Source organism: Campylobacterota bacterium (assembly GCA_040752835.1).
Taxonomy (GTDB): Bacteria; Campylobacterota; Campylobacteria; order Campylobacterales; family Sulfurimonadaceae; genus Sulfuricurvum.
Map to the genome: position 1 here is coordinate 398,090 of JBFMGG010000007.1, position 226,096 is coordinate 624,185.

General features: G+C 52.8%; 236 protein-coding genes, 3 tRNA genes, 1 other RNA gene and 2 pseudogenes (1 of these 242 only partly in view). 116 read left to right on the forward strand and 126 right to left on the reverse strand.

Features of this window, described 5'->3' with window-relative positions; all coding sequences use genetic code 11:
- From AB1763_08035 to AB1763_08130, 20 genes are all read right to left on the reverse strand, one after another.
- A protein-coding gene (locus AB1763_08035) for a response regulator (protein MEW5832770.1) crosses the window boundary here: on the reverse strand, positions 1 to 14 show its beginning. 793 nt of this gene lie to the left of the window's left edge; the window shows 14 of its 807 coding nt (coding positions 1-14); it begins with the start codon at positions 12 to 14; its stop codon lies off the left edge, out of view.
- Positions 15 to 18: 4 nt separating this feature from the next.
- Complete coding sequence (locus AB1763_08040; GenBank protein ID MEW5832771.1) at positions 19 to 1,299, reverse strand: hybrid sensor histidine kinase/response regulator; 1,281 nt, start codon at positions 1,297 to 1,299, stop codon at positions 19 to 21.
- 1 nt (position 1,300) lies between these two features.
- Positions 1,301 to 2,677, reverse strand: coding sequence for a HAMP domain-containing sensor histidine kinase (locus AB1763_08045; protein ID MEW5832772.1), 1,377 nt, complete (start codon positions 2,675 to 2,677; stop codon positions 1,301 to 1,303).
- A gap of 80 nt (positions 2,678 to 2,757) precedes the next feature.
- A complete protein-coding gene (locus AB1763_08050) occupies positions 2,758 to 3,312 on the reverse strand; it encodes a hypothetical protein (GenBank protein MEW5832773.1) in 555 nt (184 codons plus the stop codon).
- Positions 3,313 to 3,327: 15 nt separating this feature from the next.
- Complete coding sequence (cheB, locus tag AB1763_08055; protein MEW5832774.1) at positions 3,328 to 4,386, reverse strand: chemotaxis-specific protein-glutamate methyltransferase CheB; 1,059 nt, start codon at positions 4,384 to 4,386, stop codon at positions 3,328 to 3,330.
- A gap of 8 nt (positions 4,387 to 4,394) precedes the next feature.
- Positions 4,395 to 5,018 carry a chemotaxis protein CheD gene (locus AB1763_08060; GenBank protein ID MEW5832775.1) on the reverse strand — a complete coding sequence of 208 codons (624 nt, stop codon included), beginning with the start codon at positions 5,016 to 5,018 and terminating at the stop codon, positions 4,395 to 4,397.
- Complete coding sequence (locus AB1763_08065) at positions 5,015 to 5,851, reverse strand: protein-glutamate O-methyltransferase CheR (GenBank protein ID MEW5832776.1); 837 nt, start codon at positions 5,849 to 5,851, stop codon at positions 5,015 to 5,017. Before AB1763_08065 ends, AB1763_08060 begins: the two co-directional genes overlap by 4 nt.
- Positions 5,829 to 6,329: a chemotaxis protein CheW gene (locus AB1763_08070; GenBank protein ID MEW5832777.1), complete on the reverse strand. Its 501-nt coding sequence runs from the start codon at positions 6,327 to 6,329 to the stop codon at positions 5,829 to 5,831. The genes AB1763_08065 and AB1763_08070 overlap by 23 nt, the downstream gene beginning before the upstream one ends.
- Before the next feature lie 9 nt (positions 6,330 to 6,338).
- Positions 6,339 to 8,384 carry a chemotaxis protein CheA gene (locus AB1763_08075; GenBank protein MEW5832778.1) on the reverse strand — a complete coding sequence of 682 codons (2,046 nt, stop codon included), beginning with the start codon at positions 8,382 to 8,384 and terminating at the stop codon, positions 6,339 to 6,341.
- Between the two features lie 8 nt (positions 8,385 to 8,392).
- The gene (locus AB1763_08080) at positions 8,393 to 8,761 is read right to left on the reverse strand and encodes a response regulator (GenBank protein ID MEW5832779.1); all 369 of its coding nucleotides are present in this window, start codon (positions 8,759 to 8,761) and stop codon (positions 8,393 to 8,395) included.
- Positions 8,762 to 8,782: 21 nt separating this feature from the next.
- A complete protein-coding gene (locus AB1763_08085; GenBank protein ID MEW5832780.1) occupies positions 8,783 to 9,640 on the reverse strand; it encodes a hypothetical protein in 858 nt (285 codons plus the stop codon).
- A gap of 129 nt (positions 9,641 to 9,769) precedes the next feature.
- Entirely contained in the window at positions 9,770 to 12,136 is a 2,367-nt protein-coding gene (locus tag AB1763_08090; GenBank protein MEW5832781.1) for a methyl-accepting chemotaxis protein, read from the reverse strand.
- Positions 12,137 to 12,276: 140 nt separating this feature from the next.
- Positions 12,277 to 13,629 (reverse strand): response regulator, encoded by a 1,353-nt coding sequence (locus AB1763_08095; GenBank protein MEW5832782.1) that lies wholly within the window; start codon positions 13,627 to 13,629, stop codon positions 12,277 to 12,279.
- Between the two features lie 94 nt (positions 13,630 to 13,723).
- Positions 13,724 to 15,115, reverse strand: a complete 1,392-nt coding sequence (locus AB1763_08100) for a methyl-accepting chemotaxis protein (protein MEW5832783.1) — start codon at positions 15,113 to 15,115, stop codon at positions 13,724 to 13,726.
- 16 nt (positions 15,116 to 15,131) lie between these two features.
- Positions 15,132 to 15,536 carry a PAS domain-containing protein gene (locus AB1763_08105; protein MEW5832784.1) on the reverse strand — a complete coding sequence of 135 codons (405 nt, stop codon included), beginning with the start codon at positions 15,534 to 15,536 and terminating at the stop codon, positions 15,132 to 15,134.
- A gap of 173 nt (positions 15,537 to 15,709) precedes the next feature.
- On the reverse strand, positions 15,710 to 16,822 hold the full coding sequence (locus AB1763_08110) for a methyl-accepting chemotaxis protein (protein ID MEW5832785.1): 1,113 nt from the start codon (positions 16,820 to 16,822) through the stop codon (positions 15,710 to 15,712).
- A 140-nt stretch (positions 16,823 to 16,962) separates the two neighbouring features.
- Entirely contained in the window at positions 16,963 to 18,897 is a 1,935-nt protein-coding gene (locus tag AB1763_08115; protein MEW5832786.1) for a methyl-accepting chemotaxis protein, read from the reverse strand.
- A gap of 91 nt (positions 18,898 to 18,988) precedes the next feature.
- Entirely contained in the window at positions 18,989 to 19,594 is a 606-nt protein-coding gene (locus AB1763_08120) for a POTRA domain-containing protein (protein MEW5832787.1), read from the reverse strand.
- A gap of 85 nt (positions 19,595 to 19,679) precedes the next feature.
- Positions 19,680 to 21,926, reverse strand: coding sequence for a methyl-accepting chemotaxis protein (locus tag AB1763_08125; GenBank protein MEW5832788.1), 2,247 nt, complete (start codon positions 21,924 to 21,926; stop codon positions 19,680 to 19,682).
- A gap of 15 nt (positions 21,927 to 21,941) precedes the next feature.
- Positions 21,942 to 23,054 carry a response regulator gene (locus AB1763_08130; protein MEW5832789.1) on the reverse strand — a complete coding sequence of 371 codons (1,113 nt, stop codon included), beginning with the start codon at positions 23,052 to 23,054 and terminating at the stop codon, positions 21,942 to 21,944.
- Positions 23,055 to 23,205: 151 nt separating this feature from the next.
- On the opposite strand from AB1763_08130, the gene AB1763_08135 reads away from it, so the two are divergent.
- Positions 23,206 to 23,808, forward strand: a complete 603-nt coding sequence (locus AB1763_08135; GenBank protein MEW5832790.1) for a class I SAM-dependent methyltransferase — start codon at positions 23,206 to 23,208, stop codon at positions 23,806 to 23,808.
- 3 nt (positions 23,809 to 23,811) lie between these two features.
- Here the strand turns inward: AB1763_08135 and AB1763_08140 are convergent, their stop codons facing one another.
- Complete coding sequence (locus AB1763_08140; protein MEW5832791.1) at positions 23,812 to 24,237, reverse strand: host attachment protein; 426 nt, start codon at positions 24,235 to 24,237, stop codon at positions 23,812 to 23,814.
- A 121-nt stretch (positions 24,238 to 24,358) separates the two neighbouring features.
- Between AB1763_08140 and nifE the strand changes: the two genes are divergently transcribed.
- Positions 24,359 to 25,720, forward strand: a complete 1,362-nt coding sequence (nifE, locus tag AB1763_08145; GenBank protein ID MEW5832792.1) for a nitrogenase iron-molybdenum cofactor biosynthesis protein NifE — start codon at positions 24,359 to 24,361, stop codon at positions 25,718 to 25,720.
- Here nifE and AB1763_08150 read toward each other — a convergent pair.
- Positions 25,717 to 26,298, reverse strand: coding sequence for an NAD(P)H-dependent oxidoreductase (locus tag AB1763_08150; GenBank protein ID MEW5832793.1), 582 nt, complete (start codon positions 26,296 to 26,298; stop codon positions 25,717 to 25,719). The genes nifE and AB1763_08150 overlap by 4 nt on opposite strands.
- 135 nt (positions 26,299 to 26,433) lie before the next feature.
- Between AB1763_08150 and AB1763_08155 the strand changes: the two genes are divergently transcribed.
- The 14 genes from AB1763_08155 (at position 26,434) to AB1763_08220 (ending at position 36,987) form a co-directional block, all read left to right on the forward strand.
- Positions 26,434 to 27,423 carry a hypothetical protein gene (locus tag AB1763_08155; GenBank protein ID MEW5832794.1) on the forward strand — a complete coding sequence of 330 codons (990 nt, stop codon included), beginning with the start codon at positions 26,434 to 26,436 and terminating at the stop codon, positions 27,421 to 27,423.
- A gap of 48 nt (positions 27,424 to 27,471) precedes the next feature.
- A complete protein-coding gene (gene nifN / locus AB1763_08160) occupies positions 27,472 to 28,773 on the forward strand; it encodes a nitrogenase iron-molybdenum cofactor biosynthesis protein NifN (protein MEW5832795.1) in 1,302 nt (433 codons plus the stop codon).
- Positions 28,774 to 28,783: 10 nt separating this feature from the next.
- Positions 28,784 to 29,236, forward strand: a complete 453-nt coding sequence (nifX, locus tag AB1763_08165) for a nitrogen fixation protein NifX (protein MEW5832796.1) — start codon at positions 28,784 to 28,786, stop codon at positions 29,234 to 29,236.
- A gap of 1 nt (position 29,237) precedes the next feature.
- The gene (locus AB1763_08170; protein MEW5832797.1) at positions 29,238 to 29,690 is read left to right on the forward strand and encodes a NifX-associated nitrogen fixation protein; all 453 of its coding nucleotides are present in this window, start codon (positions 29,238 to 29,240) and stop codon (positions 29,688 to 29,690) included.
- Between the two features lie 11 nt (positions 29,691 to 29,701).
- Positions 29,702 to 30,217 (forward strand): flavodoxin, encoded by a 516-nt coding sequence (locus AB1763_08175; GenBank protein ID MEW5832798.1) that lies wholly within the window; start codon positions 29,702 to 29,704, stop codon positions 30,215 to 30,217.
- Positions 30,218 to 30,229: 12 nt separating this feature from the next.
- Positions 30,230 to 30,607, forward strand: a complete 378-nt coding sequence (locus tag AB1763_08180) for a nitrogenase-stabilizing/protective protein NifW (GenBank protein MEW5832799.1) — start codon at positions 30,230 to 30,232, stop codon at positions 30,605 to 30,607.
- A complete protein-coding gene (locus tag AB1763_08185; protein ID MEW5832800.1) occupies positions 30,561 to 31,007 on the forward strand; it encodes a nitrogen fixation protein NifZ in 447 nt (148 codons plus the stop codon). The genes AB1763_08180 and AB1763_08185 overlap by 47 nt, the downstream gene beginning before the upstream one ends.
- Positions 31,008 to 31,126: 119 nt before the next feature.
- The gene (locus AB1763_08190) at positions 31,127 to 31,417 is read left to right on the forward strand and encodes a 2Fe-2S iron-sulfur cluster binding domain-containing protein (protein MEW5832801.1); all 291 of its coding nucleotides are present in this window, start codon (positions 31,127 to 31,129) and stop codon (positions 31,415 to 31,417) included.
- 122 nt (positions 31,418 to 31,539) lie between these two features.
- Entirely contained in the window at positions 31,540 to 32,850 is a 1,311-nt protein-coding gene (gene rpoN, locus AB1763_08195; protein MEW5832802.1) for an RNA polymerase factor sigma-54, read from the forward strand.
- Between the two features lie 175 nt (positions 32,851 to 33,025).
- Positions 33,026 to 34,720, forward strand: coding sequence for an acetolactate synthase large subunit (locus AB1763_08200; protein ID MEW5832803.1), 1,695 nt, complete (start codon positions 33,026 to 33,028; stop codon positions 34,718 to 34,720).
- A complete protein-coding gene (gene ilvN / locus AB1763_08205) occupies positions 34,720 to 35,190 on the forward strand; it encodes an acetolactate synthase small subunit (GenBank protein ID MEW5832804.1) in 471 nt (156 codons plus the stop codon). The genes AB1763_08200 and ilvN overlap by 1 nt, the downstream gene beginning before the upstream one ends.
- A 1-nt stretch (position 35,191) precedes the next feature.
- Entirely contained in the window at positions 35,192 to 36,139 is a 948-nt protein-coding gene (gene lpxD / locus AB1763_08210; GenBank protein ID MEW5832805.1) for a UDP-3-O-(3-hydroxymyristoyl)glucosamine N-acyltransferase, read from the forward strand.
- A 17-nt stretch (positions 36,140 to 36,156) separates the two neighbouring features.
- The gene (locus tag AB1763_08215) at positions 36,157 to 36,699 is read left to right on the forward strand and encodes a hypothetical protein (GenBank protein ID MEW5832806.1); all 543 of its coding nucleotides are present in this window, start codon (positions 36,157 to 36,159) and stop codon (positions 36,697 to 36,699) included.
- A 66-nt stretch (positions 36,700 to 36,765) separates the two neighbouring features.
- The gene (locus AB1763_08220; GenBank protein ID MEW5832807.1) at positions 36,766 to 36,987 is read left to right on the forward strand and encodes a hypothetical protein; all 222 of its coding nucleotides are present in this window, start codon (positions 36,766 to 36,768) and stop codon (positions 36,985 to 36,987) included.
- 46 nt (positions 36,988 to 37,033) lie between these two features.
- On the opposite strand, the gene AB1763_08225 is transcribed toward AB1763_08220, so the two are convergent.
- The 3 genes from AB1763_08225 to AB1763_08235 all read right to left on the reverse strand — a co-directional run bounded on the left by AB1763_08225 (position 37,034) and on the right by AB1763_08235 (position 39,809).
- Complete coding sequence (locus tag AB1763_08225; GenBank protein MEW5832808.1) at positions 37,034 to 38,200, reverse strand: pyridoxal phosphate-dependent aminotransferase; 1,167 nt, start codon at positions 38,198 to 38,200, stop codon at positions 37,034 to 37,036.
- Positions 38,201 to 38,334: 134 nt separating this feature from the next.
- The gene (locus tag AB1763_08230; protein MEW5832809.1) at positions 38,335 to 39,285 is read right to left on the reverse strand and encodes a GGDEF domain-containing protein; all 951 of its coding nucleotides are present in this window, start codon (positions 39,283 to 39,285) and stop codon (positions 38,335 to 38,337) included.
- A 218-nt stretch (positions 39,286 to 39,503) separates the two neighbouring features.
- Positions 39,504 to 39,809 carry a helix-turn-helix domain-containing protein gene (locus AB1763_08235; protein MEW5832810.1) on the reverse strand — a complete coding sequence of 102 codons (306 nt, stop codon included), beginning with the start codon at positions 39,807 to 39,809 and terminating at the stop codon, positions 39,504 to 39,506.
- Positions 39,810 to 39,965: 156 nt separating this feature from the next.
- Between AB1763_08235 and AB1763_08240 the strand changes: the two genes are divergently transcribed.
- Both AB1763_08240 and AB1763_08245 read left to right on the forward strand, forming a co-directional pair.
- Positions 39,966 to 41,516, forward strand: a complete 1,551-nt coding sequence (locus AB1763_08240) for a diguanylate cyclase (protein MEW5832811.1) — start codon at positions 39,966 to 39,968, stop codon at positions 41,514 to 41,516.
- A gap of 58 nt (positions 41,517 to 41,574) precedes the next feature.
- Positions 41,575 to 42,399: a mechanosensitive ion channel domain-containing protein gene (locus tag AB1763_08245; protein MEW5832812.1), complete on the forward strand. Its 825-nt coding sequence runs from the start codon at positions 41,575 to 41,577 to the stop codon at positions 42,397 to 42,399.
- On the opposite strand, the gene AB1763_08250 is transcribed toward AB1763_08245, so the two are convergent.
- On the reverse strand, positions 42,396 to 43,199 hold the full coding sequence (locus tag AB1763_08250; GenBank protein MEW5832813.1) for a tetratricopeptide repeat protein: 804 nt from the start codon (positions 43,197 to 43,199) through the stop codon (positions 42,396 to 42,398). The two genes, AB1763_08245 and AB1763_08250, sit on opposite strands and share 4 nt — an antisense overlap.
- 88 nt (positions 43,200 to 43,287) lie before the next feature.
- Here AB1763_08250 and AB1763_08255 point away from each other — a divergent pair, with 88 nt between their 5' ends.
- Genes AB1763_08255 through AB1763_08270 form a run of 4 tightly spaced genes read left to right on the forward strand, consistent with a single transcriptional unit; the run spans position 43,288 to position 47,640 of the window.
- Positions 43,288 to 44,172, forward strand: a complete 885-nt coding sequence (locus AB1763_08255; GenBank protein ID MEW5832814.1) for a FecR family protein — start codon at positions 43,288 to 43,290, stop codon at positions 44,170 to 44,172.
- Complete coding sequence (locus AB1763_08260) at positions 44,159 to 45,040, forward strand: hypothetical protein (GenBank protein ID MEW5832815.1); 882 nt, start codon at positions 44,159 to 44,161, stop codon at positions 45,038 to 45,040. The genes AB1763_08255 and AB1763_08260 overlap by 14 nt, the downstream gene beginning before the upstream one ends.
- A complete protein-coding gene (locus AB1763_08265) occupies positions 45,037 to 46,200 on the forward strand; it encodes a PDZ domain-containing protein (GenBank protein ID MEW5832816.1) in 1,164 nt (387 codons plus the stop codon). The genes AB1763_08260 and AB1763_08265 overlap by 4 nt, the downstream gene beginning before the upstream one ends.
- A gap of 57 nt (positions 46,201 to 46,257) precedes the next feature.
- Positions 46,258 to 47,640, forward strand: coding sequence for a sensor domain-containing diguanylate cyclase (locus AB1763_08270; protein ID MEW5832817.1), 1,383 nt, complete (start codon positions 46,258 to 46,260; stop codon positions 47,638 to 47,640).
- 19 nt (positions 47,641 to 47,659) lie between these two features.
- On the opposite strand, the gene AB1763_08275 is transcribed toward AB1763_08270, so the two are convergent.
- Entirely contained in the window at positions 47,660 to 47,941 is a 282-nt protein-coding gene (locus tag AB1763_08275; GenBank protein ID MEW5832818.1) for a DUF1294 domain-containing protein, read from the reverse strand.
- A 114-nt stretch (positions 47,942 to 48,055) separates the two neighbouring features.
- On the opposite strand from AB1763_08275, the gene AB1763_08280 reads away from it, so the two are divergent.
- The gene (locus AB1763_08280; protein ID MEW5832819.1) at positions 48,056 to 49,201 is read left to right on the forward strand and encodes an iron-containing alcohol dehydrogenase; all 1,146 of its coding nucleotides are present in this window, start codon (positions 48,056 to 48,058) and stop codon (positions 49,199 to 49,201) included.
- A 36-nt stretch (positions 49,202 to 49,237) separates the two neighbouring features.
- Positions 49,238 to 49,609 (forward strand): YbgC/FadM family acyl-CoA thioesterase, encoded by a 372-nt coding sequence (locus tag AB1763_08285; GenBank protein ID MEW5832820.1) that lies wholly within the window; start codon positions 49,238 to 49,240, stop codon positions 49,607 to 49,609.
- Here the strand turns inward: AB1763_08285 and AB1763_08290 are convergent.
- The 6 genes from AB1763_08290 to AB1763_08315 form a co-directional block, all read right to left on the reverse strand.
- Complete coding sequence (locus AB1763_08290; GenBank protein ID MEW5832821.1) at positions 49,598 to 50,053, reverse strand: ankyrin repeat domain-containing protein; 456 nt, start codon at positions 50,051 to 50,053, stop codon at positions 49,598 to 49,600. The genes AB1763_08285 and AB1763_08290 overlap by 12 nt on opposite strands.
- Before the next feature lie 3 nt (positions 50,054 to 50,056).
- On the reverse strand, positions 50,057 to 50,563 hold the full coding sequence (locus tag AB1763_08295) for a ferritin-like domain-containing protein (protein MEW5832822.1): 507 nt from the start codon (positions 50,561 to 50,563) through the stop codon (positions 50,057 to 50,059).
- Between the two features lie 27 nt (positions 50,564 to 50,590).
- Positions 50,591 to 51,277, reverse strand: a complete 687-nt coding sequence (locus tag AB1763_08300; protein ID MEW5832823.1) for a Crp/Fnr family transcriptional regulator — start codon at positions 51,275 to 51,277, stop codon at positions 50,591 to 50,593.
- The gene (locus AB1763_08305) at positions 51,258 to 52,325 is read right to left on the reverse strand and encodes a hypothetical protein (protein ID MEW5832824.1); all 1,068 of its coding nucleotides are present in this window, start codon (positions 52,323 to 52,325) and stop codon (positions 51,258 to 51,260) included. The genes AB1763_08300 and AB1763_08305 overlap by 20 nt, the downstream gene beginning before the upstream one ends.
- A complete protein-coding gene (locus AB1763_08310; GenBank protein ID MEW5832825.1) occupies positions 52,322 to 52,984 on the reverse strand; it encodes a uracil-DNA glycosylase in 663 nt (220 codons plus the stop codon). Before AB1763_08310 ends, AB1763_08305 begins: the two co-directional genes overlap by 4 nt.
- Before the next feature lie 82 nt (positions 52,985 to 53,066).
- Positions 53,067 to 53,486, reverse strand: a complete 420-nt coding sequence (locus tag AB1763_08315; protein MEW5832826.1) for a class II SORL domain-containing protein — start codon at positions 53,484 to 53,486, stop codon at positions 53,067 to 53,069.
- 170 nt (positions 53,487 to 53,656) lie between these two features.
- On the opposite strand from AB1763_08315, the gene glyS reads away from it, so the two are divergent.
- Positions 53,657 to 55,687, forward strand: coding sequence for a glycine--tRNA ligase subunit beta (glyS, locus tag AB1763_08320; GenBank protein ID MEW5832827.1), 2,031 nt, complete (start codon positions 53,657 to 53,659; stop codon positions 55,685 to 55,687).
- Positions 55,659 to 56,789: an FAD-binding oxidoreductase gene (locus tag AB1763_08325; protein MEW5832828.1), complete on the forward strand. Its 1,131-nt coding sequence runs from the start codon at positions 55,659 to 55,661 to the stop codon at positions 56,787 to 56,789. Before glyS ends, AB1763_08325 begins: the two co-directional genes overlap by 29 nt.
- Here AB1763_08325 and AB1763_08330 read toward each other — a convergent pair.
- Together AB1763_08330 and AB1763_08335 are read right to left on the reverse strand one after the other, a co-directional pair.
- Positions 56,780 to 57,244: a hypothetical protein gene (locus AB1763_08330; GenBank protein ID MEW5832829.1), complete on the reverse strand. Its 465-nt coding sequence runs from the start codon at positions 57,242 to 57,244 to the stop codon at positions 56,780 to 56,782. The two genes, AB1763_08325 and AB1763_08330, sit on opposite strands and share 10 nt — an antisense overlap.
- Before the next feature lie 4 nt (positions 57,245 to 57,248).
- Positions 57,249 to 58,052, reverse strand: a complete 804-nt coding sequence (locus AB1763_08335) for a C40 family peptidase (protein MEW5832830.1) — start codon at positions 58,050 to 58,052, stop codon at positions 57,249 to 57,251.
- A 123-nt stretch (positions 58,053 to 58,175) separates the two neighbouring features.
- On the opposite strand from AB1763_08335, the gene hemH reads away from it, so the two are divergent.
- The 7 genes from hemH to AB1763_08370 all read left to right on the forward strand — a co-directional run bounded on the left by hemH (position 58,176) and on the right by AB1763_08370 (position 65,196).
- Entirely contained in the window at positions 58,176 to 59,123 is a 948-nt protein-coding gene (hemH, locus tag AB1763_08340) for a ferrochelatase (GenBank protein ID MEW5832831.1), read from the forward strand.
- The gene (locus AB1763_08345; GenBank protein MEW5832832.1) at positions 59,123 to 59,755 is read left to right on the forward strand and encodes an HAD family hydrolase; all 633 of its coding nucleotides are present in this window, start codon (positions 59,123 to 59,125) and stop codon (positions 59,753 to 59,755) included. The genes hemH and AB1763_08345 overlap by 1 nt, the downstream gene beginning before the upstream one ends.
- Before the next feature lie 13 nt (positions 59,756 to 59,768).
- The gene (locus AB1763_08350; protein MEW5832833.1) at positions 59,769 to 61,007 is read left to right on the forward strand and encodes a hypothetical protein; all 1,239 of its coding nucleotides are present in this window, start codon (positions 59,769 to 59,771) and stop codon (positions 61,005 to 61,007) included.
- Between the two features lie 36 nt (positions 61,008 to 61,043).
- A complete protein-coding gene (locus AB1763_08355; protein MEW5832834.1) occupies positions 61,044 to 61,757 on the forward strand; it encodes a DUF695 domain-containing protein in 714 nt (237 codons plus the stop codon).
- The gene (locus tag AB1763_08360; protein ID MEW5832835.1) at positions 61,754 to 63,592 is read left to right on the forward strand and encodes an MFS transporter; all 1,839 of its coding nucleotides are present in this window, start codon (positions 61,754 to 61,756) and stop codon (positions 63,590 to 63,592) included. Before AB1763_08355 ends, AB1763_08360 begins: the two co-directional genes overlap by 4 nt.
- Positions 63,573 to 63,941: a diacylglycerol kinase gene (locus AB1763_08365; protein MEW5832836.1), complete on the forward strand. Its 369-nt coding sequence runs from the start codon at positions 63,573 to 63,575 to the stop codon at positions 63,939 to 63,941. The genes AB1763_08360 and AB1763_08365 overlap by 20 nt, the downstream gene beginning before the upstream one ends.
- Positions 63,942 to 64,011: 70 nt before the next feature.
- Entirely contained in the window at positions 64,012 to 65,196 is a 1,185-nt protein-coding gene (locus AB1763_08370) for a saccharopine dehydrogenase family protein (protein MEW5832837.1), read from the forward strand.
- 76 nt (positions 65,197 to 65,272) lie between these two features.
- On the opposite strand, the gene AB1763_08375 is transcribed toward AB1763_08370, so the two are convergent.
- The 4 genes from AB1763_08375 to amrA form a co-directional block, all read right to left on the reverse strand.
- Positions 65,273 to 66,496, reverse strand: a complete 1,224-nt coding sequence (locus AB1763_08375; GenBank protein ID MEW5832838.1) for an EAL domain-containing protein — start codon at positions 66,494 to 66,496, stop codon at positions 65,273 to 65,275.
- Between the two features lie 86 nt (positions 66,497 to 66,582).
- A complete protein-coding gene (gene amrB / locus AB1763_08380) occupies positions 66,583 to 67,389 on the reverse strand; it encodes an AmmeMemoRadiSam system protein B (GenBank protein MEW5832839.1) in 807 nt (268 codons plus the stop codon).
- The gene (amrS, locus tag AB1763_08385) at positions 67,386 to 68,372 is read right to left on the reverse strand and encodes an AmmeMemoRadiSam system radical SAM enzyme (protein MEW5832840.1); all 987 of its coding nucleotides are present in this window, start codon (positions 68,370 to 68,372) and stop codon (positions 67,386 to 67,388) included. The genes amrB and amrS overlap by 4 nt, the downstream gene beginning before the upstream one ends.
- Before the next feature lies 1 nt (position 68,373).
- Positions 68,374 to 68,925 carry an AmmeMemoRadiSam system protein A gene (gene amrA / locus AB1763_08390; GenBank protein MEW5832841.1) on the reverse strand — a complete coding sequence of 184 codons (552 nt, stop codon included), beginning with the start codon at positions 68,923 to 68,925 and terminating at the stop codon, positions 68,374 to 68,376.
- A 160-nt stretch (positions 68,926 to 69,085) separates the two neighbouring features.
- On the opposite strand from amrA, the gene nspC reads away from it, so the two are divergent.
- The gene (gene nspC, locus AB1763_08395; protein MEW5832842.1) at positions 69,086 to 70,228 is read left to right on the forward strand and encodes a carboxynorspermidine decarboxylase; all 1,143 of its coding nucleotides are present in this window, start codon (positions 69,086 to 69,088) and stop codon (positions 70,226 to 70,228) included.
- Positions 70,229 to 70,233: 5 nt separating this feature from the next.
- On the opposite strand, the gene AB1763_08400 is transcribed toward nspC, so the two are convergent.
- From AB1763_08400 to tgt, 4 genes are read right to left on the reverse strand one after another with little or no spacing between them, the layout of a single operon-like run.
- Positions 70,234 to 71,721 carry a hypothetical protein gene (locus AB1763_08400; protein ID MEW5832843.1) on the reverse strand — a complete coding sequence of 496 codons (1,488 nt, stop codon included), beginning with the start codon at positions 71,719 to 71,721 and terminating at the stop codon, positions 70,234 to 70,236.
- Entirely contained in the window at positions 71,718 to 72,653 is a 936-nt protein-coding gene (gene pdxA, locus AB1763_08405; protein MEW5832844.1) for a 4-hydroxythreonine-4-phosphate dehydrogenase, read from the reverse strand. Before pdxA ends, AB1763_08400 begins: the two co-directional genes overlap by 4 nt.
- Positions 72,641 to 73,438, reverse strand: coding sequence for a pyridoxine 5'-phosphate synthase (locus AB1763_08410; protein MEW5832845.1), 798 nt, complete (start codon positions 73,436 to 73,438; stop codon positions 72,641 to 72,643). Before AB1763_08410 ends, pdxA begins: the two co-directional genes overlap by 13 nt.
- Positions 73,419 to 74,540, reverse strand: a complete 1,122-nt coding sequence (gene tgt, locus AB1763_08415) for a tRNA guanosine(34) transglycosylase Tgt (GenBank protein MEW5832846.1) — start codon at positions 74,538 to 74,540, stop codon at positions 73,419 to 73,421. Before tgt ends, AB1763_08410 begins: the two co-directional genes overlap by 20 nt.
- A gap of 100 nt (positions 74,541 to 74,640) precedes the next feature.
- Here tgt and hemL point away from each other — a divergent pair, with 100 nt between their 5' ends.
- The 5 genes from hemL (at position 74,641) to AB1763_08440 (ending at position 79,363) form a co-directional block, all read left to right on the forward strand.
- Entirely contained in the window at positions 74,641 to 75,924 is a 1,284-nt protein-coding gene (gene hemL / locus AB1763_08420; protein ID MEW5832847.1) for a glutamate-1-semialdehyde 2,1-aminomutase, read from the forward strand.
- Positions 75,924 to 76,223 (forward strand): AtpZ/AtpI family protein, encoded by a 300-nt coding sequence (locus AB1763_08425; GenBank protein ID MEW5832848.1) that lies wholly within the window; start codon positions 75,924 to 75,926, stop codon positions 76,221 to 76,223. The genes hemL and AB1763_08425 overlap by 1 nt, the downstream gene beginning before the upstream one ends.
- Positions 76,207 to 76,728 (forward strand): hypothetical protein, encoded by a 522-nt coding sequence (locus AB1763_08430; GenBank protein ID MEW5832849.1) that lies wholly within the window; start codon positions 76,207 to 76,209, stop codon positions 76,726 to 76,728. Before AB1763_08425 ends, AB1763_08430 begins: the two co-directional genes overlap by 17 nt.
- 143 nt (positions 76,729 to 76,871) lie before the next feature.
- A complete protein-coding gene (locus tag AB1763_08435; protein ID MEW5832850.1) occupies positions 76,872 to 78,338 on the forward strand; it encodes an ATP-binding protein in 1,467 nt (488 codons plus the stop codon).
- Positions 78,335 to 79,363, forward strand: coding sequence for an HD domain-containing phosphohydrolase (locus AB1763_08440; protein ID MEW5832851.1), 1,029 nt, complete (start codon positions 78,335 to 78,337; stop codon positions 79,361 to 79,363). The genes AB1763_08435 and AB1763_08440 overlap by 4 nt, the downstream gene beginning before the upstream one ends.
- On the opposite strand, the gene AB1763_08445 is transcribed toward AB1763_08440, so the two are convergent.
- Entirely contained in the window at positions 79,338 to 80,024 is a 687-nt protein-coding gene (locus tag AB1763_08445) for a hypothetical protein (protein MEW5832852.1), read from the reverse strand. The genes AB1763_08440 and AB1763_08445 overlap by 26 nt on opposite strands.
- On the reverse strand, positions 80,024 to 81,886 hold the full coding sequence (gene rpoD / locus AB1763_08450) for an RNA polymerase sigma factor RpoD (GenBank protein MEW5832853.1): 1,863 nt from the start codon (positions 81,884 to 81,886) through the stop codon (positions 80,024 to 80,026). Before rpoD ends, AB1763_08445 begins: the two co-directional genes overlap by 1 nt.
- A 148-nt stretch (positions 81,887 to 82,034) precedes the next feature.
- Here rpoD and AB1763_08455 point away from each other — a divergent pair, with 148 nt between their 5' ends.
- The 12 genes from AB1763_08455 to AB1763_08510 all read left to right on the forward strand — a co-directional run bounded on the left by AB1763_08455 (position 82,035) and on the right by AB1763_08510 (position 90,343).
- The gene (locus AB1763_08455; protein MEW5832854.1) at positions 82,035 to 82,847 is read left to right on the forward strand and encodes a flagellar hook-basal body protein; all 813 of its coding nucleotides are present in this window, start codon (positions 82,035 to 82,037) and stop codon (positions 82,845 to 82,847) included.
- 18 nt (positions 82,848 to 82,865) lie between these two features.
- Entirely contained in the window at positions 82,866 to 83,654 is a 789-nt protein-coding gene (gene flgG / locus AB1763_08460) for a flagellar basal-body rod protein FlgG (GenBank protein ID MEW5832855.1), read from the forward strand.
- 206 nt (positions 83,655 to 83,860) lie between these two features.
- On the forward strand, positions 83,861 to 84,229 hold the full coding sequence (locus AB1763_08465) for a methionine-R-sulfoxide reductase (GenBank protein MEW5832856.1): 369 nt from the start codon (positions 83,861 to 83,863) through the stop codon (positions 84,227 to 84,229).
- Between the two features lie 89 nt (positions 84,230 to 84,318).
- A complete protein-coding gene (locus AB1763_08470; GenBank protein MEW5832857.1) occupies positions 84,319 to 84,822 on the forward strand; it encodes a 3-isopropylmalate dehydratase small subunit in 504 nt (167 codons plus the stop codon).
- A gap of 3 nt (positions 84,823 to 84,825) precedes the next feature.
- Positions 84,826 to 85,902: a 3-isopropylmalate dehydrogenase gene (gene leuB / locus AB1763_08475; protein ID MEW5832858.1), complete on the forward strand. Its 1,077-nt coding sequence runs from the start codon at positions 84,826 to 84,828 to the stop codon at positions 85,900 to 85,902.
- Positions 85,890 to 86,138 carry a tetratricopeptide repeat protein gene (locus AB1763_08480; GenBank protein MEW5832859.1) on the forward strand — a complete coding sequence of 83 codons (249 nt, stop codon included), beginning with the start codon at positions 85,890 to 85,892 and terminating at the stop codon, positions 86,136 to 86,138. Before leuB ends, AB1763_08480 begins: the two co-directional genes overlap by 13 nt.
- Positions 86,129 to 86,479, forward strand: coding sequence for a hypothetical protein (locus AB1763_08485; protein MEW5832860.1), 351 nt, complete (start codon positions 86,129 to 86,131; stop codon positions 86,477 to 86,479). The genes AB1763_08480 and AB1763_08485 overlap by 10 nt, the downstream gene beginning before the upstream one ends.
- Positions 86,480 to 86,503: 24 nt before the next feature.
- Positions 86,504 to 87,343, forward strand: coding sequence for a formyltetrahydrofolate deformylase (gene purU, locus AB1763_08490; GenBank protein MEW5832861.1), 840 nt, complete (start codon positions 86,504 to 86,506; stop codon positions 87,341 to 87,343).
- Entirely contained in the window at positions 87,344 to 87,814 is a 471-nt protein-coding gene (locus AB1763_08495) for a tRNA (cytidine(34)-2'-O)-methyltransferase (GenBank protein MEW5832862.1), read from the forward strand. It begins immediately after the preceding gene.
- Positions 87,814 to 87,960 carry a hypothetical protein gene (locus AB1763_08500; GenBank protein ID MEW5832863.1) on the forward strand — a complete coding sequence of 49 codons (147 nt, stop codon included), beginning with the start codon at positions 87,814 to 87,816 and terminating at the stop codon, positions 87,958 to 87,960. The genes AB1763_08495 and AB1763_08500 overlap by 1 nt, the downstream gene beginning before the upstream one ends.
- A 244-nt stretch (positions 87,961 to 88,204) precedes the next feature.
- The gene (locus tag AB1763_08505; GenBank protein ID MEW5832864.1) at positions 88,205 to 88,864 is read left to right on the forward strand and encodes a LexA family transcriptional regulator; all 660 of its coding nucleotides are present in this window, start codon (positions 88,205 to 88,207) and stop codon (positions 88,862 to 88,864) included.
- A gap of 12 nt (positions 88,865 to 88,876) precedes the next feature.
- The gene (locus AB1763_08510; GenBank protein MEW5832865.1) at positions 88,877 to 90,343 is read left to right on the forward strand and encodes an SH3 domain-containing protein; all 1,467 of its coding nucleotides are present in this window, start codon (positions 88,877 to 88,879) and stop codon (positions 90,341 to 90,343) included.
- A gap of 1 nt (position 90,344) precedes the next feature.
- On the opposite strand, the gene AB1763_08515 is transcribed toward AB1763_08510, so the two are convergent.
- Positions 90,345 to 90,650: a hypothetical protein gene (locus AB1763_08515; protein ID MEW5832866.1), complete on the reverse strand. Its 306-nt coding sequence runs from the start codon at positions 90,648 to 90,650 to the stop codon at positions 90,345 to 90,347.
- 120 nt (positions 90,651 to 90,770) lie between these two features.
- Positions 90,771 to 91,967, reverse strand: a complete 1,197-nt coding sequence (locus tag AB1763_08520) for a tetrahydrodipicolinate N-succinyltransferase N-terminal domain-containing protein (GenBank protein ID MEW5832867.1) — start codon at positions 91,965 to 91,967, stop codon at positions 90,771 to 90,773.
- 112 nt (positions 91,968 to 92,079) lie between these two features.
- Between AB1763_08520 and AB1763_08525 the strand changes: the two genes are divergently transcribed.
- Both AB1763_08525 and htpX read left to right on the forward strand, forming a co-directional pair.
- Positions 92,080 to 92,565, forward strand: coding sequence for an ankyrin repeat domain-containing protein (locus AB1763_08525; protein ID MEW5832868.1), 486 nt, complete (start codon positions 92,080 to 92,082; stop codon positions 92,563 to 92,565).
- Positions 92,552 to 93,448, forward strand: coding sequence for a zinc metalloprotease HtpX (gene htpX / locus AB1763_08530; protein MEW5832869.1), 897 nt, complete (start codon positions 92,552 to 92,554; stop codon positions 93,446 to 93,448). The genes AB1763_08525 and htpX overlap by 14 nt, the downstream gene beginning before the upstream one ends.
- Here the strand turns inward: htpX and AB1763_08535 are convergent.
- The 6 genes from AB1763_08535 to AB1763_08560 form a co-directional block, all read right to left on the reverse strand.
- Complete coding sequence (locus tag AB1763_08535; protein ID MEW5832870.1) at positions 93,439 to 93,585, reverse strand: hypothetical protein; 147 nt, start codon at positions 93,583 to 93,585, stop codon at positions 93,439 to 93,441. The genes htpX and AB1763_08535 overlap by 10 nt on opposite strands.
- Before the next feature lie 79 nt (positions 93,586 to 93,664).
- Complete coding sequence (locus AB1763_08540) at positions 93,665 to 94,405, reverse strand: molybdopterin-binding protein (protein ID MEW5832871.1); 741 nt, start codon at positions 94,403 to 94,405, stop codon at positions 93,665 to 93,667.
- A 45-nt stretch (positions 94,406 to 94,450) separates the two neighbouring features.
- Positions 94,451 to 95,098, reverse strand: coding sequence for an adenylate kinase (gene adk, locus AB1763_08545; GenBank protein MEW5832872.1), 648 nt, complete (start codon positions 95,096 to 95,098; stop codon positions 94,451 to 94,453).
- A 16-nt stretch (positions 95,099 to 95,114) separates the two neighbouring features.
- Positions 95,115 to 95,687: an adenylate kinase gene (locus AB1763_08550; protein MEW5832873.1), complete on the reverse strand. Its 573-nt coding sequence runs from the start codon at positions 95,685 to 95,687 to the stop codon at positions 95,115 to 95,117.
- A gap of 3 nt (positions 95,688 to 95,690) precedes the next feature.
- On the reverse strand, positions 95,691 to 97,445 hold the full coding sequence (gene aspS / locus AB1763_08555; protein ID MEW5832874.1) for an aspartate--tRNA ligase: 1,755 nt from the start codon (positions 97,443 to 97,445) through the stop codon (positions 95,691 to 95,693).
- Between the two features lie 103 nt (positions 97,446 to 97,548).
- Positions 97,549 to 97,944, reverse strand: a complete 396-nt coding sequence (locus AB1763_08560; GenBank protein MEW5832875.1) for a P-II family nitrogen regulator — start codon at positions 97,942 to 97,944, stop codon at positions 97,549 to 97,551.
- 230 nt (positions 97,945 to 98,174) lie between these two features.
- On the opposite strand from AB1763_08560, the gene AB1763_08565 reads away from it, so the two are divergent.
- From AB1763_08565 to AB1763_08585, 5 genes are all read left to right on the forward strand, one after another.
- Positions 98,175 to 99,152, forward strand: coding sequence for an iron-sulfur cluster assembly scaffold protein (locus tag AB1763_08565; GenBank protein ID MEW5832876.1), 978 nt, complete (start codon positions 98,175 to 98,177; stop codon positions 99,150 to 99,152).
- Positions 99,152 to 100,273: an aldo/keto reductase gene (locus AB1763_08570; GenBank protein MEW5832877.1), complete on the forward strand. Its 1,122-nt coding sequence runs from the start codon at positions 99,152 to 99,154 to the stop codon at positions 100,271 to 100,273. The genes AB1763_08565 and AB1763_08570 overlap by 1 nt, the downstream gene beginning before the upstream one ends.
- Positions 100,263 to 101,915: an FAD-dependent oxidoreductase gene (locus AB1763_08575; GenBank protein ID MEW5832878.1), complete on the forward strand. Its 1,653-nt coding sequence runs from the start codon at positions 100,263 to 100,265 to the stop codon at positions 101,913 to 101,915. Before AB1763_08570 ends, AB1763_08575 begins: the two co-directional genes overlap by 11 nt.
- A gap of 64 nt (positions 101,916 to 101,979) precedes the next feature.
- Positions 101,980 to 102,192 (forward strand): putative nitrogen fixation protein NifT, encoded by a 213-nt coding sequence (gene nifT, locus AB1763_08580; GenBank protein MEW5832879.1) that lies wholly within the window; start codon positions 101,980 to 101,982, stop codon positions 102,190 to 102,192.
- A 146-nt stretch (positions 102,193 to 102,338) separates the two neighbouring features.
- The gene (locus AB1763_08585) at positions 102,339 to 103,313 is read left to right on the forward strand and encodes a diguanylate cyclase (protein MEW5832880.1); all 975 of its coding nucleotides are present in this window, start codon (positions 102,339 to 102,341) and stop codon (positions 103,311 to 103,313) included.
- Positions 103,314 to 103,316: 3 nt separating this feature from the next.
- On the opposite strand, the gene AB1763_08590 is transcribed toward AB1763_08585, so the two are convergent.
- Complete coding sequence (locus AB1763_08590; protein MEW5832881.1) at positions 103,317 to 104,930, reverse strand: sigma 54-interacting transcriptional regulator; 1,614 nt, start codon at positions 104,928 to 104,930, stop codon at positions 103,317 to 103,319.
- 132 nt (positions 104,931 to 105,062) lie between these two features.
- Here AB1763_08590 and AB1763_08595 point away from each other — a divergent pair, with 132 nt between their 5' ends.
- From AB1763_08595 to AB1763_08610, 4 genes are all read left to right on the forward strand, one after another.
- The gene (locus AB1763_08595; GenBank protein MEW5832882.1) at positions 105,063 to 105,611 is read left to right on the forward strand and encodes a redoxin family protein; all 549 of its coding nucleotides are present in this window, start codon (positions 105,063 to 105,065) and stop codon (positions 105,609 to 105,611) included.
- Between the two features lie 106 nt (positions 105,612 to 105,717).
- On the forward strand, positions 105,718 to 106,815 hold the full coding sequence (gene ald / locus AB1763_08600; GenBank protein MEW5832883.1) for an alanine dehydrogenase: 1,098 nt from the start codon (positions 105,718 to 105,720) through the stop codon (positions 106,813 to 106,815).
- 61 nt (positions 106,816 to 106,876) lie between these two features.
- The gene (locus AB1763_08605; protein MEW5832884.1) at positions 106,877 to 107,206 is read left to right on the forward strand and encodes a nitrogen fixation protein NifQ; all 330 of its coding nucleotides are present in this window, start codon (positions 106,877 to 106,879) and stop codon (positions 107,204 to 107,206) included.
- Positions 107,206 to 107,463, forward strand: coding sequence for a hypothetical protein (locus AB1763_08610; GenBank protein ID MEW5832885.1), 258 nt, complete (start codon positions 107,206 to 107,208; stop codon positions 107,461 to 107,463). The genes AB1763_08605 and AB1763_08610 overlap by 1 nt, the downstream gene beginning before the upstream one ends.
- 17 nt (positions 107,464 to 107,480) lie before the next feature.
- On the opposite strand, the gene AB1763_08615 is transcribed toward AB1763_08610, so the two are convergent.
- On the reverse strand, positions 107,481 to 108,575 hold the full coding sequence (locus AB1763_08615; GenBank protein ID MEW5832886.1) for a hypothetical protein: 1,095 nt from the start codon (positions 108,573 to 108,575) through the stop codon (positions 107,481 to 107,483).
- Positions 108,576 to 108,628: 53 nt separating this feature from the next.
- Positions 108,629 to 109,909 (reverse strand): TolC family protein, encoded by a 1,281-nt coding sequence (locus AB1763_08620; protein MEW5832887.1) that lies wholly within the window; start codon positions 109,907 to 109,909, stop codon positions 108,629 to 108,631.
- 107 nt (positions 109,910 to 110,016) lie between these two features.
- On the opposite strand from AB1763_08620, the gene AB1763_08625 reads away from it, so the two are divergent.
- From AB1763_08625 to AB1763_08640, 4 genes are read left to right on the forward strand one after another with little or no spacing between them, the layout of a single operon-like run.
- Positions 110,017 to 111,174 carry an HlyD family efflux transporter periplasmic adaptor subunit gene (locus AB1763_08625; GenBank protein MEW5832888.1) on the forward strand — a complete coding sequence of 386 codons (1,158 nt, stop codon included), beginning with the start codon at positions 110,017 to 110,019 and terminating at the stop codon, positions 111,172 to 111,174.
- Positions 111,175 to 111,187: 13 nt separating this feature from the next.
- Positions 111,188 to 112,792 (forward strand): ATP-binding cassette domain-containing protein, encoded by a 1,605-nt coding sequence (locus AB1763_08630; protein ID MEW5832889.1) that lies wholly within the window; start codon positions 111,188 to 111,190, stop codon positions 112,790 to 112,792.
- Entirely contained in the window at positions 112,789 to 113,901 is a 1,113-nt protein-coding gene (locus tag AB1763_08635) for an ABC transporter permease (GenBank protein ID MEW5832890.1), read from the forward strand. The genes AB1763_08630 and AB1763_08635 overlap by 4 nt, the downstream gene beginning before the upstream one ends.
- Positions 113,898 to 114,980, forward strand: a complete 1,083-nt coding sequence (locus AB1763_08640) for an ABC transporter permease (GenBank protein MEW5832891.1) — start codon at positions 113,898 to 113,900, stop codon at positions 114,978 to 114,980. The genes AB1763_08635 and AB1763_08640 overlap by 4 nt, the downstream gene beginning before the upstream one ends.
- A 41-nt stretch (positions 114,981 to 115,021) precedes the next feature.
- On the opposite strand, the gene AB1763_08645 is transcribed toward AB1763_08640, so the two are convergent.
- Together AB1763_08645 and AB1763_08650 are read right to left on the reverse strand one after the other, a co-directional pair.
- The gene (locus AB1763_08645; GenBank protein MEW5832892.1) at positions 115,022 to 115,213 is read right to left on the reverse strand and encodes a hypothetical protein; all 192 of its coding nucleotides are present in this window, start codon (positions 115,211 to 115,213) and stop codon (positions 115,022 to 115,024) included.
- Positions 115,214 to 115,291: 78 nt separating this feature from the next.
- On the reverse strand, positions 115,292 to 115,711 hold the full coding sequence (locus tag AB1763_08650) for an Rrf2 family transcriptional regulator (protein MEW5832893.1): 420 nt from the start codon (positions 115,709 to 115,711) through the stop codon (positions 115,292 to 115,294).
- 155 nt (positions 115,712 to 115,866) lie between these two features.
- Here AB1763_08650 and AB1763_08655 point away from each other — a divergent pair, with 155 nt between their 5' ends.
- Positions 115,867 to 116,316, forward strand: coding sequence for an HPP family protein (locus tag AB1763_08655; GenBank protein MEW5832894.1), 450 nt, complete (start codon positions 115,867 to 115,869; stop codon positions 116,314 to 116,316).
- A 21-nt stretch (positions 116,317 to 116,337) separates the two neighbouring features.
- Here AB1763_08655 and AB1763_08660 read toward each other — a convergent pair whose 3' ends face one another.
- The gene (locus tag AB1763_08660; GenBank protein MEW5832895.1) at positions 116,338 to 117,444 is read right to left on the reverse strand and encodes a methyl-accepting chemotaxis protein; all 1,107 of its coding nucleotides are present in this window, start codon (positions 117,442 to 117,444) and stop codon (positions 116,338 to 116,340) included.
- Between the two features lie 15 nt (positions 117,445 to 117,459).
- Positions 117,460 to 117,840: a PAS domain-containing protein gene (locus AB1763_08665; GenBank protein ID MEW5832896.1), complete on the reverse strand. Its 381-nt coding sequence runs from the start codon at positions 117,838 to 117,840 to the stop codon at positions 117,460 to 117,462.
- A gap of 234 nt (positions 117,841 to 118,074) precedes the next feature.
- Between AB1763_08665 and AB1763_08670 the strand changes: the two genes are divergently transcribed.
- Positions 118,075 to 118,287 (forward strand): hypothetical protein, encoded by a 213-nt coding sequence (locus AB1763_08670; protein MEW5832897.1) that lies wholly within the window; start codon positions 118,075 to 118,077, stop codon positions 118,285 to 118,287.
- Between the two features lie 248 nt (positions 118,288 to 118,535).
- Positions 118,536 to 119,141, forward strand: coding sequence for a transglutaminase domain-containing protein (locus AB1763_08675; GenBank protein ID MEW5832898.1), 606 nt, complete (start codon positions 118,536 to 118,538; stop codon positions 119,139 to 119,141).
- On the opposite strand, the gene AB1763_08680 is transcribed toward AB1763_08675, so the two are convergent.
- From AB1763_08680 to AB1763_08745, 14 genes are all read right to left on the reverse strand, one after another.
- Positions 119,134 to 120,348: a replication endonuclease gene (locus tag AB1763_08680; GenBank protein MEW5832899.1), complete on the reverse strand. Its 1,215-nt coding sequence runs from the start codon at positions 120,346 to 120,348 to the stop codon at positions 119,134 to 119,136. The genes AB1763_08675 and AB1763_08680 overlap by 8 nt on opposite strands.
- Positions 120,349 to 120,379: 31 nt before the next feature.
- Positions 120,380 to 120,739, reverse strand: coding sequence for a hypothetical protein (locus AB1763_08685; protein MEW5832900.1), 360 nt, complete (start codon positions 120,737 to 120,739; stop codon positions 120,380 to 120,382).
- Positions 120,740 to 120,782: 43 nt separating this feature from the next.
- Complete coding sequence (locus AB1763_08690) at positions 120,783 to 121,982, reverse strand: hypothetical protein (protein ID MEW5832901.1); 1,200 nt, start codon at positions 121,980 to 121,982, stop codon at positions 120,783 to 120,785.
- Positions 121,951 to 122,925 carry a zonular occludens toxin domain-containing protein gene (locus tag AB1763_08695; GenBank protein ID MEW5832902.1) on the reverse strand — a complete coding sequence of 325 codons (975 nt, stop codon included), beginning with the start codon at positions 122,923 to 122,925 and terminating at the stop codon, positions 121,951 to 121,953. Before AB1763_08695 ends, AB1763_08690 begins: the two co-directional genes overlap by 32 nt.
- A gap of 1 nt (position 122,926) precedes the next feature.
- Complete coding sequence (locus AB1763_08700) at positions 122,927 to 123,397, reverse strand: hypothetical protein (GenBank protein MEW5832903.1); 471 nt, start codon at positions 123,395 to 123,397, stop codon at positions 122,927 to 122,929.
- Entirely contained in the window at positions 123,398 to 125,272 is a 1,875-nt protein-coding gene (locus AB1763_08705; GenBank protein MEW5832904.1) for a hypothetical protein, read from the reverse strand.
- Positions 125,273 to 125,393: 121 nt separating this feature from the next.
- Entirely contained in the window at positions 125,394 to 125,813 is a 420-nt protein-coding gene (locus AB1763_08710) for a hypothetical protein (GenBank protein MEW5832905.1), read from the reverse strand.
- A 182-nt stretch (positions 125,814 to 125,995) separates the two neighbouring features.
- The gene (locus AB1763_08715) at positions 125,996 to 126,175 is read right to left on the reverse strand and encodes a hypothetical protein (protein MEW5832906.1); all 180 of its coding nucleotides are present in this window, start codon (positions 126,173 to 126,175) and stop codon (positions 125,996 to 125,998) included.
- 73 nt (positions 126,176 to 126,248) lie between these two features.
- Positions 126,249 to 126,581: a hypothetical protein gene (locus AB1763_08720; GenBank protein MEW5832907.1), complete on the reverse strand. Its 333-nt coding sequence runs from the start codon at positions 126,579 to 126,581 to the stop codon at positions 126,249 to 126,251.
- Between the two features lie 115 nt (positions 126,582 to 126,696).
- Positions 126,697 to 126,957 (reverse strand): hypothetical protein, encoded by a 261-nt coding sequence (locus AB1763_08725; protein MEW5832908.1) that lies wholly within the window; start codon positions 126,955 to 126,957, stop codon positions 126,697 to 126,699.
- Entirely contained in the window at positions 126,954 to 127,229 is a 276-nt protein-coding gene (locus tag AB1763_08730; protein ID MEW5832909.1) for a hypothetical protein, read from the reverse strand. The genes AB1763_08725 and AB1763_08730 overlap by 4 nt, the downstream gene beginning before the upstream one ends.
- A 315-nt stretch (positions 127,230 to 127,544) precedes the next feature.
- Complete coding sequence (locus AB1763_08735) at positions 127,545 to 127,736, reverse strand: hypothetical protein (protein ID MEW5832910.1); 192 nt, start codon at positions 127,734 to 127,736, stop codon at positions 127,545 to 127,547.
- 255 nt (positions 127,737 to 127,991) lie between these two features.
- Positions 127,992 to 128,675, reverse strand: a complete 684-nt coding sequence (locus AB1763_08740; protein MEW5832911.1) for a helix-turn-helix domain-containing protein — start codon at positions 128,673 to 128,675, stop codon at positions 127,992 to 127,994.
- Entirely contained in the window at positions 128,656 to 128,886 is a 231-nt protein-coding gene (locus AB1763_08745; GenBank protein ID MEW5832912.1) for a hypothetical protein, read from the reverse strand. Before AB1763_08745 ends, AB1763_08740 begins: the two co-directional genes overlap by 20 nt.
- A 182-nt stretch (positions 128,887 to 129,068) precedes the next feature.
- Between AB1763_08745 and AB1763_08750 the strand changes: the two genes are divergently transcribed.
- From AB1763_08750 to AB1763_08770, 5 genes are all read left to right on the forward strand, one after another.
- Positions 129,069 to 130,121 (forward strand): substrate-binding domain-containing protein, encoded by a 1,053-nt coding sequence (locus AB1763_08750; GenBank protein ID MEW5832913.1) that lies wholly within the window; start codon positions 129,069 to 129,071, stop codon positions 130,119 to 130,121.
- Complete coding sequence (locus AB1763_08755; GenBank protein ID MEW5832914.1) at positions 130,118 to 132,166, forward strand: EAL domain-containing protein; 2,049 nt, start codon at positions 130,118 to 130,120, stop codon at positions 132,164 to 132,166. Before AB1763_08750 ends, AB1763_08755 begins: the two co-directional genes overlap by 4 nt.
- Before the next feature lie 10 nt (positions 132,167 to 132,176).
- A complete protein-coding gene (locus AB1763_08760; protein ID MEW5832915.1) occupies positions 132,177 to 132,383 on the forward strand; it encodes a hypothetical protein in 207 nt (68 codons plus the stop codon).
- Positions 132,384 to 132,478: 95 nt separating this feature from the next.
- Complete coding sequence (locus AB1763_08765; protein ID MEW5832916.1) at positions 132,479 to 133,030, forward strand: response regulator; 552 nt, start codon at positions 132,479 to 132,481, stop codon at positions 133,028 to 133,030.
- Positions 133,031 to 133,135: 105 nt separating this feature from the next.
- Positions 133,136 to 133,210, forward strand: a tRNA-Glu gene (locus tag AB1763_08770).
- 153 nt (positions 133,211 to 133,363) lie between these two features.
- On the opposite strand, the gene AB1763_08775 is transcribed toward AB1763_08770, so the two are convergent.
- Positions 133,364 to 134,644: a hemolysin family protein gene (locus tag AB1763_08775; protein MEW5832917.1), complete on the reverse strand. Its 1,281-nt coding sequence runs from the start codon at positions 134,642 to 134,644 to the stop codon at positions 133,364 to 133,366.
- Positions 134,645 to 134,888: 244 nt separating this feature from the next.
- On the opposite strand from AB1763_08775, the gene AB1763_08780 reads away from it, so the two are divergent.
- Positions 134,889 to 137,345 carry an EAL domain-containing protein gene (locus AB1763_08780; GenBank protein MEW5832918.1) on the forward strand — a complete coding sequence of 819 codons (2,457 nt, stop codon included), beginning with the start codon at positions 134,889 to 134,891 and terminating at the stop codon, positions 137,343 to 137,345.
- Positions 137,346 to 137,349: 4 nt separating this feature from the next.
- On the opposite strand, the gene AB1763_08785 is transcribed toward AB1763_08780, so the two are convergent.
- Entirely contained in the window at positions 137,350 to 139,233 is a 1,884-nt protein-coding gene (locus AB1763_08785; GenBank protein ID MEW5832919.1) for a PilZ domain-containing protein, read from the reverse strand.
- A gap of 139 nt (positions 139,234 to 139,372) precedes the next feature.
- Between AB1763_08785 and gltX the strand changes: the two genes are divergently transcribed.
- From gltX to AB1763_08800, 3 genes are read left to right on the forward strand one after another with little or no spacing between them, the layout of a single operon-like run.
- Positions 139,373 to 140,671, forward strand: coding sequence for a glutamate--tRNA ligase (gene gltX / locus AB1763_08790; GenBank protein MEW5832920.1), 1,299 nt, complete (start codon positions 139,373 to 139,375; stop codon positions 140,669 to 140,671).
- Positions 140,668 to 140,955: a YggT family protein gene (locus AB1763_08795; GenBank protein ID MEW5832921.1), complete on the forward strand. Its 288-nt coding sequence runs from the start codon at positions 140,668 to 140,670 to the stop codon at positions 140,953 to 140,955. The genes gltX and AB1763_08795 overlap by 4 nt, the downstream gene beginning before the upstream one ends.
- Positions 140,952 to 142,589, forward strand: coding sequence for a transglycosylase SLT domain-containing protein (locus AB1763_08800; GenBank protein ID MEW5832922.1), 1,638 nt, complete (start codon positions 140,952 to 140,954; stop codon positions 142,587 to 142,589). The genes AB1763_08795 and AB1763_08800 overlap by 4 nt, the downstream gene beginning before the upstream one ends.
- Here the strand turns inward: AB1763_08800 and AB1763_08805 are convergent.
- Complete coding sequence (locus AB1763_08805) at positions 142,510 to 143,043, reverse strand: hypothetical protein (protein ID MEW5832923.1); 534 nt, start codon at positions 143,041 to 143,043, stop codon at positions 142,510 to 142,512. The two genes, AB1763_08800 and AB1763_08805, sit on opposite strands and share 80 nt — an antisense overlap.
- A 94-nt stretch (positions 143,044 to 143,137) precedes the next feature.
- On the opposite strand from AB1763_08805, the gene mobB reads away from it, so the two are divergent.
- From mobB to AB1763_08830, 5 genes are read left to right on the forward strand one after another with little or no spacing between them, the layout of a single operon-like run.
- Positions 143,138 to 143,644: a molybdopterin-guanine dinucleotide biosynthesis protein B gene (gene mobB, locus AB1763_08810; GenBank protein ID MEW5832924.1), complete on the forward strand. Its 507-nt coding sequence runs from the start codon at positions 143,138 to 143,140 to the stop codon at positions 143,642 to 143,644.
- Positions 143,641 to 144,486 carry a class 1 fructose-bisphosphatase gene (locus tag AB1763_08815; GenBank protein ID MEW5832925.1) on the forward strand — a complete coding sequence of 282 codons (846 nt, stop codon included), beginning with the start codon at positions 143,641 to 143,643 and terminating at the stop codon, positions 144,484 to 144,486. Before mobB ends, AB1763_08815 begins: the two co-directional genes overlap by 4 nt.
- Positions 144,470 to 144,664: a hypothetical protein gene (locus AB1763_08820; protein MEW5832926.1), complete on the forward strand. Its 195-nt coding sequence runs from the start codon at positions 144,470 to 144,472 to the stop codon at positions 144,662 to 144,664. Before AB1763_08815 ends, AB1763_08820 begins: the two co-directional genes overlap by 17 nt.
- Before the next feature lie 12 nt (positions 144,665 to 144,676).
- Complete coding sequence (metG, locus tag AB1763_08825; GenBank protein MEW5832927.1) at positions 144,677 to 146,626, forward strand: methionine--tRNA ligase; 1,950 nt, start codon at positions 144,677 to 144,679, stop codon at positions 146,624 to 146,626.
- Positions 146,623 to 147,630 carry a hypothetical protein gene (locus AB1763_08830; protein ID MEW5832928.1) on the forward strand — a complete coding sequence of 336 codons (1,008 nt, stop codon included), beginning with the start codon at positions 146,623 to 146,625 and terminating at the stop codon, positions 147,628 to 147,630. Before metG ends, AB1763_08830 begins: the two co-directional genes overlap by 4 nt.
- 8 nt (positions 147,631 to 147,638) lie before the next feature.
- Here the strand turns inward: AB1763_08830 and AB1763_08835 are convergent, their stop codons facing one another.
- The 3 genes from AB1763_08835 to gdhA all read right to left on the reverse strand — a co-directional run bounded on the left by AB1763_08835 (position 147,639) and on the right by gdhA (position 150,392).
- Positions 147,639 to 148,280, reverse strand: a complete 642-nt coding sequence (locus tag AB1763_08835; protein ID MEW5832929.1) for a SprT family zinc-dependent metalloprotease — start codon at positions 148,278 to 148,280, stop codon at positions 147,639 to 147,641.
- The gene (gene queC, locus AB1763_08840; GenBank protein MEW5832930.1) at positions 148,277 to 148,945 is read right to left on the reverse strand and encodes a 7-cyano-7-deazaguanine synthase QueC; all 669 of its coding nucleotides are present in this window, start codon (positions 148,943 to 148,945) and stop codon (positions 148,277 to 148,279) included. The genes AB1763_08835 and queC overlap by 4 nt, the downstream gene beginning before the upstream one ends.
- 94 nt (positions 148,946 to 149,039) lie before the next feature.
- Entirely contained in the window at positions 149,040 to 150,392 is a 1,353-nt protein-coding gene (gene gdhA, locus AB1763_08845; protein MEW5832931.1) for an NADP-specific glutamate dehydrogenase, read from the reverse strand.
- A gap of 130 nt (positions 150,393 to 150,522) precedes the next feature.
- Between gdhA and ybeY the strand changes: the two genes are divergently transcribed.
- Complete coding sequence (gene ybeY / locus AB1763_08850; GenBank protein ID MEW5832932.1) at positions 150,523 to 150,945, forward strand: rRNA maturation RNase YbeY; 423 nt, start codon at positions 150,523 to 150,525, stop codon at positions 150,943 to 150,945.
- 8 nt (positions 150,946 to 150,953) lie between these two features.
- On the opposite strand, the gene mrdA is transcribed toward ybeY, so the two are convergent.
- Genes mrdA through AB1763_08915 form a run of 13 tightly spaced genes read right to left on the reverse strand, consistent with a single transcriptional unit; the run spans position 150,954 to position 161,527 of the window.
- Positions 150,954 to 152,756, reverse strand: coding sequence for a penicillin-binding protein 2 (gene mrdA, locus AB1763_08855; GenBank protein ID MEW5832933.1), 1,803 nt, complete (start codon positions 152,754 to 152,756; stop codon positions 150,954 to 150,956).
- The gene (locus AB1763_08860) at positions 152,753 to 153,208 is read right to left on the reverse strand and encodes a hypothetical protein (GenBank protein MEW5832934.1); all 456 of its coding nucleotides are present in this window, start codon (positions 153,206 to 153,208) and stop codon (positions 152,753 to 152,755) included. The genes mrdA and AB1763_08860 overlap by 4 nt, the downstream gene beginning before the upstream one ends.
- On the reverse strand, positions 153,175 to 153,639 hold the full coding sequence (locus tag AB1763_08865) for an N-acetyltransferase (GenBank protein ID MEW5832935.1): 465 nt from the start codon (positions 153,637 to 153,639) through the stop codon (positions 153,175 to 153,177). Before AB1763_08865 ends, AB1763_08860 begins: the two co-directional genes overlap by 34 nt.
- Complete coding sequence (yihA, locus tag AB1763_08870) at positions 153,636 to 154,247, reverse strand: ribosome biogenesis GTP-binding protein YihA/YsxC (GenBank protein MEW5832936.1); 612 nt, start codon at positions 154,245 to 154,247, stop codon at positions 153,636 to 153,638. The genes AB1763_08865 and yihA overlap by 4 nt, the downstream gene beginning before the upstream one ends.
- On the reverse strand, positions 154,244 to 154,735 hold the full coding sequence (gene lptA / locus AB1763_08875) for a lipopolysaccharide transport periplasmic protein LptA (protein ID MEW5832937.1): 492 nt from the start codon (positions 154,733 to 154,735) through the stop codon (positions 154,244 to 154,246). Before lptA ends, yihA begins: the two co-directional genes overlap by 4 nt.
- 10 nt (positions 154,736 to 154,745) lie before the next feature.
- Positions 154,746 to 155,255 (reverse strand): LPS export ABC transporter periplasmic protein LptC, encoded by a 510-nt coding sequence (lptC, locus tag AB1763_08880; GenBank protein ID MEW5832938.1) that lies wholly within the window; start codon positions 155,253 to 155,255, stop codon positions 154,746 to 154,748.
- Positions 155,255 to 155,746: an HAD family hydrolase gene (locus tag AB1763_08885; GenBank protein ID MEW5832939.1), complete on the reverse strand. Its 492-nt coding sequence runs from the start codon at positions 155,744 to 155,746 to the stop codon at positions 155,255 to 155,257. The genes lptC and AB1763_08885 overlap by 1 nt, the downstream gene beginning before the upstream one ends.
- A complete protein-coding gene (gene hisB, locus AB1763_08890) occupies positions 155,743 to 156,315 on the reverse strand; it encodes an imidazoleglycerol-phosphate dehydratase HisB (protein ID MEW5832940.1) in 573 nt (190 codons plus the stop codon). The genes AB1763_08885 and hisB overlap by 4 nt, the downstream gene beginning before the upstream one ends.
- Before the next feature lies 1 nt (position 156,316).
- Positions 156,317 to 157,120: a septal ring lytic transglycosylase RlpA family protein gene (locus tag AB1763_08895; protein MEW5832941.1), complete on the reverse strand. Its 804-nt coding sequence runs from the start codon at positions 157,118 to 157,120 to the stop codon at positions 156,317 to 156,319.
- Positions 157,113 to 158,333 carry a transglycosylase SLT domain-containing protein gene (locus AB1763_08900; GenBank protein ID MEW5832942.1) on the reverse strand — a complete coding sequence of 407 codons (1,221 nt, stop codon included), beginning with the start codon at positions 158,331 to 158,333 and terminating at the stop codon, positions 157,113 to 157,115. Before AB1763_08900 ends, AB1763_08895 begins: the two co-directional genes overlap by 8 nt.
- Before the next feature lie 17 nt (positions 158,334 to 158,350).
- A complete protein-coding gene (locus AB1763_08905; protein ID MEW5832943.1) occupies positions 158,351 to 159,127 on the reverse strand; it encodes a TatD family hydrolase in 777 nt (258 codons plus the stop codon).
- On the reverse strand, positions 159,124 to 160,665 hold the full coding sequence (locus AB1763_08910) for an AAA family ATPase (GenBank protein MEW5832944.1): 1,542 nt from the start codon (positions 160,663 to 160,665) through the stop codon (positions 159,124 to 159,126). Before AB1763_08910 ends, AB1763_08905 begins: the two co-directional genes overlap by 4 nt.
- Positions 160,666 to 160,672: 7 nt before the next feature.
- Entirely contained in the window at positions 160,673 to 161,527 is an 855-nt protein-coding gene (locus AB1763_08915) for an NAD(+)/NADH kinase (GenBank protein MEW5832945.1), read from the reverse strand.
- Between the two features lie 184 nt (positions 161,528 to 161,711).
- Between AB1763_08915 and AB1763_08920 the strand changes: the two genes are divergently transcribed.
- Positions 161,712 to 162,395: a response regulator transcription factor gene (locus AB1763_08920; protein MEW5832946.1), complete on the forward strand. Its 684-nt coding sequence runs from the start codon at positions 161,712 to 161,714 to the stop codon at positions 162,393 to 162,395.
- Between the two features lie 15 nt (positions 162,396 to 162,410).
- On the opposite strand, the gene AB1763_08925 is transcribed toward AB1763_08920, so the two are convergent.
- From AB1763_08925 to AB1763_08950, 6 genes are read right to left on the reverse strand one after another with little or no spacing between them, the layout of a single operon-like run.
- Positions 162,411 to 163,316 carry a diguanylate cyclase gene (locus tag AB1763_08925; GenBank protein ID MEW5832947.1) on the reverse strand — a complete coding sequence of 302 codons (906 nt, stop codon included), beginning with the start codon at positions 163,314 to 163,316 and terminating at the stop codon, positions 162,411 to 162,413.
- On the reverse strand, positions 163,313 to 166,933 hold the full coding sequence (locus tag AB1763_08930; protein MEW5832948.1) for a CHASE domain-containing protein: 3,621 nt from the start codon (positions 166,931 to 166,933) through the stop codon (positions 163,313 to 163,315). Before AB1763_08930 ends, AB1763_08925 begins: the two co-directional genes overlap by 4 nt.
- Positions 166,934 to 166,974: 41 nt before the next feature.
- The gene (locus tag AB1763_08935) at positions 166,975 to 167,871 is read right to left on the reverse strand and encodes a phosphatase (protein MEW5832949.1); all 897 of its coding nucleotides are present in this window, start codon (positions 167,869 to 167,871) and stop codon (positions 166,975 to 166,977) included.
- Positions 167,868 to 169,997 carry a hypothetical protein gene (locus tag AB1763_08940; protein ID MEW5832950.1) on the reverse strand — a complete coding sequence of 710 codons (2,130 nt, stop codon included), beginning with the start codon at positions 169,995 to 169,997 and terminating at the stop codon, positions 167,868 to 167,870. Before AB1763_08940 ends, AB1763_08935 begins: the two co-directional genes overlap by 4 nt.
- A gap of 13 nt (positions 169,998 to 170,010) precedes the next feature.
- Entirely contained in the window at positions 170,011 to 171,222 is a 1,212-nt protein-coding gene (ilvA, locus tag AB1763_08945) for a threonine ammonia-lyase (protein ID MEW5832951.1), read from the reverse strand.
- A 9-nt stretch (positions 171,223 to 171,231) separates the two neighbouring features.
- Positions 171,232 to 171,663, reverse strand: coding sequence for a CoA-binding protein (locus AB1763_08950; protein MEW5832952.1), 432 nt, complete (start codon positions 171,661 to 171,663; stop codon positions 171,232 to 171,234).
- Between the two features lie 145 nt (positions 171,664 to 171,808).
- Between AB1763_08950 and AB1763_08955 the strand changes: the two genes are divergently transcribed.
- The 4 genes and pseudogenes from AB1763_08955 to AB1763_08970 all read left to right on the forward strand — a co-directional run bounded on the left by AB1763_08955 (position 171,809) and on the right by AB1763_08970 (position 174,986).
- The gene (locus AB1763_08955) at positions 171,809 to 172,474 is read left to right on the forward strand and encodes a PAS domain-containing protein (protein ID MEW5832953.1); all 666 of its coding nucleotides are present in this window, start codon (positions 171,809 to 171,811) and stop codon (positions 172,472 to 172,474) included.
- A gap of 242 nt (positions 172,475 to 172,716) precedes the next feature.
- Positions 172,717 to 173,331, forward strand: a pseudogene (locus AB1763_08960) (methyl-accepting chemotaxis protein).
- 39 nt (positions 173,332 to 173,370) lie between these two features.
- Positions 173,371 to 173,694 (forward strand): CZB domain-containing protein, encoded by a 324-nt coding sequence (locus AB1763_08965; GenBank protein MEW5832954.1) that lies wholly within the window; start codon positions 173,371 to 173,373, stop codon positions 173,692 to 173,694.
- Positions 173,695 to 173,795: 101 nt separating this feature from the next.
- Positions 173,796 to 174,986 carry an EAL domain-containing protein gene (locus AB1763_08970; protein MEW5832955.1) on the forward strand — a complete coding sequence of 397 codons (1,191 nt, stop codon included), beginning with the start codon at positions 173,796 to 173,798 and terminating at the stop codon, positions 174,984 to 174,986.
- Positions 174,987 to 174,992: 6 nt separating this feature from the next.
- Here the strand turns inward: AB1763_08970 and AB1763_08975 are convergent, their stop codons facing one another.
- The 15 genes from AB1763_08975 to mltG all read right to left on the reverse strand — a co-directional run bounded on the left by AB1763_08975 (position 174,993) and on the right by mltG (position 188,766).
- Complete coding sequence (locus tag AB1763_08975) at positions 174,993 to 175,352, reverse strand: nucleotide pyrophosphohydrolase (GenBank protein ID MEW5832956.1); 360 nt, start codon at positions 175,350 to 175,352, stop codon at positions 174,993 to 174,995.
- Positions 175,353 to 175,445: 93 nt separating this feature from the next.
- Positions 175,446 to 175,774: RNase P RNA component class A (gene rnpB, locus AB1763_08980), an RNA gene on the reverse strand.
- A 39-nt stretch (positions 175,775 to 175,813) separates the two neighbouring features.
- Positions 175,814 to 177,106, reverse strand: coding sequence for a diguanylate cyclase (locus AB1763_08985; protein MEW5832957.1), 1,293 nt, complete (start codon positions 177,104 to 177,106; stop codon positions 175,814 to 175,816).
- Between the two features lie 207 nt (positions 177,107 to 177,313).
- Complete coding sequence (locus AB1763_08990; protein MEW5832958.1) at positions 177,314 to 177,610, reverse strand: DUF2018 family protein; 297 nt, start codon at positions 177,608 to 177,610, stop codon at positions 177,314 to 177,316.
- 119 nt (positions 177,611 to 177,729) lie between these two features.
- Positions 177,730 to 178,296, reverse strand: coding sequence for a 2-oxoacid:acceptor oxidoreductase family protein (locus AB1763_08995; GenBank protein MEW5832959.1), 567 nt, complete (start codon positions 178,294 to 178,296; stop codon positions 177,730 to 177,732).
- 12 nt (positions 178,297 to 178,308) lie between these two features.
- Positions 178,309 to 179,166, reverse strand: a complete 858-nt coding sequence (locus tag AB1763_09000; GenBank protein ID MEW5832960.1) for a 2-oxoglutarate ferredoxin oxidoreductase subunit beta — start codon at positions 179,164 to 179,166, stop codon at positions 178,309 to 178,311.
- Complete coding sequence (locus AB1763_09005; protein MEW5832961.1) at positions 179,166 to 180,311, reverse strand: 2-oxoglutarate synthase subunit alpha; 1,146 nt, start codon at positions 180,309 to 180,311, stop codon at positions 179,166 to 179,168. Before AB1763_09005 ends, AB1763_09000 begins: the two co-directional genes overlap by 1 nt.
- Before the next feature lie 12 nt (positions 180,312 to 180,323).
- Positions 180,324 to 180,641, reverse strand: a complete 318-nt coding sequence (locus AB1763_09010) for a 4Fe-4S binding protein (protein ID MEW5832962.1) — start codon at positions 180,639 to 180,641, stop codon at positions 180,324 to 180,326.
- A 23-nt stretch (positions 180,642 to 180,664) separates the two neighbouring features.
- Positions 180,665 to 180,946 carry a heavy-metal-associated domain-containing protein gene (locus AB1763_09015; protein ID MEW5832963.1) on the reverse strand — a complete coding sequence of 94 codons (282 nt, stop codon included), beginning with the start codon at positions 180,944 to 180,946 and terminating at the stop codon, positions 180,665 to 180,667.
- Positions 180,947 to 180,948: 2 nt separating this feature from the next.
- A complete protein-coding gene (sucD, locus tag AB1763_09020) occupies positions 180,949 to 181,821 on the reverse strand; it encodes a succinate--CoA ligase subunit alpha (GenBank protein MEW5832964.1) in 873 nt (290 codons plus the stop codon).
- Positions 181,822 to 181,824: 3 nt separating this feature from the next.
- The gene (gene sucC, locus AB1763_09025; protein ID MEW5832965.1) at positions 181,825 to 182,994 is read right to left on the reverse strand and encodes an ADP-forming succinate--CoA ligase subunit beta; all 1,170 of its coding nucleotides are present in this window, start codon (positions 182,992 to 182,994) and stop codon (positions 181,825 to 181,827) included.
- A 20-nt stretch (positions 182,995 to 183,014) separates the two neighbouring features.
- Positions 183,015 to 184,406, reverse strand: coding sequence for a class II fumarate hydratase (gene fumC, locus AB1763_09030; GenBank protein MEW5832966.1), 1,392 nt, complete (start codon positions 184,404 to 184,406; stop codon positions 183,015 to 183,017).
- Complete coding sequence (gene mdh / locus AB1763_09035) at positions 184,406 to 185,365, reverse strand: malate dehydrogenase (GenBank protein MEW5832967.1); 960 nt, start codon at positions 185,363 to 185,365, stop codon at positions 184,406 to 184,408. The genes fumC and mdh overlap by 1 nt, the downstream gene beginning before the upstream one ends.
- Positions 185,366 to 185,615: 250 nt before the next feature.
- Positions 185,616 to 187,790 (reverse strand): NADP-dependent isocitrate dehydrogenase, encoded by a 2,175-nt coding sequence (locus tag AB1763_09040; GenBank protein ID MEW5832968.1) that lies wholly within the window; start codon positions 187,788 to 187,790, stop codon positions 185,616 to 185,618.
- Between the two features lie 100 nt (positions 187,791 to 187,890).
- On the reverse strand, positions 187,891 to 188,766 hold the full coding sequence (mltG, locus tag AB1763_09045) for an endolytic transglycosylase MltG (GenBank protein ID MEW5832969.1): 876 nt from the start codon (positions 188,764 to 188,766) through the stop codon (positions 187,891 to 187,893).
- Between mltG and AB1763_09050 the strand changes: the two genes are divergently transcribed.
- Positions 188,765 to 191,941, forward strand: a complete 3,177-nt coding sequence (locus tag AB1763_09050) for an AsmA-like C-terminal domain-containing protein (GenBank protein ID MEW5832970.1) — start codon at positions 188,765 to 188,767, stop codon at positions 191,939 to 191,941. The two genes, mltG and AB1763_09050, sit on opposite strands and share 2 nt — an antisense overlap.
- A 3-nt stretch (positions 191,942 to 191,944) precedes the next feature.
- Here the strand turns inward: AB1763_09050 and AB1763_09055 are convergent, their stop codons facing one another.
- Both AB1763_09055 and secA read right to left on the reverse strand, forming a co-directional pair.
- A complete protein-coding gene (locus AB1763_09055; protein MEW5832971.1) occupies positions 191,945 to 193,141 on the reverse strand; it encodes an ABC transporter permease in 1,197 nt (398 codons plus the stop codon).
- Positions 193,138 to 195,705: a preprotein translocase subunit SecA gene (gene secA, locus AB1763_09060; GenBank protein ID MEW5832972.1), complete on the reverse strand. Its 2,568-nt coding sequence runs from the start codon at positions 195,703 to 195,705 to the stop codon at positions 193,138 to 193,140. The genes AB1763_09055 and secA overlap by 4 nt, the downstream gene beginning before the upstream one ends.
- Before the next feature lie 119 nt (positions 195,706 to 195,824).
- On the opposite strand from secA, the gene lolA reads away from it, so the two are divergent.
- The gene (lolA, locus tag AB1763_09065; GenBank protein MEW5832973.1) at positions 195,825 to 196,340 is read left to right on the forward strand and encodes a LolA-like outer membrane lipoprotein chaperone; all 516 of its coding nucleotides are present in this window, start codon (positions 195,825 to 195,827) and stop codon (positions 196,338 to 196,340) included.
- Here the strand turns inward: lolA and AB1763_09070 are convergent.
- On the reverse strand, positions 196,337 to 197,251 hold the full coding sequence (locus tag AB1763_09070; GenBank protein ID MEW5832974.1) for a cation diffusion facilitator family transporter: 915 nt from the start codon (positions 197,249 to 197,251) through the stop codon (positions 196,337 to 196,339). The two genes, lolA and AB1763_09070, sit on opposite strands and share 4 nt — an antisense overlap.
- A gap of 148 nt (positions 197,252 to 197,399) precedes the next feature.
- Here AB1763_09070 and AB1763_09075 point away from each other — a divergent pair, with 148 nt between their 5' ends.
- A complete protein-coding gene (locus tag AB1763_09075) occupies positions 197,400 to 198,176 on the forward strand; it encodes a hypothetical protein (protein MEW5832975.1) in 777 nt (258 codons plus the stop codon).
- A 5-nt stretch (positions 198,177 to 198,181) separates the two neighbouring features.
- Here AB1763_09075 and AB1763_09080 read toward each other — a convergent pair whose 3' ends face one another.
- Positions 198,182 to 198,832, reverse strand: a complete 651-nt coding sequence (locus AB1763_09080; GenBank protein ID MEW5832976.1) for a class I SAM-dependent methyltransferase — start codon at positions 198,830 to 198,832, stop codon at positions 198,182 to 198,184.
- A 286-nt stretch (positions 198,833 to 199,118) separates the two neighbouring features.
- Between AB1763_09080 and AB1763_09085 the strand changes: the two genes are divergently transcribed.
- Together AB1763_09085 and AB1763_09090 are read left to right on the forward strand one after the other, a co-directional pair.
- Positions 199,119 to 199,877, forward strand: a complete 759-nt coding sequence (locus tag AB1763_09085; protein ID MEW5832977.1) for an Abi family protein — start codon at positions 199,119 to 199,121, stop codon at positions 199,875 to 199,877.
- Positions 199,878 to 200,073: 196 nt separating this feature from the next.
- On the forward strand, positions 200,074 to 200,718 hold the full coding sequence (locus AB1763_09090; protein MEW5832978.1) for a hypothetical protein: 645 nt from the start codon (positions 200,074 to 200,076) through the stop codon (positions 200,716 to 200,718).
- Here the strand turns inward: AB1763_09090 and AB1763_09095 are convergent.
- Entirely contained in the window at positions 200,715 to 201,968 is a 1,254-nt protein-coding gene (locus tag AB1763_09095; protein MEW5832979.1) for an arsenic transporter, read from the reverse strand. The genes AB1763_09090 and AB1763_09095 overlap by 4 nt on opposite strands.
- A 100-nt stretch (positions 201,969 to 202,068) precedes the next feature.
- Here AB1763_09095 and AB1763_09100 point away from each other — a divergent pair, with 100 nt between their 5' ends.
- The 3 genes and pseudogenes from AB1763_09100 to AB1763_09110 all read left to right on the forward strand — a co-directional run bounded on the left by AB1763_09100 (position 202,069) and on the right by AB1763_09110 (position 204,270).
- Positions 202,069 to 202,392 carry a metalloregulator ArsR/SmtB family transcription factor gene (locus AB1763_09100; protein ID MEW5832980.1) on the forward strand — a complete coding sequence of 108 codons (324 nt, stop codon included), beginning with the start codon at positions 202,069 to 202,071 and terminating at the stop codon, positions 202,390 to 202,392.
- Positions 202,389 to 202,766: pseudogene (locus AB1763_09105) on the forward strand (arsenate reductase ArsC). Before AB1763_09100 ends, AB1763_09105 begins: the two are co-directional and overlap by 4 nt.
- A 295-nt stretch (positions 202,767 to 203,061) precedes the next feature.
- Positions 203,062 to 204,270: an MFS transporter gene (locus tag AB1763_09110; protein MEW5832981.1), complete on the forward strand. Its 1,209-nt coding sequence runs from the start codon at positions 203,062 to 203,064 to the stop codon at positions 204,268 to 204,270.
- Here AB1763_09110 and AB1763_09115 read toward each other — a convergent pair whose 3' ends face one another.
- Both AB1763_09115 and AB1763_09120 read right to left on the reverse strand, forming a co-directional pair.
- Positions 204,271 to 204,678, reverse strand: a complete 408-nt coding sequence (locus AB1763_09115) for a cytochrome c (protein MEW5832982.1) — start codon at positions 204,676 to 204,678, stop codon at positions 204,271 to 204,273. It lies immediately after the preceding gene.
- 59 nt (positions 204,679 to 204,737) lie between these two features.
- Entirely contained in the window at positions 204,738 to 206,231 is a 1,494-nt protein-coding gene (locus AB1763_09120) for a SulP family inorganic anion transporter (GenBank protein ID MEW5832983.1), read from the reverse strand.
- 187 nt (positions 206,232 to 206,418) lie between these two features.
- Between AB1763_09120 and mnmH the strand changes: the two genes are divergently transcribed.
- The 16 genes from mnmH to AB1763_09200 all read left to right on the forward strand — a co-directional run bounded on the left by mnmH (position 206,419) and on the right by AB1763_09200 (position 220,833).
- Positions 206,419 to 207,432: a tRNA 2-selenouridine(34) synthase MnmH gene (gene mnmH, locus AB1763_09125; GenBank protein MEW5832984.1), complete on the forward strand. Its 1,014-nt coding sequence runs from the start codon at positions 206,419 to 206,421 to the stop codon at positions 207,430 to 207,432.
- A complete protein-coding gene (selD, locus tag AB1763_09130) occupies positions 207,432 to 208,466 on the forward strand; it encodes a selenide, water dikinase SelD (protein ID MEW5832985.1) in 1,035 nt (344 codons plus the stop codon). The genes mnmH and selD overlap by 1 nt, the downstream gene beginning before the upstream one ends.
- A gap of 3 nt (positions 208,467 to 208,469) precedes the next feature.
- The gene (locus tag AB1763_09135) at positions 208,470 to 209,552 is read left to right on the forward strand and encodes a transglutaminase domain-containing protein (GenBank protein MEW5832986.1); all 1,083 of its coding nucleotides are present in this window, start codon (positions 208,470 to 208,472) and stop codon (positions 209,550 to 209,552) included.
- Complete coding sequence (locus AB1763_09140; protein MEW5832987.1) at positions 209,549 to 210,160, forward strand: mercuric transporter MerT family protein; 612 nt, start codon at positions 209,549 to 209,551, stop codon at positions 210,158 to 210,160. Before AB1763_09135 ends, AB1763_09140 begins: the two co-directional genes overlap by 4 nt.
- Positions 210,148 to 210,414, forward strand: a complete 267-nt coding sequence (locus AB1763_09145; protein MEW5832988.1) for a heavy metal-associated domain-containing protein — start codon at positions 210,148 to 210,150, stop codon at positions 210,412 to 210,414. The genes AB1763_09140 and AB1763_09145 overlap by 13 nt, the downstream gene beginning before the upstream one ends.
- Before the next feature lie 60 nt (positions 210,415 to 210,474).
- Complete coding sequence (sulP, locus tag AB1763_09150; protein ID MEW5832989.1) at positions 210,475 to 212,145, forward strand: sulfate permease; 1,671 nt, start codon at positions 210,475 to 210,477, stop codon at positions 212,143 to 212,145.
- A 90-nt stretch (positions 212,146 to 212,235) separates the two neighbouring features.
- Positions 212,236 to 213,099: a flagellar basal body P-ring formation chaperone FlgA gene (gene flgA / locus AB1763_09155; protein MEW5832990.1), complete on the forward strand. Its 864-nt coding sequence runs from the start codon at positions 212,236 to 212,238 to the stop codon at positions 213,097 to 213,099.
- Positions 213,096 to 213,623 carry a UbiX family flavin prenyltransferase gene (locus tag AB1763_09160; protein ID MEW5832991.1) on the forward strand — a complete coding sequence of 176 codons (528 nt, stop codon included), beginning with the start codon at positions 213,096 to 213,098 and terminating at the stop codon, positions 213,621 to 213,623. The genes flgA and AB1763_09160 overlap by 4 nt, the downstream gene beginning before the upstream one ends.
- Entirely contained in the window at positions 213,610 to 214,116 is a 507-nt protein-coding gene (gene coaD / locus AB1763_09165) for a pantetheine-phosphate adenylyltransferase (GenBank protein MEW5832992.1), read from the forward strand. The genes AB1763_09160 and coaD overlap by 14 nt, the downstream gene beginning before the upstream one ends.
- Positions 214,116 to 214,697, forward strand: coding sequence for a dTMP kinase (tmk, locus tag AB1763_09170; GenBank protein ID MEW5832993.1), 582 nt, complete (start codon positions 214,116 to 214,118; stop codon positions 214,695 to 214,697). The genes coaD and tmk overlap by 1 nt, the downstream gene beginning before the upstream one ends.
- A complete protein-coding gene (gene hisS, locus AB1763_09175; protein MEW5832994.1) occupies positions 214,694 to 215,908 on the forward strand; it encodes a histidine--tRNA ligase in 1,215 nt (404 codons plus the stop codon). Before tmk ends, hisS begins: the two co-directional genes overlap by 4 nt.
- Positions 215,905 to 217,767: a biosynthetic arginine decarboxylase gene (speA, locus tag AB1763_09180; protein MEW5832995.1), complete on the forward strand. Its 1,863-nt coding sequence runs from the start codon at positions 215,905 to 215,907 to the stop codon at positions 217,765 to 217,767. The genes hisS and speA overlap by 4 nt, the downstream gene beginning before the upstream one ends.
- A 10-nt stretch (positions 217,768 to 217,777) precedes the next feature.
- Complete coding sequence (cysE, locus tag AB1763_09185; GenBank protein MEW5832996.1) at positions 217,778 to 218,479, forward strand: serine O-acetyltransferase; 702 nt, start codon at positions 217,778 to 217,780, stop codon at positions 218,477 to 218,479.
- A 46-nt stretch (positions 218,480 to 218,525) separates the two neighbouring features.
- The gene (locus AB1763_09190; protein MEW5832997.1) at positions 218,526 to 219,863 is read left to right on the forward strand and encodes a hypothetical protein; all 1,338 of its coding nucleotides are present in this window, start codon (positions 218,526 to 218,528) and stop codon (positions 219,861 to 219,863) included.
- Positions 219,850 to 220,209 carry a DUF1425 domain-containing protein gene (locus AB1763_09195; GenBank protein MEW5832998.1) on the forward strand — a complete coding sequence of 120 codons (360 nt, stop codon included), beginning with the start codon at positions 219,850 to 219,852 and terminating at the stop codon, positions 220,207 to 220,209. The genes AB1763_09190 and AB1763_09195 overlap by 14 nt, the downstream gene beginning before the upstream one ends.
- A gap of 9 nt (positions 220,210 to 220,218) precedes the next feature.
- Positions 220,219 to 220,833 carry a penicillin-binding protein activator LpoB gene (locus tag AB1763_09200; protein ID MEW5832999.1) on the forward strand — a complete coding sequence of 205 codons (615 nt, stop codon included), beginning with the start codon at positions 220,219 to 220,221 and terminating at the stop codon, positions 220,831 to 220,833.
- A 4-nt stretch (positions 220,834 to 220,837) separates the two neighbouring features.
- Here the strand turns inward: AB1763_09200 and AB1763_09205 are convergent, their stop codons facing one another.
- The gene (locus AB1763_09205; protein ID MEW5833000.1) at positions 220,838 to 221,875 is read right to left on the reverse strand and encodes a bifunctional 3,4-dihydroxy-2-butanone 4-phosphate synthase/GTP cyclohydrolase II; all 1,038 of its coding nucleotides are present in this window, start codon (positions 221,873 to 221,875) and stop codon (positions 220,838 to 220,840) included.
- A gap of 159 nt (positions 221,876 to 222,034) precedes the next feature.
- On the opposite strand from AB1763_09205, the gene AB1763_09210 reads away from it, so the two are divergent.
- Both AB1763_09210 and AB1763_09215 read left to right on the forward strand, forming a co-directional pair.
- Positions 222,035 to 222,109 (forward strand) — tRNA-Gln (locus AB1763_09210).
- 41 nt (positions 222,110 to 222,150) lie between these two features.
- Positions 222,151 to 222,227 (forward strand) — tRNA-Met (locus AB1763_09215).
- A gap of 25 nt (positions 222,228 to 222,252) precedes the next feature.
- Here AB1763_09215 and AB1763_09220 read toward each other — a convergent pair.
- The 4 genes from AB1763_09220 to AB1763_09235 form a co-directional block, all read right to left on the reverse strand.
- Positions 222,253 to 223,440, reverse strand: a complete 1,188-nt coding sequence (locus AB1763_09220) for a tyrosine-type recombinase/integrase (GenBank protein ID MEW5833001.1) — start codon at positions 223,438 to 223,440, stop codon at positions 222,253 to 222,255.
- Positions 223,441 to 223,820: 380 nt separating this feature from the next.
- Entirely contained in the window at positions 223,821 to 224,096 is a 276-nt protein-coding gene (locus AB1763_09225) for a hypothetical protein (protein MEW5833002.1), read from the reverse strand.
- Positions 224,089 to 224,943, reverse strand: a complete 855-nt coding sequence (locus AB1763_09230) for a hypothetical protein (GenBank protein ID MEW5833003.1) — start codon at positions 224,941 to 224,943, stop codon at positions 224,089 to 224,091. Before AB1763_09230 ends, AB1763_09225 begins: the two co-directional genes overlap by 8 nt.
- Entirely contained in the window at positions 224,940 to 225,164 is a 225-nt protein-coding gene (locus tag AB1763_09235; GenBank protein MEW5833004.1) for a helix-turn-helix domain-containing protein, read from the reverse strand. The genes AB1763_09230 and AB1763_09235 overlap by 4 nt, the downstream gene beginning before the upstream one ends.
- Positions 225,165 to 225,275: 111 nt before the next feature.
- Between AB1763_09235 and AB1763_09240 the strand changes: the two genes are divergently transcribed.
- The gene (locus AB1763_09240; protein ID MEW5833005.1) at positions 225,276 to 225,920 is read left to right on the forward strand and encodes a LexA family transcriptional regulator; all 645 of its coding nucleotides are present in this window, start codon (positions 225,276 to 225,278) and stop codon (positions 225,918 to 225,920) included.
- Positions 225,921 to 226,096: the final 176 nt, after the last annotated feature.

Below are 226,096 nucleotides of genomic sequence, written 5' to 3' on the forward strand. Positions count from 1 at the left end.
TGTCTGCTTTGCATCGGGTTATCCTTGTATAAAGTCGGTAATCGGGAGGTCGAGGGTGAGGCACGCCCCCTCAGCCGTGTTGGAAGCGCCGATCGTTCCGCCGAGGCGTTCTTCGACGATGCGTCGGGACATATACAGGCCGATCCCGGTCCCTTGCGCTTTGTGTTTGGTCGTAAAATAGGGTTCGAAGATTTTGTCGATGACCTCTTCGTCGATCCCTCCGCCGTTGTCGCATACGTTCAGCCGCAGGCGGTTGTCGTCGCCAATGGAGGCATCGACACGGATCACTCCCCGGGAAATGCCGTGCGAGAGGATCGCGTCCTTGGCGTTGTTGAGGAGGTTGAGGACCACTTGTTTGATATCTTCCGGAAAGCCGTAAAGGCGGATTTGTGCCGAAATATCCGCTTCGATCTTCACCCCGGAGAGGGCGAAACTTTTTTCGAGCAGGCTGATCGTACTGCGCAGCGTGTCTTCGAGGATGTAGGTTACTTTTTCGCGGTTGGGTTCGACCTGCCCGCGGAAGTCGTCGATCGTCTGGGACATGTGCTGGATGGTCTGGAGCGCGTCTGAGAGGCTTTGGGCCATGATCTCATCGGTAAGGGTGCCGTTTTTGTGGTGACGGCTGATTTTCTGGAACAGCATCGAGATGATGTTGAGCGGCTGGCGCCACTGGTGGGCGATGTTGCCGATCATCTCCCCCAGTGCGGCGAGTTTGGCCTGATGGAGCATCAGGGCGTCTTTCTGGCGGTTTTTCTGGATCTCCTCCTCGACCCGGCGTTCGAGGTCGCGGTTGAGACAGCGGATTGTCTGCGTCGCGTCGTAACTCAGGGAGAGGGAGTAGACGAGCTGATAGATCTCTTCGTTGTTGAACGGTTTGCGGATATAGAAAATGTTGCTTTTGAGGCATTCGAGAATCTCTTTGTTGCTGCGGTCGGAATAGGCGGTCGCGATGATGATGTTAACGTCGGGATCGATCTCTTTGAGCCGTATCGAGGTCTCCAGCCCGTCGATGCCGTTGGGCATCCGCATGTCGACGATGCACACGGGAATACGGTTCCCCCCTTCGTATTCGCGTCGGAAGATTTCGACCCCTTCCAGGCCGTTGTTGGCCTGGTGGAGATGAAAATCGATCACTTTTTCCCCGCCGTCGATGGCACTGCAGTCGATGTCGTGCAGTTTTTCGAGCTTCATGATCGCGTCTTCGAGGCTGGTCCGTTTATAGGGGGAGAGGATCGACGCGTAGGCGTCGAGGATCGTCGTATCGTCGTCAATGGTGAGAATGTGTGTGGTGAGTTCCATGTCATCCCTCCGGAGTCAGGGTGATCGTAAAGAGCGACCCTTTGCCGATCCCCTCGGATTTGCAGGTGATCGTATGGCCGTTTCCGGTGAGGAAATTGGCAAACGAGTGGAGTCCCAGACCGTGGCCGTCGTGTTTGGTGGTAAAGCCTTGCAAAAAGACGTTTTTGATCGTCGTCTCATCCATCCCGATCCCGTTGTCGTAGACGTCGATGACGATGTCCTCGGCCATGACGATGGAGTCGTTCATCATCATGTCGAGTTCGAAGAAACTTCCCTCACGGGGGACGCTTCGGGCACTGATTTTGATCATTTTGGAGAGGATGTATTTGTCGTTGTAGGCGGTATTGACGGCGTGAATCGAATTCTTCAGGAGATTGAGCAGGCCGTTGAAGAGGTGAATGCGGTTGATGTTGAACGTGAGTTCGGAGGGGACGTCGAGCATCAGCAGAATGTCGTGGCGGAAGAGCTGCGGTTCGATCACGCTGCGGATTTCGCCGATCAGCTCGGAGAGTTTGACCACTTCGTCCATGTTCGTTTTCGTATTTTTGTACAGTTCCTGCTGGAAAGCGATCGTCGTAGCGATGTTGCTGATCGATTTCTGGAGGCTTTTCATGTCGGTGTCGAGGACGTTTTTGATCGTGTCGGTGAGGGAGGATTCGATGATGTTGAGGCTCATCTCCACTTTTTTGAGGTTTTTGAGGTATTCCTCGGTCGCTTCCTCCCGGATGAAACAGCGGTTGCCCAGCAGCTGCTCTTTGATGTGGTCGAAATATTTGAAGAAAAACTGCATCGGTTCGAGGTTTTTGATGATCCGTTCCGACAGATGCTGCGCTCCGGTGACAATGTTTCCGATGTTGTGGATGTATTCGCTTGTGACGTCGAAAATACCCTGTTTATACGCCAGCTCTTTGGAGATGCTGATTTCGTTTTTGTGGAGTTCGACGACGTTGGTGATGTCGGTGAGTGAGAGGATGTAGCTTTCGCGGTGTTTGTCGGAACTCCCCTCGGTATGGTTGATCACCGTGGAGATGATCGTAAAATAGAGGAGTTTCCCCTCGATCGTCATTTCGACTTTGGGAAGCATCCGTTCGTCTTTGAACGTCAGGAATTCGAACCATGCGTCGGTCGGGCATGAACCGTAGGTATTGGTGATCGGGAGGGTCTGGATTTTTTGCGGGTAATGCGCGTCCATGACCGAATCGAACACCTGATGGAAATAGTTGTTGGTCTGAAGCAGCTCGCCTTTGGGGTTGACCAGCAAGATCGCGGTGTGGGCGGTCGCGTCGAAAAGGCTTTTGTTGATTTGTTCCAGATCCTGCTGCAGACGGTTGATATCGGTTTCGTATTGGCGGGTGATCGGGGACTGGGTCGTATACATGGTTTTCCTTGTCGTCTGGAAGAGTGTGGAAAGATTATGGCGCTTTTGTGTGGCAAGTATGTTGCAAAAAACGGTGGGGATCAGTAGAGGTCGGAAATATCGTAAAAATGCATTTTTTCAAAAAAACGGACCACTTTGCGGAGCTTTTCGCGCGAGGGCGGTTCGGTTTCGACCAGCAAAAGCCCGGTGTAATGGTCGATCATCTCGTGACGCAGCGCGAAAAAGCCGCTCTGGTTGAGCGAATCGCCCGAGAGCGCTTTGTGGATCGCCTGATAGATGCGGTTCTTTTCGGTCGGCGATAATTCGGCGTTTTCCAGGCGGATCACGTCCGAACATTCCCGCAGCGCCTTGTCGAAGGGGTATTCGTGTTTGGGATCGTTTGCCGCTGCGGCGTGCGCGGGGAGTTTCAGACGCGGTTTGGGAGCATTGTAGAGATAACGGTAGCGGGCCGTAAGGTTGTACTGATGAATCAGGGAGTCCGCCGCCGCCGCAGGCCCCAGGAAATACTGGGGGAGGGTGTTTTTGAATTCGACGCTCACTTTTCCGCCCGGCGTCGCATACCATCGGATTATGGCGGCTCCTTTGGCTTTTGCATCGGCGATGACCGCCTCGAGGAGGCGTTCTTTGGGAGTCATGGGGATTTCCGGCTCCTAGACGTTACGCGATCCGAACCGTTCGATCCGTTCGGGGATATTTTCGAGATCGACGCTCTCGCGTACGCCTCCCGCTTCGATCGCCTTGGCCGGCATCCCGAAAACGACGCACCGTTTGGCACTCTGGGCGATCGTGTAGGCACCGGCGTCGAACATCTCTTTGATCCCGATGGAGCCGTCATCCCCCATCCCGGTGAGCATCACCCCCATGGCGTTGCGCCCCGCCGCGTTGCAGACGCTGCGCATCATGACGTCGACGCTCGGCTTGTGGCGGCTGATGCGGGGGCCGTCGAGGAGCTTGATGACGTAGCGCCCTCCCTTGTTTTCAAGAATCATGTGGCGATTGCCCGGTGCGATGTAGACCGATGAAGGTTCGACGATCTGGCCGTCATGGGCTTCATAGACGTTCAGAGGGCTCAGACGGTTGAGCCGTTCGGCAAAACTCCCCGAAAACCCGAATGGGATGTGGAGCGTGATCAGTATCGGCGGCAGGGGAGGACGCAGGGCGGAAAAAATTTCCATCAGGGTTTCCACCCCTCCCGTCGATGCTCCGATAGCGATCACTTTTCCCCCGTAAACGGGAGAAGGTTTATGGGGGACGAGTTCGTCGGGATGGATTTTTGCCGTTTCGATTTCGATCGGCTGCTTTTTGATCTTGTTTTTGGCCCGATAGCGGTCGATCAGAAACGTCAGGCGCATCAGGGTGTCTTCCATGCGGCCGAAAAACGACGCGTCGCTTTCGCCGATCTTTTTTTTCGGAATGAACCCTACCGCACCGTCGTCGAATACCTCTTCATGGCGCGATGCGTCGGTCGATATGACGACCGCGGGCATCGGATGCAGCCGCATCAGGTTGCGCAAAAACGCGACGCCGTCCATTTTCGGCATGTTGATGTCGATGGTGACGAGGTCAGGGTCGTGTTTTTTGATCAGGTCGCGCGCCTCGAACGCATCCGAGGCGGTCGCCACGACCGTAAAATCCTCGATTCGGGAGATCATGTCCGAGAGGACCCGCTGCATCAGCGGGGAATCGTCGATAACGATGACACGGTACATCCGCTCTCCTAGAACAATATGACGCCGCTCTCTGCGGGGGCGCTTTCGGTCTTGTTGACCGCGCGGGCGAGGGCGCGGTCGGCCTGGGCGAGTTTTTCGTCCATCGAACGGTTGGCGATCGTTTTCGCGATGGTCTGGAAATCGCGGTCGAGCATTACGACGCGGCCGTTGCTTCCCAGGACGTTTTCGGCGACGATCCGGATCCCCTCGGATCGGCAAAACTGACGCGCGAAGAGGACGTTGCGCTCCCCGATGCTGTCGCTGAGATCGTGCAGGATATTCGCGCCGCCGGCGATTTTGGCCGAGATGTTTTCTTTGCGGCAGCCGAGTTTGTACATTTCGTTGAGCATCGCCTCCATGGCGTAGAGTCCGAAACGGCAGGAAGTCCCCTGCGCACACGAGGTGGGGAGGAGAAAATGGTTCATCCCTTTGACCTGCAGCGCCGCATCGTAGAGCATGACCGCCACGCATGAACCCAGCAGGGTGGTGATGGGGAGGTCGTCTTCGTCGTAGGTGATGGCGAACTCTCCCCCGATGATCCCGAGGGTCTCTTTGTTGCGGATGTATTTGATCGCGTCGGGACGCGACAGTTTGACGATTTTGGAATCAACCGTCCCTTTGATGATTTTCATGGATACTCTTTGGTTTTGACAAAAATATTCTGGCCGTACCGCTCGACGTAGGGGCTGAGCTCCAGCGGGCTCTCCGAATGACCCAGATAGAGCGTTCCTCCGGGTTTGAGCGTGCGGAACAGCTTTTTCAAGATGGCGTTCTGGTCGTTCTGGTTGAAATAGATGAGCACGTTTCGGCAGAACACGACGTCGAACTCATGGGGCTTGAACGGATACTCCTGCGCCATCAGGTTGTGACGTTCGAAGCGGACGCGCCGTGCGAGCGTTTCTTTGACCTTGATCAGGTAATCGCCCTCTTTGGTCGGATGTGCCCGACGTTTGAAAAATTCCGAGGGGCGTATCCATTCGGGAAAGTCCTCGGCGTTTTTTTTCCATTCGTAGATGCCGTTGGAGGCATGGCGGAGTACGTCGGTATCGATGTCGGTCGCCAGCAGCGAATAGTTCAGTCCCGGATAGGAATGGATCGATTTGGCCGCTTCCATCGTCATCAGGATCGAATAGGGCTCTTCCCCCGTCGATGCCGCCGAACAGTAGATCTTCAGCTCCGTACCCGTCCCGGCGGCCTGTTTGAAAACGCGGTCTTTGAGGTCGTCGAAGTGAAACGATTCCCGGAAAAAATTGGTTTTGTTGGTCGTAAAGGTGCTGATGAACGTATCGACGTAACGTCCCTGCTCGACGGCGCCTAAAATCGCGTCGATATCGTCGTGCGCGACGTCGCGCTTGAGCTTGTCGAGGCGGTTGGCGATCATGACGTCCTTATTCGCACCCAGGGTAATGCCGCTGTGGCGGTACGCCAGCTCGCGGGCACGATCAAGCTGACGCGCTGTATACATTCGTCGCTCCCTCACCGGCGCGGGAGAGGCGCTGCATCTCGTCTTTGTCGAGGATACGGTCGATGTCGAGGATGACGATCATTTTCTCCTCTTTTTTGAACAGCCCCTTGAGGTATTCGGGTGCGATGGAGGTCCCCATGTCGGGGGCGGGGTAGAGGCGGTCGAGATCGACGTTTTCCATATCCGAGACTTCGTCGACGACGAGGCCGATCATGCGCATATCCTGAGTTTTGACGGCGATGATGATCGTGCGGTTCGTATAGATCGGATCGTCGTTGACGTTGAAACGGACCCTCAGATCGATGACCGGGGCCACTTCGCCGCGCAGGTTGATCACCCCCTTGACCCAGCGGCTGGCGTCGGGAATCGGGGTGACGGTCGGATAGGTGAGAATCTCGCGCACCTTGTTGATCTGAATACCGTAGGTTTCGTTGCCGAGTTTGAAAGTCAGAAGCTGGTTGCTCTCGATGATGGCCATGGCGTTCTCCTAGTAATTTTTCTCTAATATGTTCATTGTGTCGATGATAAGGCCGATCGTTCCGTCTCCGCGTACCGTGGCGCCGCCGATCCCCTGCGCGTTGCGGAAATTTTTGTCCAGCGGTTTGATGACAAACTGCTGCTGGTTCATGAACTCGTCGACGAAGAGGGCGATTTTCTGCGCGGCCGAACGTACCACGATGAGCAGCCCTTCGGTGAGCTTGCGGTACTGGGGGGCGACGTTGAATACGTTGTGCAGCCGAACGATCGGGATAAACTCGTTGCGCAGCATGAGCATCTCCGAATCCTTGTCCCCGATGTGCTTGATCATCTCTTCTTCGGGCTTTAGCGATTCGATAATCGCCGACAACGGCAGGATAAACTGCTCGCGCCCGATTCGGATATTGAGCCCGTCGAGGATCGCGAGCGTCAGGGGAAGGGCGATCGTAAACGTCGTGCCGTACCCCTCTTCGGTGTCTACCTTGATCGCGCCGCCGAGTTTTTTGATGTTGGACATGACCACGTCCATCCCGACGCCGCGCCCCGAAATGTCGGTAACCGCGTCGGCGGTCGAGAGACCCGGGGCAAAGATCAGCATCGCTTTTTCCTCTTTGCTCATGGCTGCGGCCTGATGCTCGTCGATGACCCCGTTTTCGAGTGCTTTGGCCGTCACTTTGGCGACGTTGATCCCGCCGCCGTCGTCTTGGATCTTGATGATCATCTGCCCGTTGGCCTGTTCGGCGCTCATCATCAGCGTTCCCGTTTCGGGTTTTCCGAGGGCACGCCGTTTTTCGGGCGATTCGATCCCGTGATCCAGACCGTTGCGGACGATGTGCATCAGAGGATCGGTGAGCCCTTCGATCATCGCCTTGTCGATTTCGACGCTTTCGCCGAAATGTTTGAAATCGATTTTTTTATCGAGTTTTTTGGCGGTATCGCGGATCACTTTGGGAAACTTCGAAAAAACGGTCTCCATCGGCACCATCCGGACGCTCATGACCGATTCTTGGAGCTCTCTGATATGGCGGTCGATCAGATCAAGCCGTTCGGAGAGTTCGGCTTTTATCTTCTGGTCTTCCATCGTGTAGGTGTACTGCGAGAGCATCGAGTGTGCGATGACCAGTTCGCCGATGTTGTTCATCAAACCGTCGATTTTCGACAGATCCACGCGGATCGAATTCGAGGTGCTGTCGGCTTTGAACTTCTTGGCTTCCTTGTTTTCCGCTGTAAGGGCTTCTTTGGGCGTTGCGGGTTTGGAGACTGCGGTGTCGGCTGTTTGGACCGAGCGCACCGGGATGTCGTCGAAAAACCCGAAATCCTCCTCGAGGGCGATCGGAGCCGACGGGGCATCGTCGAAAAAGCCGAACCCTCCGGAACCCGAGGATAGTTCGTCTCCCGCCCGGCGGAAAGCCTCTTGTTCCAGATCGTCGAAAAATCCGAAAATCTCTTCGAACGGGGGAACTTCATGCTCTTGCGGGGAGTGTGCACGATCGTCGAACAAGCCGAAGTATTCGTCCATCCCCTGCGGCAGTTCCGTCTCCTCCGAGGGCTCCTGGCCCAGAGGGCCGAACCCTTCTTCATCATCGAGGGGAAGAAGCAGCCCGAAATCCTCATCGCTGCCGGCAGAGGCGGTGAGCATTTCCAGCTCGCGCGAGTCTTCGTTAAAAGCGTCGATCTTGCGCAGGAGAAGCGCCTTGATCTCCGCGAAACGATCCTCTGCCAGTTCGCTTGCCAGTTCGAGTTCGAGCACCTCTTTGAGGGTGTCGATACCTTCGATCAGCAACCCCGCCATGCTCTCTTCGAACGAGAGCTCGCCGTTGCGCAGGCGGTCCATGAAAAATTCGAGTTCATGGGCGAGGGCCGCGAACATCGCAAGCTCGACCGACGCGGAGTTGCCTTTGAGGGTGTGGACGGACCGGAAGAGCGAATTGATCGTTTCACCGTCCATGTCGCCGCTCTCTTCGGCTTCGAGTAACAGCGTATCGATCGTCTCGAAAATATCTTCGGCCTCTTCGAGGAACATCTGCCGATATTTATTAATATCAAAAACTGCCATAACCTTCCTTAGCGGCTGAGAACGATTCCGACCGCCTTGAGAAGCTGCTCGGGTACGAACGGCTTGACGATCCATCCGGTTGCTCCGACCGCCTTTCCTTTGGCTTTCATGTCGTCGTTCTTTTCGGTAGTGAGGGTCAGAATCGGGGTTTTGGCGTACGAGGGAAGCTTGCGCAGTTCCACGATCAGGTCAAATCCGTTCATGTTGGGCATGTTGATGTCGGTCACGATCAGGTCGAACACCGTCGCTTTGGCTTTTTCGAGACCGTCGGCACCGTCGATCGCTTCGGTGACGTCGGGGTATCCCCCTTCGTTCAGGGCGTATTTGACCATGTCGCGCAGCATATTGGAATCGTCAACAATCAAAATCTTTGGCATATTTTTCTCCGTATTTGGGTATTAAAACAACGTAAAGTCGTCGATATCGACCTGCTCAGGTTTGCACCCTTGCATGGCATCCTCATGGCCCATCGCGTAATCGCGCTGTTCTTGGATCGTGTAAAACGGTACGAGTCTGGCTTTGAGCTCGTCTTGCTCGGCCATGCTGACGCTGCATCCGTTTTCGCGGGCATGGGCGATGTCGTCTTCCATGATCTTGCTGATCCCGTCGATCATCTGGGTGATCCGGTCTTCGCACTGGAGCACCATGATGAAACCGAACATCGCCTTGATCACCTCGTCGGTCCGGGAGAGGATCGAGTGGGTCATGTTCCACGACTCTTCCAGATCGTTGAACTCTTCGGGGACGATCTGGGTTTTGAGGGCGGTCAGTTTTTCGTAGGCGACCGCGGCGTCCTTGTGGATTGCGCGCATCTCTTCGACCCGCTCTTCGAAGATGGTCTCGATTTCACGCGTGCTTTCGCGCATGCTCTGTTTGATCCCCTCGAGGTTTGCCTGATGGACGCCGGTATCGACGCTAAAGCGGCTGAGGATCTCCCGGAGGCGGCGAGTTCGGGCTTTTTGGTCGATATGGTTCCGGTAGGCTTCGAGCATCGCCGGGAGACGTTCGAGCCGTTTGCGGTCGATCCACGCGCTGAACGAATCCGGGACGAGTCGCCGTTCGCTCTCGGGGTCATTCAGCGCGATGATGAAAAAGCACTCTTTGGGATCGACGAAAGCGCCTGCGTACTCGGCGTGTTCGAGCCCGCATACCAAAACGTCGCATCCCTTCTCCCGTGCGTCGACCGGAGCGAAACCGCTCCCCTCGAGTGAGGGGAACCGCTCTTCGTCTTCTAACAAATTCCAGAGGGTATTCATTACCGTATCCTTTTAAAACTACGGTGTCAGTATTCCGTATTAGTGTTGCAATATTGTGGCAAAACGGTTGTTTCGCCGTCCGTGAAAAAAGGGGTGGCGGGGGTGAAGCGCCTAAGGCGATTCACGTGGTTAAAAACTCTCCCAGATATCATCGCTCTCATGTTTGACCGGCGGCTTGGGAGCCGTATGGGCAGGTTTGACAGAAGCCCGGATCGCAGGACGTACGGGTGTAGGGGAAGGGCGCGCAGTACCATGGGCGGCGTGTGTCGGGTGTTCGGAAACCTGCTGGGTCTGTGCGCAGGCGTTTGCGCGGACCTTGTTGAGTGATGCAAACACTTTGGCGGTGTCGTTTTCGATCTCTTTGGCGATCCGTCCGAGCTCTTCGTGTGTGGCTCCCGCTTTTTCGCGGTTGATGTACTCCTGAACCTTCTGGTGGACGTGGGCATGGTTGGAGAGGAGTTCGTTCCATTCGGAGCCTTGGGCATAACTCTCGTTGCTGTGGGCCTGGATCCATTTACCAAGATCGCACTGGTGCTCGTTCGTGACCGTCCATGCGGTGACGCTCTCTTTGAGTTTGCCGAAGTTGTTGTTTTTGAAATTGATGTGGTCGAATTTGAGTTTGTTCGTTTCGAACATCATGTCGATTCGGCAGACGCGGTTTTCGGACTCTTTGCGGTATTTGGTCTTTGCCGAGGTCGCGCTGAGGGTTTGCGACATCCCCAGAATCTCTTCGCTGAGCTTGCTCACTTCGCCCGCAAGCGACGCGTTTTGCTGCGTCATCTGATCGAGCTGCGCGACGGCGGAATTGATCTGGTTGATCCCCGCCATCTGTTCGCGGCTGCCGTTGGCGACGTCCTGGACCAGCTGGGTCGTGTGGGAGATTTTCTGGTTGATGACGTCGAACCCTTTCATCATGTTTTCGCTCACCGCCAGACCGTCTTTGGATTTGGCGTTGGCCAGTTCGGCGAGTTCTTTGATCTGCGAGGCGGCGTCGGCGCTGCGGTTGGCGAGGTTGCGCACTTCCTGGGCGACGACGGCGAACCCTTTGCCCGCTTCGCCTGCGGTGGCCGCTTCGACGGCGGCATTGAGCGAGAGGATATTGGTCTGGAAGGCGATGTTTTCGATGATGGCAACCGCTTCGTTGATCGCCTGGGTCGCTTTGCTGATCTCGTTCATCGACATGACCGTCGTATCGGCGAGGGCTTTGCCTTCGCTGGCGGCCTGTTCGGTTTCACGTGCCAGCGACGCCATTTCGGAGGCTTTCTGGCTGTTGGCCGAGATGTTGCTGGTGAGCTCTTCGATCGCGGCGGCGGTCTCTTCGAGACTTGAGGCCTGCGTGTTGCTCGATCCGGAGAGATCGTTGCTCGCGTTCGAGAGGGTGGTCGCCCCCTGGTTGAGGGCGATGCCGTTTTTGGAAAGGAGGGCCATGAAATCGCCGATGCTTTCGCTGAGCACCTGCAGGCTCGTCATCATCCCGCCGAGTTCGCCGGAGTATTTGCCCGTCTCGAATTCGACGGCGAAATCGCTGGTCCCCAGAGCCGACATGACGCGCGAGATTTCGGCGGTCGCTTTTTCCATTTCGGCCAGGGCGGTGTTGAAACCGTTGATAGCTTGTTGAAGATTCGGGCTTCCCGCCTGGATTTTGATCCTGCTCGAAACAAACCCGATCGCCATCATCTCGCTGACACGGCGGATATCGTCGATCGCCGCTTTGTCTTGTTGGGCGATTGCGTCGAGTTTCTTCATGTAGCCGTTGAACAAGTGCGAGATTTCTCCCATCTCATCTTTTGAATGGATCGGAAGCTGATACTTCGTATCGTTGGAGTTTTGTATTGATAAAAAACCTTCCTTGACGTTGTTTATGCTCTTCATAATCGATCGGATAACCATTGTTCCGATAACGAAAAGAGCCGAACCGGACAGGATGAGCAAGGTTATGACTAGAATTCTAGACATTTCATAAATTTCGGCTGCTTTGTCTTTTTCGGCTTTTGCTACTTTTAATTGCAATTCTATCAGGGCCGAAATTTTCTCACCGATGGGGTCAATCATGGGATAAAGCTCTTGAACGCTGATATTTGCGACAAGCTGAGCATCTCGAGCATGACACGCTTGTAAAATTTTTTCAGAAATTTCATTTCCTCTGGTCATCAAAATTTCTGCCTCTTTGGCCAACTTGGCTTCTTCGGGTGTTAAAGTAGTGGACATATATGCTTTCCAGTTCTCGTCTACCACTTTTTTCGCATCATCGATATTTTTCGCACAGTCGTTGAAACTGATATTTCCGTTGCGCGTTTTGTGGGTTGTGTCAACGATATTCACCGCATACGCATCAGCGATTTTTTTAAGTTGTTCCAGAGGAACGACCCTGTCGTTATATACGGTTTCTAATCCTGCATTAACCTCGGCAAGTTTTAAAATACCGAACAAACCTATGACTATCGCTGTTAAAATACCTAGTGTGATAAGCAGATTTATTTTTGCTTTGATGAGCATGTTGTTTAGAAAATTCAAAGGACTAATCCCCCTCTAAGATTGTTGTGCATTCTGAACTCCTTGCAGATCGGTATATAAGATGGCGGAACTATAAAGAAACAGTGTTGCGTTTTTGTTGCAAAATCGGTTTATTTTTTTTGTCAGAAAGCAAAAATATCGTCTATGTCGCCGTCTTGATTCTCGATTGCCGGCTGAATTCCGAGCATGCTTTCGAGCATGGCCGCATTACTGATGATGGTATCGTTCATGTAATCCACGCTCGGAGCCCCATCGTAAAAAACGGTTTGGACCCAGTTCATCAGATCCATTCCGAAGGTTTTACAAAACATACCCAGCGATGCCGATTTTTCGATAAACGCCTCTATGCTGTCGTGTATCGATGTCGCCAGGGAATTCAGTGCGCGGGAGATCGGATAGCTTTCGGGATACATCGATGCCGTTTTGGCGATACGGTCGAGATAATACGAAATTTCCGCTACTTCATCATCTGTGATGTAGCCGCTGCCGACCATCAGCAAATGGGTATTGAGTCGCGAGAGATACTCATTGATGTTTTCCAGGTCTTCGGGGTCCATGTACTCGAACGTACGTATTTCTGCCGCGTCTGAAGTATCCAAAGAGGCGATATGGGAGATGCCTGCTTCCTCAGATGCGCTCAACCCGCCGTCAGATCCTTTTGTCTGCATATGCGCATTGTCGGGTATATGAACGCTTTCTTCCGTGATCTTGGCTTCTGGAAGAGGCGAAAGAATGCAGAGTTTGCTGCGGTTGCTTTTCATATTCGCGATTCCCGGCGTTTTTTTCAGTGCAGACTGGATCAGGGAAGTTTTGACTTTCGAAAGTCCTTCGATCGTGAAATAGAGATTGCTATCCGATTCTTCAACCCAGATATGTGGTTTGACCGAACAGTCCAGGCAGAGCGTTCCGATATCGTGTATTGCCCGAACGGCATCGGAGAGTTCGGGAGTCGCATCATGGGCTTTAAGAAGATAATATTCCCAAAACTCGGCCAGAACGTCATAATCCTTGACAAAAAAAGAGAGTGTCCGCGCATAGGTATTGTGGCCGAAAAGGTTATGCCCTTCGTGCAGCGAAAGATGGTGGCATCGCGCGTCGATAAGTGCGAGGTAGTTTTTTAGACGCGCGAGGAATATGTCGGGATTGATGGGTTTTCTGATGTAATCTTCGGCTCCGCTGTGCAAAATGTTTTTCTTTTGTTCGGCATTATCGGGGTCGGATATCGCAACGATCAGTACGTTGCTGTTTCGGGAACGGATTCTTTTGACCGTTTCGACGCCGTCGAGTTCGGAAACGGCGATTTCGGTGAAAACGAGATGGAAGCGCTCGAGCTCACACAGCATCACCGCTTCGGCGCCGTTGTCGACGGTATGCACGGTAAGCTGTTGTTCTTTTTCCAGGGCATGGGTTTCGATGAGGCGTCGGATCGATTCACGGCTATGCGGATCACGGTCGATAATAAGGATGTTTTTCATGTTTCTCCGATTGCGTAACCAAACGCTGTGTTGTCGTTATAAAAAGGTTAAAAAGATACCGCTGCGGCGAAGCCGCATGGAGCGATGGGGGGCTCTAGAAGCTTTCCCAGACATCGTCTTGTAGAACGACGGCAGGTTTGGAAGGAGGAGTGGAACGTTTTGACGGCATATTTGAAGGAGCGAAATGGCTTGAAGCCGGCATCGTTGGCTTGGGTGTGTTAACAGACGACAGAATCTTTGATTTGGCCGCAAAATTTTTATTGGATGCGTCTTCAACCATTGTCAGCGCTTTGCGAATCGTCGAATCGGCGATATTGTCGGCTTCGGAAGCTACTTTCGCGTTTTCTTGCGTCATCTGGTCGAGCTGGGTAACGGCGGTATTGATCTGGCTGATACCCTGCATCTGTTCACGGCTCGCGTTGCTGACGTCCTGGACGAGCATCGTGGTCTGCTCGATCTTTTCGGCGATCACTTCGAACCCTTTGGTAAGCTCGGTGGCGATGTTCATCCCCTCGTCCGATTTGGCGGCGGCCTGTTCGGCGAGGGATTTTATCTCTTTGGCGGCGTCGGCGCTGCGGTTGGCGAGGTTGCGCACTTCCTGGGCGACGACGGCGAACCCTTTGCCCGCTTCGCCTGCGGTGGCCGCTTCGACGGCGGCGTTGAGCGAGAGGATGTTCGTCTGGAACGCAATGTTTTCGATGATGGCGACGGCGTTGTTGATCGAACGGGTCGCCTCCTGGATCTCGGTCATCGCCGATGCGGTGCGGTTGGCGAGCTGGGCGCCGTGTTTGGCACTTTCGTCCGTTTGTGCCGCCATGCGGGCCATATCGTTGGCCTTTTGGGCGTTGTTTTGGACGTTGCTCGTCATCTCTTCCATCGCTGCTGCGGTCTCTTCGAGGCTTGCGGCTTGCTGGTTGCTCGCGGTAGAGAGAGATTCGACCGCCATTTTCAGCGTATTGGCGTCGTTTTGGAGTTCCAAACCGTTGCTCAGGGATGTCCCCAGCATATCGTTGATCGAATTTTGCATGGCGTTTAGTCCGACGATCAGCCGTTCCAGGATCCCCCCTTTTTCATCATCGGGATTGAGATGGGCTGTAGGCGTGTAGTCGTGGCGTGCATAGCTTTCTAAAATCTCGTCGATTTGAAGGAAACGGGCACGGTTTATGCGAATCATATCGTTGAGTGTTTTTATGAACGAATTGAGCTCACCCGTTTCAGGTACCGCTTCGATAAATTCCGAGTACCATCCGTTTTTGACGCGTAACATGATGCGTTGGGCTTCGGCAACGGCGTACATGTCTTTGATGTTGCGATTGATGCACGCTTCGAGGCGGGAGGTAATGAGTTGGCCGACCGGGTGGAGTTTGTTGTCCGAAAACTGTTTATCGGCGTACGGATTGGTATTGCGTTTCCCCTCGATGATGTCGAAGGCGGTATTGAGCATATTTTCGAGCAGCTGGGCGTCTTTTGCGCTGATTCCGAACATTGGAATATCCTTTTTGTTAGTGAAGTGTTTTGTACAGTTCGACGGCCGAAGCGATTTCGTCTTCGGCGGGTTTTTTCCGGCACGACATGTAATAGCGTTTACCCTCGCGCATGACGGGAAAAACCGTTGCGTAGACCCAGTAAAAACCGTTCCCGCCCTTGACCGAATTTTTGACGAACCCGGTCCAGATTTTGCCCGATCTGACCGTATCCCAGAGGTCTTTAAACGCGGCACGGGGCATGTCGGGATGGCGGACGAGGTTGCGGGGTTTTCCTCTTAACTCATCGATTGAATATCCGGCTACTTCGCAAAAATCGTTGTTGGCGAACGTGATGATACCTCTTTCATCGGTTTCGGATACGAGAAACGCTTCGGATGTCAGAACGCGTTCGGAGCCGTTGTAGGTAAAAATCTGTGACATAAGGACAATCATCTCCTGAGTGGGTTGGTCGATTCTTCTGTTGCGGTTTGTCAAAAAAGAATCTTTTGGTACGACGAATTATCCGACATTAGTGTTGCAAGTTTGTGGCAATCGAAAGAGGATGCTGAAAAAGCGGGGATTTTCCCGCTTTTTCGAAGGTGCACGAGGAGTGGTTATCGCCCTAGACGGCTGGAACGTTCTTCTTGCAGCATGGAGGTAAGAATACGGATCACCTCCTGGCTGGCCTCTTCGGCTTTTTTGAAATAAGTTGCAACGTTTTCGGACTCCTGGGTACAGCTGTTGTTTTTAACACATTCGACAGCGGCGATGATATTGTCATGAACCGTTTTATGCGGTGCTTCAAGCCGTACAAAGCTCGGAGTCGTACCGAAGATTTTTTCACCGTTTCCGCCTTTTGCCCATCGGCCGAGACGGCAGTGGTGATGGTCGACGAATTCTTCTTCAAGACGCAGTGTAAATACGCTTTTATAACCTTTGGCTTTAAACAGCAGATGATCGAGTTTGACCAGAACCATGAACACCGAATAAAGAACGTTGGTCGATTCGCTGTCGATCTCTTTTGCCTGTTCGTTTAGCTGATGAAGCGTTTGGCTGAATTCTTCGAGTTTTTGTGCGGACGATGAGGAGATGGTTTCCATGTTGGACGAACGTTCGTAGATCTCCACGGCATTTTGTTTCAGGCTCTGCACGCTGATTTCGACTTCCTGGGTCGCTTTTTGCGTCCGCTCTGCGAGCTTTCGGACTTCATCGGCGACGACCGCGAATCCGCGTCCGTGCTCTCCGGCACGTGCGGCTTCGATCGCGGCGTTGAGAGCCAAGAGATTGGTCTGATCGGATATGTCTTTGATCAGGTTGATAATCTGGCTGATCGCGCTGACGCTTTCGTTTAATTGTGAGACTGACCCGTAGTTATCGGTAATATTGCCCACAAGCTCTTGTTGGACAGCGAGCAGTTCACGGATTTCGGCATTGATTTCAAGAACGTTTTCCCGGTTGCTTTTGTTGAGCCGTTCGATCGATTCGAGTTCGTGAACGTTCTCGGTGAGATCTTTTTGCAAAAGTGCAAGATCGGTCTGACATCCTGATGTAAGCCCTTCGGTCAGCTGGTGAACCAGTCGGCTCATCGCTACGTTGTCGCGCAAGCGGGAAATTTCTTGTTTGAGCTCCTCGTTTTCGCTTTCCAGCCGGCGGTTGTCGTTTTCAAGCCGTGTGATTGCCGCCTGCATCGGAACGGTGTCGACGGCGGTGTCGCGTTTAAAAAACATAAAAAAAAAACTCCTTATTGATGATTTTGTGATCATAAGCAACATTATATAAAATAAAAATTAATTGTTAATTTTATATTTAGCTTATATAAAAGGCGACGCTATCGCCGCCTGCTCGAACGGTGCGATCTCCTCGGTCGTTATTCCCCGTCTGCGGATTTCGCGGTTTCCGAGGGGAGACGGTCCATCAGGGCAAAGAGCTCGGTACTTGCCTCTTCCATATCGCGGAAGTTGGCGATGATCTCGCTTGCGTGGGTCAGGCAGAGCTGCCCGGTGGTGTCTTTGATGAAAGCGAGATTTTTATTGACGCGGTCATGGACGATTTCGTGCGGCCGGGTCATCTGCGCGAAGCTCGTCGTTTTGCCGAAGCGCCGACGCCCCTCTTCGTTATACCATTGGCCGATGCTGCACTGCTGCGTCGTCAGCACCTCAAGACGGGGCTCACAGCGCATGAGGCTGTTGTAGGCGCGCGATTTGTAGATGATGTGGTCGATTTTCGCCAGGACGATGAAGACGCTGTTTTCCATCATGTACGACGAATTGACGATGCTTGTCGACGTCTCGTTGAGCCGGATCAGGGTTTTTTCGAAATCGTGGATGTGCTCGGTCGAGGATTCGACCACCCGGTTCATCTCTTCGGCACTTTTTTCGATGTCGCTCATATCCTGTTTGAGCGAGTTGATCGAGACGGCGATTTCACCCGTGGCTTTGTGCGTCCGCTCGGCCAGTTTGCGCACTTCGTCGGCGACGACCGCGAAACCGCGTCCGTGCTCGCCGGCCCGTGCGGCTTCGATCGCGGCATTGAGCGCGAGGAGGTTGGTCTGCTCGGCGATGTCGGTGATGAGCCGGATGATCGAATTGATCTCCTGCGTGCGCGAAGCCATATGGATGATCGCCTCGTTGTTTTCGTTGACGCTTTGTTTCATCGTTTCGAGTTCACGTACGATCATTTCGATCGTTTGACGGCTGTCGTCGGAGAGGTTGGCGGCCTCTTTCGTCGATCGGGTCACCTCTTTGAGATTGGCGATGTTGTGCTCGAGATTGTGCTGGATGACCGCGAGCGATTCGGTCACTTCGACCGAGAGCTTGCTCAGCTCCGAATTGAGCGCGTCGCGCTGCTTTTTCCCTTCCTGCTCTTCCATTACACGGATCGAATTGCGGACCAGTTCGGTCGCGTCGATGAACTCGCCGTGCATCCCTTGCGAACTCAGCGGTACGCTAAAATCCCCGCGCGTCGCGTTGCCGATGGTGAGATTGATCCGGTGGATAAAAGTCTCTATCTGGCTGATGAGCTGTTCGAGCGAATGCCCCATGAGGCCGAGTTCGGTCCCAGGAGCCGCCTCGATGCGGGTCTGGGCAAAATTACCTTCGGCGACGCGGCGTATGACGAGGGTAAACGATTCGAGTGCCGAAACGATGGAACGCTGGACGAGATTGGCGAACACGAAAATCATCACCGCAACCGCGATCCCCGAGACCATGACCGCCGTTTTGAAAAAGAGGATGTTGTCGTGCATCTCATCGGTAGCGGCGATGAAGCGGTCCCGCTTCATTTTGACCACTTTTTCGAAACTTTCGCGTGAGGCTTCGGCATAGGGAGTCAGCTCTTTTTTGTACTGGCCGTAAATGGGGATCGTGTTGGCCGAAATGAGGGTTTTATCCATTTTGCCGAGGGTCTGCATCAGCGCCATCGTGTTGTCCAGAAACGCGAACGTCGTCCGCTTGGCTTCGGCGATCAGCGATTCGGACTCCGAGTCGGCCAGTTTTTCGAGTTCGGCGAAGTTCTTTTTGATTTTTTCGGATCGCTCCTGGAGTTTCACCATGTTTTTGTCATAGCTGTTGCCGAGCATGATGTCGCGGCTAGTGCGGCTGACGTAATTGAGGTCTTTTTCGATTTCTAGGGTATACAGCGCTCCGGCCGTGGCGTTTTGCTGCAGCTGGGTATAGTCGGATTCGATTTTGCTCAGGGCGAAAAAGACGAATACCGCAGCGAAGACGACCGCCGCCGTGACGCTGAGGACGAGATAGGTCATCCGCTGTCGGATGGAGAGCCGTTCGAACAAAGACGTGTTCATGAGGTTCCCCCTTTCGGTTACATTTTTATTACATTGCAATCAGGGGTATCGTAACGCTTTAATGTTGCAAATGTGTGGCAAAATCGTCCGATCAGTTTTTCCCTTCGCGGGCGTAGCGGGCTTTGAAAGATGGGTATTTTTTGATCGCGACGGTGACGATGCCGTTTTCGTCGGCCTGCGCGATTTCGGCGTAGGCGAGTTCGTAGCGGCGGGAACGGTAATAATCTTGGACCGTTTTAACCAGTTTCGCGAGTGCGGCGTCGTTGTGCTCGGTCCCCAGCAGCGGTTCGATCTCTTTCATCAGACGGTAGGTGGAAATCTTTTCGTTTCCGGTGAAAAAGACGCGGTTGATCAGCCCTTTGTGCAACGGCCGCCGCTCCATTTCACCGATGGAACGCCGGTTGAAATCGGTATATTTTTTGATACTGACGGTCACGGTGCGGTTTTTTTCGTCGATGGAGGCGACCGAAGCGTAGGCGAGGCTGAAATTGTTTTTACGGTAAAACGACTCGACGTCTCCTGCGATCCGCTCAGCGGTGGAAGCGTCAAGCGTTTTGCCCAGATAGGGCTGAACCAGCGCATTGAGTTTCTTGGTCGGGATTTTTTCGTTACCTTCGAAAACGATTTTGTCGATGGGGGTCGAAGCCCAAAGGGAGAGGGATAAGAGTGCGAGTGAAAGCAAGACGTTAACGCGCATGCATGCTCCTTGAAGTAAATTGGGGAATTGTATGACGTTAGTGTGGCAAGTGTGTTGCAAATGCGCAGGCGCGCGGGGAGGCGGGTTAGAGATTCCCGCCGCAGTTGAGGGATTTGATGGCATCGAGTCCGCTGAAAACGCCGCGCGTCGCCTCTTCAAGATCGCGCGTGATCCGCTCGAGAGTCTGGGAAGAGGCACGGGATAGATCGGCTTCGATGTAGGACTGCACCCCGCTGTGTACTTTTTCATGGGCGCTGAGCAGCGCATTCCACGCTTCGCCCTGGGCAAACGGCGCCGAAGCGTGTTCATCGATCCATTTGCCAAGATTGCACTCGTGGTGGTTGCTCACCCGCCAGACGCTGTGTTCGCTTTTGAGTTTTTTGTAGTTGTTCTCTTTGAAATTGATGTGGTCCATTTTGAGTTTTGTCGTGTCGAACATTATTTGTACGTCACAAATTTGTCGTTCGACGCTTTGGTCGTATTTGACACGAGAGAGCATATGGCCAAAGTGTTCCGTTTTATCGAGGATTTCGTTGGCTATCTGGGCGACGTTGTTGGCGGTTTTGGCGTTTTGCTGCGTCATCTGGTCTAGCTGGCTGACGGCATCGTTGATCTGGTTGATACCCGCCATCTGTTCACGGCTTGCGTTCACTACGTCGCGCACCATCGCGTCGGTTTCGGTGATCTTGCGGGCGATCGTCGAGAAACTTTCCATCATGTTCTGGGAGGTTTCCAGACCCCCTTGCGATTTTTCGCGCGCGCTGCGGGCGAGCTGCTGGATCTGCGCTGCGGCGTCGGCGCTGCGGTTGGCGAGGTTGCGCACTTCCTGGGCGACGACGGCGAACCCTTTGCCCGCTTCCCCGGCGGTGGCCGCTTCGACGGCGGCGTTTAGCGAGAGGATGTTGGTCTGGAACGCGATGTTGTCGATGATGTCGACCGCCTGGTTGATCGCTTCGGTCGCGCGGACGATTTCATGCATCGCTTCGAGGCTTTCACCCGCTACGGTGTTACCCCGCTCGGCGGCATGCATCGCTTCCTGGGCCGTACGGGCCATCGTTTCGGCTTTCGAGGTATTGGATGCGACGTTCGAGGTGAGCTCTTCGATAGCCGCAGCGGTCTCTTCGAGGCTCGAAGCCTGCTGGTTGGCGCTCGCACTCAGTTCGTCGCCCGAAGAGGCGAGATGATGGGCGTCGCGGGTAAATTCGTGCGAAAATTTTGCAATCAGGGCAAAAATTTCGCTGTTGGAGACTGTCATCGCTCGAAGTGCCTGGTCTATTGACGCAAACGACCCTTTCGCGTCGCGCGATTCTCCCGATTGGCTGTAGTCGCCCTGGGCAAAACCGATGAATGTTGTTATCAGTTTTCCGAAGGTGAGCTCGATTTCGTCAAGGAACGTATTGAGCGTGCGGGAGAGCTGCTGGAGATTGGGATCGCTGTACCGGGTGGCGATACGGTGGTGGAGAAATCCTTTGCTGGCGTTTGAACAGATGGTTTCGAAATCGAGGATCGCCTGCTGCTGTTCGTTGAACTTCGCTTCCGCTTCTTTGATATTGCGGTTGATCATGGCTCCCATTTTCCCGAATTCGTCGCTTCCCAGATCAGGCAGGGGCTGGGCGTGTTTCTCTTCTCCCCCCAGAAAACGGAAAAATCCGAGCAGGCCGTTCTGCGCCAGCGAGAGGGATTCCTTGATCTGCGAGGCGATCATGAGCATGATAACGATCATCGCGGCGATGCCGATCGCTCCGCCGATGCCCGCGACGATTCCCCACATGAGAATATCGTTTTTAAAGGTCTCTTTCATTCGTGCGGCTTCGTCCATTTTAGACGCTACGAGGCTCTTCATCGATTCGCGCGACGCTTTGGCCAGCGGTGAAAAATTGGCATGATAAAAACGGTAGGTGGCTCCCAGATCGTGCGGTCCGTTTCGGAGGGTACGCATCAGATCGCGCGACGACGTGATAAACACCATCGCGTCGTTTTTGGCTTTTTTGCACACGCGTCGTTGCGCCGCGTCGCTGGTCGTCTGCTCCATCCGTGTAAAGAGGGTCTCGATCTTCGCGTACGTGTCGTCGAGTTTGTTCAGGTTTTCGTTCAGATCGCCGCCGAGCATGATCTCACGGGTGATACGGCTGAAATAGTTCAGCTCTTTTTCGGTCTCCAGTACGGCTTTGACCCCTTCGAAGCTTCGCTGATCGAAGCTTTCGAACTCTTTGTTGAGCGAATTGGTCGCCAGCAGGAAAATCAGTGTTTCGAAAATCACGACCGCAGAGGCGAGCACCATGATGAAGCCGAGTTTTTTCGAGACCGGTATACCGGTAAGCCATTGTTTCATTGCCGAATCCTTGTGTTAGAATAATTCGATATCGTTCTCCGACGATACCGCGTGCTGATTGCTCAAAAGTCCTTCCAGGCTGAGGGCATCGCTGATGAGCGAATTGTCCAGATAGTGGATGTCCTCGGCACGTCGGTAGTGCAGTACCTCTTTACGCCATCGTTCGAGGTTGTCAAAGAGCGAGGAGAGCATCGGCATGATCGCGGGGAGTTTCCCCGGATCGTCGACCGATTCGAAGGTTCTGGCCAGTTGCTGTATCCCGTACGAGAGGGCTCCGAACTGGGGGATCAGCTCGATTTCCCGCGCGTAATCGCGCAGGATGTCCGTGAGGCTTGAAAGCGTCTCCTGGGTCGCGTTGCGCTCGGCATTGGTAAGCAGGAGATGGAAGCTGTCCTCGAGCAGTTCGAGCTCTTCATCGGTTTTATCCAGTTCGAGCGGGTAAGCGCCGTGGAACTCTTCGGCACTCATTTTTTCATTGCGCGTGTAGAGCATCACCTTTTCGCTTTCGTTGAGCTCACGCCCGGCGGCGTGATCGTTGTAGAGCTCGCACGTCTGCGGGGGAACGAAGGTCTGGGCACTTTCGGCGCGGGGCTCCCTGGCGGCATTACGTTTGTCGCGCTTGTATTCGTCGAGCGCGCAGCTGAGTTCCAGATTCGCTTCGCGCAGTTCGCGGTTCGATTCTTCGAGCATCGTGCTGAAATAATCGAGCATCTTCTGATCGTACACCGCCTGGCACGTTTTTTCGAGCTGCATGAGCACTTCGTTCATTTTGAGCGGCTTGACGATGAAAGCGTCGATCCCGATATTGATCAGCTGCAGCAGCCGTTCGCTCTCCGAATTGCCCGAAACGACGACGATCCGCTGCTGCGGATTGAGCTCGCGGATGTTTGCGGCCAGCTCGGTGCCGCTCATGACGGGCATGGCGAGGTCGGTCACGACAAGATCGTAGGGTGCGGACTGATAGAGCATGATCGCTTCGACCCCGTCGGATGCAATGTCGATGGTTTTGAAAAAACGCTGTAGAAAAGATTGCAGTTGTTTTTGGAGGAGAGGATCGTCCTCTACGAGCAGCAGTCGCATCTCAAATCCGATCTCTTTGAGATGTTTGGCTACAAAGCTGTAATCCATTCGGCCATTCCTTGATAATTGAAAATAATACGGATCATGGAAGGCATTGTGCCACTATAGTGTCGCAACTGTGTTGCAATTTCGGCCTCTTCGGACGTTGATTTTTTCATTTTTTTGATTCATAATGCGGCGAGTAAAAAAGGGGGGAACGATGACGGAGCGTTTTGACCGTGCGGCGGAAAATTGGGACAAAGGGGACATGCGGCGATTCATCGCCGAGTCGGTTTTTCAGACGATCGCAAGCCGCATCGCCCTGCTGGGGCACATGGATATTCTCGATTTCGGATGCGGCACGGGACTGCTGGGATTCCGCATCGCCCCGCAGGTGCGTTCGGTAACGGGAGTCGATCTTTCCGAAAAGATGCTCGAGCAGGCCGCCGCGAAAAATACGCCGCACTTGCGGATGGAAGTGGTGCGGGCTGACCTGATAAACGAGCCGCTGGAGCGGATGTTCGATGGAATCGTCAGCTCGATGGCGATGCACCACGTCGACGATACCGGGGCGCTGTTCCGGGCGTTTCGGAAGCATCTCAAACGTGACGGTTTTGTCGCGGTCGCCGACCTCGATGCCGAAGACGGAACCTTTCACTCCCACGGAAACGAAGGGGTGCACCATCTGGGATTCGATCGGGAAAAACTCCGCGAAACGATCGAAGAAACGGGGTTTTCGAACGTACGGTTCCATACTGCCTGCACGGTCGAAAAAGAGGGCAAAAAATACCCCGTTTTTCTGGTTACCGCGACGAAACTCTGATCGTCAGGAAAAATGTCCGAGCAGCTCTTGCGGGCCGGATTTGCGCAGATCGGCGCTCACGGATTTGGCAATCGCCTGCCGTGCCGTTTCGGAAAGCGCCGCGAGGAGTTCGTTGTGGTGACGTGCGGGAAAAGCGAGGTAACACGATTCCGGCTGCGCATCGGCGAGAATCTTCGAGATGTCTCCGGCCACCATGCGTACGAGTTCCTGTTGAGCGTGATGCTCCAAAGAGTGATTTTCACCGCTGGAGTGGTGAAAGTTTCCGCGGTCGTCACTGAGCATATCCCCCGTTGTTTTGCGTCCTTCGATGTAATCGATATCCTCCAGCGCCTCCACATGGTAACGCCCCGTTTCTGAAATATAATCCACTCTGTAGCTTTTGAGACCGCCCATATCGGCGGCGATGATCCGTTTTCCTGCGTGTTCCATCTATTCCCTCCTGCGATACAAAAATTATCGAAACGAATAAATAGTACTCCCGTATACTTAAAGAAACGTTGAGATCGTACGGAATTTGCATACGGTAAAGACTTCATGCGAGGAGCCTCACATGGTCAGCCGTGCCAAGATCAAAGAACTGCTCAACGAGAGCGCCTGTTCACACAGCAAGAACAAAAAACCCGGCGAGGGGTGCGACAAGCCCAAGCCGGGGCTGGCCGCCGGGGGATGCGCGTTCGACGGTGCGCAGATATCGCTCTTTCCCTACGCCGACGCCGTCCATCTCGTTCACGGCCCCCAGACATGCCTGGGGGCCTCATGGGAGACACGCGAGACAAAAACGTCGTACAACGGGCGCGACCATACCCAGATGGGATTTACGACGGGGATTTCGACGAACGACGTCATTTTCGGCGGCGACAAAAGGCTCGCAGATTCGATCGATTATATTGCAGAACACTATCGCCCCGAAGCGATTTTCGTCTATTCGACCTGCGTTACGGCACTGGTGGGAGACGACATCGACGCCACCTGCCGCGCAGGGAGTGAACGCCACGCCATCCCGGTCGTTCCCGTCCATGCCCCCGGATTCGTCGGGAGCAAAAACCTCGGGTCGCGTCTGGCGGGCGAAGCGGTACTCGAACACCTCATCGGGACCAAGGAACCCGAACATACCACCCCATACGACATCAACCTTATCGGTGATTACAACGTTACGGGGGATATGTGGCAGTACCTCCCGCTGTTCGAAAAGATCGGCATACGGGTTTTGAGTTCGCTCAGCGGCGACGGTCGGGTAGGGGATATCCGCATGGCGCACCGTGCACGGCTCAACGTCATTGTCTGCGCCAAATCGCTCATTACCCTGACGCGCAAGATGCAGGAGCGCTACGGCATTCCCTGGATCTCGGTCTCGTTTTACGGCAAACGCGACACAACCGCCGCGATTCGCGAGATTGTCGCGGCACTGGGAGATCCCGGACTCGTCGCGCGCGCCGAAACGGTGATTGCCGAAGCCGAGGCGGAGCTGGAAGAAAAACTCGCCCCCTACAAGGCGCTGTTCGCGGGGAAAAAAGCGGTGCTCAACACGGGGGGAAACAAAGCGTGGTCGATCGCTTCGGGGCTACAGGACCTTGGGATCGAAGTGGTAGCGACAAGCGTCGCCAAATCGACGCAGGACGACATCGACAAGGCGCGCGAGTACCTCGGACCCGACGGCATTTTGATGACCAAACCTGCCGCCGAGCAGGCCGGGGTGATCGATAGGAGCGGGGCGCATATCCTCCTCGCCGGAGGGCGCAGCCTCTATACGGCGATCAAGAAAAAGATCAGTTTTATCGACGTAAACCAGGAGAAAAAGACGAGTTACGGAGGATACGAAGGGTTGCTTAACCTCGCCGAAGAACTCAAACACGCGTTGCGCAACCCCGTCTTTGCCAACGTTGCACGCCCAGCCCCGTGGGAGGCGGATTAGGAGAAGTTTTCGCCCAGCTTCTCACGCAGCCCTCCCAGCGCCGTATCGATGCTGAAATCGGCTCCGTAGACGTTGTGAACCGAATAACTGGGATAAGGCTGCGCCCCGCAGAACTGAAACGCCTTGTGCAGCGCGACGTTCGCCTGATCGAGGCTGAGCCCCTCGAAAAAACCGTCCGGATTGCCAAACTCGCTCGGGGGACAGTTGTAGGTAAAGCTGAGCATGTAGCGCTTGTTTTTCATCAGCCCGCCGCTTCCGTACTTTCCGCCTTCGGCGCGTCCGTCGTTGACGAACGTCACGGTGCCGTTGCCGCCCGAGAGGATCTCGTCCAGGTATTTTTTCCCCAGCCAGGGCAGCCCCATCCAGTAAACGGGAGACTGGACGAAAAACAGGTCGGCCCATGCGAATTTTTCCAGTTCTTCGGCGACGTCGTAGCCGTTTTCGATCACCGTCTCTTTGACGTCATAACCGTTTGCGGTAAAAAATGCTTTGGCTTCGGTAACAAGATCGCGGGTCAGGTTGCCGTTGGCGAACCCTTCGTATTTTTGGTGGAGGTTGAGGAGGAGGATGTGTTTCATGGGTTACTCCGTATTATTTGAGATAATCATATCATTTTTGATGTGATTAGAATTAATCGTATCAATATCTGATACGATTATATGGCTTAAACGAATCAAACAACTTTTGAAATCAGAAATATATAGATGGAATGAATGGAAAATAAGGACTGGGAATATCGAAAAGTTTTAGTCATGTCTGATGTTCCGATAAAAGGCACATATAGATTTAATGACTTGTTTCAAATTTTGCCTGCTGAAGAAAAAGCACCTAAACCGCCATATGTTTTGGCACATCATCCTTGTATAATTGAATTTCGATTTAAAATTGATAAAACACCAAGACAAAGATTTGATGGGTATAAATCAGAACAATGGATAGTCAACAATGATGACGCACGAAAAGTTTTAAAAGAAATTTTACTTCTCATGAATCTTTTTTCTTTTCATCAAATATTTGACTATTTTCCTTCTCAAAGTTGGTTTATACCTATGGGGAATGATAAAATAGAAGATGCACAATGGGGTCAAAATGGGTATTGGTATGATGGATTTGAGTCAAAAATAACTACATTTTCAGACGGAGATTATGATCCAATAGAATTAATTGATACAAATAAATATCTTACTCAGTACGGAAGAGTTATAGGACAGGGGTTTGACTTACCTGACCGAATAGATATGTTTCTGAAACAATATTTTGAATTGACGGATAGTAAAAGGCAATCATTTCTTTCAGCATGCTCGTTATTCAATCAGGGAAGAAAACTGTGGTCGGAACATCCAAGTTTATCTTTTACGGCACTGGTTTCTTCGTTGGAAACATTGATAGAAATTGATTTCAAGAAAAAAAAAGTGGAAAGCTGTAAAGACTGTGGACAGAAAAAATACTCATTGACTGAAAAGTTTAGAGATTTTTTCGGAAAATATGGATCACCATCTCCTGAGTTCAGAGAATACGCAACAAGAATATATAAACAGAGATCGAAAATACTTCATACAGGCAAATTATTTCTTGGTGAAGTGGAACCTATAAGATTTGGTAGTTGGGCAAATATTGATGATGATCAATTTCGAAGAAATGTAGTTACCACTTGTAGAATTTGTATGATAAATTGGCTTCTGAAACAAAACAATACTAAATAGGTACTTCTCGCACAAAACTTGCATTTTCCATGATAACAAGGAGTTGTCATGGAACCCAGCCGCACCGTTTTTACATCCCACAAACCGCTTCAAGTCAACCCGATCAAACACTCCCAGCCGATGGGGGCGACCCTCGCGTTTTTAGGGGTCAAAGACTGTATGCCCCTCATGCACGCCGCGCAGGGGTGCGCTTCGTACACCAAGGTCTTTTTCACCCGCCATTTTAACGAACCGATCGCCGTGCGCAACACCTCGGTGAGCGACATCACGGCCGTCCTGGATGGAGGGGATTACTCGATCCTGATGGCGATCGAAAACATCACGGAAAAGGAGAAAAATCTCCGCCCCAGCATGATCGGGCTTCACACGACGGGATTGACGGAGACCAAGGGGGACGACGTACGCGGTGTGGGAATACACGTCGAGATTCCTTACGTCTACGTCAACACCCCCGATTACGAAGGGGGGATGGAGAGCGGATGGGCGCTCACCGTCACGGCGATGATCGAACAGCTGACCGAACCTTCGGCAAGCATCAAGCCCAACAGGCTCGTCCTCCTCCCTCACGTGAGTCTCCAGCCGATCGAGGTCGAAAAGCTTAAATGCCTCTGCGGGGATTTCGGATTCGAAACGTACGCGCTCCCCGATCTGTCGACGTCGCTGGACGGGTACTGGGAAGAGGGACAGGGGAAACTCGCCAACGGCGGGATCAGTGTCGATGAGGTGCGCGACCTCGCCAGCGCGTCGGTCGTGGTTTCGATCGGTGCATCGATGCAAAAGGCCGCATCGGCGCTGCTGGTCAAAAATCCTTCCATCCTGCATCTGCATTTCGATCACGTCATGGGACTGGAAGGGTGCGACAATTTTGTCGGGGCACTTATGAAACTGCGACACTCCGAGCCCAAGCCGCTCGTCAAACGGTGGCGTTCGCGTCTGCAGGATGCGATGCTCGACACCCATTTCCTGATTGGAACTTCCCATTTTGTCGTGACGGGAGAACCGGACATGCTCAGCGGCATCTGCGCCCTGCTGCACAGCGTCGGCGGGACGGTCGATCTGGCCGTCTCCACGGTCCCAAGCCCGGTTCTGGAAGGGGTAAAAGCCGAACGGGTGATCGTCGGTGACCTCGAAGACGCGGAACCCTATTTTGAAAACGCCGACCTTGTGATCAGCAACTTCCATGCAGAACGGATCTTGCACAGTTATCCGCATACGGCACTGGTCATCCGGGGATTTCCGAATTACGAGGAGCTGGGGAACCCCCTCAAAAACGACCAGTTATACGAGGGGAGCACCTACTTCCTGTTCGAAGTGGCCAATGCATTGCGAAAAGTAAAACATCACGGATAGAGAGGACACTATGAATACGAAAATCACGGTTGAAGGGGAAGGGATGGTACCGAACGCGATGAAAGTCGCCTTCGCGACCAAGGACATGGAAGAGATCAACGCCCATTTCGGCGGGGCGCGGGAGTTCGTCGTCTACAACGTCTCCAAAGAGGGATTTTCGCTCTGCGAGGTGATCAAAACCGACACTACGGGGATAGAGGATGACGACAAAACCGATTTCCGGGTCCGCGCGCTGGCGGGTGTCAACATCATGTATTGCGAGAGCATCGGCGGTACGGCAGCGGCCAAGGTGATCCGCGCGGGGATTCATCCGATGAAAGTGAACGAACCCACCCTGATCGAAGAGATCCTCAAATCACTCGTGGCGATGATCAACTCCAATCCGCCGCCGTGGATTAAACGGATCATCCACATGCAGACCGAACGCGACGTCCGCCAGGACCGCTGGGCGGAGGGGGAATAACATGGAAACAGCCACGACTTTGAGCGATTTCGGGATCGAAATCGTCCGCCAGCTGCGGGCAATGGATCAGTTCGGAAACTGGGCAAAAATCGGCGACGAGGAACTCCTCATTAAAAAATACGTCAAGACCAAAGAGGAGCTCAAACAGATCCCCCTCATCGCCGACATCGACGAGATGATGATCAACGACATCAAGATGATCTACAAGGCGGTCGCGTTGTCATTCGAGCGCAAAACGGGGGTCGTATGCAACGTCATCATGGAGATGAGCCACGAGGGGTTCGGACGGTGTGCCGTCATCGCCGATCGGATCTGTATCGTCAACAAGTATTTCAAGGATGCACACCGTTTCAGCTACCGCACCCTGGATGCGCTCTTCGAGGACGGCGACAAAATGCTTGACAGCGCGATAACGATCTACGAGCAGTACAAACCGTGCATTAACCAAGGATAAAGGAGACAACGATGGCAAAAGTAGGTATTTTTTTCGGAAGCAGTACCGGGGCGACCCGCGAAGCGGCTGAACAACTCGCAGGAGAGTTCAATGGTTCCGAGCTCATCGACATGGAAGAGGACTTTGAGGGGATCGACCAGTTCGACGAATTCGACGTCCTCCTGATCGGTTCGTCGACATGGGGGCAGGGGGACCCGCAGCGCGATTGGGTCGACCCCCTCTACGAGCTCTCCAACGACCGCCCCGATCTGGGCGGCAAAAAAGTGGCCTTCTTCGGTGCGGGGGACCAAAAGACCCACGGCGAACACTTTGTCAGCGCTCTGGGGAAATTGCACGAGCTCTTCACCTCGCTGGGGGCAGAGGCCTACGGCTTTACGACTACCGAGGGGTTCGAATACGATTTTTCACTTGCCGAAAAGGACGGGCAATTCTGCGGGCTGGCGTTTGACAACGTCAACCAGGAGGAACTGACCGAATCGCGCGTCAGCGCATGGGCGTCCCAGCTCAAAAACGAGATGGGGCTCTAAAAGGAGGAAACGATGGGTACGCTGGCCGAATTTGAAAAAATCACCGATGCCGAAGAGTTCTTCGAATTCTTTGATATTAACTACGATGAACGTCTGGTTCAGGTAAAACGGTTCCATATCATGAAAAAGTTCGGGGAGTTGGTGGAGAAGGCCAAAGGCCACGACATGGGAAGCGACGCGAAACTGCTCGAATACTACAAATTCGCCCTCCTCAGCGTCTATAAAAACTTTGAAAACGGTTACAGTCCCTCGGCGGCGGACGTGTGGTCGATGTTCGACAAACCCAGCGCCTGCGGAACCTGTTCGACCGCCGGAAGCTGCAACGACATTACGGAGGTGAGCAATGGAGCCCATGCCTGCACCGGTAACCACAACAGCGTCAACTTCTGAAGAGATGCCGATCAGTGAGGAAGCCCGCCGGACCAACCTCTACAAAATGTCGGCCAAAGACGAAATCCTCCCCGTATTCCGTATCGGACAGCGGGTCAGGCTGATCAAGGCGATCCGCAACGACGGGACCTATCCTTATGCCGCCCCGGGAGATTTTCTCGTCGATGCGGGAGCGGAGGGGTACGTCCGAAAAATCGGCGATTTTTTGCAGACGATCCGGATTTACGAAGTGAATTTTTTCGAAGAGGGGGTTATCTTCGGATGCCGTGAAGCCGAGCTCGAAGCGGCGGAAGAGGAAGACGGCTACGACGAAGTCGCCGAAGAACTGCGGTGGCTTAAAGAACACCGTGCCCGAAAAGCAGCCGAAAAAACGGCGCAATCTCAGGAAAAGGGGGAGTAGCATCGCACTTTTTTTGGGATTAGGAGAGTTCGGAAATCGGTTCCGGACAGTGTGCCCGCAAGGGTTAATCCTAAACGACCCGTTCGTTTAGTGCATCATCATAATAAAAAGGAGTTGGGATGACAACACGTGTAGAAATTATGAATGACTTTCTGGCGATCAACGTCCGCCCGGGCAAGACGATCCAGGATATCGTCGAAGCTTCGGGAAGCGCTTTGCCTTTCGGATGTCGTGACGGCGAATGCGGTACCTGTGTCGTATCGGTCGAGTCGGGGATGGAGTATATGAGCGAAATCAACGACAAAGAGAAAGCGGTACTGAAAACGCTGAACGAAAGCAATCCCAAAGCGCGTCTCGCCTGCCAGATGAAAGTCGTCGCACCGAACGGACTGGTTCGCCTCAAATACTGATGCGCCCGGCGTATCCGACGTCGCGGACGGTGTTGCATCCGTCCCGGCGAAATTGATTATTTTTTAATCAGTTATCCCCGAATTCCCATCGAATCTCCCCCTATAATGAACGAGAACGAAATATGCAACGCATAGAGCGATCAAACGATTCGTATCAGGTGAAGACGATGCAGACAACTCTCTCTTTCAAACAGAAACAACTTCCCAGACTTTCGATGCAGACGTGGCTACCTTTGCTCCAATGCTCTTTGAACGACCTCGAAAAGCATTTGCAGGTGATTACCAATGAAAACCCCTGCCTCGAAGTCAAATCGGGCTTTGAACAGTCCAATGCCTCTTCGGGAGGTTCATCGGCCTACGGGGCGTTTCAAAACTACGTTTCCAACGCCTCGTCCGACCAGATCGAATGGCTCAGCATCGCTTCATCCTCCCTGTACGAAAAGCTCGACGAACAGATCGTCGCCCCGCTGTTTCCGACGCCGATTTCACAGAAAATCGCCCGCCAGATCGTTTATTACATCAATGAGGAAGGGTATTTCGAAGGGAGCGTCGAAGAGGTCGCCCGCCAGTGCGATACCGACCCCCAGAGCGTCGAGCGGGTGCGACAGCGTTTCGCCCATCTCGAACCTTCCGGCGTGGGCGCGCGCGATTACAAAGAATCGTTTTTGTTCCAGCTCGCGGATTACGATCTTGACGATGAACTGAGTATTTTGCTCAGTGCGATGATTTTGCAGTTCGATAAAATGGAGAAATTCATCAAGCATCCCCGTCTTTCCGATGCCAAACACGTTTTGCAGCATCTGAAAAACCCTCCGGCACTTGAATACATGGAACCCGAGGCGCAGATTACCCCGGACCTGTTCGTCGAGTTTTCAGGCTCCGAACTCAACATCCGGATCAATCATGCCTTCTACCCCGATTTGCAGGTCCATCAGATCGACAAATACGACCATTTCGCCAAACAGAAATTCAAAGAGGCGCGCGAACTCGTCAAGCTCCTTGACCTGCGCAAAGCGACGCTGTACAACGTCGCGCTGGTTCTGCTCGAAAAACAGTACGCTTTTTTCATGGGGGGCGAGCTCAAACCTCTGCGCCTTCAGGACGTCGCCGACGAACTGGGCTTCAACGAATCGACCATTTCCCGTGCCATCGCGGACAAATACATCCAGACCGAGCGTGGGCTTTATGCGTTCAAGGACTTTTTCTCGAACTCCATCGGAGAGGTTTCGACGTCCGAGATCAAACACTTTTTGCAGCGCCTGGTGCAGAGCGAAAACAAAGATGACCCCTACAGCGACAAAACGCTGCACGAAATGATCGAAGAACGTTTCCGCGTCAAAATGGTCCGCCGCGTCATCGCGAAATACCGACAGGAACTCGATATCCCCTCCTACAAAGAGCGGCAGTTTTTGTACAGGCTGGAGCTCCTTTAGCTCCTTGGCCCCTTCCTTTTCCCCGCCTTAACGTAATTTATAGCTTCTTTCTTTTATAATGGGCCAATTTTTTTCCGTTATATTCCCGGAACTAGAATCGTCCGCCTCTTTCGCGCGGCAAGCTTTAGTACCATAGCGGTAAGCGTAATAAATCAAACAGTATAAAGGAGACGACATGCAAATCAGCGGTGCGCAGATGGTTATCGAAGCACTTATCGCCGAGGGCGTCGACGTGGTGTTCGGATACCCCGGCGGAGCGATCATGAACGTCTATGATGAGATCTACAAACAACGCTCTTTTCAGCACATTCTGACCCGCCACGAACAGGCGGCGGTCCACGCGGCGGAGGGGTATGCCAAAGCGACCGGCAAAGTAGGGGTCGCGATGATCACCTCGGGTCCGGGATTCACCAACGGCGTAACGGGACTGGCGGATGCCTACATGGATTCCATTCCCCTTGTCGTCATCAGCGGGCAGGTTCCCATGTCGCTCATCGGAACCGACGCGTTCCAGGAGATCGACGCGGTCGGGATAAGCCGCCCGTGTACGAAGCACAACTACCTCGTGACCGACGCGGCCGACCTGCCGCGTATCCTCAAGGAGGCCTTCTACATCGCCCGCACGGGCCGTCCCGGTCCGGTTCACGTCGACATCCCCAAAGACGTGACGGCGCAGATCGCGACGTTTGATTATTCCAAAGAGGTCGAACTCGAAACCTACAAACCGACGACCAAAGGAAACGCCCGCCAGATCAAAAAAGCGATCGAGGCGATCGCCGCGGCCAAACGGCCGCTCCTTTACCTCGGCGGGGGCGTCGTCAGTTCGGGTGCCGCCGATCTGGTCCGCGAGTTTGCGCGGATGACGCAGATCCCCGCGGTCGAGACGTTTATGGCGCGCGGGACGCTCTGCTTTGACGATCCGCTGCTTATCTCGATGCTCGGGATGCACGGTTCGTACGCGGCGAACATGGCGATGTCCGAGACCGATCTCGTCATCGGCCTGGGCGCGCGCTTCGACGACCGCGTCACGGGAAAACTCTCGGAGTTCGCCAAAAACGCCCAGATTATCCACGTCGACATCGATCCCGCATCGGTTTCGAAACTGGTGCATGCCCACTTCCCGATCGTCGGCGACGTCAAAAACGTCCTTGAACAGATGATGCCGCTGGCGCGTGAGCAGGTCGATCCGGCACGTTATGCGTCGTGGCACAATACGATTGCCAATTTCAACAAGCTCCACCCCCTCTCGTACAAAGAAGAGGGAGACCGTCTCAAACCCCAGTGGGTCATCGAGCGGATCGGCCAGCTGCTGGGCGAAAACGCCAACATCTCCACCGACGTCGGACAGCACCAGATGTGGACGGCGCAGTTTTATCCGTTCAGTCGCCCCCGCCAGTGGATCAGTTCGGGCGGTCTTGGGACGATGGGATTCGGTTTCCCCGCTGCTCTTGGGGTCAAGCGCGCCGATCCCGAACGGGTTAGTATTAACATCACCGGGGACGGTTCGATCCTGATGAATATCCAGGAACTGATGACGGCGGTCGAGTACAAGCTCCCCGTCATCAACGTCATCCTCAACAACAACTTTTTGGGGATGGTACGCCAGTGGCAAACCCTCTTTTACGACAAGCGCCACTCGCAGACCGATCTCTCGATGCAACCTGATTTCGTCAAGCTCGCCGAAGCCTTCGGCGGGGTAGGGTACCGCGTCAACACCAAAGAGGAGTTTGACGCCGCCCTCAAAGACGCGATCGACAAAAATGTCGTGGCGATCATTGACGTCGTCGTCAACCGTTTCGAAAACGTTCTGCCGATGGTTCCCGCGGGCGGATCGCTCTTTAACATGATGCTCGAATACAAGGAGAAATAATGGAAAACGCACGCAGAGTTATTTCCGTTATCGTACTGAACGAGGCGAGCGTCCTCTCACGCATCGTCGGATTGTTTTCAGGGCGCGGCTACAACATCGAGTCGCTCACCGTGGCACCGATCCCCGATTCGAAATATTCGCGGATTACGATTGTCACTGCCGGTTCGGTACGGGTGATCGAGCAGATTACCAAACAGCTGCACAAACTGATTCCCGTTTTGAAAGTCTACGAGCATGCCGATCTTGTCGAAAAAGAGATGGCGATGGTCAAGATCCCCCTGAACGAATCGCTCAGCGATATCGAAGCGCTGGCCCACGCCTACAACGGCCGCATCGTCAACGTCGGCAGCGATACCCTGATCGCGATGGTAGCCGATGAGCCCTCACGCGTCGGCCATTTCCTCGAAGCGATCAAGCGTTTTCACCCAAAAGAGATCGTCCGTAGCGGCTCTGTCGCCCTGGAGAGATAAGATGACACTCTCCGAAATCGCATCGATCGTCGGATGCAGCGTCGAAAACGGTAACATCGAAATCGCGTCGATGAATACGCTGCAGAATGCCCAGAAGGGAGAAATATCGTTTCTCTCCGACGGAAAATACGAAAAAGAGCTGACCGATACCAAAGCCTCGGCCGTCATCCTCCCCGCCGCTAAAGCCGCGCTTCTGCCGGAGGGGGTGATTGCGCTTCCCAGCGACGAACCCTACATGGCGGTAGCGAAGCTTTCGAAATATTTCGCCAAGCCGATCCAAAGCAGCGACCAAGCGCCTCTCATCGGCGAAGGGACGGTCGTATACCCGACCGCACACATCGAAAACGGCGCCCTGATCGGAAAAAACTGCACGATCATGAGCGGGGTTTATGTCGGGGCCGAGGCACGCATCGGCGATAACGTTGTTCTCTATCCCAACGTTTGCGTCTACCGCGACTGCGTCGTCGGCAACGGCGTGAGCATCCATGCCGGAACGGTGATCGGAAGCGACGGTTTCGGATACGCCCACACCAAAACGGGCGAACACGTCAAACTCTATCAGAACGGAAACGTCGTAATCGAAGACGACGTCGAGATCGGGGCCAACTGTACCGTCGATTGCGCGGTATTCGGTTCGACGCTGATTAAACGGGGCTCGAAAATCGACAATCTGGTCCAGATCGGCCACAACTGCGTGGTCGGCGAATATTCGATCCTCGTTTCGCAGGTGGGGCTTGCGGGATCGACCACGTTGGGGCGCAACGTCGTGATGGGTGGCCAGAGCGCGACGGCCGGACACCTGAGCATTGCCCCCTTTACAACCCTGGCTGCCCGTGCCGGAGTAACAAAAAATGTTGCAAAAAGTGGCGTTTACAGCGGCTTTCCGCTCATGGAGCATAAATTGTGGCTGAAACTGCAGGCAAAATTGGCTAAAATGATCGAATCCTAAAGTCGGAGGAATCGCGGATGAAGAGATGGATGGCAGGGATTGTGATGAGTGCGGCATTGCTCAATGCCGCCGACGCCCCGGGTGAATTCCGGATGCCCGACATCGTTCTCGATGCGATCAAACACTGCGAATGCCTTCAGGAAAACGGGGCGTGCAATCCGCACGTCATCCGGATCAACGCGATCGAAGACGCCCAGCGTGCGGCAGCAGCGGGATTCGCCGTCAACGGCCATCTGATCCGCTGCGGTTCGACGCAGGAGTGCGCGATGCAGGCTCAGGCGCTGATTGAGGGAGGAATCACGAACCTCGACCTCGGGCCTTACCAGATCAATTACAAATACCATCCCAACCCTTTCGTCCACGAATATTTCGACGAGCCGACGGCCCGTGAAAAGGCTAACGGCATCCTGACGCGACTGGTCAAAAGTTTCGGCTATTCTTGGGAAACGCTCGGCCGCTACCACCACGCCCCCACCGATCCGGCGCGCAATGCCCGCTACTACCGCAAAATGTACGCCTATATCTACGGCAACGGCTTCAAAGGCGAAGGGACCGATTGAATTTAAGGTTGCTTTAGCCAAAATCGGCTAAACTCTTTCCCATATCATTATCGATTAGGAGATTGTATGAGCTCAGGTGCAACGATTATCAGTGAAATTCCTCTCGACGGTACGAAAAAAGGGGTCATCAGTATCAGTAAAATCGATGAACCTTACGGTGAGGGGAGCGACAGCGTCGCAAGTATCGGAGTATCGCTCTCGGGTGATGCCAAAAACCCCGAATGGAAAGTTCACATCCCAATGGGAAACATCGACGCCGTCGTAGACGCATTGAAAAGTATTAAATGATTTAGAAGTCCCCGCTATTTCGTGCGGGGAATGTGAAAGAAAAAAGTTATTTTTTGGATGCGACAAACGTCGCGATACGTTTGATCCCTTCACGAATGCTTTCGATATCGGTCGCAAAACTGAAGCGGAAGTACCCCTCAGAACCGAACCCTACGCCCGGAACGACGGCGACCCCCTGATCTTCCAGCAGCTCTTTACAAAACTGCATCGAATCGTTGCTCACTTCTTTGATGTTGACGAACAGGTAAAAGGCTCCGGCAGGAGAGAGGACGCTGAGACCGTCAACCTCGTTGAAGAGTTTGACCGCTTCGTCGCGCCGCGCTTTGAACTGAACGCGCATCGCTTCGATGTCGGCGTCCGCTTCGCCGTTGAGGCCGACGATCGCCGCTTTTTGCGTAATGCTGTTGATGTTCGAAGTGCTCTGGCTCTGGAGTTTTTTCGTCGCCTGGATGATTTCGGTATTGGCCGCGGCCATGTACCCGAAACGCCATCCCGTCATCGCGACCGATTTGGAGAGGCCGTTGATCGTGACGGTGCGTTTGAACATATCGTCGCTGACTGCCGCGGCCGAGGTGAACTCGCCGTCGTAGATCAGTTTTTCGTACATTTCGTCGCTGGCGACGATGACATCGGTCCCTTCGAGCACTTTGCCCAGGGCAACGAGTTCCTCACGCGTATAGACCGCACCCGTCGGATTCGAAGGAGAGGTGAGGATCAGCATTTTTGTTTTCGGCGTCAATGCCGCTTTGAGTTGCTCGGGGGTGATTTTGAACCCGCTCGCATCGTCGGTCATGATCTCGACGACGCTTCCGCCGCAGTACATAACCAGTTCGGGGTAGGTGACCCAGTAGGGAGCGGGAATGATGACTTCGTCGCCGGCTTGGATCGTACAGGCAAAGAGGTTGTAAAGAGAGTGTTTCGCTCCGTTGTTGACGATGATCTGATTGGGTTTATATTCCAGGGCGTTGTCCCGTTTGAGCTTGAGGGCAACGGCGGCTTTGAGTTCGGGGATCCCGTCTACGGCGGTGTATTTCGTAAAGCCGTCGTTGATCGCTTTGATGGCGGCGTCTTTGATCACCTGCGGGGTGTCGAAATCGGGTTCGCCGGCAGAGAAACTGAGGATATTTTTCCCCTGAGCTTTGAGTTCTTGTGCTAAGGTTGAAATTGCGATGGTAATCGATTCGGAGAGTGTGTTGACGCGATCGGTTAACATGGGAAGGCCCTTATAAAAAATTTTGAAATTGTAGCATGGATAGGATTAAATTTTTGTCTTTGTAAAGAGAATAATCCGGCAGGGTGTAACGAACCGAAACCCGACCGTCCGTGAAGGAGTCGTAGGGTTACACTTTACTCTTGGGGCTTGGGGGTGTCGAAAACGACAGTGCAGTTTTTGCGGGCTTTTTTGGCGCGGTAGAGGGCATCGTCGGCACGCTCGATCAGGGTATCGTGAGTATCGCCGTGGCGGTGGAGCGTTACCCCGATACTGACGGTGACGTGAATGGTTTTCCCCGCATAGATCAGATGACTGTGTTCGATTTTCGAGCGGATTTTATCGGCGATCGGAAACGCCTGATCCAGATCGCAGCGGTTGAGGATGACCGCAAACTCCTCGCCGCCGTAGCGATAGACCTTGTCCCCCGAACGGATGATCGATTTGATGCTCTGCGCAAGGAAGTAGAGGACTTTGTCCCCTGCAAGATGGCCGTATTCGTCGTTGAGAAGCTTGAAATTGTCGGCATCGATCATCATCAAAACAATAGGAAGCTGTTTGTCTTTGCCCGCTTCGATGATCCGGCCCAGATCGTCGATAAATGCGCGGCGGTTTCCCACCTGGGTGAGGGTATCGGTCGTGAGGCTTTCGACGGCGTTTTTGAGTTCGGCACTCAGGGCATCGATTTTTTGCTGTGCCTTTTTCAGCTCTTGTGTCATATTCTGGCCCAGTTCGCTGAGCCCTTCGACGAAAGTGACGCACCGCTCCAGGTGATTCCCCGCGACGTTTTTAAGGTACTGTTCCTGCAGCTCCGCGACGTGGGAGATATCCGAATGGGTTTCGGCAAAAGCGTTGAGCGAGCGATGGGCGATGTCAAGATAGCGGCTCAGCCCTTCGTGGTTTTCGTCGGTGGAGGTTTCGTCGGGTTTATGGTTTTTGAGGAGATTCTTATCGGCCTCTTGAACAAATATGGCGTCAAAATGCTTTTTATAATGGGAGGGATAGGGCGGGATGTGCTGTTCGCGCAACGCTTCTATCGTCCGGTCGTGGATGGCGAATATTTTTTCGTATACGGTCTTTTTGCCCATGCTGGTTTGCTCTTGAATGTAATGTGTCGGTAAATCGTCGGGGATGATTGTAGCATGTTCGCCGATGCATTTGTAGCGTGTTTGAATTATAAGTCGCAGAAATAAGCCAATTTACAATTACGGGATAACAAGAATGCCTCAAGGTACAACGCTATTACGCGGTATTCAATGCGCAATCGTAAATTCTAATGGTTTCTGTTAGGGTGTCAAACACCCGTTTACAGGAGAATGTAGCCGATTTTAGGTATTGAGCGGATGGGGAGCCCCGGGATCTTTCTGCGCAGATTGCTGACGATGATTTTAAGGGCATTTCGGCTTTTGTTTTCAGACGAAAGGAAAGCGTATTCAAGTGTTTCGTAGAGCAGCGTTTCGCCGCGGTAATAGAGCAACAGTTCCAGTACGGTGATTTCGGAATGGGAGAGAAAAACACGTTTGTCTCCGTCGACGACCAGTTTTCCTTTTGTATCGTAATACGTATCTTGATGAAGGGATATTCGGTGGAAATGGGGTTGATGGCGCTGCATGGTTGCCTCATTCTGATACAATGGATAAATCCATGATAAAGAATAAAATATTAAATAAAAATTAAGTCTATCAAAACAATTTACAAACTCTAATCGATTATAATTTCTCTGAATGTTGCATTCTCCCTAACCTATAACCAGAAGATATACCGTATCATGAAAGAAAAAATCCGCAGGATTCTGCCCTATATCATTGCCGCCATCGGCCTGTATCTGTTTTTGATCGTCATGGTCAGCCTTTTTTTCCTCGATCGGTACGAACGAGAAAAAAAACTCTATCTCCAAAAACGGCTCGAGACCGCATCGGTTGAAATCGAAACGCTGAAGCTGACCTACGACACCATCGCGCGGACGATGTTCGATTCGTCGATCAACACCCCCTGCGTTACCGAAATGATGGCCCGCGCCGCGGACGGGGACGATGAGCAAAAAGAGCGGATACGCCATCAGCTTCACGGCCATTTTAGCCGTTTGTACCGATCGCTCGAAGAACACAATGTCCGCCAGCTCCATTTTCACCTGCCCGGTTCGGTCAGTTTTCTGCGGTTTCACCGCCCCGAAAAATTCGGAGACTCGTTGCAGGGTATACGACCGGCGATTGATGCGGTAAACCGCACGCGCCGAAGCGTCAGCGGATTCGAGGAAGGGCGTATCTTTAACGGATTCCGCCATGTATTTCCGCTGTTTCATGAAGGTCGGTTCGTAGGGACGGTCGAACTGTCGTATTCTTTTGATGCGATCAAACGGTTGGCCCAAAACCTCTATCCGGCGTATTACACACTGATCTTGCGCCGTAGTGTCGTGGAAAACAAAGTTTTCAGCGATGAACGCTCCAATTATTCAACTTCGGCGTTAAGCCCTGATTATCTTGTCGACAACCGACTTCATGAGAGGGGGCGCTATCTGTTTACCAAAGAGTGGCTCAGCCGCCTCAATGCCGTGTTTTCAGAGTCCTTTGAAGATTTTGAAGATCAGCGTACACCCCGTATCATCCCCGCGGTTTTGGACGGTAAAGGGTACCTGATGCTGCTAAACCCGCTGGAGAGTTTTGACCGTAAGCACGTCGGGTACATCGTTGCGTATCTGCCGGACCAGCATCTGATCAATCTGGAAAGCAACTTCAAAACGGTCATCATGTTTGCCCTGATCCTAGGCGTCCCGCCGACAGTGATGATCGTCTATTTCCTATACCGGCTTCGTCAGCACCACAAGCTGTTGATCCGTCACGCCAATACCGACCGGCTGACGCGGATTGCCAACCGTGCATCACTGCTGTACCAAATCGGTTTCATGATCAAAAACGCGCGTCGGGGACGTACGCCGTTATCGGTAATCTTTTTCGACATTGATCATTTCAAGCAGATCAACGACGCACACGGCCACCGGATGGGGGATAAGGCGCTCGTCGATGTCAGCACTCTCGTAAAAAAGCGGATTCGTGAAAGCGATATCGTCGGCCGGTGGGGTGGGGAAGAGTTTATCATTCTGCTTCCGCATACGAAATTACACGATGCGATCATGCTGGCCGATGAGATTCGGATACTCATCGGCGCCTATCCGTTCGAACACGGCTACATGAGCTGCAGTTTCGGCGTTGCCGAACTCGAAGAAGACGATACCGAAGAAACCCTCATCAACCGGGCCGATGCGATGCTCTACCAGGCCAAAGAACAGGGACGAAACCGCGTCTGCCCCGCGCTGGAGTAAAGAGCGGGACAGAGATTTCGGTGTATAATCGCTCATTGTCATTAGTGAGGAGCGGGGCATGGACCGGGAGTTGGCGTTTATCCAGCAGTTTTATCTCAGAACAATTGATTTTCTGGCGAATTACAGTTTTCAGATCATCGGGGCGGTCATTATCGTTCTGCTCGGATGGTTTTTATCCAAATACATCTATCGGGTACTGATCCGTTTTTTTGGAAATCACGATTTCGATCCGACGCTTGGAAAGTTTGCCGCAAACATCGCCAGGCTGCTGGTTTTCGGTGCGATGGTCGTAGTGGCCATCGGTAAACTCGGGATCTCGATTGCTCCGTTTGTCGCCGCCGTAGGGGCAGTTTTCCTTACCGCAGGACTCGCGATTCAGGGAAGTGTGGCCAACTATGCCGCCGGTATCTCGCTCATCATTACCCGGCCTTTCCGGATCGGGGATACGATTCTCGTCAACAACGTTTACGGCGAAGTCGAAGAGATCAAACTTGCCTACACGACTCTGAGAACCGAAGACGAAGAACTTATTACCGTTCCGAATAAAAACATGATCGGCGAGGTGATCGTCAACTCATCGAACTATCGCATCGTCGAATCGCGGGTCGGCATCGCGTATGCGGATGATGCCGAAAAAGTGATCGCTCTGATCAAAAGCGTCATCGGCGCGTGCGATTTCGTCTCGACCGAACATGCCGCGATCGTAGGAATCGAAAGTTTCGGGGATAGCGCGCTGGTTATCGGGATGCGTTACTGGGTTCCGACCCGCAATTTTTTCAGGTTCCAGTACGAAGTCAATCTTCTGGTTTACAATGCGCTGCGGCGGGAGGGGATTACGATTCCCTTCCCGCAAAGGGAAATCGCGATCGTACGGAGTGTTTAGGGAGCGGGGTGCTCAATCCGCTTCTGGAAAATGCGTTCCACCTCTTTTTGTTCGGTCGTTTTTACCCCAAGGCAAAAATCGTCAAATATGTTGATCTGGGTCGCGGCGGAAAATTTGGTATCGATGTGACGCAAAACGATTTTGTTCTCTTCGAGCGAAACCTCGCCTGCGGCATTACTGGCAAGGGGGGGAATGGTGCATTTGTCGGCCTGATAACCGTCTTTGCTCCATTTGCCGCTAAGCGTCTGACCGCTCATTTCGAGCTGGAACGTTTCCTTGATGCCAACGTGCACCGGCACTTTGCCTACAAGGCTGTAGGTAGATATGACGTCGTTGTCGTCGGGGGTTCGGCTGGAAATGAGCGTAATACGGTTGTCGGAGATTTCGAGTTTGAAATGCCGGCCGTAATTGTCGATCCACACGCCCGCCAATGCCGCAACTTTCTGGGCCTGTTCCATGCGGTATTCGAGCTTGATGATCTCGTCGCGGATTTTCGGCGCGTCATCGGCTTTGGGATTGAGATTGAGGTAATGCTGATAGCTGTCCATCGCCTCTTTGTAGCGGCCGAGTTTGGCCTGAACCGATCCGAGATTGTACCATGCCGCGGCAAGATCGGGGGCGATTTGCGTCGCTTTGGCGAACTGTTCGGCGGCTCCGGCGAGCTCTTTTTCCGATTTGGCCATTTCGATGGCGGCGATACCGCGTATCAGATAGCGCCGCCCCTCTTCGGATCGGTCGTCCGCGAGAGCGGCCCCCAGCAGAACTGCGGAGAGGAAAGCGGCTTTTAACGTCATAGTCATCATAGGTCCTTTGCGGAGTGTTGTCCGTTTTTCTGTTACTTTGGTTATTATACATATCTCAGAGTAAAATAGTTGCAAGGGCAGATCGATGAAACGCTTTTGGATTGTAATGTTGTTGGCGGGTTGGATCGAAATCTCTTCGGCGGCCGAAGCGGGGGTGCAGGCATTGGTTTGGGCGCAGAAAGAGCGTGATGGTGCGATGGCCGCCGTTTCCTCCGCCGAAAAACGGCTGGAAGCGGCGCAAAGCGATCTGCGTGTCGCCCAAGCGGTCCAAAACGACCCTCAAACCGCTAAAGACCCCGATGCGTCGGCGGTTGCCCGCGAAGCGGTGAGGGTAAGTCATCAGGGTGTGCGGGAAGCGGAAGGGCTGCTGGAACGTGCCAGGGTTTTGTTGCGCAAAAAAGAGCACTTCCTCCGTTCGGTCCGTGAAGCCGCATCGTCCGGCAAAGGGAACGAGGGTATCTTCATCCCCACCGGCGGCGAAGTCAAACGTTCATGGAACGGCGTCGTTTCGGATGCCGACACGCCCGCGCTCCTACGAGCGGGAGAACGGGTCGATGTCGGCAGGGGCGGATCGGCGAAGCTTTTTGTAGCGGGCGGGGATGCCGAAGTGGATGTCGGCGAAAACAGCAGTTTTAGCGTAAACCGTGAAGGAGAGGGGGGATTTGAAGCACTACTTTCCGATGGGGTCGCCCATGTCAAGGCGAAGCTGAAGCACTATTTCGGCAAAAAGTTCGAAGTCAGAACCCCTGCGGCGGTATGCGCGGTTCGGGGAACCGAATTTACACTCAGCCACCATTCCTGGGGGAGCCGGATCGAAGTTTTCGAAGGGACGGTATCGGTACGCACACCTTCGTCCCAAACGGTGATCGAAGTGCATGCCGCTCAGGGGTGCGACATTCTGAACGACAAGGGGGTCCAGCCTCCCACAGCGTTGAAAGACCGGCAAGGCGGCGCCCATGATCCGCGCTAAAGCCGCTGCCGCGTTGGCGGCGGGGATGATCGCCGTTTCCCCGATTCACGCCGAGTACTGCATCGACTGGAGACCGTGGCTGCAGAAATACGCGGGGCAATCGGGTCACTGCTGGCCGACCGAGTCGGAGTGCAACGCCTATTATTTTTCCCGCTGCATGAATTCCAATTACAAACACGATTGCGCCGGGCCGTGCTATTTCAAACCCGGAATGTACCCCAAAACCGGGGCGGCAAAGAGTCCAAAAAGTGATGACGGGGCGGCGGCCGCGGCCAAAAAAGCGGCTGCGCTAAAACAGCAACAGCAGCAAGACGCGCTTAAAAAAGCGTTTCAGCAACAGCAGTTTAATGCCGAAAAAGAGGGGCTGCTCGGCAGTATGAAAGGGGTGCCGCCTTCCTTTCCTTCCAATCAGATCGTTTTAAAACCGGTTCCTCCGGCACGCTCTCAACTCGATTGCATCGCCAACAACGAAGCGAACCGCAGCTGGGAATTGCGCGCGCCCAACTGTACCCCGGTTCTTCCCAGCGTGCCCGAACCGGGGAAACCGGTCGAAGCCGTGGGAACGACCACCTACGATCCGCAAATGTTGGGCAAGTTCATCGAAACCCTCCATCAACGCGTTTCGACCGCCAGAGAGTCGCTGTCGAAGCAGGATGCCGCGATTAGGGCCATGGAAAAAGAGATATCCCAAAAAGAGATGCAAGCACCCGATACGAAACTCCCCAAAGGGGAAAGCGACGCGCTCAAACGTGCGCGTGAAGCTCTCGCCAAAGCCAAGGCCGATCGCGAACGGACCGCCCAGGAACTGGCACGTCTTGAACAGCAGGAAAAAGAAGCGAAAAACAGCCTTGAGGGAGGACCACGATGACGATCAAAACTTTGATGACGATCAAAACTTTTCATAACATAGGGATGGTGTTGATTCTTTGCGTATCGGCGGCGTATGCCGCGGAATCGGCTCAGGACGCGCGAAAATACATGGTCCGCGGCGTGGCGGCAATCGAGATGGCGAAAACTCCGGCAGAGCTCGAGGAAGCGGCGGCCGAATTTGTCCGGGCAACCGAGCTGGATCCGTCATTGGCGGCAGCATGGTATAACCTGGGGTCGATCAAAGCAAAACTGGGAGATTATAACGGCGCCATTGCGAGTTACAAACGCTACCTCTCTTTGGTTCCCAAAGCCGAGGATGCGTCCAAGATTCAAGACGAGATCATCAAGCTTGAATTCAGACAGGAAAAGGCGCTTAAATCATCATCCCGCCAAGGGACGTGGGTCTCAGCGGACGGGACACCTTTCATCCTAAAATCCGATGGTAACGGTATGACTTTGGAAACCGATCGGCACTTTATTACGGACGATGAGGCCGAAGGGACGTATCCTCTGGTCGGCAAGATGTGGATCACAGAAAAAGAACAGTTGAAATACGATCTGCAAGTAAGCGGCAATAAGCTCTCGGGAACATGGAAGCATTCATCGTTCAAGGCGGGTGAATGCACGATTCCCGAAGAGAGCGGAGAGGTGACCGGCGAAATTAAAGATTCGGAAAAAAAGATCGTCTTGCGGTATGCGCGGATCAAATATCTCGCGACGAACAGCGGTTCCCTGTTCGGAGACGACTATTGTGCCGGAGTCAAAGCGAAAGAGACAAAAGAAACCGAAACCGTTTTCCGGGGGCCGCTTCCAAGAGGAGGCATTATGGCTGTTCTTTCGGGAATTCACTGGTATTGGCCGGGCGGGTTTTCATCCATACAGACGGGATGGACGGGTCATTTGATCGTCAGTGACGTCAATCCCAACGCTCCGGCCTTTGCAGCGGGACTGCGTGCAGAGGATATGATCTTGGCAATTAACGGAGTTGAAGTAAAGGGATTGCCTACGGCACAAGAAGCCATATTGCTTTTGCGCGGCGATATCGGAAGTGAAGTCGTACTGGACGTGTTGCACAAGGGTGAGGAAAAATCGGTCACCTTACGTTTCAAGCGCGTCAACGTATGGGATTACGTGCGCGGAAAGTCGTGGGTTAACTGATAGTTTCAGAAATGAACAGTATAATCATTTAATTCAGTAATTCGAGAGTGGGCCAGCGTGATCAAAATTATCGACAGTGAAGAGTTTTCGCATTTTTTGCGCATCAACCGCAACGACATTATCAAACGATGGATGGGGAAAAGCGAGGTCCAAAACGTCCTCCACCGCCATTCGCTCCCGGCAATCGAGAAAAACACCCATTTGTTCTATCGCTTCTGTGACTGCTACATCAGCGTCATTGAATGGCGTGCGACGGTCTCGGAGTGCCATGCAAAAATCGATTTTCTCCAGCTTCTGAACAACTACAACGTCACCACGGCCGACCTGTTCACCCTCATCATCAAGCTGAAAAACGCGATCGAAGAGGTCATTTTTGAAAACGGCAACCTCTCCTATGCCCTGCAAAGCGAGATCGATTCGCTGACCCTTCAGATGGCAAACGATCTGGCGTCGAATTTCGAAAGCATCATCCGCAGCAACCAAAATTACAAAAGCGAAAATTCCAACCTCCTTGCCGAATACAAAAAAGCGGTCGATCTGAGCAACATCGTTTCCAAAACCAATCCCAAAGGGGTGATAACCTACGTCAACGACAAATTCTGCGAAATCTCCGGATACACCCGCGAAGAACTGATCGGAAAACCGCATAACATCATTCGTCATCCCGAAATGTCCCGCGAGGCGTTCAAGAATCTCTGGGATACCATCAAGGCGAAACGAAGCTGGAGCGGCGTCGTCACCAACATGAAAAAAGACGGCGGAACCTATATCGTCGATACGACCGTCATACCGATTCTCGACGTGGACGGCGACATTGTCGAATACATCGCGATACGCCACGACATCACCGAACTCGAGCAGACCAAGCAACAGCTGCGCAACATTAATCAGGCGATGAAATACAAAGTCGACGAACTTTATTCGATGACCAACGCCCTCGAAGAAAAAGCGTCCAAAGACAACCTCACGGGGATCAATAACCGTGAAAATTTCGAGGAGATGTTCGGGATCGAGATCGCCAACGCGCGCCGATACGATCAGCCGCTTAGCCTAATCATATTCGACGTCGATCATTTCAAGGCTATTAACGATACCTACGGTCATCAGATGGGTGACCTGATTTTAAGAGACATGGTCGAACTCGTCGCCCGTAACCTCAAGAAAGGGGACCTCTTCGCCCGATGGGGAGGAGAGGAATTCGTGATTCTCACCCCCTCCACCGATATCACCGGAGCGTCCAACCTCTCCGAAAATATCCGGATGCTGGTGCAGTCGAACGGCTTTAGCGGCATCGACGAAAAAATCACTCTCAGCTTCGGTATTGCCCAGCTCGATGGGAACGACGACAAAAAAACCCTTTTCCAAAAAGCGGATGCGGCACTTTATGAAGCCAAAAAGAAAGGGCGCAACCGGGTTGAAATTTACAATCCGCTGCTGTAGTTTGCCCCCTTTTTTTCTTTCAAAACGTGATGGTAGTCGTTCGGGAATAGAGCCACAGCCCCTCGAAGACAACAAACTGCACAATCAGTATGATCCAAAAAAGTTTTCGGTATTTTTGGTTTTTATGACGGAAAATTTTCTGGGCGAATACCGCGCCAACGCTTCCTCCCATCAGCGCGAGAGTCAAGAGAGTTTTTTCGCGGATGCGGGAACGGTTGGTCCTGGCGAGAAATTTGTCATAGCCGAAAAGGGCAAAAGTGAACAGATTGAACAAGACGAAGAGAAGGATGAATGCTTTCATGGTGTTTAGGGCTTTCGGGAAAAAAATAAAGATAATGCGTCCATTCCGAAAGTATAGCCGGATGGAGGTAAAAGGTTGGTACAATCACGTATACCAAAGTACCAAGGCATCTCCATGACACCTTTTAGCTATCATAATCCGACCCGGATCGAATTCGGACCGCAAAAAGAGGAACGGATCGGAGAGTGGCTTCGAAACGACGGCGTCGAAAGAGTATTGCTCGTTTACGGCACGGGATCGATCAAACAAAACGGATTGTACGAGCGTGTTGTAAAAAGTCTCGAAGAAGCCGGCATCGCGTGTGCGGAACTCTCCGGGGTAATCAGCAATCCGCTGCTCGGGAAAGTCCGTGAGGGGATCGAAGCGGCGAGAACTTTCCGGGTGCAGGCCGTTCTCGCAGTCGGCGGCGGATCGGTCATCGACACGGGCAAAGCCATCGCCGCCGGGATTCCTTTCGACGGCGATGTATGGGAATTTTTCACCGGAACGCAAGAACTCACAGATGCTTTCCCCGTCTATACGATCGTGACGCTTGCCGCCGCCGCCAGCGAGATGAACGGCAACTCGGTGATAACGAACGAAGAGACAAGGCAAAAATATTCGATCGGTTCGCAATGTCTGAATCCGAAGCTCTCCGTCGTCAACCCCGACCTGATGATGAGCGTCAGCAAAGAGTACCTGGCCTATTCGGCTTCCGACATCATCGCCCATGCGATCGAAACCTACTTTACCGCCGTCGATCACCCCCGCTTCCAGTCACGCCTGGTCGAATCCATCGTCAAAAGCGTCATCGAACTCACCGACCGGCTGATCGAGCATCCGGAGGACTATCATGCGCGAGCCGAATTCGCGTGGGTCTCGACCCAGGCCCTCAATGGTCTGACCACTTCCGGAACCGGAGGAGGAAATTTCCCGAACCACATGATCGAACATGCCCTCTCGGCACTGTTCAACATTCCGCACGGGGCAGGGCTTTCGATCGTTGTCCCCGCATGGATGAGCTGGCACAAAGAGAGAAATCGCCCGCAGTACGAACGCTTCGCCAAAGAGGTCTTCGGGAAAAACAGCGCCGAAGAGGGGATAACGATGCTCAAACGCTGGTACGGCTCGATCGGAACCCCGATCACCCTTGCGCAAGCCCGTATCCCCAAAGAGAAGATTCCCGAGATCGCACGCAATGCTTATGAACTTGGAGTCGTGTGGGGGATGGGTGAAGCCTATTCGACGGAAGATATCGTTACGATTTTAGAAAATGCATGATTGCATCCGAAAAGTTCGAACAATAAAGGTCAAAAGGTGAAAATACGGGTCTATTACGAAGATACCGATGCCGGAGGCATCGTTTACCACTCCAACTATCTTAATTTCTGCGAACGGGCGCGAAGCCATCTGTTCTTCGATGCGGGACGTTCCCCGATACTCGCAGAGGGGCATTTCGTCGCCAAGCATCTCGAAGCCGACTACATCAAAAGTGCAAAGCTCGGAGACATCCTCGAGGTTAAAACCTCGCTGGTCGAGATGAAAAAGGCCTCTTTGACATTGCTGCAGCAGGTTTTTCGGGAAGAGGAAAAGCTGTTTGAAATGACGATCGTACTGGTGTTTATCGATTTTGCGGGAAGAATGACCAAAATTCCCGTTCCGGAGCGGGAATTTTTCCTAGCGCTTTAGAAGCGGTTTGAGTTTCGGAGCGGCTTTTTCGATGGCATCGGCGATGGTGCGGTTCTCCCGCATCATCGCGATGTCCAGCGGGGTCATCCCCTCCCGGCTGATCGCGCTGCCTGACGCTCCGTGTTCGAGAAGGTAGAGCGCGACGGCCGTACGGTTTTTCCACGCCGCGAGATGAAGGGCGGTCGCTCCGCCGGCGTCGTGGGCGTTGACGTCGGCCCCTTTTTCGACGAGATGTCTGACCGCTTCGTCATTGCCGACCCAACATGCATACATCAAAACGGTCTTGTTATTGTCGCCGCGCATCGCGTTGGCATCCTGAAGCGTCTGTACCTGTGCTTTGAATGTTTCGGTATCGTTCCGATCGAGCAGGGCGACAAGCTGGAGAATATCGGCACCCTGTGCCAGCGAAACGAGCATCAGCAGAGGAAAAAACAATCTCCGCATCGGTTAGCTTTTGAACTCGGCGATAAAATCCTGAATGTCATCAAACAGAGCCTGCAGGTCCTCTTCGTGTTCGACTTCGTCGGCAAGGATCTGCGAGACCATGTCGTACGTGACGATGTCCTTCTCGCGCGTCAGATCGAGAATGTTCGAATAGACGCTGATGGCGCATTGTTCCCCTTTGATGGCCTGCTGCAAAACGTTGCGGACGTCGGGATTTTCCGGCGCGTCGTAACCGCAGTTGCTGTTTTTGAGCCAGTCGGAAGGATGGAGCGCGGGGGTGCCTCCAAGCTGGATGATACGGTCACAGACCATTGTCGCATGGCGCAGTTCGTCGGCGGCATGTTGCGTCAGCTCGGCGATGGCGGCGTCTTTCATCAGCCCCTTGACCACTTTGGCTTCGATAAAATACTGATAATAGGCCAGCCACTCGTCGCAGTAAGCTTTGTTAAGCAGTTCGTAAACGGTTTGTGCTTCGATCCCCTTGAGGAGAGAAATACCTCTTTTTGCCATGGAAATTCCTTTGTAAAGCAGATAGGATTACTTTATCAGCGATTCTCTTAAAGGAAAATTATTATCCGCGATACCCTGCAGCGTGCGGGGGTCGTCGACGAACAGCCGCCTGTCTTCTTGATACGAGATCAGGGAGAGGGTTTTGAACTTTTTAAGGGTACGGGAGAGGGTTTCGGGGGTGATGGCGAGCAACGCGGCGATTTCGATCCCTTTGAGCCGTCGGAACGCGTCGGCATCTTCGAGTATGAGTCGTGCGACTTTGGCCGAGGCGTTCGGGGCGCTGTGACGTTGCAAAGAGGCTTCTAGCGCACCGATTTTTTGGGTCAGGGAAGCGATCATGGTAATGCTCAACGAAGGATCTTCACGTAAAAGGGAGAGAAAACGTTCCCGTTCGATTTTGAGTACGGCCGCCGTGCCGACCGCTTCGGCGGATGCGGGAAAAGGAACCTGTTTGAGGGTCGCCACTTCGGCGATCAGAGAAGGGGCGCGAAAGCGGTGAACGACGATCGTTTCGGTCGATGCGGAAGTTTTGAAAATACTCGCTTCCCCTTCGAGCAGAAGGTGAAAATGGCGGCTTTCATCCCCTTCGTAAAAGATGATTTCACCGCTCTCGTAGCATTTGAGGGAACTGATCGCTTCAATTTTTTCGATCTGCTGTACAGAAAGATGGCTGAAAAGCCCTCCCTCAAGCAGCTTAGGGTCGAAGCGGCTCAAATCCGGACTCCTTGGGACGTAAAAGTTCGATCGGGTAGATCACCTGGTTGTTGACGATGCGCATCGTATAAGAGCGTGGCGTCCCGTTAAGCTTGGCGACGAGATAATCGATCCCTACGCTGGAGGCGTAATGGACCCAGTCGAAGGCGATATCGTTGTTCATCAGCGCGTTGGACGCGTAGATTCCGGGAGGAAATTCGACGAGGGAATTGGCGATGATCATGTTTTTGCGGTCATGATACTGCGTCAGATGCAGCAGATTGGGATCGATGTTGATCTGCGTGGAGAGGATATTGCGCTCTTTAACCCCCGTAAAAGTCATGTGGGCCGCGAGCAGCGAGCTTTTGACGACGGGAACATGGAATATGACGCTTTTTTTATGGAATTGGGCCGGTCGGGAGAGATGGGAGACGATATTGTCCCCCTTGGGATCGACGGGGTAGGCGGTAAAGGTTTTTTTGGCCCCTTTATGGGCTACGAAAACCTCTTCGGTCGAGGCTTTGAGCTGTTTGCCCACCGCAGAGTCGTCATAAAATACGGCGATCGAATCGGACATATGGGGGAGGAGGGCTTCGATCTGGCGGACGTAGTCGATCGAGCCGAATACGATGTTCTGCGATGCCTCGGGAAAATCGCGCTTGTGGACGGTGGGGACAAAAATCGCCAGACCGGTGTCCGCACCCAAAAGATTTTTCGTCCCCGCCGAAGTCAGGGGTGCCAGAACGGCCTGTATTCCTTCTTTGCGGATTTCGTCGAGCGCTTTGCGCAGGGATTCGGGCGATTCGTCCGGGACGGTGAAATGGCGCATTTCACACCCCGAAGGGGTTACCCCCAGGGTTGTCGCCAAAGCGACGTTGAATATCGATTGCGAATAGCGGCCGATTACTCTGGGTGCGGAGAGGACGGCGATTTTGGCAACCGGAGAAACCGGCGGCACGGTGTTCGCCGAAGCATCGGAAATTTCGAGCGTTTTGGCAATCGTGAGCGGCTGCGCGTGGGCCGCGCCCAATACAAACAGCCAGACGATGAGGAAGAAGACCGTTTTCATGAAAGATAAGCCTTGATGGTCTGAAGATCGCGCAGGGCCTCTTTTTTCATCGAGGGATTGCGGATGAGGAACGAAGGATGGTACATCGGAATGACCGAATACCCGCCCATCTCGATGGTTGTTCCCCGCACCCGTTCGAAATCCTCACTTTCGCGGGTGACCAGTTCGTATGCATCCGGACCCAGCGCGACGACGATGCGCGGACGTACGATTTCGATCTGTCGGGCAAGATAGGGGAGACAGCTGTTGCATTCGCTGGACGAGGGCTGCTGGAAGCCGAACGGCTTGCATTTGACCGCATGGGTGAAATAGACCTCTTCCGTATTCAGCATCAGGACCTTTTCGATCATGTCGCGCAGCATCGCCCCCGAACGTCCGGTATAGTATTCCGCCGATTCGTCTTCGGCCGCCGAAACGTAAGCGTCGACGAACATGACCTGCGCATGGGTGCTTCCGTATCCGCTCATGCTCTGTCGGCGGGATTTGCTCAGATCGCACAGGTAGCAGCTTCCGACCGTTTCCTTGAGCGTCGCAAGCGAGTCGGGAAGGGTATTGGCGGGAGTCTGGAAATTGGGGACGAGGGGGTCGACGTAGCGGTATCCGAGCGCTTTGAGACGATAGAGATTTTCCAGCAGGGCGAGATTTTGATAGGAGTCCACGGTGTTGATACTTTCAGGTTTTGGAAGAGTATAAAGGAAAGGGGGTTAAAGGGAGCTAAAAGATCAGCTCCCTAACGATGCGTTACGAACAGTGTCCGCCGCCGCAGCACGACGAAGCTTCTTCCACTTCGACTTCGACCGGAGTCGATTCCCACACACCGTGTTTGGTGCAGTAGCCATGGGCTACGAGGGTCAGTTTTTTACCCATAGGGACGATGTTGAATGTCACCTCGGCATGGTTTTTTTCGTTTCCGAGCGTTCCGGGAACGAAATCGGCGCGGGCAAGCAGCGTTTCGCCGTTGTAGAGGGCGATGTTGGCGATGTAGTGGTCAAAATCATCCGGGTGCGAGTATTCGTTCCCCATTTTGACGGTAACGGCGAACTTCTCCCCTTTTTTCGCCGTGGAGGCACAGTGAATGAACGGAGAATGGCGATCAATGTAATCTTTTTTCGCTTCGCGGTCTACGGTACTGATATCAACGTAACGGTTAATTGTTGGCATGAATGATTCCTTCTGGTATTGATTGAATGGAGGCATTGTACATCCCTAAACTTTTAAACCTCCCTAAATCGGATACTTTATCTCTGAATTAATTTTTACCAAAGCAACAGCGGTTTTTAACCATCGGGGCGGTAAAATCGACCTTTTAAAAATGATGACGGACTAACACAATGCTAAAACCTCTTTTGATTGAAATCGGTGTCGAGGAGCTCCCGGCGGTTCCCCTCCTGAAAGAACTGAACGAAATCGAAAAAAAATGGGCCGCCGTGCTCGAAAAAAACGCTCTGATGGGCGAGTTTGAGTTTTATTATACGCCGCGCCGCCTCGTGCTGTGGCACCGTGAATTCAAAACGGCCCAGGATGACCGGATCGAAGAGTTTTTCGGCGCTCCGGTGGAAATCGCGCTCAAAGACGGTGCTCCGACTCCCGCGGCTCTCGGTTTCGCGAAAAAATGCGGCGTCGAGTTCGATCAGCTCTCACGCGCCGAGAAAGGGGGCAAAGAGGTGCTGTATTACGCGCGGACGTTGCAGGGGCGTCCCAGCGCCGAGATTCTCGGATCGATGATCGAAACATGGATCAAAAGCCTCAGTTTCGGAAAATCGATGCGCTGGGGAAGCAATACCGAAAGCTTTATCCGCCCGATTCGCTGGATCAACGTCATGCTCGGAGAAGAGCAGGTGGAAGCGCAACTCTTCGGTGTCCGCTCCGCACCCCTCACCCACGTCCACCGCATCAGCCATTTTGAACCCAAGCCGGTTGCTTCGATCCAGTCGTATTTCGATATTCTGAAATCGGGGTCTGTCCTACTGTTCCCAGAAGAGCGCCGTAAACGGATTCTGGACCAATTCGCGCAACTTGAAAAAACGCACGGCATCTCGATCGAAGTGGACGCCGATCTGCTTGACGAAGTGGTTGCCATCACCGAATATCCGACTCCGCTGCTCGGCAAATTCGACGAAAACTTCCTGGAGCTGCCGCCCGAAGTCATCATCACGTCGATGAAAGAACATCAACGTTATTTTCCCGTTTTCAAAGAGGGGAAACTCATCAATGCTTTCGTCGTCGTCTCCAACGCCCTGACCGGGGATTTCAGCAAGGTGATCGAAGGGAACGAGCGGGTGCTTCGGCCGCGTTTGTCGGACGCACTCTTTTTCTACCGTAACGACCTCAAAAAAGGCCTGAGTACGGCGGGGTTGGAGAAAGTCGTCTTTATGAACGGTCTGGGGACGCTGGCTGACAAGATCGAGCGGGAGAAAAAAATTGTATCGTTTCTGTCGCACTATTGTTATGTCGGAGGCATTGAATTTGACGAAAAATTACTCAAGCAAGCCATAGAATTTGCTAAAGCTGATTTACTGTCCGAAATGGTTTATGAGTTTACCGAACTTCAGGGACTAATGGGTTCATATTATTTCAAAGCGTTGTTTCCTAATGAAGATTCAAATATTTCAGAAGCAATCAAAGAACAATATAAGTTTTCCGGCGAAGATATCAGTTCTCCTTTTAGTGCAGTGATTAATATTGCAATGAAACTCGACACCCTGATGGGGATGTTCAGCATCGGCGAGATTCCGACCGGTTCACGTGACCCCTTCGCTTTGCGCCGTGCGGTCAACGGGATTATTGGCATCGCACTTAAACATAAAATTCCATTAGATTTAAGCGTCTTTTTCCGTGATGAAAACGTAAGACAGTTGTACTCTAAAAATGATTATGTAAAAAACCTTGAGTTATTCGTCATAGAGCGTTTAGCGGGAGTGTATCCAGAAATCAACAATTCGATTATTCAAGCTGTAGTAAACAGAGAACATCAGCCATTATTAGATATCCAATCGTTTGATATCAAAATCAAACAAGTTGATGAAATGGCAAAAAGTTCAGATGCTAAAGAATCATTTTCTTTGATCAAACGTCTTGCTAACATTCTTAAAGATGAAGACGTAAATGGATATCCTGATAGTGATCTTTTTAATGAGTATGAAAGAGCATTATTCAATAAATTTTCTGACATAATGACAGGTCCTGTTACAGGTCCTAGCTTAGAAATGCTATTTGAGATCAAAAAACCTTTAGATGATTTTTTTGCAAACGTAATGGTGAATGATGAAAATGAAAAACTTCGTATAAATCGTAAACAGCTCCTCAATTCCATTTATTCAGAATTCGATAAATTTGCAGACTTCAAACAAATCACCCTATGACGTCCTGATCGTCGGGGCAGGGATCAACGGCTGCTGCAGCGCCTGGTTTTTAAACCGTGCGGGACTGCGCGTCGCCCTGATCGACCGCAGCGGGATCGCCTGTGATGGCAGCGGGGCAGCGGGGGCTTTCATCTCCCCGAAATTTTCCAAGAGCGGCCCTCTCAAAGAGATCGTTGCGGCGGCACACGTTGAAGCGCTCGATTTTTATTCTCGCTATTTTCCTCGGCACACGCTGTTGCGCCCGTTGCTGCACATTGCCAATTCCGAATCCGAATCCGAAAAGCTGGCCGCCTACAAAAGGACGACCGATCTTGCCTATCGCGACGTTCCGGCTTCCTTGCGTGCCATGATCCTCCCCGAAGCACTCGAAAACGAAGCCATCTACCTCGAACGCGGCGCCGTTGTTGATGCGCAGGAGGTGTGTCATGCCATGGCCGAGGGGATCGATTTCCATTGCTTTGATGCGCGCGATCCCGTGTATCGGGAGGGGATGTGGCACGTCGGAGGATTGCGGGGGAAACACATGATACTTTCCACCGGGGCCTATCCCAAAATACTGGGCGGCGATTCGATCCGACTGCGAGGGATATGGGGTCATCGAATCGACGTGCAAACCGATACCGAGCTTTCGTCCATTCTCCACCATCACGTGTCGATTTCCCCCACGTCGGCGTCAGGGACGGTTGCCATCGGCGCTACGCACGACGTCCATTTCGATCCTTTTGCGGAAGTAGCGTACGATGTCGACTCGGGAAGGGCCGCTTTGCTTGCGAAAGCGGCCCGAACGCTGCAATTGGAGAACGTTCGGATCCTGCGCGATTACACGGGACTGCGTTCGGGAACCCACGACTACTACCCGATCGCCGGAGGGCTGGTGGACGAAGCGGCAAGCACTGGGGAGGGTTCCGGGGGAAAAACGAACGGGCCGAGGTGCGTTTTTTACCCGAACGCGTGGATGATCAACGGATCGGGAGGATACGGATTCGTCCTAGCGCCGTATCTGGCCAGACGGATAAGCGAGCGGATCGTTTCGGGAAAGGAACTTGATCCCGCCCTTTCTCCCGAGCGGTTTTTTCTGCGCCGCTGGAAACGTCAGTCGTAAACGACGACGCCGTACGAGTCGTCGATCCGGTAAAAGCGGCAGTCTGGAGTAATGATCAGATCATCGAGCCGGGCTAGGTGGACGTAGCTCTCTTTGTTTATTTTGATCCCGTTTTCGACAAAAAAGCGTTTGATATTGACGAACTTGATCCCGTTGACGAAAGTGTATTCGAATTGTTTGTACAAACGCATTTTTTTGTAGGCAAAGATGTGGTTGTCGATCCCCAACTGCGTTGCCGCGTACTGCGTCGGAAGGTATCCTGAGAGGTCGGTCAGCTCTTCTTGGATATGGGCGTATCGTGCGGGCAGGGTGTTTTTTTCGATAAAGACGTAGCGTCCCAGCTTGACGTGGCGGGTGTCGTTCCAGTACGAATAGGCAGGCGACGAAATCTCGAGCTTGGTATGGATCTCTTTCCATAGCCAGTGTTTGTCGAGGGTGGTGTAGAGCGAGGACATACGTTTACTTCGATTGCGATTCGTTGAATGCCAGGCGTCTGGCATAAAGAAACCGCTGTTTGTAATAATCTTTGTCTATCGAATCGTATTGTACTTTTCTCGCGGTATACGAGGCATGGATGATCTGTCCGTTGCCGGCGTAGATCGCTACATGCGAGGGATCGGATTTGTAGGTGCGGTAAAAGAGCAGATCGCCCACCTGCAAATCGGAAGGATCGACGTTCATCCCCAGTTGAGCCTGTTCGGCCGCGCTGCGCGGAAGGGAAATGCCGAACTGGCTGTATACCTGCTGCGTGAAGCCCGAGCAATCGGTCTGCATGCCCGATTTGTTTCCGAAACCATAAGGGGTTCCGAGAAATTCTTTGGCTTTGGAAAGAACTTTTTCTTTCGCGTTTTTAAGATTTTTGACGATCGAACTTCCTTCTTTGACTGAGGAAGCCGAGGACTTTTTCTCGTCCGCGCAGAGGTTTGAAGAGGCCACGGGGGCAGGTTTGGAGACGACGAGAAAGGGTTTCTCTTCGTGTCCGATTTCGTCCGTTTCGACCTTCGTGTTTTTCAGAATGGGCATCGGCAGATCCTGCGCTACGACGGCTTTGACAACAGGAACGGCAGGGACGGCGGGCTTGACCACCGACACGGGAGGAAGCGGATTTTTAATGAATGCGGTGGTGTCTTCTTTTTCCGATTCGATCGATTTTTTGAGATCTCTTTCGTATCCTAAAAAGAGGGACGGTTCACGCCGCTGTGATTCGGCATGCGCTGTCAAAGTGAAAACTGCAAGCGATAAAAGGGTCCATTTACCGAGCATCCAACCTCCTGCTGCGTTGTGTGCTGAGACCATTATAAACCAAAATTCTTTATTTTTTTTTATAGATCCCGAAAATCAGCATGCCGTTATGGTACACTTTCTTCAAAAACAGACGGGAAACGGATGAAAGAAGCGATTGTACTGCTCAATATGGGCGGCCCCAATAATCTGGGTGAAGTGGAGATGTTTTTGCACAACATGTTCAACGATCCGAATATTATACGGACGAAAAGTACGCTGCTGCGGAAATTCATCGCCGCCATGATAACGCTGACCCGCACCGAAAAATCTCAGGAAATCTACCGCCGCATCGGCGGTAAATCGCCGCTGGTCGGTCATACGCGTTTGTTATGCGAAAAGCTTGGCGAGGCGGTAGGCGACGGAGTGGTCGTCGATTTTGCGATGCGCTACACGCCCCCGCTGGCCGAAGAGGTGTGCGAACGGCTCAAGTCGGCGGGAGTGGAAAAAGCGTATCTGATTCCCCTCTACCCGCAATACTCGACGACAACGACCCTTTCGTCTCTCGAGGATTTCGAAGCGGCGGCCCATCGGATCGGATGGAACGTGATTTTCAGCGAGATCAAACATTTTTTCGGCCATGAAACCTACAACCGCTGCGTCGTCGAGCGCATCCGCGAAGCGTTGGCCGGGTCCGATGCGTCCGAATACGACATTGTCTTTTCGGCGCACGGTCTGCCGCAAAAAGTGGTGGACGAGGGGGACCCCTACCAGCGGCATGTGATCGCACACGTCGAAGTGCTCAAGGAGATGATGCACGCCGAGGGGCTCGATTTTAGAAACGTCCGTCTGGCCTATCAGTCCAAGGTGGGCCCGATGAAGTGGCTTGAACCCTCGCTGGGCGATATGCTCGAGTCGATGGAGAACAAAAAAGTCCTCATCGTCCCGATCGCCTTTACGATTGACAATTCCGAAACCGATTTCGAGCTTTCGATCGAATACGCAGAGATCGCGCACGAACTGGGATTCGAAGAGTACCGCGTATCCCGTTGTCCGAACGATCACCCTCTGTTCGTCCGGGCTCTCGTCGAACTTTACGAAAAAATGAAGTAATGCAGAAAATCGTCATCTTCGATATGGACGGCACCCTCATCGATTCGGGGAACGACATCACCCATTCGGTCAATTACGTGCGGCAGGAACGCTATTCCCTCTCACCCATGAGCGTTCAGTCTGTAGTTGACGCGATCAATGCCCCGCATCGGAATCTGGCCGAGATTTTTTACGGCACGTCCCGCTACGAGCCCGAAGCAAAAGAACTTTTCGAAAGCCATTATTACGACCAGTGCATCAAAAACGTCAGCGCCTACAACGGGATCATCGAGGTGCTCGAAACCCTGCGTGGCGCCAATGCGCGGATGGGCGTGGCGACCAACGCCCCGGGGCTGTTCGCGCGACGGATGCTCTCCCATCTGGGGATGGAAGGATATTTCGAACTGATCGTCGGCGCCGACGACGTCGACGAACCCAAACCGCATCCGCAGATGATCCGCCGTCATCTCGATCACTGCGGATACCGTCCGGGCACGGATCGTGCTTGGATGGTCGGAGACAACGCCAAAGACATGGAAGCGGCCAGCAATGCGGGAATCGAAGCGGTATTCGCGGCCTGGGGCTTTGCCGCGATCGCCGATGCGGACCCGATCGCACGCGAGCCTTTGGAACTTTTGCGGTTGATCGGCTAAAAAGGGGATTAGGATGGCAAATATCGACATTATCATTACGATCGGTTTGATTTCCCTGTTGTTTTTGCGTCATACGGCGATTTACAAAGACGGCCACAAAATCAATTATACGCCCGTCGTGTTGGGAGTGGGGGCCGCCGGAGGGATGTTTCATTTCATCGTCTACGCGACGGCACCGAACGCTTTGAGCGTTTTGAAGGAATCTCTGCTTTTGGTGGGAATCGGAATCGTCTTTTCGGCGATCATGAGCGTTTTGAGCCGAAGCGCCTCCGCCGCATCGGAACGGGAAAATACACTGCGTCTTTACACGCTGGGCGAAGAGGTCGATGTTCTCAGACGCTCTTTGGACGATTCTTCCCGCCGTCTCGAAACGGTTGCGCGGATGGAAGACTCGACCCACGAACAGCTGCGCACCCTTTTTAAAGAGGAGATCGAGGCGTTGAACGTGATTCAGGCCAACCAGAAGCTGTTCGTCTCTAAACTCGAAACCCTTCTGTCGCAGCAACATGCGACGCTTGAAAAATTCGAAGAATTTACCCTGACCGAGCTTCCCGGACTCGACAATATTATCCATCGTCACATCGATCTGCTCCGTATCGCGGAGCAGGATCACTTCAATCAGCTCAAAAACGCGCTCGGGATCAGCTGTGACGCCCACAAAGAGGTTTCCGCATCGCTTGACGAGATCCATGCGCGACTCTCGCGCATCGAAACTTCGGGGCCCGATGAATACGCGATAGGGGTGCTGCGGCGTGAGCTTGAAAAAATCGTTCACGAATTCGGCCGGCAGATCCATGCCCTCGGGATCAAAAGCGAATCGATTGCGACCGCTCTCATGGAAAACGACGCTCTGCTCAAAGGTTCCCGCGAACAAAGCGAACTGATCATGCAACAGATGGTTCTTTCCTCCAAACAGCTGCGTGAGATCACGCAGCAGTCCAAAGAGCTTTCCGACTCGTTCAAGCCGCTTTCGGCGCTGTTCGTATCGGCCCATACGCTGTACGAAGAGTTCGTCGCCGCCAAAGGAAAGCTCGCCGAACTCATCGTCACCCTCGAATCGTATTCCCGCAGCGACAGCCGCTTCACGCGCGAGAACCTTGAAAATCTTTCAGCCGAAGTGACGGCCGGGCTGAAGCTTCTTTCCCAGTCGCTAGAGCAGCACAAAACGGTTCCGGTGGACACCCGAAATATTCAGGAACTCGCCGGAAAAGTGAAGCTGCACAAAAGCTACGTCGGCGAAAATCAAGAATAAAAACTTTATAATGGCGAAAAAACTGACAGGCTATCGATGATCGAATTTTACGAACTTACCGACGACGAGGAGATCCCTTTCCGCTGCGACGTCAATATGGATCTTTCCGAGAACGCCCCTCAGCCGGAGCGGAGCTGGCTGTTGTGGCTTTTTGTCAAAGCATCCGACCCTGCGGATGAGAGTTTCGTCCGTTTCCGCGAAGAACTGTCGAACAGACTCGAAGCGGAATTGGACGCCGTTTTTGCCGGTTCGCTGAGTAAGGAAGGGTGGATCGAACTCTATTTTTACGCTCCCGAGGCCAAACGGTTCGAAAACCTGAGCTCGGAGGTGATGAACGCGCACGGCGGATTTGCCTACGAACGGGGGGCATCGAGGGATACGAAGTGGGAAATGTATCTCGAACGCCTCTACCCCGATGCGTATGCACTCTTACGGATACAGAACCGCCACACTCTCGAAGCGCTTCGGGAGGCCGGGGATGACCATTCGATTGCCCGGGAAGTGGAACATTACCTCTTTTTTCAGACGAAAAGCGCTCTGGAACGGGTGGTTTCGTCGCTCTCGTCGCACGGGTTTTCACTCAAAGAAGAGGTTGGGGACGAAGAGAGCGATTACGCTTACGGTGCCGTACTGACGAAAACCGAACCCGTAACCCCCGAACAGGTCGAAGAGACCACCGCGGTACTGTTCGACGCCGCACTGGAACAGCACGGTTACTACGAGGGATGGAGCACGGTACTCGCCCGATGAAGGGGATATGGAAGACCCCCGGGGTGTTTCCCTATACCCTGGCCCTGTTTCTCAATGCCTTTACCGATCTCGGGCACAAAATCATCATCCAAAATACCGTATTCAAAATATACGACGATCAGACTCAGATCATCTACACGGCCATTCTCAACGCACTGATCCTTCTGCCGTTCATTTTTCTTTTTACCCCATCGGGATATATATCGCACCGTTTTTCCAAAGTATCGGTGATGCGCTACGGTGCGCTCGCGGCGGTTTTGATCACCCTCCTTATCACTTACAGCTATTACCGGGGATGGTTCTGGGGCTCGTTTGTCCTTACCCTGGTTCTGGCGGCGCAAAGCGCGATCTACTCTCCCGCCAAGTACGGTTACATCAAGGAGATCGCGGGAGAAAAGGGGTTTGCTCCGCTCAATGCGCTTGTACAGTCCACCACTACCGTCGCGATACTTTCGGGGATTATGGCGTACACGGTTCTGTTTGAAACGTCTCTGGGTGCTTCGTACGGCGACGAAGCCGATATCCTTCGCCGGATCGCCCCTCTTGGGTGGCTGCTCGTGGGCGGAAGCGTGATCGAGTTTTGGATGACGCTGCGTTTGAGCGACACGCGAAAGCCGCAAGCGCAGCGTTTTAATATTAAAAAATATCTAAGTGGTGTCTACCTGCGTAAAAACTGGATGCTGATACGCCGGAATCGTGAAATATTCGACGCCATTCTCTCTCTTTCGCTCTTCTGGTCGATTTCGCAGGTGATTCTCGCCGCTTTCGGGGCATACGCCAAACGGACGCTGGGGATTGACAATACGATCGTCGTGCAGGGGCTTATGGCGTTGGCGGCGTTCGGAATCATCGCGGGATCTCTCCTGGCCTCGCGCCTTTCGCGCCATTATCTGCACAAAGGGCTTATCGTCGCCGGTGCACTCAAAATGACGGTGATGCTGGCAATTTTGCCGCTGACCCACAACCTTTACCTCATCGGGGCGGTATTTTTCGGATTCGGGATCGGAGGGGCGATGATGATCGTTTCGCTCAATGCGCTGATCCAGATGAAAGCGCCCGAAGCGCATCTGGCCTATATCCTCTCGGGGAACAACTGGCTGCAGAACCTTTTTATGACCGCTTTTCTCCTCCTGACGACTCTTTTCGCCTACGCCGGATGGGATTCGCTGAGCCTTTTTTACGCGATGCTGGGGGTATCGGCCGTTTTGACCTATGCGGTGCTGGGGCGTTACAAAGACTATTTTCTCTGGCTTATTTTCGAAAGCTTTCTCTCCCTGCGCTACAATATCATCCCCCTGCATACCCACAACATCCCCAAAAGCGGTCCGGTACTGCTGCTGGGCAACCATGTCAGCTGGATCGACTGGATACTGGTCCAGATCGGGGTCGAGCGCCGCATACGTTATCTTATGGAACGTTCCATCTACCAAAAGCGTTTCATCCGTCCGATCATGGAGCTGGGCGAAGTGATCCCCATTTCCCAAAACGGTGCGAAGGAAGCGTTTAAAAATGCCCGGAAACGGCTGGAAGCGGGAGAAATCGTCGGGATCTTTCCCGAAGGTTCGATCAGTCATGACGGAGAGATCGGTACGATTTATCCCGGTTACCGTGCTATCGCTGCAGGTGAATGCGGGGTGATCGTCCCGTTTTACATCGACGGAATCTACGGGAGTCTCTTTTCACGCAGCAAAGGACGCCTTGTCCCGTCGTGCGGATGGTTCCGCCGAAACGTCCGCATCGTTTACGGCGAGCCGCTTCCGCCCGATGCCGATCCGCAAACGGTGTATAATGCACTGATCCGACTAAAGGAGAATCATGGCACTCAACAAGCCTGAATACACCCTGTTCAAAAACACCCGTTACGCTTTGAGCGGACTTGCCGAAGTAACCCGAAACGAAAAATCGTTCCGCCTCCAGCTCCTGTTGTTCGGGTGGGGGATGGCTATCGCATGGTTTTTACCTCTTTCGTTTGTTCACAGCGCGATCCTTAGCGTCTCGCTTTTCATTCCACTCATTGCCGAGATTATCAACAGTGCGATAGAGCGGACCGTGGATCTGGTGACGTTCGAGCACCATGAACTGGCCAAGAGAGCCAAAGACGCGGGAGCGGCGCTGGTTTTTTTATCGCTGGCGATGCTCGGATTCGTCTGGGGGCTCGTTTTGCTGGATGCATTTTGCCTCTAAGCCATCCGTAACCCAATCGTAAGTGATTGTTCTCTATAATTTTCGATATTTTTTTACAAAGGGATAAGCCGTGGCAACAGCACTTATTATCGGCGCCGGCGGAGTAGGGCGCGTAGTGGCACACAAATGTGTCATGAACAACCATATTTTCGATCGGATCATTTTGGCCAGCCGTACCCTGAAACGGTGTGAAGAGATCCAAAACGAACTTCCAGCGGGTGCGATAGAAATCGACACGGTCGATGCGGACAAAACCGAAGAGGTGATCGCGCTGATCGGGAAATACAAACCGGCCATCCTCATCAACGTTGCGCTGCCGTATCAGGATCTGGCCATCATGGACGCGTGTATCGCGACCAAAACCCCTTATCTCGACACCGCCAACTACGAACATCCCGATGAAGCGAAGTTCGAGTACAAGCTTCAGTGGGCGCGTGACGAAAAATTCAAGGAAGCCGGAATCATGGGGCTGCTCGGCAGCGGCTTTGACCCGGGTGCGACCAACGTCTTTTGCGCCTATGCGCAAAAACACTATTTCGACGAAATTCATACGATCGACATTCTCGACTGTAACGCCGGGGACCACGGTTATCCGTTTGCGACCAACTTCAATCCCGAGATCAATCTGCGCGAAGTCAGTGCAAAAGGGCGCTACTGGGAGAACGGCGAGTGGATCGAAACCGAACCGATGGAGATTATGCAGGTATGGGATTATCCCGAAGTGGGTCCCAAAGACAGCTATCTACTTTACCACGAAGAGATGGAATCGCTCGTCAAACACATCAAAGGACTCAAGCGGATCCGGTTTTTCATGACGTTCGGACAAAGCTACCTCATGCACATGCGCTGCCTTCAAAACGTCGGCATGCTGGGCATCGAGCCGGTCGAACACCAGGGGATGAAGATCGTGCCGATCGAGTTTCTGAAAACTCTGCTGCCCGATCCCGCATCGCTTGGACCGCGCACCAAAGGGAAAACCAACATCGGTATCGTCGCCGAAGGTCTCAAAGACGGTAAAAAACGCAAGATCTACATTTACCAGGTCAAAGACCACGAAGAGTGCTACGCCGAAGTCAAATCGCAAGGGGTCTCGTATACGACGGGCGTCCCTGCCGTGATCGGTGCAAAACTCATGGTTCAGGGGATCTGGAACGGGAAAGGGGTGTTCAACATGGAACAGCTCGATCCCGATCCGTTTATGGACGACATGAACACCCAGGGACTCCCCTGGAACGTCATCGAGATGGACGTATAACCCCTTCTTTTGTCTTCATGTATCAGATAGATTATCTATCTGATACGCTTTCGTGCGGCGGTATTTTGCCACATCATCATTCGATCGCGTTGTTGTTCAGTGCTTCGGTGTAAATCGCGTACAGGCGGCTTGGGGTGAGATTGATCTTCGGTGCGAGGTTGTCGATCAGCGTGTGGATTTTTTCACTCGTTTCAAGCTTTTCGGCGATCGAGAGAAATTTGCCCAGATACCCTTCACGTTTGAGCAGGGCGTCGGTCGTCGATTCGCGCAACTGGATTTTGTCGATCACCTCTTCCATCTTCATCTGCAAAAAGGTATCGATCAGCGAGAGGCTGCCGGTCAAAAAGGCTTCGTCGGCCATATCGGGGCGTCCGTGGGCATGTACGAGCCGGTACATCAGGTTGGCCCGAAATTTCGCCGCTTCGATGATCGCTTCGCTAAAACGCCGTTCCTCCGCATCCGAATACAAAAACAGCCCCAGCCAGGAACGAAGGCGTGAGGGGCCGAGCATCTGGAGAATCTGGCGGACGCTCGTGATCTCCTGCTGAAAATTAAATTCCGCCGAATTGATATAACGCAGGAGATTGTAGGTGAGTTCGGGGCAAAGCGCAAATTTTTCGCATACCTTGTGAATGTCGTCGCTGGTATGGAGCGTATTGATCAGGTCCAGCGCGTTGGCTACCGAGGGTTCGATTTTTTTTCCGGCGATGATCGTCGGCTTTTCAAAAAAATAACCCTGAAAATAATCGAATCCCGCCTTCGCGCACCGTTCGAAAACATCGAGGTCCTCCACTTTTTCGGCCAGTAGTTTGACGTTGTAGTCGCGGAATTTCTCGACGATGGTTTCGATATGGTCGTAATCGGTGGCGAGCAGGTCGATTTTGACGATTTCGACGTAAGGGAACAAACGCCGGAAATAGTCGATATTTTCGTTCGCGCAGCTGAAATCATCCAGAGCGAAGCGGTATCCCATCGCATGCAGATCGGCGACTTTATCGATGAATTCGGGGGTGACGCGCGTGTATTCAAGAATTTCGAAAACGAATTTTTCCTTCGGCAGCGAATGCATCAGGTCGCTCATGACGATGTTTTCGTCCACGTTGATGAATCCCAGCCGTTCCCCGATGATCGCCGAGAGCCCGATGTTGTGGACGAGATTGATCATGACCCGTGCGGTCGCTTTGCCGTCGTCGCTGAAATGGGCCCCAGCCGAATCGATGGCGTTGCGGTAAAGCAGCTCGTACGCGATGCATTTACCGTCTAAGTCGAATATCGGCTGTCTGCCAATGTAAGTCTCCATTGATCCGTTCCGTTTTATTATATTTTTTTGTGATAGATTGTAGAGAAAATTACATTAAGCGAAGATTTGTTTTCGCCGTTATGCGTCTAAACGCCTCGGAATAGGGCACTGGCGTAGCCGACGACCCGTGAACGGTCGCCGCTGGCGTCGGCACTGGTACGGTAATCGAGGAGGACGCTTTCGAGCCCTTTGCGCCGGGCGACGTCCAGCATCGCTTCGACGCCGATCACGCCGCACGCTTCGCATCCGCGATGCAGGAGCGACGGATTTTCGCTCCGGATCGCTTCGAGGCATACGGCATCAAGCCGTTTGGCCTGTTCGAGCGGGTAGTAATGGCTCAGATCCGTGCTGATGACGACTCCGCCGTTTTTGAGTCCGAGGACGTAATCGATTATGGGGGCGATTGACGCGGGATCCGTATGGCCGTAGACGAGCTCGGCAATGCGTACATTCGGAAGATAGTGTTTCACGAAGGGCATCTGAACTTCGGTACTGTGCTCGCGGTGTGCCTCCGGGAAGCAGGTTAGGGAAAATTTGCCGCGCAGTGCGTCAATCAGGGCGATGTCCATACTCAGCTCGCCCAGCGGCGTCTGGTAGTGCTCATACCCGCAAAGGCTGGCCCCCTCGAATCCCACCCGATGGGAAGGACCGATGACCAAAAGGGTATCAACCCCTGACCTGGCAAGAATGCGGTGGGCGATGTTGGCGGTGAATCCCGAATATATCCACCCCGCATGCGGTACGATCACGGCACGTCCCCTCAACGCATCGTAACGTTCTTCGATGTCGGGATGGGCCGCCACGATGGCGTTAAACCGGTCGATCATTTCCACGATTTCTCCCGCCGAAGCGGGGTAAAAGCTGCCCGAAACGCTCATGGTACGTAGTTTCATTTCCATACCCCCTCGATTGCGCGCCGACAGTGCGGACAATGCCCATCATCCAGAACAAAATGGGTGGTTTCGAAGCCGTAGCGTTCGATCAGCAGCGTATCGCACTGCGGACAACGCGTCTGGGCCGGGCGGGAGACGTTGCCCAGGTAGACGTAATAAAGGCCCGCTTCTTTCCCCCAGCCTAGTGCTTTTTCCATCAATGCAACCGGCGTCGGGGGCGTGTCGTTCATTTTGTAGTCGGGATGAAACGCGCTGATGTGCCACGGCACGTGGGGACCGAGTTCATCGGCAATAAAGCGGGCGATGCCGCGCAGTTCATGCTCTTTGTCGTTATGCCCCGGAACGATCAGGGTCGTGACTTCGACCCAGATCCCGAGCCGAACCATGGTTTTGAGCGTCTCCTGTACCCCCTCCAGCGATGCTTTGAGCGTTTTCCGGTAGTAGGAGGCATCAAAACTTTTGAGATCGATATTGGTTGCATCGAGCCACCCTTTGAGATCATGGCTCACTTCATCGGACTCGAATCCGCTGGAGACGAAAACGTTGCGCAGTCCCCGTTTTTTGGCTTCCGTGCCTATGTCTTTGGCGTAGGGATACCATACCGCCGGTTCGTTGTACGTGTAGCTGATCGACGAGCAGCCCCTGTCGTAGGCAATGCGTGCCGCTTCTTCGGGCATGAGGGTCACTGAAGTGTCGATATTGCCGGTTTGGGATATCTGCCAGTTCTGACAAAACGGGCATCGTAAATTACACCCGACGGTTCCAAGAGAAAAACTTGAAGAACGGGGAAGGAAGTGAAAGAGGGGTTTTTTTTCGATCGGGTCGATATGGACCGCCGCAGGATGGCCGTAAACGAGACATTCGAGATGACCGCCGACGTTTTTTTCGACGTGACACATACCGATCTGCCCGTCGCTCAGGGTGCAGTAATGCCGACATAACAGGCAGGTTATACGCCCGTCTTTGGGGAGATAGTATTGCATTTTATCCCTCCTCCGAAAATTTCCGGACCTGATAGACGTAGATTTCGGGATGGTGGGAGAGCGGCGAATCGCCCAAACCGGCTTTGCGTCCCAGTTGGGCAAAAAAACGGTCGAAATCGCTCAACTCATCCCACACCTGCGGCAAAAACGTAGCCTGTGCATTTCCGCTTCGCAGGATTACCCCGTCGACGTGCGGTCGGATCATCGATTTGAGATCGTCGGCATCGCGGTAATAGATCTGTCGCGGTTCGCTCAAAAGGGAGACTTCGATGTCGGTATCGTCAAATTCGGCGGACGAAAGAGGGGGAAACCTGGGGTCGCGGAAAGCGGCCGCCTCGGCATTGGCGATCAGATCGTCGATTAAAGGCCTGTGGGAGATCAGGGAACCGATGCATCCGCGCAGCCGCCCGTGGAGGTTGAGTGTAACGAAGCATGCTCCGCTATTGGCCAGTGAGGGCAGCTCCGAAAGGAAGACGTTTTTATCGATATGCGACCCTTCCAGCCGTGATTGGATGGCTGCGCGGGCAACGTGTACATAGACCGAGGAACTCATGATGCGCCTCCTCTTGAAAGTCAATCCGTTTTTACATTGTACACCAATTTCGAACGGATCGGCGTCGAAACGGCACATTTCCCTGTTTACCGGGCAGAGAGAAGCTATGCGGCGTTCTTTTGATATGCTACAATTGCGCACTTTTTTTAAGGACCTGGCGATGGCGATCGATTTCTCCCTTCTCCCTCATACCCCCTGTTACATTTGCGAAGAGGAACTCCTTGAACGGAATCTGCTGACCCTGGATCGCGTTCAGCGCGAGTCGGGTGCCAAGATTATTCTGGCGCTTAAGGGTTTTGCGATGTGGTCGACGTTCGATCTGGTCGGGCGATACCTGCAGGGGTGTACGGCCAGCGGACTGCACGAAGCCAAACTTGCCCGTGAAAAGATGAATAAAGAGGTTCATACCTATTCGCCGGCTTTCAAAGACGAAGAGATCGACGAGATCGCCCGTATCAGCGACGACATCGTTTTCAATTCTCCCGCACAGTTTCATCGCTATTATGAACGGGTCAAGCAGATCAATCCTTCGATCAAGGTGTCGCTAAGAGTCAACCCGGAGTACTCTTCAAGTCCCGTCGATCTCTATAACCCCTGCGGCCTTTACAGCCGGCTGGGGACGACGCTTGCAAATTTCGACGAGAGCATCGTAGCCAAACTTGACGGGCTCAACTTCCACGCGTTGTGCGAGCAAAACGTCGATGCGCTCGAGGGGGTGCTCGAAGCGTTCGAAGCCAAATTCGGCCGCTACATCGAGGGCCTGCAATACGTCAATTTCGGGGGCGGACATCATATTACACGCGCCGATTACGACGTAGAACGGCTGATTGAGGTTATTCGGTCATTTCGGGAGCGTCACAACGGCATCACCGTCTATCTCGAGCCGGGCGAGGCGGTGGGCTGGCAGACGGGGCCGCTCGTGGCTTCGGTGTTGGACGTCGTTCACAACGGCATGGACATCGCGATTCTCGACACCTCGGCCGAAGCGCATATGCCCGATACCCTCGCGATGCCGTATCGGGCGATGGTCCGCGGTTCGGGCGAAGCGGGCGAGAAGGCCTACACCTACCGTTTCGGCGGGAATACCTGTCTGGCGGGAGACATCATGGGGGATTATTCGTTCGATGAGCCGCTGAAAGTGGGAGACAAGATCGTTTTTGAAGACCAGATCCATTACACGTTTGTGAAAAACACGACTTTCAACGGAATCAAGCTTCCCTCTTTGGCGATCTGGACCAAGCAGGGCGAACTCAAGATCGTGCACGAATTCGGCTACGAGGATTACCGCGGCCGGCTTTCCTGATCGGATCAGCGCTTCGCCAGCACCACGGACAGGGCTTCGGCGAGCATCTCGTATGTTTCGCGCAGTTTGGCGGTCTGCTCGAGGATACTTTGAAAAACTTTCTTTTCGTCTGCCAGTTTTTTCTGACGGCGCGTCAGCTCGTTCATTTTGTTGGCAAGTTTGCTGTTGGCGAGTTCGAGATGGGACGTTTCGTTCTTTTTACGTTTTTGCAGTTCGTCTTGCTGTGAATTGAGGCGCGCGATGTCGGTTTTGGCGGAAGAAGTTCCGTCGGCGAGTTTGTTTTTGAGCTGCATAATCCGCGAATCGCCGTCGGCAATGATCGATTCGAGTTCGGCGATACGGTCCATCACGGTGTAACGCTGGTTCCGCTCCACCGTAATTTCGGCTTCGCATTCGGTAATTCGCTCCTGGGCGGCGGTGATCGCCTCCTTCTGGGCCGCCAGCTTTAATTTTGCCTGCTTGTACTGCATCATGATCGAGAGGATGGAAGTGTAATTCCACCGCTGCTGCTTGCTGTCGACGATCGCGTATTTCTGGATTTTTTTGCCGCTGGCGTCGATGACCACCTCTTCGGAAAAATATTTGATGAACTGTTCGGCGTTTTTGTCCCGGTTTTCGACAAATTCGAGGAGTACTTTCGCCGTATGCAGTAGAATTGGGTGAAAATGCTGACGCAGGACGTAGCCGGTGAAGCCTTCGATTTTTCCGCGGTGTTCGGAAGGGAGAATCTCCAGCAGGAGAATTTCGATCATGGAACGGAAAACGGGGATGAAGTTGCGCGTAAACGTCGCGTTGTCGATCACCGAGAAATTCAGTTTTTCCGAGATCGCTTCTCCGAGAATCGGTTCGATCTCTTTCCATGCCCCCTGTGGAAAGGTGGTCTTGTAGAGCATCTCCATATCTTCGACCGACTCTCCGGCAAAGCGTTTGTCCGCTCCGTCGGCGAGTTTTTTGGGAGGGGTGAAATAGCGTACCGAGATGCGTCCCCGCAGAAAAAAAATGATATCCCGGTCGTACAGGTCGAAGACGGAGGTGATCTGGCGCCGGATGATCGCCCGGGCCGTATCGATCGGAACGTTCTTGTCCAGGTATTCTTGCATGATCTCCTGTCGTATTTCCTCGGGAATCGATAACAGGTACGGAACGGGGAGAAACCGCGATTTGTGCCGGAACACGTCGATGATGCGCAGGTTGCTGCGATGGGCCAGACGGTCGAATGACTCGGGGAGGGAAGGATCGGCGTATTGTTTTTTGAGAATGAAGGTGTGTGGCGTCAGCTCGACGTCCACGTGCTGGAAAGTACGGGCGAAATGCTCAACGATCCCTTTGCGGATTGCCGCTTTTTTGTCGTTGAATTGCTCTATGCTCTCGTCAATCCCGAGTTTTTTCAGGAGCGCTCGATAGTGCTCGTCGGTAAAATCGTGGGCATATAGATCGCGCGGGAGCATTTCATCCAGCAAAGCGGCGATGTCGGCGACGATCCGGTGTTTCATTCGTTTTCCTGATACCTTTGCTGAGTGATCGCTGCCTTGATCGCATTGAGATAACTTGTGACCGAGGCACGGTTTTGATAGGCGATGTCGAAAGCCGTCCCATGATCGACGGAGGTACGGACGATCGGCAGCCCCAGCGAGACGTTGATGCTTTCGTCAAAATACAGGGCTTTGAGCGGCCCGAGCCCCTGATCGTGATACATGGCGACGATAAAGCCGTAACGTTCACGGGACCGTGGGGTAAAAGCGATATCGGGCACGATCGGGCCTTCGAATACCTCATGCCCGATCCGGCGGTTGGCCTCCTCGATCGCTGCTTCGATAAAGCGCTCTTCATCCCCTAACACCCCGTGGTCGCCGGCGTGGGGGTTAAGGCCAAGAACCCCGGCTTTACGGGCTTTGGTGCTGCGGTAAAAACGGATCAGAAAAGCCGCCAAACTCGCCGTTTCAAGACGGCCGGCGACGTCACGCAACGGTATGTGCTCCGTAAAAAGGGCCACATAAAGCCGGTCGCATCCGAGCATCATTATAGCATCCTGCGAGAAAAAATCCCTCAAGGCGTCGGTATGCCCCTTGTAAGCTATTCCGGCCCTCATCCATGCTTCTTTGTGAATCGGAAGGGTGACGAGGGCGTCGGCTACGCCGGATTTGGCCAGTTCGACGGCCGATGCGAACGAATCGTAGCTATACCGTCCGCTTGACGCGTCCACGCAACCGGGGCGGATCTCGAAATCGCCCCCGACTCCGCAGCATTCGAAATCATGGGGGAGATGTTTCCCCAGCAATGCCGCAGCGCGTTCGGCCATCACCCGGTCAATGCTGTACAGAGGACGGCACAGCGTTTGAATCTGCGCATGCGCTTTGAGGATGATTTCAAAACCGACGCCGTTCAGGTCACCGACGCTGATTGCCAGGGTTTTCAGCGGCGGCATAGCGCTTTCATTTCTTTGACGGCCGAAGCAAGGCCTGTGAATACCGAACGCGCAACGATGCTTTGGCCGATATTGAGTTCTTCGATCGTCTCGATCGAGACGATGGCGGAGACGTTATGGTAATTCAGTCCGTGCCCGGCGGCGACTTTCATCCCCGCCGAACGGGCCGCATTGGCCGCATCGACAATATCGCTGTACGCTTTTTCGAGACGGTTGTCGAGCTCTTTGCGCGAGAGGTGCAGCTCGGAAATGGCATGGTGCGAATGGGGAAGGGCGCTGTAGCGCATAGCATAGATGTTTGCATAGCTTCCGGTATGGAGCTCCACCCATTCGGTCCCCAGGCGTTCGGAAGCTTCGATGGCGGCGTGCGTCGGATCGACAAATAGGGAAACTTCGATCTGCGCTTCGCGCAACGTATTGATAGCATTTAATATCATATCGTATTTCCCGATGACGTCCAGCCCTCCCTCTGTCGTCACTTCTTCCCGTTTTTCGGGAACGAGAGTCGCACGGTGCGGACGCAGCTGCGTGACGATACGGATGATTTCGGGGTCGATCGAACATTCCAGATTGACCGGCAGCGGCGAAGCGGCGATGATGCGGCGCGCGTCTTCGTCGTGAATGTGGCGGCGGTCTTCGCGCAGGTGGATCGTGATCTGGTCCGCGCCGTTCTGGGCGCAGATGCCCAGTGCCATCAGAGGATCGGGATCGTTGATTTTGCGGGCTTCGCGCAGCACCGCGATGTGATCGATGTTGACACCGAGTTTAAGATTGTCTGCGTGCATAGAACTCCTTTTTGAATGCGCTGAACGTACCGGAAAGAATCGCTTCGCGCGCCTGGCGCACCAGGCTCAGATAATAATGCAGGTTGTGCAAAGAGGCAAGGCGGAAAAAGGTAATTTCCCGTGAGCGGAAGAGGTGGTGCAGGTAGGCACGGCTGTAGCGACGGCAGGTGTAGCAGTCGCATGCGGGATCGATGGGATCCGAATCGAACTTGTAGGCCGCGCCTTTGATGTTGACTTTTCCGAACGTCGTGAAAAGGGTGCCGTTGCGGGCATTCCGGGTCGGCATGACGCAGTCGAACATGTCGACGCCGCGCTCGATGTTTTCGACGAGGTCTTCGGGCGTCCCGACACCCATCAGGTAGCGGGGCTTGTCGGCGGGCATGAGCGGTGCGGTGTGTTCGACCGTGTCGTACATCAGCTGGTTCGCTTCACCGACCGAGAGTCCCCCGATCGCGAACCCGTCGAAATCCATTGCGCAGAGTTCCTCGGCGGAACGGGTACGGAAATCCAAATCGGTTCCCCCCTGGATGATGGCGAAAATGTTCTGGTTCGTTCCGATCCCCTTGGACTGGTTGTGGCGGTGGTATTCGATCGACTGGCGTGCCCACTGGGTCGTCCGCTGGATCGATGTCAGGATCCGTTCCTGCGTCGCGGGGAGTGCGACGAGATCATCGAGAATCATCATGATGTCGCTGTTTAGGTTGTTTTGGATGTCGATTACTTTTTCGGGGGTAAAAAAGTGCTTGCTGCCGTCGATGTGGCTGCGAAATTCAATCCCGCTTTCGGTAGGTTTCGAAATGTCGCTGAGACTGAACGCCTGAAAACCGCCGCTGTCGGTCAGAAAGCTGTTGGGATAGGTGGTGTAACCGTGCAGCCCGCCGAGCTGTTTGACCGTTTCATCCCCCGGGCGTAGGTACATATGGTAGGTGTTGGCGAGGATGATCTGGGTTCCCAGGATATCGGTCATGTCCGCCATATCGAGCGCTTTGACGCTTCCGACGGTTCCCACGGGCATGAAAATCGGCGTTTGAATCGTGGAATGGGCCGTGGTGAGCGTGCATGCACGGGCGTTGCCGCAGGTGGCGTCGACGTGAAATTGCATAAAAAACCTTGATTTTTTTCGTTATTTTATCGTATCGGCGGGGGTTTGAACAACCCGTTACGGTATAATCACGCCAAAACAATTTCTGCAGGATTACCGTATGAGCATCGAACACTCTATTTCCGCATTTGAAAAAGCACAAAACCTGATTCCCGGCGGCGTCAATTCTCCCGTACGCGCGTTCAAAAGCGTCGGCGGCATTCCCCGTTTCATCGCGAGCGGGGAGGGGGCCTACCTGGTCGACGTCGACAACAACCGCTACGTCGATTACGTCCAGAGCTGGGGACCGCTGATTTTCGGCCATCGTGACGAAAGCATCGAAAACGCCGTCATCGAAGCGGTCAAGCACGGCCTGAGCTTCGGGGCTCCGACGGAGGCTGAGAGTGAACTGGCCGAACTGATCATTTCGATCTACGACTCGATCGAAAAAATCCGCTTTGTCAGCAGCGGCACCGAAGCCGTCATGAGCGCGATCCGTCTTGCCCGCGGCTTCACCGGGCGCGACGATATCGTCAAATTCTCCGGATGCTATCACGGGCATAGCGATGCGCTTCTCGTTCAGGCGGGGTCGGGCGCGGTGACGTTCGGAACGCCGAGTTCGCCGGGCGTTCCGGCCGATTTCACAAAGCATACCCTCCTGGCCGAATACAACAACATCGACAGTGTTCGCCGGTGCTTTAAAGAGAGCCCCGGCATCGCCTGCGTCATCATCGAGCCGATTGCCGGAAACATGGGGCTCGTTCCCGCGACCAAGGAGTTCCTCGCCGAGCTTCGCACCCTTTGCAACGAACACGGAACGCTTCTGATTTTTGACGAAGTGATGAGCGGCTTCCGTGCCTGTCTGCACGGGGCGGAGAGCATTACCGGCACCCGTCCTGATCTCGTTACGCTGGGTAAAGTGATCGGAGGGGGTATGCCCGTCGGCGCATTCGGCGGACGCCGCGACGTCATGGCACATCTTTCACCCGAAGGGGGCGTTTACCAGGCGGGAACGCTCAGCGGGAATCCCGTAGCGATGGCGGCGGGGTTGGCCTCGATCCGAAAGCTCAAAAACAACGCCCGCGTTTTTTCCGTCCTTGAAGAACGCGCGCAACGGCTGATGAGGGGCTTTGCCGATGCGGCGGCCAAACACGGCATTGCGCTTCAGACCGACGTTCGCGGCTCGATGTTCGGCTTTTTCTTTAACGAGGCCAATGTAGCCAATTTTACCGATGCGCTGAAAAGCGATACGGCACGTTTTGCCCGTTTTCACGCCGCGATGCTCGAGAGTGGGTTCTATTTCGCCTGTTCGCAGTTCGAGACGGGATTCATCGCGACCGCGATCACCGATGCCATGATCGAAGAGACGATAGCTGCCGCCGATAAAATTTTCGGAGAGATATAATGGAAAACGAAGAACACAAACCGCGCCTCAAACCGATCATCGAAGGTGCCGAAACCCTTTCTCTGGGAATTTCGATGGTGGTTGCCGTCCTGATCGGGGTAGCCATCGGCCTGGGGCTGAAAAAAATCACCGGCATCTCATGGCTGCTGTGGGTGGGCGTCGGGATCGGTATTGCCGCGGCGTTTTTGAATGTTTTCAAAGCGTACAGCAAGCAGTACAAAGAATTCGAAAAACTTGCCCGCGATCCGCGTTACAACATGGGTAAAGAGCGCAAGGACGACGATGACGACGAGGATTAAAAAGCCTCTGGCCGTTTTCGCGGTTTCCCAGATCGGAGCGGCGACGCTGGCCGCATATTCGCCGGCGGTCTATGCCAATTTTGCCGTTGCGATGACGACGACGATCCTGATCGTGATGGGATCGCTCTATTCGTACCGCAATATGATCCATCGCCGCGTAGCCGACGTCGACCCCGAAGACAACAAAGACGCGATCGATATGATGGACGACCCTTACGACCTCTACGAAGAAGAACGCGAAGCGGAAGTTACCGATATCAAAGAGATGATCAAAGAAGAAAAAGCGCGTCAGCGTGCCAATATCGTCAAAAACACGACCCAAAACGCTTCAGCCTGGGTTTCGGCGTATCGTCTGGTCCCCTACGCATTTCTCGTCCTGGGGTTCATGGCGCTCGAAAACAACGGCGCACTCAACATAACGGCGTATCTCGCCGGGCTTGCGGCGGGAATACCGGTGGGCTATCTGATCGCCAAAGAACTTTTTATCCCCCGTGAAAACTTGTAAAAACTTTACAAAAGTATTATAATTAATCCTTAATCGCACTGCGGTGCGGAGAGGATGCGAAAAAGATGCTCACTCCCACATTGAAATGGTCATTGTCGTCCGCCTGGATCGCGATTGTCGCGGGTTCGGTATGGTTTAATTTTATGCAAATCGATAATACGGCGCAGCAGATGGCCGTTGCTGAAGGGCGTGCAAGCTGGACTAAAGATCAGGCTTATCGCCAGTGGGTAACCGATAAGGGCGGAGTGTATGCCGTGCCTACTGAAAAATATCCGCCCAATCCTTATCTGTCCCATATTCCCGATCGTGATGTCAACACGACCGGCGGAAAATCTCTTACGCTGATCAATCCCGCATACATGATCCGGCAGGTTCATGAAATAACCATTTTGCCCGGAGCGCCGACGGAACATATTACCTCACTCAATCCGATACGTCCCGAAAATAAACCGGACGCATGGGAAATTGAGGCGCTGAAAGCTTTTGAGAAAGGAGAAGAAGAAGTTTGGGGACTCTCCGAAATCAACGGTACGCTCAACATGCGGTACATGCGTCCCATGGTAGCCAAAGAGGGGTGCTTGAAATGTCATGGCCATCAGGGATACAAGGTCGGCGATATACGGGGCGGCGTCAGTTTCTCGATACCATTTGAACCTTTTCAGGAAGTAGCGGACGAGCAAAAGATGAGTCTCGCTCTCTGGCATCTTCTGATCGGTGTTTTGGGAATCCTGGGAATCTGGCTTGCTTTCAGCCGTATTGTACGGAATGAAAAATTGCTCCAAAACGCCCTCGTCGAGTCGGAAAACGCGAAAAAGACCGTGATGGAACTGAACGAAACCCTCGAGGCGAAAGTACGTGATGAAGTGGCTAAAAGCCGTCAGAAAGACCTCCTGCTGATTCAGCAGTCGCGTCTGGCGTCGATGGGTGAAATGATTCACAATATCGCCCACCAGTGGCGTCAGCCGCTCAACACACTCGCGGTGATTCTGGCGAATATTCAAGACGATTACAAATACAATGAACTGAGCGAAGAATCGCTTTCGAATGCCGTAGCGAAATCACGCAAAATTCTTAACCAGATGTCGCAGACGATCGATGATTTCCGCAATTTTTTCCGCTCCGACAAAGAGGCAAAAGCGTTCGATACGGTCGATATCATCGAAGAATCGCTGGTCGTCATCGACGCTGCGCTGAAAAACAACAACATCGACATCATCAAAGAATACGAACGTCCGTTGCCGGGGTACGGTTATCCCAACCAGCTTTCTCAGGTGATTCTCAATCTTCTGACGAACGCCAAAGACGCGGTCAAAGAACGCAAAACAAGAAACGGGAAAATCGTCATCCGGGCATTTGCCGAAAACGGAGGGGTCCGCATCGAGATCTCCGACAATGCCGGAGGGATCGATGAAACGATCCTCTCCAAAATCTTCGATCCGTATTTTACGACCAAGGAATCGGGCAGCGGGATCGGGCTTTACATGGCACGGATGATCGTCGAACACAACCACGGGGGTACGATCACCGCGGCCAATACGCACGATGGGGCCGAGTTCACGATCCGGATACCGCAGAATGCACAGATGAAAACACAAAAGGATGGTGAATGAATTCGTTTCTCAAAACCCTGACGGTACTGTACGTCGAAGACGAAGATATGGTCCGCGAAGAGGTGAGCCGCTTTCTGCGCCGCCGTTTCGCGCGCGTCGACGAAGCCAAAAATGGCGAGGAGGGACTCGAACTTTTCCAGAAAAACGTCTACGATATCGTTATCACGGACATCAAAATGCCGGTGATGGACGGGCTCACTATGGCCGAACGGATTCGAAGCCTCCGTGATGGAATGCCGATCGTCATCGTCACCGCGTTTACCGACACCGACTATTTTATCAAAGCGATTGAACTCGGGGTCGACGGCTACGTCAAAAAACCGATTGATACCGAGCAGCTCATCGCCCAAACCCTCAAAGCCACCTATAGCCGTTTTCAGGACGTTCAGCTGGCCAAAGCCAAAAACGCAACAATCAAAGCCCTTACCCAGATCGTCGGAGCGTTGTCGCGCGCGATCGAACAACGCGATCCCTATACAAACGGCCATCAGCACCGTGTTTCGATTTTCGCCGAATCGATCGGCAGCGCCATGGGGCTTTCGGATGAACAGCTCACCTCGGTCCGCCTCAGTGCCTTGATCCACGACATCGGCAAGCTGGCCATCCCCGTAGAACTGCTGGTGATGCCGCGGCCGTTAACCGAACTGGAATACTCGCTGATCAAGACTCATCCGGTTAACGGCAGCGACATCGTCACGGGCATCGACTTCCCCTGGCCGATCGACGAGACGATCCGTCAGCACCACGAACGTTTTGACGGATCGGGATACCCTGATGGGCTTAAAGGGGAAGAGATCCGGATCGAAGCGCGCATCGTCGCGGTCGCCGACGTCGTCGAAGCGATGAGTTCCCACCGGCCGTATCGGCCGTCATTGGGGATCGAAAAAGCGCTTGAAGAGATTACGCGTCATCGGGGCATCCTCTATGATCCCGACGTAGTCGACGTCGCGGTGAAGTTGATGCGGGAAAAAGGGGAAAAAATCTTTGAAGAGGTAACGGTTACTTCACGATCATCGGAACGTTGATCGTAATACGCTGCTCTTTGATGTCGGTGAAAAGATTGTTCTCTTCGGCGAGATGGGCAATGTCCGAAAGGTATTTTCGGGCGACCGTATCGGCGGAGATTTCGATCGAAAAGAGAGAATATTTTTCCCCTTCGAATTTGATGTGTTCGCCGACGCGGAAAAACAGGCGCGTCGTTATTTTCTCGTTCCCGGCCATAGCCATGTAAATTTTGTTCAGAAGCTTGATGAAAAGTTCGGTCTGGAGCCGTATTTCGGGAATAGTCGGATCCACTTCCTTGATAAAGCGCGTCTGGCTGCCGATGGAGTTGGAACTGATGCACAGGTCGATCAGCGTGTAGACGTTGACAAGCTGCCCTTCGGGTTTTTGTTTCGTAAACTGGAAAGAGGGGAGTTGGTAGAGGCGGATTCCGATCTGCTCTTCGTCCTCATATCCGACGGTGATGCCGAAAAATTTGAACCGACCGAATTCGAGTTCGAGGAAGGTCGTTTTGAAACCGAATGAGGAACTGGCATAGGTTGTCGCGATTTTATACAGTGCCGAAGCTTCCACCGCCCCGAGGAGGTATTGTGCCTCCGTGTTGAGTGAGACAATTTTTCCGCCGGCGTTGAATAAAATAAACGGGTTGAAGTCGAATTCAATCCATTGCTGATCGAACGTCATTAATCCTCGATGTAGTTTTTCAGTTTACGGCCCACTTTGGGGTGTTTGAGCTTTTTGATCGCGCTCGACTCGATCTGGCGAACCCGTTCACGGGTGACGTTGAGTTCTTTACCGATCTCTTCGAGGGTGCGGTCGCTTTCGTCGTCCATAATCCCGAAACGCATTTTGATGACCGCTTTTTCACGCTCATTAAGCTGTTCGAGGACGCTTTCGATTTGCACTTTGAGGTCGTCTTTGAGGATCGCGTCGGAAGGGGAAATCGACATTTTATCTTCGATGAAGTCCCCGAAACGTCCGTCTTCCTCATTACCGATAGGCGCTTCGAGCGAAATCGGCTCTTTGGTGATTTTGATGACGTTTTTGACTTTCTCGACCGACAGACCCACTTCTTCAGCGATGGTTTCGACATCGGGCTCTTTGCCGTGTTCTTGCAGGTGCTTACGCATGATTTTGTTGATCCGGTTGATTGTTTCGATCATGTGGATCGGGATACGGATCGTGCGCGCCTGGTCGGCAATCGCGCGGCTGATTGCCTGGCGGATCCACCATGTTGCGTAGGTCGAGAATTTGTACCCTTTCTGGTATTCGAACTTGTCGACCGCTTTCATGAGACCGATGTTTCCTTCCTGGATCAGGTCGAGGAACGGGAGTCCGCGGTTGGTGTAGCGCTTGGCGATCGAGACGACCAGACGGAGATTCGACTTGGCCATTCGCGTTTTGGCCGTTTCGGAGATGCTTTTACCCCGCTTGATCTGCTCGAGGATGTCGGCCAGCTTTTCGGGCTCCATGTTGAAGCCCCCCTTGGAAGCCTCTTTGGTCTGGATCAGTTTTTTGATCTCCATGTAGGTGCTGACCATGGTCGCTTCGGGAACTTTCGCCGCGATATCCTCCTTGGAGAGGTCGCAGATTTTCGCCAGAATCGCCTGGTGGTTTTTCTTGAGCTGATCGTTGAAGAGGGGGAGTTTGTACTCCAGTCGTTTGAGTTCGCGTTCAAACCCCTCGTCGCTGCGGAGCGCCGTCTCCATCGAGCGGACCAGTTCGTTGATGAGTTTGGAGGTGGGCCCCAGATCGAGCAGGGCTTCTTTAAGGCTTTTTTTCTTGAAGCTGACGTTGAGGAAGTGGAGGACGTATTCGGGGTCCATCTCTTCGACCGGGCATTCGTCGAGCACTTTTTCGGTCGCTTTTACCCACTCTTTTTTCGCTTTTTCGAGTGCTTTAAATGACGTAACGACTTTTTCGACCCGTTTTTTGTCTTTGGCCGAAGGGGCTTTTTCACTCGCTTCTTCTTCGTCGTTTTCGTCGTCGCTTTCGCTGTCATCGTCGTCCTCGCCGTCTTCCTCAAAACTTTTGAAGAGTTCTTTGACCCGGCGTTCGCGGTTGATCAGGGGGTCTTTGTAGTCGAGAATGAAATCGATCAGGTAGGGAACCGAGCAGATCGCATCGATGATGATCCCTTCCCCCATCTCCATCCGTTTGGAGATTTCGATCTCTTCGTCTTTGGTTAAAAGGGGAATCTGCCCCATTTCGCGCAGATACATCCGCACGGGAGAATCCGAACGCGACCATTCGAGCAGTTCATGCTGCTTGAGGATGTCGAATTCGTCCCCGCTGGCTTCTTCGATGTACTTGAGCTGCGCGGCACGTTTTGCGGCGGCTTCTTGCTGGTTGAGCATTTTGGCGTGTTCGGAAGAGGTGAACAGGCAGATTTTATGTTTTTGGGCGAGTTTTAAAACCGTTTTGGCCTGCGCGAGGGTAGGCTGTTTGTCGAAAGGTTCGACAATCGCTTCGTATGTCAGACAGTTTTTGGATTTGTGTTCGGAAAAGAGGGTTTCGATATGCTTGTTTAAATCTTTGACGCTCATACGAGGAGGGCTCCCTTGTCGTTTAAAAAGATTTGGATTATACCCAAATTTTTATAAACCATCCTTAACATATTGGGATAAAACGGTGCAAACAAAAAGTGGAACGGCAGTTGCTTCATGTCGTCAAATCGACCAAGGACGTACGAGAATGCAGACCGGATATTACGCGGCGACCGGCGGGATGGTGGCTCAGTTCAACCGCATGGATACGATCGCCAACAACCTGGCCAACGTCAATACGGCGGGATACAAACGCGATCAGCTGATTACGGGCGATTTCGTCCGACTGCTCAAGGAAGCCCAAGACGAACTGCCGATCCCAAACCATACAATGGAAGCGGCACAGTATTTCAACCGTTCGATGAGCCGTGTTCCGCAGATCACCGATGCCTATACCGATTTTTCGCTGGGTGCGATGCAGCGTACCGAAAACACGTTCGACCTCGCACTGGGCAAGGAAGGGCAGTTCTTTGCGGTCAACACTCCGCAGGGGATACGTTTGACGCGTAACGGTACGTTTACCCTTAACGAAGAGGGTAAACTCCTGACCAAACAGGGGTTCGAAGTCCTCGCCGCGGACAAGACCCCGATTACGATCAACCCCCAAAGTTCGGTCGTGACGATCGACAAAAATGGCCAGATCGCGGCCAATATCGCCGGAACGACCGAAATGATTCCCGCCAAGCGGCTTCTCATTGCCGAGCCGCAGAATATCCGGATGCTGAACAAAGAGGGAGAGAACCTCTACATCCCCGATGCGGCCGATCCCTTAAACCCGCTTAACGACAGCGGCAGCGTCATGCAGGGATTTGTCGAAAAAAGTAACGTCAATGCGGTCAATGAGATGATCGCGCTCGTCGAAGCCAACCGTTTGGTCGGAATGTATCAAAAAGCGATGGATTCGCAGATGAACGACCTCAACCGCGACGCCATCGAAAAACTCGGCGCGACACGCCGATAACCCAAGGAGATTTGAATCATGATGCAATCACTCTATACCAGCTCAACGGGGATGCTCGCGATGCAGACCCAGATCGATACGACGGCCAACAACATTGCCAACGTCAATACGATGGGATATAAAAAATCGCGAGCCGAATTTGCCGATCTGATGTACAAAGTCATGACCTACGCCGGAACGTCCACCAGCGATACGACCAAATCACCGACGGGGATCGAAGTGGGCCTTGGGGTCCGGCCGACCGCCATCAACAAAATTTTCAGCGAGGGGAGCCTGAAACAGACCGACAATACTCTTGATGTCGCGATCGCCGGAAAAGGTTTTTTCAAGCTTGAACTTCCCAACGGAACGGAAGTTTATACCCGTAACGGATCCTTCAAGCTTGATGAGAACGGTACGATCGTCAATTCCGACGGATACCGCCTGGTCCCCGAGATCGTCGTTCCCGAAGATGCGACGAACATCAGTATCGGGGTCGACGGTATCGTCAGCGTAACCCAGTCGGGGCAGGCACAGGCGACTCAGGTGGGGCAGATTTCGTTGACGAATTTTATCAATCCGGCGGGATTGCATGCGATGGGGGACAACCTTTTCGTCGAAACGGACAGTTCGGGTCAGCCGATTGAGGGGACGCCGGGCGAAGAGGGGCTGGGAACGATCCGCCAGGGATTCGTCGAGCTTTCGAACGTGCAGCTGGTTGTGGAGCTGACCGACCTGATTACCGGACAGCGGGCGTACGACGCGAACTCCAAAGTGATCACGACCAGTGACGAGATGCTGGCGACGACCAACAGCCTCAAACGTTAATATTAAAAACTATTAATTTTTTCCTCTCCCTTGGCGGAGTTTATGAACTCCGTTTCGGCCTCCTCAATTTACAAAAAACTTGTAGAATGCTTCTAGATCAAAATCGCAATGGATTTGCCATGAAACAGAGTGTACCATCCTGCATCGCGCTGTTGCTTTTTGCCGTCGCAGCCGCATCCGAACCGACCATAAGGCTGAAACCGTCCATGAACTACAATCCGCTTACCCCTGAGGAAGAATATGTCATCCTTCGTAAAGGGACCGAACGCCCCTTCGGAGAGAATTACCGCCGTTTCCTTGAAGAAGGAAAGGGTACCTATGTGTGCCGCCGATGCGACGCACCGCTCTATCGTACCGACGATAAATTCGACTCGCACTGCGGCTGGCCAAGCTTTGATGACGAGATCCCCGGCGCGGTGAAGCGGGTCCCCGATGCCGACGGCCGCCGGACCGAAATCGTATGTGCCGCATGCGGCGGCCACCTTGGACATGTTTTTATCGGGGAACGGATGACGCCCAAAGACACCCGTCATTGCGTCAATTACACCTCGATCCGCTTCATTCCGGCCCGCTGATGCGGGAAAAAAAACGAAAAGAGGCATCTTTAAAGTCAGATAAGTTATAATCCCTCCAAATTTTTACGATATTTAGTACAGGATTTTCAATGCAAAAAATTGAAGGGAAAGTTTGGAATTTCGGTAAAGACATCGATACCGACCTTATTATCGCCGCCCGCTATCTCAATACATCGGATCCCAAAGAACTGGCCAAGCACGTGATGGAAGACGCCGATCCGGCGTTCGTTACCAAAATGACGCCGGGTGATATTATCGTCGCCGATGAAAATTTCGGATGCGGATCGTCGCGCGAGCATGCCCCAATAGCGCTCAAAGCAGCCGGTGTCGCCGCCGTCATCGCTCCGACATTCGCCCGTATTTTTTACCGCAACGCCTTTAATATGGGACTTCCGATTTTCGAACTACCCGAAAGCATGGAAATCAAAGAAGGCGAATCGGTGACCATCGATATGGACGCTGGAACGATTACCAACCGGACAACCGGAAAAGTTTATAATTTCATCCCCATTCCGCCGTTCATGCAGGAACTCATTGCCGCCGGAGGGCTGATGAACTACGCCGAAGCCGAAATTGCCGCCCAGGAGAAATAATCAATGAAGTCATACAATATCGCGCTTATCAAAGGGGACGGAATCGGTCCCGAAATTATCGACGAAGCGGTTAAAGTCCTAGATGCCGTCGCCGTATGCGAAAACATCGAGTTCAACTATCGCGAAGTACTGATGGGGGGATGCGCCTACGACGTGACGGGCGATCCGCTTCCACAGGAGACGATCGATGTCTCACTCTCCAGTGATGCCGTCTTGTTCGGGGCCATCGGAGGACAGAAATGGGATAGCCTTCCCCGTGAAAAACGCCCCGAAAGCGGCCTTCTACGCTTCCGTAAAGAGCTGGGCGTGTTTGCCAACCTCCGTCCCGCCACTGTGTACGACGAACTGGTCAATGCCAGTTCCCTCAAACCCGAGATCGTGAAAGGGGTCGATTTGATGGTCGTCCGCGAACTGATCGGGGGGATCTATTTCGGCGAACCCAAAGGGCGTGACGAAAACCGGGGATGGAATACGATGGTGTATACCCGTCCCGAAATCGAGCGGATCGCCCACGTCGCGTTCAAAATCGCGATGGAACGCTCCAAAAAAGTTTGTTCGGTGGATAAAGCCAACGTCCTTGACGTCAGCCAGCTCTGGCGCGAGGTGGTCGAAGAGGTTGCCAAAGAGTATCCCGAAGTCGAACTTTCCCACATGTACGTCGATAATGCCGCGATGCAGCTGATCCGCGATCCTAGACAGTTCGACGTCATTTTGACGGGCAATATTTTCGGGGACATTCTCAGCGACGAAGCGAGCATGCTTTCCGGCTCCATCGGCTTGCTCCCTTCGGCTTCGGTGGGGGCAAAAATCGGGGTCTACGAACCGATCCACGGCTCGGCTCCCGATATTGCGGGGCAGGGGATAGCCAACCCGATCGCGACGATCGCGAGTGCCGCGATGATGCTGCGTTACGCATTGAATGAAAACGCCGCGGCCGACCGTATCGATTACGGTATCAAACAGGCACTTGCGCAGGGCTATCGTACGAAAGACCTGGCAGGTTTTGACGCCAAAGAGATCTGCTCTACCAGCGAGATGGGTTCCATCATCGCGAATTTTGCGGCCAAATGCAAACGCTGACGCTCGCGAACATTTACGAGCTTCAGGGGCTCAAAGAAGATGCCCTTGAAATTTACAAAGAGATTTTAAAAAAAGATCCCGGCAATTCCGACGCGAAAATCGCGATACGCCGCCTTTCGGGGATGCGCAAGAAATTTCTCGGGGTCAACGGCGAAATGAAATCTTTTTTCGTCCAGATGGACGAAGAGGCCGAATTTATCCAGTTTGAAAGGTGGCTGCTCAAAGCATGGAACTAAAAGACGTCATACTCTCCACATTAGCCGAGATCGAAGAGCTCTCCGGAGTTCCGGAAACGCCCGAAGAAGCAGTCGAACCGTACAAAGAAGAGGCAACGCCCGCCACACCCGCCAAAACGGTTTCAGCACCGGAGCCATCGGTTATCGCCGCGGCATCTTCTCCGCGCGAAGACGAAGCCCGCTGGCTCGAAGGGATCCGTGAACGGCTCCTGGTTCTTTTCGAGGGGTTCCAGTCGCCGAACAACGTACAGATCGAGGCCAAAGTGGATCTGACGCTCAATTTTCTCGAATATCTTCTCGCCACCATCGACAACCGTTTGGACAATCTCAAACAACCCTAATTTTCTGCCCAGAGGACAGCATCCATGAATCAGCAATACCGCGTATTAATCCACTGCAATGACGAAAAAGGGCTGGTTTATAAAGTTTCGAGCATCTTTTTCCATCGCCAACTGAACATTATTTCCAATAACGAATTCGTCGACAAAGCCCAAAACAAATTTTTCATGCGCAGCGTCGTCGCCGGGGAAATCGATCCGGTCGCGCTTCAAAACGAGCTGGCTTCGGCGCTCCCTTCGCACGCACACGTCGACGTCATCGCTCCGCGTAAAAAACGGATCGTTTTGATGGCGACCAAAGAATCCCATGCCCTTGGGGATATTCTCATCCGATACGAAGCTGGAGAACTGGACGCCCGGATCGTCGGGGTTGTTTCCAATTACGATCTGCTCGAACCGCTCGTCTCCAAATTCGGCATACCGTTTTATACCGTTTCGCATGAAGGGTGCGACCGAGACGAACACGAACGGCGTGTACTCTCGCAGCTCGCGGCATTCGGCGACATCGATTACATCGTATTGGCCAAATACATGCGGATCCTGACCCCCCGTTTCGTCGAGGCGTACGAAGACAAGATCATTAACATCCACCACTCATTTCTGCCTGCGTTTATCGGTGCGAATCCTTACAAACAGGCGTACGAACGCGGGGTTAAAATCATCGGGGCCACGGCCCATTTCGTCAACAACAATCTCGATGAAGGGCCTATTATCGCGCAGGATGTCATTCACGTCAACCATGCCTACGGTTGGGAAGAGATGCAGCGTGCCGGTCGGGATGTCGAGAAAATCGTTCTCTCCCGCGCGCTGAAACTGGCACTTGAAGACCGTATTTTCGTCCACGCCAACAAAACGATTATTTTCTAAATGTTCAATATCGTCCTTGTTACCCCGCAGATCCCCAACAACACGGGCGCCATTGGACGCCTGTGCGTCAACACCGCTTCAACCCTCCATCTCGTCAAACCGCTGGGATTCGATATCAGTGAAAAGGCACTTCGCCGGGCCGGGATGGATTACTGGCACAAACTTGATCTCAAAGTCTGGGAATCGCTCGATGAATTTTTGGAAGCGCATCCCGAGCGCGATCGGTTTTTCCTCGCGACGACGAAAACCGATCGCCCTTATTTCGACATCCAGTTCCTGCCGGGAGATTATTTGATATTCGGAAGCGAAACTTCGGGGCTGCCGTCTGAGATGCTGGAATCTTTTCGGGAACAGACCCTGACCATTCCGATGGCGAAAGAGGGGAGAAGCCTGAACCTGGCGATCAGTTCGGGTATCATATTATACGAAGCGATCAAACAGAATTTTGACGCGTACACGGAGCTGATGTAATGATGCAAATCCTCGACACCCTTATGGTGACTTTGTTCGTCCTTTTCTTGATCTACATTTTTCGGGGCTACCATCTTTCACGTCTTGAGCGAGACGAACAAAACGAAAAATCGCAAGGGGGCGAAGAGGGCGAGGGGAGCGATTGAACTTCACTCCGTTTTAAAAAAGCTTTTCCGCCCAGATCCCCATCTGCATTTCGAAACGATCCATCCAGCCGCTTGCTTTACGAATAACCTGTGCCATGAAAGTTCCTTTAAATCGGATTTATATAGCAAAATAGTATAAAAAAGAAAAATATCGCTTTTAAAATATTTCATTTTGTCATATTATTTAAAAAAAGATGGCATAATTCCTAGAATATCGTATCAATTACGATAAAAGGATATCGTCATGAAAACGTTTAATGAAATCGTCGAAACGATCAAAGACATCGTCTCTTCCGAATTTCCCGATAAAAAGGTTTTTGACAAAGACATCGCCGAGTTGCTCGAGATTTCGCAGATGAACTTTGCGACCATGAAAAAGCGCAACAAGATCCCATTTAACGAGCTGCTCGATTTCTGCGCCAAACGTTCGATCGCGATCAACTGGCTTCTCTACAACCAGTCCCCCGAAAGCCTGATCGAACCGACGAACCGTTTTTATATGGTCCGTTATTTTTCTTCGGTCAACGCTTCGGCCGGCGGGGGAGCCGAAAACGACGAACTCGATTTCGAGCCGCTCATGCTGGAAGAAAATTTCGTTATGTCGCTCGGCGGAGAAGGGGAGCTGCGTCATATCGAAGCGATCAACGTAACGGGCGATTCGATGGAGCCCTCTTTCAGTTATAACGATATCGTGTTCATCAACCGTTCCAAAACCGACGTCAGCCGGGGCGGTATCTTTACGATTCGTACCGAACACGGCCTTTTTATCAAAAGGATACAAGTTCGTCTTGATGGAAAACTCGATATTATTTCGGATAATAAAGACTATCCCACCTACGTCGCCCGCCGTGACGAAGTCGAAATCATCGGCAGAGTCGTCGGGCGTTTCGGAGGGGTGGAATAAAGCGGAGAGACGATGAAATCGACATTCTGGATCGGCGGTATGATTTTCGTACTCGGAGGGTGCAGTACCCACACCGTCGCTCCTGAATCGGTCCCCGAAAAGCCTCTGCCCAAGGCCAAGACCGAACTTCCTCCCGCCCCTGTGGATACTCCGTATTGTTGTACGCTTCCGCAGGAACTTGACGTGACGCTTCCCCAACTCGGCCCCAAAATCAACGACCTGGAGCGGTTTGAACAATCGATTCTCCCTTACGTCGAACAAAACGGGATCGACCGGGAAGATTTTTTCGAGATTCAAAAAGGATTCGAAAAAGCCTATTATTCCCCATGGACCTACAGTGCCCCTCCGGCGAGTGCGCAGGAAGCTTCCTGGCCTTTACGCGCGTTTCGCGGAGGATACGGCAGCAATTTGCGCCCGCTTCCGCCTTCTTGGTTCAAAGAGATCGAAATGCAGGCCGATTTTGCCGCCTACGGCTCACTCAACCGCAAGGGAATCGCACTAAAATGGCTGGATCTCCGGGCGCTTCCGACCGACAAACCGCTCTATCGCAACCCTTCGCAACCGGGCGAAGGGTATCCGTTCGACATGCTCCAAAACAGCAGTGTCAACTATCACGAACCGCTCTACATCTCGCACACTTCGATTGACGGTGCCTGGACCTATGTTTTTACCAACAGTGCATCGGGATGGGTTAAATCCGAAGGTGTGGCCGCGATCGACGATGCCGCGGCAGAGACCATGCGTAAACAGGAAAAACTCTTCATAATGGAAGATAACGTCCCTCTCTATGACAGTATGAACCGGTTTGTCGCCTATTCCCGGATCGGCATGGTACTGCCGCTCGAAAAAGAACAGCAAAACGAATATTACGCGATGGCATACGACTCGAGCGGGTCGTTCAAATCGCTCTCAATCCCCAAGCCTGCCGCTCGAATCGGTATTTCGAAAATCAACAAAGCCGATCTGGCCCGGTTGGGGGAACAGATGCTTAAAAACACTTACGGATGGGGAGGGATGTTCGGAGAAAGAGACTGCTCGTCGATGATCCGTGACATGTATACCCCCTTTGGGATCTGGCTCCCCCGGAATTCCGCTTCGCAGGCGCGCAGAGGGGAAGTTATTTCCTTCGAAGGGCTTTCGAACGACGAAAAACTTTCGCTCATCAAAACAAAAGGGATCCCTTTTGAGACGATCGTCTATCTCAAGGGACATGTCCTCCTTTATGTCGGAACGTATCAGGATAATGTGTTGATGATGCACAACGTATGGGGTATCCGGACGATCGACAAATCAGGGAACAAAGGGCGCCGAGTCGTCGGCAAAGCGGTTATCAGTACGTTAGACCTGGGAAGTGAACTGGAAGAATTCGATCCGGAGAACCGACTGCTCAGCCGCGCCTCCAGTATGAACATTTTTACTCAAGTACCCATTACTCTCTCCAAAGAGGGCAAAGGGGCGAAAAAAAAGAAAGCGCTCTGATTTATGCTTTGATATCGAGCAAAGATCCTCTCATCTCATCCTGCGCACGGATGGAGCGGGCATTGGCTTCGCTTACGTTCTGGATTGTGACCTGATCGGTAAGTTCTTTGGACAGATCGGTCTGTGACCGCTGGCTTCCGTTGTCGGTTGCGACAGACGTATTGGCTTTTGTCCCGCCGTTTTGCGTTTCGCTGATCGTCGTTTCGCGAGGTACATACTGATCGGTATTGACGTTTGCGACGTTTTGCGCGTTGTTGTTCATGTAAGTCTGATTCGACATCATGGACGAAACGTTTGAGCTTATCATGGAAAGCTCCTTTTCATTCAGATAATGAAAGTATAAGTCCGGTCGCCTTAAACGGTTCTAGGGGCAAAAAATTAGATGTGGAATAGAATTTCCCCGATACGGGGAAACGGCAAAAAGCGGTTAGTGGAGCTCGGCGTTGAGTTTGACTTCACGGGTAGAGCGGCGGATGAGAAGTTGGCCCGTTGTAGAGTCCTGACGGTAATGGATGCCGTTGAGCCCCACCAGGTCTTTCCCTTTGAACGAAGTGCCTTCCAGTTTTGCGGAGGGGTTGGCTTCGTTGATTTTGGCAAGTTCACCAGGAGTGACCGCAAATTTCGTTCCGGCCAGTACCGCAATGCCCGCGTCGACGATACACCCGTCACCCAAAGCGATTCCCGTAACCGAGTTGGCTCCCAGCAGGGTATTTTTGCCGATGGTGACGGGGATGCCGTCGGTACCGCTGAGGACGCCAAGGATCGACGCGCCGCCTCCGACGTCTGAACCGTCACCGACGACGGCGGAGCTGGAGATGCGCCCCTCAACCATACTCACACCGGTAGTACCGGCGTTGAAATTGACGTAACTGGCTCCCGGCATAATCGTTGTTCCCGGATGCAGCTGTGCGCCGAAACGAACTTTTGAATCATCCAGAATACGGGTGTTGTTGGCCGGGATGATATGCTGCAGGAAACGGGGAAATTTGTCGACGAAATCGATTTTGGGATACTCGTTGGCGAATTTGAGTTCGATTTCGTTGGCACGGAGCCATTCGAGTTCGATCGGCTGTCCTTCGGACCATGCAACGTTGTGCAGGGCGCCGAATGCACCGTTAAGGTTGATCGAGCGCAACGGAACTTTTGCCAGCGAAAGGGCATAGAGCTTGAGATACGTCCCCTCTACGCTGGTGCATGCCGCGTCGTTGAAAAGAAGAACAAGGCGGAATTCACCGTCGCGCATGCCGTTTTCCTTGACCAGCGAATACAGGGTTGAAACGACCTGGATGTTTTTATGGGCGTCGCCGTAAGCCTCGTCGGCGTACGGGGTAAACGCGTTCAGACACCCTTCCAGGAATTTCAGGGTTACGGGGACGATCACTTCGTCCGCACTGAAATCGATCTCGAATCCCTGCTCCCGGGCGTTTTTGATGAAAATGGCCGCACTTCCGAAGTTTTCGTTCCAGTTGATATGAGGGTAGGTCGCCTGAAGGACTTTGTCACTGTCGAGCTGACCCAAATCGACGCGGCAAATTCCGAATGCAAGGGGATTTTTGTATCCCGGTGCGCCTTGAATTTCCTGTACGCACGCTTTGAATGCCGCTTCTGTCTCTAAAACTTCCATATTGTCTCACTTTTGGCAAAATTAATGGGGAATTTTAGCATAAGAGACTAGACTTCAGTTGAATCTTGCGTGTTATACTGCTGATTAATTTTACGGATGCAAAGCGAAACGAATGGAACAGTGGATCGAACTTTTAAAGGCCAACAATTATCTCGGGGTCAAACAGTATCTCAAAAACGGCGCCAATCCCAACGATGAGGAAGAAAACGGGGAATCGGTGATCTGTTTTGCGATGCGGTACCACTGCGACGAAGAGATCATCGCACTGCTGGCGGACAGCGGGGCCGATCTGTTTCATACCGATCACGAAGGGGTGAGCGTCTTCGACGTTGCGGTCACCTACAACAATATTGGGTTGATCGAACGGCTGATTCGCGAGGGATTCGACGTGAACCGTCCGACCCGTAACAGCGGCTTTACCCCGTTGATGGGAGCGGTGTGTTACGGACGCACCGAGATCATCCGCAAGTTGCTGGAGATGGGCGTAGACGTCAGCGCGCGTGACCGTCACGGGCTGAGTGCGCTCGATTTTGCCCGTAAAATGCATAAAAAATCGATTTTAGCCCTATTGGAAGGAGGCTTGAATGGAACAGATTAAGACTTTTTTGCTTCTGGGAAGCCTGAGCGTTCTGCTGGTATTCGTCGGCGGATATCTCGGAGGGCAGGGAGGCATGCTGATTGCCTTGCTGATCGCCGGAGGTATGAATTTTTACGCCTATTATTTTTCCGATACGATGATTCTCAAGCATTACCATGCCCAAGAAGTGGATCCAAGAGAAGCACCGATGCTTTACCGCGTCGTGGAGCGGCTGGTCGAACGCTCCGAGATGCCGATGCCCAAAGTCTATATCATCCATGACCGTATTCCCAACGCTTTTGCCACCGGCAGAAATCCGCAAAATGCGGCAGTGGCGATCACGACGGGGCTGTTGGAGCTGCTGAACGAAGACGAGATCGAAGGGGTGATGGCGCATGAACTTTCGCATGTCGCCCACCGTGATATCCTGGTTGCGACGATCGCGGCGACGATCGCCGGAGCCGTTGCGTTTATCGCCAACATGCTGCAGTTTGGCGCCATGTTCGGCGGCCGCGACAACCGAGGGGGAAACCCGATCCTCATGCTGGTAATGGCAATTTTACTTCCGATCGCGGCGACGGTGATCCAGATGACGATCAGCCGCTCGCGCGAGTTCATGGCCGACGAAGGAGCCGCACGGCTGACGGGACACCCCGAATGGCTCCAGAGCGCGCTCGTAAAACTCTCGAATTACAATGCGCGGGGGGAAGTCCACGGCGCGACTCCGGAGAATGCCCACATGTTTATCATCAGTCCCTTCGACGGAAAAAATTTTTCATTCGCGAACCTGTTTCGCACCCACCCTACAACCGATCAACGGCTTGAAAGACTCGAAAAGCTCAAGTCGGAAATCTTGCGCCACGAAAGCGGGCGCAACAAACTCTACGAACGCCATTACGTCTGATCGCCTTCGATTTTCAGCGTAAAATGCGGTTTGAGCGGCGGTTTATGCTTCGGCCGCTTGAGAAATGTGTGCCGATAAAAAATATAGACGACCGCCATCAAACTCAACGTAGCGAGCAAATATTCCAATATACCCATGCTTTCCCCCTTTTTCGGACGCTCAGGGACTCTCTAAGCATATATCGGCATAACAAAAATATAATTTATTGTTTATTGTTTAGATTAATTCGTAATCTATTTTTTGGTTTGCGAGGAAATCGGTAAAGAGTTCAAGACAGCGGCGGCTCTCTTCTTCGTCACTCGAGGCGACCGAAATCTCGACACTGGCTTTCCCCTCTATGAGCATCGGGAGGGAAGAGAAATCGATCGACGCGGGGAGACGTTTCATCACATCGATCAGCGTGTTTTCACTCGTCTGCGCGATCAGCGTTTGACGGAAAGTCGGTGCGGAGCGCGGATAAAAGCGCTCCAGGGCTTCATTCACCATCGGATGGGACATTTCCGGAAAGCCGGGCATGAAAAAATAGCGTTCATCCAGAAAAAACCCCGACATGTTGTTGACGACGTTGTGCAGCAGACCGGCACCGCACGGAAGATCGGCCATATGGATCCGGTGTGGATACGCGGCATCCCCGAAACGTTCGATAATGTCCGAACGGAACCGCTCGTGAGGGTAGAGTTTGCCGTCTCCAAAAACCTCTGCGGCGATGGCGCGTGTCAGGTCGTCGGGAGTCGAACCTATCCCGCCGAAGCTGAACATAACGGCATCGGGGTCGTCGCGTACCATCGTAAACGTATCACGGATGAGGCGCGAATCGTCTTTGATGGTAAGCGATGCGTACAGAACGTGGCCGCGGGCGATGAGGGCGTCGCGGACAAAGGCGAAATGTTTGTCGATGCGTCGTGCGTTGAGAATTTCAGAGCCGATGATGACGGCGTAAAAATGGGGTGTTTTCATGAAGCGATTATAACACGAGATTCCCGCAAGGCGGGAAAGGGAGGATTATTTGAGGCGGTCGAGGATCTCTTTTTCAACCGTATCGATCGGCTGTGTTCCGTCGATCGTAATGTATTTCACCGACGAATCGTCGGCACTGAGCGATTTGTAGTATCCTACAAGCGGTGCCGTTTGTTCATGGTAAACACGGAGGCGATCAAGAACCACTTCGGCTTTGTCATCGTCGCGCTGAACCAGGTCTTCGCCCGTGACGTCATCTTTGCCTTCTACTTTCGGGGGATTGTAGACGACATGGTAGGTACGGCCCGATGCGAGGTGGGCGCGACGGCCCGACATCCGTTCGACGATTACGCTGTCGGGAACGTCGATTTCAATCACCGCGTCGATGGCGACACCGGCTTCTTTGAGCGCATCCGCCTGCGGAACGGTACGGGGGAATCCGTCAAGCAAAAAACCGTTTTTGCAATCGTCTTCTTTGATCCGTTCTTTGACCAGCCCGATGATGATTTCGTCCGTGACCAGTTTACCCGCGTCCATGAACGATTTGGCCAGAACGCCGAGCTCGGTTCCCGCTTTGATCGCCGCGCGGAGCATGTCGCCCGTCGAAATCTGGGGGATGTCGAACGCTTTCGTCAAAAATTGTGCCTGAGTCCCTTTGCCGGCACCCGGCGCTCCCAAAAGAATAATTTTCATATTATTTCCTATTAAATTAGATTTTAGATTTGATGAAGGCTTCCATGTCGTCCACAATCGCGTCAATGCCGCGTTCGCCGTCGATCTTATGGAGCAGCCCTTTTGCTTCGTAGAAGCATTGGATCTCCGCAAGGGGATCGGTGTAGACTTTCATGCGGTTGTTGAACACCTTTTCATCATCGTCGGCGCCGCGAGCACGCCCGAGAACCCGATCGCGGGCAACCGCTTCGCTGACGACGACCTCGATGACGCTGATGAGTGCGATGCTGTCGTCATTGCGAAGAAACGTGTCGAGTTCGTTCATCTGCTCGTTGCTGCGCGGGTAGCCGTCAAACAAGACAACGTCGCTCGGGGCGTTTTTTATCGCTTGCGTTATCGTCTCTACGGCGATCTCGATGGGTACGATGAGCCCTTTGCTGATGAAGCTGTCGATCAGCTGACCGCGTTCCGATCCGCTGGCCACTTCGGCGCGAAGCAAATCGCCCGTCGAGTAATGAACCATTACCGCGTTATTCCGTTCCGCGATGAGCGCGGCATCCGTGGTTTTTCCCGAACCCGGAGCCCCGATGATGAGAAAGAGTTTCTTCATCGCTTATTTGGCGCTTTCACGGAGACGGATGTGGAGTTCGCGCAGTTGTGTGATCTCGACAGGGCTTGGAGCATCGGTCATGATGCACGACGCTTTCTGGGTTTTCGGAAACGCGATGACGTCACGGATCGAATCTTTTTTCGACAGAAGCATCATAAAACGGTCGAACCCGATCGCGAAACCGCCGTGCGGAGGCGCACCGAATTTAAGGGCGTCAAGGAGAAAACCGAATTTCTCCTGCGCTTCCTCTTCGCCGATTCCCAGGAGTTTGAAGATCTCTTCCTGGAGTGCCTGCTTGTGGATACGGATCGAACCGCCGCCGAGCTCCGTACCGTTGAGGACGATGTCGTAGGCGATCGATTCGATATCCTCGATGTGTTCGTGATTGAGATCACGCGGCATGGTGAAAGGGTGGTGGAGCGCTTTGACGCGTCCGTCCTCGATCTCGAACATCGGGAAATCGACGACCCAGACAAATTCGAAGCGGTCTTTGTCAATCAGGTTCATCTTTTCGTGTTCGGCGATAAAGATGCGGAAACGCCCCATGTAATCCCACACGGTTTTTTTATCCCCCGCCCCGAAGAAGACGACGTCGCCCACTTCCATACCGGTCCGTTCGACCAGAAGCTGAAGATCTTCGGGAGTAAAGAATTTTTCCAGCGGCCCTTTGAGGCCGTCTTCTTTCATCTGGAAGTAGCCCAGACCCTTGGCGCCGAATTTACGGACGAAATCTTCGAAGCTTTTCATTTCACGTTTGGAGAAGACCAGATCCGCACCCGGAACGCGAAGCGCTTTGATCCGGTTCATTTTCGGGTTGGCGGCGATGGAGGTGAAAATTTCGTTGTCGCAGCGTGCGAAGATGTCGATGACGTCGACCATTTTCAGATCGTAGCGCAGGTCGGGTTTGTCCGAGCCGTACCACTCCATCGCGTCGGCGTATTTGATGCGGTTGAAAGGGATGTGGACTTCGTGCCCGGCGGCGGCGAACATCCCTTTGATCAGTTCTTCGGCGACGCGGATGACGTCTTCTTGGTTACAGAAGCTCATCTCGACGTCGATCTGGGTGAACTCGGGCTGGCGGTCGGCACGCAAATCTTCGTCACGGAAACATTTGGCGATCTGGAAATAACGGTCGAATCCGCCGACCATCAGAAGCTGTTTGAACAGCTGCGGAGACTGGGGAAGGGCATAAAATTCCCCTTCATGGACCCGGCTGGGGACGAGGTAGTCGCGCGCCCCTTCGGGAGTCGATTTGGTGAGGATCGGCGTTTCCACTTCCAAAAAACCGAGGGAATCAAGGACGTTGCGCGCCGCGATGGCCGCTTTTGAACGCATTTTAAACGTTTCAAACGCGTTCGGATTACGCAGGTCGAGGTAGCGGTATTTGAGGCGCGTCTCTTCACCGACGGTGTTGTCCCCGATGACGAACGGCACAGGCTCAGAACGGTTTTCGATGACGAGATCGTCAACGACGACTTCGATCGACCCGGTTTTGAGGCGGGGATTGGCCAGTCCTTCGCCACGTGCACGGACGCGGCCGCGGGCGATGAGGACGAATTCGTCGCGCACTTCGCTGGCGACTTTGTGGGCGTGGGCGTTATCGGCCGGGTCGCAGACGAGCTGGATCAGCCCGCTTTTGTCGCGCAGGTCGATGAATACGATCCCCCCGTGGTCACGGTAGCTGTTGGCCCAGCCGCACAGAACGACCTCCTGGCCGATGTCGGCTTCTGATAATTCGGTACAAAAATGACTTCTCAAAACAAAGTCCTTGGTCAAAATTTTTTGCAATTATAGCGCGCTTAAACTTGCGGTTTAATAATAGTGCCGCGAATACGCAAAGTGCGTCTTGTGCGGCAGAAGATCAGCTGGAGGGGGTGTCGACGGCGGTGAAGAAGGTGTCGGTTTTCGCCGACAGGCGCGGAGTCGGCTGTGACAGGGCCGATTCGTCTTTTTCGCCCGTGCGGATCCGTTCCACTTCCAGAACCGGCGTTACCCACATCTTGCCTGCGCCGTGTCCCAAATCCTGCGTATGGGACCGGATGGCCTCCATCGCGATCTCTTTGTGCCGGTCGTCTGAAACAACGATCAGGATCATCACTTTGGGATAGAGATCGGGGGCATTGTTTTTTTCGGCGATTCCCAACGACCCTTTTCCGATAACGTCGGTGACGGTAACTCCTTCGATCAGGTTATCGAACAGTTCGCGCAGAACGTCGTTGAGACAGTGTTTGTTGAATACGGCGGTAATCTGGACCATGGCGGACCCCTTTGAAGAAAATGTTACGTCATTATATTTCGAATCGACAGCCCGATTCATCAGTCGACTGATTATTAAATAGGCAATCCTGAGGATTCGAAACACCCTAACTTTGAATCATCCTGCATACCGCGTTCCAGGCTACGGATACGACAAAAATGTCTTCTAGGAGCAAGAACACCGTTTGCAATGTCTTTTGCGATACATCGCTAAAAGCAAGGAGTAACCACATGGCACGCGACACACTGATCGGCGGAGCGTTATGGGAAGAGTATTCATCGGAAGTGCAACGGCGGATGAACGATCCGGTCAACATGGGTGAAATCACCCAGGAAGAGGCGGACAAGGCTGGAAAACAGCTCGTCATTGCCGATTTCGGTGCGGAGAGCTGCGGCGATGCGGTCCGGCTGTATTGGATGATCGATTCTTCAAACGACGTCATCGTCAAAAGCCGCTTTAAAAGTTTCGGATGCGGTACGGCTATTGCCAGTTCGGATATGATGGCGGAGCTGTGCATGGAAAAAACCGTCGACGAAGCGTTGGGCATCACGAACATCGACGTCGAAAAAGCGCTCCGCGACGATCCTGACATCCCTGCGGTTCCGGGGCAGAAAATGCACTGTTCGGTGATGGCGTACGACGTGATCAAAAAAGCGGCATCGATCTACAAAGGGGTCGACATGAGCGAGTTCGAAACCGAATTCATCGTCTGCGAATGCGCCCGCGTGAGCCTCGATACCCTCAAAGAGGTCATCCGTCTCAACAAACTCGACTCGATCGAACAGATCGTCGATTATACCAAAGCCGGCGGCTTCTGCAAATCGTGCGTCAAACCCGGCGGTCACGAGAAAAAGGATCTCTACCTCGTCGATCTGCTCGCCGAAGTGATGGAGGAACTCGAAAAAGAGGCGATCAGCAAAAAAATCAAGGAAGCCAAAGCGGACGGCGATTTCAACGCGATGAGCCTCGTACAAAAGATCAAAACGATCGAATCGATTCTCGAAGAGTACATCCGACCGACGCTGAAAGCCGACGGAGGCGACGTTGAGCTTGTAGACCTCAAAGAGGTCGAAAACGGCTATGAACTCTACATCAAATATAAAGGGGAATGTATCAGCTGTTCGATGAACACGACCACGACCCTGGCGGGGATCGAGGATATGCTCAAATTCAAACTCAAAGCCCAACTACGAGTTTTGGTGATCTGATGAACTGCGCGACCAAAGAGGGCACTTTCCGGTATATGAAGCGTTTCGGTCAATATTCGAAAGAGTTTTACCGTTTCAACGGGGAGCTCTTTTTCCCTTCGCTGGGACTGGGAACCTTCAAACCCGAGCCGTACCGGGAGGACAATTACATCATCAATTTTGCTTCGGCGATCCAGACGGCGTTGCGCAGGGGAATCAATCTGATCGATACGGCAATCAACTACCGCTATCAGATCAGCGAACGCGAAATCGCCGAAGCGCTTCATCCCATGCTCCAAACGGGTGAGATCCGTCGCGACGAGATCATCATCGCTTCCAAAGCCGGGTTTATACCGCTCGATTTCCCGTTTCCCGACAACCCCTACGGATGGATACAAGAAAAGATCGTCGACACGGGATTGGCCGGGCGCGACGAGATCATCATCGACCAGCACTGTATGAGCCCGGCCTACTTGCGCTGGAGCTGCGAGCAGTCTCTGAAGAATCTTGAAATCCCCACCATCGACATCTTTTATCTTCACAATCCCGAAACCCAGCTCGGATACGTCGACAAAGAGACGTTTTACGAGCGGATCGAGGGGGCATTCAGGGAATTCGAAGCATTGCGGTCGGAGGGGAAAATCGTCGCGTACGGCGTCGCGTCGTGGAACGGCTTTTTGTACGAGGAAGAGCATACCGAATACGTGTCGCTGGGTGCCATTGTCAACATTGCCCGCCGCGTCGGCGGGGCGGAACACGGCTTTAAATACCTCCAGGCACCTTTCAACCTCGCCAAACCCCACGCAATGGCCTACGCGAATCAGCAATGCGAAAACGGGTTCTATTATCCCCTGATGCATGCCTGCGCACACTACGGCGTCACCATGATCGCATCGTCGCCGCTGCTACAAAAAAACCTGTTCAAACGCCCTTTTGCTGCGAAAATCGGGGAACTGCTGAACACGACTCCGCTAACGGACGTTGCCGGCGCATTGCAGTTCGCCCGCAGCGCCGGAGCGATCAGTGCGGTATTCGGCGCGGTCGATCCCGCACACGTCAGCGACAATGCGATGCTTGCATATCTGGGGGCCGCATCGCCCGATGCGATGCGGAGTCTGATAAAGGATTCGTATGCTCTATGACGTCGTCGTTGTCGGAAGCGGCATTTCCGGGCTTTACGCCGCCCTTTACGCCCGACGCTCCGGACTTTCCGTAGCATTGGTCTGCAAAAGCAACCCCCTGCGCTCAAATTCGGCCGTAGCTTCCGGAGGGATCAACGCCGTTCTCCGATCGACCCGCCGCGATTCGCACCGCGAACACATCGCCGACACGCTCAGAGGGTCGGATGAACTGGGGCGGTTTTCGGTCGTCAGCTCGATGGTCCGAGGGGCGGAAGAGGTGATACGCGAACTCTCGGAGATGGGGGTGAATTTCGATCGGAACGAAGAGGGCGATATCGCGCAAAGACCGTTTGGCGGAACCAACGCATCGCGCACCTGCTACATCGCCGATAAGACGGGTGCGGCGATCACCCAGACACTGCTCGTGCAATGCCGGAAGGAAGGAGTCAGCATATTCCCCGGGCACGTCATGCTCTCGATCGCGACGTTCAAGGAAAAACTCTCCGGCGTGATCCTCCTGCGGCGGCGCGATTCCCAGGTGATCGCATTTGCCTGCAAATCGCTGGTACTTGCCGGCGGCGGATATGCCGGCATCTACCGAGGCCATTCGACCAATTCGCAAGAAGCGAGCGGGGACGCACTTGCCGTCGCGCTGCGGACCAAAATGAGGCTTGCCAACATGGAATTCGTACAGTTCCATCCAACGACACTGAACGGCACGCTCATCAGCGAAGCGGCCAGAGGGGAAGGGGCGTACATCGTCGATGAAACGGGTACACGCTTCACCGACGAACTCGCAACGCGCGACCGCCTCTCACGCGCGATTGCGGAACACCAGCGTGCCGGGCACAGCGTTTATCTCGATTTCCGCCATCTGGGCGAAGAACTGATCGACCAAAAGCTCCCCTCCGCCCGCAAACACGCCCTCAACGGCGCGGGAATCGACATCACGACCGAACTCCTTCCGATTACCCCCTCGGCGCACTACACGATGGGGGGAATCTGGAGCCGTGCCGATACATCGACCGATCTACCGGGGGTTTTTGCCTGTGGAGAGTGTGCTTACAACGGGGTCCACGGAGCCAACCGTCTCGGAGGGAACAGCCTGCTTGAAGCGGCCTATTTTGGAAGGGTGGCGGGGATAGAAGCGTCCAGGGCCGCCCGCAGAAACGAATTTCAGCCCATCGACTACGCACAGGTGGAGCGGGAATCGCGCTACATCGGAATGATACTCGAAGGGGAGAACCGTTTCAACATCAATACGATGCGGCGCAATCTTGGCAACAATCTGTACGTTAATGCGGGAATATTCCGGACGCACGACTCGTTGGCCGCCGCGCTCGAATATGTTCACTACCTGATGAAAATGTCATCAGGACTGTGTTGCGTCAATAAAGAGCGATCCGACAACGTCGAACTCCTCTCGATCCTCGAATTTCGTAACTCGCTGAGCGTCGCCGAAGCGATGGTGATGGCGGCGCTGGCGCGCGAAGAGAGCAGGGGAGCCCATTACCGCAGCGATTATCCGATCCGCGACGACAAACACTACAAAGTCGATACGATCCTGCGTCGTCTTGCGGGAACATTTCTGCGAATTACGTTCGAGGGGGCCGTATCGGCCGACTGGTGGCATCGGATACGCCGTTTTTTCCACGCACAATAAATGCATTCGAACGTTCGGTTTGCGTCCGACGCAGATTGATATTATCAAATATAAAGGAGCTGAAATGGCTAAGGTAATGCTGCGTTACGATTCAACGGGGGCGATATCGTTTTACGTCGCCAAAAAAGACATGGAAGAGACGATCGTCAAATCCGAATTCGACACGCTAGAGCGCTGGGGTGGGGAAGTTAAGCTCAGTAACGGCGAAACCTGGTACATCGAGCCCTGCGCCAAAAAATTCCCCTCCGAAGTCGTTGCCAAGCGGCTCGGGGAGTGATTTGGCGCTTCGGCCGACCCCGTTCTCATCCCCGCATCCGACAATTCCGACCGATTTCAACGTATGTTGCCAAATCTCTGATATAATGACAGCAATTCACCGATATTAACCTAATGTATTACGAAAAGAGCGTCGAAAGAGATTGTATGAACCCTGAATTCTCGGCCATTACCCCATCTACGCGAATCGGAGATCTTTTTGCCTCTTCGGCCGGTTGCCCGAGGTTCGAAGGGGATACGATCGTCCAGAATCTGCTGGAGTTTTTCGCCCGCCACGACGACGACGCGGTTATCGTCACCCGCCGCTCGGCCCATGTGGGGATCGTGACCCTCAGAGACATCGTCCGCGTTATACACGACAGCGACAATCTGGGGCTGCCGATCCGCGATTTCATGACCTCTCCCGTCGAAACTTTCGATGCCGACACCCAGATATCCGATGTCATAGAAGCGATCGAAGAGCTGCCTTACGACAAAATTGTCGCGGCCAAGGGCAAAAACGTTCTGGGGATTATCGACAAACACCGACTGATGTCGCTGTGTTACCGGCAAATCACCCCTATGGTCAAACACGACTATACAATGATCCATTCGCTGATGGGGCTTGTCGGCGAGGGCGAAAAAGGGCTGCTGAAAATGGCGACGACCGATACGCTGACCGGTATCGGCAACCGGAGGCTCTTTGAAGAGGTGTTCCAATCGCACCAAAAGCATCCTCAGTCCCAGGATTATTCCCTCTATCTGCTGTTGCTCGACGTCGACAATTTCAAAAGCATCAACGACACCTTCGGACACAATGTCGGCGATTCGGTGCTTAAGCAGCTGGCCGCTTTGATCGGCTCTTCGATCCGGAAAAGCGACACGTTCGTACGATGGGGAGGGGAAGAGTTTGCCATCTTGCAGCGTTATACCGATCCGATGGCCGTAATGAAAGTGGCCGAACAGATACGCAAAAAAATCGACGAACACAGTTTTGAGACGATCGTCCACGTGACGTGCAGTTTCGGTCTCGCATCGGTTCGCCCGCACGAAGAGCTTGAAAGCGTTTTCGAACGTGCCGATAAAGCCCTCTACCGCGCAAAATCAGACGGGAAAAACTGCGTCCGCATCGATATGGGATAAAGCTTATACCTCGATTCCGTATTGCTTGATTTTATAACCGATCTGCCGGGCGGTCATCCCCAATGAACGGGCCGCTTTGGTCTGAATTCCGTGCGAATCAATGAGGGCCTGGATGATCGATTCTTTTTCGAGTTCCTGAAGCGTCTTTTTCGTTATCGGTCCGCTGGGAAACTCTTTTGCCGGTGTCGGCGCGGCAGCAGCGGAGACCGCCGGATCGTTGTGCATGTAGAGTTTCTGATAATTGAACGGCAAAACATGGCTGAGCATTTCAGGCTGGATCTCCCCGTCCGGACAAATCAGAACGATTCTCTCCATCGTATTCTGGAGTTCGCGGATGTTTCCCGGCCAGGGATAGTCGAGCAACAGTTCCATCGCCCCTTTGCTGAAGTGCATCGTCTTGCGGTGCTCTTTCATAAATTTCTGCAGATAGTGCTCGATCAGTAGTTTGACGTCTTCGTAACGTTCCCGCAACGGGGGGAGGTTGATCGGAATGACATTCAAACGGTAAAACAGGTCTTCGCGAAATTCCCCTTTGCGTACCATCTCTTCGAGATTCCGGTTTGTCGCGGCGACGAGCCGGACGTTTGTGCGGATCGTTTTGGTGCCGCCGACCCGTTCGAACTCCTGTTCTTGCAATATACGCAGCAGTTTGACCTGGAGCGCAGGGGTAATGTCGCCGATTTCATCGAGGAACAGGGTTCCGCCGTCTGCGAGTTCGAAACGCCCCTTGCGCATCTCCCGCGCGTCGGTAAACGCCCCTTTTTCATGCCCGAAAAGCTCGCTCTCCAACAGCGTTTCGCTGATGGCGGCGCAGTTGAGCTTGATAAAGGGGCCGTTCTGGCGTCGACTGAGGTTGTGAACCGCGGTGGCGATGAGCTCTTTTCCCGTTCCCGTTTCGCCCCGGATGAGAATCGTCGCGTCGGTGGGAGCAACGGTGTTGATCATCGAAAATACCTGCTGCATCCGCGTCGAACGTCCGACAATGTTTTCGAATTTGTAATCTTTTTGCATCTCTTCTTTGTAATACGTTTTGAGTTCGCTCAGCGACTCTTTTTCTTTGGTGATGGTCTGTTGTACCTTCAGAGCACCGACAAAAAGCGACCCTACGATGGTGAGCATCCGGACGATTTCGTCGAAATTGAGGGGACTGCTTTTGCCGATGTTGGCCGAAATGACGCCGATGACCTCGTCGTCTTGCATCAGCGGTACCGCCACGTAAGAGACCATTTGGGTCGAAATATTGCCCATTTTGTTGAGATAATTGATGTTGTTGTGGATGTTTTCGATGACGATCGGTTCACGGCTTTGGGCGGCAAGCCCAGTCGCCCCTTCGCCGAACCGGTACGTTGCCATTTTTTTCTGATACGGCTCGAGGTCGATCGAAATCAGCAGTTCAAGTTCGTCGGCATCCTCTTTTTTGCGAAACAGGGCACACCGCTCGAGATAGCCATGCTGTTTGAGCCGACGCATCGCTTTTTCGACGCTTTCATGAATATCGGTCGTACTGGTCAGCATCACCGCCACTTCGTAGAGGAGATTGATCTCTTTGTATGCGAACGTGAGCGAACAGGTGTGGCACTCTTCTCGATTCGGAATATTGGCATCAAAAGTCATCATGGCGCATTCTTTTTTAGGATATGGGAAATTGTAGTACAAAAAGAAGCAACGAATCATCGTTCAAATGGATAAAAAATAGGCAGTATTTGGAATCTCTTTTGCACTCTCTTTCCAATACGATAAGGAGTACACATGCAAATCACCGTACACGGCACCCCGACGCCGCTTGAAGGAAAAGAGATGAGCCTATGGCGGGAGGCTCCTGCGGCACGCGTAACGCTTCTCGACGGGACACCGAACGTCATCGGGATGATCGCGCCGACGGCACAGCTGTTGATCGCGATTCCTTCGCTCAAAACCGAGGTATGTTCCCTTGGGGCAAAAACGTTTAACGCTCTGGTCCAACGGTTCGGCAAACTCAAAACCGTCATGGTCACCACCGACGATATCGATTTCGTCCGCGACTATGCCATGCGCGAGGGGATCGACCACGCAGAAATCGTGATCGACACGTCACGCGAGTTTGCGAAAAAGTACGGCATACTGATATCGGAGGGCAAACTCAAGGATCGGCTCGCGCGGGCCGTATTCGTCATCGACCGCGAAGGGCTCATCAGCTATATCGAAATCGTTCCCGAAATCACCGACGAAGTCGATTACGACCGCTGCATCGAAGCGGTCGAGAAAGCGGCAAACACGAAGCAAAAAGGGCATGAACACGAGAACTGGATGGGAGCCTGATCCCCGTGGCGTTTCGCTTTTGTTCCAAATGTGGTATCATTAACCAAAGCTGATTCTTTCCGTTCGTACAAACCGCCTGCGCAACTGCGGCTAGAGGGAGAAAACGATGATCATTGGGCTTCCCAAAGAGATAAAAACCGACGAATTCCGAGTTGCTCTGACCCCTTCGGGGGTGGAAGAGCTGGTCCGCAGCGGGCACAGCGTGTACGTTCAGTCCAAAGCAGGCGAGGGGAGCGGGTTCAATGACGCATCCTACGCCTCGGCGGGAGCGGTACTCCTGGACGATCCCGACCAGATATGGCGTGCCAGCGATATGATCGTCAAGGTCAAAGAACCGATCGAAGCCGAATATCCCAGGCTTCGTGAAGGGCTTATCCTCTTTACCTACCTTCACCTCGCGGCGGATCGGGTGCTGACCGAATTGCTCTGTGAGAAAAAAGTGACCGCCTACGCGTACGAGACACTTCGCAGCGGTCGGCGTCTTCCCCTCCTTGAACCGATGAGCGAAATCGCCGGTCGTATGGCGACGCTTTTTGGCAGCGTTCACCTCGGGCGTTATTACGGAGGAAAAGGGCAGCTTGTGGGCGGAGCCGTCGGAACAGCACCGGGGCGCGTCGTCGTATTCGGGGCGGGAGTAGCGGGCAAAGCGGCGGCCGATGCCGCTGCCGGTCTGGGCGCCGAAGTCGTGCTGTTTGACATCAATACCGAACGGCTGGCTTACCTGCGCGACGTCATGAGCCCCCGGGTGACGATGCATTATTCCTCCCACGACGCAATCACAAGCAGCATCAAAGAAGCCGATCTGATTATCGGCACCGTGCTGATTCCCGGAGCCAAAGCCCCGAAACTGATCACGCGCGAGATGCTGGGGCTAATCCCCAGGGGCTCCGTCCTCGTGGATGTTTCAATCGATCAGGGGGGATGTTTCGAAACCTCCCGTCCGACGACTCACTCCGATCCTACGTTTGAAGTGGAGGGGATCATCCACTACTGCGTCGCCAACATGCCGGGGATGTACCCGCATACCTCCACAAGCGCACTGACGCACGCCACGCTTCCCTACATCAAACAAATCGCCGCGACCCCGATCACCCATGTCGTCGGCAATGATGTCCTAAGCTCGGCACTCAACACTTACGACGGCTATCTGATGAACGAAGCGGTCGCACATGCCCACGGTATGAAGTACAAAGGGCACCATTAGCAGCCCCGGAGCGCGCACGAAAATTGCATTCCTTTCCGATATACCGATAAGGAGGGAAGCTATGAACGAACACGACCTCATGCGCCGGGAGATCGAAAACCACCTGAAAAAGTACGCCGCGGACGAGGAGGCCAGATACGATATCGCGCCGCTGATTGCGGCTAAATCGCTCGAAATGAACCACCTTTACCAGGACCTTGGCTTTAAAAACCGCATCGAGATGGGGCAGTTCATGTCACGTCATTTTCCCCGTCTGGCCGAAATGAAGCCCAAAGAAAAGCTCTGGAAAAAATTCCTCTACGACGCCATCGGCAAAGTAGCCCCCGCGTGTGCCGGATGCAATGACCGCGAGCACTGCTTCACCTGCCTGATCGCCGAAGCGAGCGCCTAATGCACAAGATGCCGCCAAGCGAAGAGAGACTTCGCGTCATGAAATCGATTTTTTCACTGAGCGATGAAATCGAGTACAACATCTACGAAGCCGACGATATCGCCGAATATGCACGTATGGAGGCCGATACCGTACGACGGATCATACGGGAACTCTACGACGAGGGATTTTTAGGAGAGTGCATGAGCATCGGCGACGACGGATACGAAACGTTTTACCTGAACAAAAAAGGGCGCATCTTCATCGGCATGGAATGACCCTCCCTGACTGGCCGTTAGAGCGATGAGAGGGGAGCACGACCCGCCAGAGAGGAGGGGAGTTCCCCCAGGGCGTCGTTGACGTCGGCGGGTTGAGGGAGTATTTTATCCAGCGTGTTGACGGGATCCATCAGCATTTCCCAGTTTTTGACGACGTCATGAAAATGGACCGTGCCGGTTTTTTCGGGATCGAGCGTAAAGCGGGGGTCGTCGTAGTGCTCGAACGACGTCGTGTTCTCGATTCCCGCAGAGAACGATCCTTCCGCATCGCTAAGATCAAGGCGTACGGTAACGTTCGAAACGCGCCCCGAACGATCCAGCGCAATGTCAAAATCGGTGGCGAGGACAAATCGGTCCAACACGGCGGCAATCCGTTTCTGATCGCTTAGAATCATGTAGGCCCCGTATTCTTCTTTGGTTAAAACGCCATCTTGAAATAGGCGGGTGATTGCGGCATCGCTGAAGCGGAGGAACCATCCGACCGATTCGTTATGGTCGAGTCGAACCCGTATATTCCCGCTTGCCGTGTCATAATACGCCAGTGACCCGTTCATCTCCCCGAACCCTTTGAGCGTCCCCTCCTTCAAAGCGCGGTTCATACTCCGAAACGCCGTAGCGTTGAATGCGTCCTCGGGAAAAAAGTTTTGCATCAGGGTATCGTTGAGATCGAAGCGAATCAGTTTTTTCTCATCGTCGGGCCGCATCGGGAAGAGGGTATTTAGAAACGAATTGCCGATATAGAGGACGCGTTTTTCATAGTCGGCCATCAGCGGCACCCTGAGGGAGATTTCGACGTTGTTTTGCGCGTATCGAAGATCGTACAACGCTTCGGAGCGTGCCCGTTGCATGTCTACGGAGCCCCGTGCCTGGAGGCTGATCGATCTGAGGATGCTCAGCCCTTTGTCGACGTACGCCGCCGTCTTGTCGGTTTCATCGGATTGATCGTGCGATACCGACAGTTTTGTGATTCGGGTGGAAGAGGTATAGTCGTAGCCTTGCGCGCGGAACGTTTTATCGAGAGCCGCATTAAGGGATTGATGGGGTGTGGACGTGCTGCATCCCGTAACAAATACGATGGCGAACGCCGCAGCCAGTACGGTTGGGAAACGCATGTCGCTTCCTCCTTCAAGCAAATAGTCTATTATAGTCAAACAAAGCCGAATCCTCAACGAATCGCCGTTTTTTCACGGAACATTTCCAAGCCGCCCTGAAGCAGGAGCGAAACATTGAGGGTGAAGAGTTCACTCTCCAGCGTTGCGGCCGCGGCTTTAGCGGCCGCAAGATCGGCAATCGCACGGCCCAGTTCGTCCGCACTCGAAAGCTGGTTCTCGAACCGTCCCCGCGTAAGTTTTGTATACTCGGCGGCGGCTTTGATCCGCATTTGCGCGCTCAGAAGCTTGCTTCGGGTTGCTTCGATCTCCAAAGCCGTGTTTCGGATTTCGGAGACGATACGGTTTGTATAATCTTCGATCGCGGCATATGCGGCCATTTCGGACGCTTTTGAGGCCTGAATCGCGTGATAGTCGCTCATCCCCGAAAAGAGGTTCCACGACGCGACGATCCCTCCGTAACTTTTATCGGGGTTCGTGTATCCGTCGCCGTTCAGATCGAATGCGTCACCGTGGCGCTTGAGCGAAGCAACAAGCGCGATTTGGGGATACCAGCGGCTCCGTGCGAGCGCAATGTCGCTCCGGGCGATTCCGAGCGCTTTTGCGAGGGAGAGGAGGTCTTCGCGGTTGATCCGCGCAGCCGTTTCCACCTCCGCAGGGTCCGGCGCCCAGAGCGCCTCGGAGGGGAGCTTTGCCGTATCGACACGACCGCCTGTGAGGTAGGAAAGGGTATTGAGCAGCCGCAGCCTTGCACTTTTGCTTTCGGCGATATCCGCTTCGATTTCATACCCTTTGGCTTCGATGGCGTAGAGTTCGGCCGGCGCCAGCAGACCGTTGGCGTACATCCCCCGCGCTTTTGCGTACGAGGCATCGATGGCATTTTTAGCTTCCGCCTGTGCGGCGATTACCGCTTCATAGCCTGCCGCTGCGGCATAGAGCCGTGTCGCATCCAGGTAAAGGTTGCGCTTGAGATCGGAGGTTTCGAGCAATGCTTTTTCGTGCTGGAGTTTGGCTTTTCCGGCCGATGCGGAGAGGGCAAATCCACTGAAAAGGGGATAAGTCAGAGAGAGTTCGCCTTCGACGTTGTTACGCGAAGCGGTCTGCATTTTCGACGATGCAAGCACCGCCGTCGGCGTTCGGTTGAGTTTGAGGGCACTGAGACGGGCGTCGAGCGAGGGAAGGTGTTTCCCTTCGGCCGCGAGATACGCTTCGTAGGCCGAGTGTTCCACCGCTCGGGCGCTTTGAACGGCATGCGAAGCGTCGATCCCGGCCAGAATTTCGGGATAGCTCTGAGCGAATACCAGTGTCGGCAAAATGAACGGCAACAAACGCTTCATGCGCTCTCCTTTTCTATTTGTCAATATAGTCACGATACGATTAATTGATACTGAATTAAGCTACAACGCTATAAGATGGTCTAAATCTAGAAATAGGGCAGTCGAATATGTTTTCCACCCTGAAGAAGTACTGGTTGGGCGCTCTGATCGCGGTATTATTCGGCATAGGCGCCGTTTTGATCTATATCCGTCTCCATCCGCCCCGGTTAGCTGAAAACCTGATTCAGGGGACGGGACGGATCGATGGCGATTTGATCAATCTCAACGCGAAATACCCCGGCAGGCTCAACGGCATCGGTGTCGAAGAAGGAGAAAGGGTACGCCGTAACCAGACGATCGCTCTGATCGATAGCCAAGAGTCCCGTGCACAGCACGATCAGGCCGTAGCCAGACTCGATGCCGCACGCCGCGAATACCGCTCCCGGGAAATCGAGCTGGACATCCTGCGACGAACGCTGCCCCAGACTCTTTTGAAAGCCGACGCCAATCTGGCCCTGAGCCAGCGCTCCCGCGACGAGCTCGACCGTATGCTCAGCGCCCAGAAAAACATCGTCGCGCAAAGCGAAAAAGATTTCGAACGGATGCGCGATCTGGTGGAAAAACGCCTTGTCGAATCACGCCAGCTCGAAACCGCCGAGCTCAAGCTGAAAACCGATCGCGAACAGCTCGGTGCGCTCATCTACAAGCGCAAACAGCTCGACGAAACGATCGCCATCGCCGAAAGTTCCCGCATCGAGGCGGTACTGGCCCAGCGGAAAATCGATGCGATGCAAGAAGCCAACAACGCGCTTGCAGCGGGGATCAAAGCCATGGAAGCATCGCAGGCCCAAAGCCGTGCGGTCCTCAGTGAAATGGAGTTGCGTTCCCCGGTGGACGGCTTCGTTGTTGAAAGGATCGCCCACAACGGCGAGGTGGTCGGAGCCGGTAATCCGGTCGTGACACTGATCGATCCCTCCTCGCTCTACCTGAAAATTTTCGTCGATACGCTTCAAAACGGCAAAATCAAAATCGCAGACCGCGCCGTCATTTTCGTCGATGCGTATCCGGACCGTCCCATAGCGGCCAAAGTAGTCCGTATCGAACAAAAAGCCGAATTCACCCCCAAAGAGGTCTCCGTTGCCAGCGACAGAATTCAGCGGGTGTATGCCGTCCATCTCAAACCCCTCAAGCCCGATCCGCTTCTCAAACTCGGCCTTCCGGCGGTGGGTGTCGTGACGCTGGACGGCAAAAATCTTCCCGGCACCCTTCGGGAAGTCCCCGAATAAAGGGGTAAACCGGATGCTCAGGGTCGACAACGTCACCGTCCGCTATAAACAGCACATCGGTATACGCAACGCCTCGTTCACGGCCAAAGAGGGGGAAATTATCGGCTTTATCGGGGCCGACGGGGCCGGAAAAAGTTCGCTGATGCACGCCGTTGCCGGTGTCGGGGCGTTCGAAGGGCAGATACGCTTCAAAGAGACCCTCTACCGCTCTCCCGCCGAAGCCGAACCCATCAAGGCCGATACCGCATTCATGCCGCAGGGGATCGGGCTGGTACTCTATGAAATGCTCAACGTCGGGGAACATCTCGATTTTTTTGCCGACATCCGCAATCTCTCTCTTGATGGCGACTACCTCGATTACAAACGCCGTCTGCTCCATATGGCTGGGCTGGAGCGTTTCACGGACCGGAGGGCGGGAAACCTCAGCGGCGGTATGATGCAAAAACTCTCCCTCATCTGTACCCTGCTGCACCGCCCGAAGCTCCTGATCCTTGACGAACCGACGACGGGCGTCGACCCTCTCAGCCGGATCGAACTGTGGAATATCCTCGACCGGATACGCCGCGAAGAGGGGACCATCATCCTCGTCAGTACCGCCTACATGCAAGAAGCGGCCCGCATGGATAAAATACTGCTTTTCGACGAAGGGGAGATCATCGCGGGCGGTACGGCATCCGAACTCATCGAATCGGTACGCCCGATGACCTATGTCCCAGGCGGCGGTTCCCAAGGCTTTACAACCATCGATGCCCTCTATTCGCTCGAACCTCTGGAACTTCCACACGCCGAGCCCACTCTCGAAGCGCTGTTTTTCGTCAACGCGCTCCGAAAAGCCCGGACGCTGCCGCCCATTACGATAACTGCGCGCCCCGAAGAATACGATCACGCGTCGACAGTCATGGAAGCCCATGCCCTGACCAAACGATTTGACGGATTTGTTGCGAACGATTCGGTGGATATTCGACTCAACCGCGGCGAGATATTGGGGCTTTTGGGAGCCAACGGCGCGGGAAAAACGACGTTTATCAAAATGCTTCTCGGGCTTTTGCCGATCGACGGTGGAAAACTCGAATTGCTGGGGCGCCCGGTCCAAAACGCATCGGATCGTCAGACCCTCAAGGCATCGATCGGCTACGTCAGTCAGCATTTCGCCCTCTATAACGACATGACGGTCCGCGAAAACCTGCTGTATTTCGCCGCCATGCGCGGTATTGCACTGTCAAAATCCCTCGAGAAAACTTCCCTCTATGCCGAGGAACTCGGATTTAAGGAGTACCTCGACGAGATCCCCTCCAACCTTCCGCTGGGGATCAACCAGCGTTTTTCACTCGCCGCCGCCCTGTTGCACGATCCGCTGGTCCTTTTCCTGGACGAGCCGACGTCGGGGGTTGACGCGATCGCGCGTGCGCAGTTCTGGCAGCTCCTCACCGCCCTCAAACAAAAATGGGGAATCGCGATCCTTATTACGACCCATTACATGAGCGAAGCGGAATTTTGTGATCGCATCGTCCTCTTGCGCGACGGCAAAAAGATAGCCGACAACAGTGTCGATGAACTTTATGCGCTACATCCGGGTGCGCAGAGCTTCGAAGAGATCTTTATGGAGTATTACCGATGAGACTCCGCATCATCCGGGCTTATATTTATAAAGAACTCGTCGAACTGGTCCGTTCGCGCTTTATTGTCATGGTTTTTTTGCTGCCGACGATGCTTTTGCTGCTTTTCGGTTACGGGATACGGATGGAGGTGACCGGGGCGCGTACGCTGATTATCGACAACGACAACAGCACACTTTCCCAGCGCCTTATCGCCAAATTCGAGCACTCTCGTTATTTCCGTACACAGGTAGAGCCGATCAGCGAAGTCCAGGCGCTCGGGCGTATCAAACAGGCCAAAGCCGACGTCATCGTCGTCATCCCCGAGTCGTTTGAAAAACGGCTGCTCCACAACCAGCGTACCGCCATCGGGGTATTCGTGGACGCAGCGTTTCCGAGTCGGGGCGTCACGATCGAAACGTATGTACGCGGGGTCATCCTCGATGCCGCATCGGGTCTTGGAGCCGTTGGAAATACCACCTTGATACGTATCAATCAGCGGACCCTTTTCAACCAGGCGATGCGCGACGAAGACGCTATCGTTCCAGGGCTGATCGGCCTGGTTTTGCTCGTCTCGCCGGCCATTCTCGGAGCATTGCTGATCGTCAAGGAAAAAGAGCGGGGGACGATTTTCAACTTTTACGCCTCCCCCCTCTCGAAATGGGAGTTTCTCACGGCCAAGCTGATCCCCGCGTTCCTGCTCCATTCGCTTAATATTTTCGTCCTTTTCCTGTGGGCGGTTTATGTTTTCGACGTTCCGTTCCGAGGGAGTTTCTGGCTCTATTGGATCGCATCGGAAGTCTATCTGCTCATCAGCATCTCGATCGGCATGCTCATCTCCGTCGTGACCCGGACCCAGATCGTCGCGGTGGTTCTCACCATCATCATCACGATCATCCCCGGATTTATGTATTCGGGGATCATCATGCCCATTTCCTCCATGAGCGGCCCGTCGCAAATCGAGGCCCACATCTTCCCGGTCATGTACTACAACCATATTCTCTACGATGTCTTTTTGATCGGGGAGGGGATCGAATCGGAAAAAACGGTGCGCTACCTGGGGATCATGTTTTTGTATGCGCTCACCCTTCTGGGTCTGGGACGGCTGTTTCTGCGCAAGGAGCTCAGATGAACCGGACGTTCTGGGCCATCGTGGGTAAAGAGATGCTGTCGTTCATACGCTCTTGGCAGCTTGTCCTCGTCGTTTTGTATTCGTTCACGGTCGAAGTCTACATTGCGGGAAGCGGTATCGAAATCAATCCGCGCAACGTTGCGGTCGGCTACGTCGACGACACCGGAGGGGGAATCAGCCAAAAAATCCTTGCACGGCTGCATGGTCCCGAATTCCTCCCGCCGCAGCGTTTCCGTTCCCAAGAAGAGCTTAGCCGCGCGATATTCGACAAAGAGATCATCGTGGGAATCGTCTTCGACGCCGATTTTGAAAAAAACCTCCGACGGGGCCAAAGTACGCAGCTCAACGTCCTCCTCGACGCTACGGCAGCCTCGCAGGCCTATACGACGATGGGATATTTGCAGAGTATCCTTCTTGATATTGCCGCGCCCGACATCCGGGTCGACGTCGCCAGCCACAAACTTTTCAACGAAAATGCCGACAATCACACCTTCATGGCGCTGACCGAAATGCTTTCCATCATCACGATGCTGACCGTTATCCTCACCGCCGTAGTCTTCGTCAAAGAAAAAGAGCAGGGGACCTGGGACATCATGCTTCTCATGCCCGTCGACCCCAAGCTGATCATTCTGGCCAAATCGTTTTCCCAGGTACTGATCGTGATGGCTGGGATCGTCATATCCCTGGGATTCATCGTACTCGGTGCCTTTGCAACGCCGCTCAACGGCTCGTTTGCGGCATTTGCGCTACTGAGTTTCTTTTACGTCTGTGCCAGCGCGGGCATCGGGCTTTTCATCGCCGCGATCGCACGCGACGTGATGCAGGTGGCACAACTCTCTATCATCGTCATGATGCCCCTCATTTTCCTCAGCGGTGCCTGGACGCCCATATACGCCATGCACCCGGTGTTGCAGGTTGTATCGCTCGCTTCCCCCCTGCGGTATTACATCGAGGGGACCGAAAGCATCTTCTACCGAGGCAGCGGATGGATCGATCTGCTTCCCTATTTCGGAGGGGTTATTGCGGTGGGAGGTATCATGTACTGGATCGGATTTCGTAAAATAGGGCGGTTGTTCTAGCGTGTATCAGATAGATAATCTATCTGATACAGCCACGGGATTCAGGGTTTCGTATTGATTTCTCTGAGGTATTTGGCAGCAGTGGCCGTACTGATCTGCGCCTCTTCGGCGACGGAACGCACGGTCGGTTTTTTTCCGTAAAGCAGATGGATCCCGATGGCGGCCTGAATTTTTGCTTTCACCTGCTTTTCGCGGATTTTTCGGGCTTTTGCAGCCCCTTTTTCACTTCCCATACATCTCCTTTTGACGGCGCAATTATAGCGCTTCCGTACCCGATTTCGAGAGGGATGATGCTGAGGAAGCGTCAAACGCTAGATTCGCGTATGAACGTTCCCGCTCAGCGAGGCGAGGGTGGTCGAGCGGATCATCGTGTCGATCATCGCATTTGGCGCCGTCCACTGATCGTGAAGTGCGCACGGATTGGCAGCGTCGCACGAGTCGAAACCGAGGATACAGCGCGAAGATTCCGACGTTTCGCCGATCGCTCCCAGAATGTCGTAGAGTCGAATCTCTTCACCGCTTTTTGCCAGACTCAATCCTCCATCCCTGCCGCGAGCGGCATACACTAATCCCTTTTTGACCAGCCGGGTCATGAGCCGGGTGAGGTACTTGTAGGGGAGACCAAGCTCGCGGTGCAAGACGCTGACCGGCTGCAAAGCCCCATCATGACGATGCAGATAGATCAAAACCCGGATCGCGTATTCGGCGGTTTTGGAAAAATGCATACTCATGGTTTATCCTTCTTAATGCGTTCAACCGATTCTAATCCAAGTTTGCTTCTTATTCGCATAACATACTCTTTAAATACATGAAACTAAATCGGCAGCTAAATACTATTCGAAGATAGTAATAATACAATACTGCCATATTTATCCAGGAGTCCAACATGACGGCCCATCGCCTTGAAAGCTTCATAGCGGGCCTCGGGGCCTTTTTGGGCCTCTCCCTGATCGGCATCATCGCCCAAAAAGCGGGAACCATGATGGTTATCGCTCCGTTTGGGGCAACGGCGGTACTGCTTTTCAGCGCCCCTAACAGCCCTTTTTCCAGACCGTTAAACATCTTCGGCGGCTATTTCATCTCTACACTGCTGGGAATCGCGGTACTACACTACACATCGGGCGACTGGCTCAGTATCGGCGTCGGTCTGGGGGCAACCATCGCGCTGATGCATTTTTTCAGGGTGATTCATCCCCCCGCAGGTGCCAATTTCCTGATCGTTACACAGGGGCATCTCTCTTTTTTCCTGATCTGGCCTTTGTTCGCCGGGCTGATATTATTGATGGTGGTCGGACTGGGATTACAGCGGATTATGCGGAAAATACGGGTTCAATAAGAAGGGGCCGACCGCGAAGGGTCAGCTGAGGCGATCCATCGTAGCGAGGAGTTCTTCCATTTTGTTGTCGACGTTTCCGACGTATTTGGTCAGATCCATCATTTCGTCCATGTTCTGGTTAAGCGATTCGCTGTTATCGTTGATGGCCTGAATCAGAATATTGATCGTTGCCGCCGTTTCGGCAAGGCTTTTTTGCGTTCGTTCGGCCAGTTTGCGCACTTCGTCGGCGACGACGGCGAATCCGCGTCCGTGTTCCCCGGCACGTGCCGCTTCGATCGCCGCATTGAGAGCGAGCAAGTTGGTCTGGTCGGCGATGTCGCCGATCGTGATGAGGATCTGCTTGGTCTCCTGGGCATTGCCGGCCAGCGACTGCAGGTTGATCGAGAGTTCATGCTCTTTGTTGGCGACGGTATGGATCCGTTCGACGGTCGTATTAATCATCCCGTTGAGCTCGACGAACTGGTTCGAGCGGAGGCTTTCGATCGTGTCGCGCAGCTGCTGGGTATTGCTGTGCAGTACATCTTTGGCTTCGTTGTTCTGCTGTTCCATTGACTGCAGTGCCACCGCGAGCTCGTTGATTTTTTCGAGCATCTGCGCCATTTTTCCTTCGACCTGCACGTTGGCCCGCGTGGCGAAATGTCCCTCGCTCAACGCCTGCAAAACCCGAATCGCCTGATCGAGGTTGTTTTCGGTCGCATCGAGCATCGCGTTCATCGTTTTACGCAGGAGATGGACGTGCGGCGTTTTGCTGTCGCTGGCGACACGACAGGCGAAATGGCCGCGGCGCACTTTATCCGCCAACAGTACCATTTCACCCGCCACTTTGGTATCCTGCTCGAGGATACCTTCGTGGGTTTTGGCGATGTGGTTCAGTTTGTCTTCGAGGCTACCGGGGGCGGCTTCGACCGATTCGAGCTGATTGCGTTTGAACTGCAACAGCTCCTCGAAATCGCCCAGATGCCGTGCCAAAAGAGCATTCCCCTCCGATGATGAAAGCGCCCACATCGCGGTCAGCGCCAGCAGGGCGATCGCGGCGGCGCCGGCCCATGCCGAACCGACGGCAAAGACGATAATCAGGCCCAGCAGGGCGACAGCGGCAATTACAATGTTTTTTGTCGTTTTATTCATAACTCTATGGGCCCTTTAGCGCATTGTTTTGTACAGTTCTTCTGCCGCTTTGATCTCGGCGGGGGAGGCTTTCCGGCGGCACGACATATAGCCGTGATCGCTTTCGCCGCAGGCGATGTTGGGATAAACGGTCGCGAAGACCCAGTAATACCCCCCGTTTTTGGTCGCGTTTTTGACGTATCCTTTCCAGACTCTGCCGCTTTTGACAGTCTCCCACAAATCCTTGAACGCGGCTTTGGGCATATCGGGATGTCGAACGATATTGTGCGGCTTCCCGATCAGCTCTTCGAGCTTGTAACCCGCGATTTTGCAGAAATCTTCATTCGCAAAAAGGATAATCCCTTTCGAATCGGTCTGAGACACCAGAAAATCGGTGTCGGCAAGCGTGTATTCCATTTTTACTCTTTCCCGTTGCATATTTAATGTATATAGTTTAGTTGATTCCGCGGTCGATTCGTACCCGTTTTTTGTCCGTTCGTTTACAATCGATGCATTTTCGGTTCGTGCGTAAGCGCCATTTCAGTGCAGGGAAGGGCGGCATCGCTGCCGCGACGTACGCACGTCCCTTTTAAACATGCTACACTTATGCCTCGCACTCTTCAGACGTCAACACGGTTAAAAGGGGAAAACATGCGCAACAATCTGTCCGAATATTTTGACGAGGTGATCGAAGCGATCGTCGAACTGGGCCAATACACCGAAGAGATCGCCCGCACCATGGCAACCGAAAAACGTGAGGATGTGGAATACGGATGCAGGTACCGGATCAACCCCTCACTCGTCGCGGGATCGATCCTGGGCATCAACGATTGCTGCATAACCCGCGATTCCGGTGACAAATGAAAATATTGAAAGAAGTTGTTACCCGGGCATATACGGCTTTTCGTACAAATCATATTTTCAATATAATATATATTAAATTAAGGGGAATATAAGTTAATGAGGCTTAAGATTTAGGCTGCAAAAGTTCGAACATTACGCAAAGAATTTGAAAGTTAATAGGGAGTTCCAGCTCCCTATAACTTGGATTATTGTACCCCCTAAATACTTAAAAAATCCCTTAAAGAACACAAAAAAATAAAATAAAAACGATGAGAACAAAAAATTTATTTTTAAGCATCATAACCGTGTTCGCAACAGTGTTTATATACCGCAATTACATATCAGATGAAGAATATACTGTACCAAAACATATAAGCGTAGGAAAAGGTTTTGCGACAAATTTTATTAACGTAAGTGATGCTGTAAAAGAAAAAACCAATTCAATTACTATGCAATGCGAAAAAAATGACTGTAAAGCAAAAGCAATACACGACTACGTTAAAAAAATAAATTACACTTATCAAAATGAAATCAATAAAAGACCGACCGAAGTAATAAAATACGGCGGGGACTGCGATGAAAAAAGCCAGTTAATGGCGTCAATGTTAAAAGCAATAAATGTGAAAAGCGTATTGATATATACAAACGATCACGCGTTTATAGCGGTCGAAATGGAAAATGAAAAAAACCTAATGAAACCATACGCGAAATTAGAAATAGAAGGAAAGAATTATTATTATGCAGAAACAACCGATAAGAACGCTTATATAGGAGCATTCAATAATATCGATCCAAAAGATTTTATAGCAATCTATGACGTAGAAAACGAATACAAAATAAAAATCGAAAAAGCAAAATTTAGATTAATCAGCTAAATGAACAAAGATTTTTATAATCATCAAATCCAAAGAGCTGCTGAGTTAAAAGCGGATCAGAATCAATAAGACCACGAGAAACACAAAGGTTACGAACATTTATAAAATGATTGAAATCACATAAATCAGGATCAAGAGAACGATAATATTCTAATAAATTCCAATCTGAATAATCATAAATCGCCGTTACTGGTTCATAAATACGTTTATGCTGAAAAACATAAGACGATTTTTTACCATCGATAAAAATAGGAACCCTGGTATCCTCGCGATGTTTAACAATACGATCAGGTACCCAGGTTTTCGATTTTTTAAATAAATCATCGATCATCGGATTTTTTGCATAAATTGCCTGATCCGCTTCATTAGGATCATCAATAAAAAGAACAAATTTTTTATTGAAAGCAGAATAGAGCACACCCGAATGATAGTAATCGGTGCACGTCAAAAAATCCCGAAAACGCGGATCATGTTTTATCTTTCGATGAATATACAATGGAACCAGCACACGAGAGCATGTAAAGCGTATTATTCGGTGACGGGCAAAATAATAAGCCTCCATAGTCATTTTATCTTCAAGAGCGTTTTTAAACGTCTTATTGATGTATTTAAGCAGATAAGCAACAGCACCGCCCGAAGTATTAGACCATGTATATTTAAAGTCCTGAGCATACTTAGAAGCACCGTCACGCGAAAAATGGCGTTTAAAGATTTGTTTCATTGAAAGAATAAAGTTTTTAGGAAGAAAAAGCATTACATGGACATGAGGAACACCCGACTTGTGAGGCTCAATTACTTTGAGATAAATAGGATTATGGCCAGTCTTTTTCTTTATCTGAGAAAATACCTTCAAGTTACGAAAAGAACGCCAAGAATCAGACAAATGACGAACGCCATCACGAACAGATAAAGAAGAATCGTAATTTTTAGATGAAGGATGAAACCGATCAGGCAAAGTGATCGTAAGAAAAACGGGATATAAACCCAACTGTTTAGAATATTCAAAAAGAGAATTGACGCGATTATTAACCTCGGCAAAATACTTTTTAGGGTTGATATTGGCCGACATAGAAGAATCTAAAAGAGAAATAGGCGCACCGTCACCGAAGTCTAAAATAAATTCCTTCAAAAAATTAATTTGTTTGGATATTTTTTTATCGACTATTTCTATATCATGCAACGTAAGCCCGTATTTAAAATGTTCCATAATAACCCCGCGTACAACTTTTAATAATGAATCAAGAGCGCGGGAGCCCGCAAAGCGGGCACCCACCCGCGCCATGATTCAAAGAAGTTAAAAGAAGATGAAACATAAAGAGAATATGAGCAGGAATAGCACGGGGGTGAGAAACCCATGTCTTTAAAGTACTATCAGGCAAATGAACGATAACAGCAAGATCATCGATAGAAAGACCGAGAAGATCACAAACATAATTAACTGGATTATCAACATGAAGAAAAAAAAATAAATCATATGCCGGCGTGTCACATTTTGGACTCGAGGCACCATAGAAAAAGCGTCCTGGCGCGTCACACTTTTCGACGATCGAGGAATCACAAAAAATTCGTCCAGGGAAGTCACATTTTTCGGTAGACATCGCGTCACAATTTTTCAACCTGGCCGAATCACGATTAAATATTTTAAAAAACTTCGATAGAAACATTGAAAAACTCCTTCTTATCCGTTTTTGACTTTTGAGTAAAAATATCACCGATCAGGGGTATGTCTTCGAGGAAAGGAATAGACTGGGTATCGTTCAAAAGGGAATCTTTCGAAATACCAGCGAGCAAAACAATATCCCCCTTTTTGACGCTGAATTTGTTTGAAATAGTATTTTCGGAAGTTGTCGGAAGATCACCCGAGGAAAGAACACCGCCGACGGATAAAGTAAAGTCCAAATAAACAATATCGCCGACAATAGTAGGGACGGCAACGACCTTAAAGCCTATATCGCGATATTTGAATTTTCGGCTTTGATTCGTTCCATTGTCAGTAGTGAGCGCGAAATCCTCATCAAGAAAAGGAAGCGAAACAACCTTTTTAAAATCGAGCTTTTCCGAATCGCTGATAATGTAGCTGGATGATTGATTAATATTCGTTGCGCCAGTAGAGGAAAGCAGTTTTAAAGACGATTTGAAAGAAGCAACAGCATCACCCGTTAATAATGCGCCATCTTGACCAAAAAGCGAGAAATCGAAGGAGACGGAAGGAGTAAATCCAACGTCGCGAATTTTCTCGTTATTCGTATCGAAAATAGTGATTTTCAGAGTAACCTGATCTTTTTTAATATCAATCTCTTTTAACTGATCGATGATCTTGGGAATAACTTTTTTGGTCTGATCGGTAACTTTGAAAATAATGGTTTTTGAAACGGAAGAATACGAATAAGGAACCCCCGAAAATTCAAGGAGCGGACGGACGTTTTCAACCTGCAAAAATTTCAATTTGTAAGACTCAAAAGAGAATTTGTAATCCGTGATGTTACGATCCAATGAAGTCGAAGCCGAAGCGACTGGAACAAGAGCGGGAGGAGGGGATAAAGTTGAAACCGATGAAGATGATGAAGAAGAATTATCAGAATTCAAAGGACGAACATAATAAACGCCTTCACTTTGGGTGATCGTCAAATTATTCGCAGTAAGAACAGATTTGAAAAGCGGTAAATAGGTCGATTGACGATACACCGAGGGAAAATCAACTTTAAGAGCCTTCGGAACGTCAGAAGCAAGAACAATAGATATTTTGTCGTGCTTTTGAACGATAAAAGCGAGATCGGCAAGCGTGATAGACTGAGCGTAAAGAGAAACACTAATCAGAATCGGAAACAGAAAGCGAAACATTGAAAACCCCTTTAATGAAATCAACGTGATTAGGATATTCGCGAAGGAAAACACCCTCGGAAATTTGTGAAGTAGTGAGCGGATAAACGCCAAACTCTTTTTGCTTTACGTTCAGATCAGCCAATGAAACAGATTGACCGAGATAAGAACAATCAAAACCCACACAAGCGACCGTAACCGTCCCTAAAGTAGGATCAACAACAGAACGAACAGAAGATGAAGAATCGGACGAAGTAGAGTTAGAATCGGAACCCATAGACGAGGTGACATAAGCAAAAATAGAAAAAACAACAAAAGCAAAAAAGAGAGCCAAAAAAACGAATTTGTAAATTACCTTTTTCGGTTTTTCATTTGCACCCGACTTGTAAAGAGCGAAAATATTAGGATCAGGTTTTAGCGAAATGGTATCGATTACCTCTCCCTTATACATGTTGAATGTACCATATCGCTTGTATTTTAAAGAATTTGTAGTGCGAAGGGACGGGGGAACCGCTTTAAAGAAAAGATCACCGTTTTCCTTATACTCGGAAAGAATACGGCGAGGAACCTGAGCGATCAGAATAATATCATGGTGTAAATGGCGATGAAACTCCACCCACCACAAAAGAACGTCGTTTTTTTTACTAAAAAAGGTTTGTGACTCGTCCCAAACAATCAGACAGTTAAAAAGATTCATCGAACGCGCCAGTTCGATAATTTCGTCCTTCGACTTACCCTGAATATCCAACAAACGAAGCTGGGAAAGCTGAGAAATCAAAGTATTAGGAACAAAAGGAAAGCCCTTGTTCGGGAAACGATCAAATTTAAACTCATGTATGTTCGTATAAAAGAGATCCTTTTTACCGTATCGATCCGATTTATCATTCAAAAAGGTTTCATAGATCGTATATACAGCCTTGTAAGACTTACCCGATCCGGGGACACCGAAATCACATTCAAGCATATCAAGCCGCCGTTATACCGTCGATGGTGACACGGTAAAAATTAAGCAGTTTCCAATGCACGTTAAGAATAACATTGTAAAGAATCTTTAAAAGCCGAAACGTGAGAGCCGAAGCGATGAAAGGAAAAGCGGCATTAAATCCCTGAACAAAACCCGTAGAATTCAAAAGAAGATACAAAGGCTGTAAAATGGGCGAAGCCGAAGCAGAGGTTTGCATATTTTGCATCTTTTCCAAAAACGCAGAAATGAGGTTATAGGCGGATACGATGGAATCGATCATAAAGTAAAAAAAGGCGATCAGGATCACAATGTAGGCAATGATAGCAACGATCAAACCGACATAAAGAACTTTACGCGACGCAAGGCGAATATTCGAGAGCATAGACGCCGAATTAGAAAAAGTAGTGAACTTCGAGAACCACAGAAGAAAAGAAGTAATACCGTTAAGAACTAAAGTAAAAAACTGAACCATTTAGAAACCTCCTATAAAAATCGCAATCGCGAAAGCCATGCCGCCAAGAGTCAAGACGGAAGAAACGATAGGACTGAACTGCTGGGTAGAATTAACAAGCGGAGGGCAAAGATCGACATGTTTTCCATGAAAATCAAAAGCCAAAGAATCACCACATGAACCAGGAGGAATAGGGGGAGGATTCCAACCGCCCTGAATCATAGAAAGAGTATTATCGAAAACCGTTTTTGTACTGGTAATCTGATCGTTAATATTTTGAAAAAGCTCCGCAGATTCATCGGCCAGCTCGGTAATAGGATTAGAGTCAAACGGGATAAAATCGGGAGTAGAAGGCAACGAATACGAAGGCATGACAGCATTAATAATCGTCGATGGGTCTTGCGCCGAAATCAAATCGGGACTGGACGAAGAAATAGGATAAGGCGACGGATCAGACGCGGAAGTAGAAACGGGAGGCGTAGAGGGGGAAACCTCCAAAGTTCCGCTTACTTTCGTAGGCGTAACAACGAGATCTGGAACGGAAAACTTGGTCGTAACCGTAGTCGTTTCACCCGTAGGAGCCAAAGAAGTCGAAGAAAGCGTACCAACACGGGTAGCTGTATTGATTCTGTACTGATCCGTAACCTGAGAACCATCGGGATAAGTACGAGCAGTATTATAGACAACGACGGGATCAGCACCATCATAAGTAGTCGTTTTTGTAGTAGTTTGCGGAACATGAGCGATGACAGACGGGGAAGGGGAATCAGGCATAAACTGCGAAAGATCGAAAGTCTGTTTAACGGGTTTCGTAGTGGTGCCGACTTCGGGTAAAAGGGATTCGAGTTTGGTAGCGCTAGCGGCAGCGTTAATATTATTGTAACGATCAATAATCGAGTAATCGATTACGGGATCGCCCGTCGTTTTGGTAGGAATAAACGCAGGATCAATTTTCGTATATGCAGGATCAGCCGTAATCTCAGGAGCACGGGACGGACCCGTACCCGATGAATTTGTAATTTCGGGAACGGGTTTGGGAGTAATAGGAACCGTAGGAGCCGAATTACCAGCCGCAATCTGTTCAGGAGATGGCAATTTGGGAAGCCCGACGTGATAATCGGGCATATTATTTGAACCGCCGAAATAGGGGAGTTTTTGGAGCTGGGCGATCATAGCCATATTCGCCATTTTTTTAAGTGCTGGAGCCTTAAAAAAGATCGAAGCCAAAGGAATAAAATTTAGAGCAGTCGAAATAATTTCACCCGTAACATCAGCAGGGGTTCCGCACTTTGTAATCGCCGTTACTTCACCGCCTAAGACGATACCCGATCCACCAAAAAAAGACGCACCATAGCTAGTACCACCTACCTGCTGAGTCCCAATACTCATAAAAGTCCCACCAGCTTTAGAACAGCCTACGGGATCATTATCAAATGAAGATAGACCAAAATGAGGTAAACCGCAAATATTTAAATTATTAGCCGAAGTGCCAACAGGACAAGAAGAAACAACCTTTAGAGAGTATTTATCACCGTACTGATTACAATAAGACGAATTCGTAGGACTAACAGCCCAGTATTTACCATTCCAAAAAGTTTGTTTAGAGTTAAGAGTTGTAAAACAAGTAGACCAAGTATCGGTAGGAGCTTGTTCAGTACAATCAGGATTCTGATTCTGAGCGAAATGAACGTTTAAAGCGGGATTCGGAGTTACCGACGTATCCAAAGCGTACAAAACACCGCACGGATTATCCCCAGCATAAAGCAAAGAGGACACAAACAAAGAAGAAAACAAAAATATTTTACGCTTCGCGATACCGCGCAGATGGAGCGCGGGACGATTTTGTTTAATCCCGCTAAAGCGGACAAAATCGTTTTTATTAACAAACAGTTCCATGATTACACCCTGAAAAGACTTAATACGGCAAAATAGCCCGAAAGAAGAAAGCCCCAATAAACACCAAACGAAAAGAAATAGTTAAAGACTGGATCAGAGGACACGACAAAAACTTCCATAATCAACCCCTATGACGTGAAATATTTAAAACCGCGTAGATCAAACCGAAAGCGAAAAGAAAACCCACCAATACGCCGAAAAGAGCCATTAAAGAGTTATAGTCACGCTGATTAATGCCAAGAGAGTTCGTAACAACAGACCAATCTATAAGATACGATTGATCCCGCAAGCGGAGAAGATCGGAAACCGTTAAACCGCTGTTCGAAACACATTCGAGGGTAGGAGTTCCAAGATCACGACAATTAAAGACTATCGACGAGCTCAGAGATGAAAAGCCAAGATCGTTAAAGGTTTGCAGAGGATAGCGATGAAGCAAAAAGTTAGAGGCGTTTTGTTCATAGTCGTTAAAGGTGATACCCTGAACAGTAACAGAGCCGTGCAGAAAGGCGCAAAGGGAAAGAAACAAAAGAATTTTTTTCACTTTAAACCTCCTAGCGAATCAGGGAAATGGCTTTAAAAATGCCCCAGTAAACGGCAAAGGAAACAAGAGCAGAGCCGAAAAGTAATCCAACATCGTCAGCGTAGATAACGGGAAGAAGCATTAAAATCCTTTTTGTGCTTAGGTAGGGATATTCGGGATCACTACCTAAGCCGCGAAGCGTGTTAAACGCGGATGAGTCCGATGGCTTTTTTGATAGCCCACATAATGGAATGAGCGACGATAACCGCACCCGCAACAGTTTCGAAATCAGTCGTAGAAAGAGTAGGAGCCGTCAGCGCAGCCGAAGCCTGAGTACCCAAAAATGCAAGACCGAGAGAAAGGAAAGAAAGAACCTTTTTCATAGGAACCCCCAAAATTTATTTTGGGACTTACACGGCGGTGACCTTAAAGGGATCGGTGCCGATGCCCAAAGACCTACGCCAGTTTAAAAGTAGCTCCCTGATCGGGAACGAGCGAAAGCGTAACGTGCTGATTGATTAGTGCGTTATATTTTGAAACTTCGATGGGGAGAAGATCATCCGAAGTTGCGATTTGAATGAGCTGGGAACGCTTTGCGTGTGAAACAATTTCAACACCGTTAATCGTTTGCTTGTTCAGATACGGAACTGTAAAGTTCAGGATAACGCGGGCAGGGTAGGGATTACCGTTAAAGACACCCCCCTTTTTGAAATCGACACCCTCGAGAGTACCGATCATATACAGACCGTGAAAATCACGGATATTCTCTTTTTTGACTTCCTGAGACATATTGACCCCTTTAAATTTTGAATTTCAGGGGGCAGTTTAAAGAAAAGAAATTAGACGAAAATATATAACAGACATTCACACAAAACGACGCAATATAAAAGACGAAAAAAGACTTTTACGACGTTTCGCAACCGCTGTTTTGATCCAAATTAAAAGCACGATCCAAAAAATCTATATCATCGATGAAATTCATACAAGAACGTAAAAAATCGGAGCGATTGTAAGAAATGCCCCGATCAGTACAAAACTGTTTAACAAAATCTTCACGGCGTAGAAAATCAGAATATTCGAGATCGGAAAGCCGAAAACGAATATAGTTTGAACGGGGAGAATCGGCCGTCAAAGGACGACCGAGATTAGGCTGAGTCACGTTCATTTAATCCTCCTTCTTTTTATACGACGATTCATAGAACGAAAAATAGAAGGTTCGCCTAATACATAAAAAAAATGTTTAATAATTTCCATACCAAGAGAATATGCAGCAACACGTCTTAAATTTTGTTCTTTGTCAATATAACTTTCAGAAAGCAACTTAGAAACATGAACATGACGAAAAAATAAACTGTCAAATTCCTCCTGGGCAATACTTTTAAAAAGTAAATACCTTTTATGATTACGATATATTTCAAAAGGATTTAAAAAAAACATTTTAACCCCCTAATAATCATTATGTAAACGACAATTAGGATTAAATTCACCGTCGTCACCATTATAAGTAGCACCACGGGAACCATCATAACTATAAAAACTAATAGTGTAACGACTAAAATAATGCGGATCATCGATTGAATCAATTAATACGCCAAAATTTATAAGCTCATCAAAAGAAATCAAATAGATGCGACGATTAAATTTTTTGAACTTTTGATTTTAATAAGTGAGGCACGAACAGAAGAATTACGACCAGCACCAAGAGCAGAACGAAGAAACGAATCAGTTTCAGGAAAAAGGAATTTACTCATTTTAAGCCTTTAATTTTTTATGATCTTCGATAGCAACGGACATTAAAGCAACTAATAGAGAAGCGAAAGAAACATTGTTTTCTTTCGCAACTGAAGAAAAATCATTTTTTAAATCGATAGGACAACGAAACGTAAGCTGTATTTTTTCAGATTTCTTACGACAACGCAAAAGAGCATTAGATAGATCAGACATGTGAAACTCCTTTTTAGACATGATGAATCCCCTCAAACGATTTGTTGAAAATCAAAGTATCAAGCGCCGAACGAATGAGAGCTGAAACGGATACCTTTTGATATTCAGCAACTTTTACAAGGTAATCATGTTGCTTTTTTTGAAAGCTGAAACGTACAAATAAGCTTTTTATCGATAACGATTGACTGCTCAGGATGATCTGAAACATCATCGAAAAGAGACGGTGTATAAGAAAACTTAGACATATAAAACTCCTTAAAAGCCTAATGACTCATAAACCCCAAAGACGTCAAATCCAGCAGGGAAATTATTGACCGCAGAGCGGCGAGCAAATGTTTCGTAAGCGTAAAGCGTTTTTTTATGACGCTTGTTTTTTTCGTCCAACAAGGAAGCACGAATCTGAGCACGATAGGCGAAGGGGTTTTTGACACGAGAAGATTTACATACGAAATCTAGAAAATTCTCAATGTGAGGAAAACGATGATCCGAAAAATCATCGACAATCTCAACATAAGATACATTCTCTCTCTCAGTATTATTTTTTACTTCTCTCTTTTTTATTAAATCAGGGGATTTTCCGCTGACGGTTTTTCCGCTGGCGGTTTTTCCCCTAACGGTATCCGTCGGGGGATTTTCCCCTAACGGTAAAGGAACGTCAGAAATGGTGTAAATCATAGAGCCGAAATTACCTTTTTTATTATTCTGCCTACGATCAAGATAACCATGTTTTTCGAGTTCTTTAAGCGCAGATTTAACGCTATCTTCACCGTCTTTAGACTCTTTGGCAATACGATCAGCAGAAAAAGCCCAGTTGTCAGGTTTGGAAATCAAATAGAGATACAAACCTTTAGCCTTGAGACTTATTTTCTCATCGTTGATAATATGATTCGGGGTTATGGTAAAATTGTTACTGTAAGATTTACGCAGTTGTGCAGACATCGTCGAACTCCTGTAATAAATCTTTAGCACGTTTAACTACCAGCGCCGTTTTGTATCGAGCACGAGACGATGGTAATTGATTTACGATTAGTTCAAGATCGGATCGAGAAAGAAAGAAACGATCCTGAACGCCTATTGCTTTAAACCGACGAACGAAATGCTTAACATCTACGTTTAAGCCAGAAAAGAAAAAATCCACCGATACACTCATGAATAACCTTTAAAGCGTAAGGCGTAAACTAGCGCATATACGGGAATCCGTAGCCCCTTCCTCTCAATATAATATATATTATGTTAACCATTAAAAATTCTCTCTTGCGTTTCCGCTATATCGATTAAGTTAACCTGTGCAATGATACGCCACTTTAACGCATGTGTACGCCGAGGAAATAGATGAGGCCAGCCGGACCGAAGACTTTGTTCGTCATTGTGATCGCCCTGCTCGCCGGTGTGATGTTTATCGTAACGGCTCCGAACGAGCGACCCGGGCTCACGGCGGCTCCGTCCGTTTCCGGCGACACGGGATCGTCCGCCTTTGATCACAACCGTTCCAACCATTTGGTGTATCTGGTTTCCGATACCCGGATTCCGTACTGGAGAATCATGGCGCGCGGTATTGAAAACGCGGCCGAGGGCTACGGTTACGCCCTGAGCGTCTACGATGCCCGAAACGACCCCAAAAAAGAGCTTGAGTTCACCGCCCGCGCGATTCGGGAAAAAGCGACCGGGATTGTCGTCTCCCCTACTACCTCCTCGGCCTGTACCACGATTCTCAAGCTGGCCGAAAAAGCGGGGATACCCGTCGTGATCGCCGATATCGGTACGGACGGCGGGCAATACGTCTCCTACATCGCTTCGGACAACAAAACGGGTGCCTACCGCATCGGACAGGTTTTAACCCGTGCCCTCAAAGCATCAGGACGGCAAGGCGGACGTGTCGGAATTATCGCCATACCCCAAAAAAGGCTAAACGGTCAGGCACGCACGGCCGGATTCATGCAGGCTCTTGAAGAAGCGGGATACAAAGGTGCGGGGATCAAACAGCAATCGACCTTTTCGTATCAGGAGACCTACGATTACACGCAAGAGCTGATTGCCCGAACGCCCGATCTTCGTGCCGTCTGGCTGCAAGGTTCGGACCGCTACCGCGGTGCGCTCGACGCGATCGCCGATGCCGGAAAGAAAAACGAAATCCTCCTCGTGACGTTTGACGCCGAACCCGAATTTCTGCGGTTGATACCTGAAGGGGTCCTGTTAGGATCGGCGATGCAGCAGCCCTATCTGATGGGGCGGGAAGCCGTCGCGACGCTGGACCGGCATTTGCGGGGTTATCCGGTCGAAAAAAATCGCCTCCTCCCCGTTTTGGCCGTATCGGCCGACAACATCGCCCAAGAGCTCCCGACCATCCGTCGTAACGTCCTGGGAATCGAAGGAGAATCCGAATGAACCGGCTGAAACTCCATTTTTCCCGTTATTCGTTCTACGTGATTTTGGGCGTTATCATCGTCTCCACCGTCGTCACCGTGATGTCGGTCCACGCAGCCTACAGTTACCGAACCATCAAAAACGGCAAAATCGCCGACATGCAGGAAAATTCGCGCCTCACCGTCGCCGCGCTGCACAAAAACGTCGCCGGGATGATGGCCGCTTACGCCGTCAACGACTACGAAACGCTGCTTCGGAACGAAATGGACCGCCGTGACAACTACGCGGTGATCGTCGAAGACTACAATATGGGAAAAATCCTCGGAAAGGAGAGTTATCGGACGGGCCAGATCCGCGACAACGCATGGAATGCGATCGATTTCGATCCCGACAATCCCGAACACCTCAAAGCCCTATCCGATGCCTATTCCTCGGAAAGCCACGATGTCCTGACCCCGCAGGGCAAAAAAATCGGGACCATCACCGTCTATCTCTCCGACCGTACACTTAACGAAGCATTCCGCCGGCTCATCGTCGATACACTCATCAATACCCTCGTCATTTCGGTTTTTTTGATCGTCCTGCTGTTTATTACGATCCGCCTTTTCGTTCTTAAACCCCTTTCAGACATCATCTCAACGATCGATGAGGGGAACGCACAGGGTATCCCGCTCAAACCCGTCCCCGGAGAAGGATCCCGTGAAATTTTCGCCCTCGCGGACAAAATGAACCGGATGATCGATACCATCAAAAATTCCCAAAAGGCGCTGCAGCATCAGGCAACCCACGATACCCTCACGGGACTTGCCAACCGCACCCTGTTCGACGACCGTCTCGAACAGGGGATACTCAAGGCCAAACGCAACCATACACGGCTCGCCCTGCTCTTCATTGACCTGGACCATTTCAAAGAGATCAACGACTCGATGGGGCACAAGGTCGGGGACAAAGCGCTCAAAATCGTCACCCGCAGGCTTGAAAAAACAATCCGCGAAGAAGACACCCTGGCACGGCTGGGGGGAGACGAATTCACCGTCATTCTCGAAGGGATACACGAACCCCAGGACGCGTCGCTGCTGGCCGAAAAAATTCTAAAAGCCCTCTCCGAGCCGATGACGATCGAGAACCGTGTTTTCTACAGCGGCTGCAGCATCGGCATCAGCCTCTATCCCGACAACGGCGATTTGCCCGACGACCTGCTCAAATACGCCGATGCGGCGATGTACAACGCCAAAAATGAAGGGCGCAATACGTTCCAGTACTACAGCACCGAAATGACCGAACGTGCGCTTGAGCGCGTCGTGATGGAGACCAACCTCCGCGAAGGGCTTAAAAAGGGGGAATTCGTCGTCCACTACCAGCCTCAGGTTGACGGCCGCAACGGCACGGTCATCGGCATGGAGGCGCTGGTACGGTGGCAAAGCCCCGAATACGGGCTCGTATCTCCGGCCAAATTCATCCCCATCGCCGAATCGAGCGGCCTGATCGTCGAGCTGGACCGTCACGTGATGAAAACGGCGATGATTCAGATAGAAAGCTGGTATTCGGCAGGCTTCAATCCGGGTGTCATGGCGATGAACCTGGCGGCCAAACAGCTCCAGCAAAAGGACTTTTTCGATTATCTCGAAAACCTGATTGCCGAAACGGGGTGCAGACCCGAATGGATCGAGCTCGAAGTGACCGAAAGCCAGATTATGATCCATCCCGAAGAAGCGATCCGGATCCTCTCCCGACTCAGCGACATCGGGGTGCAACTGGCGGTAGACGATTTCGGAACGGGGTATTCGTCCCTCTCCTATCTCAAAAAATTTCCGATCAACAAACTCAAAATCGACCGTACCTTTGTTCAGGACCTGCCGCACGACGAAGAAGATGCCGCGATCACCAAAGCGATCGTCGCCCTTGCGCGCAACCTGAACCTTTCGGTCCTTGCCGAAGGGGTTGAAACCGTCGAGCAGCAGGCATTCTTGATCGAAAACGGATGCGACCGTATCCAGGGATACCTCTATTCCAAACCGCTCCCTGCCAAGGAGATCGAAGCGCTTCTTTCAAAGACGTTAGGGTAAACTTGCGCTTATGGATACACGTAAAGAACAGCTCATTACCGACATTGAAAACCTTCTCAACCGCTACGAGGGGATAAAACCCACCCACATCGACCCGAAACTGCTTCGTTTCATGGACGAAACCACCCTCCTTCACATCATCGACTCCCTGTTGCGACAGCAGGAAAAAACCAACGAAACGAATATCGAATGGCTGGAACAATTTAAAAAATATTAAAAGTTTTTTTAAGGCAATGCTAAAAAATATTACCTATAATACCAACAATAAAACACAATGATATTTTTTAACATATCATAATCCAAGGAGATTTCATGTCCTCTAACGTCGATTTGATCCAACTGACCGAACAAACCAAAAAGCTGACCGCACTCGTCGTCGAAGACGAAGTTGTCGCCAACGATCTGCTGAGTTCGACTTTCAAAAACTTTTTCGGCGAAGTGACTTCGGCCTATAATGGCGTAGAAGCGCTTCGTATGTACGAAAAAGTGAATCCAGACATCGTTTTCGTCGACATCATCATGCCCGAGATCGACGGTATCGAGCTGGCACGCCGCATCCGTGCGATCAACCCCAACCAGATCATCATCGTCATTTCGGCTAGCAACGACATCCAGAAAATCTCCGAGTCGATCGAGGTAGGCGTCAACAGCTTTATCCAAAAACCGATCGACACCAAAAAAATCCTCGAAATGCTTCAGAACATCGCGTCGCTAGTTTCCAAACGGAAAAAAATCGAGACCAAAACCTTCTCGATCTCTCTGCCGCTTGACATCTACGAGCTGGTTGACGAAAACGCGAAAGCCGAAAGCATTTCCAAAAACGCCGTCATCATCCGCGCCCTTCGCTCTTTCTACAACAACTGATTGCCTCTCCCCTCTTCCGGGGAAAAACCGATTGATTTAGCTTTTTTTCAGAATTAAAAAACTATAATTTCGGCTCAGGTTCATCCTGCTTCTTCTTTTTAAAGTGGCCCCATCATCTAATGGTTAGGATTCCAGATTTTCATTCTGGCCATAGGGGTTCGAATCCCCTTGGGGTCACCACTTTAAACTCCCTAATTTACATACTTTCAAGATACTTTTAGATTTAACGGACGACCATTGCGGTAATTACTCTCATTTGATCGATATTATTGAAGTCGTAAAGCAGAGCCGGTCCTGTCTATGCAAGACAGGACCGCAAGCATTGAAGAGATTCTAAGCGATTTTTTTGCAAAGAAGTTTTTTGATCCGTTTATTGTTGATCTCCAAAATTTCATAGGAGTACATGCCGTCCTCCACAAAATCGCCGACTTCGGGCAGGCGTCCGATCAGATTGAAAACCCGTCCTCCGATGGTGACGGAGTGTTCCGCTTCATCAAAATCGATCCCCAAAATCTCTTCGACCTTTTCGAGATTGACCATGCCGTCAAACTCGAAGGTATGCTCATCGATCTGGCGGATCATTTCGTTTTTCGAATCATGTTCGTCGCTCGTATCGCCGACGATCTCTTCGAGAATATCTTCCATCGTCAACAATCCCGACGTTCCGCCGTACTCGTCGACGACCAGTGCGATATGGATCCGTTCTTTGTTCATTTTGCTGAGGATGTCGGCGACCGAAGCGTTTTCGGGGACCATGATAATGGGCCGGACAAACTGCGACATATCGACGATCTGCTGTTTCAGGGCGTTGTTGAGCAAATCGCGTGTGTGGATCATGCCGCTGATATTGTCCTTGCCGCCGTGACAGTACGGATAGCGGGTATAGCGTGTCGTCGTGATAAGGGCTACGTTCTCCTCGAATGACTTTTCGGAATTGATGCACACCATATCTTTTCGGGGGGTCATGATCTCTTTGGCGACGGTTTCGGAAAAGTCGACCGCGTTTTTGATGATTTCGCTCTCTACCGAATCGATATACCCCCCTTTGAAACTCTCATTGACGATGATGCGGATTTCTTCTTCGGAATGTGCCATTTCATGTTCGGATGAAGGGGCGATGCCGATTCTTTTCAGAAAAAAAGCGGCGACGATATCGAAAAAGCGGATCAACGGATAAAACAGTATCCAGAAAAGATACAGCGGTCTGGCGATAATCAGCGCCATTGTTTCGGCTTTGGCGATCGCGACCGATTTCGGGACCAGTTCTCCGAATACGACGTGTAAAAAGGTAATGACGGTAAACGCGATTGCGAAACTGACGGTATGCAACAAAACCGGGTTGTCACCGAAAAAGTGATTGAACGTCGGCTCTATCAGCCTTGCCAATGCCGGCTCCCCGATCCACCCCAATGCGAGCGACGAAAGGGTGATTCCCAGTTGGGTAGCGCTCAGGTAGGTGTCGAGCGAATTGGACATTTTAAGCGCGAGCGAAGCGTTTGGTTTTCCGTGTTTGGCCATCTCTTCAAGTTTACTTCGTCTTACTTTGACAATGGCAAACTCGGAGAGGACAAAAAAACCGTTAAGTAGAACTAAAAACAGTGCTGCAACAAGCATTGCAGCGGATTGTAAATCCGATTCCAAGAAACCTCTTTGTGTAAATTACAGATTTTGCATCGTCCCAATGCAAAATTCATTCTGAGTATTATAGTAGAAGAGAGTTAATAATGCCTGTATCGAACCGTTTTAAGCTATCTTGCATTAAACTTGCAACATTGCATTATGGATCCAACATACTACTTTGCCCAAAGGTCTGATGCGTGAGCCTGAACAATAAGATTTTGTTGCTGATCGTATCGCATTGTCGCTTTTTATCCTCTCGTTTCTCTATTTCTGGAAATACAGCGCCCAAAAAATCGACGAACTTCAAACTATCCGCGTACAGGAATTCCAGGCAACCTTCGGCGAACTGCTCGACCTTCGCGGGGATAAGTTGCAAACCATGAATTACGACTACTCCTATTGGGACGAGCTGGTTTCGTTCGTGGAGAGCAAAAACCACCGCTGGGCCGAGGTCAACCTCAAAGAGCCGATGCAGGTCAATCACATCGACTACTGCATCGTTTACGACACCCGTGGTCAGGCCGTCCATTACAACCAGTCCTCGACAGTCCTCCCCGACCTGAGAAACAAGCTTCCTCTTGAGACTATAACCGCTGCCCTGCCACTGTTTTCGTACTATTTCATTGTTGAAAAAGGCCATCTGATCCAGGTCTTCTCGTCCCCCATCCAGCCCTCTTCGGATTTTATGCGCCAGTCGCCTCCGAAAGGGTATTTCGTCATTGCCAAAGTCTGGACCCCGCACTACATCGCCGATCTGGCCAAAATAACCAGGCAAAACGTCGAGCTGGCCAAAACGGGCGAAACCTACGACTTCCTTTATCCGCTGGCCTCGCATGATGGAAAGGCGGTTGCCCACCTGGGCGTGAAACTCAACAGCGCGACGGGTGAAATCGTCGATTCGATTTTTAAAACGCAGCTTGTCTTTATCCTTGGAACCGGAATCGTTTTCGTCGTACTCCTGTCACTTTTCCTGGTCCACTTCGTCACAAGACCGCTGCGTCAGGTAACCGAATCGATCCGTACCAAAGACCCGCGTATGCTCGGCCATCTCCCCTCACAGCAAGACGAGCTGGGCAATATTGGGCGGGCGGTGAACGATTATTTTACGAATACGGCGGTGCTCGAAAACTACAAAACGGTCATCGACCTGGGGTACATCGTCTCGAAAACCAACCATGAAGGCTACATTACCTATACCAACAAAGCCTTTGAAACCGTCAGCGGCTTCTCGGCCGCCGAACTGATCGGAAACAAGCACAGCATTACGAAACACCCCGATTTGCCGCGTGAATTTTACACCCGGATGTGGTCGACACTCTTAAACGGCGACGTGTACATCGGCATCATCAAAAACAGGGCCAAAGACGGCAGTACCTATTACCTGCGCTCGGTCATCGCTCCCATCTACTCCCCGGCCCGCGAATCGGTGGAATACATCTCGATCGCCATCGACGTCACCGAGCTGTTTATCCGGATGGAACAGATCGCCCGCCAGACGACCGATTCCCTTACGGGGCTTCCGAACCGCCAGCAACTCACCGAAGACCTCGCCTGCGAAGGGATACAGTCTCTTGCGTTGTTGAACATCAAACGTTTCCGCGCGATCAACGAATCCTACGGTTATGAGACGGGAGATATGCTACTGCGCCAGTTTGCCCATAAGCTCAGCACGCTGGTCTCCGCCGCGAAAATCTACCGGGTGTCGGGAGACGAATTCGCCCTTTTGTTTGATGAGGGTTCTGAAAATGACGTCCGTTCGGAACTGGGACGCATCATCAACCACCTCGAAAGCGAACCGTTCGAGCTCGCCGGCACCAGCCTGAACGTCGACCTGCTCGTCGCCTATGCCCGCAGCGAAAGCAACCTGCGGATGAAATGCGATATGGCGTTGCATTACGCCAAAGTCAACCATCTCTCTTTTATCGACTTCAACCGCAACGTCGAGATTGAAAACGAACTCAAACAGGCCAAAGAGACGACCGCCTTGATACAGCACGCGATCAAGCATCAACGGATCATCGCTTTCGGACAGAAAATTTTCAATACCCGCGACAACAGTTTCAAAATTGAAACGCTCATGCGCCTCGTCACCCCGTCGGGCGAAATTTTAAGCCCCTACCGGTTTCTCGAGCAATCCAAAATTGCCGGACTGTACGAAAAAATGACGCTGCAGATGCTCGCGTGCGTCTTCGACTATTTCAAAGACAATCGGGCCGTTTTTTCGGTGAATCTCACGTTTGAGGATATCGTCAACAACGACGTTACCGCGTTTTTTTTCAACTCGATCGAAAAATACGCGCTGCAGGGAAGAATCATCATCGAGCTGGTGGAAACCGAACAAATCGACGCGGCGCACAGTGAAACCGGCCGTTTCATCGAACGGGCCAAAGAGTCGGGATGCCGTATCTCGATCGACGATTTCGGAAGCGGCTATTCGAATTTCAATTATCTCGTCAGCATCGGGGTCGATTATTTGAAAATCGACGGAAGCCTGATCAGAAACATCGATACCGATCCCAATGCCTTCATCACGGTCAAGGCGATCGTGTCGCTGGCTCAGGCGATGGGGATCGAAATCGTGGCCGAATTCGTCCACTCGCAAAGCGTTATGGAAAAGGTCGTATCGCTTGGAATCGAGTTTATGCAGGGGTACCATCTCCACGAACCCGAGCCGCTAGAGACCCTGATCCTCTAAAGGGCTAGAGCCTGTTGACGATGGTTTTAATTTCGTTGACCAGTGCCTGCTGACGGTTGTAGATGTACTCGATAAGATAGCTCTCGTACGGCTCTTCGAGATCGAGGATGACAACGAGCTTTGTAAAGTCGTCCTCTTTTTGGAGATATTGTATTTTCCCCGAAACGGCCATCGGAACCATCCCCCCCTCAAACCGTGCGATCGGAAGGTTGAACTGCAACATGACCGACGTCCCGACTTCCGGCGGGGTTTTGCCGCTTCCGATCCGGCAGGCGATCGATTTGATCGAAATATCGAGGATCGTACCCGCACTCACGTTTTTGGGCGAAGTGAGCGTTACGTGCATGCGGTGGTCGCTCTGGATACGGATATACTGCCGGTTGTTCGCCGAGGCTTCCAACGGCTGGAATTGCGAAAGGACGGCGATTTTTTTGCCGACATCCACGATCTTGATTTCGGATTGAATGTCAAAGGGAAAACCCGGGGACTGGATGACGGTATGTCCTTCGAGCTTCATCGCATAGCCTTGTATCTTTTCGATAGCGAGGTACGCCAGCCCCTCGGAGAGTTTAACCAGCCGTGCCGGGGTACTGATCCGGATCCCTTTGTAAAAATTCAGAAGTTTGATGGGGGTTTTGTTCAGCATCAGCTTTTCGAGATAGTAGAGCGCCTCTTCGGTATCGTCCAGAACCCCTTCTCCCACGCTGATCTCGTGGTGAACGAGGTTTGCGATGTCGGCAGAGAGGAGATTCTTCTGGTGGATATTATCGATGATGCGGATCGCTTTATCGAGTTCCGAACCTTTCATATCGATGACGAACGAATTGAGCACCGGAACGTTGCCCTCGACGCTTACGTGGGCGCTGACGTCGTGATGGAACCGCTCCAGCGTCTCTTTGAGTTCATCGAGCCCGGCGCGCTCGTGCATTACCGTAAAGACATTTTTGTGCCACTGGGCGATCTGGGCATCGCGGCCGAAATAACTTTTCGCGCGAACTAGGATCTCTTTGTAAAGTTCATGGTAAAGATGCTCGCCGTTGAGCGCGATGATTTTATCGCTGTTTTCGACGTGGACCATGATGACCGGAATCGATTCGTTCTCTTTTTTGTGGACGACAAACGCGTCTTTGAGCCGTTCAATGAACTCCATCCGGTTGTGTATCCGCTGTTCGCAGCTTTGCAGGGGAGCCTTGAGGGGGATCATCGCGATAAGCGTCTCGTTTCCTTTGAGCGGATGGGTATTGGCAAAATACGATTTCTCCCCTTCCAGGACGCTCTCGATTTCCACTACTTTTTGGCTTGACCCCGGCTGGCCCATCATTTTGGCCAGATCGCTCTCCGCGATGAAACGGTCGAATTCATCCATCCTGCTGATGCCAAAATGGTGTTTCAAAAGGTCGTTCGCGTACACGCTTTTGCCGTTTTTGCAGATACAGAACAGCACATTGGAATGCTCGGCGATATGGCGCTGGAACCCGTGGACCACCGCATCGTTATAGGCACGGACCAGAACGGGGAAAATGCCCGACAGGGCGTTATGGAATTCATCGGTATCCGAGGGGAATGGGACGACACCCCACGCCCGCAGTTTCATCGCGCCCCTCAAAACGTCGGGATCGTTGCAATCGGGTGCCATCACGAGGGTTTCAAGACGATGAATCGAGGAGAGAAGGCTCCCCAAAGAAGAGGAGATCAAACGCGGCGTGGGCAGGCACACGATCATCAGATGGTAGTCGCCGTGGGCTTTCGACGCCTGGGACGGGGTGATAAACGTAACGTTGCGGAACAGACCCGAAGCCGCCTGGGCAAAAGGGATCTCGCTCCCCTCTTCCTGTATCACGGCCAGATCAAAATGTCTTGCGTATTTTGCGATTTTTTCGTTGGACACTCGTTCACCCGGCGATAGATAGATTATTTGCTGTAACGATTGTATCGAATCGTGCGGATGAGTCCGCTTAAAAGTGCTCAAAGCTCCGTTAAACCGAGTTTCTGATAGAATGTAAAGAAAAAAATTCAGGAAAATATTTATGCTTCGTTTTGCTCCGAGCGCTACCGGCGATATGCACATCGGCAATCTCCGCGTAGCTCTCTTCAACTATATTTGCGCGGTACAGCGGGATGAACCGCTCCTGATCCGTATCGAAGAGACCGACAAAGAACACGATATTCCCGGAAAAGAAAAAGAGATTTTCGACATCCTCGCCCTCTTTGGGATCGAGTACCAAGAGCAGCAGCTCCAGAGCAACAATCTGCGCTTCCACCGCGCCATGGCGCTACAGCTTCTCCAGGACAAAAAAGCGTTTAACTGCTTTTGTCCCCCCGAAACGCTTGAGGCCAAACGCGAAGCGGCAAAAGCGGCCCGCACCGCCTACCGTTACGACGGCGAGTGTGAGAACCTCCCCGCAGAAGCCGTCATCGATAACGAAAACCCCTTTACCATCCGCCTGAAAAAACCTTCCGAGCCGATCACCGTCAAAGACATCATCAAGGGGGAGTCCACATTCGAACCCGATGAAATCGACAGTTTCATCCTGATGCGCGCCGACAAGTATCCGACGTACAACTTCGCGTGTGCGGTCGACGATATGCTCGCCGACATCTCCCTCATCATCCGCGGCGAAGACCATCTCTCCGATACCCCCAAACAAATCGCCATCCACCGCGCCCTGGGGTATACCAAAACGATCGAATACGCCCATCTGCCCGTCATCCTCAACGACGAAGGGAAGGAAACGTCCGGGCATGACGAGGCTTCGAGCGTCAAATGGCTGCTGGAGGAAGGATACCTCCCCGAAGCGATCAGCAACTACCTGATCTTGATGGGGAACAAAACGCCGACGGAAATTTTCACCCTCAAAGAGGCGATCAAATGGTTCGACCTGCGCACCCTCTCCAAAGCGCCCGTCCGGTTCGACATGGACAAGCTCAAATTCATCAACCGCGAACACCTCAAAGGGCTTGACCCCAAAGAGCTTTCGCGTTACGTCGGCTTTGCCGACGAAGAGATCGGCAACCTCGCCAAAGTGTTCCTCGATGAAGCCGTAACCCTCAAAGAACTGCGGGAAAAAATCGGCGCGGTGTTCGCTCCGAAAATCGTCCCCGACGAATACAAAGAGGGGTTTGACGTGTTGCGGGACCTGACGCTCAAGGCGCCCCATTTCGATGATTTCGAAGCGTACAGTAACTATCTTGCCGAACACAGCGGGCTCCAGGGGGAAAACTTTTTCAAACCGCTGCGCATTCTCATCAGCGGTTCCGAAAACGGCCCCGAACTCGCCGATCTGTATCGGTATCTTAAAAACTACATCAAAGAGGTGGCCAAATGATGAGCGGCATTATCGCGGGACTGGGCGGCATCGTCCATTCCCTTCTCACCGTCTATATCTGGGTCGTCATCATCGGCGCCCTGCTCAGCTGGGTCCGTCCCGACCCCTACAACCCTATCGTGCAGATCATTTACCGATTGACCGAGCCGGCATACCGCGCTATCCGACGCATGATGCCGACCGTTTTCAACGGCATCGACCTTGCACCGATCATTTTGATCGTTCTGCTGAACGTGGCCGATGTGATATTGATTAATATCATAAACGGAATGGTGGTCGGATGATCGGCCGTTCACTGTTTCTGGGGGCGTTGCTGGTTTGTTCGGCATCCGCCGTCACCCTCGATGAGATCGCTTCCAAACCCCCTTCCCGGGAAAAGAACTTCCTCATCTGGCAATTTCTGAAACAAGACATCAACGCCTCCGCGGCAAGCGAAGCGTTTTACCAGATCGATACGGTCAACCCGCGTTTCTTGTTTGACTATGCTGCCAAAACCGACGAGAGCGAAATCCGCTACACCGCCGATTGCATGCAGAAAGTCTCCACCCAGCTCATGGCGATCGAGCAGGACGACTGCCTCTACCTCGCCCTCACCCCTCAAAAAGCGCAGATGCTCGAAAGCTACGAGCGTGAGCTGATCGCGACACGCCTGGGGGACCGTTTCGGCGACGTTCAATGGCTGCGTACGATGAACCATAACAATCACTTCGCCCCCTACAGCGACCTCGAAGCGTCGCTGAAGCTCTTCAACCTTTCCTCTCCTCAATACCGGCATGAGCATTTCAACCACCCCATCGATCTCGAAAGCCTTGCTTCCCTGACGTCGATGAACGGTTTTGCCCAGCTGGTGTACTGGAGCGTCACCGACCCGAAACTGGGCGAACTGCACGCTTCGCTGGCCAACGTCAGCGGCGGCTCTTACGGATTCCAGACCCATTTTTATCTCGGGATCAACGCCCTTCGCTACGGGCGCGCCGACAATGCCCATTTCCACCTGCTCGAAGCCAAGCGCAAAGCCCCTTCCCCGATGGAACGGGACAAATGCACCTTCTGGCTCTACCGTGTCACGTCGGATGACGCGATGCTTCGTGAGCTCTCCGAGAGCCTAGACATCAATATGTACGTCCTGTGGGCCAGGGAACGTCTGGGCGTCGAAACCGAAAACTATTTCACGACCCTTCCGACCAGCGGCCCCGGAGGATTCAAAGGGGACGATCCGTTCGAATGGAACCGTCTTCACCGCGAAATGGTCGCCACGCCGCCCGAAGAACTCTACCGCCTCGTCGAACGCTACGAAGGAGACGATTCGCTCGCCGTGCAGGCGTACATGATTGAACGGGTTTACCAGCCCTACGTTCATAATTTCACCATGCCCTACGAGCGCTATCTGCAAGGGATCGACAACGACCAAAAAGCGTTTCTCTATGCGCTCATGCGCCAGGAGACCCGGCTGATTCCGGGGTTGATCTCGCGTTCCTTCGCACTGGGCCTGATGCAGATCATGCCGTTCAATGTCGATTCGATCTCCAAAATCCACCCCCTCAAAGTCTCTTCGTATCAGGATATGTTCAACCCCCAGTTCAACATTCCCTATGCGATCGAGCATCTCAAACACATCGACAACACCCTTTACAATCCCGTGTTTAAAGCCTACGCCTACAACGGCGGCATCGGCTTTACGAAACGGCTGATTACGGCGGAGGGGGTTTTTCTAAACGGGGTGCACGAGCCGTTTATGAGTATGGAACTCGTCTGGAATGCGGAAAGCAGGGAATACGGCAAGAAAGTTCTTGCCAATTACGTGATCTACAAGAAGATCCTGGGGGAGAGCGTTTCGATCACTCGGATTTTTGATAATTTAACACAGCCGACCCTGTCTGATTGTTTTCGAGCCGCAGCGCAAGCCCCGGCCCGGTGACCGGTTCGAAACGGATCAGGAAATAGCGGTTCCAGTTGTTCTGGATCGGAATAAGCGAACGGCGGGGATCGTTCTCCTTGATCTCTTCCATCGAAGCGGGTGCGATCGCCCGCGTAATGGGCTTTTTCGTTTTGGAATCGACGTCCGCGACGTTGAGCGTCAGTGTGTAACCGTGGTCTTCCAACGTCCATTTTTTAACGTCCTGGTTGCGCTTTTCAAAATAAAAAGCGGCCATGAAATACTCGCCGTCACGGTATTGTCCCGGATAGACGGGGTTGAGATACACGGCAGAGACAATCGCTTTGGTCTCCATCGATTTGACGATACTGGCGGTACGGAGCTGCTCGACCGAGCGCTCGTGGGCCTCGTCCATCGTGAACAGATCGAACGCCCCTTTCTGGGAACATCCGCCGAGTGCCAAAACGGCCGCCAGCGCTACAAGTGAAAATCGCATAATCGTCCTTAAAAGTGGTTCAGATACACTATCTTAACAAAATTTCAATGATAGTTGACTATAATATCCCCTATTTTTACTCGAGGTACGATTTTTGAAAAAACGACTAGCGGTTGCGTTTACCGGCCCCTCCAACAGCGGCAAAACGACCCTTATTCTCAAAGTGGCCCGAAAACTGATCCACGAGCACGGTCTGCAGGTCGCCATCGTCAAAAACGACCCCAAAGACAAGGCCCAGTTCGACGTTCCCGGAAAAGACAGCTACAAGTTCAGCGATACGGGGGCCGAAGTGATCGTCACTTCCCCGACGCGCACCACCTATTTTTCCAAACGGCACAAAGAACTCGACGAGCTGATCGCCCTGTTCGGCGAGTTCGACGTGCTGCTGGTCGAGGGGCTCAAAAACCTCCCCCTCCCGCGCATCAGCATTTTCCGGGGATCGATCGATACCGACTATTTTCCCTACATGAACGCCCTGGCGGTCGACGACACGATCGACACCGCCCGCTATACGGTCCCCGCGGGGATCGATCTGCTCGATCTCAACAACCCCGATCAGGTGATCGGATGGATTTTAGACAACGCAAAGGTACTTGAATGAACACGATTTTAGAAGCGATCCAGAAAAGCGCAATCCGCATCAAACACGCCATCGATGTCAAAGACATCGGTTATTCGCAAGAACAGAACAGCTCCGGGGAAACGCAGCTTCAGCTCGACATCCAAAGCGACCTCATTATCGAAGAGGAACTGAGCAAAATCGCATCGGTCCACACCATCGCCAGCGAAGAAAAAGAACATCCCATGACGCTCAATGAAGAGGGGCGCTATTTCATCGCGTTCGATCCGCTCGACGGTTCATCGCTCGTCGACGTCAATCTCAGCGTCGGATCGATTTTCGGCATTTACGACGGCGGGTTTTCGGGGAAACGGATGGTTGCCGCCTGCTACGTCGTTTACGGTCCGCGCGTCGAGCTCGTATTTGCCCAGGACGGCAAAGCCTCTCTTTATCTGCTCCAAAACGGCGAATTCGAGTACGTCAAGGAGATCCGCTTGAACGCTAAGGGAAAAATCATGGCCCCCGGCGGTACGCAGCAACACTGGGCCCCCTACCACAAAGCGATGATCGATTCGTTCTTCGCGCGCGGCTATCGCCTGCGCTATTCGGGCGGTATGGTTCCCGATCTGCACCAGATTCTCCTCAAAGGCGGCGGTCTGTTCAGCTACCCCGGCGCAGCCGACAAACCGGAGGGGAAACTGCGGATGCTGTTCGAGGTTTTTCCTTTCGCCTTCGTCTTCGAAACGGCCGGCGGAAAAGCGGTCGACGGCAAAGGGCGGGTGCTGGAGAAAATCCACGCGCACGTCCACGACACGAGTCCGTGTTTCTTCGGCTCGTCCGAGGAAGTCGACGAGGTTATAAGTGTCTATGCACGGGAACAGTGACGTTTTCGAGCAGCGGCTCGAAGAGGCAACCCGCACCCTTCGGGCGTGCCAGGAGGAGAAAAAACTTGAAAGCTGCTACGACTGCCCCGAGTGCATCGGGTGCGAAACACGGGGAAAATACGTCCGGAGCGTGTACGAAAGCATGTCCAAGGGCGAAACCGGCGGATTTGATTTTTAGGAAGGAAATTTTATGAGCAAAAACTATATTACCACCCCCATCTACTATGTCAACGGCGAAGCCCACATCGGTCATGCCTACACCACGTTCATCGCCGATGCCCTCGCCCGCCACTCGCGCCTCGTCGGCAACGAAACCTATTTTCTCACCGGTACCGACGAACACGGCCAGAAAATCGAGGAATCGGCGAAAAAACAGAACAAGCCGACACAGCAGTTTGCCGACGAGATCAGCGCCACCTTCCGCAACCTCTGGGACGAGTTCGGCATCAGCTACGACCAGTTCATCCGGACCACCGATGCCGCGCACAAAAAAGGGGTCCAGGCCGCATTCGCGAAAATGGTCGAAAACGGCGACGTTTACAAAGACTTTTACGAGGGGAACTACTGCGTCAGCTGCGAAACGTTTTTCCCCGAGTCGCAGCTCATGGACGGCGGATGCTGCCCCGACTGCGGACGTCCTACCACCATCGTCAAGGAAGAGAGTTATTTCTTCCGTCTCAGCAAGTACGAAAAGCCGTTGCTCGACTATTACGAAGCACACCCCGAATTCATCCTTCCCAAATCGCGCCGTAACGAGGTAATGAGCTTCGTCAAAAGCGGTCTCAACGACCTCTCCGTCACCCGGACGAGCTTTAGCTGGGGGGTTCCGCTCCCCGAATCCCTCAACGAACCAAAACACGTCATGTACGTCTGGCTCGACGCCCTCATGAACTATGTAACGGCGCTGGGATACGGCACCGACGAAGCCAAAATGTCGTTCTGGCCCGCCAACGTTCAGCTCGTCGGCAAAGACATCCTCCGATTCCACGCGATCTATTGGCCGGCGTTTTTGATGAGTCTCGGGTTGCCGCTTCCCAAACACATCGGAGCGCACGGGTGGTGGACCCGCGACGGCGAAAAAATGTCCAAATCCAAAGGGAACGTCGTCGATCCGCGCGAAGTTTCCAAGCACTACGGCGCCGAAAATTTCCGCTATTTCATGATGCGCGAAGTGCCGTTCGGACAGGATGGGGACTTTTCGCAGCGTGCCCTCATCGACCGCCTCAACTCCGATCTCTCCAACGATCTTGGGAACCTGCTCAACCGCATCATCGGAATGAGTGAAAAATATTCCGACTTCCGCATCGACAGTGTTGACGTCGAAAAATACCACGCACGCGAACTGGGCGATGCGCACGCGCTCCTCGACGCGCTCCCTCCTTATCTTGAGGAGCTGCAGATTCACCGTTACCTCGAAGAACTCTGGAAAGTCTTCACGATCGGGAACAAGGCCATCGAAGAGCATGCGCCCTGGAGCAAAATCAAAGAGGGACGAACGGACGAAGCCCTCGCCACCGTCGCCCTCGTCGCCAATCTACTCGCCAAAGCCTCGGTCATGCTGCACGGCATCATGCCCAATACCACGGCCACCATCGCCGATGCGCTGGGATTCGCGATCAATACCCAAAGTTACAACGACCTGATCGTCAACAAAAAGCTTTTGGCCCCGTTCACGATCAAAAAAATCCCTCCCCTTTTCCCGCGCGTCGAAGAGCCTCTGATGAGCGAAGCCCCCAAAGCGATGATCGAGGAAGCCCCCAAAGCGGCCGAGCCGAAAAAAGAGGAGAAAAAAGAGAGTACGGTCCCCAGTGAAGGTCTTATCACGATCGATCAGTTTTTCCAGACCTCGCTTAAAGTCGGAACCGTCCTCGAAGCCGAGGAAGTGCCCAAAAGTTCGAAACTCCTGAAGCTTCAGGTCGATCTGGGCGAAGAGACGCCCCGCCAGATCATCGCGGGGATCCGCGAATACTACTCCGCCGAATCGCTGGTGGGAACACAGGTGTGCGTCGTTGCCAACCTCAAACCCGCGAAGCTTATGGGAATGCTCTCGGAGGGGATGATCCTCGCGGCCAAAGACACTGAGGGACTCTGCCTCGTACGTCCCGAAAAACCACGCACGAGCGGAAGTTCGATTGGATGAGGCTTGAAAATATCCTCGCACTGACGCAGGGAAACCTCCTGGGGGCACCGACCGTCAGCATCTTTGAGAATGTCGTCTTCGACCCTTCCAAAGTGAAGCGGGGATCATTGTTCGTCGCCTATGCGGCCGACGAAATTCCGGAAGCGCTCCTGCACGGCGCTTACGGCGTCCTGTTCGACCGCCCGACCCAGATCGCCGACAGTGAAGTTGCGTGGATCAAAGTCGAAAACATCGATGCGGCACTCAAAAAGCTGCTCCGTTTCTATCTGCTCGAAAAAGAGCTGCAAGTTTATGCCTGCGATCCCATTACACTGCACCTCTCCACGATGATCACTACCCCGCCCTCCTTTTGCAATGTGGAGGGGAGCATGCGCGAAGTGTGGGAAAAACTGTGGCCTCTGGAAAAAAAAGCGATCGTGCTATTCTCTCCGACGCTGACCGATCCCGATATCTTCATCGAGCATTCCCAGCTGATACGGGCGCAGGAAAATACGATCACCATCATCGAGCAGACCCTTTTCGAAACCTCTTTCATCCACAACGACACGTTTTACGAGCGACAGATGCTCTCGCCGTTTTTCATCCCCTATCTTGAGCACCTGCTGTTTTTTTACACGTTTCTGCGGATCCCGTTTCAGATTCGGGGGTTCAGCAAGATGGGCCACTTTATCCCCGTTTTTACCAACGCGCGGATGGAGATCAAAGAATTCGGAACGAGCGAGCGGGTCGTCATTTTCGAACCGTTACTCGAACTGATCGACGAACAGATCGATTTTCTCGACGCGCAGGCTTCCTGGGCAAAAATCATCTGTCTTCTTCCCGAAACGATGCGCTCGGCGCTCACCATCGGCGTCGACAACATCCTCTTTTACCGCTACCCCGAAGAGATCATTGCCCTCCTTCAAAGCAGGGATTTTCATTTTGCCCTGGTCGCCGGAGTGGACAAAAGTGTTCTTCGTCCGTCGCGCTCGTCGATGAAGCAGCTCGAACTCGACTTTTTTTAAGACCGGTTTTAATGCGGCGAAATCCCTCTGAGTTCGCGTCGGAGCCGTTTTTCCTCGGGGAGATAGCGCCGGACCAGTTCGTGGAAAAAACGGGAATGGTTCATGTGCTCCAGGTGTGCCAGTTCGTGGACGATGATGTAATCGATGTGCTCGTAGGAGAGCTGCATCATCATCGTATTGAACGTCACGACCCCTTTCGAATCGCAGCTGCCCCACCGTCTGCGCATTTTTTTGAAACGGATTTCGCGGGGTTTCAGCCCCGTTTTGCGTACGTAATGTTCGATCCGCGAAGGTAAGGTCAAAAGAGCTTCATCACGGTAAAAACGGTGGTAATATTTTTCAATATCAATCAAGCTTCGGCATTTTTCGAGCTTTTTTTCCAATGCCGGGAAATGCCCAAGCGGCACGTTTTCTCCCCGGAAACGGATCGTCTCGCCCGGACGGTGAACGTCACGGGTCCGCTCATGTATGCGCGCAAGGTGTTCTCGTATCCACTCTTCTTTTCGGCACAACAGCTCACGGATCCGTTGCTCGTCGCGTATCGGAGAGCGGACGCACACTTCCCCCTCTTTCGTTACCGTGATGTACGTATTGCGGTTACGGGGACGGTACTCGTAGAGGATTGCGGAGGTGCGGGCGCAAAAGGTCATTGGCAATATGGAATCGGGTCTCTCATGCCGGCCGCCTCGAATCCGCGCAACCGCAAACGGCAGCTGTCGCAGACACCGCATGCCGCGTCTTCGTCCTTGTAACAGCTCCACGTCAGATGCAGCGGAACGTTGAGGGCCGCCGCTTCGACGACGATTTGCGATTTTTTCAGGCGTACAAGCGGCATTTTGATGGAAATTCGGGTCGATTCTTTTGTTCCCAGGTTGGCCGCTTTTTCAAACGCGTCGATAAAATTGCCGGTACAGTCGGGATAGCCGCTGCTGTCCTCTTCGACAACGCCGATGGCGATCGCTTCGCACCCCTCTTTTTCGGCAATTGCCGTAGCAATCGAGAGGAAAATCCCGTTCCGAAACGGTACGTAGGTCACCGGAACTCCCGCTTCAAGCCCCCCGGTAGGGACCTCTATGGTGTGATCCGTCAGTGCCGAAGCCCCGATTGCGGTAAAAAAATCGAGATCGATTTCGTACGTGTGTTCGACGCCCAGATCGGCGCAGATGGAACGAAACGCTTCAAGTTCCTTACGGACGGTACGCTGCCCGTAGTTGAAATGCAGCGCCACGATTCCGTATCCCTCATCTCTCATCATATACGCCGCGAGGGTTGAATCCATGCCCCCGCTCATAATGCACAACGCTTTTTTTCTCATAAGAAGATTGTAGCAGGGGTATCCTTAGGGAGCAATGCAAAGGGGAAAAAGGAGGAAAAGCGGAGGCAGGCGACGGGGCCCGCCAAAGCAGGAATCAGACGATTCCCTGCTCGATCATCGCATCGGCAACTTTGCGGAAGCCTGCGATATTGGCCCCAAGGACCAGGTTGGTCGGCTGGCCGAATTCGGCCGCCGTCTGACTGGCGTTGAGGTAGATGTTTTTCATGATCTGCGCGAGTTTGGCATCGACCTCTTCAAACGTCCAGCTCACCATCGAAGCGTTTTGCGCCATCTCAAGCTGCGACGTCGCTACGCCGCCCGCGTTGGCCGCTTTTCCCGGACCATAGCAGATTTTTGCGTCGATGAACGCGTGAACCGCTTCGAGAGTCGAGGGCATGTTCGCCCCTTCGCTGACACAGACGCACCCGTTTTTGAGCAGTTCCTGCGCGTCGGCGAGGTTGAGTTCGTTTTGGGTCGCACTCGGGAACGCCGCGAAACACGGGACCGACCATACGGCATTGCGGCCGGCTGGATATTCGGATACCGGCGTGTATGTCGCGTTCGGACGCTGGGCGACGTATTCGCTCAGACGCGCACGGTTGACCTCTTTGAGTTCTTTGAGGAGTTCAAGGTCAATCCCCTCGGGATCGTAGATCATCCCGTTCGAATCGCTGCAGGTGACGGGCTTTGCGCCGAGGTGATAGAGTTTTTCGATCGTATAGATCGCGACATTCCCCGAACCCGATACGGTACAGACTTTACCTTCGAGCGTCTCGTTACGGTCTTCGAGCATGTATTTGGCGAAATAGACCGCACCGTATCCCGTCGCTTCGGTACGACCCAGTGAGCCGCCCCAGTTGAGGGATTTCCCGGTCAGAACCCCTTCGTAGCTGTTGGCCAGTTTTTTGTACATACCGAACATGTAGCCGATCTCGCGTGCGCCGACACCGATATCCCCGGCCGGAACGTCCGTCGTTGCGCCGATGTGACGAAAAAGTTCGCTCATGAACGCCTGACAAAACCGCATGATTTCACGGTTCGATTTCCCTTTGGGATCGAAGTCGCTTCCCCCTTTACCGCCGCCGATCTGGAGGCCCGTCAAGGCATTTTTAAAGATCTGCTCGAATCCAAGAAACTTGATGACCCCGGCGTTAACGCTCGGGTGGAAACGCAACCCTCCTTTGTAGGGTCCAAGGGCGGAGTTGAATTCGATACGAAATCCTTTGTTGACCTGGATTTCGCCTTTGTCATCGACCCAGTTGACGCGGAAAAGGATCTGGCGTTCGGGTTCGACGATCCGTTCGATGATCTTGTGCTCGCGATATTTGGGATATTTTTCCATCAGCGGACGGAGCGACTCGAGGACCTCTTCGGCGGCCTGATAAAACTCGGTCTGCGAAGGGCTGGTTCTTCGGAGGTAGTCGAAGACTTCTTTTACGTACGGCATTTAGACTCACTTTCTTACAAAATTGTAAGGATTATAACATACAGTGCAAGTTTTATTCTAGATATTCCAACCAATTTTTTCGGTTTTTTTTCAAAGCCGGAGTACGGGAGGCTTATGCTACAATCCATCTATGATAGAACTCGACAACCGAACCGACAAACACTACGATTTCAGCCGATTGGAAACGATCGCCGCGAGTCTGGGCGACCGTGAAATCGAACTGATCCTGACCGACAATGATGAGATTGCGCAGATCAACCGCGCTTTTCGCGGCATCGACAAAGCGACCGACGTGCTGAGCTTTCCGAGCGATCCGTTTCCCGGCGCGCCGCTGGGCAGTATCGTCATCAGCGTCGACAAAGTCGCTTCGGTGGCTTCGGAACTTGGACATGGCGAAGAAGAAGAGCTCTCGCTGCTGTTTATCCACGGAGTGTTGCACCTGATGGGATACGATCACGAAATCGATAACGGCGAGATGCGGGCCAAAGAAGAAGAGCTGATCGAACGGTTCGCCCTGCCCAAAAGCCTGATCGTCCGGACGCTCGAAGAATAGGCCCCTCTTTAGGGAAGCGCGGGCTGCTTTTTGATATACCCCAGCTCATCGAGCTTGTTGTAGATCGCCGAGACGATTCCGCCGGTCGCTTCGCCCCCGTGTCCTCCGTGTTCGACCATAACCGTCACGATGAATTGCGGGCTGTCGGCCGGGCCGTAGGTCGTAAACCATGCATGCGAACGTCTGAAATACTCCATCGAATGTTCGCTCTCGCGCTGTTTGACCCCCTGAGCGATCCCCGTCGTCTGGGCCGTCCCCGTTTTTCCCGCGATCGGGAAACGCGTATAGACGTAAGCTTTGGCGGTTCCGCCCGGATCGTTACATACCCCCCTCATCGCGCTTTGGACGATCGGTAGAATCTTTTTCTCCGCAGGCGTGAGGACATCGATCGGCTTGGGGGTGTAGGGGTTGTCCGAAATGGTTTTGGCAATATGGGGTATCGGCAGCTTCCCGGTCGCCATCAAAGCGGTGAACTGGGCGATCTGCATCGGGGTCACAAGAAAATCCCCCTGCCCAATCGACGTGTTGAGCGTCTCCCCCTGATACCACGGTTTGTTGAATTTTTTCCGTTTCCACTCGCGGCTGGGAACGGTTCCGATGAATTCGTTCGGCAAATCGATCCCCGTTTTCTTGCCCAGCCCCATCCGGATCAGCCCTTTGCTCATCCGCTCGATTCCGACTTGCAGACTCCCCTTGTAGAAGTAGTCGTCGCAGCTTTGGGTGATCGCTTTGGCCATGTCGGTACTGCCGTGTCCGCTGTGTTTCCAGCATCGAAACGCTCGGTTCCCCAGCTTCATGGACCCCGTACAGTAAACCTCGTCATGCTCGTTGAGAAGTCCGGAAGTGGCGTAAAGCATCCCCATCCCCGTTTTGATCGTCGATCCGGGGGGATAGAGTCCGTTGATCATTTTGTTGGTGAACGGCGCATCGACGCTCGTCATCAGGGCGTTCCACTCCGCCGAGCTGATCCCCGAGACAAATGCGTTCAGGTCGTATTCGGGATAGCTTCCCGCCGCATAGACCGCCCCATAAACGTCCATGACGATAATGGAACCCACTTTTCCGGCGAAGAGTTCGCCGATGTAGTTTTGAAGCCGCATATCGATGTTGAGGACAAGGTTGCGATTTTCTTTCGTCGCGGTCCGACCCAGCTCCTCGATTTCGATGTTCTGGGCGTTGACCTTGATACGGCGTTCCCCCGCGACCCCCTGAAGGTAATCGTTGTAGTATTTTTCGATCCCGTTTTTCCCGACGTGCCCGATCAGTTTGAGGGCGGGGTTGGAATCAATCTCTTTTTGGTTGGCCTTGGCGACGTAACCGATCAGATGGGCACCGACCGAACCGTAGGGATAAAGGCGTTTGGGGGACGGCGAAATTTTGATCGTCTCGCGCAGGTTCATCAGCGCGTAAACGGGGATGATTTTTTCGTGCGGGATGAAATCGACGACGTCGATGAACGAGTGGTTGTAATACGAGTCCTGCTGTTTGTAGGTTTTGGCGATTTTTTTCGTATCCAGCCCCGGAATCATCGCATTGAGATAGGCGATTTCGCGTTCCAGCGCTGTCGCATCTTTTCCTTTGGTCAGGTGGGGGGCAAGGGCGATTTTGAACCCCAGTTCGTTGATGGCGATCGGTTCGTTGTTGCGGTCGAGAATCTCACCGCGCACGGGAGCGGTCAATTCGCTTTTGATACTGTTGCGTTCGGAGAGGGTTTCGTAATACTCGTTCGACTGGATGGAGAGGTGAAACACCCGCACCAATAATCCCAGCCAGACGATCGCGAAAATGGCGAACAAAATCTTGATTTTCATATCATCGCCGCCAGAATCAGAAATTCGATCACCATGTACAGCCCCATGTGCCAGTCCGCAGCGGGAACGTTGATCAGCAACACGCTATCGGCGATCCAGACGAAGAGCCAGTATCCCGGATACGCCAGCGCCACGAAAATCGCCGCGCGGCACAACCGGCACTGGACCACCTGCTCGATTTTCGGAATCAGATAGCGGATCAGGAGCGCGAAAAAAAGCAGCGTGCTTCCGAACCAAAACCCTTTTTCGGCTTCGAAAATCAGCAACATCGCCGCCGCAGAAATCAATGCGAGCAGATCGTGGCGGTTCAGTGCCTGGTAATAGGCGAAAAACAAAATCGCCAGCATCGGCGGCAAAAACAGGTACATGCTGCTGAGACTGATGTAGACCAAAAACGCCGCCACCGCCAAAAAGCGGTTTACAATGTCTTGATAAGGGAAACTTCGTTGCATACCGGAAAATGTTTGCATTTGATGCAGTCGGCCCAGATTTTGTGTTCGGGGATCGACTCTTTGGGGATTTCGACAAATCCCAGACGTTCGAAAAAGCGCTGCTGGTAAGTCAACGCCAAAACTTCTTTAAGGCCGAGTTTGCGCCCCTCTTCGCACGCCTTTTCGACCAGTTCACTGCCGATGCTACGTCCGCGATAATCGGGATTGATGATCATCGAACGCAATTCGGCGAGGTTCGGAGAGTGGATGTGCAGCGCGCAAAAGCCGACGATCTTCTCCCCGTCCATCGCCAGCCAGTACGAACGGATGTTCGTTGCGATTTCATCGTTGCTGCGGGGAAGGATCACCCCCGATTCGATTTCGGGCGCGACCAGGGCCTGCATCGCGGGAATATCGCGCAGAGTCGGTTTTTGATAGACGATCGTATTCATGCGGGCTCTTGTTTGAGAAGGCCGTAGAGGGTTTCAACCACCGTTTCGACCCCGCGCCGCTTGGAATTGGAGACCATCAACGCTCCGGGAAACCGTTTTTTGAGTTCGGAAAGCTCTTTTTGGTTCAATTTGTCGATTTTGGTAAAAACCCGAAGAATCGTCTGCTCCGGTGCGCAGATCTGTTCGAGGTATTCGCTGACCGAAGCATCGATCTCGAGATCGGGATGGCGGCTGTCGATGAGGTGGACGAAGACCTTGATCTGTTCTCTCTGCGAAATATAGGCGGTGAGGTTGCTTTCCCAGTCGCTTTTGAGACTTTTGGCCACCTTGGCGTATCCGAATCCGGGGAGATCGACGAATTTGGCGTGGAGCCGTTCTTGGGTGTCTCGGTCGATGAATACGACGTCGAAATAGTTGATCAGGCGCGTTTTGCCGGGTGTGGCCGATACCTTTGCCAGCGATTTACGGTTGGTCAGAGTATTCAGGAGGGAACTTTTCCCGGTATTTGAACGCGCCATAAAGGCGACTTCGTTTTGCTCGTCGTTTGAAGGGGCCAGCTTGATACTGGGGGCCGACGTCAGGAACGAAGCGTCTATGATTTCGATCATTTCGCCTTCGCCTTCGGTTTTTTCTCTTTCTCCTCGAGAGTGAACACCATGATCACCGGCTCGCCTTTGGTGCTTTCGGCGACCGCTTCCCCTTTGATCGTGTTGACGACGACTTTATCTCCCTGAACGCGACGGAAATCATCGATACGGATGAGATCGACCTTCTTGTAGAAATGGTATTCGCTTTCGTTCGGATAATAGACCGCCGTCTGCGATTTTCCTTTGTAGATCTCTTTGAGCTCGGTCACGATGTAAAACGATACGTCCCCTTCGGCGACGTATTTGACCGGTTTGCGCTGTGCGTCGGTGTAGATGGTCACTTTCGACGCGTTAAGATCGTCCAGCCCTTTAGTCACTTTCACGTTCCCCGTAAAAACAGAAATCCCCTTTTGCTGGTCTCCTTTGAAGTTTTCCGAAACGACTTTGAGTTCCTCGGCACAAAGTGCGAGCAGTGAGAGAGGAAGCAAAAAAGAAAAAAGTTTGATCATCGATAAATTCCTAGTCTAATTGGTAAATTCCCTGTACCGCATTGGCGGATACGGTTTTTTGCTCGGTATCGTAGTTGAGCCGCCGCCCGTCGACGCGGTTGGCGTTTTGGGTGATGACGAAAGGGCCTTCCGTACTGATCCGCGATTGTTTCGCGTCGTACTTACCCTCCTGCGAGCGGAACTCCAGCCCGTCGGCACGCCGATAGCGGACGTTTCCCTCCACTACGAGAACGTCGTCACGGTAAAGTGCGGTGTCCGAACGGATCGTCTGGAACTGCGTTTTCGTATTATCGCTAAAATTTGCTTGCGTTATCTCATAACGGTCGTCGAATTTTTTCCCTTCTTTCCCCTCGAGGATATGATCGACCCCGCGATGGGAAATCTCGTAAAGCGAAAACGAAAAAAGGTGTATTTTGGGGACTTCGGCCCGGTTTTTCTCTCCCTGCGCAGCAGGGGAAAAATAGCCGTACATCCCCATCAGCAGCCCCAGAACCAACACAAAAAAAAGATTGATCGACATTACAGCCACGGCTCCAGGAATTTTTCCTCTTCGCCGTTAAAACGGATCGTCTTTTCGATCATTTCGCGTACACACGCATCCCCGCCACGCCGATCAAGGACGTTGGCGAACGAACGGATGTATTCCGACCCGTCGCTGGGGGTATAAGGCTGGGCCACCCAGCGCAGCAGCCGGTAATCGTTCAGATCGTCGCCGATCGCGGCGACCTCGTCGGACGTAATCCCGAGTTTGTCGCATAATTCACGGGCAACCGCAAGTTTGTCCTTGACCCCCTGGTAAAAATGCTCGATCCCAAGCTCTTTCGCACGGTGGGCGACGATCGTCGAATCGCGTCCGGTGATGATGGCGGCATGGTGGCCGAGTTTCTGCCATCCTTTGATCGCGAACCCGTCTTTGACATTGAAATTTTTCAGTTCGACACCCTCGGAGGTGTAGATGATCTTCCCCTCCGTCAGACAACCGTCGACGTCGAGAATCAGCAGCCGGATCACAGCACCCCTTTGGTGCTGGGTATACCGGCGCGCTCGTTGACCGCAAGCGCACGGCGCAGGGCTACCGCCAGCGATTTAAACGCCGCTTCGACGATGTGGTGCCGGTTTTTCCCCCGCTGCATCACGATGTGTGCCGTAATCCCCGCGTTGAACACGACGGCGCGAAAAAACTCTTCGGCCAGTTCGGCGTCGAACTCGCCGATTTTCCCGCTGACGTCCACTTCGTAAACGAGATAGGGACGGTTGCTCAGATCGATGTCGCAGCTCACGGCCGCCTCGTCCATGACGATGACGGCACTCCCAAACCGTTCCACTTTTTCAATCGGATAGATCGCTTCGCGCAGAGCCTGCCCCAGAACGATTCCGATGTCCTCGACGCTGTGGTGATCGTCGATATGGACGTCGCCGACACACGTCACGTTCAGGTCAAACTGCGCGTGTTTGGCAAAACTCTCGAGCATGTGATCCAAAAAACCGACTTTGGTCGATACGGTGCTTTTGCCTTCCCCGCGAATCGCGAGTGAAAGGGTAATGTCGGTCTCTTTGGTGGTACGCTTTTTTTGGATCATCCTATTCCCTTATGATAAACGCGCCTTCAAAGTAGCCGCGTGATATGAAATCGCGTGCTTCGGCCTCACTTTTGAACCCGCCGAGCCAAACGCGAAATAGTCGTTTGTTATTATACTCTGTATCTTTGATAATTGCGCTGTAGCCGTTATAACTCGCGTATTTCTGCTTGGTCGCCGTCGCCCCTTCAAACCGCTCGAACGATCCGATCTGGACGAAAAAGGAGGTCAGCACCGATTCGCGAGGTCCTTTGGCTACGCGCGCCATGTCGATGGTTCGCATCCCTGAGGGTTCGAAACCGAGGACTTCGAGGGTGACGGGAGCCGTGCCCGTTTTATCGACGCCGATCTGCTGGGCGGCGGCAAACGAGAGGTCGATGATCCGCGTTTCCACAAACGGGCCGCGGTCGTTGATCCGGACGACCGTCTGCGCGTCGGTACGGGTGTTCGTTACCCGTACGACGGTATTCATCGGCAGGGTTTTATGGGCGGCGGTCATGGCGTACATATCGTACGCTTCGCCGTTGGAGGTCGATTTGCCGTGGAAGTCGGGCCCGTACCAGCTCGCAACGCCGCTGAAAGTATCCCCTACCCGCACGACGGTGGGATAATACTCTTTTCCCATCACCGTGTAGGGACGCATCGTCGCATGCAACTCGCCGTTTTTCTTGTAAATATTCGACGAGCTCATCGCGAGCTTTTCGGAAGGGTATTTCTGCGAGGGTCTGGGCTGATAACTGTAAGAGCCCGTATGGGTTGTACAACCGCCGATCAGCAGCGCCAATCCGAACAGCAAAACTTTAATCATCAACCTTTATCTCCTCACCCTCTTTGAGCACGTTCGACACAAACGGATTTTTCGCTTTGATCTGATCTATCGTCATATTATACAGTTCGGCGACTGAATCGACGGTTTCGCCGAGTTTGGCTTTGTGAAATTTCGTATTTTTGAGGTAGGGTTTATTGATCGGTATCCGGACGTTGCGGTTTTTGCCGATATCGGCATCCGTACCGATCATGTTCTCGCGCATGATTGCCCCGGAGGGGACGTTGTAACGCTTGGAAAGCTGGGCCACCGTTTCCCCCGATTTGACCCGGTGCATCACAAAATAGCCTTTGAGTTCACGGGTGCGGAACCGCTCGCGGAATACCGGAAGTTTCTCTTTGGGAATGTAGATGGGATAGGCCTGCTGATCGGGCGGTGTCACCCCTTTCTTGAGATGGGTATTGAGACGGACGAGATTTTTTTTGGGCATTTCGAGGACCGCCGCGATCCGGTCTATCTCTTCCCCCTCGGGCAGATACACCGTGGCGATGGGATTGTCGTGTTCTTTTCCGAGCAGGGTATCGTACTGGATTTCGGATAAAAACACCTCGTCGGTCGCCAGCAATGCAAGGGCGAGAACTTTGCGGAGGTAGCGGCGGCTTTCGGGCGGGATGTAGGCACGCTTGGGATCGGCCAGTACATGTACGTCCGATGTGCCGGCCTGACGTATCGCCTTGTACAGTTTTCCTTCCCCGCAATTGTAGGCGATCAGGGCAAGATACCATTTTCCGAACATTTTTTTCAGTGCACTGAGATAGGCGATCGCCGCGCGGGTCGATTTGACGTGGTCGCGCCGCTCGTCGACGAACTGGTTGACCGCCAATCCGTGCAGTTTCCCGGTCCCTTCCATGAACTGCCACAATCCCGCCGCTCCGCGCGTCGACGAAGTGCTCACTTCCAGCCGCGATTCGGCCAGTGCGATAAAGAGGAATTCCTTGGGAAGGTCCGATTGCGCGATCAGCGAAGTGAGCATCGGGATAAAGGTCCCCGCGTTTTCGCTCGAATCGGCGAAGCCGTTCATCCTGCACTCACGGCGTTTTTGGTCGTAGATGTCGTGCAGGTAGGGATCGCGCAGAAAGGAAGCTGGAAGGTCGAAGCGTTTGAGGACTTCGATTTTCTCACGGTCGGCAGGATCAAAACCGACCCCGAAAAGCCAGAGGGGAACGAACAGCGCCATCACCAGGATTTTCGTCATACGTCCCCTCCTCATCGCTACAACGTCCGGAACAGGAGTTTCGCGTTGGCGGTGGTCAGTGCCTCGATCTCGCCGGGCGGCATCCCCAGAAGTTCGGCCATCTTGTCGGCTACGTATCGGGTGTACGCGCTCTCGTTGCGCGTTCCCCGGTGTGGATGGGGGGTCAGGTAGGGGCCGTCCGTTTCGATCAGCAGCTTGTCACGCGGAATTTTCGGCAGAACCTGGATCAGTTTTTTGGCGTTTTGAAACGTCACCACACCGCCGATCCCGAAATAAAACCCCTCCTTCGAGAGGCTAAGGAGCTCTTCGTCGGCGTTGTAGCAGTGCAAAACGCCTCCAACTTCCCTGGCATTCTCTTCTTGCAGAACCATTTTCGCGTCATGACTGGCATCCCGGATATGGACAATGAGCGGTTTCCCGACTTTTCTGGCGAAACGGATCTGTTCGCGGAATACGTGCGCCTGACGCTCTTTCTCGGAGCGTTTTTCCTCGTCTGAGCCTTCCAGCCGGAAATAATCGAGTCCGCATTCGCCCACGGCGACGCATTTGGGATGTGCCGCATAACGATCGAAATCGACCGTTTCGAACGTTTCCATATCGTAGGGGTGAACCCCTACGGCGAAATAAACGTCATCGTGCGCTTCGGCGAGTTCGACCGCCCGATCGAGCGTCGAGGGGTGGGCTCCGGGTATGATAAACGCTTCGACCCCCGCGTCACGGGCGCGTGCGATCATGGCGTCAAAATCGTCGCGGTAACGTTCGTCGTCGAGGTGGATGTGGGTATCGATGATCATGCATTCCCCTGCGATCGTTCAAAAAGTTCTCGGGCAAAACGGGTCGCTTCTTCGCTGATCCCCTCGCCGCTGATGATCCGGGCGATCTCCTCGATCCGCTCGGCGGCCGAAAGCTCCCGCACCCGGCTCTCGCCGTCTTTGTAGACCAGGAAATGCTGTTCTCCCATCGAGGTGAGCTGCGGCTGATGCGAAATGACGAAAATCTGGTATTTTTTCGAGAGATGGCGCAGTACTTTCGCGACGCTCATCGACTCTTCGCCGCTGAGGTTGGCGTCGATTTCATCGAGCATCAGCACGCCCCCTTTTTCCTGCATCGTTTCAACCCCAAGGGCCAGCAGCGCAAGGCGCAGGCGGTTGAATTCGCCCGAACTGAGCTTGTCGAGTTTTGTCCCCGAAAGCCCAAGCAGAGCTTTATCGGTACCCAGCGGATGGGGTTCGGACGGTTCGAGTTCCAACGTCGCTTCGCGCAGGTAGAGCATCGCAAGATAACCGTTGAGGCTTTCGCGCATGGCCGGAAGCGCGTCATGTCTGGCTTTTGAAAGCAATTCCGCGGTTGCGGCCATTTGCGCCTTCAGGGCCGAAACGGCGCGAACCAGCTCTTCTTTGGAATGTTCGATCGTCTCGTACGATTCGAGTTCGCGTGCCTTTTGATCGCGGTATGCGAGCGCTTCTTCGACGCTGCCGTAGCGGCGTTTGAGTTCGCTGATCTGTTCGATCCGGTCAAGCACCTGCTCGACGTCGACCTCTTCGAGCTCGACCATCCTCTCCATCGACGTTTCGAAAACATGGCGCAGTTCGTTCATCGCGTCGTCGAAAAACGCGCTGTCGGTTTCCAGCAGTGAGAGTGCGGCGCCGACATGCCCCTCGTGGCCGAAAATCGCTTCGGCCTGCGAAATCGCTTTTTCGATCTTCTCTTTTTTCGAGAGTTGTTTTTTGATCAGAGAGAGTTCCTCGTCTTCGCCGATACGCGGCGCAATCGCATCGATTTTGGAAATCTCGTAGGCAGCGAACTCTTTAAGTTCCGAGAGCCGTTTTTCCTGATCTTCGATCGTCCGAAGTTCCTCGGAAAGTTTTTTGTGCTCGGCATACCGGGCCGCGTAGGTTTCAACGCGTTCACGGTGCGAAGGATCGTTCGAGAAGATACGCTCGTCGATCCGGCGCAATAGCGCGTAAGGCTCGAAATCGCTGTAATCTTTGAGGCTCAGATGACGCAGATAGCCCCCGCTGATGGTTTCCATCGACGAACGCGACGTGCTTTGGGAGTTGATGAAATAGCGGGTTTTCTCTTTTTTCACCTGGCGGAATACGTTGGAAGATTCGTTGGCGATTCCGTATTCCTCTTCGGCGATCTGCCAGCATACGCTCGATTCGCAAATCTGGGCATCGACGTTGTCCAGTCCGACCGACGAGAGGATGGAGCGCATCAGGATCGATTTACCGCTTCCGCTGGGGCCGGTAAACACGACAAGCCCAGGATGAAACTCCATCTCAACCTCTTTAAACGTCAGAAATTCCTTTAAATAAAACCTTTCGATCATCTTCGGATCATTCTCCCCAACCCAGTTTCTCTTTGAGAACTTCGAAATAATTGAACTCTTTACGGTGGATCAGATGGGCGCCCGAACCGGCCAGCTTGATGTTGACCGTATCGTGTTCGGTGATCTCGATCATGTCCTGCCCGTCGATAATCACCAGCGCGCTCGCGTCGGGCGTTTTCATCTCGATTTCGAAATGTCCCGGCAATATCACCGGACGCTGCGTCAGCGAATGGGGACAGATGGGAGTGAGGGCGAATACCTGCGTGAGAGGGAAAAGAACCGGTCCGCCCGCGGAGAGGTTGTACGCGGTCGATCCGGTAGGCGTCGATACAACCACCCCGTCACCGTAATAGGTGTTGAAGCTTCTGCCGTCGACATAGGTCTCAAGCCGGATCATCTTCGAAATCGAGGGGCGGGTGAGGACGATGTCGTTGAACGCTACGACGTGGGTATCGCCGTTACGTCCGGTAACGGTCGCCTGCAGCATCGCCCTCTCGTCGATCCGGAACTCCCCTTTGAGCATCTGATCGACAAAGGATTCGAGTTCGGCCATATCAAGATCGGCCAAGAATCCGAGCTTGCCCGCGTGGATCCCCAGAACGGGAAGCTGGAACCGGTATGAACGGCGTACCGCAGAGATGAGGGTGCCGTCTCCGCCGATCGTCACGAGGAAATCGGCTTTCTTGCACATGAGGTCGAAAGGCTGCCCCAAAACCCCGATCATCCCGCCGCTGACGTGATCGACGATCACTTCGATGCCGCGAGACTCGAATATCCGTTTCGCCTCGTAAAAAATCTCACGAAGCTCCGGCGTCGAGGGGCGTAAAAGGACACCGACGCTTTTAATATTAGTTAATTTCAATGTTAGCTGCCGTCTTTTTTTGCTTCTATTATAGCCAACTTCGTTAACAGGTCAAAAATCCGGGGGCGATTTGCCATTTTTCCTCCTGAATCGGTGCTTGTTGTAAGATTTGCATGATACTTGCCACACTATCGTGGAATAATGCTGCCCAGCGAAGCGATGCGCACACAAGGAGACAAGGGAAATGAAAATTTTACTGCTCGAAGACGATCCGCTGATGGGAAAACTCGTCGTCGAATTTTTTGCCGAAAAAGGGGACGAGGTCGAACACTGCCTGAGCGGAAAAGCGGCTTTGGCGGCAATCGGAAACACCCGGTACGATATCTATCTCCTCGATGTCAACGTCCCCGATTTCAACGGGTTCGCCTGCCTCGAAGCGATCCGTCGTGATCAGCCCGAACCCATCGTATTCATGCTCAGCGGGGACCATGACATCAAAAATATTGCCCATGCTTTTGAAATGGGGACCAACGACTTTATCAAAAAACCGTTCGACCTTGAAGAGATCGACATCCGCATCCGCTGGCTCAGCCGCCACACGCATCCGCGTCCCGTTGCGCCAAGCGGGCCGGTCCGGCTGAGCAATGAGTGCCATTTCGATACGACCGCACGCATTATCGACTGCGACGGGAAACGGATCAAACTTACCAAAAACGAATACGACGTCCTTCTCCTGCTGATCGGGCGCCGGGGTGAGCTCGTCACCCAAGAAGAGATACGCAAGTCGGTGTGGAAAGAGAAAGAGATAACGGTGATCGGAGTGCGTTCGGTCATCAGCCGGCTGCGGAAAAAACTCTCCGGAGACTGGATCGAAACCCTCAAAGGATTCGGCTACATCCTCAAGCCGCTGCCCGAAAAAGTCCTCTGAATCGCTGCCGCTGTCCTAACAGGAGCATCGGTTTCTGCCGTTTTGTTTCGAACGGTACAAAGCCTCGTCGGCACGTGCCAGCAACTCTTTTTTCCCTTCATTCGCTCCCCCGGAAAGCGCCGTTCCCACGCTGATCGTCACCTGTCGCGCAGCCGAGGAAAATTCGTGGACGATGTTCAGCCGCGCCACGGAATCGACCAGGTTGTGCGCCACCGTTTCGACCCCTTCGGCATCAACGTCGTACAAAAGGACGACAAACTCTTCCCCGCCGTAACGGGCAACGATGTCACCCGGCCGTTTGAGGGTATTTTTGAGTGTTTCGGCGATCTTGACCAAACACTCGTCCCCCCTGCCGTGGCCGTAATAGTCGTTGTAATTTTTGAAATGGTCGACATCGATCATCAGCACGGCCATGGACCGCCCTTCCCGAAGCGCTTTTTTGTAGTATTTTTCATACACCTCTTCGAAAAAACGGCGGTTGGGAATATGGGTCAGACCGTCGTGCATCGAAAGCTCTTCGAGAAGGTCGCTTTTGAGCTTGAGCGCGATATGGTTTCGAACCCGGATTTTGACAATGGTGGGGTGGAACGGTTTGGCGATATAGTCGAGCGCACCGAGGTTCAGGCCGTATTCTTCGTCTTTGATCTCGTTTTTGGCTGTGACGAAAATGATCGGTATGTGGTTTGTCTCTTCGCTGCTTTTGAGCGCTTTGCACACTTCATAACCGTCCATTCCGGGCATCTCGATGTCCAGCAGAATCAGGTCGGGTTTCTCTTTTCCGCGGGCAATCTCAAGCGCTTCGAGGCCGTTCTTGGCCGCCTTGATCCGGTATTCGTCCCGCAGAAGGTCGTATAGAACGGCGATGTTGGTCGCCATGTCGTCTACGATCAGGACCGTCGGGCGTTTGTCCACCGAACTCACACGCTCCACCGTTGCATGATCTCGTATGCCCTTTGCAATTCAAAATTGTCCATCGCGTCTTTCCATTCCCTGAGTTCCTCGCTGTCGACCCGTTCTTGGAGCGCGTCGGACAAAGAGCGCTGTTCATCCGGCGAAACGAGGTTTCTTTCTTTCAAAGAGTCGCTTATTTTAGCGAACAGAACGTTAAACGCTTCGGCATCCATCGACGAAACGACGGGATCGGCCGCACTGTTTTGCAGGTATTCACGAATCCGTTCGCGCAAAGCCGCCATCGCCTGTTGCAGGGCGTCGGCATCCGCATCCGCCGTATTTTCGGAGCGTTTGTATTTCGCGTCGATTCGGGTACAGACGCCGCACAGCGCCGCGGCACCGATGTTGCCGCTGACCCCTTTGAGGGCATGAACGGAAGCGCGGGCCTCCCAGTCGTTGCGGCGGACTTTCTCGCCCAGATCGGCAAATTCCCCTTCCAACTGAGCCAAAAACATCGACAATAGCTGGTGTATCCGCTCCTTTCTTCCGCTGGCAATCGTGTGAAGATATTCCTCATCCAGTACCGCTTCATTCTCTGAACCCCTTTTGGAAAACCGCTCCGCCGCCGAAGAGATCCCCTCGGAGGCCCTGCTCCATTTGGCGATCGTGGCATAGAGGTCGTTCATGTCGATCGGTTTGGCCAAATGGTCGTTCATCCCCGCTTCGAGGACTTTTTCACGGTCCTCGATCATCGCCGCGGCGGTCAGCGCGACAATCGGAACCTGCGTATCGTATTGCCGGATGATCCCGGTTGCTTCGTACCCGCTCATGATCGGCATCTGCAGATCCATCAGCAGCAAATCGTAGCGGCGGGGATCGGAGAGAAAAAGTTCGACCGCCTCTTTTCCGTTTCGGGCGATGGTAGGGACGATGCCGACCCTGCCCAGCATCATGCTTACCACTTCCTGATTGAGCAGGTTGTCCTCGGCCAGGAGTACGTGCAGTCCTCCAAGCTCAGCAAGGTTCCGCTGCTCGTGCATCGGCGAGAATCCGAGTCCCTGCGGCGACTCGCGATCGGGGGTGATGACCGTTTCACGGTCCCACGCACTGACCGCAACATCGATGTCGAACGAAAAAGTCGACCCCGCCCCTTTACGGCTCTCGACGCTCAGGTCACCGCCCATCGCGTTGACCAGACGTCGGGAGATCGTCAGTCCAAGCCCCGTTCCTCCGTATTTGCGCGTGATTGAGGTGTCCGCCTGGCTAAAGGGGATGAAAAGCTTGGCGATGTGCGATTCGTTCATTCCGATCCCGGTGTCGGCGACGCTGAAACGGATCAGGGCCCGATCTCCCCGACGCTCGCGCAACGAAATGGTGAGCGAGACCTTCCCTTTGTGGGTGAATTTCAGGGCATTGCTCAAGAGATTCGTGAGAATCTGGTCGAGTCGGAGTTCATCGCCGACGATTACCCCCGGCACGTCCCCGTCCATCCCGAAATCGAGCGTTATCCCCTGCTCCTCGGCGCGCTGTGCGAAGATGGCGTTAAGCTGGGACAATACGTTTTCGAGGGCAAAACTTTTCTCTTCCAGTTCGAGTTTGTCGGCCTCGATTTTCGAATAATCGAGAATATCGTTGATAATCTCCAGCAACATTTTCGACGAACGGTAGATTTTTTGGATGCAATCGCGCTGTTTGGGGTTGAGGTCGCTGTCGAACATCAGCTGGCTGAGTCCCAGCACGGCGTTCATCGGGGTACGTATCTCATGGCTCATGTTGGCGAGGAACTGGCTTTTTGCGATGTTGGCGGTTTCGGCCTGCTCTTTGGCGACCATGAGTTCGGCTTCGACCCTTTTACGTTCGGTAATGTCGTAGCCAAAGCCGATGTATTCGACACATTCGCCGTTCGCATCCGAACGGATCAGCGAATTCCAGGCGATAATCCGTTCTTCCCCGTCCTTTCGGGTCAGCACCATCTCATAATCGCGCACGTCGGCATGCGTCGAGAGCTTGTGCAAAAGGGATTCGATGTGGGCATACGATTCGCCCGGATGAAACGTTTCCCACCAGTTCCTCCCGATCAGTTCGGCAGCACTGTAGCCGCTGATCCGCTCGCCGGCGGGATTGACGAAATTGCACGTGCCGTCCGGCGCGAGCCCGACGACGAAAATCGGGGTCTCCTTGATGATATTGGCCGAGTAGTCCCTTTCCGCTTTCAGCGACTCCTCGATCTGCTTGCGCTCGTGAATGTCCGCATGCGATCCGACCATCCGCGACGGACGTCCGTGACGGTCGCGTCCGACGATGATCCCGCGGTCGAAAATCCATTTGTAGCTGCCGTCTTTGCATTTGATCCGATGTTCATTGGTGTATGCGTCGGTTTTTCCGTCCAGATGAAGCTGCAAATCCCGGTACACCCGGTCAATATCCTCGGGATGGACCCGTTTTTCCCATTCGAACAGGGTATTTGAAATTTCCTCTTCCCCAAACCCGAGCATCTCTTTCCACCGTTTAGAGAAAAAGACCTCGTTCGTTTCCATGTTCCAGTCCCAGATCCCATCACCCGACCCTTCCAGTACGAAACGCAGACGCTCTTCGGAAATGGAGAGTCTTTCGGTAATCTTCTCGGCCAGCTGCTGCGCCTTTTCCTTGGTACGGATAAGCGAACGGATGACGGCAAAGAGGGTCAACGACAAAAGCGTCCCCAGCAACAGCACCAGCCACGGAAAACTGGTTTGCGCCTCCTGAATGAAACCGTGCAGCGGTCTGTAACGAAGCGTCCATACCCTTCCGTCGACGTCGATCCGCTGTTCGACGGCGGGAGCACCCACGGCGACCGATGCCATGTGTTTTGAAAGCAGCAGGTTTTCTTTTGTCGGCGCACCGTCGTAAATTTCAAAGGCCAGATCTTTGTAACGATCTCCCAAAACGCCCCACATCAGGTCTTTGACCCGGAACGGCGCGTACACGAATCCCTGCAGCGCCGCCAGCCGCTGGGCTTTTGTCTCCAGACGGGCCCCTTTCGCGTAGACCGGAACGTACATCAGGAAACCGGCCTGCTCGTCAATCCGGTTCTCCTGCATCAGGCGTACTTTTCCGCTTGCCGCCGCGACCCCGGTCACCGCCGCGCGAACCATCGCTTCACGGCGTACTTGCTCGGAAAACATATCATACCCGATCGCCCGGCGGTTACGTTGATCCAGCGGTTCGAGGTAAACGATCGCGGTATAAGACTCCCGTTGTCCCGACGGGCGGAGGGCGTAATCGACGAACCCTTCCGCCCGCATCGCCGCTTCATGCCGTTTGACCTCGGAAGGCTCGATCACCGCAGCGTAGCCGAGCCCCTGGATCCCGGGAAAAGAACGTTCAATCCGGAGCATATCGACAAACGTACGCCATTCGCTCCGCTCGACATTGTCCGAAGCGCTGTAAAGCCCCGCCCCCGCATAGAGGATGTGGCGGTAGGCGTCCATGCGCGTCGTGATCAGCAGTGTCGCCTGCTTGGTCACCGTTTCGAAACGGAGCCGTTCTTTCTCTTTGGCATTCTCCTGCTCGTATCGAAAAGCCGCAACGCTTAATGCGATTCCCGCGGCCAGAACGGCATAGGCCAGCATCTTTTTATTGAGTATTTTCTCGAATAACGGCTGCATACCGGCACCTCGCATTGCGGAACTGAGTTTATTATACACCTTCAAAGCGCGGATGTGTCCGACATTCGATGAAAATAATCGAGCGCGATCCCCTCGCGCAAGCCGTCATCGACGACAATCGCTTGCTCATGCCCGAGCGCTTCGTACAATGCCGTCACCATCAAGATCCCCGCCACGATGAGGTTTTCCCTCCCTACCCCGACGTAACGGGTTCGGCGCGCTTCGTCCATGGCCAGCAGCTCATCGTAAGCGCGGTAACATTCGCGGAGGGAGAGGACGTATCCGTTGATCCGTCCGGGATCATAGGTTTCATAATCCATCCCGTTCACGTAAGCCGCGATCGTCGTCGGTGTTCCCGCCGTCAGCACCAGCGATCCGCTTCCCGCCGGGAGGGCATCACGGACGCACGCGGCGAATTCGGCGATTTTTTCGCCGAGTCGTTCCGGACGGCTCACGCTCTCGGAGAGGGTGACGATCCCCTTCTCGATGCTGACCGCACGGCTTTCTCCCCCTTCAACGCGTATCAGTTCGGTCGATCCCCCGCCGATATCGGCCAGAACGAACGCTTCCGCACCGATCCCCAGTTTTTTCAGCCGGTATTGCACTGCCAAGAGCGTCAGGGACGCCTCTTTCATCGGACCGATAATCTCGAACCGCAAACCGCATTCGCGTTCGATCCTCTCAAGAACCTCCGAAGCGTTGCGGGCGCGACGCATCGCGGCGGTGGTGTAGGCGACGACACTCTGGTTTTTCCATTCCATCCGCTCCCGCGCCTGGGCGATGGCCTCTATGATCCGCCGTTGCGCGTTTTCCCCGATCAGGCCGCTTTCATTGAGCCCCTCGGCGGTACGGACGATTTTTTCGAAACTCCGTCCCCACTCGCATCCGTCGTATTCGACGAAACGGATCGTATTGGATCCCAGATCGATCGCGATCATGCGTTCACCGTAATGTCGTCCACCCGCACCAGCGGGCTCCAGGTTTCGAGCGATCCTTTGGGCAGGTCGTTTAGAACCAGCTCACTTTTGTACGCCCGCTGAAAGTCTTCGTACACCCCTTCTATCCCCTCTTCGACACCGAAGAACCGGACGTATTGGCGGATGCCGTTTTCGACCGCCTTTTGCGGGGCTTTGGCGCCGATCTTGTTTTCGAGCTGGACGCAGTAGGCCTGCTGCATCACGACCCCGATGGCGGCATGCTTGTCCCGGACGGTACGATAGGCTTCGAGCGCTGCGAGGGTTTCGCGCGGCTCCCCGAGCGCGGCGTGATGCTGCGCTTCGTCCACCGCTTTGTTCCACATCTCCTCGAGTTCCTGCGCTTCGGGGGTATCGTAGAGGAACGGAAACTGGCTCAGATACGAAAAAGCGTTGACCATGTTCTGGGTATGGACCGCATTCCAGAACAGATGTTTGATACGGATGGTGTCGGCCATTTTCTGCGTTTCGTAGGCGTAATCGGGAAAATAGACGAGTACCTCGCACCCTTTTTGCGCGGTAGCGTAGTCCCCCGCATCGTACGCTTTGTTCGTCTGGATGTAGAGCTTGTCGGCATACTCCATGACGGCCGTATACTCGGCGAATTCCTTGAGAAACGGATGGCGTTTGACCAGGTCGTGGAACCGGACGTAGTCGGCCTGACGGATCACCTGTTTGAAATAATCGTACATTTTCCGTTTTTCAAACAGCTGCTGGATCAGAACCGTTTTGGACGAAATCCCCCGGTACGGCGAAAGGACCGCGCGGGCCTGTTCCTCTCCGTTTGGAGTCATAATCAGTTCCTGCGCTTTGGTAAACGCTTTCTGCCACCGCAACTCCATGCTGCGATACGGCTCGGAATCCTGAAACGCCGGGTACTGCGTAGCGAGGGAATAGGCCAATGCATACCGCTCTTCGAGAACGTTTTTCTTGAACAGGGTATATTTCTCGTAATCCCGCAACAGCTGGTTGATAAAGGCGTTTTTGCCCGGTATCGCACTGAAAATGTCGAGAAGTTCTTTGGCTTTGTCGCGCTCGCTGTTTTCGAGGAAAAAACGCGCCTTGTTGACCGCATCGTCCCATATCCGTTCAGCCGTTTCGTAAGCCTTCGAATACCCCAGCATCGGGTTGATCTCCAGTACGTCGTAAAAGGCTTTGAAACGGCGGTCTCTCAGCATCTGTACGTACTCTTCCTCGTCTCCGAAGAGCGAATAGACCCGGACGTTTCCTTCCGCCGTCCCGACGGCAAGGCGGTAAGGCTCGGTCATAAACGCCAGCGACGTCACCGGTTCGCTCTCTTTGAGGTAGCGCTGGGTAAGGGCGTCCTGGCGGAGGGTGTCGTAGAGGCCGACGTAGCCGAGCTTCGTCCCGACGAAAATGAAACGCCCGTCGGGGCTGGTGCACATCGTGGTGACCTCGTCGTTCATCTTCTGGAACCGCTTGATCACCTGGGCGTTGTGCATGTCCCACAGGACGATCGACCCCTCTTTTTCGACCGAAAGCAGCCGCCCTTCGGAGAGGAATACGATCCTGACGATGGGGCTGTTATGCCCTCTTAGCCTGATGGGCTGCTTCATGATCCCGAGGTTGAGTACCTGAATGCTGCGGTCGTAGCTTCCCGTGGCGATCCACTGCCCCTTGGGGTTGAAAGCCACCGTGGTAACGTAATCGGCGTGCGGCGGCATCACAAACGCCAGCCGCCCCGTCTTGATCACCCACACGTACGCTTTCCCGTCTTGTCCGCAGGTGACGCAATAACGGTTTTTCGGATCGATGGCGACGCTTTCGACCTCTCCCTTGTGGCGGCCGAACTTGTTGACGAGGGTTTTGGAGGGGATGCTGAAAAGAGCCGCCTGGTTCGTCCCCGGGACGACCGAAAACGAATATTCGCCGTTCATCGAAATGTCGACGTGCGATCCGAAGATCCGTTCGTGCTGTATGTTCGTTTTAAAACCGCCCAGAAGAGCGTAGGTTTCAGCCGAAGCGATCCGAAGCGAGTTTTGGGCGTCAATCATCCCAAGATTGCCGTCGGAGAGGGTTCTGAGCAGGAGTATGGGCTGCTTGATATTAAATAATTTTAAAATCTCCATACCCCGCTACCCCCTAGTGCTCTTCACTGCTGAGGTAGCGGTGTTCCTTGAGCATCGCCCGGATCGTTTCCTGATGGTCTTTCCCTTTGGTTTCGAGATGGATCGTGACATTCGCGTCTCCGTACGCGAGCGTCGTCGAGGTTCGATCGTAAGCGATGTGGACGATGTTCGCGTTGAGCGACTGGAGCATTTCGGTCAGCTGCATCAGCGCGCCGGGTTTATCGACGAGCGTGACGGTGACTTTCATTTTCCGTCCCGACTTGATGAGACCTTTTTCGATAATCACCGACAGCAGGGTGACGTCCATGTTCCCGCCGCTGAGAACGGTCCCCACTTTTTTCCCTTTGAGTTCAGGCAGTTTCCCGTGCAGCAACGCGGCGACACCGGCAGCTCCCGCCCCTTCGACGACCAGTTTCTGGCGTTCGAGAAGGAACAAGATCGCATTGGCGATCTCTTCGTCGTCGACGGTGACGATCTGATCCACCGTCTCGAGAATATGCCCCAGCGTCACTTCGGAAGTGTCGCGCACGGCGATCCCGTCGGCAATGGTACGCACGGCGGTACTGTCGATCGCCTGTTTGGCGTCAAACGACTCTTTCATCGCGGGCGCTCCCTGCGCACTCACCCCGATCACCCGGATACGCGGGTCGAGCGCTTTGATCGCCGACGCCATCCCCGAGATGAGGCCGCCGCCGCCGACGGGGATGACGACCGCATCCAGGTCAGCGATCGATCCGATCATCTCCAGCGCGATGGTTCCCTGCCCGGCCATAACCGCCTCGTCCGCGAAAGGGTGAACGAAGACCATGCCGTGCTCGCTTCCGTAGGTCGAAGCGTAAGCGTACGCTTCGTCGTAGTTGCTCCCCGCGAGGATCACTTCCGCGCCGTAATAGCGCACCCCGTTGATCTTCGTCAGAGGGGTCGATTCGGGCATGACGATCAGGGCCCGGATCCCGAATATCTGTGCCGCCATGGCGACACCCTGCGCATGGTTCCCCGCACTGGCCGCGATCACTCCCCGGGAGCGTTCTTCATCGCTGAGGGTCGCGATTTTGTTGTAGGCGCCACGGATTTTGAACGCACCGGTGACCTGAAGGTTCTCTTTTTTGAGATAAATCTCGCATCCGCTCTCTTCGCTCAGTCTGGGGGCATACGCAAACGGCGTTTCGACGACGGTTCCCTGGATCCGCCGGGCGGCTTCGTGGATAGTGGCTAAATCGATCAATGGTTCCCTTTAGGCTTGGATCATGCGGTGCTCGACCATCGAGCAGTGGTTTTGCACCACTTTCATCCCCGCATTGCGCGCTTTTTGCGCGGCATCGTTGTTCACGATCCCTTTTTGGGCCCAGAACACTTTGACGTCACCGCGTTTGATGCACTCGTCGGCAACCGCGTCGAGGGCGTCGGGTTTTCGGAAGATATTGACCATATCGACCGCACAGGGGATCTCGGCGAGCGAACGGTATACCTTTTCTCCCAGAATGGTCTCTTCTTTCGGATAAACGGGGATGATCGTGTATCCGGCGTTTTTCAGATACTCGGCGACGCGGTAACTGTCTTTGGTCGGATCGGGAGAGAGTCCCAGAACCGCGATCGTTTTTACGCCCTCTAAAATCGCTTTGATTTCGTCATTGGTTGCATTGACGGTGGGAAATTGGCATTCCATATCGTATCCTCGGCACATATAGTTAATTTCCCATTATACCAAAATCCGTGCCTGACGCGCTAGCGATGAGCGCTTTGCCCTGCCGTTTGCCACGCAATTGCAACAGTATTTGCGGATAATTGCGCATCCACAATCAGGAGCAGCCATGGCAGGACAGGAACTTACGTTCGGCGAGCATGAATTCATCGTCTCCAAAACAGACACGTCAGGAAAAATCGTCTACGGCAACGAGCTTTTCATCAGGATGTCGGGATACACCGAACAGGAACTTCTGGGCAAGCCCCACAACATTCTGCGTCATCCCGATATGCCCGCTACCGTATATAAGTACCTGTGGGAAACGATCCGGAAAAAAGAGGAGGTATTCGCCTACGTCGTCAACCGTACCAAAAACGGCGACTACTACTGGGTCATGGCCCACGTTACCGCCAGCCTGGATGAAAACGGCGCCATCATCGGCTACCATTCGGTACGGCGCAAACCCTCCGCGCAGGCAATCGCCATGATCAGACCGCTCTACCGAAGCCTCCTCGAAGCCGAGCGCAAGGGAGGCGTATCGGCCGGCGAAGTGCTGCTGAAATCGACACTACAACAACACAAGGTCTCATATGACGAATTTGTCCTCTCTCTAAACTCCAGTATCTCAACATCATCTCGATCGCCGTTTTCTCCGTCGCGCTCGTCTTTGAGATCGTTACGATGGGATTCGACTGGATACGGGTTCTTAATCTTCTCAATTTTGCCATCGCCTGGGCAATATTCGTCAACATCCGTAAGGTTCAGTCCACGATCCATACCGTCGCCGATGTGATGAAAGAGATCGAACAAGGACACATGGAGACCCGCATCACCAACATCGACGACCACGGCGAGCTCCGTACGCTGTGTTGGAACACCAACAACATGATCGACCAGCTCGAAGTCTACCTGCGCGACACCGATGCCGTCATCGATGCCATCAGCCGCGACCGCTACTACCGCACCGTCCAGAGTTCGGGGCTCAAAGGTTCGCTGCGCCGTTCGGCCGAGAGCATCAATCAAAACGTGATCAAGATGCGCGACAGCCACGAAGCGCTCAAACTCTTCGACCTCGATGCCAGACTCGCCGAAATCAGCCGTTCGACCGGAGGGCTTGACGTCATCCAGCAAGACCTGGCCACCACCATCGAACGCCTCTCGGAGATCGCCAAACTCTCGCTGGGGACCGCCGAACTCTCCACCCAAACGGTCGGCGAAGTCGAAAACGTCTCATCCGATTTGTGCACCCTCACCGACCTCGTCCAGCGTTCCAACGACGCGATCATCGCCCTGGGAACGCGGGCCAACGACATCAACTCGGTCGTCAACCTGATCAAAGACATCGCCGACCAGACCAACCTCCTTGCTCTCAATGCCGCCATCGAAGCGGCGCGTGCCGGCGAACACGGACGGGGATTCGCCGTCGTCGCCGATGAGGTGCGCAAACTGGCAGAGAGGACCCAGAAAGCGACGGGAGAAATTTCGATCGCGATCCAGACCCTCCAGCAAGACACCCACGACCTGGAAACCAGCTCGGCTTCAATGAACGACATCGCGATCCAGTCGAATGCGATGATGCAGACCTTTTCCGAAACGATCCTCCGTTTTAACGAAAACGCCCGCACAACCGCCGATCTGGTCGGAAACATCGAGCTCACGTCGTTCGTCACCCTCGCCAAAATCGACCACATCCTCTTCAAAGGGCGCACCTACGACTCGGTGTATACCCGTAAGGCCGCAGGAACGTTCTTCGACCACCACAGCTGCCGGTTCGGAAAATGGTACGAAGGGGATACGGGACGCTCCAAGTTCGGACACTTCCCCTCCTTCGGACGACTCGACCAGCCGCACAAAGAGGTCCATACCAATGCCCTGCGGATTATCGAATTCCTCACCGACGTCGACACGATCGGCGACCACAAAACCGAAATCATCGAGCGGTTCGCAAAAATGGAAGAATCCTCGCGCGAGCTCTTCGTACTGATGGATACGATGCTCAAAGAAGCATCATAAAGACGAACGCACTGCCTTTTTTTTAATCATTTTTTCACCACTTCGCATCGGCGAACGGTGTATCATCTCATCCCTGCTTACACTATTGCACAAGGAGAGGGATGGATACCGTACGACAGATGATTGACGAACGTCGTTTCATCATCCACTTTCAGCCTATCCTCTCGGTGCGCGGACGCACTTTTTTCGGGGTCGAGGCACTCCTTCGCGGCGTGTCGCCCGACGGGACGGCGATTTCCCCTGCTCTCCTTTTCGACCGGGCAGATGCCGAGGGGCTGGGGATGGAGCTCGACCGTCTCGCCCGGCATCTTGCCATCGAATCGTTTCATCCCCTTTGGGAACGCAACAAGCGCCTGCTCCTGTTCGTCAATTTCGAATCCAAGCTGATCGACTCGTACGAACCGGGATCGTACCTTTTCGACGGTTTGCTCAAACGCCACGGAATCCCCTTTAGCAACATCGTTTTGGAGATCAAAGAGGACGAAATCCGCGATACCGCCAAACTCGAAGCGTTTTGTGCCCACTACCGCAATCTCGGGTTCAACATCGCGCTCGATGACTTCGGCGTGGGCCGTTCGAGTTTCGACCGCCTTGCGGTGGTCCGTCCCGACATCATCAAAATCGACCGTTCGCTGATCGCGGGAATCGACGCCGACCATATCCACCGCGAAATCGTCCACGCCATCTGCCGCATGAGTACCAATATCGGGGCGATCGCGCTGGCCGAAGGGGTCGAGACGCCTGAAGAAGCCGCCTACGCGAAATACGCCGGAGCGACGCTGATACAGGGATTCTGGACCGCACGCCCCACGCCCGATCCCGTCTGCGAGAATTTTCCGCTCAAAATCGACGCGATCAAAACCCGCTGCGACCGTCTCCAAAACGACCGCGACGCCCACACCGAGTCTCTGGGCGAACAGGCCCGATCGCTGTGCACGCGCTTTTGCCAAACGTTCTGCGGTCCCGAAACGCCGGAAGGATGGCACGAAGCGCTCCTCCCTGCCCTCTCGGGGATGTCGAACATCGAGGCCCTCTACCTCATCAACGCCTCGGCCAGACAGGTCGGCCCCACCCTGCTGCGGGGAAAAACCCGATCGTTTTTCGAACCCGCCGAACACGGCAGCGACCACTCCCGCAAAGAGTATTTCATCCGCGCCCTCGATTCGAAAAACGGCTACCACCTCACCGCGAATTACGTCTCGCTGGCGACCGGGAACCTTTGCTGCACCTACGCGGCGAAAATAGAGATCGCCAGCGTCCCCTACGTCCTCTGCATCGATTTTATCCGCTGATCGGGCTTATCGCCCAGCTTTGGTGAGAAAAAGCCGCTTTTTATCCATCCCCTTGACCCTGTCGATGGGGTATTTGGCTTCGTTCTTGGCCATTTTATCCACGATTGCCGCTTCCAGATCGATTTCGAGCTTCATGCACAGCCGTATCAGGTAAACGGCAATATCGGCAATCTCCTCGCGGGTATGCTCTCTCACTTCCGAGGGGAGGTCCTGCGACTCCTCTTCGCTCAGCCACTGGAAGATTTCGCTGAGTTCCCCCACCTCGCCCGTCAGAGCCATCACGAGGTTTTTTGGGCTATGGTGTTTTTCCCAGTCGCGCTCGGCGGAAAAACGGCTAAGGAGATTTTGGATATGTTCGAGGTTCATGGGAGTATCCGTCGTATAAAGATGCGGATATTATGACGTAAAAAATCTATGGCGCGATACGGTCACAGTAGGCTTTGAAAGTGAGCATTAAAGGAGGTAGGCACAACGTAAGCCGGGTTCTGGATGAAGCGATAATTAATCTACTGCCCTGATCGCTCAGGGCCTCTAGCGAAACAATAGCGATGTAGGACGCTAACCATCTGTTTCTTGCTGCGCGGTTGGGTTTACATAGCTCTCCTGGTTGCCCAAGAGACTGGTGGGCTCTTACCCCGCCGTTTCACCCTTACCCCTTGCAGGGCGGTCTGCTCTCTGTTGCACTGTCCCTCACGTTACCGTGGCCATCCGTTAGATGGAACCGTGTCCTACGGCAGCCCGGACTTTACCTCTTGGACACGTGTCCAAGCTATCGCCTGTTGTACCTGCGCGTATTATAGGCTAATTAGGATTAGCCGCGCCTAAGATCATTCACTCACGCTCTGATTACGCCCGTTTTCCTTGGCACGGTAGAGGTATCCGTCGGCCCGCTTGAACAGCTCTTTCGTCCCTTCCCCTTTTTGCATCTGGGCGATCCCGAACGAACAGGTGATTTTCCGATCCCGCACCTGCAGACAGTTCTGCACCGCCTGGCGTATCCGCTCGGCCACCTCGCGGGCGGTCGAGAGTTCCGTACCCGGCAGGAGGATGATGAATTCTTCCCCTCCCCACCGCGCGCACACGTCGCTGGTACGCGTACACGTACGCAAAATCCCCGCGAAACGGACGATGACGTCATCCCCTTCGTAATGGCCGTAGGTATCGTTGATCGATTTGAAATGGTCGATGTCGGCGAGAATCACCGAGAGCGCTTCGGTTTTGGCGACCGCGTTGAAATGGAGGTTGCGGAAAATGGTATCAAGTTCCCGGCGGTTGTAGAGCCCCGTCAGCGGATCGACTTTGGCCAACTCGTCGGCGGTAATGTCGTTGCGAAAGGCCATGTACTCCGTGATCGTCCCCTCTTCGTCGTATACCGGAACAATCCGTGTTTTGGTGATGAAGGTGCTGCCGTTTTTCCGGACATTGGCGAGACTGCCGTTCCAGATCTCCCCGGCGGTGATCGTCTCCCACAGTTCGCGGTAGATATCGGGGTCCGATTCGGGATGACGAAGCATCGCGTGCGTCTTGCCGACCAGTTCCTCTTTTTCGTAGCCGCTGAGCTTGCAGAACGCCTCGGTGGCCTCCAGTATAACGCCGTCGGTCCCCGTCCGCGAATAGAGGACGTTTTCCTGGATGATCCGGTTTCGGAAATCGAGTTCGGCTTCGCTGGCGCATTTCATCTCGCTGTAGATCGACAATACCCCGTAAAGGTTATGGTCGAGGACCATCATCACGTTGTGGGCGTGCTTTTTCATCTCAAAGACGCCGCACTCTTCGAGATATTGCACCAGCACATTTTTAAGCGCCGTGCAACTCATAAAAACGTCTTCGACGGTGAGGCCCATCTCGTAAAATTCGTTAATGATCGAACGCATGACGGGACAGTCCCCCGGCTGACGGTCCCCGTTGAGGACTTTGAGGAAATTGTTCATGACCCCCGTCGCGATTTTAGTACGGTATTCCTCGATAGTATATCCCAGCGTCTCGACGATGTTTCCCAAAGCGGGGTATTCCAGCCATTTCTGAAGGATATATTCGCGCTGTTCCTCGAAAAAATCCACAAGTCCGGTATCGTACCGCAAAGCATCGACAACCGAACTCATGTGGGGAAACTCGCGCATCTTTATCCTTTGAAAACAGATAGGAGATTATTCGAAACCGTTATTTTGTTATATTCTATTTGATTATAACTTTATTCAAACTAAAAAAACTAAAAAGTGTTCGGAACCGCTAAGATGACGTCATAGAAAAAAGAGCGTGAAACGGATGTGGAAAGGAGAGAAAACGGCCGGCACTCAGATGCCGGGCCGGCAAAAAACGGGGCGGAATCAGTCGGAAAGTTTGTAAATCAGACGCCCCGCATATTCCATGTAGAGACTTTTTTTATGATTTTCAATTTCGGACTGGTTCATAATCGCGTAGGACTCTACGATCCGATCGAGCTCCTCTTCTCCATGCTGCTGCATCAGCATCTTTTCCATCACGGCTATTTTGGTCATGATTTCGTCAAAATCATAGCGGTACAAATCTTCGCTCACCTGTGTGGCAATATCCCAATATTTGGATTGCGGAGAACCGCCGAAAATATCGTCTTCGTCTTCAAATAATACATCGTATTTCGACATGTATATCTCCTGTTCATAGTTATCGTAGAGTAGCAAATCGTTGATTAATCGCACTTAGATATTGTAGGATAGATTGATTTTTTTAAGAGAAAGTGGGGATTTCCGCCGAAGCGGAAATATTACGACGCTTTTTTAGCCATTGCCTCAAGAGCGTATTTTTTACCGAGGTCGTACGCTTTGTTGTTGACATCGTGTACTTTTGCCGGTACTTTCGAGAGCATGACGCCGCGCAGAAGCTCGTCGTCCAACGCTTTCATATAGGTATTGGCGATTGCCAGTGCGACAACCGACTGGGTGATTACGTTACCGATTTCATCTTTGGCGATCGTAATGATGGGGATCTCAACGATGTTCCATTTTTTACGGTCTTCCTCGGTCGGGTGGACCAGATTCGGCTCGATAACGATCGTTCCGCCGGGAGTTACCCCGTTTTTGAACAGGTTGTAGCTCGCCTGGGCAACGGAGAGCATGAAATCGATCTCGCCGTCGTTGGCGTACGGGTAGAAGATCTCTTCGTCGTCGAGCGTGATGTCAACGACGGTCGGGCCGCCGCGCACTTGCGAAGTATAGGTAGCGGTTTTAAGACCGTGTCCCCCCTCTTTGATTTTAGCCGCAGCGAAAATTTCTCCCGCAAGAAGAACACCCTGTCCGCCGACACCGGTAAATCTCATTAATGTTCTAGCCATGTGTCTTTCTCCTTAAATTTTCTTCGCGAAATCGTCTTGGGTAATCGCTTTACGTTTACCTTGGTGGTACGCTTTGACATCTTCGTACATATCGCAGTATTCGCGAGCGTTTTCGTCGTGTTTCAAAATACCCGTCGGGAATTTGTTCAGTTTTTCTTCATCCGAAAGCGCTTCCCATTTTTTCAACGGAGTCGTGATGCTGTCGATCCACTCAAGGTTCTCCATCGCGCTTTGCATTTTGTTTTTACGCCCGAGGTTGATGTGGCAGTTTGACATAACGTCAAAGAATGCGAAGCCGCGGTGCTGGAACCCTTTTACCAACACTTTTTCCAATTTTTTCGGATCAAGCATTGTCTCACGCGCTACGAATGAAGCACCCGCAGCGATCGCAAGATCACATGCGTTGAACGTAGGATCGATGTTCCCCGATTTCTGGCTCACCGTCCACATACCCTGAGGCGTCGTCGGAGAGGTTTGCGAGTTGGTCAACCCGTAAATGAAGTTGTTGATCATGATGAATTTGATGTCGATGTTACGGCGGCATCCGTGAATCGTGTGGTTACCACCGATCGCCAAGGCATCACCGTCCCCGGCAACACAGATAACGTGTTTGTCAGGGTGCATCAATTTGATCCCCGTTGCAAACGCTACGGTACGACCGTGCGTCGTGTGAACGGTATTGAAATCAACGTACGATGAAAAACGTCCCGAACATCCGATCCCTGAAACGACACAGACGTCGTCTTGTTTCCAACCGCAGGTTTCGATCGCACGAATGACGGCTTTGAGGATAACACCGTCACCACATCCCCAACACCAAAGTGTCGGCATTTTTTCCAAACGTAAATATTGGTCGTAATTGAAAGCCATTAGATGATCTCCTTCACTTTATTAACGATCTCGTACGGAGAAATTGCCCGTCCGTTAACTTTATACAAACCGTGGATATCAAGACGGCTTGAAACACGCTCTACTTCTTCGGTGTACTGGCGGATGTTGAGTTCAACACACAATACGTTTTTCACTTTGTCGGTGAAATGTTTGATCCGTTTTGCCGGGCTTGGCCACAAGGTAATCGGGCGGAACAATCCCGCTTTGATACCATCGGCTCTGAGGTGACGGATCGCCTCTTTTGCAGCCAGTGAAACCGAACCGTACGCAATGATCAAAACGTCGTTTTCTTCGAGATCGTCACACATAAACTCTTCGTTGTACTCAAGTTCATCGGTGTGATTCATAACTTTGTCTTCGAGACGTTGAATCAATTTACGGCAGGTTTCGATCTCTTCGGTCGGGAACCCTTTCGCATCATGATGCAATCCCGTAAAGTGGTAGCGGTACCCCTGGAACATCGGGTTAAGTACCGCAGGCTCATCCGGGCCTACGCCGTATGGGCGATAATCTTCAGGTGCACCCGTAAATACTTTACGCGGAACAATCCCTTTTTTAACCTCTTCAGGTGTCGGGATCATCGCTTTACCGTGCATGTGACCGATCGTTTCGTCCAAGAGAACGAATACCGGCTGCATAAAACGGTCTGCCAAGTTGAACGCACGAACCGTTTCGGTATAACACTCCGCCAAGTTACCTGCGCAAAGTGTGATCGAGCGATAGTCACCGTGTGAAGGGTTTTTGGCCTGACGCACGTCCCCTTGTGATACACGAGTCGGAAGACCGGTTGAAGGGCCTCCGCGCATAACGTTGACAACGACCAACGGAACTTCCGCCATTTGGGCAAGACCGAGGTTTTCCGCTTTCAATGAGATACCGGGACCTGAGGTTGCCGTCATGGTACGGACACCCGCCATACCGGCACCGACCGCACATGCTACACCGGCAATTTCGTCTTCCATTTGAATCGCGACACCGCCGACTGCCGGAAGCAGATCAGAGATGGTGTGCATTACTTCTGAAGAGGGCGTAATCGGATATCCTCCGAAAAACATACATCCTGCATCTACCGCCGCTTCAGCCGCCAAATCGTTTCCGGTTGAAATTACTTCTCTCAATTCCATATGTTTCCCCCTTTAAGCGCTAAGCTTCATGTATTTGTTTTTCTTGATAGCTTCAGCTCTCTCTTTTGCCTGATCCGAAAGTTTTGCAAACTTGTACTCGGATTTGTCCGCTACAAAGATAGCAAAGTCAGGGCAATTCAATTCGCAGTCGTTACACCCGATACAGGCATCCGCCGCTACGATCTCAATCATTGCTCCCAATGTCGACGTAGGTTCGAGTCTCATTGCCAAAACCCCTGCCGGACAAACCGATACACAGATATCACACGCTTTACATCGTGCTTCATCGACCCACACCGGAGTGTTTTCTGGCGCTTTAATTATTGACATTCCTTCTCCTTGATTGAGTTAAACTAATTTATCTTACCGACGGCACACGACACAAAGCTTTTGGCTTTGAGAATCGTATCTTCCGTAAATCCTCTTGTCTCATGGGACAGAGGATAACCGAGGCTTCTTAAGATCGCCTTAAAATGTGCTGATTGCGCCTCGTCAGCGATGTCGGCTGTTACTTTGCGAGGCTCGCACGAGAGGTCGATTTCGACCCCGGTAAATCCAGCTTCTTCGAGTGCTTTCGTAATCGTATTGGCGCAGCCGCCGCAACGAATGTTGGCCACTTCGAAGATCTGGCGCATCGTTACTTTCCCATTACTTCCGCAACGGCTTTACCGATGTCGGCCGGAGAAACGACGACTTTGACGCCGGCCGCTTCGAGGGCTGCCATTTTTTCCTGAGCCGTACCGGCACTTCCGGAGATGATCGCCCCGGCGTGCCCCATACGTTTGCCCTTCGGAGCCGTTTGACCCGCGATGAACGCAACAACCGGTTTAGTGATGTTGTGCTTGATGAACTCGGCGGCCTGGATCTCCAAGTCTCCTCCGATCTCACCGATCATCACGATCGCTTTTGTTTCAGGATCCGCTTCGAACATCGGAAGAAGCTGTTTGTAGCTAAGACCGATGATCGGGTCTCCGCCGATACCGACTGCCGTCGTGATACCGAAACCTTCTTTGACGACCTGGTTGGCCGATTCATACGTCAATGTTCCTGATTTGGAGATCAGCCCGACGTTCCCTTTTTTGAAAATGAAACCGGGCATAATCCCGATTTTGCATTCATCGGCGGTGATGATACCGGGGCAGTTCGGCCCGATGGTCATCATGTTTTTCTTGACGGCATACGCTTTGGCGTACATCATGTCTTTAACGGGTGCCCCTTCGGTAATGATGACGGCCAGTTCGATGCCCGCATCGGCGGCTTCCATGACCGCATCGGCAACGAAAGCCGGCGGAACGAAGATCATCGAAACCGTCGCGCCCGTAGAGCGGACCGCTTCGTCAACGGTGTTGAATACCGGTTGTCCGAGATGCTGCTGCCCCCCTTTTCCCGGAGTGACCCCACCGACGATTTTGGTTCCGTAGGCCATGCACTGCTCGGCGTGAAAGCTCCCTTCCTTACCGGTGAAACCCTGTACGATTACTTTTGTATCTTTGTTGACCAAAATTGACATAAATTAAGCTCCTTTCGCTGCTGCTACGGCTTTACGTGCACCGTCGGCGAGGTCGGTTGCCGCGACGATGTTCGAGATTCCGGCGTTGTTGAGAATATCGGCTGCCTCTTCGGCGTTGGTTCCGTCCAGACGGACGATGACCGGTACGTCGACTTTGGTCAGCTTGGTCGCTTCGAGGATACCGTTGGCGACACGGTCACAACGGACGATTCCCCCGAAGATGTTGACGAAAATCGCTTTGACGTTCGGGTCTTTGAGGATAATCTCGAACCCTTTGGCCACCGTTTCCGCAGAAGCTCCGCCGCCCACGTCGAGGAAGTTGGCCGGTTTGCCGCCCTCGTAGTTGATGGTATCCATCGTACCCATCGCAAGACCGGCACCGTTAACCATGCACCCTACGTCGCCGTCGAGTTTGATGTAGCTGAGGCCGTATTTGCCCGCTTCAATCTCGGTTGGCTCTTCTTCGCTCAGGTCACGCATTTCGTTGACTTGAGACTGGCGATACAACGCATTGTTGTCAAAGCCCATTTTCGCGTCCAGCGCAAGGAAACGCCCGTCGCCCGTTTTGATCAACGGGTTGATTTCGATCATCTCCGCATCGTGGTCCATGTACACTTTGTACAGAGCCGATGCGAATTTGATGAACGTATTGATCTCTTCGACCGGAAGACCGAGGCCGAACGCCAGTTTACGCCCGTGGAAGCTCTGGAAGCCTGTCAGCGGATCGATCGCAACTTTGATGATTTTTTCGGGAGATTTGTGAGCAACCTCTTCGATCTCCATACCGCCCTCGGTGGACGCCATCATGATCGGCATTTCCGACGCGCGGTCGAGTACCATACCGAGGTAGTACTCTTTTTTGATGTCCGCACCCTCTTCGATGTAGACTTTCTGAACCAGCTTCCCTTCCGGACCCGTCTGATGGGTAACCAGAGTCATCCCGAGGATCTGGCTGGCCAGATCACGTACTTCGGAAGTCGACTTGGCCAGTTTGACACCGCCGCCGAGGCCGCGTCCGCCTGCATGGATCTGCGCTTTGACGACCCAGATATTTCCACCCAGTTCCTGAGCGGCCTTGACCGCTTCGTCGGGTGTGAAAGCGATGTGTCCGCGCGGTGTGGGCACATTGTATTTTTTGAATAGTTCTTTTGCCTGATATTCGTGAATATTCATCCAATTCCTCCTGTTTAGATTTACGCTATGGGTTTTGTCATCTCTTCGGGGACGACGTATTTGTCAAACTCTTCCGCCGTGAGAAGGCCGAGTTTAACCGCCGTCTCTTTGAGCGTGGAATTTTCTTTGTGGGCTGTTTTGGCGATTTTTGCCGCATTTTCATACCCGATGTACGGATTGAGCGCGGTCACCAGCATCAACGAGTTGTTCAGATACGCATCGATCTGCTCACGGACCGGCTCGATACCGACCGCGCAGTTGTCGTTGAACGATACGATCGAATCGGCCAAAAGGCGTACCGACTGCAAAAAGTTGTACGCGATGACCGGTTTGAAAACGTTCAGTTCGAAATTCCCCTGGCTTGCGGCGAAACCGATACACGCGTCATTCCCCATCACCTGGCAGGCGACCATTGTCACCGCTTCGGACTGAGTCGGATTGACTTTACCCGGCATGATCGATGAACCCGGCTCGTTTTCGGGAATCGTGATCTCGCCGATGCCGCAACGCGGACCGGATGAGAGCCAACGGACGTCGTTGGCGATTTTCATCATGTCTGCCGCCAACGCCTTAAGGGCGCCGTGAGCGAATACAAGAGCGTCGTGCGACGTCAGGGCGTGGAATTTGTTCGGAGCGGTGACAAATTTATGACCCGTCAGTTCGCTCAGTTTTGCGGCAACCCGTTCACCCAGTTCGGGATGGGCGTTGAGACCTGTTCCGACCGCCGTACCGCCGAGGGCCAGTTCACGAACCGCTTCCAGTGAGTCTTTGGCCATTTTTTCGCATTTGTTGAGCATTTCGACCCATCCGCTGATCTCCTGCCCGAGGGTCAGCGGAGTGGCATCCTGAAGATGGGTGCGCCCGATCTTGACAATGTCGCTGAACGCTTCGGATTTGGCGATCAGCGTTTTGCGCAAATGGTCAATCGCCGGAAGCAGGCGCGTTTCGACCGCGATGACCGCCGCGACGTGCAATGCGGTCGGATAGGTATCGTTCGAACTCTGCGACTTGTTGACGTCGTCATTGGGATGAACCAGCTTCTGGGTACGGTAATCGCCGCCGAGAATTTCGGTCGCGCGATTGGCCAGAACTTCGTTGTTGTTCATGTTTGACTGGGTACCCGATCCTGTTTGCCATACCACAAGTGGATAATGGGCATCGAGTTTTCCGGCGAGCATTTCATCGGCGGCCTGAGCGATCGCATCGGCTTTTTCTTTGGAAAGCATCCCCAGATCGCAGTTGACCAGGGCAACCGCTTTTTTCAGAAACGAAAAAGCCCGGGTAATTTCGTAGGGCATTTTCTCTTCGCCGATCTGGAAGTTTTCGAGTGAACGCTGTGTCTGCGCTCCCCAGTAGGTGTCGTTCGGGACGCGAACTTCACCCATCGTATCTTTTTCGATGCGAAAACTCATTATTTGGCTCCTTCAAAAAATTTATTGGCATTAAGCGTATCGATCAGCGACTGAACCGATGCGCACGAACGGGCAAACATCTCTTTTTCCGCGTCGTTGAGGGTCACTTCGATAATCTTTTCCGCTCCGTTCGCTCCCAGCATGACGGGAACGCCGCTGACAACGTCGTGATAGCCGTATTCACCTTCGAGATAAACCGCGCACGGGTGGATCTGTTTGGTATCTTTGAGAATCGCTTCGACCATGATCGCGGTCGCTTTTGCCGGTGCGTAGTACGCCGATCCCGTTTGCAGCAGGGCAACGATTTCAGCTCCACCTTTGCGTGTGCGCTGAACGATCTCGTCGATCTCCTCTTTACTGAGAACGTCTGAGAGGGGAACTCCCGCTACCGTCGAATAACGGGGAAGCGGTACCATATCGTCCCCGTGTCCGCCCATGACCGACGCGCGGATCTGTCCGCCGCCGTATCCGAGTTTTTCCTGAATAAACGCCGCCATGCGGGCACTGTCGAGCACCCCCGCCATGCCGATGACACGGTTGCGGTCGAAACCGCTGTCTTTGAGGGCGACGTAGGTCATCGCATCCAGCGGATTCGAAACCATGATAACGATTGCATTCGGAGAATATTTGGCCACCCCTTCGATCACTTCGCGGGTCACCTTGGCGTTGATCATCAGCAGATCGTCGCGGCTCATCCCTGGAAGACGGGGACTTCCCGCCGTGATAACCACAACGTCGCAGTCGGTCAGATCGGCCATCGACTCGGCAACACTGACGACCGAGTGGCTGCGGACCGCAGCGGCAGCCTGAGACATATCCAGCGCCTTTCCTTTCGCGATTTCGATTTTGTTGTCACGCAAGATGATCTCGTGGCATGAGCCGAGCATAGCGAGCGAATACGCGATGGTGGAACCGACGTTACCCGCTCCTACGATTCCGACACGTTTACCTTTTACCATAATAGTACTCCTTGTGTCATATCAGCATCGTTCCGGTTCCACAATATACTCATCACTACTTTCGACTGTCGAAAGTACTCGGAAGCATACCGGTCAAGGGAACAATGAAAGACGTTTTATCGTCTTTTATCTAAAGAGAAATTCTCTGCAGATAAAAAACGATTTCCGGCCTTTGCCGGAAACGGCTACCGAAAACGGAGAGAACGCCTCTCCGTGAACACGGTTCCGAAGTCTGCCCAGCGGCAGGAAATCAGATCGCGTCGATGATAGCGTTGAGCGTTTTGGACGGACGCATCGCAGCTTCGGCTTTTGCATCATTGGGGTGAAAGTAACCGCCGATATCCTGCGGTTTGCCCGAAACTGCCATCAGCTCTTCCATGATTTTGGCTTCGTTGGCTTCCAACGCATCCGCTACGGGAGCGAATTTTGCAGCCAGTGCGGCATTGTTGCTGTTGGCCAGCGCGCGCGCCCAGTATTGTGCGACATAGAAGTGAGACGCACGGTTATCCGGCTCGCCCGCTTTACGTCCCGGTGCTTTGTTGTTGTCCAGGTAACCCTGGTTCGCAACGTCAAGCGCAGCCGTTACCGCAGCGAGATCCGCATTCGGATTTTTCTGTTCGATCATACGGAGCGACTCGGCCAATGCCAGGAACTCACCGAGTGAATCCCAACGGAGGTGACCCTCATTGAGGAACTGCTCGACGTGTTTCGGAGCCGATCCGCCCGCACCCGTTTCAAACAATCCGCCGCCGGCGAGCAACGGAACGATTGAAAGCATTTTAGCAGATGTTCCCAGCTCAAGGATCGGATACATGTCGGTCAGGTGGTCACGAAGAACGTTACCCGTTACCGCGATCGTGTTCAGGCCTTTGCGGATACGCTCGTTGGTGAAGCGTGTCGCAGCCGCGATGTCGAGGATATGAATCTCAAGACCTGCGGTGTTGAACTCCGGCATGTATTTTTTCACTTTTGCGATCATCTGCGCATCGTGTGCACGGTTTTCGTCCAACCAGAATACAACCGGGATTTTCTCGATCTGACCGCGTTCGAACGCGAGGCGGATCCAGTCTTTGATCGGGATGTCTTTTGCACGAGACATACGCCAGATATCCCCCGCTTCACAATCAAAGCTCATCAGTTCCGTACCGTCTGCTGCGGTAACGGTTACTTTTCCGGCTTCTGCAAGCTCGAAAGTTGTCGGATGTGAACCGTACTCTTCCGCTTTTTGGGCCATCAGACCGATGTTTTGCATCGTACCCATGGTTGCAACGTCGTACTGACCGTTTTTGACACAGTCTGCAACCATCTCGGCGTGGAACATCGCATAAGTAGAGTCGGGGATAACCGCCAGCGTCTCAAGCGCCGCACCCGTACGATCCCACTGCTTACCGCCTTCACGTACGACAACCGGCATCGAAGCATCGATGATGACGTCGTTCGGAGCGTTGAAGTTCGTCGTCCCTTTATCCGAGTCAACCATCGCGATTTTAGGAGCATCGGCATCGACAACCGCCTGGAATGCCGCTTTGATTTCGGCTTCTTTCGCGTGGCCTTTGATTTTTTTCTCCAGATCCGACATTCCTAGATTTGGATTAACACCTACTTCTTTGAAAACATCCGCATATTTCGCGAATACGTCTTCAAAGAAGATTTCGAATGCGTGACCGAACATGATCGGGTCGGAGATTTTCATCATCGTTGCTTTAAGGTGCAGCGACCAGATGACCCCTTTCTTTTTCGCCTCTTCGATCGATGCTTTGTAGAACGCGCGAAGTGCTTTGACCGACATGAATGTACCGTCAAGGACTTCCCCTTCCATCGCATCGATCGTTTTGAGCTCTTTGCCGTTGAGGGCGATCGTCACTTTTTGCGCTTTGTCCATAGTAACCGATTTTTCGTTACCGTAGAAGTCGCCTTTGCCGCCCATGTGCATTACGGCCGCTTTTGAATTCTCAGAGTAAGCGCGGAGTTTGTGCGGGTTTTTCTGAGCGAAGTTTTTAACCGCTTTCGCCGCACGGCGGTCCGAGTTACCTTCACGAAGAACCGGATTAACCGCTGAACCGAGACATGTCGCGTATTTGGCCTGAATCTCTTTTTCCGCATCGTTTGCAGGGTTTTCAGGGTAGTTGGGGATATTATACCCCTGAGACTGAAGCTCAGCGATACAATCTTTGAGCTGACCGACAGATGCCGAAATGTTTGGAAGCTTGATGATGTTACCTTCAGGCTTGACACAAAGCTCACCCAGTTTTGAAAGCTCGTCTTCAGCAAGGCCCATTGCTGAAAGAACACGCCCAGCAAGTGAAATGTCACTTTGCTCTAACTCAACGCCGCCCGCTGCACAAAATTTAGATGCAATCGGAAAGAATGAATAGGTTGCCAAAGCCGGGGCTTCATCGATTTTTGACCAAATGATTTTTGCCATCGGGTTCTCCTGTTTGTATTTTTATACGAGCATCATAACACTTACTGCGCCGATTTGACGTTTTGTAACTCCAACGAGGCCAAAAAGTTTGAAAAATGTTTCATTTTGTAGCATTTACTATGTTTTGCCTATGTGTAGAAAAGTAACTACTGTAAACATGCTCCCCATCTTTGCCTCTGACGAAATAGAGGTAGTCGGTCCGGGCCGGGTGGAGTGCCGCATCGATCGCTTCACGTGACACGTTACATACCGGATACTGGGGAAGACCTTTGTTTTTGTACGTATTATAGGGCGTTCTATCGGTTCTGATTCTGCGGGCAGTTACTTTTTGATGTGAAAATTCTCCGTAATTAAGTGTGCCGTCCATCTGCAGGCGCATCCCTTTTTTGATCCGGTTGTCGATGACCGAGCTCACATAAGGCATATCGCTCAAAGAAGAAGCTTCTTTTTGAATCACCGAAGCTTTTGTTACTATAGGTAACCATTTTTCCCGTGTATAGGCTATATTGTAATCCTCTGCCCACCCTTTTATGGTCTTTTCGGATTCGTTAAGGAGGTGGAGAATCAGCCGTTCTTCATCGATTTCGTTGGGGATGCTGTAGGTCTCGGGGACGAAATTGCCCTCTTTGTAGGGAGCATGGCGTTCATACGCTTCAACGAGGGCTTTTTTGTCCAGAGAAAGCTCCTCCGAGAGCTGGGAAAGGAAAATTTCGGTTGTCTCCCCCGGGATCAGGGTGATCTGACGCGTGGCGGCTTTGGCGGTGGTCAGGCGGTGCAGATAGGTGATGCGGCTCATTTTTTCCTCTTTGAGGTCGATCCACCCCTGCTGGGGATGTCCGAGCAGCCGGAGGATAAACGCATCGAACTTATGGACGTTGACCCCCTCGTTCTGGAGGTGTGATATACTTTTAAATACGGAACCTTTCGGAATATAGACGATTTTGGGGGATGTGACAGTAGAGAACAGGTAGCTCATGAAAGACGCGATTATCACAAAAGTGATCCCCACTATCCACAAAAGAATTGTTCTTTTCTTTTTTACACTCTTTTTTCTCGGCTTTTTCACGTTTATCGCTTTACTGGAGGGATTTGGGATCGACCGCCTCACTCTGGGAGGGGTAAAAATCGAGAAATTATATCTCAAATGGAACAATGCCCTCCTTATCAAAGCGTCCCGAGTCGACCTGAGCGGATACCGCGGCGACGGAGAGCCTGTTACCCTCAAACCGCTCGAGCGTCTTCCGCGCATCGTCCGCTGGGGTAACGACTGGGTCGAATCGATCCGGATCGATCAGATCCGTTACAAGCATTTAAGCGCGTCTCTCCGTTACGACCGCGATCAGGCCGGCACCGTCATTTTCAAAAACGGAAGGTCGTCGTGTCGGGGAGAGTTCCGCCTTGACGAACGCCATTTCCGTCTCGCATTCCCCCAATGTTCCGTGGGCGAGGCGAACGTCTCGTTTTCTCTGGCCATCGATCTGCCCCGACAGCTTCTGGATGCGCAGATGCGCCTCGCCCTCCCCCAAACACCCGAAATTCGCCTGAGTGCACAAGGTGATGCGCAAATGCTCCGCTTCCGCGCCGCCGCAGACACCCCGTTGCATACCCTTCGTCCCCTCGTCACCTTTTTGGACATCGATCCCGAAGTAGCCCCGTGGATCGCCGATTATGCAAAAGCCTCTTCGATCCGCCTGGATTCGATGGAGGGGCATTTCCGCTACGATGAACCGGGTGATCTGGTCAGGTCTTTGCATGCCCATGCGACCCTTTACGACGCCGAATATACGTTCGCTCAGGGTTTTGAGCCCATCAAAGCCCCGATCATCCGTCTCTCATACGAACGGGGCAAACTGCATATCGTCCCGCAGCAAGGAAGCTTCTATGCGATGCCGACCGAAAAAAGCCGCTTGTGGATCGACTTTACGACGCCGAATACGACCCTCAGCGCGTTGATCAAAACCGACCGCGCCAGACTGGGCGATCCGATCCTGAACCTGCTCCGTTATTACGAAATCGATCTTCCGATCAAGCAGCTCGCGGGAGAGTGTGCCGTCGATCTGGCCCTGAAAATCGATCTTCATACCTTCGACACTCTCGCCCGGGGGACCTTCGTCCCCACCGCTTCGGAGCTATTGTTGGGGGACACCCGTCTGCGCACGACCGGCGGGATCGTGCACCTCGACACGACCCGGGTCCGTTTCGAACGCTTTAATGCCCTCTACGGCGACAATACCGCCCATGCCCGCGTCAGCGGGGTCTATGACGCCACCCGCGAGGAGGGGAACGTTTCGATCGAAGCCTACCGGGTATCGCCGCTGGGGAACGACGGCTATCTTCGGCTTTCCGAACCTTCCAAGCCGTTGCGCGTGGATTATCGTATCGCCCCCTCCGGCGACTCGATCAACGTGCATCCTTCCACATGGAATCTCTTCGGCGAAACGCTCCTGGTTTCGGGTTTCAAAGCGCCGTTCGATTATGCCAATATGCGTCTCTCTCTCGCACCGTTGCCGTTTCAGGTACCCGGTAAACTCAAGGGAAGCGTTACGGCCCGATTCGACGGCGCCAAAGAGCGCACGGGGATAAGATTACAAATCGACGATTTGAACCTTCACGGTGCGCTGCTGGTGCACAAGCCCTTCGTCATCTCGGCCGATTACGACGGCAGTACGCTGAAACTCTCCTCTGCTGCCCCTTCGTCCTGGTCAATCAACCGTCTGCCGATACTTGTTTCGGCTTTTAACGCGGTATGGAAACACGACCAGTTAACCTTCAACGAGATCGAAACGGTCGCGGGAGACTGGTTTAAGGCGACCCTTTCAGGATCGTATCACACCCTGAACAAAAAAGGATCGCTTAAACTCCATCGAGCCCTCCCGCTCAACCCGAAACTAACCCCCTTCATCAGTCCTGAGGAATCGGTGGAGCTGTTCGTCAATGCCGGTGGCGATGAGCTGCTCATGGAAGTTCCGGCTCTCAAAGCGCGTTTCACCACTATTCCGGAGGGATGGCAGGTCTCGCTGGACGACATATCGCGCCTCTCGCGCCGCTCCCCGCTCTTGCGCCGCTATCATATTCATAACGGCAACCTTCAGCTTTATTACACCGGAGAGCGTTCCCAGTACCGCTTTAGCGGTTCGATCCGATACCCCTACCCGCTCGTACTCGTAAACGACGTTCCGCTCTCGCACTACCGCTTCAGCGGCTCGTACAAAGACGGCGATTCTTCCATCCGCGTCAGCGACCGTCTCGTGATCAACCATACCCAAGAGCGTACGTACGTCCGAGCCAACAACGCGGGGATCAACGTCCCCGCACTGTTCAAATTCCTCTCGGCGTTCACCGATAGCGAGGGGACCGGCGACGCAAAGAGCCAAACCGCTCCGGTACGTATCCATGCGACCCACACCTACCTGCATCTGATGAAAGGGCGCAAGATCGTCGCCGACACGCTGGATGCGACGATGGATGAAAACGGATTCGAAGCATCGCTCGGCCACGAATCGGGTCTGGCATCGCTTCAGATCCGGGAAGGAGCTTTTCTGATCGAAGGAAAAGGGTTCAACGACACTTTTATGAAACACCTTTTCGCCCTCAGCGATTTCGACGGCGGCTCTTTTTCGTTTGAAGCCAAGGGGACGGCCGAAGCATTTGACGGCCTGATGCGGGTTGAGAATACCGTGCTCAAAGACTACAAAGTCCTCAACAACGTTCTGGCGTTTGTCAACACGGTCCCTTCATTGGCGACGTTTTCGTTGCCGAATTACCACAGTAAAGGACTCCCCGTCAAAGAGGGCTACGCCCATTTCAATTACCGCAAGGGGGTACTGAAAGTCGATAACTTTACCCTCAACTCACCCGAAATGAAAATTCTCGGCGAAGGAAAAGCCGATCTGAACACGAACACGATTGAGGGGGCGTTGACGCTGAAAACGGATCTGGGATCAAAACTGGGGAAAGTGCCGATGGTCGGGTACATTCTACTCGGAGACGACGGCTCGGTGTCGACCACTCTGATGCTCAGCGGAAGTCTCGAAGACCCCAAGATCGAAACGGCGATTGCCAAGGAGATCGTGACCGCGCCGTTCAACATCCTCAAACGGACGCTGGTCTACCCGTTTTTGTGGATGCTCGACGACGACAAGAAAAAGTAGGTTTTATTCGTTTCGAAGGACCGTGAGAACGTCGACCTCGCTCGCTTTTTTCGCCGGATACCACGACGAAAGCAGAACGATCACGAACGCGCCGACGATGATCGAGAAGAAATCGATCACGCTCAAATCAAGCGGAAGCGTCGAGGTGGGATAGACGTCTGCCGGCAGCGAGATGATCTCGAACGTTCCGAGTATCCACATCCCCAAAAAGCCCAGAATCGTCCCCGTCAGAATACCCAGCGCGCCGATCACGATCCCGAGGATCAAGAATACCTTCTTGACCTCTTGTTTGGATGCCCCGAGTGAGATCAAGAGCGCGATCTCGCTGCGCCGGTTCATCACCGTCATCAGAAGCGACGAGATGATGTTGATCGCCGCGATGAGGATGATAAGCATCAGCACGATAAACAGGGCCGTTTTTTCCATTTCCAGGGCGGCAAAAAAGTTGCCGTTGTCTTCCCACCAACCGCGAACCGCGACCGTTTCGGGAAGAGCTGCGGCGATGCGGATGATATCCGCTTCGGGATTCTCGGAATGGACGTGGATCCCGTCGTAGAGATTTTCGGGAACTCCGAGCACCTTTTGAAGCGACGAAAGCGTCGTATACGAAAATCCCTTATCGTACGCGCTGAGCCCCGAATCGAACGTCGTGACGTTTTCGAACCGTTTGATTTTCGGCGTCAACGCCAGTCCGCCGGGTTCCATCTGTGTAAAGATATAGGTGAGTTTATCCCCTTCGGCGAGCATGAACTGCTCTTTGAGGGTCTTGCCGATCATCACTTCGAATTCGCCGGGAACGCGATGTTTGAGCCCCTCGGCAAGAATACGGTTGACTTTCGCCTCCTGTGCGAAATCGACGCCGAAGAGGTATCCCCCCTCCATCTGGTCACCGCTGCGCGATAACACGGCGGAAGTGACATAAGGGCTGAAAGCAAGGTCGGGGAACTGCGTACGCAGGTTATCGACGAGCTGGGCATCGACGCTGCCGAAGAATTTGGACTGGATGGTGAGGGGATAGTTCATGACGGTGAGTTTTTTCTTGAACTCGTTGTCGAACCCGTTCATGAGGGCCATCGCGATAATGAGGACCATCACCCCCAGCGCGATTCCCGAAAAGGCCAGCAGGGCCGAGAGGAAGATGAAAGGCTGCTCTTTATCGAAGCGCAAAAACCGCTTGACGAGATAGGAGACGATACTCAAGAGGCGAATACCCCTTTTTTCGGACCGCTTTTGCCGCAGCAGTTTTTGTATTTAAGGCCGCTGCCGCACGGACAGTCGTCATTGCGCGCGATCTTTTTCTCTTCCCATTCGTGCTTGGTCTGGTTCAGCGCCATACGCATCTCTTCCTGGCGTTTTTCGAGTTCCATGGCACGGGCGAGCGCTTCGGCTTCTTCTTCGGCCGTTTCGACTTTGAAGCGGACCACGTGAAGCGTTTTGACCGTATCGTATTTGATTGTCTCGACCAGTTCGCTGAACAGGTTGAAACTCTCTTTTTTATACTCCACCAGCGGGTCTTTTTGGTTGTAAGCCCGCAGACGGATACCCGTTTTCATGCTATCCATCTGATAGAGATGTTCACGCCACGCGGTATCGAGGGTTTTGAGATAGATTTCACGTTCGATCTCACTGCGCACTTTGGCATCAACAACCGACATTTTTTCGTTGTACTCGTCGCCGAGGAGTTTCAGCGCCGTCTCGCGGATCGATTCGGGGTTCTTGTCCGTGAATCGGGACGCATCCAGCTCGGTATTGAGTTCTTCTTTGAGGGTCATCAAGAAACGTTCAAGATCGATCTCTTCTTCAGGGATCCCCATGAAAATTCCGCAATTGCCCAGGGTGCGGTCGATATATTCGGCACGGTTGGCCTCGATTTTTTCGCCGATATTGTATTCGGGATCGAGAAGTTCGCCGCGGAAGCGGTAGACGATCTTGCGCTGTTCGTTGGCGACATCGTCGTATTCGACGATGTGTTTACGCCCTTCGAAGTGCATGTTTTCGACTTTTTTCTGCGCTTTTTCAACCGCGCGGGTCACCATTGTCGATTCGATGTATTCGCCGTCTTCGACCCCCAGACGTTCCATGATCGCTTTGATCTTGTCGGAACCGAAAATCCGCAGCAGGTTGTCTTCGAGGCTCAGGTAAAACTGGCTGGTTCCCGGATCTCCCTGACGTCCCGCACGCCCGCGCAGCTGGTTGTCGATACGGCGGTTCTCGTGCCGTTCGGTACCGATGATGTAGAGACCGCCGAGGGCTTTGATCTCATCGTCGATTTTGATGTCGACCCCGCGTCCGGCCATGTTGGTCGCAATCGTAACCGCCCCTTTTTCCCCCGCGTTCTTGATGATTTCCCCTTCCTGGGCGTGGTTTTTCGCATTCAGTACGGTGTGGGGGATTTTCTCGGCTTTGATAAGCTGATGGAGTTTTTCGGATTTTTCGATCGATGCCGTCCCGATCAGGATCGGCTGCCCTTTGGCATGCAGTTCCTTGACTTTGGCGATAACGGCGGCAAATTTTTCGCTTTCGGTTTTGTAGATCAGGTCATTGAGGTCTTTACGCATTACCGGTACGTTGGTCGGAATCGAGATAACGTCAAGGCTGTAGATCTGGGCGAATTCGGTCGCTTCGGTCTGTGCCGTACCGGTCATCCCCCCGATTTTTTTGTACATACGGAAATAGTTCTGGTAGGTGATGTCGGCAAGCGTTTGGGTCTCTTCTTTGATGACAACCCCTTCTTTGGCTTCAAGCGCCTGATGCAGCCCCTCGGAATAACGGCGCCCCTCGCTGAGGCGCCCGGTGAACTCGTCGACGATCACGACCTGGTTGTCGCGTACGACGTAATCGACGTCGCGTTCGAAGATATAGTTGGCTTTCAGCGACTGATCGAGATAATGCGAGAGTCCGGAGTTTTCGATACTGTAGAGGTTGTCGACGCCGAAAAGCTCTTCGGCCCGCGCGATCCCCTCTTCGGTGATGAGGACGAGCCGGTCTTTTTCATCCACCGTGAAATGCTCGTCACGAACGAGCGCTTTGGCCACCGCGTCGGCGCGGGTATAGTTTTCCAACGCGCGGTTGGTGGGGCCGGAGATGATAAGCGGCGTCCGGGCTTCGTCGATCAAAATCGAATCCACTTCGTCGACGATGACGAATTCATGCCCCCGCTGTACCATGTGTTCGCGCGAATAGGTCATGTTGTCACGCAGGTAATCGAACCCGAACTCATTGTTCGTTCCGTAGGTGATGTCACACCCGTACTGGAACCGCTTGTCCGCGGGGTTGTATCCCCCTTCCAAAATAATCCCCGTGGTGTACCCCAGGAAAGCGTAAAGAGCCGACATCTGCGTACCGTCGCGCTCCGCGAGGTAATCGTTGACCGTTACGACGTGGACTCCTTTGCCGTTCATCGCGTTGAGGACGACCGGCAGGGTCGCGACCAGCGTTTTCCCCTCCCCCGTTTTCATTTCGGCGATGCGCCCCTCGTGCAGAACCATTCCCCCGATCAGCTGTACGTCGAAATGACGCATTCCCAGAACCCGTTTTCCGGCTTCGCGGGTAATGGCGAACGAATCGACCAAAACGTCGTCGAGCGTTTTTTCGCCGTTGCGGACGGCCGTTTTAAGAGCATTGAACGCTTCTTGAAGCGCTTCATCGCTCATGGCGGCATAATGGCTTTCGAGGGCGTTGATCCGGGCTACTTTCCTGAGATATTTTTTGATTTCACGATCGTTTTTGGTACCGAAAATTTTTCCGAGAAACGTTTGAAGCATAACTGGCCTTATTGTGCGCAATATTTAAAAAGTCGCTGATTCTACCACAGGAAATCTATTTGTTTGGTTAATGGGCATTCGCTACAATACGCATATTTCAATTCACCAAGGATTTCGTCGTGCGCCGTTTTCTCATAGCCCTGAGCGCTTCGCTCTCCCTTTTTGCCGCCCCCAAAGACCTCTCTTCGTTCAACGCCAAATTCGTCCAGACGATCACCGACGACAACGGCAAAACGATCCGTTACAGCGGCGAGCTGTGGGCCGCAAAGCCTCAAAACGCCCTCTGGGTCTACCATAAACCGATTCGTAAAAGCGTTTACGTCAACGCCCAGAAAGTCACCGTCATCGAACCCGCCATCGAGCAGGTGACGCTGCGGACGCTTGACAACGAAATCGATTTTCTCGCCATCGTCCAAAAAGCCCAACCGCTCGGTGAGGGTCGCTATGCCGCAACACTCAAAGGGCAAAAGTATACCGTTACGTTCAAAAACGACGTTCTCGCTTCAATCAGCTATATCGACGGTTTCGACAACAACGTCGTGATTTTGTTCAACGATCAAAAGCAGAACAAACCGATCGAACCATCCCGCTTCAAACCGCTCGTTCCCGCCGATTACGATATACTCAAGGGTTAATGGTGATGACACGAAGCGCTTACCGCTTCGCGTCCCGTTTTCCCCGTCTCACACTGAAACGTCGTGTGGGCGATCCCGATCTCTTCGAGCGCATGCCCCAGATCGTGTACAATTTCGGATACTTCGCTCAGCTTCAAATCATCATGAAAATTGAGCCGTGCTTCGAGAAATACGCTCTCGTCGTCAAGCTGCCATAGATGAATATGGTGGATGCTCTCGATCGAGGGGAACCGCTCTACCGTCTCCATTACCGCATCGACCGAGACGTCTGAGGGGGCAAACTGCATCAGCATTCCCGTCGAAGCGCGGACGATGGAAAAGGAAGAACGGATCAGATACACCGAAATGAGCAGCGAGAGGATCGGATCGATCCAGTACCACCCGTAAAGATAGATCAGCGCTCCGCCCGCAAGAACGGCGAACGACGTCATCAAGTCGCCCATCAGGTGCAGGTACGCCGAACGGATATTGATATTTCGGTCCGCATCGCGGTGAAGCAGCCATGCCGAGAGGCCGTTGACGACGATACCCAAAGCGGCCAGCACCATCACCCACGTCGATGCGACCGGCTGCGGCTCGATCAGGCGGTTGAACGCTTCGACGATCAGGTATACCGAAACGGCGATCAGCACCGAAGCGTTGAAAAGCGCCGCCAGAATTTCGGCCCGCTTGAACCCGAAGGTCTGACGCAGGTTCTGAGGACGGTGCGACAGACGGTGGGCGTAATAACTGATGACGAGGCTCATCACATCGCTGAAATTGTGCAACGCGTCGCTGAGCAACGCCAGGGATCCCGAAAAAACCCCTCCGATAAACTGCGCAACCGTGATTACCAGGTTCAAAACGACACTAAAGAGGAGTTTGCCTCCGCTGATTTCTCCGTGATGATGATGGTGGTGGTGGTGTTCCATGAAAAATACCCGAAAATAAAATTGAGAAAGTTTATCATAAATAGCAAGCGGTGTTCCGCCGATTTGCGTTCTAATATGCCGATAAAATCTCTCTTTTAGCTTCGGCACACGATAATAGTCGCCACAAAACCACCCATAAAGTACAAAAATGAAACAATTCCCCCTCCTGCTCGCTCTCCTGGCTGCCGCACCTTTTGGTTACGCGTCGGATTATTCCCTCTCGCTCAGCGTCGACACGACCCGTTTCGATTACGCCGAAACCTCTCGCTCGGGAAGTCTTCTGGATACCGAAACGAGCGATTTCGGGGAGATCGTGGGGGTCAGCATGCGTTATGAACCGCGCATGAACGGTTTTTACCTCGGCATGAGCTACGCGGAAGGGGACACCGACTACATCGGCGGAACAACTGCCAATCCGACATACGGATCGCACCGCACTACGACGCACAACCGTCTGTACCAATACGACGCCGGTTATCAGATGACCGCGCGCATCGATCGCGACAACACCGTCCCTTTCCGCCTGGGGATAGGATATCGCGGATGGCTCCGGCAGATCGGAAGCACCGCGACGGTATACGGTTACGACGAACTCTACGAATGGGGGTATTTCAATATCGGAGCAGGATGGCACACGGCTTTATCCCCGACGTTTACGATGGGGATCGACGCCGACTACCGCAAAGCGTTCAACGCCGAAATGTACGAAAACTGGCACGGTTATACCTACCGTCTCAAAAACGTCTACGGCTATAAAATCGGGGTCCCGCTTGAATGGACGGTCGATAACCGCCTTGGGCTCTTTCTGCTCTACAATTACGAATACTGGAATATCGGCGCTTCGGACAACGTCGGAGGGTACTACGAACCCGACAGCGAAACAAAGAATCAGACCGTATCAGCAGGGGTCAGGTTCCGGTTTTAAGCCGATTATTTAAGCGGCTGTAGAACAAAAAAGCAATATCGCTGCTCCACCCCGCCGGGGGTGACATGCGTTTGCCCGATAACATCGATGAGTGCGAAGCAGCCCTGAATCACCGCTTTCATCCGCTCTTCATCGTACTGTCGCACGGGCAATGCGCTGCAACTGTCGGGACCGTCTACCGCGAATGTCCCGATGATGGCATATCCCTCAGGCTTAAGGGCATCGTACATTTTTCGGACATACGCCTGCTGTTCCTCTTCTTTTTGCAGGAAATGAAATGCCGCGCGGTCATGCCATACGTCGAAGCTTTTTTCCGAAGTAAATGTACACACATCCCCGACACAATAGTGTGGAATATCCGCAGACGCACCGAGCCGTTGTTTAACTATCTCCAGCGCACTTGATGAGATATCAAGGAGTGTAATATCCCGATATCCCGAATCGATCAGACGGTCTGAGAGCGACGAAGCTCCGCATCCGACATCGATGAATACGTCTTTTGGGGTTGAGCCTATTTTTTGCAGCAGCGAGAGAGAAATCGAGGGCTCTTGTTGATACCACCCTACTTTGCTTATATCCTTCGTCGTATAAACGTTTTCCCAGTGGCGCTGCTTGACGTTTCCGTCCCCTTTGGTCGCATCGTCAGGCTTTGTCATAATAGTGCCAGATTTTACGCATTGAGATGAAGCCATGGTGATCCTAAGGGTAAAAAAGTTTGCTATTTTACTGCATAATGTCTTCTTATACAGCATCAGAAGATAATTTCAAATCTGCTATAATCAACACAATTATTTTATGTTACGGAGCATGAATGTCTTACGCGAGCATCATTATGGAAACATTCTCGATGCACGTAATAAATTTCAAAGCTTGTTTGCGTGATAATTCTCTCAACATACCCCTCCCACCTCTACACAAAGTGCCAACGGAGGGGTTTTCTGCATGAATGACTTACAATCCAAACTTCAAAATCTAAAAAATCAAACAAACGGTTACACCAAATCTCCAAAAACTTTTGAAGAGCAACTCGATCATTTAAAAAATAAAAACCTCATCATCACCAATGAAGCCTATACCCTCAAAAAACTATCTCATATCAACTATTACAGATTAAGTGCCTATTTCCTGCCATTACAACATACAAAAACATCTGTGTTGGAAGGGATTTTTTTAGACGATGTACGATTTGAAGATATTTTGGAACTCTTTTTTTTTGATGCAGAGCTTCGTAAAATCGTCTTTAAAGCAATCGAATCCATTGAAGTCTATTTCAGAACACAAATAGCCTATCATCATTCACTCGCTTATGGAGCATTCGGCTATCTTGATCCTGCAAATTTCAAAACATCCCCTGAATTTTTCGACAAAGTTATGCAGAGTATTCGAGAAGAAACAGGGCGTTCAAGTGAAACCTTTATCTCCCATTTCAGGGACAAATACGGTACTACCGATCTTCCTATCTGGGCAATGGTCGAAGTGGTTTCGATGAGCACCCTCTCTAAAATCTATGCGATACTCAAAACCTCAGAACAACAGGCGGTAATATCGTCACTCAACGGTGTCAGTAAAGACCTTTTTCACAACTGGTTCCACGCCCTGACCGTCATCCGCAACATCTGCGCCCACCACAGCCGTCTGTGGAACAAGACACTGGGCGTCAGTTTCGAAAAACCGCGCAAGATCAAAGCCTTTCATCCGTAGCAAGGAGACAAGATTTTCTTTGCCCTCAGCGTCATCGCATTTATCCTCGATGCCATCGGCGAAGAGAGTGATTTCAAAAGCAATATTACAGCACTGATGGCAGCTCATCCTAAAATCAATATCAAAGCGATGGGATTTATGGATAGATGGGAAAAGATGGCAGTTTGGGAATGACGATCAATACGGAGATTTATTTATGAAAAAAATACTTAATGAAGCAAAAGCTGATGCTATTGCTGTCTACAAAGCACTTGATATTGCAAGTGGTGGGAATCTTTCCCTCATAAAACAAAGCATAGCGCAATCATTCCAAGGATTTTTAGAAGCAAAATTCAATAGTCTTGTTTTGGATGTACTATCGAATGATATAAGTGAAGATGAGCTTATGGAGTTTATTCATTCTCAATCCGATGGTAATAAAAAGTTCATTTCAAATCTCATTTTAAAAAACATGAACGCCGACAATCGAATTACCACTTTTTTGCTGGCAAAACTTTGGGTTCAAAAAATGAGAAATGGCTCGCTCAATTACTATGAATCATCACTTTTTGCAAATATTAATACATTAACAGCACATGATTATGAAGTTTTTTATGATTCATTTCTAAATATTTCTTTGTACCAAAACAAAGAAAATATGTTCCAAACAACAACTTTACCTGAAAATGGACACTACATTACATCACTCAATAAATTTAAAAGTATAGGAATAATTGCTGATATTGGCGCATTTGATGGTGGTTCTATAATCGAAGAAAATAATTTGAAAATAAGTTTTCTAAAAACCCCTTTTTCAGATATCTTTTTCGGATATCTTCAGGAGTTTTTTGAAAGCAATTAAATCAATCCTATCAACGCCACCAGCAACACCGGAGGCGTAATCACCAACCCTACTTTCATGTATTCGCCCCAACCGATCTTAACCCCTTTTTGCGCCAAAACGTGGAGCCAAAGAAGGGTCGCGAGCGATCCGATCGGAGTCATTTTAGGCCCGAGGTTACATCCGATGATGTTGGCATACGCCAGTGCGCTGTTCCCCGCCTCCGCAATCGCGATGTCCATAATCATAACGGTCGGCATGTTGTTCATCACCGAGCTGAGGATGGCGGATAAAAAACCCGTCCCGATCACGGCGTAGACATTCCCCATACTCTGAAGCTCCGTAATCACCCCTGCGAGATAGGTCGTTAATCCGCCGTTTTTGAGGCCATAGACGACGACATAAAGCCCGATACTGAACCACACGACCTGCCACGGTGCCGCTTTGATCGTCATGATCGGTTTGGTCGCTTTGAAGTACGTCGCGATGGCGAGGAATACCAGCGCCCCGCCGAGCGCAAACACCGAAACGGGGAGATGATACGCATCCCCGATAAAATATCCTACCATGAGCAATCCCAAGAACCACCAGCTGAGGCGGAACATCGTCATGTTTTTAATCGCACTCTCAGGGGTGGCGAGGTTTTCGACGTCGATGTGAGTGGGAATATCCTTGCGGAAAAAGAGCCACAGAACGACGATCGAGGCGATAATGCTCAGGAGATTCGGGAGGAACATCGTCCGCGCGTATTCCCAAAAGCCGATGTCAAAATACCCTGCCGTCACAATGTTGGTGAGGTTGGAGATGACGAGCGGATTGGAGGCGCTGTCGCCGATAAATCCCCCCGCCATCAAAAACGCGAACATCGCGACGGGGTTCATCTTGAGGTACTTCATCTTCGCCAGAATGATCGGGGTGAGGATCAGCGCCGCCCCGTCATTGGCGAAAAAGGCCGATACGAGGGCGCCGAGGATCATCATATAGACAAACATCAAATGGCCGTTGCCACGGGAAAGACGTGCCATTTTCAACGCCGCCCATTCGAAAAAGCCGATCTCATCGAGTACCATCGAGAGCAGGATAATCCCAATAAATGCCAGCGTCGCGTCCCAGACGATTCCCGTCACCGTCCACACGTCGCCGAGGCTGACGACACCGAGGCTAACCGCCGCGACAGCGCCGACCGTCGCCGTCGTCCCGATCTGAAGCCCACGCGGCTGCCAGATGATAAAGATTAATGTGCCTAAAAACAGAGCGATCGCCAATGCCATTTTGGACTCCGATGGAAAAATTACGAAATTGTATCACAATATCAATATATCTTGATATATTATTTTTATTTCGTTACACTGTCACCAATCGGAGGTACTTATGGACGTATTTTTAGAAACCGTATCGGCACTGAACGACGAAACACGTGTCAAATTACTGGCATTTCTGGATACTCACGGGCCGCTGTGCGTCTGCGACCTGCAGGAGAGCTTTGGCATGATCCAGTCGCGCCTCTCTCGCCACCTCAAAATCCTCAAAGACGGGGGATTTTTACGGGTCGATCGGTGCGGTACGTGGGCCTATTACTCCATCCGAAGTCCCCTGGATCGCTTCCGCAGCGAAGCGCTGGCCGAAATCCGCTGTCTGGGGATCGATCTTCCCCCACTTGTCAAACTATCACAAACCGGAGAATGTACCCTATGAAAAACGTCCTTATCCTCTGCACCGGCAACAGCTGCCGCTCCATCATGGCCGAAGCGCTCATCAACGCCAAAATGGGAGATCGTTACCGTGCCTACAGTTCCGGCGTTCGCGCCAGCGGCCGAGTCAATCCCAACGCCCAAAAGCTCCTCACCGAAAAAGGGATCTGGCGAGACGAATACCATTCCAAAACCCTTGACACGATGATGGGTAAAGAATACGATCTAATCGTCACCGTTTGCGACCATGCCCACGAAACATGCCCGATGTTCCCCCGTCCCGTACCGAAAATCCACGTCGGTTTCGAAGACCCCGACGGAAAAGGCTACGAAGCGTTCGAAGAGACCTACCGAGAGATCGAATCGTCCCTTTTGCCCGCAATCGACGGGTTTTTCAACCCAATCGAAAAGGCCGTCTCCGCTACCGCTGAGGGAGTCAAAATCAACTTTACGGGAGGCATTGCCAAAAACACCGTCTTTACAATGGTCCAGAACTGCCAGAACGGCCAATGCGATTGTATGAGCGACGAAACGAAAGCGAAAATCGCCTCGATGGAAGTAGGCGGAGAAGACGGAAACGTCGAGTTGACACTCGGCGGGCAAATCACCAAAGAAGAAGTCGAAGCCGCGCTGGCAAAATCGAAAGTGCTCCCCGGATGCGGGTGCTGATCGGATGAGTCATCCGGTAAACGATCACGAACAGATCATTAAACCTAATCCGCTCAATAAAAACATCGTCGGCCTCGGGGCCAACAGTTTTTTTACCGATTTTTCGACCGAGATGATCCTGCCGTTGCTGCCCATCTTTCTGGAGCGGTTCCTGCACGCGACGAAAACGCAAATCGGCCTGATCGAGGGGCTTGCCGAGCTCTCCGTCGCCCTCCTTATCGCCCTATCGGGGTTCTACTCCGACCGCCTCGGGCGGCGCAAGGGGATCGTTGTCTTCGGATACGGCCTCTCCAATCTCATCAAACCCCTCGCTTTCTTCGCCCAAAGCGCCACGATGATCGCCACGATCCGGATCGGCGACCGTCTGGCCAAAGGGATCCGTGTCGCCCCGCGCGACGCGCTCATCAGCGCCTCTACCCCAAACGGCACGAGCGGCTTCGTATTCGGTTTTCACAAAATGATGGACGGCGCGGGGGCGCTGGCGGGTTCGTTGGCCACCTTCGCCCTTTTGTGGGCGCTGGGAGAGAGCGAAGAGACGTTTCGCACGATCTTTGCCCTCAGCCTCATCCCGGGGCTTATCTCGATGGCGATACTGGTGTTCGTCATCACCGATGCCCCCTTCACCCCGGCTCCGGCCAAACGGTTTCGTCCCGATGCCCTGCCCGCAGCGTTTTACACCCTTGTCTTTTTCCAGACCCTTTTTAGCCTCTTTGCGATGAACTATTCGTTCATGATCCTCAAGGCGGGCGACAACGGCGTGGCGCTGGCGATGATCCCGCTCGCCTACGCCCTTTATAACCTGACGCAGGCGTTTTTCGCGATCCCCATCGGCCGTCTGGCCGATCGCTTCGGCAAAGCGACGCTGCTGGCCTTCGTCTATCTCGCATTCGGCCTGGGGGCGATGGCGATGGCCTGGGGAGGAGTATGGGGTGCGTGGATCGGGTTCGGAATCTACGGCTTTTTCGCCGGGGGGTTCAACGCGCTGGCCAAGGCGATCATCTCCGACACGGCGCCGCAGGAGCTCAAAGCGACCGCTTACGGCGTTTATTACACCTCAGTCGGGCTCGCTACGCTCGCATCGCTTGTAATGGCGGGGTGGCTCTGGGACACATTCGGCAGCACAACCCCCTTTTGGATCGCCGGAGGTTCGGCCCTGGCGCTTGCCGCGATTTTGTACGCATCACGCGGACGCTTTTCGCTCACTGCGGACTAATCAGCGAAATTTAACGCCCTCGTAGCGGTCATACACCCATTCGGCGACGGCCTGACGCTCTTTTTCACTCAGTTTCCCCTTGAGCGAAGGCATGATCCCGAATTTTTCGATCGCCATCGGATGGCACATGCTGTACTGGATGTCGGGGTTTTCGATGTAGTCTTTGATGAACGCGATAATCACGCGGCGTTTGACGTCATCGTCCTCGTCGGCGATTTGGACGTTTTCTTTGAGGCGGTGGGATACTTCCACCATCGGGGGAGCTTTGAGGGTATGGAGGTTACGGATCACCTCTTTTTTTTCCATCATTTCGACGTGGCACGAGGCGCAGTGTTTTTGATAGAGGGCATATCCTTCGCCGCCCCACGCGACGAGGGCCGAAGCGGCCAGTGAGAACGCAATTTTCATCCGGTTCCTTTTTTATCGGGAATGGTAGCGGTTTTGGAGATACAAGGAATTGACGTAAATCAATGTCCCCCCATCACCTTCTCGATTTCGGCGGGTTTATCGTGGATGCCGAAGCGGTCGATGATCGTTTTGGTCGCTTCGTTCTGCCCGACTACCTCGACCTCCTTGCCCATCTTGCGCAGCTTGATCACCGCTTTATCAAGGGCATGGACGGCCGAAATATCCCAGAAGTGGGCGCGCGTGACGTCGATGATGACGTGTTTGACCGCTTCGCGGTAATCAAACGCATCGGCGAAACGCTCGGCCGAGTTGAAAAACACCTGCCCGACGAATTTGTAGACGCGGGTAGAGCTGGTCTCCTCGAACGATTTTTCCCAGTAAAGAAAATGGCTGATCTTGTTCGCAAAAAAGAGCGACGCCAGCAGCACCCCGGTGAAGACCCCCAGCGCGAGGTTGTGGGTCCAGACCACGACGATGACGGTCGAGAGCATCACGACGTTCGTGGAGAACGGAAGGGTCTTCAGACCTTTGATCGAGCCCCAGTTGAACGTCCCGATCGAGACCATGATCATCACCGCCACGAGCGCCGCCATCGGGATGATGGAGATCAGGTCACTCATGAAAACGACCATGATGAGCAGCAGCACCCCGGCGATCAGGGTCGAGAGGCGTCCCCGGCCGCCCGATTTGATGTTGATGACCGACTGCCCGATCATCGCGCATCCGGCCATACCGCCCATGCACCCGCTGGCGATGTTGGCGACCCCCTGCCCTTTTGCCTCGCGATTTTTGTCGCTGTCGGTGTCGGTCATGTCATCGACGATCGTCGCCGTCATGAACGATTCGAGCAGCCCCACCGCCGCCAGCGCCGCGGAATAGGGGAAAATGATCGCGAGGGTCTCGAGACTGAGCGGCACTTCGGGCCACAGAAAAATGGGGAGGGTGTCGGGGAGCTGCCCCATGTCCCCGACGGTACGCACATCGAGGCCCAGATAGACGGCGACGGCGGTCAATACGACGATCGTCACCAGCGGCGAGGGGATCAGTTGACCGAGTGTGGGAACATACGGGAACAGGTAGATGATCGCCAGCCCCGCCGCGGTCAGGGCGTAGACATGCCACGTGACGTTGGTGAGTTCGGGAAGCTGCGCCATGAAGATCAGAATCGCCAGCGCGTTCACGAACCCGATCACGACGGTGCGGGAGACGAAGCTCATCAGCATTCCCAGCTTCAGATACCCCGCCAGGATCTGCAAAACTCCCGTAAGGATCGTCGCGGCCAGCAGATACTGCAGCCCGTGTTCTTTGACCAGCGTCACCATCAAGAGAGCCATCGCCCCAGTGGCGGCCGAGATCATCCCGGCACGACCGCCAACGAACGCGATCACCGTCGCGATACAAAACGAGGCGTAGAGCCCCACCTTCGGATCGACCCCCGCGATGATCGAAAAGGCGATCGATTCGGGGATGAGCGCCAGGGCGACGACGATCCCGGCGAGGATATCGGCGCGGATATTGCCGAACCACTCCTCTTTTTTTGACAACAAAAGCATCATTTTCCTTTGTTCCAATACTTTCTCAACCCAATTAACATTCAGGAAGCTTTGCAGATGAAAGACGCAGTGAGAAGACGGAGATTTCACGCCATTTTAGCAGCCGTTGGATAAAGACGCGTTAAAAATAGCGGTAAACCCTGCGACTCATGCCCCCCTCAGCCGCCGAGTGATACAATTACGCACCATGCAAACCATACCGATTGAAACGTTTTTAGAAACGCTTGACACCTACGATCTCGTGATCGATGCCCGCAGTCCGCGCGAATACCACGAATCCCATGTTCCGGGTGCCCGCAATTTTTACGCCCTGAGCGACGAGGAACACCGGATCGTCGGAACCCTCTACAAACAGGTCTCAGCGTTCGAGGCACGGGTGCAGGGGGCCTCGTACGTCTGTGTCAACGCCTCGAACCATATCAAGGAACTCTATCCCGCGTTCACCCCGAATTCCAAGATCGCCATCTACTGCGCCCGGGGAGGGATGCGTTCCTCTTCCCTTTCGACCATTTTTTCGAGTATCGGCTACCGTATCGACCGCATCAAAGGGGGCTACAAACAATACCGCCGATACGTGGTCGACTATCTCGATGCCCTCCCCCCGATCCGCTTCATCACCCTCTCGGGACATACGGGATGCGGCAAAAGCGAACTCCTCGGAGGCCTCGAAAACGTCCTCGACCTCGAAAAAATGGCCAACCATTACGGCTCGGTTTTCGGTGACGTCGGGGGGTGCCAGCCCAGCCAAAAAGAGTTTCAAAACCGTCTCGTGCACGGTTACCGCGCCCTCGATCCCCGCAGACGCGCTTTTGTCGAGTCCGAGAGCAAACGGATCGGCCGGCTCACCCTCTCGGCCGCGATTCACGATCAGATGATGCACGGGTTCCGCGTCGAAATCACCGCTCCGCTGGATCAGCGGGTCAAGCGGATCATGCGGATGTACGACCGGATGGACGGGGCTTTTTTCCGTGAACGGATGGAGCGTATCTCCCCGTATATCAGCCGTGAGGACAAAGCGGCCGCATTGTGCGCGTTCGACAACGGCGATCTGCCCCGCGTCGCTGAAATACTCCTCGTGCACTATTACGACAAAGTCTACAAAAGATCCCACAAACCCGATCTCACGCTTCACAACGACGATCCGGCGCAAACCGTTCGGACCCTTGCCGAACTGCAGCGCGAACTGGACAGTCGCGCATGATGAACACCGACGCCAAACTGACCAAATACGTCCGCGCCTCGGGATGTGCGGCCAAACTCTCTCCCGGCTCGCTCGGCGACGTCACCTGCCGTCTCGTGTCGTTTCACAAAGACCTTCTTGTCGGATTCGAAGGGAACGAAGACGCGGGGGTATTCCGGATCGACGATACAAACGCGATAGTGCAGACGCTTGATTTCATCACCCCCGTCGTCGACGACCCGTTCGTCTACGGCCAGATCGCGGCGGCCAATTCGCTCAGCGACGTCTTCGCGATGGGAGGCGATCCCAAAACGGCCCTCAACATCGTCGGGTTCGACGGCAAGAACCACACGACCGAGATCCTGAGCGAGATCCTTCGGGGCGGCCAGAGCAAGGTCGCCGAGTGCGGCGCGGTGATCGTCGGGGGGCACACGATCGAAACCCCCGAAATGATCTACGGCCTCTCGTGTACGGGATTCGTCCACCCACAGCGGATCTTGCGCAACAACGCCGCCCGGGAGGGGGACCTGATCGTCCTGACCAAACCGCTGGGAGTGGGAATCCTCGTCACCGCGATCAAAGCCGATCTTCTCGATGCCGCCGCCGCGATGCGGGTCGCCGAATCGATGCGCACCCTTAACTACAAAGCTTCCCTCATCGCACGCGAATGCGACGCGCATGCTTGCACCGACGTTACGGGGTTCGGATTTTTGGGGCACCTGTACGAGATGTGCACCCCCTCCACCTCGATCGAGGTGGAGAGTTCATCCGTCCCCTTTTTCCCCGAAGCGCTTCCGATGGCGTCGATGGGAATCATCCCCGCGGGGAGCTACGCGAACCAAGAGTACCTCGGTTCCAAGGTCCGTTTTACACGCGACATCGGCGCGGACCGTGAAATGCTCCTCTTCGATGCCCAAACCTCCGGGGGGCTGCTGATCGGGGCAAGCCCCGAAAATGCGCGCGCCATCACCCGGCGGTGCCGTGACGAAGGGATCGACGCCGCCATCGTCGCGCAGGTGGTCGCCAGACGCGATGCCGATATTTTCGTAGGATAGACCATGACCCGACGTACCTTCATCACCCATACCGCTGCCATCGGCACCCTCTGGATCACCCCATCCTTCGGCGACGAGACCTCCTCCGCGTCTGCAGGATACGCCCTCTATGATATCCTCTGGAGCTTCGACCTCTCCCGCCACACCGGCGAAACTTCCCTGTGGATCCCGCTCCCCTCCGACATCGGCGGATTCCAGAACGTCCTCAAAACGGGATGGCGCACCGACGCGGCGGAGTGTTTTGAAAGTGCCCGAAACCGTGACGCGGCACGAACCCTCTTCGCACACTGGGAGAAAAACGCCCCCGCCAAAACGCTCGAACTGCGCTTGAGTATTGCGCTGCGGGACCGTCGCTGTGATTTCCGTCCCCGGCGGATCTGTCCCGAAGCCGCCCGGGCGGCCCGAGCCTTTCTCTCCCCATCGGCGCATATTCCGACCGACGGAGCCGTCGCCCGCATCGCCACCGCCATCGTCGGGCGTGAAAAAGACCCCCTCAAAAAGGCTCGCCGCATCTACGACTGGATCGTTGCAAACAGTTACCGCGACGAAAGCGTACGCGGCTGCGGCACGGGGAGCCCGAATGCAATGCTCGCCGAACTCGAAAAAAACGGCCGCATGGGGGGAAAATGCCTCGACATGTCGGCCCTGTGCGTCGCGCTGATGCGTGCATCGGGGATCCCCGCCCGCGAGGTGACCGGGATCCGGGTGGGGCCCTCACGCCTCTCCGGCGCATTCGGTGCCGGAGAAGAGATCACCAAAGCCCAGCACTGCAAGGTGGAGTTTTTCACCCCTTCCCACGGGTGGATCCCCTGCGATCCCGCCGACATCACCAAACTCGTCCTCAAAGAGGGGATCGAGAAAACCTCCCCCCGTGCACGCGAACTCTCGAACCTATTTTTCGGCTTCTGGGAGAACAACTGGATGGCCCTCAACCACGCCCGCGATTTCGATCTCTATCCGGCCAATTCGCAGGGGAACCTCGATTCTTTCGGCTACCCTTATGCCGAAGTTGAGGGGGAATACCTCGATCCCTTCGACCCTGCCGCCTACCGCTACGCGATCCGATCGCTCAAAGGACTCATGTGATCCTTGACTGCCGCGACATGGAGTGCCCCCGCCCGGTGCTGGAAACCAAAAAAGCGCTCGATTCCCTCCCTGAAGACGCAACGCTGACCGTCGAGGTCAATACCCTCTCGGGGCGGGAAAACTGTAAACGTTTCGCCCTCTCTCAACACTGCACCTATACGGAAGAGGATCTCGGCAACGGTGCGACCCGCCTCGTCATTCTCAAAGGAAAAGGCTACGTCGAAAAGCCCGGGGAGGAGAACCCCCTGGATGCCATGATCGTCCAGGAGCGGCGCAGCGCGGTCCTGGTCCTCTCCGGCGCTTTCGTCACGGCGCTCCTTTCTGCCTCGTGCTGCCTCGTTCCGACGCTCTTCATCCTCTTCGGCGTCTCGTTTGCGGGAGTCATCAACGTCGCCGCGCTCGAGCCGTACCGATGGATTTTCACCCTTGCGGCCGTGGGGATGCTCTCGTTCGGCTTTTACCGCATGGTGATCCGCAAGCAGATCGAATGCGACTGCGAACCCAGTCTGGCTTCCAGGGCGCTCAAAACGCTCTTTTGGCTGTTGTTCCTCCTGACCCTCGCCGTATTGTTCTATCCCTACTACGAAGGATGGCTATGGCAAGAGTGATCCTCATTCTCTCGCTGTTCGCCGTTTTCGTCGGTGCACGCGAATGGACGCTGCGAATCACGGGGATGCACTGCATCGCCTGCACCCTTGCCGTCAAAAAGGCACTGATGGGGATCCCCGGGGTCCGCAGTGCAAAAGTCTCGTTCAAAAACGAAACCGCCCTTGTCGACGCACAGGAAAACGTCACCCTCGAGACGATGCAAAACGCCGTAGCGCGAACCGGATACACCATCACCTCTGCCGCTTCGAAATAACGTTTCAGCGCAAAAAAGTGCTACACTACGCGCATCGATTTTCACAAGGACTCTTTTTTCATGTTGCGCTCTATCCACGACTCGCTGGAGCCGAAACTTATCACCCTCTTCAAACGACAGGGGTACAACCGCTCCGATTTTGTCGCCGACGCGATTGCGGGGCTCTCTGTTGCCATCGTCGCCCTCCCGCTGGCCATGGCGATCGCGATCGCTTCGAACCTTCCCCCCGAGAGAGGCCTATTTACCGCCATCGTCGCCGGTTTTTTGATCTCGGCCCACGGCGGCAGCCGCTACCAGATCGGCGGCCCCACGGCAGCTTTCATCGTCACCGTCGCCACCGTCGCGATGAAACACGGCTACGAGGGGCTGGTACTCGCAACCATCATGGCGGGGGGTACCCTTGCGCTGATGGCTTTTTTACGGGCCGGAGAACTGATCAAATTCATCCCCTATCCCGTCATCGTAGGATTTACTTCGGGGATCGCCCTTCTCATCGCTTTTTCGCAGATCCGCGATTTTTTCGGTCTGCACGTCGACACCGTACCACCCGATTTCATCGACAAACTCACCCTCTATCTTGCCCATCTGCACGAAACCAACCTCGCGGCGGTACTCCTTGCGACGGCATCGATCGGCGTGATTCTTCTTGCCAAGCGTTATACTCCCCGCATCCCCGGTCCCATCCTCGTCGTCATCCTCTCGGCCTCGGCTGTCTGGGCGCTGAACATCCCCGTCGAAACGATCGAAAGCCGGTTCGGTTCGATCCCCTCGATGCTGCCAAGCCCCGTATGGCCCGACATCACCTTTGAAAAGCTCCGGTTGCTCCTCCCCGATGCGATCACGATCGCGACGCTTGCGGCCATCGAATCGCTTCTCTCGGCCGTCGTCGCCGACGGAATGACCGGTACGCGTCACAAACCCAATGCCGAGCTCCTTGGACAGGGGGTGGCCAACGTCGCATCGGGGATCTTCGGCGGCCTCCCCGCCACGGGAGCAATCGCCCGTACCGCGACCAATATCAAAGCGGGGGCCAAAAGCCCGGTTGCGGGAATGATGCACGCGGTATGGCTTTTTGCGTTCATGCTGCTGCTCGCCCCGCTGATCGTGAAGGTTCCCCTTGCGGCCCTCGCCGCGATCCTCATGGTCGTCGCATGGAACATGTCCGAGATCAAACACGTCCGGGAGATCATGAAAGCCCCGAAAGCCGATCGGATCGTCCTGATCACCACCTTTGCGCTGACGGTACTCGTCGATCTGAATTTCGCGATCCAGGCTGGAATCGCCCTCGCATCGATTCTGTTCATCGATTCGATGATGAAATCGACCCAGATCAAAGCAGTCCGGAACGAGGAGGACGACCCCGATTCCACGGCCAACAAAACGATCCCCCCCGGCGTCGAAGTCTATGAAATCGACGGCCCTCTTTTCTTCGGCGTCGCCGAAAAACTGGTCGATACCCTGCTGCTGTTCGAAAAGCCGCCGAAAGTGTTCATCCTCCGGATGCGCCACGTCCCCCTTATCGATGCGGCGGGACTGCATGCGCTCGAAGTGGTTCAGGAGCGGCTCAGCCACCACGGCACCCGACTTATCCTCTCTGGGGTCAACCCGCAGGTAAGACGGTTCATCGCCCTCTCGGATTTGAACGTCAAAATCGGTTCTGAAAACATCGTCGACCATATCGACAAGGCCATCCTCAGAGCCTCCGTCTTTCTGATGCCCAAAGAGGGCTGATACCGATTCTTCTCGGGCACGCCGGCGCTGCGACGTAATCGCAGGGACTCCCTCAGGGCCCATCCGCGTGCAATGTGTTACAATCATGGAATGATTAAATGGATTTTTCTTCTCTTTCTCGGCACTTCGGCACTTTCGTACGAATTGCAAAAAGAGTATTTTTTTACCGATCACACAATCGTTTCCACCGACGTGTTCCCGCAAATCGGCAAACGTTTCGAGCTGGTGCGGATCCCTTCGGACAAACTGCTCTTCCGGCTCGATGCCAACGTCGTCGCCAAAACCTTCGAGCTCAACGGTGTCAAAATCGAAACGGGAAAAGTGCGCTTCGTCACGTTTGTAAAAAAAAGTCCCATTGACGTCACGTCGCTCAAAATCCAGCTCGCCCGCTTCCTCACCGAACGCTACCCCGCGATCGAAATCGAAGGGATCTCGGTCATTCCCCGGGGCTACGTGGAAGCTCTCCCCCCCGAAGCCAACGCCGTATTCGACGCTTCGTGCGCCCTGAACGGATCAGGGACGTTTTACGTGGTGGACGCCAACGGCCTGCGGCGCTATTTCGATTACAGCGTCGAAGCCACCCTCCCGGTGCTGCATACGACCCGCAAAGTCTCGCGCAAAGAGGTCCTGAACGGCATGAACACGGTCCAAAAAGCGATCCCTTTCGATTCGTTCCGTGATGTGCCGCTAAGTTCGATGCCCCAAAACGCCCAGCGTTTCCGCGCCTCGCTCAAACCCTACACTCCCCTGACGATACGCCATATCGAAAAAATGCCCCTGGTCCTAAAAAACGACAACATCGTCGTCGAAGTCCGAAACGGCACGGTCGTCCTCGAATTGATCGCAACAGCGACGCAAGAAGGGGGACTCTATGATATTATTACGATTCAAAAAAGGGACGGCAAACGCTCCCGGGCCAAAGTAATCGGAGAGAAACGGGTGGAACTGCAATGAAAATCGTGATCGGCATCAGCGGCGCCAGCGGCGCGGCACTTGGTCTCAAGACGCTGCGCGCCCTCCCCGACACGGTTCAAAAACACCTGATCGTCTCCGAACACGCGCAAATCGTCCTCGAAAAAGAGGAAAACCTCACCCTCCATCGAAACGACGAAATCTGGGCCTCCGTCGCCTCGGGTTCGTACGGAGCGGATGCGATGCTGATCACCCCCTGTAGCATGAATACCCTCGCCAAAATCGCCTGCGGCATCGCCGACAATCTGATCACCCGCGCCGCCGCGGTGATGATCAAGGAACGCCGTACGCTGATCCTCGCGCCCCGTGAGATCCCGTTTTCCCCCATAGCGCTGGAAAACATGCACAAGCTCTCCATGATGGGGGTCATCATCGCCCCTCCCGTTCTGGCCTATTACGGGGAACAAAACACGCTAGAAGAGATGGAACACTTCATGATTGGCAAATGGTTCGACCTCCTCGGCATCGACAACAATCTTTACAAAAGGTGGGATGACCGTGCATAAAATCGCCCTTTACCCGGGGACTTTCGACCCGATCACCAACGGTCATTACGACATCATCGAGCGGGCGCTCCGGCTCTTTGACGAAGTGATCGTCGCCGTTGCCGAATCGCGCGACAAACGGCCGATGTTCTCCCTGGACGAACGGGTCGAAATGGCCCGCCTCTCCACCGCCCATCTTGGGCGCGTACGGGTTGTGGGCTTCGACAACCTAACCGTCGAGCTGGCCAATTCGCTGGGGGCTACCGTCCTTATCCGGGGACTGCGGGCGGTGAGCGATTTCGAGTTTGAACTCCAGCTGGGGTATCTGAACAAATCGCTCGATCCGAAAATCGAAACGGTCTACCTGATGCCCAAACTCCAGCACGCGTTCGTCAGCTCCTCCATCGTCCGCAATCTACTTAAATTCAACGGCAAGACCGATCATCTCCTCCCTCCCGCGGTACAGGACGTGATCCGCGGGATGAAGTCGTGCACGCTACCGGGGCAGAACTGATGTACGTCGCGATTGAGGGGATCGACACCGCCGGAAAAAGCACCCAGATCGAACGGCTCCGTACACTCTACCCCGATGCGCTCATTACCAAAGAACCGGGCGGAACCGAAGCGGGAGCACGGATCCGTTCGATGGTTCTGGGGGGAGAGCTTAGCAGCAAAACGGCCGAAATGCTGTTGTTTCTCGCCGATCGGGCCGAACATACCGAAGAGATCATATTACCCAATATGAACCGTCTCATCATCAGCGACCGTTCCGCCGTATCGGGGATGGCGTACGCGGCGGTACAGCAGCTGTGCGACGAGTCCACCCTCGTGCTGCTCAACCGCCTCGCCACGGGAGGAACCCTTCCCGATCGCGTTTTCATCCTTCGGCTCACCCCCGAAGAGCTCTCCCACCGGCTGGGCCAAAAAGAGCACGACGCGATCGAATCGCGCGGAATCGCCTATCTGCTGGAGATCCAAGAAGCGCTGATCGCCTCGGCCTACGCGCTGGGAATCCAAACCCATGTAATCGATGCGACACAATCGATCGATACCATTACCCACGAGATATCCGATCTCATCAAAGGAGCCTTATGATCCAATCGCTGCGCGGCATGAACGACATCCTCAGCCCCGAATACGAGCGCTTCGAGTATTTTCTCGAAACCGCCTCACGCATCGCCAAACGCTACGGTTTCCACTACATCGAAACCCCGCTGCTCGAAGAGACGGCACTGTTTAAACGTTCCGTCGGCGAATCCAGCGACATCGTCGGCAAAGAGATGTACCAGTTTACCGACAAGGGGGAGAACGACGTCTGTCTCCGTCCCGAAGGGACCGCCGGGGTGGTCCGCGCCTTTATCCAGCACAAACTGGACAAAAAAGGGGGCATCCACCGTTTCTACTACCACGGCCCGATGTTCCGCTACGAACGTCCGCAAAAAGGGCGGTTACGCGAATTTCACCAGTTCGGTGTCGAAAGCTTCGGCGTCGAGAGCGTCTACGAAGACGCCCTGATGATCATGATGATCGCCGACATTCTCTCTGCCCTGGGAATCGGTTACCGTCTCAAACTCAACTCGCTGGGCGATCAGCACTGTATGCCCGCCTACCGCGAAAAACTGGTAACGTTTATCGAAGCGTGCTCTGATGCGATCTGCGAAGACTGCCGGCGCCGTAAATCGACCAATCCCATCCGCGTTCTTGACTGTAAAAACGAAAAATGCCAGAGCCTATACGTCGACGCCCCCAAACTGATCGATAATCTCTGCGGAGGGTGCGAAAACGACTTTTCCACCCTCAAAACGATCCTCGATCAGCACGCCATCGCCTACGAGATCGATACCAATCTCGTGCGCGGGCTGGATTACTACTCCAAAACGGCGTTCGAATTCGTCAGCGACAACATCGGAAGCCAGAGCGCCATTGCCGGTGGCGGACGTTACGACCGACTCGTCGAATTTCTTGAGGGTAAACCGACCCCTGCCGTCGGTTTCGCGATCGGTATCGAACGGCTGCTGGAACTGATCGTCATGCCTGAGCCGCAGCGCGAAGGATACTATCTCGGAGCGATGGACGCCGAATCGCTCCCGTTGATTCTCAAAGTGGCCGAAGCGCTCCGGAAAACCCAAAAAGCGGTCGTGGAGTACGATCCCAAAAAGCTCCAGAACCACCTAAAAGGGGCTGACCGGATCAACGCCCGCTACTGCGCGGTCATCGGCGAAAACGAACGTAACGACGGTACGGTGTGGATCAAAGATCTCGAAGAGAAATCGGAAACGCAGATTCCGATGGGCCAATTTATTTGAAAACGAAATCCAGCGGGGAGGAAACAGCGGTGAAAACGTACGGAATAGACATTTGGGGCGAAAACAACTTTATCATCGACCAGGGGAAAGTAAAGGTCAACTACAAAAGTTCCCCCTCCCTGCTCGAAATCACCCAGCAGGTGCGCAAAACCAATCTGCGCGGGCCGCTGATCCTCCGCTTCCCCCACCTGATCGGCAAACAGATCGACATGCTCTATTCCAATTTCCGCCGCGCCATCTTCGAAAACGACTACAACGGCAAGTTCCATGCCGTTTTCCCCCTCAAAGTCAACCAGTTCCCCGAAGCGGTTGACGCCATCGTCGAACACGGCGAAAAATACAGCTACGGGCTCGAAGCGGGTTCCAAAGCCGAGCTCGCCCTCGCGATGGCGAAAACCCCCATAGGCTCGCCCATCACCGTAAACGGCTTCAAAGACGAAGAGATGGTGACGCTGGGCTTTATGGCCGCCCACATGGGACACGACATTACGATCACGATCGAGGGGCTCGGAGAGCTTGAATGGATCATCGACGTCGCGCAGCAGTGCGACCTCAAAGTGCCCAACGTCGGGATCCGCGTCCGGCTTCAGAGCGAAGGAAGCGGTATCTGGGCCAAAAGCAGCGGTCTGAGCGCCAAATTCGGCCTCACCTCCACCGAGCTGATCGAAGCGATTGCGATGCTGCGGGAGAGTAACATGCTCGAGCATTTCACGATGATCCATTTCCACGTCGGCAGCCAGATGCAGGAGATCGCGACGCTCAAGCGGGTGCTGCGCGAAGCGGGAAATATCTACGCCGAACTCAAAAAAATGGGGGCCGACAACCTCCGCGCCATCAACATCGGGGGCGGTCTGGCCGTGGAATACTCGCAGCACCCTTCAACGCGGATGCGGAACTATACCCTCGAAGAGTTCTCCAACAGCGTCGTTTACCTGCTCAGAGAGATCATGAACGCCAAAGGGGTCGAGCATCCCGACATCTTCACCGAATCGGGCCGTTTCATCGTTGCCTCGCACTCGGTGCTGATCGCTCCGGTACTCGAACTCTTCAGCCACGACTACCAGACCAAATCGCTTAAACTCAAAGAGAAAAATCCGCCGCTGATCGAAGAGCTGCGCGAACTCAATTCGCTCCTCTCGCCCCGTACCTGCATCGAGTACATGCACGACGCGCTCGATCACATGGAATCGCTGCTGACGCTGTTCAACCTGGGCCACATCGACCTCCAGGACCGGTCCAACGCCGAAATCCTGGTACACCAGATCATCAAAAAATCGCTCTACCTCTCGCAGGACAACCCACTCCCCGACATCGAACGGCTGCAGGTGAAACTGCAGGAACGCTACCTGATCAACAGCTCCATTTTTCAGAGTATCCCCGACTACTGGGGATTGCAGCAGCAGTTCCCGATCATGCCGCTGGACCGCCTCGACGTCCCCGCCATCCGCGCCGCGTCACTGTGGGATATTACCTGCGACAGCGACGGGGAGATCCGTTTCAAACCCGAAGCCCCCCTCTACCTCCACGACATCGACCTGGACGAAGAGGAGTATTTCCTCGCGTTCTTCAACGTCGGAGCCTATCAGGAGACGCTGGGAATGAACCATAACCTTTTCACCCACCCCAGCGAGTGCACGATTCTCATCAACGAACACGGCTACGAAATCGAAAATTTCACCGAATCGGACAACGTGCTCAACATCCTCGAGGACATCGGTTACGACAAGTCAAAACTTCTCACAAACCTTAAAAATAAACTCGCCGTAAGCGAATTTAGCACAGAAGAAGAAAAAAGTGATACACTTCAAAAACTCGAAATGTATCTGTATCAGAACGGATACCTCCGAACCACGCGTTAAGGGATAGAATTTGGGACTTTTTGCCGAGATTGCCGAAGATTTTTCGAACGTTTACAAAAATGATCCCGCCATCAGCTCCCGAATCGAACTCTTCTTCAACTATCCCGGTGTCTGGGCCATCTTCTGGTACCGGATCGCCAACCGCCTCTACCGCCGCGGGTTCAAATCGTTCGCCCGCTTTTTGATGGGGGTCAACCAGATCCTTACCAACATCGACATCCACCCCGGTGCGACGATCGGGCGGCGCGTCTTCATCGACCACGGTTTCGGCGTCGTCATCGGCCAGACGGCGATCGTCGAAGACGATGTCCTGATCTATCAGGGAGTGACGCTGGGCGGGGTGAGCCTCACCCCAGGGAAACGCCATCCGACGATCAAAAGCGGCGTCGTTATCGGCGCGGGCGCGAAGGTGCTGGGGAACATCACCATCGGAGCCAATTCCAAAATCGGAGCCAATTCGGTCGTCGTACGCGAAGTCCCCGAGAACAGTACAGCGATCGGTATCCCCGCCCACGTCATTCAAAAAGGGCGCGACAAAGACCCCTTCAGCCACAACAAACTCCCCGACATCAACAAAGAGATGTTCGAATACCTCCTCAAACGGGTCGCCGTCTTGGAACACTACATGGTTCAGGACAACAAAGAGATCCTCGAACAGGACCTCCAGCTTGAAAACATCTACGAATCGTTCATCAAGGCGATGAAGCATTAACAATCGATGGTATAATTGTCCCATCTATCGATTCGGACATAACCCGGTGCCACGTTTATTCCTTTTTCTATTTCTGTCCGTTTCCGCCGCACTCTACGGCGCTTCGCTCAGCTCCGAACAGCTTCGGGGAGGTCTGGGCATTCATACTTTCGATCAGACCCTCGCAGCGCTTGCTGGGGACGATTCGGACGATGACGAATACTGGTACTGGCTCGATCTCGCCCGCCTTCAGCAGGCCGGAGGCGATTACAACGCATCGATCCGCTCGTTCGAAAAAGCGTACGCCATTCTCGACGAGTACGAAAACCGCGCGACCTACAGCGTCCGGAATATCAGCTCGTTCGTAGGCTCGTCGCTCCTTTCCAAAGGGTCGGAAAGCTACTATGGCAAAGGGTACGAACGGACCCTTATGCACACCCTCAACGCGATCAATTACGTTATGCTCGGAGACGTTCAGGGGGCGGCCGTCGAAATCCGCCGGATGGAAAAACGCCAGGAGTTCTGGCTCCTCGAGTCGGACGAGAAGATCAAACAGGCGGCCAAAGACAAAGCGACCGCCGATGCGCGCAACACCCGTACCGACACGGTCCCCCAGAATTATTCGATGGCGGCGCTGCTCAACCACCCCGACGTCCGTGCGCTGCTCAACAATTATCAGGACCCTTTTTCCTATACGCTGGGCTACGTCATTTCCGAGATGTCGGGACTCTCCTACGCCACGGGCGACGAGGGTGGACTCTACCTCAAGCGGGCACTGGCCCTCAATGCCGAAGCCAAAAACGCCCTCGTCCCCTCCAAAAACCCTAAAAAAGGCGATACGATGAGCGTAAGCCTGGTCGTGCTGTCGGGGATCGCACCGTCGATGAAGATCGAAAAAATCCGTTTTCCGATCTTCCACGCGGCCGAATACACCAGTATCGATCTTCCCGCCTACGCTCCGCCCCGAAACGATCTGGGCCGCCTCTCGGTCAGCGCGGGCGGACGGACGCTCACCCCTCCCCGGCTGCTCAAGAGCGACATGATGGCCTATAAAACCCTCAGCGACGAGTTTCCCGGCGAACTTGCCAAAGCCGCCGTCCGTGCCACGACGCGCGGCATCGCCGCGAAACAGGCGAACGATCATTTCGGCGATCTTGGGGGATTGCTCGCGTCGCTGTTCTTCGACGTCGGAAGTTCCATCGCCGACTCGGGATTCCGGAACTGGGAAACCCTCCCCAATTCGGGTTATCTGCTTCATTTTGAAGCGAAAAAAGGGGAAACTCTCAGTATCATGTTAAACGACCGTCAAGAATCGATTGCCCTTCCCCAAAACCGAAAAGGGGTTTTCGTTCTTGTCTCCTATCTCACACCAGACAATGTAAGGATCGATTATGCCGATTACTAAAAACGTTTTACGTCTCTGCGCCGCGGCCGCCATGCTGGCCCTGATCGCCGGATGCGCCTCCAAAGTCGATATCATCGGGGAAGAGCGTGTCGAGATCAACAAACATAAAAGTTTTCAGGAAGGTGCCTTTCTCAAAGTGATGGCCGAACTCGAAAACGACGACAACGACGAAACCGAGGGGTTTGTCTACCAGATCGAATGGTACGACAAAAACGGGATACTCAAAGACTCGACCCCGTGGAAACCGATCACAATCCACAAAAACCAGAAAGTCCAGATCGTCGAAATGACGAACGTCCCCGATGTCGTCGACTATAAAATCATCGTTTCCGTACCGGAAAAATAAGGAGCAATCATGAATAAACTATCCCTTTTCGCCGCACTTGCCGCCGCAATGGTCCTCGGGAGCGGATGCAGCAGTACCAAAGGGGGCGCAGGCATGGTCGGCTACGATTCGAACGTCAAATACGGCGACGCCAAAGCGGTCGAAACGCTGACCGACGCCTTCGGGTCGACCGACCTGCAAAGCAGCGCCGAGACCCTCACCCAGTCGCTGCTGCAGTCGCGTTACATCGCCGGGGCCGCACAGCCGCCGAAAGTGCGCCTGCGCACCGTCAACAACCTCACCTACGAGCACATCGACACCAAAGCGATCACCGACAAAATCCGGATCAAACTGCTTAAATCGGGTCAGGTCCGTTTCCTCGCCGACAAAGCCAATCTGGGCGAAGTGTACGACGAGCGCAATCTCACGACCACCGTCACCGACAACAAGGCGATCAAACTCATGACCGATGCCGACTACATCATTACCGGAAACGTCAGAGCCATCAAAAAAGCCAGCGACGACGTCAAAGACGTTTACTACAACATTTCTCTGGAATTGGTCAATCCGCAGACGGGTGAGATCGTCTGGGCCGATGAAAAAGAGATCCGCAAAGTGACCTCCAAATCCACCGTGGGGTGGTAAAGGATTAGTGCCCGTCGTGGGCGCTGATCATTTCGATAACGTCCAAGCCGAATCCGCCGAGGCCTGAAAAATCCGAAATCTTCGATTCGGCGATGAGCCGCATGTGTTTGACCCCCAGCGATTTGAGAATCTGCGCCCCGATCCCGTACTCTTTCATGTTTGCCTGCTGATGCGGCGGCTTGTTGATGAAAAGCAACACCCCGCTGTTGTGTTTGAGGTAGTTGATCGCATCGATGAGCTGGGTATATTTCCCCTGGTTAAGGAGCAGATCGATATCGGGGACGACGTTGTGCACTTTGACGTTGGCCGTCTCGCCGGCACGGTAAAAGACGATCGCGGTGTGGCGGTTCTCCTCATGGTCGGCGAATTCGTATTTTTTGACGTGGACGCCGAAAAATTCAATCTCCTCCTCGCTCACCGCTTTGACCAGCATTTCGTTGGCGAGGCGGTATTCGACGATATCGGAGATATAGACGATTTTCAGGTCGTGCTTGGCCGCAAAAGCATCCAGGTCGTCGCGCCGCGCCATCGTCCCGTCCTCTTTCATGATCTCGCAGATCACCGCCGATTCGGCCAGCCCCGCCAAACGGCACAGGTCGACGGAACCTTCGGTGTGACCGATACGCACCAGTGTCCCCCCTTCTTTGGCCACCAGAGGGAAAATATGCCCCGGCATCACCAGTTCGGAGGGCTGCGAGAGCGGATTGGCGAGGATTTTGATCGTCATATCCCGCTCGGCGGTCGAGATCCCCGTCGTTGCGGCGGCGGCATCGACCGAAATCGTAAAGGCCGTTTCGTGCATCGACGTGTTCGATTTGACCATCGGCTCCAGGTTCAGCCGTTTTGCGATCGAGGGGTTGACCGCGACACAGATGAGCCCTTTGGCGTGCGTCGCCATGAAATTGACGTGGTCGGGGGTTGAAAAAACGGAGGCGTAGACGAGGTCTCCCTCGTTTTCACGGTCTTCGTCGTCGACCATTATGACCATTTTCCCTTTTTTAAACTCTTCGATGGCGTCCAATACCCGTTGCACTGCTGACATAAAGACTCTTTTTTTATTAATGTAGTTCGGGAATTATAAGCAAAAAGGATTAAAAATCTATCACATCCGACCGATTCGTCTGTTTTTTCTCCACGGAGTGCGAAAGGCTTGACAAACCCGAAAAAAATGTCTATAATTTCGGCCTCCAAGCGAGATAGCTGGGGTATCGCCAAGCGGTAAGGCAGCAGGTTTTGGTCCTGCCATTCGGGGGTTCGAATCCCTCTACCCCATCCACTGTTTTCTTTTATTTTTTATTGTAAACCAATAAGACACACCGCGGAGTAGAGCAGCCCGGTAGCTCGTCGGGCTCATAACCCGAAGGTCGTCAGTTCAAATCTGGCCTCCGCAACCAATCACAAACCACGTATTCAAGGCATTTAGCCGACTTTCTCAGATATTACAAAACTTGACTCATTTTCACCGTGTGCCAATTTTGTGCCACTGTTTGTGCCAAAAGCGTCATCAACGAATGCAGCCCGTCTGACGCTTTTATCCTCTCTGTACTTCGCATATTTCTGTAGAGTGATCGACGAGTCTTTATGACCCATCATTTTTGACACCCACAAAATATCCTCATTGTTCGAGATCATTATCGTTGCGAACGTATGCCGCGTGTTATAAAAATCTCTCGAATCGAGCAAACACCTCTTTAGAAGCGGATGCCAATAATTTTGCGTGAGCGTTCCGGCATTACTAAACCCCTCATCCCGTTGGCTGACGAAAACGTCTCTACCTCGAAGACCGGTTTGTTTATACTGCTCTCTGAGCGCCTGCTCTACGACCGGAAGCATATCGATCTGCCTGATCGAGTTTTTTGTCTTCGGTTTTTTCGTGATCCCAGATCGTCTCGCTCTACGGATCGATATCTTTTTCTCGATGAAATTGATATCGCCCCACTCCAGTGCAATCAGTTCTCCGGTTCGCATTCCTGTGAAGAATGCAACCGTAACCATGACCTTGAAAAACCCTTCCGCGTTCGCTATGATTTCTTTGACTTCTTTCATAGTGAACGGGTTGATCTCAGGTTCACCCTTGCTCACACCCTCGACTTTGTCGAAGGGATTTTCACTGATGATCTTATCAGCCACCGCATCTTTAAATATTCCGCGAAATACTGTCCTGATGTTATGAACTCTCGAACCGGATAATCCCTGATTCAATAATCTCGTCTGCCATGTTCGCAGATCCATCGGTGTGATCTTATCGATAGGGATATTGCGGAACAAAACAGTCCGTTTTTCTACCCCATCTTTTTTGGTGATATGATCGAGAATATAATTTTCAAAGATCCCGTTATACTCTCGCACGGTAAGCTCTTCGCGTTTATGGGAAGCGAGCGACTTGTATCCGTACTCTTCCACCGTAACACACTCCGATGATTCCGTTTCGCTCTGCTGGGCTATCAACCCTTCGAGCACCTTTCGCCAGTTGTTTTCCACCCACTTCAAGTTCGTGGCGTTGGCCTGCTTCTCGGTACTTAACCGATACCGCTTGCCGTTGATCGTACCATGTACATAGACGATCCCGCCGCGTTCCTTGGCGTGCTTATATTCTTGGTGGCTCATGCCGCCTCCTTTTCAGCAGCGGCACAAATGCTTTGCGGGCGCGTCATTGTACACCTCGTTATCAAATTTTTCTTTTAAAGCTCTCGGTGATTCGATACCCCCGAATACTCAGTAATATCGATCATGGAAAGCTCTTGGTGCTGTGGTGTTAATTCACCCTGTACTCAGTCGCATCTCTGTGTCACTCATTCCCACGTGTTTTTTGCTTCAAGGTTTTACTCCCATTGGACACCTATCTTTCTCACCACGAACCTTTACGGAACTACCCAACGGGTTTCAGCGATCATGAAAACACCACAGCATGAAAAGCTCAGTTTGACAATAAGTTTTCAAAGGACTCGTTAAACCCACACACTGCTTATATGGAGAGGTGAGCTTAATTAAGCGCTTTTTTTAACTACGATCTTTGACAATGCTGTTCGTTTGATCAGATTCTTCCCTCCCCTTTTGATCCAGTCCACTTCCGGTTCGAGATCGACGTTGTTCATGAGATGATGATGGATCGCCTGCACGGAGCACTGCTTCATTTCTGCCGCTTCTCTCACGGTTACATATTCCCCGTTCACTTGGTTTTCGAGGTTGTTCATCCGTTTTAGGATCTCTTCTTGGTTTTTTTTGATCTGCTCCAGCAGCTCTACCGCGTAACCGTCAAACATCCATCCCCTCCCACACAGGTCGATACATCGCTTTAAAGTCGCCGCCCAAAGCATTGCGCAGCACAACCACAAATCCGCCGGCGGATTCTATGAATGCTTTTTCTTTTTCATCGAACGCATACGCGCTGAGTTCGGCAGCATTCACCCCATCCACCCCATGCGAATTAAACAGCTCTTTGGCGATTACACTGAGCCTACCCGCCATCACATCAAACGGGCTTAAATTTTCGGCCGCCCCATTTGCGCTATTTTTTTCGGGTGTTTCATCACTTTCGTAGTCATACCAGCGCATTGCATTGAGCCAAGAGGAGGCCATTTTCGGCTGTTTCCATGTATCGCGATCCAGCTCATCCCGATATTTCGGTATGGCGGCCATGATAGCATCGAAATAACCGACTACTTTGCCGAACGCTTTTCTCGAATTTGCCTTGTCTTTATTGTTGATCGGTCGATACGCTGACCAAAACAGCTCCCATTTTTCCTCTACATCCTCATTTTTCTGCGGCTGATCCACCACATTTTCATCACTTCCACTACCCAAAACCGACCGCGCCCCATTTGCGCTATTTTTTAGAGAGTGGATTTCCCTCCACAGCTTCGTCGTACGCACTTTGTGCTTGCCTGATTTCTCGATGAGCCCCATGGGGGCGAGCGTTGAGAGTGCTCTTGTGACTGTTCGCTCTGAAAACCCAAAAAGCTCAGCAACATCCTTCCCCTTCTTAAACGCCCATGGATCATCATTGTACGGGGAATATGCGAAGAAATCGATCGCTGCGGCGATCAGGTACTCATCGGTACTGATCCCAAGCTCTGAGCGGATGTCGTTGTGGATAGTCGTGGATATCATTGGCGATGCGCTTTTTGATTACCGAAGATATGATCGAGACTGATATCCTCTTTTACGCATGTGCGAATAATATTTTTTAGCGGGAGCGACCCTTGCGATTTGGCCTGTGCGATTCCGTGATCCACCATGCCTATCTTACGGGAGATTTCCCTGTCAGTCTTAAGGTTAAATGCCTGCTTGAGCCGAGCGATGACTGCGTCATTAAATGAAGAATTAAACATTTTTCACCCTTAAATAGTCATTTTTCGATATAATACTAAACCAACGATTTAGTTTTTGAGTCAGCATTATGACTTTCTAAAACTTAATTGATAGTTAAGCGGAGCTAAATTATGAGCTATTTTAATGACGTTATGGATCGGTTAAAAGAAAAATTGGGCGTTGAAGAGGATAAAGACATCATCGAATTATTCGATGGAATGTCCGCATCCGCGTTCTCCCAGCGCAAAAGAAAGGGGTCCGTGCCCTATGAAGACATCATCAATGTCTGCCGTGATCGTGGGATCAGTATCGACTATGTGATCAAAGGAAAACCCGAATCATTCGAGGCAGAGCTCACGGGCGGATCAGGATCGAATGATAAATCGATATGGATCCCGTACCATAAAGATATCCAATCGATCAACTCTGATTCATCCCAGTTCGTCACGTTCCCGAAAGATCGCTACCCTGAGCTATCCGAATCAAGCACCATTCATGCCGCATCATTCAGTGGCGATAGCATGGAGGGAAATATCCTCGATGGTGCGATGATGTTCATCAACATGTCGGATCAGGAAATAGCATCAGGGAAAATCTACGTGATCCGATCCAAAGACGAAACGATGGTCAAACGGATCTTCATCGATCCATCGGATGAAACTACCCTTTTGCTCCGATCGGACAATATCTTTTATCCGGAGTTCAAAGTATCACCCGAAAAAATAGAGGTAATCGGTCGAGTAATGTCCGTTTACAACCGTGCAAAACTTGCTTAAAAAAAGAGCGAGTGCACAATACTAATACTTAATCTTTCTTATAATGTATATATAACCGCCATTTTGTCCGATTGAATCCGCCATTTTGTCGGTTTCGATTTTTCAGTTACCGCCATTTTGTCCGATTGAATCCGCCATTTTGTCGGTTTCGATTTTTCAGTTACCGCCATTTTGTC

Coding starts and splice junctions, on each gene's coding strand:
- AB1763_08040 (MEW5832771.1), bottom strand. CDS start 1,299: ATGGAACTCACCACACACATTCTCACCATTGACGACGATACGACGATC.
- AB1763_08045 (MEW5832772.1), bottom strand. CDS start 2,677: ATGTATACGACCCAGTCCCCGATCACCCGCCAATACGAAACCGATATC.
- AB1763_08050 (MEW5832773.1), bottom strand. CDS start 3,312: ATGACTCCCAAAGAACGCCTCCTCGAGGCGGTCATCGCCGATGCAAAA.
- cheB (MEW5832774.1), bottom strand. CDS start 4,386: ATGTACCGTGTCATCGTTATCGACGATTCCCCGCTGATGCAGCGGGTC.
- AB1763_08060 (MEW5832775.1), bottom strand. CDS start 5,018: ATGAAAATCATCAAAGGGACGGTTGATTCCAAAATCGTCAAACTGTCG.
- AB1763_08065 (MEW5832776.1), bottom strand. CDS start 5,851: ATGTATACAGCGCGTCAGCTTGATCGTGCCCGCGAGCTGGCGTACCGC.
- AB1763_08070 (MEW5832777.1), bottom strand. CDS start 6,329: ATGGCCATCATCGAGAGCAACCAGCTTCTGACTTTCAAACTCGGCAAC.
- AB1763_08075 (MEW5832778.1), bottom strand. CDS start 8,384: ATGGCAGTTTTTGATATTAATAAATATCGGCAGATGTTCCTCGAAGAG.
- AB1763_08080 (MEW5832779.1), bottom strand. CDS start 8,761: ATGCCAAAGATTTTGATTGTTGACGATTCCAATATGCTGCGCGACATG.
- AB1763_08085 (MEW5832780.1), bottom strand. CDS start 9,640: ATGAATACCCTCTGGAATTTGTTAGAAGACGAAGAGCGGTTCCCCTCA.
- AB1763_08090 (MEW5832781.1), bottom strand. CDS start 12,136: ATGCTCATCAAAGCAAAAATAAATCTGCTTATCACACTAGGTATTTTA.
- AB1763_08095 (MEW5832782.1), bottom strand. CDS start 13,629: ATGAAAAACATCCTTATTATCGACCGTGATCCGCATAGCCGTGAATCG.
- AB1763_08100 (MEW5832783.1), bottom strand. CDS start 15,115: ATGTTCGGAATCAGCGCAAAAGACGCCCAGCTGCTCGAAAATATGCTC.
- AB1763_08105 (MEW5832784.1), bottom strand. CDS start 15,536: ATGTCACAGATTTTTACCTACAACGGCTCCGAACGCGTTCTGACATCC.
- AB1763_08110 (MEW5832785.1), bottom strand. CDS start 16,822: ATGTTTTTTAAACGCGACACCGCCGTCGACACCGTTCCGATGCAGGCG.
- AB1763_08115 (MEW5832786.1), bottom strand. CDS start 18,897: ATGAACACGTCTTTGTTCGAACGGCTCTCCATCCGACAGCGGATGACC.
- AB1763_08120 (MEW5832787.1), bottom strand. CDS start 19,594: ATGCGCGTTAACGTCTTGCTTTCACTCGCACTCTTATCCCTCTCCCTT.
- AB1763_08125 (MEW5832788.1), bottom strand. CDS start 21,926: ATGAAACAATGGCTTACCGGTATACCGGTCTCGAAAAAACTCGGCTTC.
- AB1763_08130 (MEW5832789.1), bottom strand. CDS start 23,054: ATGGATTACAGCTTTGTAGCCAAACATCTCAAAGAGATCGGATTTGAG.
- AB1763_08135 (MEW5832790.1), top strand. CDS start 23,206: ATGACGGAGCGTTTTGACCGTGCGGCGGAAAATTGGGACAAAGGGGAC.
- AB1763_08140 (MEW5832791.1), bottom strand. CDS start 24,237: ATGGAACACGCAGGAAAACGGATCATCGCCGCCGATATGGGCGGTCTC.
- nifE (MEW5832792.1), top strand. CDS start 24,359: ATGGTCAGCCGTGCCAAGATCAAAGAACTGCTCAACGAGAGCGCCTGT.
- AB1763_08150 (MEW5832793.1), bottom strand. CDS start 26,298: ATGAAACACATCCTCCTCCTCAACCTCCACCAAAAATACGAAGGGTTC.
- AB1763_08155 (MEW5832794.1), top strand. CDS start 26,434: ATGGAAAATAAGGACTGGGAATATCGAAAAGTTTTAGTCATGTCTGAT.
- nifN (MEW5832795.1), top strand. CDS start 27,472: ATGGAACCCAGCCGCACCGTTTTTACATCCCACAAACCGCTTCAAGTC.
- nifX (MEW5832796.1), top strand. CDS start 28,784: ATGAATACGAAAATCACGGTTGAAGGGGAAGGGATGGTACCGAACGCG.
- AB1763_08170 (MEW5832797.1), top strand. CDS start 29,238: ATGGAAACAGCCACGACTTTGAGCGATTTCGGGATCGAAATCGTCCGC.
- AB1763_08175 (MEW5832798.1), top strand. CDS start 29,702: ATGGCAAAAGTAGGTATTTTTTTCGGAAGCAGTACCGGGGCGACCCGC.
- AB1763_08180 (MEW5832799.1), top strand. CDS start 30,230: ATGGGTACGCTGGCCGAATTTGAAAAAATCACCGATGCCGAAGAGTTC.
- AB1763_08185 (MEW5832800.1), top strand. CDS start 30,561: ATGGAGCCCATGCCTGCACCGGTAACCACAACAGCGTCAACTTCTGAA.
- AB1763_08190 (MEW5832801.1), top strand. CDS start 31,127: ATGACAACACGTGTAGAAATTATGAATGACTTTCTGGCGATCAACGTC.
- rpoN (MEW5832802.1), top strand. CDS start 31,540: ATGCAACGCATAGAGCGATCAAACGATTCGTATCAGGTGAAGACGATG.
- AB1763_08200 (MEW5832803.1), top strand. CDS start 33,026: ATGCAAATCAGCGGTGCGCAGATGGTTATCGAAGCACTTATCGCCGAG.
- ilvN (MEW5832804.1), top strand. CDS start 34,720: ATGGAAAACGCACGCAGAGTTATTTCCGTTATCGTACTGAACGAGGCG.
- lpxD (MEW5832805.1), top strand. CDS start 35,192: ATGACACTCTCCGAAATCGCATCGATCGTCGGATGCAGCGTCGAAAAC.
- AB1763_08215 (MEW5832806.1), top strand. CDS start 36,157: ATGAAGAGATGGATGGCAGGGATTGTGATGAGTGCGGCATTGCTCAAT.
- AB1763_08220 (MEW5832807.1), top strand. CDS start 36,766: ATGAGCTCAGGTGCAACGATTATCAGTGAAATTCCTCTCGACGGTACG.
- AB1763_08225 (MEW5832808.1), bottom strand. CDS start 38,200: ATGTTAACCGATCGCGTCAACACACTCTCCGAATCGATTACCATCGCA.
- AB1763_08230 (MEW5832809.1), bottom strand. CDS start 39,285: ATGGGCAAAAAGACCGTATACGAAAAAATATTCGCCATCCACGACCGG.
- AB1763_08235 (MEW5832810.1), bottom strand. CDS start 39,809: ATGCAGCGCCATCAACCCCATTTCCACCGAATATCCCTTCATCAAGAT.
- AB1763_08240 (MEW5832811.1), top strand. CDS start 39,966: ATGAAAGAAAAAATCCGCAGGATTCTGCCCTATATCATTGCCGCCATC.
- AB1763_08245 (MEW5832812.1), top strand. CDS start 41,575: ATGGACCGGGAGTTGGCGTTTATCCAGCAGTTTTATCTCAGAACAATT.
- AB1763_08250 (MEW5832813.1), bottom strand. CDS start 43,199: ATGACTATGACGTTAAAAGCCGCTTTCCTCTCCGCAGTTCTGCTGGGG.
- AB1763_08255 (MEW5832814.1), top strand. CDS start 43,288: ATGAAACGCTTTTGGATTGTAATGTTGTTGGCGGGTTGGATCGAAATC.
- AB1763_08260 (MEW5832815.1), top strand. CDS start 44,159: ATGATCCGCGCTAAAGCCGCTGCCGCGTTGGCGGCGGGGATGATCGCC.
- AB1763_08265 (MEW5832816.1), top strand. CDS start 45,037: ATGACGATCAAAACTTTGATGACGATCAAAACTTTTCATAACATAGGG.
- AB1763_08275 (MEW5832818.1), bottom strand. CDS start 47,941: ATGAAAGCATTCATCCTTCTCTTCGTCTTGTTCAATCTGTTCACTTTT.
- AB1763_08280 (MEW5832819.1), top strand. CDS start 48,056: ATGACACCTTTTAGCTATCATAATCCGACCCGGATCGAATTCGGACCG.
- AB1763_08290 (MEW5832821.1), bottom strand. CDS start 50,053: ATGCGGAGATTGTTTTTTCCTCTGCTGATGCTCGTTTCGCTGGCACAG.
- AB1763_08295 (MEW5832822.1), bottom strand. CDS start 50,563: ATGGCAAAAAGAGGTATTTCTCTCCTCAAGGGGATCGAAGCACAAACC.
- AB1763_08305 (MEW5832824.1), bottom strand. CDS start 52,325: ATGAAAACGGTCTTCTTCCTCATCGTCTGGCTGTTTGTATTGGGCGCG.
- AB1763_08315 (MEW5832826.1), bottom strand. CDS start 53,486: ATGCCAACAATTAACCGTTACGTTGATATCAGTACCGTAGACCGCGAA.
- glyS (MEW5832827.1), top strand. CDS start 53,657: ATGCTAAAACCTCTTTTGATTGAAATCGGTGTCGAGGAGCTCCCGGCG.
- AB1763_08330 (MEW5832829.1), bottom strand. CDS start 57,244: ATGTCCTCGCTCTACACCACCCTCGACAAACACTGGCTATGGAAAGAG.
- AB1763_08335 (MEW5832830.1), bottom strand. CDS start 58,052: ATGCTCGGTAAATGGACCCTTTTATCGCTTGCAGTTTTCACTTTGACA.
- hemH (MEW5832831.1), top strand. CDS start 58,176: ATGAAAGAAGCGATTGTACTGCTCAATATGGGCGGCCCCAATAATCTG.
- AB1763_08345 (MEW5832832.1), top strand. CDS start 59,123: ATGCAGAAAATCGTCATCTTCGATATGGACGGCACCCTCATCGATTCG.
- AB1763_08350 (MEW5832833.1), top strand. CDS start 59,769: ATGGCAAATATCGACATTATCATTACGATCGGTTTGATTTCCCTGTTG.
- AB1763_08355 (MEW5832834.1), top strand. CDS start 61,044: ATGATCGAATTTTACGAACTTACCGACGACGAGGAGATCCCTTTCCGC.
- AB1763_08360 (MEW5832835.1), top strand. CDS start 61,754: ATGAAGGGGATATGGAAGACCCCCGGGGTGTTTCCCTATACCCTGGCC.
- AB1763_08365 (MEW5832836.1), top strand. CDS start 63,573: ATGGCACTCAACAAGCCTGAATACACCCTGTTCAAAAACACCCGTTAC.
- AB1763_08375 (MEW5832838.1), bottom strand. CDS start 66,496: ATGGAGACTTACATTGGCAGACAGCCGATATTCGACTTAGACGGTAAA.
- amrB (MEW5832839.1), bottom strand. CDS start 67,389: ATGAAACTACGTACCATGAGCGTTTCGGGCAGCTTTTACCCCGCTTCG.
- amrS (MEW5832840.1), bottom strand. CDS start 68,372: ATGCAATACTATCTCCCCAAAGACGGGCGTATAACCTGCCTGTTATGT.
- amrA (MEW5832841.1), bottom strand. CDS start 68,925: ATGAGTTCCTCGGTCTATGTACACGTTGCCCGCGCAGCCATCCAATCA.
- nspC (MEW5832842.1), top strand. CDS start 69,086: ATGGCGATCGATTTCTCCCTTCTCCCTCATACCCCCTGTTACATTTGC.
- AB1763_08400 (MEW5832843.1), bottom strand. CDS start 71,721: ATGAAACACCGGATCGTCGCCGACATCGCCGCTTTGCTGGATGAAATG.
- pdxA (MEW5832844.1), bottom strand. CDS start 72,653: ATGCCGCCGCTGAAAACCCTGGCAATCAGCGTCGGTGACCTGAACGGC.
- AB1763_08410 (MEW5832845.1), bottom strand. CDS start 73,438: ATGCACGCAGACAATCTTAAACTCGGTGTCAACATCGATCACATCGCG.
- tgt (MEW5832846.1), bottom strand. CDS start 74,540: ATGCAATTTCACGTCGACGCCACCTGCGGCAACGCCCGTGCATGCACG.
- hemL (MEW5832847.1), top strand. CDS start 74,641: ATGAGCATCGAACACTCTATTTCCGCATTTGAAAAAGCACAAAACCTG.
- AB1763_08425 (MEW5832848.1), top strand. CDS start 75,924: ATGGAAAACGAAGAACACAAACCGCGCCTCAAACCGATCATCGAAGGT.
- AB1763_08430 (MEW5832849.1), top strand. CDS start 76,207: ATGACGACGAGGATTAAAAAGCCTCTGGCCGTTTTCGCGGTTTCCCAG.
- AB1763_08435 (MEW5832850.1), top strand. CDS start 76,872: ATGCAAATCGATAATACGGCGCAGCAGATGGCCGTTGCTGAAGGGCGT.
- AB1763_08440 (MEW5832851.1), top strand. CDS start 78,335: ATGAATTCGTTTCTCAAAACCCTGACGGTACTGTACGTCGAAGACGAA.
- AB1763_08445 (MEW5832852.1), bottom strand. CDS start 80,024: ATGACGTTCGATCAGCAATGGATTGAATTCGACTTCAACCCGTTTATT.
- rpoD (MEW5832853.1), bottom strand. CDS start 81,886: ATGAGCGTCAAAGATTTAAACAAGCATATCGAAACCCTCTTTTCCGAA.
- AB1763_08455 (MEW5832854.1), top strand. CDS start 82,035: ATGCAGACCGGATATTACGCGGCGACCGGCGGGATGGTGGCTCAGTTC.
- flgG (MEW5832855.1), top strand. CDS start 82,866: ATGATGCAATCACTCTATACCAGCTCAACGGGGATGCTCGCGATGCAG.
- AB1763_08465 (MEW5832856.1), top strand. CDS start 83,861: ATGAACTACAATCCGCTTACCCCTGAGGAAGAATATGTCATCCTTCGT.
- AB1763_08470 (MEW5832857.1), top strand. CDS start 84,319: ATGCAAAAAATTGAAGGGAAAGTTTGGAATTTCGGTAAAGACATCGAT.
- leuB (MEW5832858.1), top strand. CDS start 84,826: ATGAAGTCATACAATATCGCGCTTATCAAAGGGGACGGAATCGGTCCC.
- AB1763_08480 (MEW5832859.1), top strand. CDS start 85,890: ATGCAAACGCTGACGCTCGCGAACATTTACGAGCTTCAGGGGCTCAAA.
- AB1763_08485 (MEW5832860.1), top strand. CDS start 86,129: ATGGAACTAAAAGACGTCATACTCTCCACATTAGCCGAGATCGAAGAG.
- purU (MEW5832861.1), top strand. CDS start 86,504: ATGAATCAGCAATACCGCGTATTAATCCACTGCAATGACGAAAAAGGG.
- AB1763_08495 (MEW5832862.1), top strand. CDS start 87,344: ATGTTCAATATCGTCCTTGTTACCCCGCAGATCCCCAACAACACGGGC.
- AB1763_08500 (MEW5832863.1), top strand. CDS start 87,814: ATGATGCAAATCCTCGACACCCTTATGGTGACTTTGTTCGTCCTTTTC.
- AB1763_08505 (MEW5832864.1), top strand. CDS start 88,205: ATGAAAACGTTTAATGAAATCGTCGAAACGATCAAAGACATCGTCTCT.
- AB1763_08510 (MEW5832865.1), top strand. CDS start 88,877: ATGAAATCGACATTCTGGATCGGCGGTATGATTTTCGTACTCGGAGGG.
- AB1763_08515 (MEW5832866.1), bottom strand. CDS start 90,650: ATGATAAGCTCAAACGTTTCGTCCATGATGTCGAATCAGACTTACATG.
- AB1763_08520 (MEW5832867.1), bottom strand. CDS start 91,967: ATGGAAGTTTTAGAGACAGAAGCGGCATTCAAAGCGTGCGTACAGGAA.
- AB1763_08525 (MEW5832868.1), top strand. CDS start 92,080: ATGGAACAGTGGATCGAACTTTTAAAGGCCAACAATTATCTCGGGGTC.
- htpX (MEW5832869.1), top strand. CDS start 92,552: ATGGAACAGATTAAGACTTTTTTGCTTCTGGGAAGCCTGAGCGTTCTG.
- AB1763_08535 (MEW5832870.1), bottom strand. CDS start 93,585: ATGGGTATATTGGAATATTTGCTCGCTACGTTGAGTTTGATGGCGGTC.
- AB1763_08540 (MEW5832871.1), bottom strand. CDS start 94,405: ATGAAAACACCCCATTTTTACGCCGTCATCATCGGCTCTGAAATTCTC.
- adk (MEW5832872.1), bottom strand. CDS start 95,098: ATGAAAATTATTCTTTTGGGAGCGCCGGGTGCCGGCAAAGGGACTCAG.
- AB1763_08550 (MEW5832873.1), bottom strand. CDS start 95,687: ATGAAGAAACTCTTTCTCATCATCGGGGCTCCGGGTTCGGGAAAAACC.
- AB1763_08560 (MEW5832875.1), bottom strand. CDS start 97,944: ATGGTCCAGATTACCGCCGTATTCAACAAACACTGTCTCAACGACGTT.
- AB1763_08565 (MEW5832876.1), top strand. CDS start 98,175: ATGGCACGCGACACACTGATCGGCGGAGCGTTATGGGAAGAGTATTCA.
- AB1763_08570 (MEW5832877.1), top strand. CDS start 99,152: ATGAACTGCGCGACCAAAGAGGGCACTTTCCGGTATATGAAGCGTTTC.
- AB1763_08575 (MEW5832878.1), top strand. CDS start 100,263: ATGCTCTATGACGTCGTCGTTGTCGGAAGCGGCATTTCCGGGCTTTAC.
- nifT (MEW5832879.1), top strand. CDS start 101,980: ATGGCTAAGGTAATGCTGCGTTACGATTCAACGGGGGCGATATCGTTT.
- AB1763_08585 (MEW5832880.1), top strand. CDS start 102,339: ATGAACCCTGAATTCTCGGCCATTACCCCATCTACGCGAATCGGAGAT.
- AB1763_08590 (MEW5832881.1), bottom strand. CDS start 104,930: ATGATGACTTTTGATGCCAATATTCCGAATCGAGAAGAGTGCCACACC.
- AB1763_08595 (MEW5832882.1), top strand. CDS start 105,063: ATGCAAATCACCGTACACGGCACCCCGACGCCGCTTGAAGGAAAAGAG.
- ald (MEW5832883.1), top strand. CDS start 105,718: ATGATCATTGGGCTTCCCAAAGAGATAAAAACCGACGAATTCCGAGTT.
- AB1763_08605 (MEW5832884.1), top strand. CDS start 106,877: ATGAACGAACACGACCTCATGCGCCGGGAGATCGAAAACCACCTGAAA.
- AB1763_08610 (MEW5832885.1), top strand. CDS start 107,206: ATGCACAAGATGCCGCCAAGCGAAGAGAGACTTCGCGTCATGAAATCG.
- AB1763_08615 (MEW5832886.1), bottom strand. CDS start 108,575: ATGCGTTTCCCAACCGTACTGGCTGCGGCGTTCGCCATCGTATTTGTT.
- AB1763_08620 (MEW5832887.1), bottom strand. CDS start 109,909: ATGAAGCGTTTGTTGCCGTTCATTTTGCCGACACTGGTATTCGCTCAG.
- AB1763_08625 (MEW5832888.1), top strand. CDS start 110,017: ATGTTTTCCACCCTGAAGAAGTACTGGTTGGGCGCTCTGATCGCGGTA.
- AB1763_08630 (MEW5832889.1), top strand. CDS start 111,188: ATGCTCAGGGTCGACAACGTCACCGTCCGCTATAAACAGCACATCGGT.
- AB1763_08635 (MEW5832890.1), top strand. CDS start 112,789: ATGAGACTCCGCATCATCCGGGCTTATATTTATAAAGAACTCGTCGAA.
- AB1763_08640 (MEW5832891.1), top strand. CDS start 113,898: ATGAACCGGACGTTCTGGGCCATCGTGGGTAAAGAGATGCTGTCGTTC.
- AB1763_08645 (MEW5832892.1), bottom strand. CDS start 115,213: ATGGGAAGTGAAAAAGGGGCTGCAAAAGCCCGAAAAATCCGCGAAAAG.
- AB1763_08650 (MEW5832893.1), bottom strand. CDS start 115,711: ATGAGTATGCATTTTTCCAAAACCGCCGAATACGCGATCCGGGTTTTG.
- AB1763_08655 (MEW5832894.1), top strand. CDS start 115,867: ATGACGGCCCATCGCCTTGAAAGCTTCATAGCGGGCCTCGGGGCCTTT.
- AB1763_08660 (MEW5832895.1), bottom strand. CDS start 117,444: ATGAATAAAACGACAAAAAACATTGTAATTGCCGCTGTCGCCCTGCTG.
- AB1763_08665 (MEW5832896.1), bottom strand. CDS start 117,840: ATGGAATACACGCTTGCCGACACCGATTTTCTGGTGTCTCAGACCGAT.
- AB1763_08670 (MEW5832897.1), top strand. CDS start 118,075: ATGCGCAACAATCTGTCCGAATATTTTGACGAGGTGATCGAAGCGATC.
- AB1763_08675 (MEW5832898.1), top strand. CDS start 118,536: ATGAGAACAAAAAATTTATTTTTAAGCATCATAACCGTGTTCGCAACA.
- AB1763_08680 (MEW5832899.1), bottom strand. CDS start 120,348: ATGGAACATTTTAAATACGGGCTTACGTTGCATGATATAGAAATAGTC.
- AB1763_08685 (MEW5832900.1), bottom strand. CDS start 120,739: ATGTCTACCGAAAAATGTGACTTCCCTGGACGAATTTTTTGTGATTCC.
- AB1763_08690 (MEW5832901.1), bottom strand. CDS start 121,982: ATGTTTCGCTTTCTGTTTCCGATTCTGATTAGTGTTTCTCTTTACGCT.
- AB1763_08695 (MEW5832902.1), bottom strand. CDS start 122,925: ATGCTTGAATGTGATTTCGGTGTCCCCGGATCGGGTAAGTCTTACAAG.
- AB1763_08700 (MEW5832903.1), bottom strand. CDS start 123,397: ATGGTTCAGTTTTTTACTTTAGTTCTTAACGGTATTACTTCTTTTCTT.
- AB1763_08705 (MEW5832904.1), bottom strand. CDS start 125,272: ATGGAACTGTTTGTTAATAAAAACGATTTTGTCCGCTTTAGCGGGATT.
- AB1763_08715 (MEW5832906.1), bottom strand. CDS start 126,175: ATGAAAAAGGTTCTTTCTTTCCTTTCTCTCGGTCTTGCATTTTTGGGT.
- AB1763_08720 (MEW5832907.1), bottom strand. CDS start 126,581: ATGTCTCAGGAAGTCAAAAAAGAGAATATCCGTGATTTTCACGGTCTG.
- AB1763_08725 (MEW5832908.1), bottom strand. CDS start 126,957: ATGAACGTGACTCAGCCTAATCTCGGTCGTCCTTTGACGGCCGATTCT.
- AB1763_08730 (MEW5832909.1), bottom strand. CDS start 127,229: ATGTTTTTTTTAAATCCTTTTGAAATATATCGTAATCATAAAAGGTAT.
- AB1763_08735 (MEW5832910.1), bottom strand. CDS start 127,736: ATGTCTGATCTATCTAATGCTCTTTTGCGTTGTCGTAAGAAATCTGAA.
- AB1763_08740 (MEW5832911.1), bottom strand. CDS start 128,675: ATGTCTGCACAACTGCGTAAATCTTACAGTAACAATTTTACCATAACC.
- AB1763_08745 (MEW5832912.1), bottom strand. CDS start 128,886: ATGAGTGTATCGGTGGATTTTTTCTTTTCTGGCTTAAACGTAGATGTT.
- AB1763_08750 (MEW5832913.1), top strand. CDS start 129,069: ATGAGGCCAGCCGGACCGAAGACTTTGTTCGTCATTGTGATCGCCCTG.
- AB1763_08755 (MEW5832914.1), top strand. CDS start 130,118: ATGAACCGGCTGAAACTCCATTTTTCCCGTTATTCGTTCTACGTGATT.
- AB1763_08760 (MEW5832915.1), top strand. CDS start 132,177: ATGGATACACGTAAAGAACAGCTCATTACCGACATTGAAAACCTTCTC.
- AB1763_08765 (MEW5832916.1), top strand. CDS start 132,479: ATGTCCTCTAACGTCGATTTGATCCAACTGACCGAACAAACCAAAAAG.
- AB1763_08775 (MEW5832917.1), bottom strand. CDS start 134,644: ATGCTTGTTGCAGCACTGTTTTTAGTTCTACTTAACGGTTTTTTTGTC.
- gltX (MEW5832920.1), top strand. CDS start 139,373: ATGCTTCGTTTTGCTCCGAGCGCTACCGGCGATATGCACATCGGCAAT.
- AB1763_08795 (MEW5832921.1), top strand. CDS start 140,668: ATGATGAGCGGCATTATCGCGGGACTGGGCGGCATCGTCCATTCCCTT.
- AB1763_08800 (MEW5832922.1), top strand. CDS start 140,952: ATGATCGGCCGTTCACTGTTTCTGGGGGCGTTGCTGGTTTGTTCGGCA.
- AB1763_08805 (MEW5832923.1), bottom strand. CDS start 143,043: ATGCGATTTTCACTTGTAGCGCTGGCGGCCGTTTTGGCACTCGGCGGA.
- AB1763_08815 (MEW5832925.1), top strand. CDS start 143,641: ATGAACACGATTTTAGAAGCGATCCAGAAAAGCGCAATCCGCATCAAA.
- AB1763_08820 (MEW5832926.1), top strand. CDS start 144,470: ATGCACGGGAACAGTGACGTTTTCGAGCAGCGGCTCGAAGAGGCAACC.
- metG (MEW5832927.1), top strand. CDS start 144,677: ATGAGCAAAAACTATATTACCACCCCCATCTACTATGTCAACGGCGAA.
- AB1763_08830 (MEW5832928.1), top strand. CDS start 146,623: ATGAGGCTTGAAAATATCCTCGCACTGACGCAGGGAAACCTCCTGGGG.
- AB1763_08835 (MEW5832929.1), bottom strand. CDS start 148,280: ATGACCTTTTGCGCCCGCACCTCCGCAATCCTCTACGAGTACCGTCCC.
- queC (MEW5832930.1), bottom strand. CDS start 148,945: ATGAGAAAAAAAGCGTTGTGCATTATGAGCGGGGGCATGGATTCAACC.
- gdhA (MEW5832931.1), bottom strand. CDS start 150,392: ATGCCGTACGTAAAAGAAGTCTTCGACTACCTCCGAAGAACCAGCCCT.
- ybeY (MEW5832932.1), top strand. CDS start 150,523: ATGATAGAACTCGACAACCGAACCGACAAACACTACGATTTCAGCCGA.
- mrdA (MEW5832933.1), bottom strand. CDS start 152,756: ATGAAAATCAAGATTTTGTTCGCCATTTTCGCGATCGTCTGGCTGGGA.
- AB1763_08860 (MEW5832934.1), bottom strand. CDS start 153,208: ATGCAACGAAGTTTCCCTTATCAAGACATTGTAAACCGCTTTTTGGCG.
- AB1763_08865 (MEW5832935.1), bottom strand. CDS start 153,639: ATGAATACGATCGTCTATCAAAAACCGACTCTGCGCGATATTCCCGCG.
- yihA (MEW5832936.1), bottom strand. CDS start 154,247: ATGATCGAAATCATAGACGCTTCGTTCCTGACGTCGGCCCCCAGTATC.
- lptA (MEW5832937.1), bottom strand. CDS start 154,735: ATGATCAAACTTTTTTCTTTTTTGCTTCCTCTCTCACTGCTCGCACTT.
- lptC (MEW5832938.1), bottom strand. CDS start 155,255: ATGTCGATCAATCTTTTTTTTGTGTTGGTTCTGGGGCTGCTGATGGGG.
- hisB (MEW5832940.1), bottom strand. CDS start 156,315: ATGATCCAAAAAAAGCGTACCACCAAAGAGACCGACATTACCCTTTCA.
- AB1763_08895 (MEW5832941.1), bottom strand. CDS start 157,120: ATGATTAAAGTTTTGCTGTTCGGATTGGCGCTGCTGATCGGCGGTTGT.
- AB1763_08900 (MEW5832942.1), bottom strand. CDS start 158,333: ATGACGAAAATCCTGGTGATGGCGCTGTTCGTTCCCCTCTGGCTTTTC.
- AB1763_08905 (MEW5832943.1), bottom strand. CDS start 159,127: ATGATCATCGATACCCACATCCACCTCGACGACGAACGTTACCGCGAC.
- AB1763_08910 (MEW5832944.1), bottom strand. CDS start 160,665: ATGATCGAAAGGTTTTATTTAAAGGAATTTCTGACGTTTAAAGAGGTT.
- AB1763_08920 (MEW5832946.1), top strand. CDS start 161,712: ATGAAAATTTTACTGCTCGAAGACGATCCGCTGATGGGAAAACTCGTC.
- AB1763_08930 (MEW5832948.1), bottom strand. CDS start 166,933: ATGCAGCCGTTATTCGAGAAAATACTCAATAAAAAGATGCTGGCCTAT.
- AB1763_08935 (MEW5832949.1), bottom strand. CDS start 167,871: ATGATCGCGATCGATCTGGGATCCAATACGATCCGTTTCGTCGAATAC.
- AB1763_08940 (MEW5832950.1), bottom strand. CDS start 169,997: ATGGAGATTTTAAAATTATTTAATATCAAGCAGCCCATACTCCTGCTC.
- AB1763_08950 (MEW5832952.1), bottom strand. CDS start 171,663: ATGGAATGCCAATTTCCCACCGTCAATGCAACCAATGACGAAATCAAA.
- AB1763_08955 (MEW5832953.1), top strand. CDS start 171,809: ATGGCAGGACAGGAACTTACGTTCGGCGAGCATGAATTCATCGTCTCC.
- AB1763_08970 (MEW5832955.1), top strand. CDS start 173,796: ATGGATACCGTACGACAGATGATTGACGAACGTCGTTTCATCATCCAC.
- AB1763_08975 (MEW5832956.1), bottom strand. CDS start 175,352: ATGAACCTCGAACATATCCAAAATCTCCTTAGCCGTTTTTCCGCCGAG.
- AB1763_08985 (MEW5832957.1), bottom strand. CDS start 177,106: ATGCGCGAGTTTCCCCACATGAGTTCGGTTGTCGATGCTTTGCGGTAC.
- AB1763_08990 (MEW5832958.1), bottom strand. CDS start 177,610: ATGTCGAAATACGATGTATTATTTGAAGACGAAGACGATATTTTCGGC.
- AB1763_08995 (MEW5832959.1), bottom strand. CDS start 178,296: ATGGCTAGAACATTAATGAGATTTACCGGTGTCGGCGGACAGGGTGTT.
- AB1763_09000 (MEW5832960.1), bottom strand. CDS start 179,166: ATGGCTTTCAATTACGACCAATATTTACGTTTGGAAAAAATGCCGACA.
- AB1763_09005 (MEW5832961.1), bottom strand. CDS start 180,311: ATGGAATTGAGAGAAGTAATTTCAACCGGAAACGATTTGGCGGCTGAA.
- AB1763_09010 (MEW5832962.1), bottom strand. CDS start 180,641: ATGTCAATAATTAAAGCGCCAGAAAACACTCCGGTGTGGGTCGATGAA.
- AB1763_09015 (MEW5832963.1), bottom strand. CDS start 180,946: ATGCGCCAGATCTTCGAAGTGGCCAACATTCGTTGCGGCGGCTGCGCC.
- sucD (MEW5832964.1), bottom strand. CDS start 181,821: ATGTCAATTTTGGTCAACAAAGATACAAAAGTAATCGTACAGGGTTTC.
- sucC (MEW5832965.1), bottom strand. CDS start 182,994: ATGAATATTCACGAATATCAGGCAAAAGAACTATTCAAAAAATACAAT.
- fumC (MEW5832966.1), bottom strand. CDS start 184,406: ATGAGTTTTCGCATCGAAAAAGATACGATGGGTGAAGTTCGCGTCCCG.
- mdh (MEW5832967.1), bottom strand. CDS start 185,365: ATGGTAAAAGGTAAACGTGTCGGAATCGTAGGAGCGGGTAACGTCGGT.
- AB1763_09040 (MEW5832968.1), bottom strand. CDS start 187,790: ATGGCAAAAATCATTTGGTCAAAAATCGATGAAGCCCCGGCTTTGGCA.
- AB1763_09050 (MEW5832970.1), top strand. CDS start 188,765: ATGAAAGACGCGATTATCACAAAAGTGATCCCCACTATCCACAAAAGA.
- mltG (MEW5832969.1), bottom strand. CDS start 188,766: ATGAGCTACCTGTTCTCTACTGTCACATCCCCCAAAATCGTCTATATT.
- secA (MEW5832972.1), bottom strand. CDS start 195,705: ATGCTTCAAACGTTTCTCGGAAAAATTTTCGGTACCAAAAACGATCGT.
- AB1763_09070 (MEW5832974.1), bottom strand. CDS start 197,251: ATGGAACACCACCACCACCATCATCATCACGGAGAAATCAGCGGAGGC.
- AB1763_09075 (MEW5832975.1), top strand. CDS start 197,400: ATGAAACAATTCCCCCTCCTGCTCGCTCTCCTGGCTGCCGCACCTTTT.
- AB1763_09080 (MEW5832976.1), bottom strand. CDS start 198,832: ATGACAAAGCCTGACGATGCGACCAAAGGGGACGGAAACGTCAAGCAG.
- AB1763_09085 (MEW5832977.1), top strand. CDS start 199,119: ATGAATGACTTACAATCCAAACTTCAAAATCTAAAAAATCAAACAAAC.
- AB1763_09090 (MEW5832978.1), top strand. CDS start 200,074: ATGAAAAAAATACTTAATGAAGCAAAAGCTGATGCTATTGCTGTCTAC.
- AB1763_09095 (MEW5832979.1), bottom strand. CDS start 201,968: ATGGCATTGGCGATCGCTCTGTTTTTAGGCACATTAATCTTTATCATC.
- AB1763_09100 (MEW5832980.1), top strand. CDS start 202,069: ATGGACGTATTTTTAGAAACCGTATCGGCACTGAACGACGAAACACGT.
- AB1763_09110 (MEW5832981.1), top strand. CDS start 203,062: ATGAGTCATCCGGTAAACGATCACGAACAGATCATTAAACCTAATCCG.
- AB1763_09115 (MEW5832982.1), bottom strand. CDS start 204,678: ATGAAAATTGCGTTCTCACTGGCCGCTTCGGCCCTCGTCGCGTGGGGC.
- AB1763_09120 (MEW5832983.1), bottom strand. CDS start 206,231: ATGCTTTTGTTGTCAAAAAAAGAGGAGTGGTTCGGCAATATCCGCGCC.
- mnmH (MEW5832984.1), top strand. CDS start 206,419: ATGCAAACCATACCGATTGAAACGTTTTTAGAAACGCTTGACACCTAC.
- selD (MEW5832985.1), top strand. CDS start 207,432: ATGAACACCGACGCCAAACTGACCAAATACGTCCGCGCCTCGGGATGT.
- AB1763_09135 (MEW5832986.1), top strand. CDS start 208,470: ATGACCCGACGTACCTTCATCACCCATACCGCTGCCATCGGCACCCTC.
- AB1763_09145 (MEW5832988.1), top strand. CDS start 210,148: ATGGCAAGAGTGATCCTCATTCTCTCGCTGTTCGCCGTTTTCGTCGGT.
- sulP (MEW5832989.1), top strand. CDS start 210,475: ATGTTGCGCTCTATCCACGACTCGCTGGAGCCGAAACTTATCACCCTC.
- flgA (MEW5832990.1), top strand. CDS start 212,236: ATGATTAAATGGATTTTTCTTCTCTTTCTCGGCACTTCGGCACTTTCG.
- AB1763_09160 (MEW5832991.1), top strand. CDS start 213,096: ATGAAAATCGTGATCGGCATCAGCGGCGCCAGCGGCGCGGCACTTGGT.
- coaD (MEW5832992.1), top strand. CDS start 213,610: ATGACCGTGCATAAAATCGCCCTTTACCCGGGGACTTTCGACCCGATC.
- tmk (MEW5832993.1), top strand. CDS start 214,116: ATGTACGTCGCGATTGAGGGGATCGACACCGCCGGAAAAAGCACCCAG.
- hisS (MEW5832994.1), top strand. CDS start 214,694: ATGATCCAATCGCTGCGCGGCATGAACGACATCCTCAGCCCCGAATAC.
- AB1763_09195 (MEW5832998.1), top strand. CDS start 219,850: ATGCCGATTACTAAAAACGTTTTACGTCTCTGCGCCGCGGCCGCCATG.
- AB1763_09200 (MEW5832999.1), top strand. CDS start 220,219: ATGAATAAACTATCCCTTTTCGCCGCACTTGCCGCCGCAATGGTCCTC.
- AB1763_09205 (MEW5833000.1), bottom strand. CDS start 221,875: ATGTCAGCAGTGCAACGGGTATTGGACGCCATCGAAGAGTTTAAAAAA.
- AB1763_09220 (MEW5833001.1), bottom strand. CDS start 223,440: ATGAGCCACCAAGAATATAAGCACGCCAAGGAACGCGGCGGGATCGTC.
- AB1763_09225 (MEW5833002.1), bottom strand. CDS start 224,096: ATGTTTGACGGTTACGCGGTAGAGCTGCTGGAGCAGATCAAAAAAAAC.
- AB1763_09230 (MEW5833003.1), bottom strand. CDS start 224,943: ATGATATCCACGACTATCCACAACGACATCCGCTCAGAGCTTGGGATC.
- AB1763_09235 (MEW5833004.1), bottom strand. CDS start 225,164: ATGTTTAATTCTTCATTTAATGACGCAGTCATCGCTCGGCTCAAGCAG.
- AB1763_09240 (MEW5833005.1), top strand. CDS start 225,276: ATGAGCTATTTTAATGACGTTATGGATCGGTTAAAAGAAAAATTGGGC.